Below are 230,070 nucleotides of genomic sequence, written 5' to 3'. Positions count from 1 at the left end.
TAGGCGGTGTTGAGCTTCTCCTTGTCGGTCATGACCATGGATTTGCGCTCGGCGCCCATCATGATCTTGTCCTTGGCAAGCTCCAGCTCGTCCATGCCAACCAGGCGCTTGTTGCGCCGCGCGGCAAAGAGCGCCGCTTCGTTGACCAGGTTGGCCAGATCCGCACCGGAAAAACCGGGGGTACCGCGGGCAATGATCACCGGCTTGACGTCGTCGGCCAGCGGCACCTTACGCAGGTGAACGCCGAGAATGTGCTCGCGGCCCCGAATATCCGGAAGGCCGACGGTCACTTGGCGGTCGAAACGGCCCGGACGCAGCAGCGCCGGGTCGAGAACGTCTGGACGGTTGGTTGCGGCGATCACGATGATGCCTTCGTTGGCCTCGAAGCCGTCCATTTCGACCAGCAGTTGGTTGAGCGTCTGCTCGCGCTCGTCGTTACCGCCGCCCATACCGGCGCCGCGCGAACGACCTACGGCGTCGATCTCGTCGATGAAGATGATGCAGGGCGCCTGCTTTTTGGCCTGCTCGAACATGTCGCGCACACGCGAGGCGCCCACGCCGACGAACATTTCGACGAAGTCGGAGCCGGAAATCGAGAAGAATGGCACCTTCGCTTCACCGGCGATAGATTTGGCCAGCAGCGTCTTACCGGTACCCGGCGGGCCCACCATCAGTACGCCGCGCGGAATGGTGCCGCCCAGACGCTGGAACTTGGTCGGGTCGCGCAGGAAGTCGACGAGCTCTTCGACCTCTTCCTTGGCTTCGTCGCAGCCAGCGACGTCGGCAAAGGTGGTCTTGATCTGATCCTGGGAGAGAAGCTTGGCCTTGGATTTGCCAAAACTCATCGGCCCGCCTTTACCGCCGCCGGCACCGCCCTGCATCTGACGCATGAAGAACATGAAGATGGCGAGGATCAAAAGGATCGGGAAACTGGCGATCAGCAAGCGCATCCAGATGCTCTGCTGCTCCGGCTCCTTGCCCACCACGGTGACGTTGTTGCTCAACAGGTCATCCATCAGCTTCGGGTCTTCCGCCGCCGGCCGGATGGTCTGGAACTGCGAGCCATCAGTACGCTCACCCTGAATGGTGTAGCCGTCGATGGTCACGCTGCGGACCTGTTGATTTTGCACCTGCTGCACGAACTGGGAGTAGTTGGTGGATTGAGGTGCGCTTTCCGTACTGAAATTGTTGAACACTGTCAGCAGCACGGCCGCAATGACCAACCACAGAATCAGGTTCTTCGCCATATCGTTCAAGGGGCTACCCTCATTACAAGAATCCGTCAGTTAACCGTCGATACTCAGACCTTACACTAGAGTACTACGTTCAACCATTGCCAAAGCACGTTCCGACTTTGGGACATCCGTGCCATCCCGCTTTTGAGCAGTGTGACACGCTTTGCGCCTGCCGGCTCGGCAATCGCCTCGATAAGTTTTTCGTATTACGAGCGTTAGCCGCGAAAGCCCTGGGCCAGGAAGTAGACTTCCCGTGAGCGGGCGCGCGACGCGCCGGGCTTGCGCGTCACCACGCGGTCGAATGACCCCTTGAGCTCCTTGAGGTAGGCATCGAAGCCCTCGCCCTGGAACACCTTGGCCAAAAACGTGCCGCCTTTTGGCAGGGTTTCTCGCGCAAGCTCCAGGGCGAGCTCGACCAGGTACATCGCCTGGGGCTGATCGATGGCAGCCATACCGCTCATATTGGGGGCCATGTCCGACATCACAAGGTCGACGGGGCGATCACCGAGCTTTTTAAGAATCGCGTTCAGTACGCTCTGTTCGGTGAAATCGCCCTGAACGAAGTCCACGCCGGCCAACGCGTCCATCTCGAGAATGTCGGAGGCGATCACTACGCCCTCAATGCCGACCTTCTCGGCAGCGACCTGGCTCCAGCCCCCGGGGGCGGCGCCCAGGTCGATCACCGTCATGTTGGGGCGAAAGAGCTTGTCTTTCTCGTCGAGCTCCAAAAGCTTGTAGCTTGCCCGGGAGCGGTAGCCGTCCTGCCAGCTCTGCTTGACGTACTGGTCGTCGAAGTGCTCCTTCATCCAGCTGGCGCTGGTCTTGCTGGCGGCGCGTTTTTGACCTGGGGGCTTTTGCTGCATGGGGCGTCTATATCTGGGCGTGAGGAGTGAATGTGCGAAAGTGCCGGGTGGGGCGCTTTCACTCGACGGCGTTTCACCGTAAGATGGAGCGTTAAGCGCAAACCGGGATACCGCAAGATACCATGAGCTTGTCACAGGCACAAAAGAAAGCATTTCGCAGCATTGGCCATCACCTGAACCCTGTCGTGACGGTCTCTGAAAACGGCATCTCCGAGACGCTGCTCGCTGAATTCGACCGCGCGCTCAGAGACCACGAGCTGATCAAGGTTAAGCTGGCCCTGCCCGAGCGGGACGACCGCGCCGCGATGATTCAGGAGCTCGCCAACGAAGGCGGCGCCGAACTCATTCAAACCATCGGCAAAATGGCGCTTTTCTATCGCCGCAACCCGAAGGCTAACCCGAAGCTCTCCAACGTAAGCCGCTTCGAAAACCACCACGGCCGCCACTAACGCCTGTCTGGCGCCACGCCGTAAAGCGTCGCCCCGACAAACCGGGCGGCATCAAAAAAGCCCGAAGAGTCACGCTCTTCGGGCTTTTTCGTGGGCCGGCGCCGCGGGCGCCGACCCAAAGGCGAGCTAAATGTGCTCGACGCTTTCGATTTCGTACTCGACGTCGCCGCCCGGCGTCTTCACCACCACCACGTCGCCCTCTTCCTTGCCGATCAGCGCGCGGGCGATCGGTGAGGTGACCGAGATGCGTCCGGATTTGATGTCGGCTTCGTCCTCGCCGACGATCCGGTAGGTCACCTCGGCGTCGCTATCGAGATTCAAAAGCGACACGGTCACCCCGAAGATCACCTTGCCGGTTTTGGGCAGTTTGGTCACGTCGATCACCTGGGCGCCGGAGAGCTTGCTTTCGATCTCCTGAATGCGCCCTTCGATGAAGCCCTGTTGCTCGCGGGCGGCGTGATACTCGGCGTTCTCCTTGAGATCGCCGTGCTCACGCGCCTCGGCGATGGCCGCAATCACCGTGGGGCGCGCCTCGCCCTTCAGGTGATTGAGCTCTTCGCGAAGGCTTTTCTCGCCCGCGACGGTCATCGGGACCTTGTTCATTGACTTGCTCCTGCATGCAGATCCTGAAGGCGCCGCACCGTAATCTCCCGGCCATACTCCAGCGCCATGCAAACGGCATTGGCGCCCGCCAAAGTGGTCGCATAGGGCACCTTGCGCGCGAGAGCAGTACGGCGAATGATCGAAGAGTCGTTAATCGCTTGACGACCTTCGGTGGTATTCACGATATAGGCGATCTCGTCGTTCTTGAGCGAATCGACGATATGGGGGCGGCCTTCATATACCTTGTTGACGTGCTCCACCTCGAGGCCGGCAGCTTCCAAAGCCGCTGCCGTACCGCGGGTGGCACATAGCGTGAAGCCCAATGTTAGCAGAGAACGACCGACTTCGATAATCCCCGCCTTGTCCGGCTCGCGCACCGACAAGAACGCCTTGCGCGGGCCGTCGAGGGCCGGAATGGCCTCGCCGGCGCCGAGCTGCGCCTTGAAGAACGCCTCGGCGAAGGTATCACCGGAGCCCATCACCTCGCCGGTGGATTTCATCTCCGGCGAGAGGATCGGGTCGACCCCCTGGAACTTGTTGAACGGGAACACCGCCTCTTTCACGCTATAAAAATGCGGCACGATCTCGCGCTCGAAGCCCTGCTCGGCGAGCGTGGTGCCCGCCATGCAGCGCGCCGCCACCTGGGCGAGCGAGGTGCCGATGCACTTGGAGACGAACGGCACGGTGCGCGAGGCGCGCGGGTTGACCTCGATGACGTAGATCTCGCCGTCCTGCCAGGCGAGCTGGACGTTCATCAGCCCCTTCACGCCGAGCTCGACCGCCATGCGCTTGACCTGATCGCGCATCTCGTCCTGCACATCCGCCGGCAGCGAGTACGGCGGCAGCGCGCAGGCGGAGTCGCCGGAGTGAACGCCGGCCTGCTCGACGTGCTGCATGATGCCGCCGATCACCACCACTTGGCCGTCGGAGACCGCGTCGATATCGACCTCGACCGCCGCGCTCAAAAAGTGATCCAGCAGCACCGGCGAGTCGTTGGAGACCTTCACCGCATTGGTCATGTAGTTTTCGAGCTCGGAGGCGTCGTAGACGATCTCCATGGCGCGGCCGCCGAGCACGTAGCTCGGGCGCACGACCAGCGGGTAGCCGATGGTTTCGGCCTTGGCGAAGGCATCGTCGAAGCTTCTGGCGGTGGCGTTGGGCGGCTGCTTCAGGCCGAGCTTGTCGATCATCTGCTGGAAGCGCTCGCGGTCCTCGGCGCGGTCGATGGCGTCCGGCGTGGTGCCGATGATCGGCACGCCGGCGGCTTCGAGCTCGCGGGCGAGCTTCAGCGGCGTCTGGCCGCCGAACTGGACGATCACGCCGACCGGCTTCTCCTTGTCCGCGATCTCGAGCACGTCCTCGAGGGTCACCGGCTCGAAATAGAGGCGATCCGAGGTGTCGTAGTCGGTGGAGACGGTTTCCGGGTTGCAGTTGACCATGATGGTTTCATAGCCATCATCGCGCATGGCAAAGGCGGCATGGACGCAGCAGTAGTCGAACTCGATGCCCTGGCCGATGCGGTTCGGCCCGCCACCGAGCACCATGATCTTCTGGCGATCGGAAACGTCCGCCTCGCACTCCTCCTCGTAGGTGGAGTACATGTAGGCGGTGCTGGAGGCAAATTCGGCGGCGCAGGTGTCGACCCGCTTGTAGACCGGGCGAATGCCGGCGCTCTGGCGGGTCTGGCGGAACGCTTTCTCGCTGACGCCGAGCAGTTTGGCCAACCGCGCATCGCCGAAGCCCTTGCGCTTGAGGCGGTAGAGCTCTTGAGCGGTGAAATCAGTCAGGGAGCGCTTGGCGACCGCCTGCTCGGTCAGGATCAGATCCTCGAGCTGGACGAGGAACCAGCGGTCGATATTGGTTAGCGCGAAGACCTCTTCCACGCTCATGCCGGCGCGCATGGCATCTGCCACGAAGAAGATGCGCTCGGCGCCGGCGGCCTGCAGCTCGCCCTTGATCTGCGCCATCGCCTCATCGGAAAACTGCTCGAAAATCGGGTCGAGACCGTCGTTACCGGTCTCCATACCGCGCAGCGCCTTCTGCAGCGATTCCTGGAAGGTGCGGCCGATCGCCATCACCTCGCCCACCGACTTCATCTGGGTGGTCAGGCGGTCGTTGGCCTGGGGGAATTTCTCGAAGGTGAAGCGCGGAATCTTGGTGACGACGTAGTCGATGGACGGCTCGAAGGAGGCCGGGGTCGCGCCGCCGGTGATGTCGTTTTGCAGCTCGTCCAGGGTGTAGCCGACGGCAAGCTTGGCAGCAATTTTGGCGATCGGAAAGCCCGTGGCCTTGGAGGCCAAGGCAGACGAGCGCGACACCCGCGGGTTCATCTCGATGACCACCAGGCGCCCGGTTTGCGGGTCCATGCCGAACTGGACGTTGGAGCCGCCGGTTTCGACGCCGATCTCGCGCAGCACCGCGAGGCTCGCGTCGCGCATGATCTGGTACTCTTTATCCGTCAGCGTCTGGGCCGGGGCCACGGTGATCGAGTCGCCAGTGTGCACGCCCATGGGGTCGAAGTTTTCGATCGCGCAGACGATGATGCAGTTGTCGTTCTTGTCCCGAACGACCTCCATCTCGTACTCCTTCCAACCCAAAAGCGACTCATCGATCAAGAGCTCGTGATTGTTGGAGAGCTCGAAGCCACGAGTACAGATCTCCTCGAACTCTTCCTTGTTGTAAGCCACGCCGCCGCCGGAGCCGCCCATGGTGTAGGAAGGCCGGATGATGGTCGGAAAGCCGAGCTCCGCCTGAATCTCCCAGGCTTCATCCATGGTGTGGGCGACTTTTGCCTTCGGACACTCGAGGCCGATGCGCTTCATCGCCTGGTCGAACAGGTCGCGGTCTTCGGCCATGTTGATGGCGTCGGCGTTGGCGCCGATCATCTCGACACCGTGCTTTTCGAGCACGCCGTGCTTCTCAAGATCCAAAGCGCAGTTGAGCGCGGTCTGACCGCCCATGGTGGGCAGGATGGCGTCGGGCTTCTCCGCCTCGATGATCTTCTCCACCGCCTGCCAGGTGATCGGCTCGATATAGGTGGCGTCCGCCATGGCCGGGTCGGTCATGATGGTGGCCGGGTTGGAGTTCACCAGCACGACCCGGAAGCCTTCCTCACGCAGCGCCTTGCACGCCTGGGCGCCGGAGTAGTCAAATTCGCAGGCCTGGCCGATGACGATCGGGCCGGCGCCAATGATGAGAATGGTGTTGATATCGGTACGCTTGGGCATAACGGTTCCCGCAAAAAAGTGGCGATGAGCAGCGAAATAAACGGTTAAAGCGCCGGACGGATCAGCGGCGCGCCTGCATCAGGTCGATGAAGCGATCGAACAGCGGCGAGACGTCCTTCGGGCCGGGGCTCGCTTCCGGGTGACCCTGGAAGCTGAACGCCGGGCGGTCGGTGCGCTCGATGCCCTGCAGCGTGCCGTCAAACAGCGAGCGGTGCGTGGCGCGCAGGTTCGCAGGCAGCGTCGCCTCGTCCGCGGCGAAGCCGTGGTTTTGGCTGGTAATCATGACCGTGCCGGTGTCCAGATCCTGTACCGGGTGGTTGGCGCCGTGGTGGCCGTGGCTCATCTTCACCGTTTTTGCACCGCTTGCCAGCGCCAGCAGCTGATGGCCCAGGCAGATGCCGAACACCGGGGTGTCGGTCTCGAGCACGTCCTGAATCGCCTTGATGGCGTAGTCGCAGGGCTCCGGGTCGCCGGGGCCGTTGGCCAGGAACACGCCGTCCGGGTTCATCGCCAGCACCTCGCTGGCCGGCGTTTGCGCCGGTACCACCGTCAGGCGGCAGCCGCGGGCGGCCAGCATGCGCAGGATGTTGAACTTCACTCCGTAATCAAACGCCACCACGTGATAGGGGCGCTCACCGGTCGTGGTATCGGCGTAGCCCGCGCCCAGGGTCCACTCGCCTTCGCTCCACTCATAGGCCTCCTTGCAGGAGACTTCCTTTGCCAAGTCCATGCCCTTGAGCCCCGGAAACGCCTTCGCGGCCGCCAGCGCTCGCTCGACGGCGTCATCGCCTTCGGCATCAACCCCCGCTAGAATCGCACCGTTCTGCGCGCCCTTGTCGCGCAGAATGCGTGTAAGCCTTCGTGTGTCGATATCGGCGATTCCCAGCACGTTCTGGCTTTCAAGGTAATCGGACAGACTCTGCTGGCTGCGGAAGCTGCTCGCCATCAGGGGCAGATCGCGAATCACCAGCCCCGCCGCGGCGATGGAGGCGGACTCCACGTCTTCCGCGTTGATACCGGTGTTGCCGATATGCGGGTAGGTGAGCGTGACGATCTGGCGGGTGTAGGAGGGGTCGGTGAGAATTTCCTGGTAGCCGGTCATGGCCGTATTGAACACCACCTCCCCGCTCGTGACGCCGTCAGCGCCGATGGCAATGCCGTGGAACACGCTGCCATCTTCCAGGGCCAATATCGCGGGTTTGCTCAATGCGGGGTTATTCAAGGCTCGTTCTCCCATGCTGGTGGGAGCCTGTGGGCGCAGGCTCGGCGATCCGGTGTCGGCGTTTGCGGGCAAACGTCGGGTCGTAAAAAAGCGGGACGAAGCCGACAAATTAAAAATCGGTTTCATCCCGCTTGTTGTTCTTGCGTGGCAGGGCCATGTGATACGAACGGCTTTCGAGTGAGGCCAGTGCAACAAGCGCAGCGCTTCGCCGTTTAGTTCCTACTCACATGTCTATCGCCCGGCCAAAATTTTTGGAATGTTACAGCATTTTCGCCGTTCGGGCTAGCCCCTTTGGCCGCCGCGTTGGCTTAAACGTCAGCCAGCCCCAGCACGTCCTGCATATCGAAGCGCCCGGCCTGTTGGCCCGCCACCCAGCGCGCGGCGCGTACCGCGCCCTTTGCGAAGGTCATGCGGCTCGAGGCCTTGTGCGTGATCTCGATGCGCTCGCCTTCGGTGGCGAACATCACCGTGTGCTCACCAACGATGTCGCCGGCGCGCACGGTGGCAAAGCCGATCTCGGTGTCGGTGCGCGGCCCGCACTGGCCGACGCGCTCGAACACGCCGTGTTCCTTGAGCGTGCGGTCGAGGCTTTTCGCGATTACCTCGCCCATCCTGATGGCAGTGCCGGAAGGCGCATCGACCTTGTGGCGGTGGTGCGCCTCGATCACCTCGATGTCGTAGCCCTCGTCACCCAGCGCCCGGGCGGCGGTTTCCAAAAGCTTCAGCGTCAGGTTCACGCCCACGCTCATGTTGGGAGCGAAGACCATCGCCACGCGGTCGCGATAGCCATCGAGTGCTTCGAGCTCGTCATCGTTCATGCCTGTGGTGCCGATCACGATCGCCTTGCCGTGCTCGGCGCAGAACGCAAGATTCGAAAGCGTCACCTGCGGGGCGGTGAAGTCGATCAGCACGTCGAAATCGTCCTTGATCGCATCGAGCGAGTCGACGGCGGCCACGCCGCACTTGCCGGTACCGGCCAGCTCGCCGATATCGGCGCCGACCAGCGAGCTTCCCGGCTCGAGGATACCGCCGGCAAGCGTTGCGCCCGCATCTTCATTTACGGCGCTGACCAGCGTGCGGCCCATGCGCCCGGCCACGCCTACGATGGCGACTCGCGTCATGTGATCTCCTTGAGGGCGCGCGTGCGGCCCGGGGTTGAGTGAAATGGCGGGAGTATATCAAAAACGCTCGGCGCCGGGCTCAGTTCTCCCAGACGACTTCCAGCGTCTCGTCTTTCGCCATGCGCACGAGGTGGTTCTCGACCACGCCTTCGAGCTGGTCGAGCGAGGCCTCGTCGAGGGTCTCGATGGACACCGAGAGCTTGTCGGCGTCGGCGTGCATCAGGCAGGTGCCCTTCTCCGGAAAAACGATTTTGGCATCGCTTTCGGTGTATTCGACCTCGAGCTTGTGCGACCAGTGTTTGCAGAGGCGGTTGATCAGGCGTCCACCGGACTCGGTGGCAATTTCGGCGCGGGAAATCGGCATGTAGCTCTCCTTGAACAAGAAACATTCACATTATCTTACTTTCACCGCCGTCGATACACGCGGGGCCGGCCGACGGCCGTGCAACGAATCGTTGCGCCATTTAGAACAGTTTAGCGCCAGACTCTGTACAGCCTCGGCGGATTTCTCGATAATGCCGTCATGTAAATGCGAATCATACCCAGTTTACCGGGTCATTCGGAACGTCGAACGACTGTTTGGGTCACTCTTTCATCCTTACTCTGTCTGCGGAAACCGTCCATGAACGTCACTTTTTCAAAGCCCACGGTTTTAAAGCCCGGCCTATTAACGTCGCTGACGCTAGCCACAGCGCTTGGGGCAATGCCGGCGCTGGCCGACCCCATCGACGTCGTGGACATCGCCGGGCGCAACGTGACCCTGGATGGCCCCGCCGAGCGCGTCATTCTGGGCGAAGGGCGTCAAATCTACCTCCTTGGCCTGCTCGAGCCCGAGGCGCCGTTCACCCACGTAGTGGGCTGGCGAGAGGACTTCTCCCAAGCGGATCCGGACAACTACGCCCGCTACGCCGAGCGCTTTCCCGAGATGGCCGACATCCCCACCTTCGGCGGCTTCAAGGACGGCACCTTTGACGTCGAGCAGGCCGCCTCACTCTCGCCGGACGTGATCTTCATGAATCTCGAGGCGAAGGCCGCCACCGAAGACGCCGGCTACGACGACAAGCTCGCCGAGCTCGACATCCCGATCGTCTACGTCGACTTTCGCGAAGATCCGGTGGCCCACACCATCCCCTCGATGCGCCTGATCGGTCAGATCATGGGTGACGACGCCGCCGCCGAGGCGTTCATCGACTTCGCCGAGGAGCAGCTCGCCCGGGTGACGGACGTCATCGATGAGGCCACCCCGGCGCGGCCGAGCGTGTTCATCGACCGCGCCGGCGGCTACTCCGACGAGTGCTGCATGAGCTTCGGCCCCGGTAACTTCGGCGAGTACGTCGAACTCGCCGGCGGCAGCAACATCGCCGACGGCATCATCCCTGGCAGCTTCGGCACGCTCAACCCGGAGCAGATCATCGCCGCAAGCCCGGAACACGTCGTGGTGACCGGCGGTAACTGGGACGCCTACGTGCCCGGCGGCGCCTGGGTCGGCATGGGCCCTGGCGCTGACATGGACGCGGCGCGCGACAAGCTCGAAGCGCTGACCGAGCGCACCGCGATGACCGGCGTGCAGGCAGTAGCCGATGGCAACGTGCACGCCATCTGGCACCAGTTCTACAACAGCCCCTACTACTTCGTCGCGATCCAGCAGCTGGCCAAGTGGCTGCATCCGGCGCTGTTCGAGGATCTTGACCCGGAAGCAACCATGGAAGAGCTCCACGAGCGCTTTCTGCCGATCGACTATGAACCCGGCTACTGGATTTCCCTGAATGATGAGTGACAGCGCCGTGGCCACGCCGACGACTCAGGGGCGCAGCCACTATAAAAGCCAGGTCGTGCGCCGCCAGCTGATTCTCGCAGCGCTGGTGGTCGCGCTGTTTTTCAGCCTGTGCGTCGATCTAGCGCTCGGGCCGGCGCGCTACAGCCTCACGGAGGTCATCGCCGCGCTGCTGACACCATCAAACGTCAGCGATCAGGCGCGGGTGATTCTCTGGGAGATTCGCATGCCGGTAGCGCTGATGGCGCTGGTGGTGGGCGCGAGCCTGTCAGTGGCCGGTGCGCAGATGCAGACCATTCTGAGCAACCCGTTGGCAAGCCCCTTTACCCTGGGCATTTCCGCCGGCGCGAGCTTCGGCGCCGCACTAGGTCTGGCCTTTGGCGTGGCCATCGTGCCCGCCGCCATCGAGTTCGTGGTGCCGATCAATGCCTTCGTCATGGCGATGTTCACGGCGTTTTTAATCCACGCGCTGAGCCTCAAGCGCGGCGTCACCGTGGAAACCATCGTGCTGCTGGGCATCGCCATGGTATTCATCTTCAACTCACTCATGGCGCTGATTCAGTTCTTTGCAAGCCAGGAAGCCGTGGCCGCGGTGGTGTTCTGGACCATGGGCAGCCTGACCAAGGCGACCTGGCCCAAGTTCTGGATCGCGCTTGGCATACTGGCCGCCATTCTGCCGCTTCTGGCGCGCCACGGCTGGGCGCTGACGGCCATGCGCCTGGGCGACGCCAAGGCCGAAAGCATGGGCGTCAAGCCGCGCTCGCTGCGTTTGGAAGTGCTGGTGCTGGTGTCACTGCTTTCTGCGGTGGCGGTGGCGTTCGTCGGCACCATCGGCTTCATCGGGCTGGTCGGGCCGCACATCGCGCGCATGTTGGTGGGCGAGGATCAGCGCTTTTTCCTGCCAGGCTCGGCGCTGTGCGGCGCGCTGATCCTCTCGGTGGGCTCGGTGATCTCGAAGCTGGTGATTCCCGGCACGATCATACCGATCGGCATCATCACATCCCTGGTCGGCATCCCGTTTTTCCTGTTTCTGGTGCTCAACCACAAGAAGGCGTCATGGTGATTCGCTCATGGTAACTCTCAAGCTTGACGGCGTATCCGCCCGCTACGGGCGGCGCACCATCGTCGAAGACATCACCACACCCCGCTTTCAGGGCGGCCAGGTCGTCGCACTGCTAGGCCCCAACGCGGCGGGCAAATCGACGCTTTTTCGCCGCATTCTGGGGCTGGTGGACGGCAACGGCACGGTCAGCATCGACGAGACAACCGCCGAGCGCCCGGTGGCCTACATGCCCCAGGACACCGGCGCGAAGGCAGTGTTGAGCGTGTATGAATCGGTATTGCTGGCGCGCATGCAGGGGCGAAGCCTGAAGGTACAGCCAGAAGATCTCGAGCAGGTGGACCGGGCGCTTGCGGAGCTTGGCATCGCCTCGCTCGGCGAGCGCGATATTGGGGATTTGAGCGGCGGCCAGCGCCAACTGGTGAGTGCCGCCCAGGCACTGGTGCAGGAGCCGGAAATTTTGATGCTCGACGAGCCCACCTCGGCGCTGGACTTGAACCGCCAGATCAACCTGCTCACCGTGCTGCGACGGCTGGCCGACGAGCGCGGCATGCTGATTCTGGTCGCGCTTCACGACCTGGGCCACGCGCTGCGCTTCACCGACGCCGCCATGGTGCTGGACTATGGGCGCCTGATCGCCTGCGGTCCCACCGAGGAAGTGATTACCCCCGCGCTTCTGCGCCAGGTCTACCGGGTGGCGGCGCGCATCGAGCCCTGCTCGAAGGGCCGCCCCCAGCTCATCGTCGAAGAGGCCGTTTGAAGCGCCGGCCTTCGAGCGAGGCCAGCGCTACACCGGCTAGCATCAGCGGCAGCGCCAGGAGGAAGCCGCCGGAGATGGGAATGCCGAACAGCACCCAGTCCGCGGCGATCGGCCAGACCAGCGCCACGTACTCGAAGGGGGCGAGCTTCGACACCTCGGCATAGCGAAACGCCAGCGTCATGGCGATATGCCCCACCCCGCCGAATAGCCCCGAGAGCACCAGCAAAGCGAACTCGGTATCGGTCAGCTCGGCCCACCCCAACGGCCACGTGGCAAGCCCAGCAAGCGACGACACCACGATGAAGTAAAACGCGATGGCGCCGGCGGTTTCGGTGCGCGAGATATGGCGAATGGTGAGCAAGGCGCCTGCCGTCAAAAGCGCCCCGGCGGTGCCGAGTGCGTAGCCCAAAAGCCGCCCGTCGCCGCTACCCGCGCTTAGCTCCGGCACGACCAGCACCGCCATTCCCGCCAGCGCCAGCGCGATCGCCCCCATGCGGTAGAGCGAAAACTTCTCGCCCAGCAGCAGCACGCCCCCCACCGCCATGAAAATCGGCGATAGCTGAACCAACAGCGTGGCCTCCGCCACCGGCAAAAACGCCACCGCCGAGAACGAAAAGAACATCGCCGCCGCCCCGAGCCCCGAGCGCAGCAGATGCCCGAGCGGCCGCCGAGTCGCAAGCCCTTGAGGAAACTCCCGGCGAATCGCCAAAAAGATCACGATCGGGATCAGGGCGAACAGCGAGCGAAAGAAGATGGATTGACCCACCGGCACCGTGTCGCTCACCGCCTTGATACACACGAACATGCCGGTGAACATCACCCCGGAAAGCACGCGCAAGAAAATGCCCAGGGAGGGACGGTCCTGTAATCCGGTCATGGCTAAAATTCTCTAAACAAAAGATAAATACTAATAAAGGGGAGGAATTATCGATGAACGGGGCTTCAAAAACCAGACAAGAGTCTTCTCCCGAAAAACGTACATCTTTACAATCAAAAGCTTAAATTTCCGTGGCACGAACTTTTGATGTTTAACAAGTTGCTTGGGGGCCTAAGCATGAATGAGCTATTGGGTAGCCTGGAAAAGCTGAACGTTGGAAAAAGCAAAGGCAAACCTGCGCCCAATAAACCATGTCTTTTAATGGCCGTTATATGTGAGATACAAAGTGGCTACGTTGATTCGCCCCGGATCGATATCAATGAACGCTTGATCGCTCGCTACTTTGATATTTACGAAGCAGCTACCAATGATCGAGCGGCGGCAAACCCTCACCTGCCGCTATGGCACCTGCGATCCGACAAGGGCCCTTCAGGCAGCCTGTGGGTACCTATTTTCAAGAGTGGCCTGGAACAGCATGTCGGCCAGCTTGGGCAACCAAAGTCGCTTAAAAGCTTAAAAGAGCGGTTCGTCGCAGTTTATCTCGACAGCGCGCTTTATAACGCCTTCAAGAGTCAGGAGTATGCTTGGAAAGCCGGCGATATTCTTATTGCTCGTTACTTTCACCAGGACTTGGAAGCTCAGAAGCGGTTACGCACGTATACCCGTCTCGCCTTGGACAGTGGTGAATATGTAAGAAACCCCCAGAAGCTCAAGGGTACTGTACGAGAAAGCTTTCAACGATACGCTCGCTCAGCTGCCTTTCGCACTCTCGTGCTGGAGGCCTACGATTACCGGTGTGCCGCCAGCAGACTTCGCTATATAACCCCCGACTACCGGTATCTAACCGAAGCCGCCCACCTCATTCCTTTTGCAGTGAGCCAGGATGATCGTCCGGTAAACGGTCTGGCCCTGACTCGCGACCTACACTGGGCAATGGATCATCATTTGATCGCTCCGGGTCCCGATTTGAAATGGCATGTCAGCAAGCGGATCGATCGCCTGGTCGATGATAATCGCTGGCTATACTGCCTCGATGGACAGCCGTTAGTCGTCCCGCGCGAACCGGTCTTTCGGCCGGACGAGAAGGCCTTGGCTTGGAGATTTGAGCGACTACAGCGATAATTTTACAAACAATAAAAAAGCCCCGACATTCGCAATGGCGGGGCTTTTTCTTTCAAGACGCTAGCCTTACGGCTTCATCTCTTCAAAGAACTTCTTCACGCTGTCGAAGAAACCGGTTTTCTTCGGCGAGTGGCTGTGACTGTTGCTGTCGTCGAAGCTCTTTTGGAGCTGGCGCAGCAGGTCCTTTTGCTCTTCGTTCAAATTCACCGGGGTCTCGATCACCACCTTGCAGAGCAGATCGCCCGGGGCGCCGCCGCGAACCGGCTTCACGCCCTTGCCGCGCAGGCGGAACAGCCGGCCGGTTTGGGTTTCCGGCGGAATCTTGAGCTTCACGCGGCCGTCGAGCGTCGGTACTTCCAGCTCGCCGCCGAGCGAGGCGTCGACGAAGTTGATCGGCACGTCGCACTGCAGGTGCTTGCCGTCGCGCTGGAAGATCGGGTGCGACTTGATCGCCACCTGCACGTAAAGATCGCCGGCCGGGCCGCCGTTCACACCAGACTCGCCTTCACCGTTCAGGCGAATGCGGTCGCCGGTATCCACGCCGGGCGGAATCTTGACCGAGAGCGTGCGGGTTTCGCGCACGCGGCCTTCCGCGTTGCACTTGTGGCACGGCACCTTGATCTGCATGCCGGTCCCGTGACAGGTCGGGCAGGTCTGCTGCACGGCGAAAAAGCCCTGCTGCATGCGTACCTGACCCATGCCCTGACAGGTCGGGCAGGTGTCCTTGCTGGTGCCCGGCTCGGCGCCATCGCCATCGCAGCGATCACAAGTGACATGGCGCGGCACGCGAATGTCGACGGTGGTGCCGGCGACCGCGTTTTCCAGATCGAGCTCCAGATTGTAGCGTAGATCCGAGCCGCGCGCCGGCGCATTGGGCCCGCGACGACGCCCGCCGCCACCGCCGAAGATGTCGCCAAACACGTCGCCGAAGATATCGCTGAAATCCCCCGCGCCGGCACCGCCGCCGCCAAAGCCGCCTCCGCCCTGACCGTCGACGCCGGCATGGCCGAACTGGTCATAAGCGGCGCGCTTTTGCTCGTCGCTGAGTACTTCGTAGGCATCGGATACGTCGCGGAATTTCTCGGCGGCGGTTTCGTCATCCGGGTTACGGTCAGGGTGGAATTTTTGCGCCAGGCGGCGGTAGGCCTTTTTGATCTCTTTCTGATCGGCCCCTTTTTCGACACCCAGGACTTCGTAGTAATCGCGCTTGGACATGGGTCCTACGCCTCCTGGTTAGGGTATGCTCTTGACGGTACGAACCGTGATCATCGTTTTGGTCCTGGAAACAGCAACGCGGGAGCTGGCTCCCGCGTTGCTGCGATCCTTACAGAAAGAGCGTTTACTGCTTCTTCTGCTCGTCGTTGACTTCTTCGTACTCGGCGTCGACGACGTCGTCTTCCGGCTTGGATTGGGCCTGTTCGCCGTCCTGACCTTCCGCGGCCTGAGACGCATCCGCCTGCTCGGCATACATCTTCTGGGCGAGCTGGCCAGAGGCTTCGGTCAGCGCATCCAGTTTCTTCTGAATGTCGTCCTGGTCGTCGGTCTTGACCGCCGCTTCCAGGTCGCTGATGGCGGTTTCGATGTTTTGCTTCTCTTCATCGGTCGCCTTGTCGCCGGCTTCTTCCAGCGTCTTGCGCGTGGCGTGGATCATGCCGTCGGCCTGATTACGCAGTTGCACGAGTGCTTCGAACTTCTTGTCTTCGTCGGCGTGAGCCTCGGCGTCGCGCACCATTTGCTCGACTTCTTCGTCCGACAGGCCGCTGGAAGCCTTGATGACGATGGACTGCTCTTTACCCGTCGCCTTGTCTTTCGCAGAGACGTTCAGGATGCCGTTGGCGTCCAGATCAAAGGCCACTTCGATCTGCGGTACACCGCGCGGTGCCGGCGGAATGTCGGCAAGGTCGAAACGACCCAGCGACTTGTTCTGCGAGACCTGCTTACGCTCACCCTGCACGGCGTGGATGGTCACGGCCGTCTGGTTGTCATCCGCGGTGGAGAAGGTTTGGGTCTTCTTCGTCGGGATGGTGGTGTTCTTCTCGATCAGCGGGGTCATGACGCCGCCGAGGGTTTCGATACCCAGCGTCAGCGGGGTTACGTCGAGCAGCAGCACGTCTTTCACGTCGCCACCCAGTACGCCACCCTGAATCGCAGCACCCACGGCCACGGCTTCGTCCGGGTTGACGTCCTTGCGCGCTTCCTTACCGAAGAAGTCAGCGGCTTTCTGCTGAACCAGCGGCATACGGGTCTGACCGCCGACGAGGATGACGTCGTCGATTTCAGATGCGGAGAGACCGGCGTCTTTCAGCGCCATTTTGCACGGCTCGAGCGAGCGCTGAACCAGCTCTTCGACCAGCGATTCGAGCTTGGCGCGCGTCACTTTCACGTTCAAGTGCTTCGGACCGGTGTTGTCTGCAGTGATGTACGGCAGGTTCACATCGGTTTGCTGGGCGCTGGAGAGCTCGATCTTGGCCTTCTCGGCAGCTTCTTTCAGGCGCTGCATGGCCAGGTTGTCGCCGGAGAGGTCGATGCCGCTGTCGGACTTGAACTGCGAGACCAGGTAGTTGATCAGCGACAGGTCAAAGTCTTCGCCGCCCAAGAAGGTGTCGCCGTTAGTGGCGAGTACTTCAAACTGGGTTTCGCCGTCGACGTCGGCCACTTCGATGATGGAGATATCGAAGGTACCGCCACCCAAGTCATACACTGCGATGGTCTTGTCGCCGCGCGACTTGTCCATGCCGTAAGCGAGTGCGGCAGCGGTCGGCTCGTTGATGATGCGCTTGACGTCGAGACCGGCGATGCGGCCAGCATCCTTGGTTGCCTGGCGCTGGCTGTCGTTGAAGTAGGCCGGTACGGTAATAACCGCTTCGGTGACAGTTTCGCCAAGGTAGTCTTCGGCGGTCTTCTTCATCTTCTTGAGCACTTCCGCGCTGACCTGCGGCGGTGCCATTTTCTTGCCTTTGACTTCGACCCACGCGTCGCCGTTATCGGCTTCGGCGATCTTGTACGGCACCATCTTGATGTCTTTTTGAACGACGTCGTCCTTGAAACGACGGCCGATCAGACGCTTGATGGCGTACAGGGTGTTTTCCGGGTTAGTGACCGCCTGGCGCTTGGCGGACTGGCCGACCAGCGTTTCACCGTCATCGGTGTAGGCGATGATGGAGGGTGTCGTGCGGCCACCCTCAGCGTTTTCGATAACCTTGGCGCTGTCGCCGTCGAGAACCGCCACGCAAGAGTTGGTGGTGCCCAGGTCAATACCAATAATACGTCCCATAGCAAAAACCTCGAATTCGGTGGTGACAAAAACTGTTGCAATCGGTCTGCGGTGATTACCGCGGGTTGGCCTTTATCTGGGGGCCGCCATGAACTTTTCAAGGGGGGAATTTGCATTATCCCCCAACTCGACTAGCCCGCTTTCTGGCTGACCACGACCATCGCCGGGCGCACCAGGCGGCCGTTGAGCAGATACCCCTTCTGCACGACTTCCATTACCGTGTTGGGCTCGAGTTCCGGGTTGGGCACCATGGTCAGGGCCTCATGAACCTGCGGGTCGAAAGGCTCGCCGTTGGGCTCGACGCTCTCGACGCCGAACTTGTTGAGCACGTCGAGCTGCATTTTGAGCGTCATGGACACGCCTTCACGGTGCGCATCAGAGGCATCCTCTTGCATGCTTTCGAGCGCTTTTTCCAGGCTATCTACCACCGGCAGCAGCTCCTTGACGAACTTCTCGAGGGCGAACTTGCGCGCCTTCTCCGCCTCCGCTTCGGCGCGGCGGCGCACGTTCTGAGCCTCGGCAGACGCTCTGAGCGACTGATCCTTCGCCTCGGAAAGACTCTGTTCGAGCTCTTCGACGCGGGCCGCCAGCACTTCGGCTTCCGGGTTGCTCACGCCTTCGTCGAACGCCTCGGTACCCAGCGGCGACTCGTCGTCCAGCACGCCTTCGAGATCGCCCTCGACCAGGCGCTCTTCATCCGCCTGCTCGGTTACCTCGGCTTCCTGCTCCTGGCGGGCCAGCTCGTCATCGATCGGGGTTTGCGGTTCTTTCGCCATGCCGTACTCCTGAATGCGGTCGCGGCGCTTGAGCGCCCGCTGGTTGAGATGAACGGTTTGAGATAAACGGGTTCATTAATGCGTATGCACGCTATATGGGGGCCTTGTTTGGCATCTCAAGGGGCATTGAAGTGAGTTATCGACTACTGTATAAAACATCAATCATTGTATAAGCATCCAGTTTCTATAGAGCCCTGCCTGGGAGGCCCTATGCTGACGCAGCTCGTCATTCAGGATTACGCCATCGTTGACCGTCTGGAACTCGATTTGACCGACGGCATGACCGCCATCACCGGGGAGACCGGGGCGGGTAAATCCATCCTGCTCGGCGCCCTGGGGCTTTGCCTGGGCGAGCGCGCCGAGGCGGGAAGCGTTCGCCACGGCCGTGAACGCACCGATCTTTCGGCCAGCTTCGACATCGCCCGCCTGCCCGCCGCGGCTGAATGGCTCGAGGCGCGTGAGCTCTCCTCCCAGGAGTGCCTGCTTCGCCGTGTAGTGACCGCCAGCGGCCGCTCGAAGGCGTGGATCAACGGCCAGCCGGCGACCATCGCCGATCTCAAGGCGCTCGGCGAGCTTCTGATTCAGGTTCACGGCCAGCACGCCCACCAGGCGCTGATGCGCGAAGAGACCCACCTGGCGCTTCTGGACGACTACGCCGGGCTCAAGGGCAAGCGTCAGGCGCTGGCCGAAACCTTCAAGGAGTGGCGCGCTGCCCGCGCACGGCTAAAAAAGCGCAGCGAAGCAGGTAGCGAAGTCGAGGCGCGGCGCCAGCTCTTGCGCTATCAGGTCGAGGAACTCGACCAGCTGGCGCTTGGCGAAGGTGAACTCGAGGTGCTCGAAGAGGAGCAGTCCACGCTTGCCCACGCCGAGGAGACCCTGCGTGAAACCCAGTTCGCCGTGGAGTGCTGCGAAAGCGACGACGGCGGCGCGCTTTCGCTGCTCAACCAGGCGCACGCCCGGCTCAGCGCCCTGCCCGGTAGCGACAAGGGCGTGCTGGCCAACACGCTGGCCATGCTCTCGGATGCGCGTATTCAGGTCGAAGAGGCCACCGGCGAGCTGGCACGCTTCGCCAGCGCCACGGAGCTCGACCCGGAGCGCCTGACGTGGGTCGACGAGCGCCTTGCGGATGTGCACCGCATCGCGCGCAAGCATCACGTCGCCCCGGAAGAGCTTTTCGCGCTACACCAGTCGCTGGCCCGTGAGGTGGCCCAGTTGGAAGCGAGTGATGAAGATATCGAGGCGCTGAGCAGCCAGGTCGCCGAGTACCGCGAGCGCTACCGTCAAAACGCCCGGACGCTTTCCGAGGCGCGCCAAAAAGCCGCCGGTAAGCTGGGCAAGGAAGTGCAGCAGCAGCTCGCGTTTCTGGCCATGGGCAAGGCGCGCTTCGAAGTGGCCGTATCGAGCCGAGAAACGCCCGCTCAGGACGGGCTGGACCAGGTACAATTTTTGATCAGCGCCAACCCGGGCCAGCCGGCCCGCCCGCTGACGAAAGTCGCCTCCGGCGGCGAGCTTTCGCGCATCAGCCTGGCGATCCAGGTGGTCGCGGCCAGCCACTCCACCATTCCGAGCCTGGTGTTCGACGAAGTGGATGTGGGTATCTCCGGCGCTACGGCGGAGATCGTCGGCCAGCTACTGCGCCGGCTGGGGGAAAAAGGCCAGGTGATGACCGTCACTCACCTGCCCCAGGTAGCCGCTCAGGCGCACCAACATCTGCATATCGAAAAGCAGGCCAAGCGCGACAGCACCCTGACGCACATGGCGCTGCTCGACGAAAAAGGCCGGGTGAGCGAGCTGGCGCGCATGCTGGGCGGAGTCAAACTCTCGGAGCAGACGCTGGCCCACGCCCGCGAAATGCTCAATGCCAGCCAGCGCCCGCCACACTGAAAAAGCGGCCTTTTATAAACCAAAACGCCCCTGCCGCGATCGCGGCAGGGGCGTTTTTTTGGCGTGCACCGTTTTTATTGTATATCCGGTGCCGGTGGCGCTGTGCGTATCAGGACTTGGGACGCACGTAGAGCACCAGCGCGTGGTCGATCAGCTCGAAGCCGTGCTCTTCGGCGATCTCCTGCTGACGGCGCTCGATGACCTCATCGACGAACTCGATGATCTCACCGCTTTCCAGGCACACCATGTGGTCGTGGTGGTCTTCCTGGGTCATCTCGAATACCGCATGGCCACCGTCGAAATTGTGACGAATCACAAGGCCTGCCGACTCGAACTGAGTCAGTACACGGTAGACAGTCGCAAGCCCCACATCCTCGCCCGCATCGATCAGTGTTTTATACACTTCTTCTGCGCTAAGGTGGTGTTGGCCCGAAGCATTTTCGAGAATCTGCAGGATCTTGACACGCGGCAGGGTCACTTTTAGCCCGGCTTTGCGTAGTTCATGGTTCTGATCGGCCATGGTTGCTCTTCGCAGTAACAGGTTAGGTCGGGTATCATCGACCGAAACCACGATAGTGAAGAACAGGCCCAAATGCAAAAATTGACTCGTATCATCACGCTTTCCGTTGCCCTGACCGTCGTCAGCGGCTGCAGCTATGTCGGCGTTTACAAGCGCGACATCCCCCAAGGCAATCTGGTGACCCAGGAAATGGTCAGCCAGCTACAGCCGGGTATGACCCAGGAACAGGTCACCTACGTCATGGGGCGCCCGCTTTTGGAGGCCCCCTTCGACTCCCGCGAGTGGGACTACGTCTACCGGTTGGACAAGGCGTACGCCGGGGTCGAGCAGCGCCGCGTCACGCTGACCTTCGATGACTCTGGCCGGCTCGTGAACATCGAGCAGCAGGGCGATCTTTCCCGCTCACCGTCGGTCAGCGCCAATCACGGTGCCGGCCCGGCGCCTGAGGCCGAAAACCCGCTGATGCCGCTCTTGACGCCGAATCAGCAAACGCCGACGCCGACCCCGGAAAACGCGCCGGCGGCCACCCCTGCCGCCACGCCGGAACCAACCCCGGTCATCGTGACGGACTAAAAGAGGCTAACGCTTCGCCTGGCGCTCGGCACGCGCCAGGCGGGCAGCCTTCGGGTCGATCTCGAGCGGGCGGTACACCTCAATGCGATCGCCCGGATTCAGCGTGTGGCGCTGCGGCTCGCGTAGCGCCTTGCCGAAGATACCCAAAGGGGCGTGGGCAAACATCTCGTCTGGCTGTTCAGGAAACAGCGCCGGGAGGCTGGCTTGAATGACGGCTTCTCGGGCGGTGGTTTGGGGGGTGACCTCGACCACGACCAGATGCTGTTTGGCGGGGGTGGCAAACGCCACCTCGACGGCAAACAGCGGCTCAGCGGCCATAGCGCTCATCCGCACGCTTGGTAAACGCATCGACCAGCTGTCCGGCAATTTGCTGAAACAGCTTGCCAAAGGCCATGCTCAGCAGCCGATTGGCGAACTCGAACTCCATTTCCAGGCTAACCTTGCAGGTGTCCTCGCCCATGGGAGTGAACAGCCACCGCCCTTTTAGGCGCTTGAACGGTCCGTCGACGAGCGAAAGCTCGATACGCTCCGGTGCGTAAAGGTCATTACGTGTAGTGATGGTTTGCTCGACGCCGGCACGGCCCAGCGTCATTTCGCCAATCAGGTGCGACTCGTCGCGCTCGAGCAGCCGGGCGCGGCGACACCCGGGCAAAAATTCCGGGTAGTGTTCGAAGTCGTTGACCAGATCGAACATCTGTTGGGGGGTGTGCCGCACCAGGGCGGAACGATTAACGGTTGGCATTGACCTCTCCGCTGACTTCACAGTGCCCACAGCGTATCATGGGAAACATTATTTCAGACCTTGAATGGTATCACGCCTCCCCCAATAACGAAGGGGGCTACCGACAGATTAACGATGAGGTTTCATGGCCACTAAGAAAGGCAAGACCAAGGGCCCCAGCAGCAGCGTGATCGCTCAAAACAAGAAGGCGCGGTTCGAATACCATATCGACGAAACCTTCGAGGCGGGTCTGTCGCTGGCTGGCTGGGAAGTCAAAAGCCTGCGCGCGGGCAAGGCGCAGCTCACCGACACCTACATTCTGGTGCGTAACGGCGAGGCGTTCCTTCTCGGTAGTCACATCATGCCGCTCAACACCGCCAGCACCCACGAGATCGCCGACCCGACCCGCACGCGCAAACTGCTGCTTCACCGCAAGGAGATCGCCAAAATCTTCTCGGTCACTCAGGATAAGGGCCACACCTGCGTGCCGCTAAAGCTCTACTGGAAGCGCAACATGGTCAAGTGCGAGCTGGCATTGGTGACCGGTAAACAGCTGCACGACAAGCGTGCCACCGAGAAGGATCGCGACTGGAGTCGTCAAAAAGGACGAATCATGCGGGAACATAACCGCGCGTAGCTGGTCAATTCCTGTTGAGCACGTTAGAATGTTCAGTTCTGGGGGCGACATGGTTTCGACGCCGGTGACAAACCCTGCGGTGCATGCCGAGAGCGTGATGTATCTCGTAAATACCACATCACGAAAAATAGTCGCAAACGACGAAAACTACGCTCAAGGCGCGCTGGCAGCTTAAACCCTGCTAGCTTCTTGTCTGGCCCTGCGGTGATGTGCCTATTCATCGCCAAGGGGATATGAGCTAAAGCTGATAGGACCGCGGTTGGCGGTGTCTTCTCGTCAACCGTTAAACTTTAGAAGGCTCGCGTAGCTGGATCCTGATCGTCGGAGCCAGTCGCGCTAAAGCAAAAGACGAAATCTAAGCATGTAGAGCCAATGGGCGAGTGCTGGCGGACGCGGGTTCAATTCCCGCCGCCTCCACCAGACACCCCACAAAAAAAGCACCTTCAGGTGCTTTTTTTGTGTCCGAGAAAAACGCTGCCGCTCCGGGCACCCACCTATTGCTTCTCCCCGCAAGGAAATCCGCTCGAAGCCCCACCCCCATGAACCAACGCGTCATCAATGCGATACGTCAAAAAGAGTAGCTACCCGAAAGCATGGGTAATGAAGAGCGCGCGAGTGTAGGTACTTAAACTGTGCTGCACGCAGCGGTGAACCAGCATCACAAGCCGCTGGACCAAGTCATGACGGATATGATGGCGAAGGTGCGGCCATTTATAAGAAAGAACGAAACGTAGCTGTAAATTTTCCTTCGGGGAACGTGCGAATGTTACCCGCTGCCAGGGCTGACTGCCTCACCATTGGCGTACTTGATCCAGGTTTTACCCAAGTGATTACGCAGCTCGTAACCTACTCGCTTGCCGTCGCGCGCCTCCAGCGCTGCCAAAATCGCTTCGTGCTCCTCCATGGCCGTTGCCCACTTTTCGTTTCTTTGATTCGACAGATAGCGAACACGGTAAAGCTGTCGGCTCAAATTCGCGTGCATATCGATCAGCGTCGAGTTACCTGAAAGCGACACGATCCGGTTGTGGATATCCTGGTTCAAGCGGAAATAGTTTTGCCGGTCCCGCCTCACGAACGCTGCTTTCATCTCGTAATGTAGCGCCTGAAATTCGGCAATGTCGTCATCGGAGGCTACCGCACAGGTGAGCTCCGCCGCCGCCTGCTCCAGCACGCTCAAAACGTACGCTTTTTCCTTCATGTCCGCCGCGCTGACATCGGCCACCACGGCGCCCCGGTTGGGCGAGATCACCACAAGGCCCTCGGCAGCCAGAATCTTCAGCGCCTCGCGCAAGGGCGTGCGCGAGACGTTGAGTTCAACGGCAAGCGTGCGCTCAGGCAGACGCTGGCCCGGCTGAAAATGGTCCATCACGATATGCTCACGCAGGTAGTGAGCCACCTTTTCTACTAGCCCGGCATGCGTAGTTTGAGCGGTCTCTTCCATGGCGTTATTCACTTTTGTTAGGGATGAGCAAGATTGGCATACCAAAAAGTACCTTTCAAATTTAACCGATGATCACAGAGCATTTAATTATCTTTTTATTCATGCACTTATAACTATAAAAAACCACTCGATACTAAAGTAGTAGCTTCGCTTCGTTGACCTCTCAAATGGTATACCACAACATTCCTTCAACCAATCATCGCCTGCTTTGCGGCCGAACAATCGATTCGCATTCGACCGCATACGAACTCTTCACTGCCCTGCCAGGAAATAATCTTTAGCCATGAACTACTTGAACCATTTTGAAAGCGATAAAACAGTAGAAGCCTGTATTGCCGGGGCAGGCGACTTTGGCCGTGGCGTACTTCGCCAGGCACGTCAAATGAAGAGACTATCCGCTCGTATCGCGATCGACATCAATCCCGAACGCGCGGCGCAAGCCTTCAAACATGCGGGCGTCGACGACAGCGACATAATGGTATGCCATTCTCGTGACGAAGCGGAAAACGCATGGTCGCAGGGCTTTTTCATTGCCACCGCGGCGTTCGATACCGTGCAAACGCTCCCCTTCGATATTCTCGTCGAATCGACCGGTATTCCGGACGTCGGTGCTCGGTATGCTGAAAGCGCGATACTAGCGGGTAAGCATGTCGGTATCGCTACCAAGGAGACCGAGTCAGTCGTTGGCCCGTATCTTACGCGCTTGGCTCAACAGCATGGCGTACTTTTCACGCCACTCGACGGTGACCAGCCCAGCCTTTTGATCGGGCTACTGACATGGGCCGAAACCCTCGGGTTCGAGATCATCTCGGCAGGCAAGAGCAGTGAATACGACTTTATCTGGGACGAGTCAAAGAACATAGTCACCTGTAACGGAACTGAGTACGACGCGGCGGATATGGCGGCGCTTTGGACACTAGACAACACGGATGCTCGCTCCACGATCGAGAGCCGGCGCGACGCGCTTTCTGCCATCCCGCAAATCTCGGTGCCTGACTTGTGTGAAATGGTCAACGTGGCTAACGCCACCGGCCTTCAGCCCGATTTGCCCGAATTTCATGCGATGGTGCTGAGAACCATCGAAGTACCGACGCTGCTCGATACCCAAGCCCACGGCGGCATGCTTCAGGGCAACCGGCGTCTGGAGGTCTTTAACTGCCTGCGGCGCCCGGATGAGCTGAGCTTCGCCGGCGGCGTTTTCGTGGTGGTGCGCTGTGAAGACCCGCACGTCTGGCAGCTGCTCCGCGATAAGGGTCACGTTTTAAGCCAGAGCGGCGACAGCGCCATGGTGTATCTGCCACGCCACCTGCTGGGGCTCGAAGCGCCCATATCGCTTCTCGATGTCGTGCTAAACGGCCTTACGTCCGGCGGTGGCCAGGCCACGACGCCCAGGTTCGACCTAACGGCGCGTGCCACTCAGGCCATTGCCGCCGGTCAGCTGCTCGAAATGAAGGGTCATCACCGCCACATCGAAGGTCTGCGCCCGGAGATTCATCCCGCAAACGCGCTAGCCGGTAGTGCCAACGTACCGTTTTATCTGCTTCCCGGTGCAAACGTCATCCGTGATATCGAGGCCGGTCAGCCGATTACGCTTGCCGATGTCGAGCTGCCGGCGAGCAAATTGAAAGAGCTTCGCCTCAAGCAGGACGAGCTTTTTGCCGGACAAGCGTCCTGATTTCCGCTTGGGCGACGTCTATCGTTGCCCTTTTTTCACGTGCATAGCCGCTAAAAGCAATAACAACCGCTTTGGAGAATACGATGCCAACTCACTTCCCTATCAAGTACGCCGCTCTCGGACTTGCGCTGCTGGGTGGTGCTACCACCGCTCAGGCCAGCGAAGACGCAGACGCTTACCCCAGTAAGCCGATCCAGTTTCTGGTAGCCGCCGGCGCCGGCGGCGGCACCGATAACTTCGCCCGCGTCGTTCGCCCGATGTTCGAGGAGGCGGTCGGCGGTGCGCGTATCACGGTGATCAATCTGCCCGCAGCATCAGGGGCGCTGGCGCACCAGCGCACGGCGAACGGTGAGGCCGATGGCTATACGCTGGACTTCGCTTCGACGACGCTGATCACCTCACTTGCCGCCGGGCAAAATCCGGTCGGGCTGGATCAGCTGACGCCCGTGGCGCGCATGCAGTCTGACGTCATGGCGCTGTTCGTCAATCCGGAACGTTTCGAGGATTTCGAGGCGTTCAAGCAGTACGCCGAAGAGAATCCAGGCGAAGTGACGATCGGCGGCACACATACGGCAAGCCCGGATCACATGGCATTTTTATCGCTGGTGGATGCCTCGGGTCTGGACATGAACTTCATTCCCTACGACAGCACGGGTAACGCCACCGCGAACGTACTCGGCGGTAATATCGATGCAACGACCACTTCGCTAAGTCCGCTTCTGAGCTATATCGACGCCGGTCAGATGGCACCGATTTTGATTTTTAGCGATGAGCGCCTGGAGGATTATCCTGATACCCCCACCACGGTGGAGTATGAATGGGATTTGACCGATGGCAACGACCGCGCCGTGTTCGTCAATGCCGATACTCCTGCGCCGATCGTTCAGCGCCTGGAAGAGGCCTTCAAGGAAGTTTACGACTCCGAGGAGTACCAGTCGTACGCCGAGCGCGTCAATCTCGACTACCGCGAGGGCTGGATGAACGGTGACGAATATCGTCAGCGTTTGGAAAACAACTTCACGCTTTACTCGCGCCTGCTGGAAAACGAATGAGGCGACGCGGTTACGCGTTACGCTTCGCTCTTTAGTCGTCCTAAAGACCGGCCCCATCCTGGGCCGGTCTTCCCATATCCCCTCAGGATTTGCCATGCACGCCAGGATCACTCTTTTCGCACTGGGGATCGTGTTACTCGCAATCGCGGGGCTGTATCCCACACTGCAGTTCCCAGGCTCCGCCCAGGTCTCTACCTTTATCGGCCCTCGGGTCTGGCCCTTGACGCTGCTCGCCATACTGTTCGTGCTGGGTATCGTGCTACTAGCGCTGACCTGGCGTGACCGCCGCCGCGGCGACGAGAATACCGAAGAGAAAGCGCCCAGTGCCAAAGGGGCTTTTTCGATAGGACGTACGCGCCACTGGTGGTTCATCGCCGCCGCCATCGGTTACACACTGTTGATGCAAGCCGTCGGCTTTCTCGTGGCGAGTCTGGTATTCACGCTAGCCGGTACGGTGCTACTCGGGGCCCGCTCGTGGATGACCATTGCCATCACGCTGGTCGTCGCCGCCGTGCTGATGCAGGGCGTTTTCGTCTCTCTGCTAGGCATTCCCATGCCATAAGGCTGACTCACTACACCCTCAATTCAGGAAGTCGATCATGTTTGAACATTTCTTGGGCGGGTTAGCCGTGGTGATGCAGCCACTGAACCTGCTACTTTTGACCTCTGCCGTCTTTATCGGCTTTATCGGCGGCGCGCTTCCAGGTATCAGCGGCGTGATCCTGGTCGTCATTTTGCTGCCGGTTACCTACGGCATGGAGCCGACCACCGCTTTCATGGTGCTCACCGCGATCTATGGAGCCACGGTGTTTTCGGGGCTGATCACCGCCATTCTCTATCGCGCGCCGGGAACCCCAGAGGCCGTCATGACCGCTTTCGATGGCTACCCAATGACCCAGCGCGGCGAGGCGGGCAAGGCGCTGGGTATCGGCGTTTTGAGCTCGGCCATCGGCGGGATCGTTGGTACCATCGCGCTGATCATTTTCACCCCGATTTTGGCCAACATGGCACTCAAGTTTTCGTCGCCGGAGTACTTTGCACTGGCCGTGCTCGGGCTGACAGTAGTGGCCTCGCTGGGCGGGCGCCTAATTTTTGGTCTGATCGGCGCCGCGCTGGGGCTTTTCATTGCGACCATCGGTATCGACCCCCTGACGGGCACCAGCCGCTACACCTTCGGCAACCTCAACCTCGCGGAAGGGGTCGGCTTGATTCCGGTTATCGTGGGGCTGTTTGCCGTTTCTGAGGTCATGAAGCGCACGCTGGACCACGAAAGCCATCAGCCGCTCACGAAAGTGAAGGTCAAGATTTTCGATCTACCGGTGTTGCGCCAGATCGGTACCACCCTGTCGCGCTCCTCGATCATCGGGGTGATCATCGGCATTCTGCCGGGTATCGGCGCGAGCACCGCCGCCATGGTCAGCTATAGCGAAACGGTGCGCTGGTCCAAACATCCCGAGAAATTCGGCAAGGGTGCCCCGGAAGGCATCGCGGCGCCGGAATCTGCCAATAATGCCGCCGCCATGGGGGCGCTGGTGCCTCTTTTCGCACTCGGTATCCCTGGTAGCGGTACCACCGCGGTCATTCTGGGCGCTTTTATCATGCACGGCCTGCAGCCAGGGCCGATGTTTATGCTCACCAGCAGCGATCTGATCTATGCAGTATTCGCTGGGCTTTTCATCGTCAACTTCATGATCCTGCTTTTTTCCAAGCCGTTCATCGTGCTGTTCACAAAGCTTCTGAACGTACCCTACTCGGCGCTCGGCCCGATTATCATCATGTGTTGCATCGTGGGCACCTATTCAGTGCGTAACTCCATGTTTGATGTCTGGCTGATGCTCGGTTTCGGGGTCATGGGTTATCTGCTGGAAAAAATCAACTTTCCCATGGTATCGATCATTCTGGGACTCGTGCTCGGCCCCATCGCAGAGAGCGAGCTGCGCCGCTCACTGTCGATGTCTCAGGGAAGCTTCGATATCTTCCTTGATCGTCCGATCAGCGCCACGCTTCTTGCCGTAGCGCTTGTCTTGTTGACGGCCACACTCGTCATGCCGCTCATCAAGCGTGCCCGTCGCCAAACGGCTTCTTAAGCCCGGATTTTGGAGAATGCTATGACCATCGTACTGGGCGCCATCGCCGACGATTTCACCGGCGCCACCGATTTGGCCAATAACCTGGTACGCGGCGGCATGCGCTGCGTACAGGTGATCGGCGTGCCGGAGACCCTGCCTGATTTGAACGACGTCGACGCCGTCATCGTGGCGCTGAAGTCGCGCTCCTGCGTCGTCGACGAGGCCGTAGCCGATTCGCTGGCGGCCCTGGAATGGCTGAATAAGCTTGGCGCTCGCCAGCTTTTCTTCAAGTACTGCTCGACGTTCGACTCAACCGACCAGGGCAATATCGGCCCGGTTGCCGACGCGCTACTCGAGCGCTTGGGCGCCGCCCAAACCGTCATGGTGCCGGCCTTTCCGATCAACGGCCGCACGGTTTATCAGGGCCACCTGTTCGTCGGCGACCGGCTTTTAAACGACAGCGGCATGCAGCATCATCCGCTCACCCCCATGACCGATGCGGACCTGGTACGCGTGCTTTCTCGCCAGACGCCCCACGCCGTGGGATTGATCAGCCGCGCGGTGTTGGCCCAGGGAAGTGAAGCCACGCGTCAGCGCTTGGCCGACCTGAGCGCCAACGACGTGCGCCACGTGATCTGCGATAGCGTGGATGACAGCGACCTAGAAACACTGGCCAGCGCCACCGTCGAGCTTTCGCTGGTCACCGGCGGCTCCGGCCTGGGTCAGGCTCTGCCCGCACAGTATCGCCAGAAGGGCTGGCTTGCAGAGATTTCAGAGCCTGGCTGGCTCGAGCCCGCATCCGGACGCGCTCTGGTGCTCTCGGGAAGCTGCTCGCGCGCGACCCTCGCCCAGGTCGACGACTTTTTGACGCGCAATCCGGGCGGCGGCTTCGCCATCGACCCGCTGGCACTGGCGGAAGGCGAAGGGCACTGGAGCGAGGCTTACGCCTTCGCGCTTTCGCGTATCGAGCAAAACGCGCCGGTGCTGATTTACGCCTCCGCCGATCCGGAAAGAGTGAAGGCTGCCCAGTCACGCTTGGGTGTGGACAAGGCCGGTCATCTGGTCGAAGAGGCGCTTGGTAAGCTGGCGGCCGCGCTGGTCGCCAAGGGCGTGGGGCGACTACTGGTCGCCGGTGGCGAAACCTCTGGCGCCGTGGTGTCCGCTCTCGATATTACCGCGCTTCGCATCGGCGAGCAGATCGACCCAGGCGTTCCCTGGACGCAGGCCCAGCTCGAGGCTCACTCGGCGCCGCTTTCGCTGGCGCTGAAATCGGGTAACTTCGGCGGCGTCGACTTTTTCACCCGGGCCTTCGAGGTGTTGCCATGAGTATTCACGAGCACAATCAACTGCGCGAGCAGATCAGTACGCTGGGAAAATCGCTGTTCGATCGGGGCCTGACCATGGGCTCGAGCGGCAATATCAGCGTGCGCCTGGAAAGCGGCGGCTGGCTCATGACGCCGACCAACGCCTGCCTTGGCCGGTTGGACCCCGCGCGCATATCGCACCTGAATTCAAACGGGCAGCTATTGAGCGGTGACAAGCCGACCAAGGAGCACTTCTTACACACCGCCATGTACGACGAGCGCCCGCAGTCCGGTGCGATCGTCCACCTGCATTCGACACATTCGGTCGCGGTGTCCTGCCTGCCCGGTATCGACCCTTGCGACTGCATTCCTCCCATCACCGCCTACTACGCCATGCGCGTAGGCAAACTGCCGCTTGTGCCCTATCACGTTCCGGGGGACGAAAAACTGGGCGATGCAGTGCGCGGACTGGCGGGTCAGCATAGCGCCGTGCTGCTGGCCAATCACGGCCCGGTCGTAGCGGGTAAGAATCTGGAAGCGGCAGTCTACGCCACCGAGGAGCTAGAGGAAACCGCGAAGCTGTTTTTGCTGCTACGTGGTGAAAACCCGCGCATCCTGACGCCGGAGCAGGTCGCTGAACTCGAAGCACGCTATCCGCGCGACTAAAAAACTCATCGCTCAAACGCCTTAATCACAAGCCCTCTTTAAAAAGCGAAGCCGCCCACTTCGCTTTTTTTATTTTCGGGTACTTCCTCTCTGCGCACCCTCGTTATTCTTAGCACCCCATCGCCCGAACCGTATGGCTTTCAAGCCGTTCGAGCCATAAACTGACATGAAAGCCATCCGCCCACGACGTGATCGGCTTCCACCCGCCAGTGCCCAGGGAGGGACCCTATGGACGAGGAAGAAAAATACACCAACGCCGAGGAGCAGCTGCTCTACCTTCAGCAGCGCCTCGACGATGAGGACACCGAGGCGCTAAGCGCGCTGTTTAACGAGCTCGACGCATGGGACATTGCGCGGCTGCTCGAGTCCTTTCCCGCCAAAACCCGCAATCTGCTATGGGCGTATATTCCCGAGACGCTGCTCGGTGAGGTGCTGGCGAGTGTCGATGAGGATATTCGCGCCGACTACGTGGAAGATCTGTCGGTCAGCGATATCGAAAATCTCGTCCGGGGGCTGGATGCCCAGGACGTGGCCGAAGTGCTCGAGGTCGCCGACGAAGACGTCAAGACGACCGTTTATGCCAGTCTGGATGACAACATTCGCGCCCAGGTAGAGAACCTGCACGCCTACGAAGAGGACGTCGTGGGCCGCTACATGGATCCGGAAACGGTGAACGTGAAGCAAGGGGTGTCGCTGGAGGCAGTGCAGCGCTATATCCGTATTCATCACCTGCTCGACGAGGAGTCGCAGCAGATCATGGTGACCGATAAGGACAAGCGCCTGCTGGGTACGGTCACGCTGATCGATCTGATCAAACAGCCCCAGGAGGCGATCGTCGATGAGTTCATGGACGATTTCTTCACCCTGAACGACCAGATGAAAATCAGCGATGCCGCGACCCTACTGCGTTCCAAGGAGCTTCCTTTCGCGCCGGTGTGCGATAGCGACGGCCTGCTGGTAGGCCAGCTCAACACCGCCGACGTGCTGGAAATCACCCAGGACGATGCGGACATGACGCTCAAACACATGTCCGGGGTCAGCGATGAGGAGGAGGTATTCACCCCCATCGTGCGCAGTGCCAAAAGCCGCGGCATTTGGCTCGGCATCAACTTGATGACCGCCTTTTTAGCCGCCTTCGTCATCGGCCAGTTCGAAGCGGTGCTGGATCAGATCGTGGCGCTGGCGATTTTGATGCCGGTCGTCGCCAGCATGGGCGGTATCGCCGGTAGCCAGACGTTGACGGTGGTGATTCGCGGCCTGGCGCTTGGTCAACTGGCCGGCAACAACAAGCGCTGGCTCTACAACAAGGAGCTTTGGGTCGGCATGAGCAACGGCCTGGTCTGGGCGCTTGTGGTCGGCGCGATCTCGTATCTCTGGTTTGGCGAGATGCTGATCACGCTGGTCATCTCGCTGGCGATTTTCATTAATATGAGCCTGGCGAATCTCTCGGGCGTGCTGATCCCGCTCATTCTCAAGCGCCTGAGCATCGACCCGGCGCTTTCGGGTGCCGTCATCCTGACCACCGTGACCGACGTGGTGGGCTTTCTCTCGTTTCTAGGACTGGCGACGGTGATCATTCTTTAAGCTATTGCCAAGCTATCGCCATCCACACGGCGCTCAGGCCCTGCCACGCGCGGGGCCCGAGCCTGAGCCCCTATGCAGGTGCCTTAGAACGCCGGGGCAGGTAAAACATTGGTCGCACCGCGCTGCGCAATCAGTGGGCCTTCGTGTTTACCCGGGGCCTCATTCGACAGCGTGAATTTCTCCACGGCCACCACCAGCTCATGGGCCTGGTCTCTGAGGCTGGCCGCGGCCGTGGCGGATTCCTGCACGAGAGCCGCATTCTGCTGAGTGGTGTGATCGAGCTGACTAATGGCCTGGCTCACTTGGCTGACCGCCGAACTCTGTTCGCTGCTCGCACTGCTGATCTCTCCTACGATATCGCTCACGTGCTGGATGGAGGTAACGATCTCCTGCATGGTCGCGCCCGCCTGATCCACGAGGTGAGTGCCTTTCTCGACTCGCGTGACGCTGACGCCAATCAAGGACTTGATCTCCTTGGCCGCCTCGGCGCTGCGCTGGGCCAGGTTACGCACCTCGCTGGCCACTACGGCGAAGCCACGTCCTTGCTCGCCGGCGCGCGCCGCCTCGACCGAGGCGTTTAGTGCCAAAATATTGGTCTGGAAGGCGATGCTGTCGATCACCCCGACGATATCGTTGATCTGGCTGCTGCTTTCGTTGATGTCGCGCATGGTCTGAACGACCTGCCCTACGACCTCGCCGCCCTGACGAGCGACCGCGCTGGCACCCGAGGCAAGCTGGTTGGCATTCATGGCATTGTCGGCATTCTGCGTCGCGCTGGAGCCCATCTCCTCGATCGAGGCGGAGGTCTGCTCGAGCGCCGAGGATTGTACTTCGGTACGCTGACTCAGATCGACGTTGCCTTGGGCGATCTGCGCGCTCGCGGTCGCGACACTTTCTGCGTTGCGACGCACATCGGATACCACCTGGGCGAGACTCTCAACCATGGCCTTCTGAGCCAGCAGCAGCTGACCGATTTCATTGGTCGAGCGCGGCTCAACGCTGGCGGATAGATCCCCCGCTGCGACGGCCTTCGACTGCTCGACGGCTTGGCCAAGCGGCCGGGTGATGCCCCGGGTGATGACCACCGCCGCAATGATCGAGACCAATACCGCCAGCACGCCTAGCACTAGGGTGGAAAGCATCGCCTGGTGATACTGGGCCTCACCTTGCTCCATGCCGCGCTGCGCAGCCACTAACTGCTCTTCGATCAGCTCATTGACCGCGCCGCTGACCGGGTCAATAAAGGCATAAAGCATGCCGTCATGCGCATCGAGGCGTCCTTCGATCTGACCGGACAGCGGTGCCAACGTTTGCTCGAGCGCGTCGAGTGCGCGATTGGCAGGAGCGAAGAGTGTTTCGACCCGGCTGGCAATGGCCGCTTCGTCGGCGGTCAATGCCGTTGCCCGGTAGGCCTGCCACTGCTCGTCGATCTCCTCACGCGCGTTCCGAACCGTCTCGCGCGCCTGCTCGGCGCTGATCAATCCGGAGTTGGCCTTGTTGACGCTATCGATTACATCGACCGCATAGGCATCGGAAATATGCTTGAGCCCCTGCAAGGGCACGATACGATCGTTGTAAAGAGAGTTCATGGTGGTATTGGCGCTACTCAGGCTGAGCGAATTCAGCACGCCGGTCAGCACGAGAAACAGGATCGAAATCAAGAATCCAAGGCCAATCTGTTTACTGATAGACAGATTTCTGAAGTTCATTGGGTTATTCCATTTAACAAGTTCAGGGAAGGCAAACGATTGATAGATAGCCATGACAAGCAGGCGTTAAAAGTCGGGGAACTTTCAACTCGACCATCATCTTCATCGTTATTTACTTTCGTTAAGGCTGGCACCATGACGCTCTTCAATTGACGTCATATATCGATGAATGGCGAGAGCGTGCCATTCACCGCACTTGAACGATAGGACTAAAAAAACCAATACACAACGACTTAAGACGCATCAACGAGGTGTATTCACAATTGTTCACACCTTGTTGGGAGAACATCCGCCCAATCACCTAAAACCAGTAACTTTAATAAAATGACACTATTCCAATGTTTGTTAAAAACTATGAGAAAACGTTAAAACGGAAAAAAGTAACTTCTTTAAACAAGTGCGGTACTTGATATATGGCCACCACTGCTCTAGCATTTTTTATCGTTTATCGATGAACTCGCGATCTCATAAGTCGTGCTCAACCGCCAAGGCTTCCATGCTCCCCGATTTTTCACCTCTTGCTTGGCTGCTCATCATCTTTTCGGTCTATTTGACCGGCGTCTCCAAGGGTGGGTTTGCCGGTGGTTTCGGGACGCTTTCGGTACCGCTGATGGCGCTTGTAATCAGCCCGACCCAAGCGGCGGGGCTCTTGCTGCCTCTGCTGCTGGTGATGGACGTGTTCGCAGTAAAGGTGTGGTGGGGCAAGCACGACATGGCGGAAGTGTGGCGCTTTCTGCCGGGGCTTTTCATTGGCGTGGCAGTGGGAACGCTGTTGTTCGGAAATCTGAGCGATCAGGGCGTGCGGCTGGTACTGGGGGGATTATCGCTGGTGTTCGCGATATACATGTTATTCAAACCCGTGGCCAGCAAGCCCATCTCGACACGCTGGGCGCTACCGGCGGCCAGCGTTTGCGGCTTCACAAGCTTCATCGCTCACGCCGGCGCGCCGCCGCTCAACGTGTATTTACTGCCGCGCAAACTTGAGAAAGAGACCTTTATCGCCACTTGCGCGGTGGCCTTTGCCATCGTCAACGCCATCAAACTAGGGCCTTACGTATGGCTCGGTGAAGTCAATCTGACCAGCGCATGGGCGTCGCTCTTGCTGGTGCCCGTGGCGTGGATTGGCGTGCGTAGCGGGCTCTGGCTGCAAAGCCGGGTCAACGACGTGCTGTTCTACCGATTGGTCATCGTCGCCATGCTGCTGGTGGGCGCCAACCTGATCGGTCAGGCGCTCGGGGCTTTCTAAATAAGCTTATTCGCCGCTTGGCTCAGGCACCCAGCCACCGCCTTGCAAACGCATCGCGATCAAGCGGCTCGCCCAGCCAGTCTCCCTGCCCTTGATGACAACCCATCTCGGTGAGCAACCGCGCTTGGGCCTCACTTTCGACGCCTTCGGCCAGCGGCTTGATCCCCAGGGTTTTGGCGATATCGATGATGGTTTGAGTGATGGCCTGGTCTTGCGGATTATCGACGATATGGCGCACGAACGAGATGTCGATCTTTAGTACGTCCGCGGCAAAGCGGCGCAGGTAGGAGAGCGAGGAGTAGCCGGTGCCGAAATCGTCGATGGCAATGGTATAACCCGCCTCGCGCAGCGCTTGCGTCGTCAGTACGGCCTGATCCGGGCTGCGCATGACGGCACTTTCCGTTAGCTCCAGACCGAGCGCTTGCGGCGCAACGCCTTGGGTCAATCGCATCACCTTCTCCAACAGCTGCGGGTTGGCGAACTGCTGAGCAGAAACGTTGACCGACAGGCGCCCCGTCAGCGGTGTGCCCGCACCCGCCCAGGCCTTGAGCTGGGCAGCGGCCTGGCCAAGCACCCACTCGCCCAGCGGGTTGATCAGCCCGCGCTCTTCGGCCAGCACGATGAACTCGCAAGGATTGATCCAGCCCCACTGAGCATCGTACCAGCGGCACAGCGCTTCTGCCCCGGCCAGCTCGCCGCTGACAAGATCCAGCTGCGGCTGAAAGTAAAGCTCCAGGGTTTGCTCGCTGATGGCCAACTGTAGACGCTCGGTGAGCTCCTGGCGGCGCTGGATATCAACACGCAGCGCCGGCTGATAGCGACAGCGAGTCTGGGCTGTGCGCTTGGCGTGATGCAGCGCTAGGGTGGCGGCATTGAAAAGATCGTCAGGCGCTTCGACAGTGTCGGGGTAATGCGCCAGACCGATATTGATCCCGATCAACAGCGTCAGGTGATTGAGGCATACGGGCTGACACACCGCGTTTTCTAACTGTAGGGCTGTTGTGTCGAGCGCCTTGCCCTCCGCCTTGTCAAAGAGCACCGCAAACTCATTGCTCGATAGACGCGCGATGAACGCTCCAGTTGGCGCGCCTGCTTGAAGCCGTCCTGCGACGGCGATCAACAGCTCATCGCCCACCGCGTGGCCGTGAAGATCATTGATCTCACGAAAATCCTTGATATCCAGCAGCACAAGCGACAGGGCATGAACGCGTACGGTAAAGGCGGTCAAACGCTCCATGAACCTGGCTCGGTTGGGCAGGCCCGTGGTGGTATCGATATAGGCCAGATACTCGATGCGGCGATGATCGCGCTGACGCTCGAGCTCCGCGGCGGCGCCGTTAGAGAGAATTCGCAGCACCGAGGTGGCGAAAGCGTTGGCGCTGAGTGGCGTCTGGTAAAACACCATCATGACGCCGATCGCCTCGCCCGCGGCGTTATCGAGCCGCCGCCCGATCCAAGCCTTGGCACAGAATTCGACCGCTGGCAGTGCCATGGCACCGCTGTCTTGAACGACCGCCTCCTGCTCGAGAACGACACGCTCGCAGGGGGAGCCGAAAAGGTCAAAAGTGTGCGCCGGTAGCGATATACCTCGTACGACCAAACTTTCCGTGGTGACTCTCGCCCGACCAACGTGCTCGTCGAGTGCCTGTGACTCAAGCGTTTTAAGGCTCAGCGGCTGGTCGAGCAGCGCAATAAAGCCGCCATCCGCCTCCAGCAGCGCAATAAGCGTCGCGATCAGCTGCTTAAAATAGTGCCCGTTCACCCGTGAAGTCACCGACGAGGCGACTTGAACAACCGCGTTTTTTACACGCACGGATTCGTGCTGCTCGGTGATATCGCAAATGAATCCCTCCAGGCAAACGGTCGCGCCTCGGGAGTCGAATACGCCCTGACCTTGCTCCCATACCCAGCGGTAGCAGCCGTCACGATGGCGAAGCCGGTAAACGAGCCGGTAGGGGCTTTGCGCCTTGAGCGCGTTATTTAACTCAGCGAATACCCGCTCACGATCCTCATCGTGAATCAGGTTGCCCAACGTGACTGCCTGCCCCGCTTTTAGCGCTCTGACCGAATAGCCGGTCAATGCCCGAGCGCCCAGGCTTACGAGCTTTAGATCACGGCGACGATTATCGAGGCAGCGGTAAGCCATACCCGGTAGATGGTTAAGCAACGTATTCAAACGTCGCTCGCTTTCCCGAGCAAGCCGCTCGCTTTTTTTCAATGCGCGCTCGGTTTCGCGGCGTTCAAGCTCCGTACCCAGTTGGGCGGCGGCGATCATGAGTATATCGTTTTCAAGCTTGCCCCAAATGAGGGCGCGGTTAGCCAATACCGCAATAAACCCAAGCAGTGCGTTGTTTGAGCCGAAAACGGGAAAACCTACATAGCTTTGCGCGTTGAGCGACTTTAACAGATCATCCTGAGGAAAAAGCGCCTGCACCTTCTCAAAATAGTGGCAGGGAGCGTGTTCGGTAATGGTCTCGCAGGGCGTGCCCTCGAGCGAGTAGGTGAAGTGACTGCTGGTTTGCCCTTGGGACCAAAAAGCAAGGGCCTGAGCGCTGCGGTCTCCCGAATAAACGGCAATCAATACATGGTCCATTTGTAGAAGCTGCGCCAGCTTTTCCGCCATTAAAAGGTAAAACCGCGTGGCGTCTTCGCGCCCGAATCCTCTGGCCAATTGACGAAAGGTTTCTGCCGTCTCATCCTTTTTTTGCATCAGCAAATCCGCCCTTGGAATTAGCGCAGTCAAAACAACGTTTTTACCGCTTAGCTCTAGCACTTTTCCACTGTATAAAGAGGTATTTCATGCCTTTTGACAAGGCATATAAGGCGACGAGACGCGCCTAAAAGTATATCCTTTGGCCTAGTACTCATAATAACCGCTTATTGCGCTAAGGCAGTACGTATGGAGAAAAAATGAAGAGCCACCCGGCGGTGGGTCAGTCGCTTTATCAATCCTTGACCGATAAGCTGCCCAGTTTTCTAAGTAGATCGCTACGACAGACCGCTTCGCTCCCGTCGCTCCCGGCCGTGGTGATGCAGGTATTGGAAGTTGCGCGCATGCCCAGCGCCTCGCTCAAGGAGTATGCCGGTGTGATCGAACACGACCCGGCCTTGACGGCGCGCCTGATTGCCGTAGCGAACACAGCACACCACGTACGCTCGCCCAACCCTGCCATCACGAGTTTCGAGGCGACGCAGCGGCTGGGAACCGACGCTACGCTTGCCACCGTTTTGAGCTTTGCGCTGTTCAAGGATGAGCAGACCAGCGACATTGCCCTGCCAACGTGGCAGCGTGCTATCGCCTCGGCGGCGATCGCCAGCCAGTTGGCGCAAAAGTGCTGCCCTGAGCGTCTGGGCCAGGTGTTCACCGTAGCGCTTTTGCAGGATATCGGCATACTGGCACTTCAAATGGCCTATCCTGAAGAGGCTCAAGCGCTTTACGCCCAGCGTGACTTGTCACATATGGAGTTAGCCAAGGAGGAGCGCCAGCGATTTGGCTGTGATCACACGCTCATCGGTGCCTGGCTTGCGGCCAAGTGGGGGCTTCCAGAAAGCCTGGTACATATTATCGACGAAAGCCACGACAGTGTTTTCACCGAAGATCCTGTGGCGCTGTGTGTACGCTTTTCCGGGCCGCTAGCGGATGCCTGGCTTTCGCCCAATGCGCCTCAATCCTTCTCCACCCTGCTGTTCGAGCTCTCCTCGGCGCAGTCGGAGCACGTTGCACTGCTTGAATCGCTTTTTCATCGTATGCATCAGCAAATTCAACTTTTGAGCGACCTTCTCAAACTAGCGGTCCCCCTCCCGATTGAGAGCCAGTCCGTATTGAGCGAGGCAAAGCAGCTACTTTTTCAGCACGCGCTGTCGATCAGCGCTCGGCTTGAAGCGCAGCAGGAGCGTTTTCATAAGCTCGAGAAGCAGCACGACGCCCTGCTCGAGCATAGCCGCCTCGATCCCCTAACCCAGTTGGCCAACCGTGCCTGGCTCGAAGAGCAGCTCAAGGAGCGCTTTGAGATATGCCGGCAGAAACAGCGCATCATGTCGGTCGTGTTCATCGATCTTGACCACTTCAAGACGCTCAACGACCGCTACGGCCATCGCATCGGCGATGAGGTACTGCAGTGCTTTGGCAAAGCGCTTTTGTCGCTGGTTGACGCCTCCGATGTAGCTGGACGCTACGGTGGGGAAGAGTTTTTGATCATCTTACCCGACGAAACGGCGCAAAAAGCGCTGCGCCTTGCCCGGCGCATCATGCAGTTACTGGAAAAGGAGCCAATGGCTTTTGACAACATCAAGCCACTTTATGTCACGGTGTCTATCGGCATCGCCTGTATGGCAGACGGCGTCTTCGAAAGCGAACACGAACTGATCGCCGCTGCCGACCAAAGCATGTACAACATTAAACGCTCAGGGCGCAGCGGCGTGTCGATCTACGGCCAGTGATCAAGGCGTGCCGCTGGCTACCCTGTCATCACACGAGGCAAATAGAGCGCGATCGTGGGAAAGAGATGCATCAGCGCGATGGCCAGCAGCATCATCAGGAAAAACGGCAGCGTCGCGCGTGTAATCGTCAGAATATCCTTGCCCGTCAGGCTCTGGATCACGAATAGATTGAAGCCTACCGGCGGGGTGATCTGGGACATTTCCACCACGATCACCAGATAGATACCAAACCAGATCAAATCGAACCCGGCCGCGCTGATGACAGGCATGATGATCGAGGTCACGAGCAGGATCAGCGAGATCCCGTCCAGAAAGCACCCCATCACCAGCAGCAGTAGCGTCAGCGCGATTAGTAGCTGCGTCGGTGAGAGCCCCATATCGCCGATGGCTTGCGCCAGGCGCATGGGGACCTGAGTAAACCCCATCGCCGAGGTCAAAAACGAGGCGCCGGCGATGATGAAGGCGATCATGCACGCCGTGCGCACGGCGGCAAACAGCGAATCAGCAAAGATCCGGCGATTAAAATGGCCGTTGATACGCGCAATGACGATCGAAAGCGTCACCCCCACCGCCGCCGCCTCCGTGGGTGAAGCGAGACCCGCGTAAATCGAGGCGATGATACCGCCAATCAGCAGTAGAATCGGCATCAGCGCCAGGGTGTTGCGTAGCTTTTGGGCAAGCGGCATATCGGCTTCGTCGGCGCCGGTCAGCCCCGCCTTGCGCCCCTTGATCAACGCCCAGAGCACCAGATAGCACATGAACAGCGCCAGAATCATCAACCCCGGCCCGATGCCCGCCATGAACAGCCGCGAAATCGACTGCTCCGTCACTACCCCGTAAACGATCAGCACGATGGAAGGTGGAATCAATAGCCCCAGCGTCGAGGCGCTGGCGAGCGTGCCGATCGCCATATTGCTGTCGTAGCCGCGCCGCTCGAGCTCCGGCAGCGTCATTTTACCGACGGTGGCGCAGGTGGCCGCCGAGGAGCCGCAGACCGCGGCAAACAGACCGCTACCGATGATGTTGGTATGCAAAAGGCGCCCGGGCAGCCGATTCAGCCAGGGCGAGAGGCCGCGAAACATGTTGTCGGCAAGCCCGGAGCGAAAGAGGATCTCGCCCATCCAGATGAACATCGGAAGCGCAGTCAAATCCCAGCCGTAGCTGGCGCCCCAGAAATCCGAAGCCAGTATCGGGTTGGGATCAAACGGGCTGAAAAACGCAAGCGCAATCCAGGCCGTTCCCATGAGCGCGAAGGCAACCCAGACGCCGCTTCCCAGCAGCGCAAAGAGCGTGACCAGCGTTATCAGGCTGAGTAGTAGCACGAGCGCGTCTCCCTTTCTGTGTCGTTCTCGATCATGCGCGCTCGTTGACTTGAGTCAGCCTTGTGGGGTCGTGGAAACTTGTGGGTTCGTGAAACATAGTGAGCCATGATCAGTGCATCTCGCTGTCGTCAGTGGCCGTCGCCTCGCGAAAGCTTGCCGGGTCACGCACGCCGATGCGCACGGCCATGAGCAGCGCCTCCATGAGCGCCAAGCAAAGAAGCGCTACGCCCAGAATCAGCACGCTTTGGGGTATCCACAGCGGCAGCGATAAAAAACCCGAGGATACGTCGTTATACTCAAGGCTTTCGCGGGCAAGGCTCGAAAGCCCATAACAAAGCATCACGCTTATGATCAGCGCGACGAGCAGCCCAAACACCTCAAACCACACGCGCAGCCGCGCAGGCAGCCGGGCAATCACAAGCGTCACGCGAATGTGTGCGTGGTGGGTAAAGGTGTAGGCCAGCCCTAAAAACGTGGCGCCTACCAGCAGATACGCCGCCATTTCGGAAACGCCGGTGATACTAATGCCGAGCCGGTTCTGCCCGACCAGTATCAGCAGCGCATCCAGCAAGCGAAACAGCACCTGAAGCGTTACCAGCGTACAGATCGCGATCATGCACGCCGCCGCGCCCCAAGCGCCGAGCCGGTAGAGCTTATCGAGTTTGAACACCATGACAGGGCCTCGTAAAAACGCCGATGCCAGGCACTGGCGTAAAGCTCATGCCTGGCTCGTCGACTTGGCGATCAGTTGAGTTTCAGCGGGCTTGTTCTCGACCGGTTTATTATCGACCGACCTGTTATTGGCCGACCTGTTCACGGTAGTCACTTAGCGCCTGCTCGGCCTCGTCATCCGCCCGTGAGCGCCAGTCCTCGAACAGCGTGTCGCCGGCGCGCTGTAACGCTGCCGAGACCTCTTCGTTGGGCTGGGAAACCGCGATACCGTTCTCCTCAAGTGCCTCGAGGCTCATTTGGTTATCTTCACGGCTCGCTTCCCAGCCGCGCTCCTCGGCCCGGACTGCCGCGTCCATTAGTGCGCTTTGAGTCTCTTCGTCCAGGCGGTCGAAGCTTCGCTGACTGATGAACACTATGTTTTTCGGCAGCCACAGGTTGGCGTCGGTGTAATCCGAGACGTAGTCCCAGGCCGTCATGGCGTTGCCCGTCGAACTCGAGGTGATCATCGCATCCACCCGGCCGGTGCTGAAGGCGGTGGGAATGTCCGACTCCTCGGTCTCGGTGGGGCTGCCGCCCAGGTTGCTGACAAAGCGTTGGGTATTGATGTTCGGGGCGCGTACACGCAGCCCTTCGAACTGCGCCGGGTCGGTCAACGGCTCGCTGGTGTAAATCCCTTGGGCGGGCCAAGCCACCGCGTAGAGCGGAATCAGGCCTTCCTCGGCAAAGAGCTCGGTGATCATTGGCTTGGTCGCCTGCCAAAGCGCAAAGGCCTCGTCGTAGCTTCCAGCCACACCGGGCAGCGTATCCACTTCAAAAATCGGATCATCGTTGGAGAGCACCGACAGGAAAACTTCGCCGGCATCGATAGTGCCGCGACGCACCGACGGCTTGATTTCGCCATGCGCCACCAGCGAGCCGCCGCTGTGAACGGTGATGGTCAGCTCACCGTCCGTCGCCTCGGCAACGTCCTCGGCGAACTGCTTGGTGTTTTGAGTGTGAAAGCTGGCATCGCCGTAAGGCGTCGCCATGGTCCACTGCGCGGCTTGTACGCTCGAGGCGAAAGCGCAAGCAGATATCAGCAGCAGCGATTGGGTGGCACTAATACGCATGGATAGTTCCTCTTGTTCCCTGTCGGGTCGTTGTTTTTAAATCACACACTCGAATATGAATGTGAATACGATGTCGATGCAACTTCAAGGCCAAAAAGCGCAGCCATCGAGCGGCTCGCTTGCATCACGCCAAAAGACGCGCCAACGGGCTTGAAAACCATCGTCAAAACCCTCTTGGATCCCATGTCGGCGGGCATCAAGGCTCAAACGGGCAGCCCGGTTGTCTCAGTGTAGGCGCTAATATCGTGCGTTATTTCAACGCTTCGCACCGCCGGCCAGCATTGCCCGGCGTTTCAATACGATAGCATCCGCGGAAAAATGGCTGGCAATCAAAAAAGCCTCTCCCCTATATTGGAAAGACGTCAAAACAGCATTCACTGCCTTCAACACCGCGACAGGAGACACCATGGCCCTTCCCCTGCTCAACTGCGACATGGGCGAAAGCTTCGGCAACTGGCGCCTGGGGCTGGACGCCCAGTACGGCGTGCGAATCGCTGCCTATCGGCGATATACGGATCTAATGAGATTCGGGCGGCGTCCATGGCCTGCTCTGCCGGCGAAGTCGAGGACATAATGATCTATCCGACTGGGCCGCTGGCCGGTATTTGCCGCGCCGCTTAGGGGTTTCAAGATTGCTATTAGCTACAGCCTACGTAAAACATATCCTGAAAAAACCTCAAATGACTTGTCACGTATGACATTAGAGCGACGCTGCCGAGCGCGCCGCCTGATCATAAAGGCCGGACATCGCTCGTAAGATGCTAGCCAATCGACTGATTTCGCTGCGCTCGATCCCCATGGAATCCAGTGACTCAATCAGACACGCTTCGCGGATTTCAGCGTAACGTTTGCACGCTTTGCGACCCTGCTCGGTTGCGCGGAAAAGCGTCTCCTTGCCCTGCTTTTCACCTACGACCAATTCGAGTTTCACCAGTTTACGCAGCGCATAGGTCACCGTATGGGTGTCCTCGACGTTCAGTACCAAGCAGATATCGCCTTGGCGTTTAGCGCGCGCCCGATGATTGACACTGTGCAACACCAATACATCCAGCGACCCAAGCTCTGGGTAACCCGTTGCAGTCATGCAGCGCACCATCCAGCGATTGAAAGCATTACTCGAAATGATCAGTCCGAACTCGAACTCGGACAACTCCTGCGCGCTATGGGACAGGTGCTCTGACGACACGATAGGTCCTCGCCTGGCGGGCGAAGGCGGGCTTTCATTACTCATTGGCATGCTCTTCATGATTGATTTTTAGAAGTTTATTGAGTCGGTCAAAAAAGTCGAGAAATGCCATGATCAGCCTTTTGAGCGAGGTTTGGCAAACACTGTCCGTCTTGCAAATGGAGGCATTCATAGAACTTTAATACGCAATACCCGATTGACACTCAAACACCATGCAGATAATTTCTAGATAAATTATATAAAAAGTACAGGTAACTACGTGTCATCAACACCTCTGCTCTCCGTTCAATCGCTCGATATCGCGTTCGGGCCCAATCGTGTCGTCAAGGATCTCTCGTTCGATCTTTACGCTGGCAAGACTCTCGCGATCGTTGGCGAGTCAGGATCAGGTAAGTCGATGACATCGTTGGCCATAATGGGGCTAGTTCACTACCTCAACGCCGATATTACCCAAGGCCACATTCTGTTTCGCAGCACAAGCGACAACACGGCGCTGGATCTGACCACATTATCCGACAAGGAAATGCGCAAGCTGCGTGGCAAGGAGATCTCGATGATCTTCCAGGAGCCGATGACCTCGCTCAACCCGGTCTATACAGTGGGCGACCAGATCACTGAAGTGCTTCTACTCCACGGCGACTACACTCGCGCCACGGCTCGTGAAGAGGCGCTGCGCTTGCTGCGTCTAGTGCGCCTGGCCGATGCCGAGTCGCTCTTGAAACGCTATCCCCACCAGCTTTCCGGTGGAATGCGGCAGCGTGTGATGATCGCCATGGCGCTGGCCTGCAAGCCCAAGGTACTAGTAGCCGACGAGCCCACCACGGCGCTCGACGTTACTATCCAGGCGCAGATTCTCGCCATCATCAAGGATCTGCAAAAAGAGCTTGGCATGGCGGTGATCTTCATCACCCACGATATGGGCGTAGTGGCGGAGGTAGCCGATCACGTGGTGGTGATGCGCAATGGCGAAAAAGTCGAGGAAGCGGATGTCACCACGCTTTTCGCGACGCCACAAAAGCCCTACACCCAAGCGTTGCTGGCAGCGGTACCGACATTGGGTAGCATGCAAGGGGAGGCTCTCCCCCGGGCCGAACCCTTGGTGATCTTCGATGGCGATAAAGTCTTCAGTGAGGGCGAGTCTACGCTGCAGAACACCGTACGCTTACAGGACACTCCGGTGGTCAGCGTGCGCAATCTCGTCACGCGTTTCGACATCCATAAAGGCTTTTTCGGTGGGGTGAGCCACCGCGTACACGCCGTCGAGAATGTCAGTTTCGATATCTACCCAGGCGAGACGTTGGCGCTGGTGGGCGAGTCGGGTTCCGGCAAATCCACTATCGGGCGCACCATCCAGCAACTGCAGGAGAGCACTAGCGGCGATATCGTTTTCAGCGGCCAGCCCGTGGCGCGGATGTCCCGCGCAGAAAAGATGAAACTGCGTCAGCAAGTACAGTACATCTTCCAGGACCCCTTCGCCTCGCTCGATCCGCGCAAAACGGTAGGTTTCTCGATCGCCGAGCCTATCCATACCCACCGCCTGATGGGTGATGGCCAGCGCATCAAGAACCGGGTCAGCGAGCTTCTTGAGCGCGTGGGCCTCACACCAGAACACGCAAAACGCTACCCTCACGAGTTTTCCGGCGGGCAGCGTCAGCGCATCTGTATCGCCCGCGCCTTGGCCTCCAAGCCTAAGCTGATCGTTGCCGATGAAGCGCTGTCAGCGCTGGATGTGTCCATTCAGGCGCAGATCATCCACCTGATGATGCAGTTACAGCGCGAAGAGGGTCTCGCGTATCTGTTCATCAGCCATGATATGGCCGTGGTAGAAAAGATCAGCCACCGCGTGGCCGTGCTGCACTTGGGGCAGATCGTCGAAATGGGATCTCGACAGCGGGTTTTCGACGCACCTCAGCACGACTATACCCGCAAGCTCTTGTCGGCGGTGCCGGTGGCCGACCCACATCATCGTCGCGAGCACCTACTGATGGACGGCGATATTCCAAGCCCGATTCGTCGGGTGGGCGACGAACCCACCGTTCATCCTCTCGACGAGATAGCTGCTGGCCATTTCGTCTCCCGCGGCAGCACCTCGTCGCGTTTGTAGTGCTTCGTTCTATACCTCAAAAACAACCGCAGAGAAAACGATCAATGAAAAAGACAACGCTGTTTAAAGCCTGCACCCTTGCCGCGGCCATGGCCGCCGCGTCCAGTAGCCATGCAGGCTCGTTGACCATTGCTTCCCCTCAGGATCCCGGCAGTTGGGACCCGATCGACACGTTCCTCGTCAATTGGGCATCGGTGGCCACCAACATTTTCGATGGACTAACCTATCGCGGTCCGGATCTTGAGCTGGTGCCGGGGCTTGCCACTAATTGGGAAGAGCTGGACGACGGCAATCGTATCCGCTTCATACTGCGAGAAGGCGTCGTCTTTCATAACGGCGAGCCTTTTAACGCCGAGGCCGTTAAGTTCACCTTTGATCGTCTACTCGGTGAAGAGGGCGCTCGCGGGCCTCAGCGCTCCAACTACACATCAATTTCCCGTGTCGATGTCATCGACGACTATACCGTCGACTTCTTTCTCAATCAGCCGGACCCGGTACTGCTGACCAAGCTGGCTGGTTATGGTGCCATGATCGTACCGCCTGGCTACATTGAAGAGCACGGCGATGACTACTTCAATACGCATCCGGTAGGTACCGGGCCGTTTCAGGTGGTCGAGTACACACCGCGCTCTGATGTAAAGCTTGAAGCCTTCGCCGATCACTGGAGTGGGGCTCCGAAACTCGACAGCGTCACCTACCGTTTTATCTCAGAGCCATCCACTGCGGTGGCCGAGCTGCAATCCGGCCGGGTAGACATCGTACTGCCGCCGACCATTCCCATCGGCATGATCGATTCGATCAACAATCATCCTGATACCGAGGTCGTTAGCGTCGCCTCTCCCACCGTAGAAGCGCTGCGCTTCAATACTCAGTCGGGTATCACCGCCGATGAGCGGGTTCGCCAGGCAATCATCATGGCGGTCGACCGTCAGGCGATCGTAGACTCGATTCTGGCGGGTGAAGGCAACGTGATCGCAAGCTTCCAGGGCGAACAGTCCTTCGGGTTCGATCCCGAGCTCGAGCCCTATCCCTTCGACCCTCAGCGTGCCCAGGAATTGCTCGCCGAGGCGGGAGTCGAGCCCGGCACCTCGCTTCAAATCGATATCCGCGGTAATGACGCTACTTTCGCCGAAGTGGCCCAGGTCGTCGCAGCCTACCTGCAGGGCGTGGGTCTCAATGCTTCTATCCAGCCCTACGAAACCAATGTGCTGCTCAACGACATCATTCCCGCCGGGCGTACCGGCGCTATGTTTCAGCAAAAATGGGGCGGCTGGACCTTCGATTTCGACAACACCGCCTACCTGATGTATCACACGGATGAGCGCTGGAACCCCTACGACAGCGATACCACGCTGGACGAGATGCTCGAGAGCCAGCGCAGTATCACCGACCGTGGAGAACGCGAAACTCTACTGCAGTCCGTTGCTCGCTATACCAAGGAGCGGGCTCTGGAAATGCCGCTTTACAGCCTGAACGCGCTGTACGGTGTTAGTAGCCGGGTCGAGAACTTCGAACCCGCGCCGGATAGCCGGATTCGCCTCACTGACGTCGACGTTACCGAGTAAGCCTAAACCGCCGCCTCTTTCAGGGCGGCGGCCGCCTGTTTTTCGAGGGGAGGCCACGTGGCCAAGTTTCTTTTCTATCGTCTGCTGCAAGCACTGTTCGTGCTCGTAGCAGTGACACTGATCGTGTCGTTCGCGATTCGGCTGACCGGTGATCCCGCCGTTATGCTGGCTCAGGGCGCGGGCAGTATTACTGAAGCCGATCTGGCGCGCATTCGCGAGGCACTCGGTCTCGACCAACCGTTTCTGGTGCAATATCTGGAATTCTTAAAAGGGCTTTGCACCGGCGATCTCGGCCGCAGCTTCATGGGCGGCACACCGGTCGGCGAGTTGATCGGACGAGCGCTGCCAGCGACCTTGTCACTGGCATTCGCCTCGCTGTTCGTCTCCATCGCTTTGTCGATTCCGCTAGGCGTAACGGCGGCGGTCTCCCGTGGACGATGGCCCGACCAGGTGATACGCATCGTTTCGCTGGTCGGCCTCTCCTTTCCCAATTTCTGGCTGGCCATCATGCTGGTGCTGCTTTTATCCATCACTTTCAACCTGCTCCCCCCCAGCGGCATGGAAGGCTGGCAGAGTTTCATCATGCCCGCCGCGACGATGGGTATCATCCTCACCGCGACCAACGTGCGCTTAGTGCGCACCACTATGCTGGACACGCTGCGCTCGCAGTACATCATGGTAGCGCGCGCCAAGGGGCTTTCCAATTCGGTGGTGCTTTACAAGCACGCGCTGCGCAACTGCTCAATTCCGCTGATCACTTACTTCGGCCTGCAGTTCGGCGGGCTTTTGGGCGGCATCGTAGTGGTCGAGCGCGTGTTCAACTGGCCCGGGCTCGGCACGCTGGCCTTCGATGCGGTGGCGGCGCGCGATTATCCGGTGCTGCAGGGCGTGATCACGGTGCTGTCGCTGCTGATCATCTCCATCAATCTGCTGGTCGACGTCGCCTACGGCTTCGTTGATCCCCGCGTGCGCAAGAGCTAGGGGCCCCCATGTCGTCGAATTCACGTTCATTTAGGTTTTCGAATCTGCAACGTTTTAAGAGCCTTGAGTTCATCCTGGGCGCCGTGCTTGTGGGCAGTATCGGCCTCGCAGTGCTGCTGTCGGGCTTTCTATTCCCCGATGGGGGCGGTGGCGTCAACCTCGCCATGCGTCTCACTGCGCCGCTAACGGACGGTAGCTTTCCGCTGGGCACTGACCCGCTAGGGCGCGACGTGCTGGCGCGAGTGATCATTGGCGGCGAAATATCGCTCAAGGTAGGGTTCTATTCGGCCCTCGGCGCGGTGGCGCTGGGCATCGTCATGGGCCTTTTGTCCGGCTACTACGGCGGTATCATCGACATGGTGGTGATGCGCTTTGCCGATGTGCAGCTCGCCCTGCCCTTCATCCTGCTGGCAATCACCTTCATCGCGGTGATCGGCGGGGGGCTGACCAACATGATCATTTTGTTGATCATCTCACAGTGGGTACAGTACGCGCGCTTGGTGCGTGGATCGGTGCTTTCGCTCAAGGATCGGGAGTTCATCCTTTCGGCCCAAGCGATCGGCGTGCGGGACTGGCGCATCCTGTTTCAACACCTGCTGCCCAACTTGCTGGGCCCGGTCATCGTGCTGATGACGTTAAACGTGGCCAACAACATTCTGCTGGAAAGCAGCCTGACCTTTCTGGGCCTGGGGGTCGATCCAGTCATCCCGAGCTGGGGCGGCATGCTCGCCGAGGGTCGTACCTATCTACAGACCGCCTGGTGGGTCAGCGTCTTCCCAGGCGTGGCAATCCTGCTCACCGTGCTGGGCCTCAACCTGCTGGGTGACTGGCTACGCGACACCCTGGACCCCACAGGACGGACCTCACGATGATCACACTGCTGGAAACTACCTTTGAGCGTAGCGTCGATGCGCTCGTCGGGCACTACCAGGATACGCTCGCCCCCGGAGATACGCTCAACGCTTGGGTTTTCGATGATCCAACCGCTCGCCGGCGCGCTGAACAGGCCTTGGCCACCCATGGAATCGACGCGCGCTTTCACAGCGCCTATAAACCCCTAGTACATTACGCGATCGAAGAGCTCGACACCCATGGACTGCGCGCACTGCACGTTCGCTATCCAGCGCCAACAGAAACGCCCAAGCGGTTTCTTCTCGAAGCCTATCCGCTTGCAGGGCTGCTCGGCGAGAAGGTCGAGCTGAGTTGGGAAGCCATCGACGTCCCGTCGCACACCGCGCTCTATTACTATGAACTCGAGCTGACCGACGAGGATGGCATCCGGAAGACGGTGCAGGTCGCGGCGCCCAATCGCTACCATCAGGATCACGTGCAAGCTTGGCTGCTCTCGCCTTGCGCCTGGATCGACTGGCAAGGGAGTGATGGCAAGCACGAAAGCGCCTCTTTCACATGCGATTACGTTCGTCTCTTCGAGGCGGCCATGAACGCCGTCACCCAAGCCGAGTGGCCTGCCGAACAGCCGTTTTTCGACGAGCTGAACATCAGCGTCACCCTGCCATGCCAAGATATACCACTGCCCTTCGGGCTAGAGCATATAAGCCTGGCTGAAGCGCTTCACGAGGAGCTCTATTTCTCGCTGCTGGAGGTCTACCAGCGCCTTGCCGGCCTGCCGCTGGGAGATCGCTCGATCCAGCCAGGCCAAATCGTGCCGGAGATCAAGACCCGCCCCGGCGCGTCGCCGGCGCTGTCGATCACGCTACGCGCACTCTCGACCGACGAGGCCTCGACGGATGATTCCGCAACGCCTCTCGATCGCGTCGAACATCCGCTGAGTGTGGCCCGGATCCAGACCCAGCTGGAAAGCATCGAGGGCACGCTGATTCACGCAAAAAGCCGCAGCGGACGTACTCTGCGAGCGCGCTATCGCCAGGGCGATGATCGACCAGTAATGATCAGCGCCGCCCAGCACGCCAACGAGCCCTCGGGCATCGTGGCGGCGCTGCGCGCGGGGCGCGATCTTGCCCTGACACCCGCGGCCCATTTCGTGCTTTCACCGCTGGAGAACCCGGACGGCTATCGCCTGCAGCAGCGTCTGGTCGCCGAGCAACCGACCCACATGCATCACGCCGCTCGCTACACGGCCTTCGGCAGTGATCTGCAAGCTCAACCTGCAGGCGGCGAGTTCGAGCTGGCCATTCGTGAACGCGCTCGCTTAGTAAGCGGTGCGCAGCTACATATAAATCTGCACGGCTATCCGGCCCACGAGTGGACCCGCCCGTTGACCGGCTACGTGCCGCGCAACTTCGAGCTCTGGTCGATTCCCAAGGGGTTCTTTCTCGTCATTCGTTACCACAGACCTTGGCAAGCGCAGGCCGAAGCGCTGCTCGAGGCAGTCACGGCGCATTTGTCGACGGTACCGGGGCTGGTCGACTACAACCGCGGCCAGATCACGGCGTTTGAAGCTCACGCCGGGCGCTTGGCATTCGCCGTGCGCCACGATATACCTTACCTGCTGACCTGCGACGATACTCAGCTCACGCCGCTTCAGTTGATTACCGAGTATCCGGACGAGACGATCTACGGCCAGGATTTCACGATGGCCCATCAGGTGCAGTACGAAACCGTCATGAGTGCCTACCAGAGCTATCAGTCGCTGACACTTCCCGCCACGCCGCGCTGATCGATGCCAACAGGAGAGTCAACAATGAACACAATACTCCCTCAACTCAATTGCGATATGGGCGAAAGCTTCGGCAACTGGCACTTGGGGCTGGACGCCGAGGTGATGCCGTTCGTTGACTGCGCCAACATCGCCTGTGGCTATCACGCCTCAGATCCTCACGTGATGCGTCGCACCGTTGCGCTGGCCGCCGAGCACGGCGTACTCATCGGCGCCCACCCGGGCTATCCAGATCTGATGGGGTTTGGGCGGCGCTCCATGGCCTGCTCCGCCGCCGAGGTAGAGGACATGATTCTCTATCAAACAGGCGCGCTTTCCGGTATTTGCCGAGCCGAAGGCGCCGAGCTTGCCTACATCAAGCCACATGGCGCCCTGTATAACGACATGGCCGCTGATTCGACGCTGCTCGAAGGCGCGCTGCGAGCCGTGCGCGCCTTCGACGCCACGCTCCCTCTCATGGTGATGTCAACCGCCGACACCGAGAGCCAGCGGGCGCTGGCCGACGAGGTGGGCGTCATACTCTGGTTCGAGACCTTCGCCGACCGCGCCTACGAGGCCAACGGGCACCTGGTATCGCGCCAGCTGGCAGGAGCGGTGCACCATGACCGAAAGACCATCGTGGCCCAAGCCGTGGCGCTGGCCAAGAACGAGCCGCTGATCGCCCGCGACGGCACGCCGTTGACGCTTGCAAGCGACACGCTTTGCGTACACGGCGACAACCCGGAATCCGTGGCCGCGGTGCGGGCCATTCGCGAGGCCTTCAACGCGTTGGAGTCAGCGTGAGAGTGCGCCTTGAAACCGCGGCCATGGACGCGATAACGGTGCGCCTGTTCGACACCATCAACGAGGACAACATGGCTTGGATCATCGCGGCGGAGCGTGAGCTGCGTCAGGCCTTCGAGGGCAACTTGATCGATCTGACGCCCTCCTACACGACACTGCTGCTGCAGTACGACTGCACGCGACTTTCGTTCTGCGAAGCATCCAGCAAAATTCGCCACGCCCTCAATCACCTGACCCCAGCGGATACAGAGTACGGCCGTTTGCATTCGATTCCGGTATGGTACGACGAGAGTGTGGGCCCGGAGCTTCAACGAGTGGCGGGCAGCGCCGGAATGAGCGTGGAGGCGTTGATACGACGCCACTGTGAGCATGACTATTGCGTGTTCGCGTTGGGCTTCGCACCAGGCTACGGTTTCATGGGACTGGTGGAAGAGGCACTCGCCACGCCACGGCTCGCCACCCCCAGAAAGCGAGTCGCAGCGGGTAGCGTTGGTATCGCTGATCGTCAGACCGCGATCTATCCACTGCTCTCACCCGGTGGCTGGAATATTCTAGGCCGCACTGCGGTGCCGCTTTTCGAATACGCCCGCCAAGGCGAACCGCTGCTGCGCCCCGGCGACAAGGTGCGATTCAGGGCAATCTCGAAAGCCGATTTCGAAGCCGACGGCGGCGATACCACCCCGCTGGAGGAACGCGCATGACCCCGGGACTATTCGTTAAGCAGGCTGGTCCGCTCGCCTTGATCCAGGATGCGGGGCGTTTTGGCGTCAGCCATCTGGGCGTGACTCAAGGCGGTGCCGCCGATTGGATCTCCTGCCGCTGGGCCAACTGGCTGCTGGGCAATTCGCCGGAAAACGCTGCACTGGAAATCGTCATGGGCGGCAACCTGACGCTCGAAGCCGAGGTCGAGGTCACACTCGCCCTGGTCGGCGCCGATCTGGAGGCGCGTCTCGACGACAAGCCGCTTACCGCACGGGGCACGTTCACCCTGGCCCCCGGCCAGCGCCTGAGCTTTCGCCAGCCCAAGGACGGGCTTCGAACATACCTGGCGTTTCCGGGCGGGCTGATCGCGCCCGAGGTACTGGGCAGCCGTGCCTGTACGGCACGCGAGCAGATAGGCGGGCTGCACGATGATGGCCGTCCATTGCAAGCCGGCGACCGCCTTGTCTGGCAGGGCAGCGAACTCGCGCCGCGTTTCCTGCCACGCGGTGTTCAACTGCCACTCCCCCGACCGGTGTGCGCGCTGCCGATCGTACTGGGCTCCCAAGCAGCGCAGTTCGCCGGGCGCAGCCTCTATCAGGCATTCAACCAAACCTGGACGGTGGACCAGCGCGCCGATCGCATGGGTATTCGCCTGACCGGCTCGCCGCTTGACAGCGCGCTTTCGGGCATCGTTTCGGAGGGCATTCCGCTGGGGGGCGTGCAGATTCCACCGGACGGTCAGCCCATCGTGCTGATGAACGACCGCCAGACTATTGGTGGGTACCCGCGCATCGGCGCGCTCACCCCCAGCGCCTGCGCGCGGCTCGCTCAATGCTTACCCGGTGCCCAGGTCCGCCTGCAGCCCATCAGCGCGACACAGGCGCAGATGACCCATCGCCGCCAGCTGGGCGTCTGGGCTTAAGCCACGACCAGCCCGGCAGCGCATTCATGTTCGGTTAAATCAGCGCAGTTATGCTCGAGCGCTTTCATGGACACACAGGAAGCCTTGACATGGCCGTCAACTCTCTTGCCCTGCCGCTGGCCACCGCCTTGGCACTCGCTTCTTCTCTCGCCAACGCCCAAGCGCCGCTGCGTATCGAACATCTCCAGCGCTGCGGAGACCTGTTCAACCAAGCGACCCGAACGTTCTGCGTCAGTGTCGCCGGTCTCGAGCGTGCGCCGCTCCAGGTCTCGTTCGACGGTACGCCGCTGGCGCCGGAGCGCATTGAGCGCGAGGATCAGGCGCTTCGCATCACGCTGGGTGGTAATGCACAAAGCGCCCCGCTATGGCTCGAACAGCACCAGCGTCAAAGCAACCCGGTCTGGCTGAGCCTGCAAGGCAGCCACGTGATCGCCGCCACCGACGACGAAGTCGCCGAGAACATGGACGGCGTCACCAGCTACGTCGATCTGATCAGCCTGATCATCGAAGAGGAGTACGACGGCCTGGAAGAGGCGCAGCGGCTGGCCGAGAAGTACGACGCCGAGGTCGTCGGCCAGATCCCGCCGCTCAACACCTACCAGCTGCGCCTACCCGCCGAGGACCTGGACGCCCGCGACGCGCTGGTGCTTAGGCTCGGCAGCGAGCTCAGCGTGGATGCCGTGGTGGTGGAGGAATCGAATGCTGAAGAAAGTATCGAAGAAGGTACTGAAGAAAGTGCTGAAAGAAGTACTGAAGGAAATATCGAGCAGGACGCCAGCGCCCCACCCGAGGCTCACGACCAGCAGTGGGCGGCGAACCGTTTTCTGGACGCGGTGAACTTTTATCAGCGGCGTCTGAACCCGGATCACGACGATGTCGAGACTCACCCCGTGCGTATCGGCGTCATCGAGCGCAACGTTGATTTCGACACCCCCGACTTCGCCGACTACCTGGGCGACTGCCGCCAAAACGCGACGCGCACCTGCGTTTACGCCACCGACGCCGCCGAACCAGACGGCCACGGCACCACGGTGGCGGGCATTCTGGCGGCCGCCTGGAACGAAGGCGGCAACAGCGGCTTTCTGCGCGGGCTCGATAGCGTCGGCCCCGGCTTCGACGTCATCGTCGATCGCGGCTCGGATGCCGGCATCACCGCCAACGTGGCCGCTTCGGTCAACCTGGTGGAAAACGGCGCCCGCATCCTCAACTGGAGCTGGGGCATCCACCGCGTAGGCACCGTCGATATCAACGGCGACGAGGTCGACTCGCTGGTGCGCTCCGGTATCGCCATGGATGGCTACGAGGAGCTGCTCGAGGAGTTCTTTTTGTGGCTACGCCGCGAGCACCCGGACGTGGTGGTGGTGAACTCGGCGGGCAACGCCTCGTCGTTTTCGGGGCGCGACGACTACCGCCTGCCCTCCTCCTTCGTCACCGATCAGCTGTTCGTGGTCGGCGGCCACGAGCGAAGCGGCGAAGAGGTCGCCGTCGAGGACGCCCGCTACGCGATCAAGCGCGACGCCTCGAACATCGACATGCGCGTGGATATCACCGCCGCCGCCTGCGTGCGCGCCTCCACGGCCCGCGAGGGCGAGCAGGGTGAGCCGCACTGCGGCACCTCCTACTCCACGCCGCTGGTGACGGGATTGCTGGCGGCCATGATGTCGATCGACCCGACCCTGACGCCGGCGCAGCTGCGCATCCTTTTGCGCCGAAGCGCTCTGCCGATCGGCGAGGAGTTCGATTTCGAACCCACCGACGCGGATGACCTCACGGCACCGATCCTGCCTTCGGAGCGCGCCAACAACCTGACGCATCCGGATATTGGCTTGTCGGCCCGACTCGACATATACAAGGCACTGGATCTGACGGTGCAGAGCCTGGAGCGGGCGCGGTAGGCTACACGGCGTCATTACTTGTATCGAAAGAAAGTATTAACAATTTCTAAAAATAAATTTATTTGGCAGATTAAATCAAAAAATGTCGACATTTTTACTCAAGATTTAGCCCGGTACGCCGTTATCAAGAAGTGAAAAAAACGAATAACGTTCGTCTTTTCGGTTGCGCTGGCCGGCTCGGCGGCGCCCGACTCTTCTTCTAATGGGGCTATCAATGAGTAAGTTTGCTCGTCTTTCGTTAACGCAAAAGCTGCTTTTTGCGGTCGCGCTACCCTTGCTGGCTGTGGCGCTAGTGCTGGGCGTAGTGGTCAATCTACAGCTCAACCAGGCGATTCCCTCGCTGATCAACAACACCGCCGCCCGCCAAGTGGGTGCGCGTGCCGATGAGATTGGCCGCTGGATCGATGGCTATCAAAAGTGGCTAGGCGTACTGGCTCAGGACGAACGTCTTGCTCAAGGCGCGCCGCTGGAGAGCTATGTGGAATGGCTCGCCAAGCGCCATTCGTCCGATGGTACGATCGAATCGCTGTTTATCTCCGATACCGCCGGCAATACGATCAACCAGGAGGGCATGCCGCTGAATATCGCCGAGCGGCCTTACTTTCAAAGCCTTGTCGTGGAGGGCAGTGCAGATCGCTTGCTATTGGATCCCTTTATTTCCAAAGCGACCAACGAGCCTGCCGCGCTGATGGTCGAAACGATCTTCGATGCACAAGGCAATCGGACAGGACTTTTGGGTCTGGCGCTGTCACTTGAGTCGCTATCCAGTATTACATCGGCCATCAACGTGGGTGAAGGCAGCTACGGCTGGATGATCGACAGCCAGGGCCGCGTCATCGCTCACCCTGAAGCGTCGTACCGCTTCGCGCTCAACTATACCGAGGGCGACCAGACTCACGGCTACGAAGGATTGAGCACGCTGAGCACGCAGATGTTCGACGGCACCCCCGGCAAGGGCGACATCATCATGCCAAGCGGCGAGCACAAGACGCTGATGTGGAACCCGGTCGAGGGCACGTCCTGGGTAGTGGGCACCACCATCCCCATGAGCGTGTTTACCTCGGTGACCAACAAACTTCTCTTTTCACTGTTTGGCGTGGGTGTCGTGCTGTTCGGGCTCTTGTTGATCGTGGTGGCCCTGACAGCGCGCCGCGCGCTGGCCCCGATCAAGCACACCGCCAGCGCCATGGCGGATATCGCCCAAGGCAAAGGGGACCTGACGCGTCGGCTAGAGATCAAGACTCAGGACGAGGTGGGCGATCTAGCCAAAGGCTTCAACGCCTTCGTCGAGCGCATGCAAGGCACCCTTCAGGAAGTGCGAAACAACGCCCAAACGGTACTGATCGGCGCCGGCGATATCGCCGACGGCACGCGAGAACTCTCTTCGCGCACCGAGCAAGCGGCCGCCAATTTGCAGGAAACCTCGGCGTCGATGGAGGAAATTCACTCGACGGTCGCGCATACCTCCCAGGCCTCTGAGCAGGCCAATGGCCTCGCGTTCGAAGCCGCTGGCGCCTCGCAACGCGGCAACGAGTCGATGCGCCAGATGCAGACCAAAATGAAGGCGATCAACGAATCCTCGCACAAGATCAGCGACATCATCGGCCTGATCGACTCGATCGCCTTTCAGACCAACATCCTGGCGCTCAACGCCTCGGTTGAAGCAGCCCGCGCAGGCGAACAGGGCCGCGGTTTCGCGGTGGTCGCCAACGAAGTACGCACCCTGGCCAGCCGCTCCGCCACGGCTGCACAGGATATCCGCGCGCTGATCGACGTCTCCGTTAATCACACCAGGGAAGGCAACCAGATCGTCGACGCGGTCGCCCAGCAGATGGACGATATTCACAAGAGCATCACCCAGGTCACGGACGTGATGGGCGAGATCGCTGCAGGCGCCCGAGAGCAAACCTCGGGAATCGATCAGGTCAACACCGCGGTGGCGGAGATGGATACCATGACACAGCAAAACGCCAGCATGGTCAGCCAGAACGCCTCGCTCGCCGCGCAGATGCGCGAAAACGCCGAGCGCTTGGACCGGTTGATGAGCGAGTTCGTGCTGGGCAACGAGTCTCCCTCGTTCGCCTCTGCGCTCTCCTCCACCAGGCGCGCTCCAGCAAGACCTTCTGCGTCTCAGGCCACCTCCGCGCTGCCCTCGCCGGCCAAGCCCACCACGCCGCGCAAACCACAGCCGGAAGTGGCGGAGTGGGAAGAGTTCTAACGCCTCGGACCGATTTACCGTTTTGCCCTCAAAGGGCTGGCCATTAACAACGGCCCATAAAAAAACCCGCGATCCTGGATCGCGGGTTTTTCGTAACGGCCCGGTGAACTTAGTCCACCAGCGGCAGCAGCGTATTCAGGCTTTCCCGCGCATCGCCGTAGAACATGCGGCTGTTCTCCTTGTAGAACAGCGGGTTTTCGATGCCGGAGTAGCCGGTGCCCTGGCCGCGCTTGGAGATGAACACCTGCTTGGCTTCCCAGACCTTTAATACCGGCATGCCGGCGATCGGGCTGTTCGGGTCTTCCTGCGCCGCCGGGTTGACGATGTCGTTGGAGCCGATGACGATCACCACGTCGGTGGAGGCGAAATCGTCGTTGATCTCGTCCATTTCCAGCACGATGTCGTAGGGCACCTTGGCTTCGGCCAACAGCACGTTCATGTGCCCCGGGAGTCGGCCCGCCACCGGGTGGATGGCGAAACGCACGTCCTTGCCCGCGGCGCGCAGCTTGCGCACCAGATCGCTCACCGCGGTTTGCGCCTGAGCCACCGCCATGCCGTATCCAGGCACGATGATCACGCTGTCGGCGTCGTTGAGCGCACTCGCCACGCCGCCTGCGTCGATCGCCACCTGCTCGCCTTCGATCTCCGCCGCCGGTCCGGTGCTTCCACCAAAGCCGCCGAGAATGACGTTGACGAAGTTGCGGTTCATCGCCTTGCACATGATGTAGGAGAGAATCGCCCCGGACGAGCCGACAAGCGCGCCGGTCACGATCAGCAGGTCGTTGGAGAGCGTAAAGCCGATGGCCGCCGCCGCCCAGCCGGAGTAGCTGTTGAGCATCGACACCACTACCGGCATGTCGGCGCCGCCGATGCCCATGATCAGGTGGTAGCCAATGAAGAACGCCAGTCCCGCCAAAACCAGCAGCGTCCAGAAGCCGGCACCGTTGAGATACAGGATGGCCAGCAGCAGCGAGAGCACCGCCGCGCCGGCGTTGAGCAGATGCCCGCCGGGCAGCTGGCGCGGCTTGCCGTCGACCTTGCCGGCCAGCTTGCCGAAGGCAATCACGGAGCCGGTAAAAGTCACCGCGCCGATGAAGATGCCCAGCACCACCTCGACCTGCAAAAACGCCAGCTCGTCCGGCGCCTTGGTGGCGACCAGCGCGGCAAACGCCGAAAACTCCTGCATCACGCCGTCGGCGGCGCGAGCGGCCAGCACCCGGCGACGCTCGAGGTCCGCGCTCCAGGCAACGAACACCGCCGCCAGGCCCACAAAGCTGTGCAGCGCCGCCACCAGCTGGGGCATCTCGGTCATCTCGACCTTGCGCGCCAAGTAGGCGCCGATCGCCGCCCCGATCGCGATCATCGGGATCAGCCAGCCATAGCCGCCGATCCCGGGGCCGAAGGCGGTGAACAGCACCGCCACCGCCATGCCGACGATGCCGTACCAGACGGCGCGCTTGGCCTTTTCCTGATTACTCAACCCGCCCAGCGAGAGAATGAACAACACACTCGCCGCGATCGCCGCAGCGGATACGAACCCTTGACTCAGCATACCGTTTCTCCGCCGCTCAGGATTTCTGGAACATGGCGAGCATCCGGCGTGTCACCAGAAAGCCCCCCACGATATTGATGGTCGCGATCAGCACTGAAATCGCCGCCATGAGCGTTACGATCGCGCTGCCCGAGCCGATCTGCAGTACCGCCCCCAAAATGATGATGCCGGAAATCGCGTTGGTCACCGCCATCAAGGGCGTGTGCAGCGAGTGGCTCACCTTCCAGATCACCTGGAAGCCGATGAAACACGCCAGCACGAAGACGATGAAGTGCTGCATGAACGACGCTGGCGCCACCTGGCCGAGCAGCAGCATCAACGCCCCGCCCACGGCCAACAGTGTGACCTGGCGTTTGGTCTGGGATTTGAAGGCGGCATGTTCGGCGGCCTTCTTCTCCTCGGCGGTGGGCTCTTTCTCCTTCGGCTTGGGTTTGGACGCGCCGATCGCTTTTACCTTCGGCGGCGGCGGCGGGAAGGTGATGTCATTCTGGTGCGTGACCGTGGCCCCGCGAATGACGTCATCGTCCATGTTGTGATCGATCACGCCATCTTTTTCGGGCGTGAGGTCGGTCAGCATGTGGCGAATGTTGGTGGCGTACAAAAGCGATGACTGCGTCGCCATGCGCGAGGGGAAATCGGTGTAGCCGACCACGATCACGCCATTGTCGCTAACCACCCGCTCGTCGGGCTTCGTCAGATCGCAGTTGCCGCCCTTCTCGGCGGCGAGATCGATGACCACGGAGCCCGGCTTCATGGCCGCGACCATGTCCTCGAGCCAGAGCTTGGGAGCGGGCCTGCCGGGGATCAGCGCGGTGGTGATGACGATATCGACATCGGCTGCCTGCTCGCGGAAGCACTCGAGCTGCTTCTCGCGAAACTCGGGGCTCGAGGGCGCCGCATAGCCGCCGCTTTCCGAACCGTCCTGGGCGTTGTCGAAATCGAGAAACAGAAACTCCGCGCCCATCGACTCGATCTGCTCGGAGACTTCCGGGCGCACGTCAAAGGCGCGCACCACGGCACCGAGACTGGTCGCAGTGCCGATGGCGGCAAGCCCGGCAACGCCTGCGCCGATCACCAGCACCTTGGCCGGCGGCACCTTGCCAGCAGCGGTCACTTGCCCGGTGAAAAAGCGCCCGAAGTTGTTGCCCGCCTCGATCACCGCGCGGTAGCCGGCGATGTTGGCCATGGAAGAGAGCGCGTCCATCTTCTGCGCCCGCGAGATCCGCGGCACCATGTCCATGGCGATGACCGTCGCGCCCTTGGCGCGGCACTTCTCGAGCATCGCCTCGTTCTGGGCCGGCCAGAAGAACGCGATCAGGGTCTGGCCCTCGCGCAGGCGCTCAGCCTCCTCATCATTAGGTTCGCGCACCTTGATCACGACCTCGGCGGCCTCGAAAATCGCCTGGGCGGTGTCGACCACCGTCACGCCGGCATCGCGGTAAACCTGATCGTCGAAGCCTGCGGCCGCGCCGGCCCCGGTCTCGATCAGGCACTCATGGCCCAGCTTTTGAATCTGCCCCGCGCTCTCCGGGGTGAGCGCGACCCGCGCCTCGCCCCGGCTGCTCTCTTTTAGTGCGCCTATTTTCACTCGTCGTCTCCCCTGAATGAGAAAGCTCCGCCGCGCTTACTCGCCCGGCATCGAAACGCGGCCCGGTACAGGGCCGCCTCTTGTTGTCCAGCAAGTGTTACCTACCCAGGCACCGGTAATCTCAAAACCACCCACTATGTAGTAATATTACGTTCATCACTATTCGCATTTCGGCTAATACGCTTTATCGTTGCCCTGTCACCCATCGACCTATCCCCTACAACCCTATCACCCATAACCCTATTACCCGCTGCCTTAGGCGCTTCTCACAAAGTATAAGGACTGCGGGTTAGCGTCTTTTGGCCAGTACGTCGTTCACCGCGTCTAAAAACGCCACCCGGGAAGGCGCGTGGGGCGTGGTCAAAAGGCTCCCGCCGATGAACAGCAGCGTTGCGACAGCGATTCCCCAGATACCCGCCGGCAGCCCCCAAAGCGCGTTGCCGGTCGCGTACATCGTGAGCACGAACGCGCTGGTGCCCAGAATGCTCAAAAGCGCACCGAACGCCGTGCCGCGCTGCCAGAAAAAGGCGCCAATGATCGCCGGCACAACGGCCACCAGCCCTGACGAGGCGGCCACGGAGAGCACCGCTATCAAATCGAGCTGAAGCTCGGCAAACCCCAGCGCCAACAGCGCGATCACTGGCACGACGAACTTACCGACCAGCAGCTGGCGCTTTTCGCTTACATCGCTTTTCACGTGCGCATACACATCGCGCGAGAGCATCGAGGCCAGTGTCAGCATGATGGAGTCGATGGTAGAGACCGCGGCGGCCAGAATACCGACCATGACGATCACGCCCAGCAGCGGCGGAATGAAGTCGGAGCCCAACAGCGTGGGGGTGGCGAGATCGGCACGCTCGAGCCCCGGAAAGGCCGTCAGCGCGGAAAAGCCCCACAGAATGGAGACCAGGGTATAAACGAAGCCAAACACCATGAAGCCGATCAGCATCTGGCGCATGGCCGAAAGCGACGCCGGCATGAACAGCCGCTGGCTCACCTGAGGGTTGGAAAGGCTAAAGAAAAACCACGGGATACTCAGCCCTAAAAAGGTCGTCAGGCTAAAAAGCCCGGAACCGGGGACGGTCAAGGCGTCAGGGTGCTCGCGGGCAAGGGTATCGAACAGCTCGCCAAAACCGCCCAGCGCCTGAATGACCAGCAGCGCGACAAGCGTCGAGGCAACGATCATCACCAGCGCCTGCAGCGAATCGGTCCACATCACCGAGCGAATACCCGCCACGTACGCGAACAGAATTGCGATCGCGGTGGCCAGCAGCACCCCGGAGGTAAAACTGATCGCCCCGTTGGTCATGCCCTCCAGCAGGTACCCCACCCCTGCGAGCTGCACCGCGCAGTAGGGAATCAAAAAGATACAGCTGGCAATCGACATCGACAGCGCCACGGCCTTGCTGTGATAGCGAAAACCGAGCATTTCGCTGGGCGTGACGAAGCCGAACGCGCGGCCCACCGCCCAGAAACGCGGCCCGAAAATCGCCACCAGCGACACTCCGGCGAAGTAGATGATCTCGAAACCGAGCGCGCCCACGCCGCCGGCGTAGGTCAGCCCGGCAAGGCCCACCATCATGAAGGCGCTATAGGTCGTCGCGCTGTAGCTCAGCGCCGAGACGAAACCGTTCATCTGCCGGTTGCCCAAAAAGAAGCCCGACATGCTCTCTACGCCTTTTTGGCGGGAGAGAAAAGCAATCATCACCGATACCGAAAGATAAATGGCAATGGCCATCCAGATCATCGATTCAGTCACGATCGTGCTCCTTGAACGGCCGGGTCATAAAAATGTTCAGCGCAATCACGACGACCCCGGCCCCGCTCCAAAAAAGAAAGCTGCCGTACCAGGCCACCACGTTCGAAAGCAGGGTATAAGGCACCAGGTAGCAAAGAACCACTACCACCCCAACCGCCCCCATCCATTTATCCCGCGCCATGTGTCACCCCTTGTTGTTGAATTTGTTTACTCGTCATCGCTTTGGCGATTGGCCCGTAGTTTAGCGCCTCGCTCGCCTGTAAACGACGCCCATGCCGCCTACCGCTGGGTATGCGCTTAATTACGCCTGTTTAAACCGGGTATTTAAACGCTATCCTTCCAGCCAATTTGGTACTTTAATATCATTCAATCCACTGTCTTTTAATTCCAAAACATGGCAGTGACTCACAATAACGAATGGAGCTTCAGGTGCCGCCTGAGCCCCCTAAAGAGCTCAATGTGGCCCCAAGACGATACCGCTGGATGAATGGATTTACGCTTTTGGAGCTATTGGTGGCCATCGCTCTTATCGCCTTGATTGCGGGCGTGGGGTTTCCCAACTTCATGCGAATGGTCGAGGTCAATCGTGTCGTGAGTGCCACCAACGAGTTCAAGACCGCGCTTAACTACGCCAGAAGCGAAGCGGTTCGGCAAAATACCAGCGTGACGCTCGACCCGCTGTCGGGCGGGTGGTCAGCCGGGTGGCAAGTCACGGCGAGCGGCCAAGCGCTGCGCCGTTGGCCACAGTCGATCAACGGACTAGAGGTAAGCGGCGTAACGGGGTCGCTGCGCTTTACGAGCCTTGGACGCTTGCGGGCTGACCGACCCGAAATCCGACATATTTCGTTTCAAGTCAGCGGTCAGGCCCGCTGTATTCGACTGGAACCCAGCGGGCTTTCTCGCGTGCAGGATGCGCCTGAGGTCTGCCCATCCCCTTGAGGCAATGCCGAGGCCGTATGAGATCGACACAGCAAGGTCTTTCGCTTTTGGAGTCACTCGTCGCCATGCTCATCATGTCGATCGGATTACTCGGCGTGGTCGCGCTGCAGACCCAAGCGCTCTCACAGCAGAGAAGCGCCTATCTGGAGACTCAAGCCACCAATATGGCTCAGGACATGATGGATCGCATTCGCGCCAACAAGGCGCAGGCCAATGAGTATCGACTGGGTACTAACCAAACGAGCGGTGGAGGCACTCTGGCGGCCAACGACAAGCAGGAATGGACACATGATCTAGCGGATGTGTTGCCTGACGGTCGCGGGCGCATCAACGTCGCCCTGCCTCGCATCGAAGTGATCGTCGAGTTCGAAGACCCCACTTCCGCCAACCGAAACCGCACGATTTCACTGGTCTCGGAGCTTTGACATGAGCCTTCCTGCACTTTTCATACTGGAACGACGTTTCAGCGAACGTGACGTGGGCCGGCAAACGGGGTTTACACTAATCGAACTCATGGTGGCGATGGTGATCGGCGTGCTGGTGGTTCTCGGCGCAACCCAGCTTTTCGTCGCATCTCAGCAGAGTTACCGCATCACCACCGCGCTTGCCAACATGCAGGACACCGGGCGTTTCGCGCTGGAGACGATATCACGCGAGCTGCGCCAAGCGGATTTCAAGGGTGGATGCGCGGCAGGCCAAGTCACTATCAGCGTTCGAAGCCAAGCAAATACTGCAAGCCCCACTCCCGCCCCGGCGCTGCAGGGCTTTGCTTCGTTTCAAAATCTGGCCGCCTCTAACGCGCTCCAGCAGCCGCTACCCGGCTCGCAAAGCTTCTCTTTTCGCGCGGCGGGCATGCCGATTAAAGGCCGTATTGCGACGGTATCGGGTCCGCAGTTCGAGTTTCAAACCTCGCCACCGTCGGACGTTGCCTACCCCACCAGTTCACGCCTACTGCTGCTACAAAGCGCACAAAAATGCGAGCTCTTCTTAAACGCGGCGGGCCTGCCTGGCCAGTTGAAAAAAATCACGTCCGGCTGGCCCACTGGTAGCCCTCAGGCCGCCCCCTTGAACTATAGCCAAGACCAGGCCGTCACGCTGACCGCGCTGGATAGCGGCATTTACTATCTGGGCAGTGATCCTACCAACGCCAACATACCCTCGCTAATGCGTTTGGATACCAGCACAGCTACGCCACGCAGTGAAGTGCTCGCAAGTAACGTGGTCGCGCTTCGCGCGCGTTTTTTGGTAGGCGATACGTACCTGCCGGTCGAGGGGCTAAGCGTCGATCAGTGGCCAGAGGTTCTCGCCGTGCGTATCAGCCTGATCGTGCAAAGCGAGCGCGCCGGTCTGCGTCAGGAGCCAACACGCATTGCGACTGGCAACTTTCGTTTCGATCCTTTCGAAGCCAACGATGGACACCTTTATCAGGTATTCACCACCACCATCGATCTGAGGAATCGGCTGTGAAACGCGAATGCGCATACCCGGCCGGCCAGCGCGGGCTAGCGCTGGTGCTGTGCCTGATTTTTCTGGCCATCGTCACGTTGGTGAGCCTCTCATCGATGCAGGGCTCTTTGGTTCAGGGGCGCATGGCGGCCAATCAGCAGGATTATAGCGTCGCGCTTCAAGCGGCCGAAACGGCGCTGCAAGAGGCCGAGCGCATACTAAGCGAGGGAGGCAAACCCAGCAGCGAATGGATGCGCTACTCGACAAACAGCCTTGGCTCATCCAATGCGCCAACGTATCGGATGCCCCAGCAAAATGGTCAAGTCATCGGCTCGCGCGTCACCAGCCAGGGAGTAGAAAAACTCGAGGTACTTTACCGTATCGAAGCCCAGGGGTTTGGGGTTGGACGCTCAAGCGATACCAACGTCTTTCTCGAAGCCGATTATGTCCGTGTGGAGTAAATACATCATGTCTAACAACAGCGGCACACGGCTGTTCTGTAAGCTCTTGCTCGCGCTGGGAGTGAGCCTTCCTATCGTACCAACGCTGAACGAAGCCGCCCATGCTTCTTCCGAGTCGCAGCCCATCTCGGCGTCCGATAGACCGGTCAGCGGTGGCGAAGGCAGCGTGGACGAGAACTACATTCCGGCAGTTGACAAGACCGGGATCGCTAATGCCCCGCTCAACGCGGTCAGCCAAGTCGCTCCCAACGTTTTATTGATTTTGGACAACTCCGAAAGTGGCCAGGAGGGTCTGGATGGCCGCGTAGCGATCGGTACGAGCGTGGGCGACCGAGAAACGTTAGCCGCATGCCAACCCAATACGTTCAACGCTACGAGCTGTCCGGCAGGCGCACGCTCGCCGATCAGCAAATCCAGTATCATGAAACGCGTTGGGCGCGATCTGGTTGAGCGCTATCGGGGAGATATCAACCTGGGACTGATGGCCTATCAGCAAAATCCTGCCTCCCAAACTCGCGATGGCGCCTTCAACGATCGTACCGTCGTCTGGCGGCTAACCGAGCGTGCGCTGGACGCTCGTTATTCCACCAACGATGCGCCAGCCTGGTACGATCCTGATTTCGATGGTTCCTGGGATGCACCAACCAAGAGGTTCCGTACTCGCCTGCCTGGTTTGAATATTTACGCCTTCTTTAATGTTGGAACCCCAGGCTATATGTTTGAAGAGAGTTTCTCGACCGGGCTTCCCACCAGAGACGTCACCGAGTACTGGCGTAGAGTTTCTCAGCCCGGCGTGGGCGATCACCTTGCAGAGCGTTACGGCAGCTTATTCACCAGTGTCTACTCGTATCCCTCCGCCGGGGATGGCATCGCATATCGATCGCGCATTTATCCCAACTATACGCTGCCTCTGGTAGACAGCCTTCGCCAACGGGGAATACCGAACTGGGGCGCGAACACTGCTTCCATTGCGCTGAACCAATGGGAATGGCGCACAACGTCTTCGCCGGGGCTCGGCTATTTGCACGTGCCTATCGGTGGACTAAACGCGGACGGCTCGATCAATGATACCCACTGGAATCGAATTCTCACCAAACTCCAGCCTCAGCGCCACGAGTGGAGCGGTAGCGGTAATCCGATGACCGATCCCACATGGCCGCTACTGGCGACGGGCTTAACCCCCATCGAAGGTACCATGTACACGGTGAGAGACTATTTTCTGAACAACACCAGCACCGGCACGTCTTTCGGATCTGCTCAAGGGCGCCAGACGGGCATCAGAATTCCCAACATGGATAATATCGACGCTAAACAGTGCTTGGTTAACGCCAATATTTGGCTTACCGACGGTTTGCCCTCGGTAGATCGAAGCGGTCGATCGCTGGGTAACAACGTAAGCCAAGCGCTGGAGGAGGCCCAAAACGCCATTCGGCGGCTTTATAGCGATACCGCCAGCGCCCTGCCCAATCCGGTCAAAACTTACGTCGTGGGCTTCAACCTGCCACCGGACATCAGCAACCTGCCCGGCGTGCCTGCCGACCCGTTGGGAGATCTGGCTCGCGCTGGTGGCACCGAGCGCGCCTATTTCGCCAACGACGAGGCCTCACTCAACCAGGTCATGCGCCAAGTGCTGGGTCGCATTATTACCTCGTCTCAGTCGAGCACCTCTTCGGCGGTGAGTAGCGACACTTTCGATCTCCAGAGCAACAACTTGCTTTATAGCGCAGGCTTTCGAAGCGGTGATTGGTCGGGCCGGCTGATCGCCTCCACTGTGGACGATAGCGGCCTGCGTACCCAAAGCTGGAACGCGGAGGCCGAACTGGCCCGCCAAATTGGTCACCGTCGCTTGCTGACGTCGTATCAGCCCTTGGGTCAGCTACACAAGACCGGTGCCCTGCTTGGCACCTCTACCAGCGGCTTCACCCAGGCCGAGATCAACTGGTTACAGGGGTCGAACCAAACCGGGCTGCGGGTGCGCCAGTCGCTTCTGGGCGATATCATTAACGCAAGCCCTGTGGTGCTGCCGGGAAGCGACTCGCGCCCGCCGCTTCTTCTGGTCGCCGCCAACGACGGCATGCTTCACGGTTTTCACGCCAATACTGGCCGAGAGCTGTTCGCCTATTTGCCCTCCGAGCTCACCCAAGGCACCTCGCCGCCGCTTCGTGAGCTGACCCACACCGGCTATAGCCACCGTTACTTCATGGACGGCACGCCGGCCGCCCGCGAAATCACGCTGAGCAATGGCAATAAGCGCGCCATCGTGGTCGGCACCATGGGTGCCGGCGGGCGCACGGTGTTTGCCCTCGATGTCAGCAGCCCGAGCAACATGACGGCGCAAAGCGTGCTGTGGGAGTTTCGCCGCCCAGAGCTTGGCAGCGGTGTCAGTGAGCCAACGATTACGCAGCTCGTTGACGGTCGCTGGGTAGCTATTTTCGGTAACGGTTACAACAGCGCAAGCTACAAGGCCGCGCTCTACGTAGTCGATTTGCAAACGGGCCAGCTCGTGGCGCGTCTCGATACCGGCGAAGGCAGTCAAGAGATCCCCAACGGGCTCGCCACGCCTACCGTAACGGCGTGGCCCACCTTTGACGGCGGCGCGCGCTTTGCCTACGCCGGGGATTTGAACGGCAACATGTGGCGCTTTCCTCTTACCCAGAACGATCGCATCAACAAACTTTACGCTGGCGCGCGTTCTCAGCCGATCACATCGGCCCCGGCGGTGACCTTAAGCGGGAGCGCCAACAACCGCCTAATGGTGATCTTCGGTACCGGCAGCTATTTCAGACCCCAGGATGCCAACGATCAAAGCGTGCAGAAGTTGATCGGGATACGCGACCAGGTGGGTCGCGAGGTACCGGCCGCAGCGGACCAGCTCTTGACACAGCGGATCAGCGGTAGCGCCCAACAGAGCGGCTTCAACTCGCGTGCTGTGACCAACCTGGCGCGGACCGACCAACAAGGCTGGCAGATGGCGCTACCCGCAGGCGAGCGAGTGGTCGCGTCACCGGCGTTTTCGAGCGGCCTGCCCCGGCGTGTGCGCTTTTCGACCATGCGGCCGGACACGTCGAACCCCTGCGTCGGACGGCGCGAGGGCTACTTTCTATCACTTTTGGCGGATACCGGCGGCAGCGGTGGCGGAACCATTTTCGACTTAAACAGAGACGGGCGAATCGATACCGACGCCCGAATCAACGGCGATGCGATCGTTGGCTTACAGCTGGGCAGCGGCGAACGATTGACAGGCATCAAGAACCCGGTCACGGGGCTCGAAACGCTGTTTACCGGCAACCCGGATGCCGTCGGCGATGGCAGCGGCTTGATCACCGTTGAGCTCAATGACGTGCAGTTAGGACGTCGCTCTTGGCGCCAGGTAAGCGGTGAAGAACTTGAGGCGAGAGGCCTTTTCTAACCATTGTGAGAACGCACGCTCCACTGCACCAGCCGCGCAACCATTGGGCGCACGAGCAAAATGCACACGAAGGCCACCGGCATCGCGACCTGGTAGGCTTGCCAAACGCGGCCCATGAACGCGCCTTCCAAGCCGCCGTTGACGCCGGTGACGCCGGTGACGCCGGTGACGCCGGTGACGCCGGTGATCACGATCGTCATCAAAAACGCCATGATCGAGGACATGTAAAAGGCGAAGACCACGGGCGTGAACTTCGGGTGCAGCTTGCGAGCAGCCAGCAGGCGCTGTTCGGGGTAACGTTTTGAACTCATGAACAGGATCTTCGTCTATTTAATGAGCCTGCTATCTTAGCTGCCCGGCCTGTCCTGTTGAAAGCGCGTCAGGCGTAGCGCGTCGCCGCCCTCTTTTCCCGCGCGAGCCGCCCGATCCGGTAAAGATCGTTCAGGTAGAAATCCAGCTGGCCGAGCAGATGATTCACCGGCAGTAGCAAAAAGATCAGCCCCATCAGGATGGCCGGCTCGTTGAACCAGGAGAGTGCCGGCGTTTGCACCGGGTAGAGCAGCGTATAGATGCTCATACCGCCCAAAAACTGCGCGATCAGGCTATTGATGATCACCAGCGTAATGAACAGCGCCCGCCAGTCGCGCCGGGGCAGATGAACGCGGCCCAGCGGCCCTACGCGGGCGCTTATGCGGGTGTCAAAGTGCAGATCATTGTGGCGGCGTAGTAGCGCGCGCGCAGCGTTCTCATCGTCGCTTTCGATCGCCTCACGCGCCAGCGTTTTATCGAAGTGCTCGCCCAGGGTTGCCTCGACGGCGTGATCGAAGGTTTCCGCGTGCGCATCGTCTCCCCGCACGCCTTGCCCTGCTGCCGCGTTCAGCCGCTCGAGCTTTGCGCGATTGTTCGACGAGAGCTTTTGCGCGTTGTCGAAATTGATGGCGTAGTTCACCGCGTAAAGCTGATAGAGCGTGGCGGTGACGCCGACGAAGATCAAACCGTAAACGAGTGCGATGAGCATGAGCCAGCCTATTGACGAGGGTGAAAGGAGGAAGTGAGCGTACGCACTTCATGTTTAACAGATCTACAACCATGGTCAAATGCGGCATGAAAGCGCAGGCAAGCCAGGCTACCATAGCGCCACGCACAGCGAAGGCCACAACAATCATACCGCCTGGCTAGTTATCCGGCTCACAAGGAACTTCCCCAATGCCCTCTCAAGACTCCGCGTCCCTCAACGGTGACGCCACGCATCGACCGTCTCACGCCAAAAAGTATCTGGCCGCCCTCGGCCCGGGCTTTTTGTTCGCAGGCGCGGCCATCGGCACCTCCCACGTGGTGCAGTCCACTCGCGCTGGCGCCGAATACGGCGTAGGGCTTTTGGGGTTTATTCTGCTCGCGGTGCTGTTGAAGTATCCATCGTTTTTCTTCGGCCCCTTTTACGTCAGCGTGACCGGCAAGTCGCTGGTCGAAGGGTATCGTCAGACCTTTGGCCGCTCGGTCGTGGGGCTCTTTGCGCTGGTGCAAATTCCGGTCACCGCGATCATCATCGCCGCCATTGCGATCACCACGGCGGGGCTAGCCGGCAGCATCGTGCCGCTGACGCTCAGCCCACCCACCATCGCGGTGATTTTGATCGCGCTGTGCGGCGTCCTCACTTTTGCTGGCGGCTACCGCTTGCTGGACTGGGTGAACAAGGTCTTCGTCGTGATTTTGAGCGTGACGACAGTGTTGGCCGCGATCGTCGCCCTGCCCCTGGTGGACTGGAGCTTCTATCCGGCAACCGCGGCGTCACCGCTTTTGAGCGTGGCGACCTTCGTCACCCTGGTCGCGGTGTTGGGCCTGATGCCCTCGGACATTACGCTGGCGGTCATGAACTCGCTCTGGTCCGAGGCGCGCAATAAAGCACAAGGCAAACGTAGCGACACCGCCGCCGAGAAGATCGACTTCAATATCGGCTACATCGGCGCCGGCGTTTTGGCGGCGTGCTTTGTAATCATGGGCGCCGGCGTCATGCACAGCCAAGGCGTGAGCCCCGCCAACGGCGCGGTCGGCTTTGCCAGCCAGGTAATCAGCCTTTACACCTCGACGCTTGGCGAGTGGAGCGGCGTGGTGGTGGGCATTTCCGCCTTCACCGTCATGCTGACTACGCTGTTGACCGTCCTCGACGGCTTTCCGCGCATGATCAGCGCCTCCTGGTACACCTTCACCCGCCCGGTGGGCGCAACGGAAGAGTCGCGCACGATCGAGGGCAGCCCGGCGTTTCTGATCTCGCTAATCGGGCTTTCGCTGTTCGCGGCGGTGATTTTGTACACCCTGATGGGCAATTTCCGCCTGTTCATGGACTTCGTGATGGTGGTGGCGTTTTTGTTGAGCCCGATTCTCGCCGCACTCAACCACTTCACCGCCAATGGCGCCACCGTGCCGGTATCACTTCGCCCCTCCAAACTGATCAACGCCTGGAGCTGGCTGGCGATTGCCACGCTGACGCTCTTATCGGTGGGCTATATCGTCGTCCAGTTCGTGATGTAAGCGCGTTTTATGTAAGCGCATTACGCACGTTCATGGTGCAGGCTCGGCGGGCGGTCACGGAAGTGGGCCGCCCGCCACCGTTTTACGAATCCCTTCGAGTACGCCGTGGCCGTCTTCGCGGCCAAGCTCCTCGTACCAGGCTTGCGTCTCGGCGGGGTTGTCGCCATGAATCATCGCCGCCCGCTTGCGCGCGCGCGCAACGATCTCCCCGACCCGCTCGACGCGCGCCTCATCGTAGCGCTCGAGCGCTTTTGCAAGCGCCGCCGCGGTGTCGTGCTCTTCGTCAAGCGCGGCGCTAACGACCTCCATCAGCACCCAGGCATCTTCCATCGCCTGACAGCCGCCCTGGCCCAGATCCGGCGCCATGCCGTGGGCCGCGTCGCCCATCAGCGCCACTCGCGTATCGGTCAGCCGCTCGAGAGGCTCGATATCGTGAATTTCGACTCGCGCCATGCGTGCCGGGTCGAACTGCTCGATTAGCGCCTGCACCGCCGGGCTCCAGCCTTTAAAGTGCGCCTTGAGCTCGTCGCGATAGCGGCTCGGGTCACTTTGCGAGCCCGCCGCCATCGGCACGTCGAAAAAGCAATAAAACTCCTGCTGCCCTTCGTCATTGCCGCCGGTCCCCATCGGCATGAGCGACACTCGCTTGCCCTCGCCCACGTACTGATCCCAACTTTCGAGCGGCGCAAGCGTCTCGGTGGCTGCCACGCGCACGTTCCAGTTCACATAGCCCACGTACTGGCGCGCCACCCGCTGCCCAACGATTTTATCGCGAAGCCTGGAGTGGGTACCGTCGGCCACTACCAGCAGATCAGCGCTGACACGCTCGCCATCCTCCATCACTGCCGTCACGCCGTCATCATCGCTTTCGTAATCCACACAGTGACGCCCGAGCTGAATATGCTCGGCGCCCACCGCATCGAACAGGGTCTTTTGAAGCGCGGCGCGGGAAATCGGGCAGGCGCGCTGATCGACCGCTTCATAAAGCGGAGTGAGCGAGAAGTCGCTTAAAAGGTGGCCTTCGTGGCTCAGGTAGCGCATGCGGGTCATCTCCCCGCTAATGTGCTCGATGGCGCTGCCCAGGCCCAGTCGATGCATCACTTTGACACCGTTGGGCCACAGCGAAATCGCGGCCCCTACCGGGCGCATCTGTTCGACGCGCTCGAAGACCCGCACGCGGTGGCCCTGGCGCTTGAATGCCAGCGCCGCGCTCAACCCGCCCATGCCTGCACCAATAACGACAATATCCAGCGCCATACCGCCTCCTGATCAAAATGAAATTGCGTTGTGAAACGACGTTACGATGCTCGTATACACAACGCGTTTCTTCGAGCCTACCGCATCCGCCGATCAAAGCGTATAGCCATACTCTGCCAGCGCCATGTCACCGGGTTCGATACTGTGGACTCGTACGTCGAGGGCAAGAATCAGGCCAGCCGGAGGCCGTTTAACGGGCGGCGAGGGCATAAAGCTCGTCGAACAGCCAGGCCGTGGCGGGCTCGCGCGCGTAGAGCTCGTGCTGGATCAGCGTGAGCGTCAGCGCGCCGAGTTCTGGCGGCGCCTCGACCAGGCGCACCGGCAGTAGCGCGATGAAGCGCTCGGCCATACGCCGGGGTAGTGTCATGATCGCCCCGGTGAGCGCCACAACCCGGGCCGCGGCGATATAGTTGAGGTTGCGCGAAATCACCCGCCGGCTCACGCCGTGCGCACGCAGGCAGCCGTCGATGGGGCCTGGCCCGAGCCCGCTGATGTCGGCGAGTTCGACGTGGGCCAGCGCGGCAAAATCATTAAGCGTGAGCGATGCCCCCACCCGAGTATTGTCTATCGCAGCCAAACACACCCACTCCTCGTCGAGCCACGGCGTACTCACCACCCCGGTAGGCAGCTCGACGCGGCTATCGAGCCCGACCACCATGTCGATCTGGCGACTTTTCAGGCCCTCGTCGAGCGCATCAGGCGTGATCAGCTCGATCGAGAAGCTCAGCCCCGGCGCCTGCCCAAGCAGCCGGCTCAAAAAGGGCGGGTACAGCACCTCCTCGAAGTAGTCCGTGGTGGCCAGGGTAAAGTGGCGCGCGCTGGTCGCCGGGGCGAATGCCGCGGGTGGGGCAAGGCCCTCCTCAAGCAAGGCCAGCGCTTGGACAACGGTGGGCAAAAGCGACTCGGCCCGCGGCGTGGGCTGCATGCCTTGCTCGGTGCGCACAAAAAGCGGGTCCCCCAGGCCTTCACGCAGGCGCCGGAGCGCGTGGCTAATTGCGGGTTGGGAAAGGTGCAGTTTTAGCGCCGCCCGGGTCACGTGGCGCTCCTGCATTAACGTGACGAATACCCGGAGCAGGTTGAGATCGAAGGTTCGAGGCAGGGCCATGGCGCAGCATCATCCATGAAATGAATGACTCGATTCTAAACATTCATTTCATTCATTGCCCTATATTCTTTATCGTCGCGACTTTCCTTCCTCCTCAGGAGACGCTCGCCGGTGACCGCACACAACGCTCATGCATCCTCTATCATGCCGAGCCTGTTTGGTGATGTGATTACAAGCTTCATGAACGTGCCTCGCGCGCTCGACCCAAAAGCGAGCGATGCCGAGGTGGTCGTCAGCGGCGTCCCCTTTGATCTGGCCTGCTCTGGCCGGGCGGGCACGCGCATGGGCCCCAACGCCATTCGCCAGGCCACGGCGAATCTAATCTGGGAAGGCAAGCGCTGGCCCTGGAACTTCGCCCTGGAAGAGCGCCTGAAGGTGTGCGATGCGGGCAACCTGGACTACGCCTACGGCGAGCCGGAAAGCCTGGTGGACAACCTGGAGGGCCACGCCGGGCGCTGGCTCGCCGCCGGCAAAAAGATGCTGACGCTCGGCGGCGATCACTACATCAGCCTGCCGCTTCTGCGGGCGCATGCCCGCGAGCACGGGCCGCTGGCGCTGATTCATTTTGACGCCCACACCGACACCTACGAGCAGGGCACGCGCTTTGATCACGGCACCATCTTCCACCACGCGCTGAAGGAAGGGCTGGTGGTGCCAGAGCACTCGCTGCAGATCGGCATTCGAACCAGCTATGAGCGTGACAACCACCCTTTCGAGGTGCTCGACGCCGACTGGGTCAACGACCACGGCCCGAAAGCCGTGCTCGAGAAGATCCGCGCCCACGTCGGCCATCATCCCGCCTACGTAAGCCTGGACATCGACGGCCTCGACCCGGCGTTTGCCCCGGGCACCGGCACCCCGGTGTGTGGCGGCATGACCACCGATTTGATGCTAAAGGTAATCCGCGGCCTGGTCGGCATGGAGCTTATCGGCATGGACGTGGTGGAGGTCAACCCGGCTTATGATCACGGCGACATCACCTCGCTCGCCGCCGCCACGTTGGGGCTCGAGTTTTTGTACGTGCTGGCGGCGAGCAAAACCCACGCCTGACAACGCGCTGGATAACGACGCCGTGACGCCTCGCATTACGGCGTTTGCGTTTCCAGCGCCTGGCACAGATCCCCCAGAAAGTCCGCCACGCCCTTGGGCAGCACACGCCCGGCAAGCGTTTGTACCTCGAGGGTACGCCCGCTCATTTCCCGATCGCGAATCGGCAGCGACACCAGCTCCGCCGACTCGCCTAAATGGCGAATCGAGACGTCGCCGATCAGCGTGATACCGCCCTGACACATCGCGAAGTGCACGAGCGTGGTGACGAAGTTGCTGGTCATCACCGGCTCGATCAAGAGCCCCTGACGGCTGCAGCTAACGTTGAAGAGCTGGCGGATGGTGGTGTTTTCGGTGGGAAGCGCCAGATCGAAACTTCCCAGCTGCGCAAGCGACACCTGCTTTTTATCGGCGAGCGGATGCGAGCGGTGCATGACCGCGTGAATCGGCGCCATGACGCGCTTTTCCACCTTGATGTTCTTCTCCGGCGATGGCGAGATCGTCAGTCCGATATCGACAAGCCCCTCGCACACCCGCTGAATCACGTCCGTCGAGGACGTCACCGTGACGTCGAAATGAATACCGTGGTGTTTTTCGCGATAGAGGCTGATCACATGTGGCAGAAGATAGCTCGCCAGCCCCTCGATGCTGGCGATGCGTACCGTACCTCGCTGAATGCCCTCGAGCCCGGTGATCTCCTCGATCACCCGGGCGGCGTCCAAACGCGCCTTGCGCGCGTGAGCGGCCAAAAGCTCACCGGAGGGGCTCAGGCGCATACCGGAGGGGTGGCGCTCGAAGAGCTGGCTTTCAAGCTCCGACTCAAGACGCGCAATCTGGCGACTGACCGCCGAGGGCGCAACGTGCAGCGCCTGAGACGCCTTGTTGATCGACCCGTGGCGAACGATTTCCAGAAAATAGCGCAGCGCGGGGTCGATCAAAAGCCGTTCGTTCATCGAAGTTCTCGCTTTGAAGGTGGCGTGGGTATTGCCGTAAAGGCAATACCGCTTTCGAAAAATACCGTTAACGTGATGACTTTTGCCAGCGCTAGTATCGAGTCAGAAGCAAATCGACAAGGCGCACACCAATAACAAGCGCCGGTTTGCCGACCGTTCACGTGGTGATCGCCAGCCGCTAATAATATCAATGGAGAGTGCGATGAATACGATGCTATCGAACCGTTTCCCGAAAAAGACGCTGCTGACCGCGCTTGGCATGGCCAGCGCCCTATCCTTTACCGCCCAGGCGAGTGCCGAGACGACCGTAAGCGCCGTCATGCACTCGGCGCTTAGAGCGCTGGACCCGGTATCGAGCAGCGCGACCATTGCCCGTAACCACGGCTACATGATCTACGACACCCTGGTAGGGCTGGACGCGGATCTCGAGCCACAGCCGCAGATGGCGGATTGGGAGGTCTCCGATGACGGCCTCACCTACACCTTTACCCTGCGCGAGGGACTTACCTGGCACGACGGCAGCCCCGTCACCGCGGCGGACTGCATCGCCTCGCTCGAGCGCTGGGGCAGCTTCGATCCGGGCGGCGCGCTGATTTTCGATCATCTGGAGAATCTGACGGCGCTGGACGACGACCGCTTCGAGCTCACACTCACTACCGAGCTTGGCGACGTGATCGGCCTTTTGGCCAAGCCCTCGGCGGTAGCGGCGTTCATGATGCCCGAGGCGGTCGCCTCGATCGAGCCGGGCCAGCCGCTGCCTAACCAGATCGGCTCCGGGCCGTTTCGCTTCGTGAGCGACGCCTTCCAGCCCGGCGTCAAGGCGGTGTACGAGCGCTTTGACGAGTACGTGCCGCGCGACGAGGCGCCTTCCGGCACCGCGGGCAGTAAGGAAGTGTTCGTCGACCGGGTGGAGTGGATCCACATGCCGGACGTGCAGACCATGGTCAACGCGATCAACAGTGGCGATATCGACTACATCGAGCGTACGCCCTTTGATCTGCTTCCGCTTTTGGAGAGCAACCCCGAGATCACCGCCGAGGTGCTCGACCCGCTGGGCATGCTCACCCTTGCGCGCATGAACTTCCTCCACCCTCCCTTCGATGACGAACGCATCCGCCGCGCCGCGCTTCTGGCCATCGGCCAGGACGACGTGATGGCGGCACTGGTCGGCGACCCGCGCTTTTACGAAACCTGCGCCTCGGTCTTTGGCTGCAACACCCCGCTTTCGAGTGAGGCCGGGGGCGAGTCGCTCAAGACCGGCGGCGACCCCGAGCAGGCCCGCGCGCTGCTCGAAGAGGCGGGCTATGACGATACCCCCATCGTGCTGCTCCAGCCGTCTGACGTGGCCACGCTCACCCCGCAGCCGGTGGTCGTGGCCCAGGCGCTTCGAAACGCCGGCTTCAACGTCGAGCTTCGCCAGATGGACTGGCAGACGCTGGTTAGCCAGCGCGCCAGCCGCGACGCCTCGAGCGACGGCGGCTGGGACATGATCTTCACCAACTTTGGTGTGGACAGCATCTGGTCGCCGACCATCAACCCGCTGCTGATCAGTACCGGCGAAGAGAGCAGCTGGTTCGGCTGGCCCACCGACCCGGAAATGGAACAACTGCGCGATGAGTTCGCGCTGGCCACCGACGAGGCGCAGCGCCAGGCGCTGGCAGAAGAGGTACAGCGCCGCGCGATGGAGCAGGCCACTTTCGTGCCGCTGGGCCAATTCCAGAACGTGATCTCCTGGCGCGACGAGCTCAGCGATGTCGTCGCCGGCCCGATCCCGGTGTTCTGGGGTATGCACAAGGCCGAATGATCTGCCGCCCCCGCCTGCGGGCGGGGGGTTCTGCCTGCCCACGTTCGAGGAATTCCCCATGTTGAGTTACTTCATTCGCCGACTGCTGGCGGCCATTCCCGTGATGCTGGTTGTCGCGCTTAGCGTCTTTCTTCTGTTGCGCCTGGCGCCTGGCGACCCGGCGGTGATCATCGCCGGCGACATGGCCAGCCCCGCCCAAGTGGAGAGTATTCGCGCCGCGCTCGGGCTCGACCAGCCTATCTATACCCAGTTCGTCATCTGGATGGGCAATATGCTCCACGGCGATTTCGGCACCTCGCTGATCTCGCAGACCTCGGTGCTGTCGATGATCACCCAGCGCCTGGCGCCTACCATCAGCTTGGCGGTGGCGGCTATCGTTTTCACCGTATTGATCTCGGTGCCGCTGGGCGTCATCGCCGCCTGGCGCCAAGGCAGCTGGATCGACAATCTGGTGATGTCGGTGTCGGTGGTCGGCTTCTCAGTGCCGGTGTTCGTTATCGGCTACATCGTCATTCAGGTCTTCGCCATCCAATTGGGGTGGCTGCCGGTGCAGGGCTATCGCAGCCTCGACCACGGTTTTACTGAATTCGCCAGCCGGTTGGTGCTGCCGGCGCTGACGCTGTCGTCGGTGTATATCGCACTGATCGCGCGCATGACGCGGGCCAGCATGCTCGAAGTGCTTAAGGAGGATTACATTCGTACCGCCCGTGCCAAGGGCCTCGGCGAGCGGCTGGTGCTGTTTCGCCACGCGCTGAGAAACGCCGGCGTGCCGATTCTGACCGTTATCGGCACCGGCTTCGCGCTGATGGTCTCCGGCGTAGTGGTCACCGAAAGCGTGTTCAATATTCCCGGGCTCGGGCGCTTGATCATCGATGCCGTGCTGGCGCGGGACTACCCCGTCATTCAAGCCATCATCCTGCTCACCGCCGGGCTTTACGTGCTGATCAATCTGTTGATCGATCTCTCCTACGCCGTGACCGACCCGAGGATCCGCTACTGATGACCACAAACACCTATCCCCGGAGGTTTGGCATGCGTCCATCACTGCACGGCATGACCTCGCGAATGTTGCACCTGCGCCCCCGGACCACCACGTGGATTGCCGCCACCCTTCTGGTCGTGATTACGCTGATGGCGCTGTTCGCCCCGCTCATCGCGCCCTTCGACCCCACCGCGCTTTCGCCGGCGGATCGCCTGCAGGGCGCCAGCGCCAGCCACTGGCTCGGCACCGACGCCTTCGGCCGCGACCTGTTTTCGCGCGTGGTTTACGGGGCGCGGGTCTCGCTCACCATCGGCGTGGGCGTCGCGTTTCTGACGCTTTTGATCGGGCTGCCGCTGGGCTTGATCGCCGGCTACTTTCGCGCTATCGACGCGGTGTTGATGCGCTTCATGGACGGACTGATGGCCATTCCCGGCATCCTCGCGGCGATTGCCATCGTCTCGCTGACCTCGGCGAACCTGTGGATGCTGATGGTCGCGATCACCGTGCCGGAAATTCCGCAGATCGTGCGCCTGGTGCGCTCCCAAGTGCTCGCCACCCGGGAAGAAGCCTTCGTTGAAGCCGCCGTGCTGATGGGCACGCCCACCCGCACTATTCTGTGGCGCCACCTGATGCCCAACACCTTCGCCCCCTTGATCGTTCAGTGCACCTACGTCTGTGCGGCGGCGATTTTGACCGAGGCGACGCTGTCGTTTCTGGGTGTGGGGCTCGGCTCGGAAATTCCCACCTGGGGCAACATCATGTCCGACGGGCGCATCTATTTTCAGCTCAAGCCATCGCTGATCTTCTGGGCGGGCTTTCTGCTGTCGCTGTGCATTCTGTCGATCAACCTGCTGGGCGACGCGGCGCGCGACTCGCTGGATCCCACCATGAAACGCAAGGAGAGCTGAGATGAGCACACACTCCCCCGTGCTGCGTGTCGATGGGCTTACGGTCGACACCACCGATGCCACGCCCAAGCGCATTCTCAAGGGCGTCTCCTTCGACATCCACGCCGGCGAAACGCTTTGCCTGGTGGGCGAGTCTGGCTCCGGCAAATCGGTGTCGTCGCTCACCGCCATGGGCCTTTTGCCCAAGCGCAGCCTGAAGGCCACCGGCGGCGATATCATCCTCGACGGCGAGTCGCTGCTGGCGGCCACGCCCAAGCGGCTGAGTCAGCTTCGCGGCAGCCGCATGGCGATGATCTTTCAGGAGCCGATGACCGCGCTCAACCCGGTGCTGAGTGTGGGCAAGCAGCTCGACGAGGTGCTGGCCTGCCACACCTCGCTACCGAAGGCCGAGCGCTTTGCCCAAGTGCTGGACGCGCTGGCCCAGGTCCACCTGCCGGATATCGAGCGCGTTTATCACAGCTTCCCTCACCAGCTCTCCGGCGGGCAGCGTCAGCGCATCATGATCGCCATGGCGCTGTTGTTGAAGCCGCGCCTGCTCATCGCCGACGAGCCGACCACGGCGCTGGACGTCACCACTCAGCACCAGATCCTCAAGCTCATTCGCGAACTGCAGCAGCGCCACGGCACCGCAGTGCTATTCATCACCCACGACATGGGCGTGGTGGTGGATATCGCCGACCGCGTCTGCGTAATGAAAACCGGCGACATCGTCGAGCAGGGCCCGGTGCGCCAGATCCTCGCCACTCCGAAGGAGGCCTACACCCGGCGCCTGCTCGAAGCAGTGCCGAGCCTGACGCCGCGCCCCGCCCGTCCTTACAAAAGCGAGCGCCGCGTGCTCGGCGTTACCGAGCTGCACAAGGCGTTTGCGCCCAAACGCGGTCTATTGGGCTTTTTGAAACCGCGGCGCGCAGCCACCCACGCGGTCAACAACGTCAGTTTCGAACTCCAAGCCGGACGCACCCTAGGCATCGTGGGTGAATCAGGCTCGGGCAAGTCGACGCTGGCGCGCTGCGTGATGCGCCTGCTCACGCCGACCGGTGGAACCGTACGCGTGGACGGCCAGGACATCGCCTCCTTGCGCCCGCGCAGCCTCAAGCCGCACCGCGGGCGCATCCAGATGGTATTCCAGGACCCCTACCGCTCGCTGAACCCGCGCCTGACGATCGGCCAAAGCCTGACCGAAGGCCCGACCAACTACGGCAAGCCTTACAAACAAGCGCTGGAGCGCGCCCGCGAGCTTCTGGAGCTGGTCGGCCTTCCCGCGGATGCCATCGAGCGTTACCCGCACCAGTTTTCCGGCGGCCAGCGCCAGCGGATCGCCATCGCCCGGGCGCTGGCCATGGAGCCCGACGTCATCGTGGCGGACGAGGCGGTGTCGGCGCTGGACGTGTCGGTGCAGGCCCAGGTACTGGCGCTTTTGGACGATATTCAACAGCGCCTGGGCGTGGCGGTGCTGTTCATCACCCACGACCTGCGCGTCGCCGCGCAAATTTGTGACGACGTGCTGGTGATGCAGCGTGGCCAAGTGGTCGAATACGGCCCGGCGCAGCAGGTGCTTGGCAACCCGAGTGCCGACTACACCCGCCAGTTGATCGAGGTCGCGCCCGGGCGGAGCTGGGATTTCACCACCTTTGCCCCCGTCGCCTGACGCGGACCGTCCGGCCGATTTTTTGCTACAAGGAAGCGATGTTGATGAATGCCTGTGATCTGAGCGCCGTCGAGGCGCGCCGTTTGATGAGTACCAAAAAGCTCTCCGCCGTGGAGCTGACCGAAAGCTGCCTGACCCGTATCGAGGCAATCAACCCCGCCGTCAACGCGCTGGTGGCCCAGGATGTCGATGCCTGGCGCGAAGGCGCGAAGAACGCTCAGCGCGCCATCGACCAGGGCGAGCGGCTCGGTCCGCTGCATGGCCTGCCGCTGTGCGTGAAGGACATGGTCGATGTCACCGGACTTCCGACCACCTTCGGCAGCCAGATCTACGCCGACAACGTCGCCCAAGGCGACGACCCGATGGTGGCGCAGCTGCGCGAGGCCGGCGCGTTGATAGTCGGCAAGACCAACAACCCCGAGTGGAGCGCCGGCGGCAACACCCGCAACGCCGTTTACGGCGTCACCGCCAATCCGTTCGATGTGACCCGTTCCGCCGCGGGCTCCTCCGGCGGCTCCGCCGTGGCCCTGGCCTGCGGCATGGCACCGCTGGCCACCGGCTCCGACACCGGCGGCAGCCTGCGCAACCCGGCGGCGTTTTGCGGCGTAGTGGGCTTTCGCCCTACGCCCGGGCTGGTGCCGGGCAACCGCGCACAAGCTTGGCTTCCGATGTCGATGAACGGCCCCATGGCGCGCACCGTGGACGATGCCGCGCTGATGCTCTCGACGATGATCCGCCCAGACCGCCGCGATCCCTGGACGCCGGTCGTCGAGAATCAGCCGGTTCACGCACCATCGGCGTTTCGCCAGCTTCCCCGAGTGGATCTTTGCAGCCAGCGCGTCGCCTTTACCGAGGATTTCGGCTTCGCCATGACCGAAAAGCTCGTGCGTCGAAGCTTCAGCGACAAGCTCGCCCGCTTCGGCCACGTTTTCGGTCGGCTTGACGACACCCACCCCGAATGCCCGCACGTCGACGACACCTTCGCGGTGATTCGCGCGCTCTGTTTTTCCGGCATGCACCGGGAGCTCTTGCAGCAGTACCCGGACCAGGTCGGCCCTAACGTGCGCGATAACGTCCGTGAAGGCGAAAGCTACTCGGCGCTGGACGTGGTGCGCGCGCTGACCCAGCAGCAGACCCTTTACCGCCACTGGCAAACGTTTTTCGAGCACCACGACTTCGTGCTGGCGCCGACCACCACCATCAGCCCGCGGGACTGGCACGAGCTCTACCCCGCCGAGATCGACGGCGAGCCGACGCAAAGCTACTACCACTGGCTCTCGATGGCCTACGCCTCGACACTGGCCGGCCACCCGTCGGTGACGCTGCCGACCGGACGCGACGAAAACGGGCTGCCCTTTGGGCTACAGATCATTGGCCGGCGCGGCAGCGACCTGGAGACCCTGGCCTTCGCCCGCGAGCTTGAGACGCTGTTTGCCGATGACGACGCCCTGGCCCGCCCCCGGGTCGACCTCGCCTATCTGCGTGATGCGGCCCCACTCAGGGAAGCCGAGGGCTTTATGGGCTTCTAGGGCCTGTCTGAAAAGTCGACGAGCGAAGGCAAGACAAGGCAAAAATTGGCGAAGAAGCGGAGTTTACGTTAAGTAAATGAGCATTCTGAGCCAATTTTTAACGCCGTATTGTCGAGCGCAGACACTTTTCAGACAGAGCCTGGCCCCGTTTGACGCCTTTTTCGCTGTTCATTCAAGAGGTAAATGTATGGCTCACCGCACGCTCGATGACTGGCAAACCCTCGCCCGCGACGGCACCGACCCGTTTCTAGGCGCGCTTACCCGTCGCGAAGAGACCTTTTGGGTCAACCCCAAGCGCGTAGCCTTCGCCACCGTGCGCGACTCGCTGTCACTCGACTCAACCGATATCGACGAGGCCGAGGCGCGCCTTTCGCGCTTCGCCGCCTACTTCGTCGAGGCGTTTCCCGAGACCGCCCCACAGGCGGGCATCATCGAATCGCCACTCCAACGCGCCGACGCGCTCGCCTTCGCCGCCGCCGAGCGCTGGCGGGTGTCCGCCCCGGCAAGCCTGTGGCTCAAGTGCGATAGCCACCTGCCGATCTCCGGGTCGATCAAGGCTCGCGGCGGCTTTCACGAGGTGCTGCTCTACGCCGAAACCCTGGCCCTGGAGCACGGCCTTGTCACCAAAGAAGACGATTACGCCTGCTTCGCTACGGCGGCGTTCAAAACGCTGTTCGCGCACCACTCGATCGTGGTGGGCTCGACCGGCAACTTGGGGCTGAGCATCGGCATCCTGAGCGCCCAGCTTGGCTTCCAGGTGACGGTGCACATGTCCGCCGATGCCCGCCCCTGGAAAAAGACACTGCTGCGCGAAAAAGGCGTTCAGGTGGTCGAGCACCCGTCCGACTACAGCGTCGCCGTAGCCCAGGGGCGCGAGGAAGCGCTGGCCACGCCCCGCTGCCACTTCGTCGACGACGAGGACTCGACGGCGCTGTTTCTGGGCTACGCCGTCGCCGCCCGGCGCCTGCAGCGCCAGCTCGAAGAGCAGCGCGTTCGCATCGATGATGACCATCCGCTGATCGTCTACCTGCCTTGTGGGGTGGGCGGAGGCCCTGGCGGGGTCGCCTTCGGCCTGAAGCACGTTTTCGGCGACGCCGTACACTGCGTGTTCGCCGAGCCTACCTCGTCACCCTGCATGCTGCTCGGCATGGCCACGAACCTGCACAACGCCATCAGCGTTCAGGATATCGGCCTGAGCAATCAGACCTGCGCCGACGGCCTGGCCGTCGGCCGCCCCTCCGCTTTTGTCGGCACGCTCATGGAGCCGTTGCTCGACGCGCTCTACACCGTCAGCGACGACGAGCTCCATGCGCTGGTCGCGCTGGTCAAGCAGAGCGAAAAGCTGGGCCTCGAGCCCTCCGCCGTCGCGGGCTTGCCCGGCTTTGCCCATTTGGCCCGCGCCGACCGCGCCACGCTCGAAACCCTCGGCCTTGCCGGCCATCTCGCCAAGGCTACCCACCTGGTCTGGGCCACCGGCGGCTCGATGGTGCCCAAGGAAGAGATGCGGGGGTATCTGGAAAAGGGCTACACGGCGCTGGCCAGGGCCCAGGCGCCTATCGCCTAACCGGTCTGCGGATGCGAGCCCAGCAGGGCCTCGCGCCGTCCCACCGGTCGGCGCAGCCAACACGTCATCAGCACTACCGCCAGCAGCACCTCAGCCAGGTCGCCGCCGTAGTACATCCACTGGGCGGCGGCCTGGACGTGCTCGAGGGTGTGGCCAGTGCCGCGCGGAAAGCCCCACCCGTACATCAGTTTGCCCAGCAGGCTATGGGTGGCGATCGCGGCGAACAGCACGCCCAGGCGAAAGCGCACGCCAAGCCGGTGCGGAGAGGCGTCGGGCTCGGCGAGGATCGCCCAGCAGAAGAGATACCCCGCCAGCAGAAAGTGCAGGTGGATCAGGTAGTGAAGCGCGGAGTTTTGCAGTGAGGCGGCGTAGAGCGGCGTCAGATAGAGCACGTACATGCCGCCGACATTGAGCAAAAGGGCGGTGACCGGATGAGCGAGAAAGCGGATGAAGCGGCTATGCAGCAGCGCCACCACCCACTTGCCGCCGGCCTGGGGCAGCGTTTTTAGCAGCAGCGTTACTGGGGCGGCCAGCACCCAGGCAAGCGGGGCGAACATGCCGATCAACAGGTGCAGCGTCATGTGGCCCACCAGATCGGCGTGCGCCCAGCGCATCAACGAAGGCCAGAACGCGATGGCTAAAAGCGTACTGCCCAGTACGAAAAAGCCGCAGCGCCAGAGGCTCCAGTGCCCCTCAAGGCGCTGGAGCCAAGCCGCCGCCAGGTACTGGCAGGTGACAAGCACGACCAGTAAAAACGGCAGCCAGTCGAGCGGCGAAGCGGGGTGGCCGGCGTGCATTTAGCGCGCGGGCAACGCGCGGGCGCGGCGCCAGCACCAGGCTCCGATCAGCAGAAACCCGATCGCGAAGGCGTTCCAGACCAAGTCGTACATCAGCGGATCCACCCCGTAGCGAATCTGGTGCAGACGCAGAATCTTGTGGTTGATGAGCCCATCGAAAAGTTGAAAGCCGCCCATCCCCAGAAAGAAACCCGCCTTCGCCCAAGAGATACTCAAGCGCCCTCGCTGTGAAAGATCCAGCAGCAGAAACACGCCCACCACCACCGCCAACAGCTCGAAGGCGTGCAGCAGGCCATCGGAAAGAATGCCGAAAGCAGGCGTGGAGAAATCGAAAAAATGGTGCCACTGCAGCAGCTGGTGAAAGACGATTTCATCGAGCGCGGCCATCGCGCCGATGCCTACCAGCACCGCCGCCCAGCGCGAGCGCTTGATGTCGTGGGTTTCGCTTTTGTTCACATCATACGTCATGGACGGGCTCCCTGGTGTCGCTATCAGCGTAGGCAAGGCGCCGGACGAGCGCCACCGCGGCGCGGGCCGTGATTGCCCTCCTTTGCAGCGCTCTCTAGAATGGCCGGCGTCGGTGTTCCTTAACGGAACTTGATAGGGAATCCGAAGCGCCTCGCGCGAACCGGAACTGCCCCCGCAACTGTAGGCGGCGAGCGATGCTCACACGTGCCACTGGACATGCGTCCGGGAAGGCGAGCTAGCGTTGACCCGTGAGTCAGGAGACCTGCCGACGCATCCTCACCATCAGGCCGCGCCTTGCGCGCCGATCATGCACGGGAGTGTACATGATGCTGAACCGATCCCCGGCGCTGGCCCTGGCAGGGCTGTGCGTCTCTCTGGGCGCGTGCGCCCACGCCCTGGCCGCCACCGACTACCCCCTCACGCTCGAAAGCTGCGGCCACGAAATCACTCTGGAAAAGGCGCCGTCGCGCGTGGTCACCATCGGCCAGGCACCGACGGAATTGCTCTATTTGCTGGGCCTTGAAGACCACGTGGCGGGCACCTCGCTCTGGGTCAATCCGGTGCTCGACGCGTTTGCCGAGGCGAATGCCGACGTCGAGCGGCTCTCCGATAACGCGCCGAGCTTCGAAAGCGTGCTGGCGAAAGAGCCGGATTTGGTGATCTCCGCCTATGAGTGGATGGTCGGCCCCGCCGGCGTTGTGGGCACTCCGGAGATGTTCGACGACGCCGACGTTGCGCTCTGGACGCTGCCCACCGAGTGCGTAGGTAAGAACAACCGTCAAAGCATGGACGGCGCGCGCGGCAGCCTTTTTGACCCGGCGCTGGTGTACCAAAGCATCGAAACGCTGGCCGAGATCTTCGACATCGCCGAGCGAGGTGAAGAAGCCGTGAGCGACCTTCAGGCCCGCGAAACCGCCGCGATCGACGCCGCGCAAGCGCTCGATTTGCCCAATGAGCTTCGCGGCGTGTTCTGGTACTCCTCCGCGGATTTGGGGATCGACCCCTACGTCGCCGGCGTCAACAGCGTGCCGGACTGGATGATGAGCACCCTTGGCATCGACAACGTGGTGAGCGCCGAGGAGGAGTGGCCGACGGTCGGCTGGGAGAGCATCGCCCGCGCCGAGCCGACTTTCATCGCCGCCGCGCGCATGGACCGGCGCCGGTTTCCCGCCGACGACATCGCCGTAAAGCGCGACTTCTTGCAAAACGACCCGGTCACCCGGCTGCTCGAGGCCGTCGAGCAGAACCGGCTGGTCGAGATCGACGCCCACGCCATGGATCCGTCGATTCGCAGCATCTACGCCCTCGAGACGCTGGTCGAGGCGCTGGCCGAAATGGATCTGTCGCCCTGATGAGGGCGACACATTTGGGCGCAGGGTCCGCGCGATGGGTCTGGCTGATGCCGCTATGTTTGATCGCGGCGCTGTTGATCGGCGCCTCGGTCGGCGAGACGCGCATCCCGCTTGCCACCGTGCTGGAGGTGCTGGCGAGCAAGCTTGGCGTGATCGACCACCCGCTTTCAACGCTGGACGAAGCGATCGTGTGGCACTACCGCCTGGCGCGCGCCGTCGTGGCGGCGTGCTGCGGCGCGGGGCTGGCAGTGTCCGGGGTGATCCTGCAGGCGCTGCTGCGTAATTCGCTGGCCGATCCCTACCTGCTGGGCATCTCGGCGGGCGCCTCGACCGGGGCGGTCACGGTGACCGTGGCGGGTCTCGGGGCGGGAATGATCTCGATGTCCATGGGCGCCTTCGCCGGCGCTCTGGCCGCTTTTAGCTTCGTGGCGCTGCTGGCGCACTTGGCCGGCGGCGGCCAGGGCGTTCGCGGTGCGGGCATTTTGATTCTCGCCGGTATCGCCGGGGCGCAGCTCTTTAACGCGCTGACCGCCTTCATCATCGCCCACTCCGCCAACGCCGAGCAGGCCCGGGGCATCATGTTCTGGCTATTGGGCAATCTTTCCGCGGTGCGCTGGCCGGACGCCTGGCTTGCCATGCCGGTGGCCGGGGCGAGCCTGGCGGTGGCGCTTTCACAGGTGCGCTCGCTGGATGCCTTCGCCTTCGGCGCGGAAAGCGCAGCCTCGCTCGGTGTGAATCTTCGGGCAACAAAAGGGCTTTTGATCGGCACCGCGGCGCTGGCGACGGCGGTGATGGTGGCGATCACCGGCGCGATTGGCTTCGTCGGGCTGGTGGTGCCCCACGCCTGCCGGCTTCTGGTCGGCGTGCGCCACCGACGGCTGGTGCCGGCGACCACCTTGTGCGGGGCGGTGTTCATGGTGCTGTGCGACGTGGTGTCCCGGGTGGTGATTCCCGGTCAGGTGCTGCCCATCGGCGTGATCACCGCGCTGGTCGGCGCGCCGGCGTTTGCCTACCTGATGGTGAGGGGGCGGCGATGAGCGAACCCGCCGCGCCGCTACTGAGCGCTCGGAACGTGAGCTTTTCGGCATCGGGGCAAACGCTTGTCGACGGTGTCGATCTCGACGTCTTTGCCGGCGAAACCCTGGGCGTGATCGGCCCCAACGGCGCGGGAAAATCGACGCTTTTGCGCCTGCTGGCCGGGCTCTTGCCGCCGGGCATTGGCGAGGTGCGCTTCGAGGACGCGCCGCTTTCACGCCTGAGCCGGCGCCAGATCGCCCGTTGCATGGCACTGGTGGCGCAGCAGGCGGAAACCGACGAGCGGCTCACCGCCCGCGACGCGGTGGAGCTTGGCCGCACGCCCTGGCTTGGGCGGCTGGGCAGCTGGCGCGCCGAGGACACCGCCGCCGTCGACCGGGCGCTCAAGGCGGTGGAGATGGGGGCGCTTGCCGATCGGCCCTGGGCCTCGCTTTCCGGCGGCGAGCGCCAGCGCGTGCACATCGCCCGCGCCCACGCGCAACAGCCGCAGCTAATGCTGCTCGACGAACCCACCAACCATCTCGATATCCACCACCAGCTCGCCATCGTTGCGCTGATCAAGGCGCTTCCAATCACCGCCGTGGTCGCGCTGCACGATCTTTCCCATGCGCTGCGCTGCGACCGGGTACTGGCGCTTTTGGAGGGCCGTGTGGTGGCGCTCGGCACACCGCTCGAGGTGCTAACGCCCGCACTTCTGCGCACGCTGTTCGGCGTCGAGGCGCGGCTGGTGGATGATCCCGAGGGCGACACGCCGCTCATCGCTTTCAACCGGCGCGGCTGAGCGCCCACGCGGCCGGTTTCTCGATGGGGGGACTAGCCGCTATAATCAAAAGGCAAGCGACCCGTCTCATTTGCCTGGACCTTCTCCCTCTTTCAAACGAGCCTTTCATGACCCGCGTCGCCCTTTTCGTGGATACCCAGAACGTTTACTACACCGTGCGCGACGCCTTCGGTAAGCACTTCGACTACGGCGCTTTCTACCGGCGGGCGGGCGCCAATCGCGAGGTCGTCGCGGCTTTTTGCTACGCCACCGACAAGGGAGATTCGAAGCAGCGCGGGTTTCAGAACGCGCTGCGCCATATCGGTTTCGAGGTAAAACTGAAGCCTTTCATTCAGCGCGCCGATGGCTCCGCCAAGGGCGACTGGGACGTGGGTATTACGCTCGACGCCATCGAGTACGCCGAGCGGGCCGATGTGATCGTGCTGGTGTCCGGCGATGGCGACTTCGACCTGCTGGCCGAGAAGATCCGCCGGGTGCACGGCAAGCGCGTCGAAGTGTACGGCGTTGCCGCGCTCACCGCCGCTTCGCTGATGCGCGCGGCGAGCAAGTTCGTGCCCATCGAGGGCGAGCTACTGCTCAGCTAGCCTGACCAAGCCAGGCATCGATTTCACGAATGACGATGTCCGGGTGGGTCATGTGGATGCAGTGCCCGACACACGGCAGTTCCTGGAGCGTGCTCTGCGGCATGCGCGCATGCATGTAGCGCCCCACCGCCGGGTTGGCCAGCGAGTCGACCTGGCTTTGCAGCAGCAAAGCCGGATGCGTCACGCGGGGAAGCAGCGCCCGGTAGTCGGCGAAGAAGGTCGCCCTGGCAAATACCCTGGCCACGATCGGGTCGGTGGAGCAGAAGCTTTCCGAGAGCTCGCCGATCAGCTGATCGGAGTTTTCCGTCCCCATTACCAGCGGCGCCAGATAGTGGGCCCAGCCGATGTAGTTGCGCTCCATCAGATCGATCAGCTCTTCAAGGTCGGCGCGCTCGAAGCCGCCTTGATACTCTGGCCCCACGTTTAAAAAGCAGGGCGAGGGGCAGATCATGACCTGGCTGGCAATACGTTCGGGAATCTTGAGCGCCGCCAGTTGCCCGATCGTGGCGCTAACGGAGTGGCCTACGAAGTGAACGTCGTTTAAATCGAGCGCTTCGCAGATCTCCACGACGTCCTGGGCGTACCCTTCCAGACTAGCGTAGCGCTCTTGGCTGAACGCCGACAGCTGCGAGCGGCCAGAGCCGACGTAGTCGAACAGCACCAGCGTATAGCGCTTTGAAAGCGCGGGCACGACGTACTGCCACACCCGCTGATCGCAGCCGAACCCGTGGGCCAGCACGAGCGTTTTTGCCCCGTCTCCTGTCACGGTCACGTTATTGCGCGCCGTGATGGATGTTTTGTTCAGCAAACCCAATGACTCCTCTGTGTTCTTAAGTGCCGTGCTCTTAAATGCCGTGCTCGTGTGCGCCGTACTTTTGGTGAAACTCACTTTGTGTCCAACGTTCGACCCAGCCGGGAAACTCGTCGGCGGGCATGGGGCGGGCAATATAGTAGCCTTGGCCCGCTTCGCAGCCCAGCGCCACCAGCTTTTGACTGTGCTGCAGCGTTTCCACCCCTTCGGCGATCACGCCGCACTCGAAAGCGCTGGCAAAGCCGATCACGCCCTTGAGGATCGCCAGATCGCCTGGGCGAGTGAGCATGTTCTGCACGAAGCTGCGATCGATCTTGAGCGTATCCACGGGTAAGTCGCGCAGCTGGCTCAAGGAGGAGTAGCCGGTGCCGAAATCGTCCAGCGAGACCTTGAGCCCTAAAGCCCGGCAGGCGTTGATCGCCAGCGCCGCCTGAGCGACGTCCTGAATCGCGCTGGTCTCCAGCACCTCCAGTTCGATATTTGCTTTCGCTACCTCGGGCACGTCCGCCAGCATCATGCCTAGCTCCTGCAAAAACTGCGGATGCTGTAGATGGTAGCCATCGATATTGATACTGACGCTCAGGTTCAGGCCCTGTTCGCGCCATGTCTGCATTTGCAGCAGCGCCGTCATGATCACCCAGCGCCCAAGACGGATACCGCTTGGCGTGTTCGAGAGCACCGGCAAAAACGCCTGCGGGCCAAGCAGGCCCTGCTCGGGATGCAGCCAGCGGATCAGCGCCTCGGCGCCCAGCACCTCCCCCGTGCGCATGTTGACCTTGGGTTGATAGAAAAGCCGGAACTGTTCGCCGGCCAGCGCCTCGTCGAGGCTTAAAAGCGCGGCATGGCGCTCTTTCTGGACGACCTCATCGTCGCTGTCGAAAAGGCAAACCTGGTTCTTGCCCGCAAGCTTGGCCTGATACATCGCCTGGTCTGCCTGGCGAATCAGCTGGTCGGGTTCCAGCGTGCTGGACTGCGGGTAAAACGTGATACCGATACTGGCCGAGAGGCTCAGCGACACGCCATCGATCGCCAGTGGCGCTGTCAGCCGTTGAGTCAGCCGATTCCAAATCGGCTCGTCCAGCACCCGGGAAAAGCGGCCATCGAGCACCACGACGAATTCGTCGCCGCCGAATCGCGCTACCAGATCGTGCTTGCGCAGCGTGTCGGCCAAGCGCATGGCGATCTGTGCAAGCGCCTTGTCGCCGGTTTCGTGGCCGTAACGGTCGTTGATCGCCTTAAAGCAGTCCAGGTCAATGAAGGCCAGCGCGAAGCCCTCGCTCCCTGGCCGGGCGCGGTCGATCTTTCGATCCAGATGCTTGCTCAAGGCGACCCGGTTGGGCAGCCCCGTCAGCGGGTCGGTGTGCGAAAGCGAACGCAGCAGCGTGACCTTCTGCTCCAGCAGTTGCTGGGTCTGCTTGAGTTTTTGAAAGAGATGCTCGGAGCGGTGGGCGCTGAGGATGCTCCAGAAGCAGCGCTGACAGGCCTCATCGTGCACCGCGCTGACCATCACCGGGAGGCTATGGCCGGTGGGTGTCCTCATCGTCAAGCGAATCTCTTCGCACTGCCCGTCTCGGGCAAGCGCCGGCACGAGAAACGACTCGCAAAGAATCTGCGACGCCCTGCTGAAAAGATCGAACAGATCACTCCCCGCCAGCGCCGCGGGCGAGTGGCCGTACTGCTCCATCATGTACTGATTGCTGTAGAGCACTCGGCGCCGCGCATCCGTCACCAGGCATCCCACCGGGAAGTCATCTAACGAGAGCAGGCTGGGTGTGTACATAACGGCGGGGGCCTTAAAAACGAACTGGCGAGTTTAAATGAGTCGGCTATCATCCGGGAAAAAACCGAAGTGCTCCATTCTGCCTACCAACGTAAGGCATTGATAAAAATGGAGCAGGTTTTACTCTCCCGTGCGCCTTGAAAGGCCTACCTTAACTTAATATTAAAGCGCGAGTAATCCTTCATCGAGGCCGCCCACTGTTGAGCGGAGAGAACGAGACCCTTTTGCCGCGCGGTTTCCGCCACGATGGCTGACGTCCAGCCGGTAGAAGGCGCGCTCGTCGAACATGGTCATGAGTGGCGCTTGAAAGGACCTGTAAGAAATGGACAATCAATGGATCGCTGCTTCTTGCAAGCAGTTTTCAATCGATGGTCGGCGTTTATCGTCAGGCCGGAATATCGTTTAAGGAAGATACCCTCATGCGCAAGACCGCCGCCCTGCTACTGACACTTTTCAGCTTGCCGGCACTGGGCCAAACCACCGACCAGCTTGCCTGCTTTGGAAACAACTCGATTAGTATGGATGAACAGGGCGACAACGTTGATGTGCGAACCTATGACAAGATCGACGACGCGGGGCCTGAATACTTCCTGTTTTTCGACCTGGCCGACAAAACCGTGACCTATTTTTGGACCGATACCGACACTCAAGAGGGTACGCGGCGTGAGACACAGGAGGTCCTCCAGAGGGTCAACGAGCACCTCTACCTAAGCAAGTTCGAGCTGGGCAACTATCGCAGCCAGTCATCCTACCTGTTCAGTCCTGATATAGATCGCGTCATGGTGACCGAGCTGGGCTACTTTTCTCATCACAGCTGCGAACCCGGCAGCGTGAGCGATATCGCTGCACGCTACGACATCGACTTCTCGCCATACCGCTCGGCGCAAGAGTAGGCACTACGCCATTACCCACTCCAACACGTAACCTTCGTTGCGCATCGTACGGATCAGGCGGGGGCGGCGGGCGTTGTCTTCCAGGTAGTGGCGCAACCGGCTGATACAGACATCCACCGAGCGATCGTTCACTTGATAATCGCGGCCGAGTGCGCGGCGGCTCAGCTCGTCGCGGCTGACGATTCGATTAGGGGTTTCGCTCAGCGCCTCCAGAACCCTGAAGTCCGAGCGGGTCAGATCGATCGCGCCGCCCTTGGGCGAGTAGAGCCGGCGCAGGCGCAAATCGAGCCGCCAGCCGGCGAAGTGGCGCTCGCTTTTCGGCGTGGGTGGCTCGCTCAGCGCGACGCGGCGGCGAACGGCGCGGATCCGCGCTAACAGCTCGCGCAGGTCGAAAGGCTTGCAGAGATAATCGTCCGCACCGATCTCGAGGCCAATGATGCGCTCGGAGGCGGAATCGTGCGCGCCGACCATGATCACCGGCAGGCGGTTTTGTCCGCGCAGCGCGCGGCACAGGCTCAGCCCATCCTCGCCGGGCAGCAAGTGCTCCAGCACCACCAGGTCGACCTCTTCATCAAGCTGGGCCCACATTTGCGCTGCGTTAGCGGCGCGGCGAGTGCGAACCCCTCTCCCGCTCAAATAGGCACAGACTCGTTCGGCCTGTTCGGCATCATTGTCGACCACCAGTACGAGCTCGCTCTCCTTTTGCCGGCCTTTACCGGCCCTATCCTCTTTGTGCTCGCCGTCATCGGCCTTGCCCGGCAGCGCCTTTACCCAACAATTCATTACATACGCCCCGTATATCAATACTTGCTCATTCAATTGAGCCAATATAATCGCGGCGCTCACTTCGGTAAATACTAATCATTATTATTTTCAAGGGATATCATAATGCAACGTGCTCCTCAGGTGTTCAAAGGCGCCGCTGAATGGTCCAAAACGCCGCTTGCGCTCGCCGTGGGCATGGCCTGGAGCTGCGCTTTTGTAAACGGCACCGTTCTGGCCCAAGCGCCTTTTGACAACGCCCAGGCCCGTCAAACCATCGAGATGGACACCATTCAGGTCGAAGGCACCTACCAGGGCGACCCGGCGCGAAGCTATACCGTGGAGGACACTTCGAGCTCGACCGGTCTGGACCTTTCGCCGCGCGAGACGCCGCAGTCGGTCACCAGCGTTACCCGGCAGCAGCTCGACGACCGCCAGGCGGTGACGCTTGAAGACGCACTGGCGCTGACGCCGGGCATCGCGCTCAACAAAACTGAAGTGGGCGGGCGCGCCTCCTACCGAGCGCGGGGCTACGACATCAGCAACTGGAAGGTCGACGGCCTGCAGTTCCCCGGCGATACCGGCTTTAGCGGCGCGGGCAGCGTCCTCAACCTGGACCTTTACGAGCGTTTGGACATCGTGCGCGGCGCCAACGGCCTGCTGGGCGGTACCGGCGACCCCTCGGCCACGGTCGATTTGATTCGTAAACGCCCGGGGCGCGAGTTCGGCGGCAGCGCCTACGCCTCCTACGGGCGCTGGGACAACCTTCGCGGCAGTGCCGACCTCAACCTGCCGCTGACCGAAGACGGTAGCGTGCGCTCGCGCTTCGTGGTCACCCAGGGCGAAGGCGACGCCTTTCGTGACAACGAGTCCTACCGTGCGCGCGGGGCGCTGGCGAGCTTCGAGGCGGACGTGGCCGAGTCGACCACGCTGGGCGTGGGCTATCAGTACGAGTACGACAAGACCTTCGGCGCCGGCTGGGGCGCCAACGTGCCGATCTGGTTCGCCAGCGGCCGGACGGCCGAGCTTCCACGCAGCACTAATCTGACCCCGGAGTGGAGCTTTGCCGAGCGCGAAACCGATACCGTGTTCGCCTCGCTGACCCACCGCTTCAACGACGACTGGACGCTGGAAATACAGGCCGCCCAGAGCGATACCGACGCCTTCAACAACCTGGGGCTGGCCAAGGTGAACCGCGGGCCGCGCGGCACCTATATCGGCTACTGGGAAGAGGATGGCGGCGGCGCCGTACTCAACGGCCTGCGAAGCGACAACGAAACGCGCCAGCGCTCCGCTCAGATAGAGCTCGACGGCGCTTATGAGCTGGCCGGGCGACGCCACGACCTGGCGGTCGGCTACAGCGAGAGCCACACGCGCTCGAGAAGCTTTGAACAGAACTGCACGATGTCGAGCGCCACTCAATCCGCGTTTTCCGAAGGCTGCATGTACCGCGCCACCAACGGCCTGCCGATCACCGACTGGCGAAACGGCGTCGATGCGGACATTGGCCTAAACGGCGCCCGCACCGGCCGCGTCAGCACGACCGATACCGAGCTTCGCGGGCTCTACGCCGCCACGCGCCTGAGTCTCGCCGAGCCGCTCTCGCTGATCCTGGGCGGACGAACCAGTTACTACAAGACCGAAAACGAAACGACCTCCGGCGGCACCAGCAGCCAGCGCGAAACCGGCGTGTTCACGCCCTACGCGGGCGTCGTGTTCGATGTCGATGACCACCACTCTCTTTACGCCAGCTACACCAACATTTTCACCCCGCAGCCCCGTCAGACCGTCAGCGGCGACACGGTCGAGCCGATCGAAGGCGACAGCTATGAAGCGGGCGTGAAGGGCGAGTGGTTCGGCGGCCGGCTCAACGCCTCGGCGGCCTACTTTCGCACCCGCCAAGAGAACAGCGCGGTGCTCGACGGCGCCAATCTGACGCCGGACGGCAACCAGGCCTACCGCACGGGCACCGGCAACGAAACCGACGGGGTGGATCTCGAAATCGCCGGCGCCATCACCCCGAACTGGAACGTCTACGGTGGCTATACCTACCTGCACTTTCGCCGCATCGACTCCGACGGGCGCAGCGACCCCAAGCACCTGTTCAAGCTCTCTACCACCTACGCGCCGACAGGGCTTCTCAACCGCTGGACCTTCGGCGGCGGCATGTACGCCCAAAGCAACATCAGCGCCATTTCCAGCCCGGCCGGCCAGCCAACCAACGGCGTCAGCACTGGCTCCACGCCCGCCAACTGGCACGGCTACGCCACCTTCAACGCCATGGCGCGCTACGATATCAGCGATGCCACCAACGTGACGCTCAACGTCGACAACCTCTTCGACAAGCACTACTACGAGCGCTACGGCTTCTACGCCGGCGCCATCTACGGAAGCCCTGGAAGCGCGACGCTGACGCTGCGCACCGAGTTCTAGGCACCCAAGTAAGGTAAACGGGCGTTGCGCCCACGCGATCGCGCCATGCCGACTCCTCGGCATGGCGCAATTTTCTCCGGCAAGCGGCTACCTTGTTTATCATGGCAGCCCACTCAAACGAGTCATCCAACGAGGAAAAGCGTCATGCAGTATGTCATCACGGCCTACGACTTTACCGATGAAGACGCCCTTTCACGCCGAATGGCGAATCGTGAGGCGCATTTAGCTGGGGTGAAAAAACTGATCGCACAAGGATGCTTTTTAAGCGGCGGCGCGATTCTGGATGATGAAGGGCAAATGATCGGCTCTACGATACACGTCGCTTTCGAGAGCCGCTTGGCGCTTAACGAGTGGATCGACCAGGATCCCTACACGTTGGGCCGGGTATGGGAAACCGTCGATATTCGCGAAGTACGCCTCGTCCCGCTCGACGCTTGAACGCACCGCCTTGAAGCGCCACCGCCCCGCCGGCATCGAGCCGACGGGGCGGTGAGAGCGCTATCGTAAAGCAGCGCTATTGTTTACGTTCGGCGTTTACTGGCCGCCGTTGAACTCATCAAGGCCGTAGCTGCGCTCCATTTCGCGCTGGTCGCCGTCGAAGCCGCTGACTTCGACCGAGCCGTCTTCGTCCAGGTCGATATCTTCGAAGCGGTCGAAACCGTCCTGGCTTGCGCGATCGAGCAGGCTGTTAAGCTGCTGCGCGTCCAGCCCCCAGGGTGCGACCTGTGTATCGCTAGTCATTTCGTGAATGACCTCGCCGCTTTCGCCGTTGAGCGTCAGTTCATACGCCTGGCCGTCGGCATCCCAGCCTTCGACTTCAAACTCCATCGTGCCGCGCTCATCGTCGATCTGTAGCTCACGAAACGAGGCAACACCGGCGTTGGCGGCTTGCTCGATCATGTCAGCAAACGCGGCCTGGTCGAGCGCTTCCTGGTAGTCATTCTGGTCGGCCATGGCCATTTGGCCAAGACCCAGCGTGGCGGCGGCGGTAATAGCGACGGCGATTGATATCTTTTTCATGGTGATCGTCCTTTTCAATGAAATAATGCTCCGCTGTACAAGATGCCTTGTGATGCAGGGCTACCTCATCCAGTGGTGATCACTCTACGCCGCGCTACCTTACTCGAGCGTGATGCGGACGTTCATATTTCGTTCACATAGTACGACACCGCCTTTGTCATTCCCCGTACGCCAAAACCCGGGGCTCTGATGCCCCATCACGATTAAAGATCATCGGTCTCAGGTCGATTTAGAAAGACAGGCATGTTTCGTTTTTCTGTCAGCTTACCGAGCGCTTAATGACCAAAACCGCATCGACACCTTTTAAGGATGGCGAGCACTACGCCGTCACCACTCGGGGCGCCTCGCGGGCGTTCATTGGTGTCATCTGTGCGCTATTTTTGGTGGCGGGCGCCACGATTGTTTATTTGGCACTCTCCCTGGATGCCCATCAGGTGCGCCAAAGCGAAGCCTATGCGGCAAGAGCGCTCGAGAGTCGCGAGGATAAAACTGGAACGGCCTTGGCAGACTACGCGTTCTGGCTCGACGCTTATCGCCATACGCGAGGCACCGTCGATACGGATTGGACCTTCGATCGCGACAACATCGGCCCGTCACTTTTTGAGACTTACGGGCTGGAAGGCGTCTTCATTCTGAGCCCGACGGGCGCGACGCGCTACGCCGTTGTCGGCAGCGAGCAAAGCGATATCGCCGCCCGCGACTGGATCGCGGGCGATCTACCGACGCTTCTTAACCGCGCTCGAACGGCCTCTTTAGAAGATGATATTGCCTTCGCCTATTTGTCAGTCAACGGCGTTCCCGCCATCACCTACGCCGCCGTCATCCGCCCGGAAAGCTCTTACCAGCAGTTCGATCAGCTCTCCTATCTGGTGTTCGTTGACCTATTGACCGAGGCCGAGCTTTTGAAGATCGCGCAGGACTTCAACCTGCGCGATCTAACGGCTGTGCCGGGCGTAACTACCCGGGCGCCTTCTCCCTCGCTGATGCTTCAACGGGGTATCGGCGAAGGCGTCACCTTTCAATGGAAAAGCGACGCGATGGGCCGCTCGATTCTGGTTCGATTTTTGCCGATGCTGTTGCTGCTGGGCGTTTTGGTGACGCTACTGATCGTGCACCTGCGTCGACGCGTTCAGCAGGCGAGCGAAAAAATCGAGCGCGCGCAGCACGAACTGCGCATTAGCGAGCAGCGGTTCAAGAACATCTCCGAGGCCTCATCGGACTGGATCTGGGAAACCGACGCCCATCAGACGCTGACCTATCTCTCCGAACGCTTTGCGCAACTCACTGGCCTTACGTGCCGCGATTGGATTGGCCGCCCCTTGAGCGACCTGCTCGGCCATGATCCCGCCAAACTGGCCTTTGCGGCGAAACACGCCGACACGCCGGGACGCAAGCCGATGGACTGTGACATGCGCGACAGCAGGGGCCAGCGGCGCCACTGTCAACTCTTCGCCTGTGAAGTGCGCGAGGCGCAGCGTCTTCAGGGCTATCAAGGTACCGTATGCGACATCACCTCAGAAACCGAGGCCAGAGCCCACATCGAGCACATCAGCCATCACGATGCGCTGACTGGACTGGCGAACCGCCACTACCTGCATCACCATCTCGATCATTGCCCTGGTATTAGTGCAAGCGCCAGCCAGCCGATGTTCCTGTTTGCCTTGGACCTTGACCGCTTCAAACCGGTCAACGACACGTTCGGCCACGCTGCCGGCGATACCGTGCTCAAGGAGGTAGCCCGCGCTATCCGCCGCTGCACTCGTGAAAATGACTTCATCGCACGTCAGGGGGGCGACGAGTTCGTCATCGTGGCCCCCGATTGCCATACGAAGGAGCACGCCGAGCGTCTGTGTCAGCGCCTGATCGAGCAGATCAACCAATCGATTAGCCTCGGCGACAGCGAGGTCAACATAGGCACCAGTATCGGCGTTGTCGCCGCCCCGGAGCATGGCTCGAGCGCCGAGGAGCTTTTACGTTTTGCTGACATTGCGCTTTACGAGGCCAAGGCCGGCGGCCGTAACCGTTTCTGCTTTTTTGAGCCGACGATGACTGAGCGCCTCATGGAACGCCGGCAGATGGAAATCGACATGCGCCAAGCGCTTTGCCGGGGCGAGTTTCGCCTCGTTTTTCAGCCGCGTTACGACGCCCTGTCGCAGGCGGTACTGGGCGCCGAGGCGCTGGTGCGCTGGGAGCACCCGACCCGCGAGCTGCTGAGCCCCGCCTACTTCATTCCTTTGGCCGAAGAGACCGGGCTCATCGTCGAGCTCAGCGACTGGGTGCTGCGCGAGGCCTGTCAAAACGCCCTGACTTGGGACGAGGCGCTGATCGTATCGGTAAATCTCTCCGCCGTGGAGTTTCAACGACCGGATCTGGTCGAGCGTATCGATCGCGTACTCCAGGAGACCGGCATCGCGGCGCATCGACTGGAGCTCGAGATCACTGAAAACGTCATGCTCGAGGACGCAGCGTCAGCGCTGACCACCATGATCGAGCTCAAAGCGCTTGGGGTACGGCTGTCGATGGACGATTTCGGCACCGGCTACTCCTCGCTGAGCTACCTGCGCCGCTACCCCTTCGACGGCATCAAGATCGATCGTAGCTTCATCATGGGGCTGGATCAGTCGCAGAGCAGCCAAGCGATCGTAGATGCCATCATCAGTATGGGCCACGCCCTCTCCTTGACCGTGACGGCGGAAGGGATCGAAACCGCCGAGCAGTTGGGCCGGCTGACGGAGCTGACCTGCGACCAGGCCCAAGGCTTCTACCTGGCCCGCCCCATGTCGCCTGAGAGTTTCCAGCGCCTTCTCACGATGCCGATCGGATCATGATGCACCACCGTCAGTACGGCCCCCTTACTTGAGCCACGCCCGATTGAGCCCCACCCGCTCGTCTTGCACACCAATGTTTTAACGCTCAACCCCGTCAAACGGGTAAGATGGGAGCACGCGTTCGCCTCTTGCTTACTGGCACGGCGTCTCGGCATCTTCTCTCCCGTTTGGGGCACAAGGAGCGTGGCTCGTTATGGCTCGACATCGCACACTGCTCGAGAGTGTTCTGCTCCTGCTCCCAAGGCTTGCGGCATTCGCCTGGCGGGTGCTCATGCACTTTCTGCACAACCGCGGCATCCTGCTGGCCGGCGGCGTGGGCTACAACATTCTGCTTTCCATCGTGCCGCTATTTGCCCTGCTGGGCGTGATGCTGACCCGCGTAGTGGACGAGCAGCACCTGCTCAACGTGCTCTCGGTCCAGGCACGCCACCTTGCCCCGGCTCACGCCGAGGTGGTGATGGACGCGGTGCGCGGGCTTCTGGATTCGCGCGATGTCATCAGCATCCTCAGCTTTCCGATTCTGCTGCTATTGAGCTCCTTTGCCTTTCGCATGCTCGAAGATGCGTTAGCGCTCATCTTTCACACCTCGGAAACCCCACAGCGACGCCTCTGGGTATCGGTGCTGCTGCCTTACGCGTTCATGCTGGTACTCGGCGCCGGGCTCATGGCGCTTACCCTGGTCGTCACGCTCATCAGCTCGCTCAACACACTGGCCCTGGCGCTCTTCGCCCAGCAACTGCCGCTGGCCGGCCTCTCCGGGCCGGTGCTCAACCTGATCAGCTTCCTTGGGGTGTTTCTGCTCTTCAGCGCCATCTACAAGGTACTGCCGGTGGTCAAGATCGCGCTCAAACGCGCGATCATCGGCGGCTTCGTCGCCGCGCTCTTGTGGGAAGGGGTCCGGCTTTTGCTGGTCTACTACTTCGCGCATCTATCCTTCGTCAACGCCATCTACGGTTCGCTCGCCGCGCTGATCATCGTGCTGCTTAGCCTCGAGGTCGGCGCCATTATCCTGCTGCTCGGCGCCCAAGTCATCGCGGAGCTCGAGCGTAACTCGCGGCTGGGGCTCGTTTGGTACGTAGACCCGGATCGGGCGGCGATTAGTCGAGTGGATTGAGGAAGTGGCTATAAAAAAGCCCAGTATTATAACGCGCAATCGCTGATACGCAGTTTACGCCTCACGCGTTGAGTATTCATGTATATAGACTCGAACCAAACCGCAACAAGACGTGATACGATAATCTTCTTTAAAAGCTGTATTTCCTGTCGTTTTGCGACCATTTAACACTCCACAGGGTAACAACCTTTATCATGTCGTCAGCTACAGACTGCGTCACTACGCTTATTGATGACTTTCAAAAGCGGCGACCAATCCGCGCCGGCTCACTGATTATTACGGTTTATGGCGACTCAATCGTTCCGCGGGGCGGCACTGTTTGGCTTGGTAGTCTTTCGAAACTGGTGGAGCCCATAGGTATCAATGAGCGGCTGGTGCGTACATCGATTTACCGGCTGACTAATGAAACCTGGCTACGGGGAGAGAAGGTCGGTCGGCGTAGCTACTATCGGTTGAGTGGACCTGGTCGGCGTCGTTTTGAACAAGCTTTCAAGCGTGTCTATCACGGTACCCAGCCAGCTTGGTCAGGACAGTGGACATTGGCATTGCTGACTCAACTCCCCCCAGACCGGCGCCAACAGATCCGTGACGAGCTCGAATGGCTGGGGTTTGGTACTTTTGCACAGGGTGTGCTGGCTCACCCTACATTGCCATGCGCAGAGGCCATGGCGGCTTTGCAAGAACTGGATGCAGCTGAAGATACAATCGTTATGCAAACTCAGGTCATGGAGCCCATGACCAGCAAACCGCTACGCCTCCAGGTCAGAGAAAGCTGGAATCTCGACGACTTAGCCGGGCTCTACCAACGTTTTCTGGTTAAGTTCCGCCCTCTTTGGAGCGCGCTCAACACTGAAAACCATTTGGGTCAAGAAGAGTGCTTCATTGCCCGCACTTTACTTATTCACGAGTATCGCAAGATTCAATTACGCGACCCACTCCTGCCTGAGGAACTACTCCCCACGGCATGGGAAGGGCGCTACGCCCATCAGCTCTGCCGAAACCTTTACCGTTTGCTCCATGAACGTGCAGAACGCTGGCTGGATCTACATCTGGAAACTGCAGAGGGCCCCCTACCGGCTCCCGGCCCTAGCTTCTACCAGCGCTTCGGTGGGCTGAACTAAGCGCCTAACGAGCTAGCTTAATCAGTCGTCATCGATATGCCCCACCTTATGGCTATGACGACTGATCCAGCGTCTGCTGCTTGGTTTGATGAGCATCACCAGCCAGCAGGGTGGGCCGGTCGGCATCGAGTTCTGTCAGCGGTTCACAAGGTTCCAGGCTGTCACGGCAACGAGTCACTAATCGCTGATACTCTTGGGTGCCCTGCTGCTTCCAGGCGAACTCGTCATCACTCAGCGCGCGCTTGACCTTGGCGGGTGCTCCTATGACCAGCGACTGGGGCTCGCACTCGAAGCCCGCCTTGACGAAAGCGGCGGCTGCCACGATAGAGCGCTCGGCAATGACGGCGCCGTCCATGACCACGGCGTTCATGCCGACCATGGCATCACGCCCGATCACACAGCCATGCAGTACGGCGCCATGGCCGATATGGCCATCCTTCTCGACCTTGGTGACGCAGCCAGGGAAACCGTGCATGACGCAGGTATCCTGAAGGTTGGAACCCTCCTCCAACACGAGACGACCAAAGTCGCCGCGCATGACGGCCCCAGGGCCAACGTAACAGTTGGGGCCAACGATCACATCCCCAATGAGCACCGCAGTCGGGTGGACATACGCGGTTGGGTGAACCACCGGGGTCACCCCTTCAAGTCGATAACACGGCATCACACTCTCCGTTCGTTGGGCTGGCCGTGGCGGCGGCTTTGAACCACGACAAAGCGATTGGCGACAAAGGCTTGGTTACATAGTGAGGCATTGGCGGCCGGATTGCCGCCCGTGGCATGAAAGTCACTGAACGCAGCCGACTGGTTGACGAAGATGTCGCCATCCAGGTTGAGCGAGAGCGGTGCCGCGACATCCATCGCCAACTGCTCCAACTGCTCGGCCACCGTCTCATCGGTGGTGTAGCCAGCCAACGTAATGGCGCCCTCCTCCTGAATGACCTCACGCGCCAGCGCAATGCTGTGGCCGGTGTCTTCGGTGGCCACCACGAAACTAATGGGGCCAAAGCGCTCCTCGCTGTAGGCCGCCTTCTGCTCTGCCGCTACTTTGAGGATGAGCGGCGTGTGAATACGCGCTTTCGCAAATTGGAGATGCTCGCGCGGCTCACTCTCCAGCACGATGTCGCCCAAGCCTCGGCACTCCTCGATACGCGCCTGGGTCTCCAGCGATTGAACAGCCCCCAACACGGTGCAAGCGCGGTCATTGTCACTAAGGAACGCCTCAACCGCGCTGGCAAGCGCCGTGGCCACGTCATCGAAACTAAGCGGCCCCTGTGCGGTGGTAATCCCCCCTTTGGGGACATAAATCGTTTGAGGGGTCGTGCACATTTGCCCGGAATAGAGGCTCAGCGAAAAGGCCAGGTTCGCCGTGACGGCGTTCAGGTCATCCACACTGTCGATGATGATGGAGTTGATCCCGGCCTTCTCGGCAAATACCTGGGCCTGGGCTGCGTTTTGGACGAGCCAGTCGCCAAACGCGTTCGAGCCGGTGAAGTCAATCAGCTTCACGGCAGGGTCAAGCGCCAGCCTCTTGGTGAGCGGTGCCTCAGCGGTATCGGGCATCAGACTGACGATACAGGGATCAAAACCTGCTTCCTGAAGAACCTGCTGCGCCACCCGCGTGGTCATGGCCAGCGGCAAAATAGCGCCGGGATGCGGCTTGAGAATCACCGGATTGCCGGTCGCCAAGCTGGCAAACAGGCCAGGATACGTATTCCAAGTGGGGAAAGTAGAGCAGGCCACCACCAACGAAATGCCTCGGGGCACGATATGAAAACGCTTATCCATCACGATCGGCGCGTGCTTGCCTTGGGGTTTGACCCACTGCGTGGTCGCCGGTATCTGCGCCATGGCCTGCCAGGCGTGTGCCACGGCTTCGAGCCCGCGGTCTTGGGCGTGGGGACCACCTGCCTGAAAGGCCATCAGCGGTCCTTGCCCACTTGTGTGCATGACGGCTTGGGCCATGTCTGGGCTCATGGCGTTAAGACGCGACAATATCTCCAGGCATACGCCCACACGCGCTGCGGCACCGGCATCGCGCCAGGCGCGCATGGCGCCCTGCATAGCCGCTATTAGAGTGTCCGGGTTCGGCTGTTCATAGCTAATACCAAGCTCAAAGCCATAAGGGGAGACCTCCCCTCCTACCGGCTGTGTACTGCCCGGTATCGTCAAGGTAAACGGCTGGTTCAGCAGTGCTTTCAGATTGGTAGGGGCCGCTTTCACCGCGTCTTCCGGGTAGTGACGCATGCTTTCGGGATAGGGTGTCCAGAAAGTACGACTGGCGATGGCCTCTACGGCCTGCTCAAGCGTCGTGCGATGGGCGTCGAACATCTGCTGTGCGGATGACGTCATGGGGTACTCCTGCGCTCAATTATTTTTGATACATTTTAATTATCGAGACTATATTTCCCGTAACAAAACATCAAATAATTTTCCTGATATAGCGGCGTACGACAAATGTCGCGCGTCAGTGAAAAAACCGCGCCATCAGGCTATTTCATTACCTTTATGCCGTCAGAAACGCACCTTTATACCAAGGTCTAACGCCCACTATCCACCCTACCAAATAACCACTCAACAAATTGTTTTTTATTTAAAAACAAGCCAAAAAACCAACAAGCGATACAATAAAACAAAAAATCTATATTGATACGTATCAAAATAAATCTATACTCGGCGAATACTCATCCTGTGCTACAGGCCGAACTGAGGTGAAAATGCTCGCTACCCTAAAAATAACCACACCGCTGGACGGCATTTTATGCATCACGCTGGATCGTCCAGAGTCTCTGAACGCGCTCAATACGCAGCTGCTCAGCGAGCTGGCTGACACGCTAAGCAACGCTGATCGTGATGAGCATGTTCGCGCTGTCGTACTGACCGGCAGTACCCAGGCCTTCGCTGCGGGGGCCGACATCAAGGAAATGGCCGAGCGCGATTTGGTGGGCATGCTGGAGGATCCCCGCCAGCAGCACTGGGCCACTATTTCACGCTTTCGCAAACCTATCATCGCTGCCGTCAATGGCTATGCCCTGGGGGGTGGTTGCGAGCTGGCCATGCAGGCCGACATCCTTATTGCCGGTGAAAACGCCCTGTTTGGCCAACCGGAAATCAACCTTGGGATCATGCCCGGCGCAGGTGGTACCCAGCGCCTGTTAAGGGCCGTGGGCAAGTCTCTCGCCACCCAGATGGTGCTGACCGGTGAGCCCATTTCAGCCCGCCGCGCCCTCAACGCCGGATTGATCAGTGAAATTACCCAGCCTGAATTAACACTTGAACGCGCCCTAGCCATCGCCTCACGCATTGCTTCCAAAGCACCGTTGGCGGTGCGCCTGGCCAAAGAGTCGCTACATAAAGCAATGGATACCGACTTGGCCACGGGGCTGCGCTTCGAGCGCCACGCCTTCACCTTGCTGGCGGGCACCGCTGATCGGGACGAAGGCATTCGCGCCTTTCAAGAAAAACGACCTGCCACTTTTCAAGGGCACTGACACAAGGATACCCCCATGAGCCAAGCGCCCCTGCTGTATCACGTCGAAGACGGCGTCGCCTGTCTGACACTCAACCGTCCTGAAAGCCTGAATAGCTTCAATACCGAGATGCATGCCGAGATGCGCAAGGCGCTCAAGGCCGTGCGCCAGGACGCCAGCGTTCGCGCGTTACTACTGACGGGTAATGGCCGCGGCTTCTGTGCGGGCCAGGACCTCTCCGACCGTAGTGTCGCGCCCGGAGAGCAAGCACCCGACCTCGGTGAGTCTCTCGAGAAGCGCTATAACCCCATGCTGCGCGCCCTGAAAGAGATGCCATTCCCGACCATTTGCGCGGTCAACGGCGTGGCTGCTGGGGCCGGTGCCAATATCGCGCTGGCCTGCGATATCGTGCTGGCCGCCCGCTCGGCAAGTTTTGTTCAAGCGTTCTGCAAAATCGGGCTGATTCCCGACTCGGGTGGCACCTGGACTCTACCCAAGCTGGTGGGCATAGCCCGCGCCAAGGGGCTGGCGATGCTGGGCGACAAGCTGCCCGCCGAAACCGCCGAGCAGTGGGGCATGATCTGGCGCTGCGTCGATGATGAGGCGCTGCAAGAGGAGGCCATGCGCATGGCTCGCCACTTGGCCACCCAGCCGACCCGAGGGTTGGCCCTCATCAAGCGCGCCCTGCATGCCAGCAGCGATAACAGCTTTAACGAACAGCTCGACCTTGAGCGTGATCTGCAGCGCCTGGCCGGGCGCTCCGAGGATTATCGCGAAGGTGTCAGCGCCTTTATCGAGAAACGCCGCCCCACCTTCAAAGGAGAGTGATATGCCTGCACTTCCCACGTCTGCCGCAATCGGCGTGATCGGCGCAGGTGCGATGGGCGCCGGTATCGCTCAGGTGGCCGCCCAGGCAGGCCATGCGGTGCGCCTGTATGACAACCAGCCCGGCGCCGCCAAGGCGGGTATCGACAACATTCGCCGCCAACTGGACAAGCGAGTCGCCAAGGGCAAGATGCGCCAAGGCGATGTGGATGACGTCATGGCGCGCCTGCAGCCCACCGACACCCTCGAGGCCCTGGGCGACTCCCGCCTCATTGTCGAGGCCATCGTCGAAAACCTGGAGGTCAAGCGTCAGGTGCTTGCTCAGCTTGAAGCGATTTGCTCGCCCGATACGCTGCTGGCCAGCAACACCTCCTCCCTCTCCATTACCTCGATTGCGGCGAACCTTGAACACCCTGAGCGCGTGGCGGGAATGCACTTTTTCAACCCCGCCCCGGTGATGAAACTGGTAGAAGTGGTCTCGGGCCTGGCGACCGCAGCCGAGGCGACCGAGACGCTTTACGATACCGCCGTAGCCTGGGGCAAAGTGGCGGTGCATGCCCGCTCCACTCCCGGCTTCATCGTTAACCGGGTGGCTCGACCTTTCTACGCCGAAGCACTGCGCCTGCTCCAAGAAGGCGCCAGCGATGCTGCCACTCTCGACGCTCTGATGCGTCAAGCGGGCGGCTTCCGCATGGGGCCGTTCGAGCTGATGGACTTGATCGGCCATGACGTGAACTACGCCGTGACGCGCTCGGTGTTCGACGCCTACTACGGCGACACCCGCTTCGAGCCTTCCCTCGTCCAGCATGCGCTAATGGAAGCAAACCACCTGGGGCGCAAGACCGGGCAAGGCTTTTTTGATTACCCAGGTGAGGGCGCTGACACCCCCCAACCTAGCTTTGCGGCCGCCGATAGCGCCCCGCTCCCCCCACTCGTCGTACAGGGCGATGCGGGGCTCTTTGCGCCCCTGCTGGCGCGTGCCCAAGATGCCGGCATAGCGGTGGTGTATCGCGCTTCACTGCAACCGGACGGCGCGACCCGCCTCTACCTGGGGGATCTGGCACTGGCACTCAGCGACGGCCGCTGCGCCGCCGAGCGCGCGCTCGATGAAGGCCTGGACGCCCTCGTACTGTTCGATCTGTGCCTGGATTACCGTAGCGCCAGCGCCATCGCCCTCGCCGCCAGCCACGCTACATCCGGCGAGGCCCGCCAGTTGGCCACCACGCTCTTCCAGCGCCTGGGCATGGACGTCGCCTGGCTCACCGACACGCCAGGCCTGGTGGTGCTGCGTACCGTGAGCATGCTGGCTAACGAAGCAGCCGACGCCGTACTGCAGGGTGTCTGCAGCGTCAAGGATGGCGACCTGGCCATGCAGGCGGGCGTCAACTACCCCCAGGGGCCTTTACGCTGGGCGGACTCGCTGGGCCTGCCCTTTATCCATCGCACCCTAACGCACTTGCAGCAGAGCTACGGCGAAGAGCGCTATCGCTGCTCCTTCTTGCTGCGTCGCAAAGCGCTAAGCGAGGCACGCTTTTATGAGTAACGCCCCCTTGACTCCCCAAGCACTGGCAGAGGCCTGCGCCGAGGCGATGTACGCCCGCGACCACGCCAGCCAAGGCCTAGCCATGCGTATCAAGCGTATCGCCCCCGGCTTCGCCGAACTCACCATGACGGTGCGTCAGGACATGGTACAGGGACACGGCCACTGCCACGGCGGGTTTCTGTTTGCGCTGGCCGACTCCGCCTTTGCCTTTGCCTGCAACAGCTACGATGAAGCCACCGTGGCGGCGGGCTGCAGCATCGACTATATCGGCCCAGGCCAACTGGGTGACGAGCTGACCGCCACCGCCGAAGAGCGCAGCCGTCGCGGACGCACCGGCCTTTACGATGTCACGGTACGCAATCAGCACGGTGATACCGTTGCCCAGTTCCGTGGACGCTCCTACAAGATTCGCGGCAGCGTACGCCGCCTAGAAGATACCGACGCTGGAGACACCCCATGAAAGATGCACTCATTATCGATGCGGTTCGCACCCCCATTGGTCGCTACGGCGGCGCCCTGGCGAGCGTGCGAGCCGACGACCTCGGGGCGATCCCCATGCGCACCCTGATGGAGCGCAACCCAAGCGTCGACTGGTCGCTGATTGACGATATCTTTTACGGCTGCGCCAATCAGGCGGGGGAGGACAATCGCAATGTGGCGCGCATGTCGGCCCTGCTGGCCGGGCTTCCCGTCGAGGTTCCCGGCACGACGATCAACCGCCTGTGCGGCTCGGGCATGGATGCCATCGGCAACGCTGCCCGCACCCTAAAAAGCGGTGAAGCCGGGCTGCTGCTGGCGGGCGGGGTAGAGTCCATGTCTCGCGCCCCCTTTGTCATGGGTAAAGCGGAACAGGCCTTCTCGCGCCAGGCCAACACCTTCGACACCACCATTGGCTGGCGCTTCATCAACCGTGCCCTGAAAGCGCAGTTCGGCGTTGACTCGATGCCGGAAACCGCTGAAAACGTCGCCGAACAGTTCGGCATTAGCCGAGAAGACCAGGACGCCTTTGCGCTCCGCAGTCAGCAGCGTACCGCCGCCGCGATGGAGGCAGGCCGCCTGCGCGAAGAGATAGTGCCCGTCGAGATCCCCCGTCGCAAACAGGAAGCGCTGATCGTCGATAGCGATGAACACCCACGCGCCACGACGACGGCCGAGCAGCTCGCCAAACTGCCCACCCCCTTCCGTGAAGGCGGCAGTGTCACCGCAGGCAATGCCTCGGGTGTTAACGATGGCGCCTGCGCCGTATTGCTGGCGTCCCCCGAGCAGGCCGAACGCTTTGGCCTCAAGCCGCGTGCCCGCGTGGTAGGCATGGCCACTGCAGGGGTAGAGCCACGCATCATGGGCTTTGGCCCCGCGCCTGCCACGCGCAAGGTGCTTGCCCAAACCGGGTTGACCCTGGACCAGATGGATGTGATCGAACTCAACGAAGCCTTCGCCGCCCAGGCACTGGCGGTGATGCGTGACCTCGGCTTGAGCGACGACGCCGAACACGTGAACCCCAATGGCGGCGCCATTGCACTCGGGCACCCGCTGGGCATGAGCGGCGCGCGGCTGGTGACGACCGCGCTGCATGAACTGGAACGTCGGCAAGGGCGCTTTGCGCTATGCACGATGTGCATCGGTGTCGGACAGGGCATCGCCATGATCATCGAGCGCGTGTGAGTCGACTGATTGACCCCGCCACCACAACGCATATAGGCATTCGCCCAATAATAACTTGCTTGATCGGAGACCTCTGATGACTCAGCCCGTTACCCCCATCGACACCGCCGCTCTTGACCCCTTAGAGACCGCCAGCGTTGACCAGCTGCGCGCAGCACAGCTCGATCGCCTGAAGTGGAGCCTGAACCACGCCTACGCGAATGTGCCGTTCTATCGCCACGCCTTCGACAAGGCCGGGGTGCATCCCGACGATATCCACACCCTGGAGGATCTCGCCAAACTGCCGTTCACCACCAAGGCGGATCTGCGCGATAACTACCCCTTTGGCATGCTGGCCACGCCGATGAGCGAGATCGTTCGCATTCACGCCTCCAGTGGCACCACCGGACAACCCACCGTCGTGGCCTATACGCAAAAAGATATCGATGTGTGGTCCGACGTCGTGGCACGCTCTATCCGTGCCGCCGGCGGCAGCCGCCACGATAAAGTCCACGTGGCCTACGGCTATGGCCTGTTTACCGGCGGCCTGGGCGCGCATTACGGTGCCGAGCGGCTAGGCTGCGCAGTGATCCCCATGTCGGGTGGTCAGACAGAGAAACAGGTTCAACTGATCCGTGACTTTGCCCCCGACATCATCATGGTCACCCCCTCTTACATGCTCAATATCGCCGACGAGATGGAGCGCCAGGGCATCGACCCACGCACGCTGCCGCTGCGTACCGGCATTTTTGGTGCCGAGCCCTGGACCGACAGCATGCGCAAGGCGCTTGAACAGCGGCTCGGTATCGACGCGCTCGATATCTACGGGCTCTCCGAAGTGATGGGGCCAGGGGTAGGTATGGAGTGCCTGGAGACCAAGGATGGCCCGACGATCTGGGAAGATCACTTCTATCCCGAAATTATCGACCCTGTCAGCGGCGAGGTGCTCCCCGATGGCGAATATGGCGAGCTGGTGTTCACCACGCTGACCAAAGAGGGTCTTCCGGTGATCCGCTACCGTACCCGCGACCTGACGCGCCTTTTACCCGGCACCGCACGCCCCATGCGTCGCATCGACAAGATCACTGGCCGCAGTGACGACATGTTGATCATCCGCGGCGTCAATGTCTTTCCCACCCAAATCGAGGAGCAACTGCTCAAGATCGGGACGCTTTCCCCTCACTATGAGATCGAAGTGACTCGCCAAGGCAACATGGACATGGTGCTGGTGCGTGTCGAGGCGAGTCATCATGACATCGCCCGTGACCCGGTGGCTTGTGAAGAAGCCGCTAAACAGCTACAGCATGCCATCAAAACCTACATTGGCATCAGCACCCAGGTGGAAGTGAGCCCTGTAGAGAGCGTCATGCGTTCGATGGGCAAGGCGAGGCGCGTCAAGGATCTGCGCTGAGACAGCGCTCTACCTCGGTCGATACTAGCCACCCGCGCAGCCAATGACCGTCGCGACGCCACAGGCCCTTTCAGGCACTCCTGAAAGGGCCTTTTGATTGCTAAATAGTCAATCCAGCAAAGAAACCCAGCCTATTCAGAATCACTTATCGATAAGCACTTCCCCTCTCCACACCTGGCCTACTGGCCAAGACTGTAATCACAAAGTCTAAAAGTGACACACAATAATAGGTATTGATAAAATATTTCGTGTCACTATACTTGAGTAAAGATAAGCAGCACTCCATGACCCTGACATACCGATGCCGCGGAGGTCTCTATGTACGCGCAGCTCGTTGAAACCGGTTCTACCCAACTCAAAACGCTCGATGAGATGGGCCCTGAGGAGCGTCACTTTCAGGAGCGCATCAATGATGAAATCAAGATCGAACCCAAAAACTGGATGCCGGATGCCTACCGCAAAACGCTGATCCGTCAGATCTCTCAACACGCACACTCCGAGATCGTCGGTATGCTGCCGGAGGGCAACTGGTTGACCCGCGCCCCCACGCTGAAGCGCAAACTTCAGCTCATGGCCAAGATTCAGGATGAAGCGGGGCACGGCCTGTACCTGTACAGCGCCATGGAAACGCTGGGTGCCGACCGCGACGATGAGATCGATAAACTGCACGATGGTCGCGCCAAATACTCGAGCATCTTCAACTACCCGACCCTCAACTGGGCCGATATGGGAACCATCGGTTGGCTGGTCGATGGCGCGGCCATCGTCAACCAGGTGCCACTCCAGCGTACCTCTTACGGCCCCTACGCCCGCGCCATGATTCGCGTGTGTAAGGAAGAGAGCTTCCACCAGCGTCAGGGTTACCAGATTCTGCTCACCATGATGCAAGAGGGCACCGACGAGCAGAAAGCCATGGTGCAGGACTCGATCAACCGCTTCTGGTGGCCGGCACTGATGATGTTTGGGCCTTCCGACGACAACTCGCCCAATAGCGCACAGTCGATGGCCTGGAAAATCAAACGTCACAGCAACGATGAACTGCGTCAGCGCTTCCTCGACCAGACCGTTCCGCAGCTTGAGCTGTTGGGTTGCACCGCGCCTGACCCCGATCTCAAGTACAACGAGGAAACCGGCCACTACGAGTTCGGTGAGATTGACTGGCAAGAGTTCTTTGATGTGGTCAAGGGCAATGGCCCCTGCAACCGTGAGCGTATCGAATCGCGCCGCAGCGCGATCGATAACGGTGCCTGGGTACGCGAAGCGGCCGTTGCCTACGCCGAAAAGCGTCAGCATCAAGCCGCCTGAACGGTCGCCACCCTACCCATCACCATCCGATAACAAACCTCATCTTAAAACAATCAGGCGCCTCGCAAGACGAGGCTCCTATGACCACAGAGGCTTTCCTCATGGCTGACTGGCCCCTTTTTGAAGTGTTTATTCGCAGTAAGCACGGTCTTAATCACAAGCACGTGGGCAGCGTCCACGCCGCTGATCGCAGCATGGCGATCGAAAATGCCCGCGAACTCTACACCCGTCGTAATGAAGGCGTGAGCATCTGGGTGGTACCGGCCAGCGATATCACCGCGTCGTCTCCCGACGAGAAAGAGCCGCTGTTCGATCCGTCCAATGACAAGGTCTATCGGCATGCGTCCTTTTACAAACTGCCGAAAGAAGTCGGCCACATGTGAGGGAGGCAGCGATGCAAAACGCAGCTCAAAAGACACAAACACCGCTGACCACCTTTCTTCTACGCCTGGGTGACAACGCCCTGGTACTCGGGCAACGCCACGCACAGCTATGCGGCAAGGCACCGACGCTGGAGGAAGAGTTGGCGTTGATGAACGTCGGCCTGGACCTGTTTGGCCAAGCGCGCAACTGGCTCACCTACGCCGCCGAACTCGAAGATGAAGGGCATGACGCGGATCACCTCGCCTTTCGGCGCGATGCCCATGACTTTCGCAACTTACTGCTCGTCGAACAGCCCAACGGCGACTTCGCCGATATCATAGGCCGTCAGTTTCTATTCGACGCCTGGCACGTCCACTTGCTTGAGGATCTCGCTCAGTCGAGCGACCCGCGCATCGCCGAGGTGGCGGCCAAGTCGCTCAAGGAAGCGACCTATCATCTACGCCGCTCCTCCCAGTGGGTCATGCGTCTTGGCGACGGCACCGAGGAGAGCCACGCCCGCATGCAGCGCGCCGTGAACAACCTGTGGCAATTCACCGGCGAGATGCTGCAAGCCGACGAGATCGACCAGGCCATGCAGGAAGCTGATATCGCGCCGTCACCCGAGCGCTTGGCGTCGCGTTGGAAAGCCACCGTGGAAGAGGTTTTCCAGCAAGCCACCCTGGAACGCCCGCCCTACGATGCCTGGATGTATACCGGCGGAAAAGTCGGTCACCATACCGAGCACCTGGGCTTCCTGCTGGCGGAAATGCAATACCTGCCGAGGGCCTATCCCGATGCAACCGTCTGGTAATCATCCGTCATCATCCACCCAGGCATGGCCGTCCAGCGACCTGATCGGCACCGATCGTAGCGGCCTGCCGCCCGCCGGTGACGAAGGCGATATCAACGCCGTGCTGGCCGTGCTTCAGGAAGTGCCCGACCCAGAAGTGCCGGTGGTCAGCGTCGTGGAGCTGGGTATCGTGCGCGATATCCAGTGGATTGACAGCCGGCTAGCGGTCAGCGTCACCCCAACCTACTCCGGCTGCCCGGCGACGGAAGTTATCGAACAGCATATTTATGAAGCGCTGGTGGCCGCTGGCTACCCAAACCCGCTGATTCAGCGCCGCCTATCACCCGCCTGGACCACCGATTGGTTGACCGAAGCCGGGCGCGAAAAACTGCACGCTTACGGCATTGCACCGCCGGTGGGAAGTGCGAGTAAGCGCAGCCTGACCGGCCACTCTGACCCGGTCGTTCCCTGCCCCTTGTGCGGCAGCAAGGCGACCGAACGCGTCAGCGAATTCGGCTCTACGGCTTGTAAGGCGCTCTACCGCTGCCGCGACTGCCTTGAGCCTTTCGACTATTTCAAGTGTCTGTAAAACGACGAGACCATTTCCCATGAGCCGATTTCACGCCCTGACCGTCAAGGATATACGCAAGGAAACCCATGATGCCGTTTCCATTGCCTTCCACATTCCCGATGACCTGCTGGATGCCTTTCGCTTTACCCAAGGGCAGTACCTGACGCTGCGCCGCGACATCGAAGGCGAAGACATCCGTCGCTCTTATTCGATTTGCACCGGCGTTCACGAACATGAGCTGAGAGTCGCCGTCAAGCTGGTGCCGGGCGGCAGCTTTTCCACCTTTGCCAACCAGCACTTACAGCCCGGTGACCAGCTAGACGTGATGCCCCCCCAAGGCAAGTTCTTCGTGCCAATCGACCCCAGCCGTGAAGGGCACTATTTGGCGGTCACCGCAGGCAGCGGCGTGACCCCCATCATGTCAATCGTCTCCACTACGCTTGAAAGCGAGCCAAACAGCCGCTTTACCGTGATCTATGGCAACCGCTCAACCACCGGCACGCTGTTTCGCGAACGCCTGCAGGATCTTAAAGACCGTTACCTTGAGCGTCTCAACATCATTTACGTCTTCAGCCGCGAGCAACAGGAGATCGATCTTTACAACGGTCGCATCGATGCCGACAAATGCAACGCCCTGTTTGACCGCTGGGTAGACGTACCCAAGCTCGACGCCGCGTTTATCTGTGGCCCGCACGAAATGACCGAGATCGTGCGTGATGTGCTGACCCAACATGGCCTGCCAAAGGAAAAAGTCCACTTCGAGCTGTTCACTACTGGGCTGCCGACAGCCGGCGCCAAGCGCCGCCAGGCGACGCAGTCAGCTCAGGTAAACGCGGAAACCTCGCACATCACAGTGATCATCGACGGCCGTACGATTGAGTACGACCTGCCCCGTAACACCCAGAACATTCTGGATGCGGGTAACGAGCATGGTGCGGACCTGCCCTTCTCGTGCAAGGCGGGCGTGTGCTCTACCTGCAAGTCGAAAGTCATCGAAGGTGAGGTGGAAATGGATGCCAATTTCGCGCTCGAGGATTACGAAATAGACGCAGGCTACGTGCTCTCCTGCCAGTGCTACCCGATCAGCGACAGGGTGGTGCTTGACTATGACGAGGTATAACCCCTAGCCCACCCTCTTCCAAGCCGACGAATGCGTCGGCTTAGTCTATGTTTTGCTGGAGAACGCTCAATGTCAGTTTTACAGAGTTACATCGCAGGCCAGTGGTTTGGCAACACCGAGTCCAAGGCACTGACTAGCGCCATTAACGGCACCACCGTTGCGCATACTCACCAAGAAGAGATCGACTTCCGTGAAGCGGTGTCGTATGCCCGTGACACCGGCGTGAAAAATTTGCTGGCACTGGATTTCCAGCAACGTGCCGCCATTCTCAAGGCGCTGGCCGCCTATATCCAAGAGCGTAAGCGTGAGCTCTATGCCATCTCTCACCACACCGGCTGCACCAAGGCCGACTCCTGGATCGACATCGACGGCGGTTTCGGCACCCTGTTTACCTACGCCTCTACGGGCCGCAAGGAGCTGCCCTCCGGCAACGTGGCCCATGAAGGCCCGGCCATCCAATTGGGTAAAGAGAACCACTTCAATGGCACCCATATTCTGGTGCCCCGCCGCGGCGTATCGGTGCACATCAATGCCTTCAACTTCCCCATCTGGGGCATGCTGGAGAAGTTCGCGCCCGCCTTTTTGGCAGGCATGCCCTGCATCTTCAAACCGGCCACCGCCACGAGCTACCTGACCGAAGCGGCCGTGCGCGTGATCAACGACTCAGGCCTGCTGCCCGAAGGCGCCCTGCAACTGATCATCGGCGGGGCCGGCGACTTGCTGGATCAACTGGAAGAGCAGGATGTTGTCACCTTTACCGGCTCCGCCAGCACCGCCCTGATGCTCAAACAGCACCCTAACCTGCTGGCCAAGAGCATACCGTTCAATGCCGAGGCAGACTCGCTGAACAGTGCCATCATGGCACCGGACGTGACACCTGCAGACGAAGAGTTCGAGATATTTGCCAAAGAGGTCGTCAAGGAGATGACCGCCAAGGCAGGCCAAAAATGTACCGCTATACGCCGAGTGCTGGTGCCCGCCGAGCATCTGGATGCCTTGGCGAACACACTGAAGTCGCGGCTTGCCGACATCGTGGTCGGTGATCCTCATGAAGAGGGCGTGCGCATGGGCGCACTCTCTTCCCGCGACCAACTGAGCGACGTTCACCAGGCAATCGAGCAACTGCTAGCAACCAGTGAATGCGTCTTCGGCAGAGACAGCCATGCCAAGGTGGTCGGCCAGGGGGTTGAAAACGGCGCCTTCATTACTCCCCACTTACTGATCAACCGCCACCCGCTGAACGATGGCGGTGCTCACGATATTGAAGCTTTCGGCCCAGTCGCGACGCTCATGCCCTATCACGGCATCGACGAAGCCCTGACCATCGCCGCCAAAGGCAAGGGCAGCCTGGTAACCACGCTGACCACCAAAGACCCAGCCATTGCGGCCGAGATGATTCCCGTCCTGGCCGCCCAGCATGGTCGCCTGCAGATTCTGGACGCCGAGGCATCGAAGGAGTCCACGGGTCACGGCTCGCCACTACCGATGCTCAAGCATGGCGGGCCCGGTCGCGCAGGCGGTGGCGAGGAGCTGGGTGGCATTCGTGCGGTTCACCACTACCTGCAGCGCACCGCCCTTCAGGGCTCGCCCACCATGCTCGCGGCAGTGACACGGGAGTATGTGCGTGGCGCCCAGGTGATCGAGACGGATGTCCACCCCTTCCGCCGCCATTTTGACGATCTCAAGGTGGGCGAGTCACTGCTCACCCACCGCCGTACAGTCACCGAAGCCGATATCGTCAATTTCGGCTGCCTCTCCGGCGACCACTTCTACATGCACTTCGACGACATTGCCGCCAAAGAGACCCAGTTCGGCGAGCGTATTGCCCACGGCTACTTTGTCCTCTCTGCGGCTGCCGGTCTGTTCGTTTACCCCGGCGAAGGCCCGGTATTGGCGAACTACGGCCTGGATACGCTGCGCTTCATCACCCCGGTGCGGGTCGGCGACACCATCCGCGCTCGCCTCACCTGCAAGCGCAAAATTGACCAAGGACGGGCATCGCCGGATGGCCACCCGCAAGGCGTGGTGATGTGGGACGTAGCGGTGACCAATCAACATGATGAGTTAGTCGCCAGTTACGACATCCTAACGCTGGTGGCAAAGCGGCAGTAACGGTCCAGCCCAGTACAGTTGATGAGAGAAAACGGGTGACAGGACGTATGTTCTGTCACCCGTTTGTTTAGCAAGATAGTCAATAGAACCGAACCGTATTAAAGCTACGCCATTAATACCGCGACTGCGGCAGGAAAAGTACAAGAGCGGGAAAGAGAAGCACGAGCAGCGCGCGTAGGGCATCCACTACCCAGAAAGGAGTGACGCCGCGGAAGATAGTGCCGGTTGATACATCCGGCAATACGGCCCACAATATGAACACATTCATGCCGATGAGGTTTTTTATCAACTGACCTTGATGACGATAACCACCAGTATGCAGAACCACACCAATGTTTGGTCTTGGCAAAGAGAAAATCGGTAGACCTTGGAGATCATGTGCTCGGCCGTAGTCACGGCGGACTGACCACGAAGATACACATTGTGTGTGATCACCATGGTTTTCCATTCGCCTTTTCTCTGTCAGCCCCAGCGCGCCGATTCGATTTATATGACGGAACGGCTTGAAAAGGTGCGACTATCAGGTCACTCTGGTCGACCTCGAAAACGCAGTCGTTACACCTTGTAAGACAAGGGTGCGGCTGTGTCGCGTTACGGCATGCGTCCGATCATCCCGCAGTGTCATATGAACCGACGCCCGAAACCGGGTTTTCCTCATCAGTTTGACCGGCCAAAATATCGCCAGCGTAACGTGTGGAACGCCTGTTTGGCTGGCTAAAGGAAAAACGTTGACTCAATATCCGTTACGTTAAGCTGGCCTGCATTGAGCGATACATGAGAACCTACTTTTCAGACAGAACCGCCAACTCTCTCCAACTGTCTTTCCAGTTTGCCCATGATATTGATCAAATCCCGATACTCACCAACACTCAGGGTCGACATCAGGTCGGCTTCCCACGCCTGAGCTTCGGGCACTAACTTATTGAGTAGGGCTTGCCCTGCGTCTGTCAGTTGCAAGTCATGTAAGCGCTGGTCTTGCTGTGATGGCGTGCGGCTTATCAGTCCACGGTCTTCCAGCGACTGAATCGCGCGTGACACGCGAGCCTTATCCATATTGGTGTAGGTACAGACCTTCTTAGCGGTTAAATCATCACAATGGCTGAGCCAAGCCAGCACGCGCCACTGGGCAATGTTGAGTTCATAAGACTCGGCATAAAGCTTCTCTAACGCTTGGCTGATTCGGTCAGCTAACCGATTGATTTTGTAGGGTAAAAACTGATTTATATCTAACTCTGCCCTAGCTGAAGACACCAGTAATGCATCACCGCCTGTTTTATCCATCGTCATTGTGTTTCTCCTAGAGCCACCGTTTATCAGGGGTGGTGATGACAAAAAATCAGCACAATAGCTGGGAATATGGGCACCAGCAACGCGCCTATCACACTGACCATCCATGAGATGCAAACCAGCTCGCTGCAATGGGGCTTAGTATAGGCGAAACAGCGCCTATAAATAATCTCACTTGAAACCATTTGGCGAAAAAAATCCATTCTGAAGTATTATTATTTTTATAAGCTTCTGATATAAAATTGATTATTACCAAGGTATTTTAAAATACAGCCTACACCGCTCGCTAAATACTAGACTTTTAGTTTCACTAGAAACTATTATCCCTAACATGTAGCTGGCAAGCACCGTAGGCATCTTGAGCCAGAAGCTCGCTTCTCATCCTGGGTTAGTGGGCAATAAGCAGACGCCGTCATTTATCAACATACGTTCAAATAAAGCAGGTCTTAAAAATGACTGAACAACTGCACTATCAACATGGCTTTCATAATCACTTTTCAACCGAAGCGCTGCCGGGTGCACTGCCGGTGGGGCAAAACTCACCTCAGCAGTGCGCTTACGGTTTATACGCGGAACAACTAACCGGTTCTGCATTTACCGCACCGCGTCATCAAAATTTTCGCAGCTGGCTTTACCGCATTCGCCCCTCCGTCGTGCAAAGCGCGTATCTGCCACTCGAAAATCGCAACGTGCACACCGCCCCATTAGACAAGCCCGCGGCTGACCCCAATCAAATGCGCTGGGACCCCGTTCCATTGCCTAATGCACCGACTGACTTTATCGATGGCTTGTTTACCATTACGGTGAACGGTGATGCCGCCACCCAAGCGGGCGTAGGCGTGCATGTCTACACCTTTAATCAGGACATGACCGAGCGTTTTTTCTACAACGCTGATGGAGAACTGCTCTTCGTGCCACAAATGGGCGCCATTCGTCTGCGCACCGAATTTGGTGACATTGAGGTCGATAACGGTGAAATTGCGGTCATTCCGCGCGGGGTAAAATTCCAAGTGCGTAGAGCTCAGGGTGCTGATGCCGCGCGTGGGTACCTTTGCGAGAACTACGGCAGTCCGTTAGAGCTGCCCGGCCTCGGCCCTATTGGTGCTAACGGCTTAGCTAACCCGCGTGACTTCCAAAGCCCCGTGGCGGCCTATGAAGACCTGGAGGGCGACTACCGCTTAGTCGCTAAGTTCTCGGGGCGTTTCTGGGAGACAAAACTCAACCATTCACCGTTAGATGTGGTGGCATGGCACGGAAACTGTGCCCCTTATAAATATAATCTCGCCAACTTTAACACCATCAATACGGTTAGCTTCGATCATCCGGATCCGTCAATCTTCACCGTACTGACGTCACCCTCCGATACACCGGGAGTGGCGAATCTCGATTTTGTGATCTTCCCACCACGCTGGATGGTTGCCGAGAACACCTTTAGGCCCCCCTGGTTCCATCGCAATCTAATGAGTGAGTTTATGGGGCTGATACACGGCGAGTACGACGCAAAAGCCGAAGGCTTCACCCCTGGCGGCGCCAGTCTACATAACTCAATGTCGCCCCATGGCCCCGATGCGGAGACCTTTGAAAAAGCCTCCAAGGCTGAGCTTAAGCCCCACTTCATCGGCGATACGCTGGCCTTTATGTTTGAAAGCCGCTACCTCTTTCACCCGACCCCTGCGGCCCTGAATGCTGACTTCCGTCAACGTAATTATGTGGATGTTTGGTCGACGCTGCGCTCCCACTTCAACCCAAGTCAGCCCTGAACCCTCTACACCCCCTGACCACAAGGATTGAATCACTATGAAACTTGCCACACTAAAGAAGGAGCGTGACGGAGAACTCATCATCGTCTCGCGTGACCTCTCCCGCGCGGTGAGCGCCGTTGATATTGCGCCCACCCTTCAGGCTGCCATCGAGAACTGGGAGGCGCTTAGCCCTCGGCTTGAAGAGCGCTCTGCTCAGCTTAACCGGGGCGATGCTGAAAACACTTTTGAGCTTAATCAGAGTGCGCTGCACTCCCCTTTACCGCGTGCCTATCAGTGGGCCGACGGCTCCGCCTATCTGAACCATGTCCAGTTGGTACGCCAGGCGCGTAATGCCGAAATGCCTGAAACCTTCTGGACAGACCCGCTCATGTATCAGGGCGGTAGCGACTGCTTCCTGGCACCCACCGACGATATCGAGGCGGTGAGTGAAGAGCATGGCATCGACTTTGAAGGTGAGATCGCAGTCATTACGGATGACGTGCCCATGGCGGTAACCGCCGAGGAAGCGGGTAAGCACATCAAGCTAGTGATGCTGGTCAACGATGTGAGTCTGCGTGGCCTGATTCCCGGTGAACTCGCCAAAGGATTCGGCTTTTTCCAGGCTAAGCCCGCCTCCTCTTTCTCGCCCATCGCGGTCACCCCAGATGAACTGGGCGATGCTTGGCAGGATGGTAAAGTGCACCTGCCACTAACCGTGCACTTGAATGGCGAGAAATTTGGCGAGCCAGAAGCTGGACCAGATATGATTTTTAACTTTCCACAGCTGGTTGCCCATGCCGCTAGAACCCGCTATCTCGGCGCGGGCGTTGTCATTGGCTCAGGCACTGTTTCCAACCCAGACCCCGACGGCGGCCCAGGAAAGCCCGTCGCTGACGGCGGCGTGGGTTATAGCTGTTTGGCCGAAGTCCGCATGGTCGAGCAGATCCTGTACGGCCAGGTAAAAACGCCCTTTATGCGCTTTGGCGACCGCGTTCGCATCGAGATGTTTGACCGCGATGGCAACAACATATTTGGTACGATCGATCAGCAAGTAGTGCCGTACTCGCCCAAATAAAGGAAGGCAATATGACGACGCTTTACGGCTACTTCCGCTCGTCGGCGGCTTACCGGGTGCGTATTGCCTTAAACCTTAAGGGGCTCGATTACGACCAGATCCCGGTTAACCTGGTGCAAGGCGAGCAGCGTGATGGTGAACATCTGGCGCGCAACCCTCAGGGGCTGGTGCCTAGCCTGGTGCTGGACGATAGCTCCGTGATCAACCAGTCGCTGGCGGTCTGCGAATACCTCAATGAGGTGCATCCCGAGCCCGCGCTGCTGCCGGTTGACGCCTTAGGGCGCGCCCAGGTTCGCGCGCTTGCGCAGCTAATCGCTTGCGAAATTCACCCACTCAACAACCTGAAGGTACTCAAGTATCTTGTCGGCGAGCTGGGCGCGGATGAAGCCGCCAAACTGGCCTGGTACCACCACTGGATTGGTGAGGGTTTCACCGCTGTAGAGGCGATGCTCGCTAACCTCAGCAACGGAGATTTTTGCTATGGCGACACCCCTACGTTGGCGGATATATGTCTAGTCCCCCAGGTGTATAACGCGCAACGCTTCGAGTGCGACTTATCGGCCTATCCGACGATCCAACGTATCGTTGCCAACTGCCGTCTGCTGCCCGCCTTCGCAAAGGCAGCACCGGAGGCGCAGCCTGACGCCAGCCAACCCCGATAAAAACAAGGCATACTGAGCAGACTACTGATAAGCGGGCGCCTCTCCACCGGGAAGGCGCCCGTAGCACGTCCGCAGGGCAATACATCCAACCATAAGGAGTTAAGGGGTGCTAAAGCTACCCTCTACCGCCGCCGTCGTTGCCCTGGCAGCGTTGACAGCGCTCGGCCCACTAGCGACGGATATGTATTTACCGGCCATGCCAGCCATGGCAGAGGCACTCCATACTGGCCCAGACCGAATCCAGCTAACCCTTAGCCTCTATATGGCTGGCTTTGCTCTGGCCCAACTGCTGTGTGGCCCAATCTCTGATCACGTTGGCCGCAGCCCGGTGATGATCGCCGGCTTATCGCTGTTTCTCGCTGCCAGCATACTCTGCGCCTGGGCACCTAGATCGAGTGGTTGCTGGTCGGCCGCTTTCTACAGGCCTTCGGCGGCGCTGCCGGCCCAGTCTTAGCAAGGGCAGCGTACGCGATATTCATGGCCCCATCGAGGCTGGGCGTATCCTCTCCTATATGGCCAGCACCATGGCGCTTGCCCCTGCGTTAGCCCCCGTTGTGGGCGCAAGGCTACTGCTTTTTTTGGCTGGGAGTCGGTGTTCGTGGTGCTTGCGCTCTACGCGGCGGTGATGCTGGCCGTGCTGACCCTGATGCTGCCCGAACCGCTGGCGAAGGCGCAGCGGCAATCGATCCACCCGAGCACGATACTGGCAAACTTTCGCCTGCTGCTGAGTCAGCGTGCCTTTATTGGCTACACCTTGGTTAATGCTACCGCTTTTTCCGGGCTTTTTGCCTACCTTTCCGGCTCGTCCTTTGTGCTGATTGAGTATATGGGGGGCGCCCCACCCTTTATGGTGTGATGTTCACGCTGATTATCGGGGCTTCTTTTTCGGGACGCTGATCAGCGGCCGATACAGCCACCGTCTGGGTCGTGACCGCCTTATCACGCTGGGCACCATGGTCTGCGCAACAGGTGGCGTAGCAATGGCCGGTTTGGCGGTGGCCACTATCCACTTCCCCTGGGCGGTGGTGGGGCCTCATATGCTCTTCATGCTGGGGATAGGTCTGCTGATGCCTCAAACAATGGCCGGTGCTCTGGCGCCCAACCCTCAGTGTGCAGGCGCCGCCTCCTCCTTGTTTGGTTTCCTGCAAATGACAAGTGCCGCCATTATGGGCGGGTTAGTCGGGCAACTCCACGACGGCAGCTCGCGCACCATGGCCTTGACGATAGGATTGATGGGGCTACTCGCCCTGATAAGCCACTGGCTACTGGTACGCCGCCGCCCCGAAGCCTAGTATTTTGAGCAAAGCCTTTTAAGCAAAGCCCTTTGAGCAAAGTCCTTTGAGAAAGCCCGTTAAGCAGACCCTGTATGAACGTCTGCTGAAAAAGCATCTTGCTGTATAGAGGTATCGGTACTCAGCGCTATCGATACTCAGAACTCGCGCTACACTGGCGCATTGCTAAACAAGCGCATACCTAAACAAGAACATTGCTAAACAAGCGCATAGAGCCATAGCAGCAGGCCACGCATTGCGTGGCCTGCTCGTCGTTATCAACGTCAACTCAAGCGGCTTCGACAGCGATGGTCTTCGAGCGCCCTTCGCGTAGCTCCACCAGTAACTTCTCGCGGCGCTCATTGGCTTTCTCGGCGGCAGCCTCACGCACTGGCCCGAAACCACGAATCTCTTCCGGCAACTTGGCTAGCGCCAAGGCAGTCGCATGATTCGTGTCATCAAGGCGCGCCACTAACTCCTCAATCAGCTGCTCATAGTCAGCCAGTAAGGCACGATCGAGCTTGCGATCGGCACTGAAGCGGAAAGGATCAAGGGCCGTATTGCGCAGACCGCGCATCTTTGCCAAGGCGCCCATTGCCTTCAGCATCCAAGGGCCGAAGCGGCGCTTCACCGGGCGCCCCTGAGCATCTTTACGACCACCGATAAGTGGCGGCGCCAAGTGGAAGGTTAACTGGTAATCCCCCGCGAACGTTGCTTTGACCTCCTCCAGAAAATCGCTCTGGGTATAAAGCCTTGCCACTTCATACTCATCTTTATACGCCATCAAACGATAGAGCTGGTGGGCGACGGCCTCACTCAATGATTGGCCACCGTTTAGCGCTGTTTCTGCTTCACGTACTTTCGTTACTTGGACCACGTAACGCTCAGCCCAAGCACGGTTCTGATAGCGCTCCAGGTGACGACGATGACGGGCGACCACTTCGTCCAGCGTGGCATTGGTTGGGAGTGGCATCGTATCCAGGTGTTGCTGGAGGTAGTCGGGCTCCACCGCCGCCAGGCGCCCCCAGGCAAATGCTTGCCGATTCTTTTCCACGGCCACACCGTTGAGCTCCAGGGCACGCTGCAGCGCAGGTTCAGAGAGCGGCACCAACCCTTGCTGCCAGGCAAACCCTAGCATCATCATATTGGAGAATACCGTATCCCCTAGCAGTTGCTCAGCCAGACGATTCGCATCCAGCGAAGCAAAGCGTTCATCACCTACCGCTTCACGCAACATATTAAGGCGTTTACCGGGCTGCATATCCGCATCGCGATATAGCACGTAATCGGCGGTAGCTAGCTCCGCCAGATTGGCAACAATACGGGTGGTGGGCTGCAGCACATTGAGGGCTTTCTGCGAACTCGCCACGACCATGTCACAGGCAATGACAGCATCGGCCTGGCCCGCTTCGATACGCACCTGATTAAGCTCGCTGGGCTGCGCTGCCAAGCGCACGTAACTGAGTACCGCCCCGCCTTTTTGCGCAAACCCCATGAAATCGAGCACGCTGGAGCCCTTGCCTTCCAGATGTGCAGCCATGGTGATCAGTTGCCCGACGGTCACCACGCCCGTGCCGCCAACGCCCCCCACCAGAAGGTCATAAGGGGCTGTCAGCGGTGCGAGCGCAGGGTTCGGCAAATGTGCAATACGTTGCCAAAAGGCATTATCCGCCGCAACGCCTTGCCCTTTACGTAGCTCGCCCCCTTCCACAGTGACAAAGCTGGGGCAAAAACCACTCACACAGGACATATCCTTGTTACAGGAGGATTGATCGATCTTGCGCTTACGGCCTAGTTCGGTCTCACGCGGCACCACCGATAAACAGTTGGACTGTACCGAGCAATCACCACAGCCTTCGCAAACATGGTGGTTGATAAACACCCGGCGGGCGGGGTCTTCCATCAACCCGCGCTTACGACGACGACGCTTCTCAGCCGCGCAGGCCTGGTCATAGATCAACACCGTGCAGCCAGGAATGTCGCGCAGTTCACGCTGCAGCGCATCCATCTCGTCACGCCCATGGAAGGTAACCTGCTTGGGAAACTCCTTCTCATGGCCACGGTATTTTTCGGGCTCGTCACTGACCACCATCACCCGGCGCACACCTTCATCCAGCGACTGCCGGGCAATCATGGGCACGTTGATTTGCCCATCCACCGGCTGACCGCCCGTCATGGCGACAGCATCATTGAACAGAATCTTATAGGTAATATTGACCTTCGCCGCCACCGCCTGGCGCACCGCCATTGAGCCGGAATGAAACCAGGTACCCTCGCCCAAGTTCTGGAAAATATGGCCGTTGCCGGTAAAGCGACTCTTGCCTACCCAGTTAACACCTTCGCCCCCCATCTGGATTAACGACTCCGTGCTACGATCCATCCACGAGGCCATAAAATGGCAGCCGATACCCGCTAGCGCCTTGCTACCTTCAGGCACCTTGGTCGAGCTATTATGCGGGCAGCCGGAGCAGAAGTAGGGCATCCGACGCACACCACCAAGCTCCTTGACGCCCGCTCGGCAAGCATCGACGGTGGCCAGCTTGTCGCTAAAATCCATTGCGAAAAAGCGCGCCAGACGCTCTGCCACGAAGCCTGCCAACAGGCGCGGGCTCAGCTCTCCGACATAGGGGATCAGCGGTTTGCCGGTTTCATCCTGCTTGCCGGTCACGATAACCTCGCCGGGATGGTCGGGTTCCGACATGTACTCCTTCAACTGGCTTTCGATAATCCCGCGCTTCTCTTCAATGACCAGCACTTCACGCTTGCCATGAATAAACTCAAGGATGCCGGGGCGATGGAGTGGCCACACCATGCCAACCTTATATATTTCTATCCCGAGATCGCGCAGCTTCGCTTCATCCAGCCCCAACAAACGCAGCGCCTCAAGCAAGTCCAGGTGCCCCTTGCCTGTGGTCACCAGCCCAAACGTCGCCTGCTGCTGGCGATATAGGTACTGATCGATCGGGTTGGCCGTGGCAAACGCCTGCACCGCGGCCAGCTTGTGCTCGATGCGGGTCTCAAGCTGCGGCCCGGGCAAATCAGGCCAGCGGTAGTGTAGCCCGCCTTCCGGCATGTCGAAATCCGGTATTACATACTCAGGCAAGGGGGGTACGTCCACCGAAGCGCCACTCTCTACGGTCTCAGAAACCGCTTTGAACCCCACCCAGCAACCAGAGAAGCGTGACAGTGCGTAGCCCCATAGCCCAAAGCGCTCATACTCTGCCAATGACGCAGGGCTTAACACCGGCATAAACCACGCCATAAAGGCGACATCAGACTGATGCGGCATAGAGGAGGAGACACAGCCGTGGTCATCGCCCGCCACCACCAGCACCCCCCCCGTGGGCGAGCTACCGTAGGCATTACCGTGCTTTAAAGCATCCCCTGCGCGGTCGACACCTGGCCCCTTGCCGTACCACATACCAAACACACCCTCTACTTGCTTATCCGGGTCTGTCTCGACTTGCTGGCAACCCAGCATCATGGTGGCGGCCAGGTCTTCATTGATCGCCGGAACAAAATCGATGTGGTGCTCTTTTATCGCGTCTTTCGCCCGCCAAATCTCCTGGTCAACGCCCCCTAAAGGCGATCCGCGATAGCCGCTAATCAACCCCGCCGTGCGACGGCCATCACGGCGATCAAGTTCGGCCTGGCGCAAGGCGATGCGCACCAGCGCCTGGGTGCCGGTGAGAAAGATACGACCTTCTCCACGGCTATAGCGGTCAGCTAACTGATAATCATCGAGGGCAATATTGACAGGCTGAGCGGTAGTGCCTACCTGTTCAGCGATTGAGGGAGTTGTCATGAGCGTTCACCAGTACGGTTGAAGAGTTATGGTTGTAATACGCTTGAGTCTAGCCAAGAGCGCACTAAAAGTGCTTGCTAATTCACCCTTCAAAAGCTTGGTTATTAATAATTTATTTCTTTTTTATCGCTTTTACGCAATGATATTCAGCAAATCATAAAAAAATGAAATAGCCCTATGAAAGAAGTGAGCAAAGAGAGCAGCTTGGACAGGCATGATCAGCGTATCCTTACCCTGCTTCAGCAGCAGGGGCGCATGACCAACAATGAACTCGCCGAACAGATCGGGCTATCCCCCGCCGCCTGCTGGCGACGTGTAAAGACCCTGGAAGAGAGTGGTGTGATTCGCCGCTTTGCTGCGCTGGTGGAGCCCAGCCTAGTGGGCCAGTCACTATCGGCACTGGTCATGGTGACGCTGGTTCGCCATCACATCGACAATACCGTGGAGTTCGAAAAACGCATTCTGCAATACCCAGAGGTACTGCAGTGCTATGCCACCACCGGCAACGCCGACTTCGTGCTGCGCGTGGTGATCGAAGACATGGCCGCTTATGACCGGTTTCTGAATGAAAAACTCTTCACCCTGGAGGGCATTTCCCAGGTCAACTCCAACTTCGTGCTACGTAATATCAAAGAAGAAACGGCTATCCCGATTGGCTGAGTCGGGATAGCAGCAACACGGCTTGGCAATCGCGCCGTGTTGGTTTGATCGATCGCATGGTCGGCGCCTCGATTAGCCTCGGCCAATAACGGCAACAGATGCACCGTCATGGGGGCGCGCGGCCAACTAGGTTTGATTATTCGCAGGAGCAACCGCCAGTAGTTCGATCCAGTGGCGCACAGGTAGCGGGCTGACCGATGCCAGATGAACCTGACAGCCGATATTGGCAGTGACAATCCACTCGGGCTGCCCGGCCAGAAGATGGCTCAGTTTGTTCTCCCTGAGCTGAGTCGCCAAATCGGGCTGCAGCAGGGAATAAGTGCCTGCAGAACCACAGCAAAGGCTCGCGTCGACCACTGGCGTTAACACGAAGCCCAGCATCGAAAGCAGCTTCTCAACCCGTCCACCCAAACGCTGACCATGTTGCAATGAACAGGGTGATTGAAAGGCGATGCTGTGGGGCACGCCCAGCGCTGGGCACAGTCGGCTACACTCTCCCTCAAGCAGCTCCAGCGGGTCTTTAACGCGCGCCGCTACCTGGCTTGCTTTCTCTGCGTAGCGCGGATCTTCAGACAGTAAGACCCCGACTTCCTTAAGTTGAGCACCACATCCGCTCGCGCTGACCAATATCGCTTCTGCACCGCTCTCTACCGCTGGCCAGCAAAGATCCACTAGAAGGCGTAACCGCTGTCGAGCGGCATGTGGGGCGCCTAGATGCTGATCCACAGCACCACAGCAGCCGGGCAGCGGCTCGGCGTCGATACCGAGATCACTCAGCAGTGTAGCCAAATAAGGATCGAGCCCCGGCGACAGCGTCGGCTGCACGCAGCCCGTCATGACCAGCACTTGACGGCGTTGGCCACGCCTGCGAGGCCATTCGCTTTTCGCTTCACGGGCTGGCACCTTGGCAGCCAGCGTAGCCGTCATCAGCGGGCGCATCAGCCTCCCCAAGCCAAACAAAGCGGCGAATAGACGACGCCTGGGGAGTAGCTGTCGCAGCCACCAGCGCACCATTCGGGAGGACACCCTTGGCGGCGCCTGCTCGGCGACAATCTCTCTCCCTAAATCGGCCAGACGGTGGTAGGGCACGTCTACCGGGCATGCCGTCTCGCAGGCTCGGCAGGTGAGGCAACGGTCTAGATGCAAGCCCAACGCTGGGGTCGCGGGCGCTCCCTCTAACACCTGCTTGATTTGATAGATGCGCCCTCGAGGACTGTCCCGCTCTTCACCGAGTAGCCTATAGGTGGGACAAGCAGGCAAGCAAAAGCCGCAGTGAGTGCATTGACGTAGAATAGCCTCGGCTTCCTCGCCGCGGCGGGTGTTGGCAACGTTATCGGCTAACTGGGTTTGCATTAAGAAGCTTCCTAAAGTGCAGGATAGTGAATGCCAGGGTTAAAGATGCCCCGAGGATCGAAGGCTGCTTTCAAGCGCCTCTGTAGTCCTAGAAGTGGAGCGTCAAGAGGGGAGAAGGCGGGTGAGGAGGTGTCACCCCCACACCAACGGCTAGCTTGCCCTCTAAGACGCTCCACCTCGGCAAAAATGACTGCCGCAGGTGCCTCACTGCGCAGCCACCACTGACGTCCCCCCCAATCCGCAAGATACTCACCAGACAGCTTGGGCCTTTTTCCCAGTGGCAGTAATAGCCGCCAAAGTGGCGCTCCATGAGCACTGAAAAAGGGCAGACGCTGATCCCGTAGAGCTGGCCAGTAGTCATCGCTATCCTCGCCGCCCAGGGACGCCACCCCCTTCTCTACCGCAGATTCACTGCCCGCCAAACGCAGATGAAGCTGCTTGCCATCATGGCTAGCACCCACAATCGGCACCCCCCGTCGCCAGTGTGTTTCCGCAAATTCAGGTAACGCTTCTAAAGGCCGCTCTAGGGCCAAGCTGCGCCAGTGCTCGGGGCGAGGTGCCACCTTGAGACAGACCTCAAGAATCACTCCCAGTGAACCAAGGGCCCCCACCATCAGACGGAAGCCATCGAAACCAGCGACATTTTTCATCACCGCGCCCCCTAGGCGCACAATTTCGCCGCAACCATTGAGCAAGGTGATCCCAAGCACAGCATCTCGCATGCTGCCAACATAAGGACGCCCAGGACCAGCCATACCCGCTGCCACGGCGCCAGCGACCGTGGCCCCATCACTAGCAAAGGGTGGGTCACAGGCGAGCCACTGCCCCTCACTAGCCAGTAGCCCCTGCAGCTCCTTTAGGCGTGTACCACCACGCACCCGCACGACAAGCTCGCTGGGCTGATAATCCACGAGACCACGGTGGCCCGTCAGCTCCAGCGGCCTTCCGGCTACTGATCGTCCATACCAAGCCTTGGTGTTAGCCCCCACTAGACGCAACGGGTCGCTCAACCGGTGCGCCTCTGCGACCTGTGCGCTCAGCTCTCGGCTCAGATCCTGATTCTGCATAGCACTCTCCTGACTAGAAACGCGGCAGTTCGGGGTGCGGAAAATGTCCATGCCGAACATGCAGCTGACCCAACTCAGCACAACGGTTTAGGGTGGGAAACTGTTTGCCGGGGTTGAGCAGCCCGTGGGGATCGAAGGCCAGCTTCATGGCCTCGAATTGGCGCAGTTCGACTGCGGTGAACTGGCTGCACATGGCATCTATCTTCTCGGCGCCTACCCCATGCTCACCGGTAATACTGCCGCCCTCTTCGACACATAGCTTGAGGATTGCATGGCCTAGGTCTTCGGCCCTTGTCAGTTCCCCCTCAATTCGGCTATCGAAAAGGATGACAGGGTGAATATTGCCGTCACCGGCGTGGAAGGTGTTGAATACTCGCAGCCCCTCGGCTTCGGCCAATGCAATGATCCGCGTCAGCACCGCCGCCAATCGACGCCGGGGGACACTGCCGTCCATGACTAAGGTGTCTGGAGCAAGACGCGCAATCGCTGGAAAAGCAGCCTTGCGTACCGACCAGATGCGCGCCTGCTCAGCTACGTCGGTAGCGCTCTCCAGGTAATCGACGCCGTGGCAGCGGAGAAGGTTTATCACTTGCTTACTTTGGTCGATCACTTCGGCTTCACTGCCATCAAGCTCGCAAATCAGGAGAGCGCCCAGGTCACAAGGCCACCCCTGCTGAACCATCTCTTCAACCGCGATAACAGCCGCTCGATCCATAAGCTCCAAGCCCGCCGGTACGACGCCAGCCGCGATGATGGCCGCTACCGCATCGGCACAATCAGTCACCTCGGCAAAGCCAGCAAGGAGCACCTGCTTATCCTGAGGCAGGGGAAGCAGCTCGACCCAAGCCTCTACGACCACTCCCAACATCCCTTCAGAACCATGGATAAGGGCCAGCAGATCGAACCCCGGTGCTTCGCCCTGAGGTGTGCCAATGCTCAGTCGCTCCCCTTCAATGGTCACCAAGGTAACTGCAACGACATTATTGACGGTTAACCCGTACTTCAGGCAGTGCACCCCCCCCGCATTTTCAGCAATGTTACCGCCTAGCGTGCTCGCTACCTGGGAGGAAGGATCGGGGGCAAAGTAGAGTCCATAGGGTTCGGCCGCCTTTGAGATATCCAAATTTCTTACCCCAGCGCTAACCCGAGCCAGTCGACGTACAGGATCGATTTCCAGCGTCGCATCCAGCCGAGAAAGGTTAAGTAACACTCCTTCAGCATGCGGCATAGCACCACCGGAGAGCCCAGTGCCAGCGCCTCGAGCCACCACCGGCACTCGATTAACATGGCAGAGGCGCAGTACCGCTTGAACTTGGTCAATGCTCTCGGGAATCGCGACAACCCTGGGCAAGCAACGAAACAGAGTGAGTGCATCACACTCATAGGCGCGCCGGCCCGCCTCATCGAGAATCAAACCCTCAGTGGGTAAGTAAGTCGCCAAGGTGCGTAGAAAGCCAGGTGTGACATTGGCACTAGAAGTAGCAACCATTGTGGGCTCCAGCAAATACATCAAGGTCGCCCTGAAGTGATTCCAGCGGCGAATAATAGTTGTCTGGACAACTTTATACGCCCATGAAATAGAAAAATGAAGCCTCTTAGTGTTTTTATGGAAAAACACCCAGCGATTGTTTTAGTGAAAAAAACTTTTACGTTTCACTTTATACTAAAGTACAACAATTCTATAAAATTATTATAAATCAATGAAATATGATTAAAAAAAAACGTATACTTGGCGTTTCACGACCAAGCATTTGAGTAAAAGAACATACAACTTGACACAATGTTAAGAAAAGAAAGACTATTACCGTATCATGTTGACTGGACAACATGAAACAAATACTAGCTTCATACAAATCAAACAAAGGAGCAGATCATGAAATCTCAAGCTTCACTTGCGCCCTCCCCTGCCTACTCCAAGTACATAGCGGCTCTAGGGCCTGGGTTCCTGTTTGCCGGCGCCGCCATCGGCACCTCTCATGTCGTGCAGTCGACCCGTGCTGGCGCAGAGTATGGCATTGGCTTACTTGGCTTTATTCTGCTGGCCATCCTGATCAAGTATCCCTCTTTCTTCTTTGGCCCTTTCTATGTCAGTGTCACGGGTAAATCGTTGATTGAAGGGTACCGTCAGACATTCGGCAAAACAGTGGTGGCACTATTCGCCCTGGTGCAACTACCGGTACTGGCGATCATTATCGCCGCCATCGCCATTACCACAGCGGGCTTGGCTAGCAGTATTCTGTCACTCAGCCTCAGCGCTCAAGCGATTGCCGTGATACTGATCATTGCCTGCTGCCTACTCACCTATAGTGGTGGCTATAAGCTGCTGGACTGGGTAAATAAGGTTTTTATCGTCATCCTCAGCCTCACCACGCTGCTAGCGACACTTGCGGCCCTGCCACTGGTAGAGTGGAGTTTATATCCAGCCACCGCTGCCTCACCGCTATTCAGCGCCACTACGTTGATCACCTTGGTGGCGGTACTCGGTCTGATGCCCTCCGATATTACGCTGGCAATCATGAACTCGCTGTGGTCAGAGGCGCGCAACAAGACTCGCGGGGAACGCAGCGATACCGCTGCCGAAAAAGTCGACTTCGATATCGGCTATATCGGCGCTGCGATTCTTGCGGCCTGCTTTGTGATCATGGGCGCGGGGGTGATGCACAGCCAGGGGATCACCCCCGCTGACGGTGCCGTTGGCTTTGCCAGTCAGGTGATTGGTCTTTACACATCGACCCTAGGCGAGTGGAGCGGCGTGGTGGTAGGTATTTCTGCCTTCACCGTCATGCTGACGACGTTGCTTACCGTGCTAGACGGCTTTCCACGCATGATTACGGCCTCTTACTACGCCATCACCCGCCCTGTGGATATGAAAGAAGAGCCCCGCAAGGTTGAAGGCAGTCTCCCCTTTCTACTCTCCATGGTGGGGTTATCGCTGCTAGCGATACTGATTCTCTATACCCTAATGGGTAGTTTCCGCATATTCATGGATTTCGTGATGGTGGTTGCCTTTCTAATTAGCCCCATTCTCGCGACCCTCAACCATTTCACCGCTAACGGATCAACGGTGCCGGTGGAGCTGCGCCCATCGCGGTTAATTAATGCCTGGAGCCTACTGGCCATTACTACCCTATCGGTCTTCTCGTTAGGCTATTTATACGTGCGCTTTTTCCACTAAGCGCTATTGGTGTGCGCCAATTCCCCCGAGATCGTTGCGTTAAAGCGCAGGTACTACCATTGGGCTGTTGAGATGTCCAATGAGGAGACCGGGGGGAATCACATGTTTGGCGGGGAGCCCCTAGCTTCAGTAGAGTAGGCAACATCACGATCACTAGAGTGCTAGCCTCATGACTGCTCCTTCCGACAATCCGTTCTTCAGTCTCGACGAACTCCTCAGCTTTCGGCTGACCCACCTTACCAACTCGATGAACAAGATTGCCGCTGTTTCTATCGATGAAGAGTTCGGTCTAGCCCTGAGCGAATGGCAGGTATTAGCTAGCATTGGAGAGACAGGACACTCCTCAGTGATGGGGATAGCGCGTCGCACACGTATCGACAAAGGCTGGATTAGCCGTGCCAGTCAGAGCTTATTAAAACGCGGTCTCATTGCCCGAAAGGCCGATCCTCAAGACTCCCGGCGCGCTTGGCTAACGCTTACAGAAGAGGGCAGGCTGCTGTTTAGCCGCGCCGCCGTCACTTCGCAGGCCCGCAATGCTACTTATATAGAAGAGCTAAGTCCCGGCGAGCAGTTGCTGCTTACGGAGCTGCTCGGCAAAGTACAGCGGCGGGTAGATCGCTTCGTCTTAGATCCTCGCTCGGAAACCGAGCCAGCATCAGAAGCCTCTACAGAGCCGCACTCTTCATAGTCAAAACCAGCTACTGAGCGTCCTTCCATGTCCGCGCGGGCTAGGCAGCCAATAGCGTTTGCCGCTTTTTTGATCGCGAAAGCCTACCGCAAACGCGCCTACGCCAAGCTAGGCGTAATCGCACATTGCAAAACCACCAGATAGCAAGCCGTTAAAGGTAACGTCTCTTCCCGCCACTTCTGCTCGCCCTAATGTAAAGCGCCATAATCCGATGGATGAAAGCGCTTGGATGTTAGTCACTCTATCAAAGTGTTAACGACGCACTTATACCTGTTATGATTTCATGACGCCAGGTGACGCAACCTCGGGCTTGCGAGCTCTCCCACCACGGTGATCAACATCAGCAGGGCCAGTAACCATGGCCACTGAGTACCTATATGAAGCGTCGTTAGGCCCAGCGCGTCGATGAAAATTAACACGATGCCTAACGGCCTGTCATATCGCCTCCTGTTCATTGAACGGGAATAGCGTAACATTTATGACTTTTTAGACAGAATCTAGCCACCGTTCACCGGCAACCCCTGCTCCTCTTTCATACTCCGCAGTATTATTTCAGAGCGAACTTGGGTGACATTAGGATGAGGCAACAAATGGTGGTGAATAAAGTCCGAAAACTCAGTGAGGTGTTTGGCGATAATGTGCAATACATAGTCTGCATCTCCCGAGACAGAATAGGCCTCACGCACCATGGCGTGCTTGGTCAGTAATGTCACAAAATCATCATCCTTGCTCTCACCATGAGCCTTGAGATTAACTCTGGTAATTGCACGTAACCCAAACCCGAGGCTGGTAGCATCGAGTCTGGCCGAGTACCCCTTAATCACACCTTCGGCTTCTAACCGTGTTTTGCGTCGGGAGCACTGAGAAGGAGACAGGCTAACACGTTCTCCCAATTCTGAATTGGTAAGAGCTGAGTTCTTCTGCAGCACTGACAAAATTGCAATATCATAGCGATCCAATGAAATGCCATGCATTAAAACATCCTATTACGCACATTTTGTGCGCCATTTAGCACTATAGTCATTGAGTTTGCAACCTAATTGTACCCCCTCTTGCCTATACTGACTCTGTCACACAACTAAATAAAAAAGGAGAGACAGCAATGGGCCCTTTTCCTCATAACGCACCCAAAGCAACTATAAATGACACAAATCCAGCGGGCACAGACGGCTTCGAGTTCGTTGAATTTGCACATCCCGAGCCGGAAAAGCTAGCGAGTCTATTTCAGCAAATGGGATTCGTTCCCGTTGCAAAGCATCGTAACAAGTCGATCATCGTTTACCGTCAAGGCGACATCAACTACCTCATTAACAGCGAACCTAACTCGCATGCATCAGCATTTATCGAGGCGCACGGCCCCTGCGCGCCAGCGATGGCGTGGCGTGTCGTTGATGCTCAGCATGCGCTAAAACGTGCTGTCGAATTAGGTGCTGAAGAGTTCACCGGCAATAAGTCAATCGATGCGCCTGCGGTTATTGGAATTGGCGGTTCGCTGCTTTACTTTATTGATACTTACGATGAAAAAGGCAGCTGTTACTCAAATGAATTTGAATGGTTAGCTGATGAAGATCCAACCCCTAAAGGATTCGGTTTTTACTATTTGGATCACCTTACGCATAACGTTGTTCGCGGCAACATGGACACTTGGTATAAATTCTACCATGACACCTTTAACTTCCGTGAAATACGCTACTTTGACATCACAGGTAAGGTAACAGGGCTTACCAGCCGCGCGCTAACATCTCCTGATGGTAAAATTCGTATCCCTATTAACGAAAGTTCCGACGATCACAGTCAAATCGAAGAGTACTTGCGTGAATATAACGGCGAAGGCATTCAGCATATCGCCATTGCCACGCACGACATCTACACCGGTACTGACTTAATCGCCGACGCGGGGCTCGAATTCATGCCTGGCCCGCCGAGCATCTATTATGAGAAGTCGCTTGAGCGCGTGAAAGGCCACCAGGAGCCCCTCGACAAACTGCGTAGTCGGGGCATTTTAATTGATGGTGAAGGTGTTGTAGGTGGCGGCGAGACCAGAATTTTGCTCCAAATTTTCTCCAAGACAGTAATCGGCCCGATCTTTTTCGAATTTATCCAGCGCAAAGGCGATGATGGTTTTGGTGAAGGTAATTTCAAAGCACTTTTTGAGTCTATCGAAGAGGATCAGATTAACCGAGGCGTGTTGCAAAATGCTACTGAATACCAATAATACTGAAGCATAAACGGCCACAATAATATTTTTGTCATGGCACAAGGAACTACCATGCACGGCACTTGGCAAAACTGTGTGAACGCCCCCCAAGTGGGGGCTACTATTTGCTCTTCCAAGCTTATAGAAGAGGGCACCGCTCACTGTTTAGAGGCAATATTTAATGATAAACTTCTCCCCGTTATTGTAATACGCATTGAGGGAGAGATTTATTGCTACGTTAACACCTGCCCTCACCAGCATTTACCATTGAATTATCGCTCTGAAAACATTATCTCATCAGATAAAAGAAGTTTGCTATGCAGTGCCCATGGGGCATCTTTTGATATTAAAACAGGTAAGTGCTTGACGGGCTTTTTTGATAAAATTGACATAATAGCAGTCTTTGAAGACCAAAAAGGAAACTTACGCTTTGGGCACAGAGACTCTCAACTCAATTATGAAAAGCCATAAACTTTGCACTACTTTATTTCATTGCAAAAGAGGTAATACGACAGCCCATTACGAGCTTTTGTCCAGCAGCGGCAGATGATTATGGAGGTTCTTTCTTTGCCGAGAACGCTGGACGCCTGCTTAATAATGACCTCTAAATGATCAAAATAATTCTTTGGATTCTTTACCAAGATGCGCAGTGGCGCGATTTTACAGCACATCATGGCCCCTAGAAAACTATATATCAGCGCTTTCGACAGTAGCATCATGACGGCCCTTTCGTATCAGTTCCTACACCTTTCTGCATCTTCAATGACAACATTGATCATGAACACATGAATGGTAGATGGAACCTCCACCAAACCGCCCCGACCGTTCAGCGGTACAGTGAAAAGAACAATGGGCGGAATCGGAGATAATGCGCTTAGCCGTAGTTGCAGTGGATTTACAACCAAGGTTTATATGATGTGTTAACACCAAACTTTTCCGCTTTCTTTTTCTCTTTCGGCTAGCCAGAGCGCCAACTTTATTTGTCCAATTCGGCAGAAGGAGATGCACCTTCGATCAGCGATTAAAGCCATGAGGGAATGGCAGGTCACACGACCGGAGTTATTTGCCAAGTGCCAAGAGAGTGGATACTCAAAAGGGCACCGATACAAACACATAGAGTAAACACAAAAATATGGCGCGCCCGGCAGGATTTGAACCTGCGACCCTCGGCTTCGGAGGCCGATACTCTATCCAACTGAGCTACGGGCGCATAGGGGGCGTATCCTACCTGTGTGGGCGGGCGCTGTCCAGCGGCGGGCGGTTTTAGACGGGGGTCGCATTGCCGCCCGAGGCGCCCTGGGGCATCCTGAACGGGCACGCTTTTCGCAACCCATCGGGAACCTAACAAAATGAAGAATTTCACGCTGAGCACGCTCACCCTCGCGGTCTCTCTGGCGGCAGTGGTCAACGCCCACGCCAATGATTTCGACGACATGGACCCGGTCACGCTGCGCTTGGCCCACGTGGTCAACGAGCAGGACGGCTTCCACATGGCCGCGACCAAATTCGAGGAGCTGGTCGAAGAGCGCACCGATGGCAAGGTCGATATCGAGATCTACCCCAACGCGAGCCTGGGCGACGAGCGCACGCTGTTGGAAGGCATGCAGATCGGCACCGTCGACATGGGTGTGATCACCAACGGGCCGGTGGCCAACTTCGTCGAGGAGATGGCGGTATTTGAGCTGCCCTTCCTCTTCCCCTCCCCCGAGGCCGCTTATCGCGTGCTGGACGGCGAGATCGGCCAGGAGCTTCTGGACAAGCTGGGCGATGTGAATCTGAAAGGGCTCGCCTATGCCGAGCGCGGCTTTCGCAACCTGACCAACAGCGAGCGCGCGGTGAATACGCCGGACGACATGCAGGGCTTGCGCATTCGCGTGATGGAGAACCCGGTTTACACCGATACCTTCCGCGCACTGGGTGCCAACGCGGTGCCGATGGCCTGGACCGAGGCGCTCACCGCCATGCAGCAGGGCACCATCGACGGGCAGGAAAACCCGGTGAACGTGATCCACTCCTTCAACCTGGAGGAGACCCAGAACTACATGACGCTGTCGCGCCACACCTACGCGCCGGCGATCTTCGTGATGGGCCTGCCCGCCTGGAATCAGCTGCCGGAAGCAGCTCAAACGGTATTGGCAGACGCCGCTCAGGAAGCCGCAGAGTACGAACGTCAGCTCAATGCCGATATGGAAGCCGAGCAGCTCGCCTCGCTCAAGGAATCCGGCATGCAGATCAATGAATCGCCGGATATCGAGGCCTTCCAGAGCGCCGTCGAGCCGATCTACGAGCAGTACGGCGAGCGCTTTGGCGACTACCTGCCGCGCATTCGCGAGGCGATCGCCGAGTAAGCGTTTTCGCCAGCGTCACCAAAAAAAGGCCACCGTCGCGGTGGCCTTTTGATTGCTGAACATATTGAGACTCTCAGTCCAGAATCTTGCCCGGATTCAAAAGCCCCTTCGGATCCAGCGCCAGCTTCATGCGCTTCATCAGCGCGATCTCTTCCGGCGTGCGTGAAAGGCTAAGGTAGTCGCGCTTTTCGAGCCCGACGCCGTGCTCGGCGGAGATCGAGCCGCTGTATTGAGACAGCGTGCCGTATACCTGCTCCTCGACATCGCGGCGGCTGTGCGGGCTGGCGTCGCGCACGGTGATCATGATGTGCAGGTTGCCGTCACCCAGATGGCCAAAAACCACGAGCTGGCCGGTTTCCGGCCACTGCGCTTTCAGCTTCTCTTCAAGCGTGGTGACGTACTCGTTCATGTGCGCAATCGGCAGGCTGATATCGAAGGAGAACATCGGGTTGAGTTCGTACACCAGCGTCTCGATGTCTTCGCGGATATCCCAAATGCCTTGGCGCTGGGTGCTGGAGTTCGCCAGTACGGCGTCCGTGATCAGCTCCTCTTCCAGCGCCTTCTCGAGTACCGCGGCGAAGGCTTCGGCGTCCTTCTCCTCATCAGAGCCCAGGGTTTCGATGATGGCGTAGAAAGGCGAGTCGCCGGCGAGAATCTCAGCGTGCTTGGTGGCTTCACTGGTCATTAGCGCGTAGTGGTTGTTCCAAAGCGCCTCGAACGCGCTCAGGCTGTTGGCGAGTTCCTTGGAGGCGAACTGCAAAAGCCGGGTGAGCGCCTCGAACGAGGGCACCGCCACCAGCGCGGTCTGCTCGCTGGGCATTTTGGGCTGCAGGCGCAGCACCGCGCGGGTGACGATCCCAAGCGTCCCTTCACTGCCGATGAACAGCTGCTTCAAATCGTACCCGGCGTTGTTTTTCAGCATGGTATTCATCGAGCTGACCACGGTGCCGTCGCTTAGGACCGCTTCGAGGCCCAGCACCTGCTGGCGCATCATGCCGTAGCGAATCACGCGGATACCGCCGGCATTGGTGGCGATGTTGCCGCCGATGGTGCAGGAGCCGCGCGCGCCGAGATCCAGCGGGAACTGCATGTCGATATCGTCGGCGGCTTCCTGGACGCGCTGAAGCGTGGCGCCGGCCTGCACGCGCATGGTCGAGCCCACCGCGTCGACCTCTTCGATCTGATTCATTAGCTCGAGCGAGACCACGAGCTCGTTGGGGCTGGCGACGGCGCCGTGCACGACGCCGGTCAGGCCGCCGTGAGTCACCACCGCTTGCTTGGCCGAATGACACGCCGCCATGACCTGGCTGAGCTGCTGCGTCGTCTGCGGCCGAATGATCGCCATGGCCTCGCAGGGGGCCTTGGTGAACCAGTCGACGCTTCGCTGGGCGACGTCGTCTCCCAGCAGAATGCCTTTTTTACCGACGATGTTTTCAAGCTCGTTAATCAGCGTGTTCATGATCTCTACCTGTCGAGCGGGGCCTGAATCGGCGGTCCGCCTGTTTTAATTTAGCCAAAGCGAATACAACGTTATCCTGTCATCGCCTCTCGCGAAAGCGTCGATGCCGTGCGGGGCCATGAAGGCTACCGCCAACGCCATTTTTGCTCAAGCGCCAGCCGCATGCTCTGGCGCCGTTATGGTAAAGTGCCCCGGGCAGAAAATGCCCCTCCAACGATTAAAACAGCGCTCTCAAGGAGTTCACGTGGAACACGCCCCCTCTCGTCTCACGCCCCGCCTGCTCATTCTGGCCGCCGCCGGCCTGCTTGGCATGTCCACCGCCAGCGCCGATATTGCGCCAACCTCGCTGCGTCTGGCCCACGTGGTGAACAGCGACGATACCTACCACCTCGCCGCCACGCGCTTTCAGGAAATTCTGGATGAGCAGAGCGACGGCGCGGTCAGCGTGGAAATCTTCCCCAACGCGAGCCTGGGCGACGAGCGCACACTGCTGGAAGGCATGCAGATCGGCACCGTGGACATGGGCGTGATCACCAACGGACCGGTGGCCAACTTCGTCGACGAGTTTTCCGTCTTCGAGCTGCCGTTTCTGTTTCCCACCGCCGAGGACGCCTATGACGTGCTCGACGGCGAGATCGGCCAAGAGATTCTCGACAAGCTCGAGGGCGTCAACCTGAAAGGACTCGCGTTTGCCGAGCGTGGCTTTCGCAACATCACCAACAGCCGCAACCCGATCAACGAGCCGTCGGATCTGGACGGGCTACGCCTGCGCGTGATCGAGAACGAAGTCTACGTCGACACCTTCCGCACCCTGGGCGCCAATGCCGTGCCGATGGCCTGGACCGAAGCGCTGACGGCGCTACAGCAGGGCACCATCGACGGCCAGGAGAACCCGGTCAACGCCATTTACGCCTTTGACCTGGCCGACACCCAGGACTACCTGACCATGACGCGCCACATCTACGCGCCGGCACTGTTCGTGATGAGCCTGCCGAAGTGGAACGCACTGCCCGAAGAGGTGCAGACGCTGGTGCAGGACGCCGCCCGCGAGGCGTCTGCCTACGCGCGCGAGCAAAACGCTGAAGCCGAAGCCGAGCAGCTCGCAGCGCTCCGGGAAGCCGGCATGGAGATCAACGAGTCCCCGGATATCGACGCCTTCCGCGAGGCCGTGGCCCCGGTGTACGAGCGCTACGGCGATCAGTTCGGCGACTACCTGCCGCGCATTCAGGCCGCACTCGAGTAAGCCGCCATGTCCTCAAGACCGCCATCGACATCGTCGCTCTCGTTGCTCGAACCCGTGGTGAGTGCGCTAAGGGCCGTCGAGCGCGGCCTGGACGCCGTGCTCAAGCCCGTGGTGTTTCTCGGCATGGCCGCGCTGATCATCGTGATCACGCTGCAGATCGTCTCCCGGGTGCTCTTCACCGCGGTGGGCTGGACCGAGGAGGTCGCCCGCTTTCTGCTGATCTGGATCACCTTCCTCGCCGGCACGCTGGCGTTTCAGCGCGGCCACCACATCGCCGTTACCTTCGCTGTTGACGCTCTGCCGCTCATGCTACGCCGGGCGGCGCGCTTTCTCGCCGTGCTGGCGGTGATCGCCTTCATGATCACGCTGATCGTGATCGGCTACCGCTACATGCAGGTGCAGAGCTTTCAGAAGTCCGCGTCGCTTCGCGTGCCGATGTCGTACGTCTACGCGGTGATGCCGGTGAGCGCCGCGATCATGGCCTGGTACGCGCTGGTGGATCTTTTTGAGATTCTCCTCGAGGGCGAGCCGCGAAAACCGATGGGAGAGCAAACACCATGACGCTTCTTCTCTTCGGGCTTTTCTTTCTACTCATGCTGCTGAGCGTGCCGATCGCTTTCGCCATCGGTGCAAGCTCGCTCTACGCGCTTTACCAGGGCGGTGTGCCGCTGATGGTGGTCACCCAGCAGATGTTCCAGGGCATCAACTCGTTTGCACTGGTGGCCATTCCGATGTTCATTCTGGCCGGCGATTTGATGGCTCAGGGGCGGGTGAGTGAGCGGCTGGTGAGCTTCGCCGACTCGCTGGTGGGCTTTCTTCGCGGCGGACTCTCGATCGTGTCGGTCATGGCGGGCATGTTCTTCGCCGCGATCTCCGGCTCCGGGGCGGCCACCACCGCGGCGGTGGGGTCGAGTCTCGTACCGGAGCTCAAGCGCAAGGGCTATGAGCCGGCCTCCGCGGCGAGTTTGATCGCGGCGAGCGGCACCATCGGGGTAGTCATTCCGCCGTCGGTACCGATGATTATCTACGCGGTGATCGCCCAGCAGTCGGTGTCCGAGCTGTTCCTGAGCGGCTTTCTACCGGGCCTGGCAATGGGGCTAGGACTGATGGCGATCGCCCTGGTGCAGGCCTACAAGCGCCAGTACCCGAAAGGCACGCCGCTGTCGCCCGCCACTATCTGGCGCACCTTCAAGTCCGCCAGCTGGGGGCTGATGACCCCGGTGATCATCCTGGGCGGTATCTTCACCGGTATCTTTACCCCGTCCGAGGCCGCCGTGGTGGCGGTGAACTACGCGCTGCTGGTGTCGCTGTTCGTCTACCGCGATTTGACCCTGCCCCAGGCGTACCGGCTGTTGATTCGCTCGGCGATGACCACCGCGGTGATCATGCTGGTGATCGCCATGTCGGCGGTGCTGAGCTGGACGCTCTCGAGCTGGCAGGTGCCCGGCGCCATCGCCGCGTCGGTGCTGTCACTCTCCACCAACCCGCTGGTGATCATGCTGCTGGTCGTCGCGGTGATCCTGCTCACCGGGGTTTTCATCGAAACCGCCAGCGCCTTGATCATTCTCACCCCGGTGCTGCTGCCGCTGGTGCTGCAGCTCGGGATCGATCCGATCCACTTCGGGCTGATCATCGTGGTGGGGCTATCGATCGGCATGATCACTCCGCCGGTAGCGATCAACCTGTACGTGGCGTCCTCGGTGACCCAGCTGCCGCTGGAGCGCATCACCCGCGCGATCATTCCGTATCTTTTGGGGCTGATTGGCGTACTGCTGCTGGTCGTGTACGTGCCGATTTTCATGGGCTGGTCGGGGAACTGACCGGGCCATGTCTGCGCGTCGAGGGAGCCAATCAGGCTCCCTTTTTTATGTTCACAAAGCGGCGACGGCGCTCAGGCGCCCTGCTGGCAGGACTTGCGAAACTGCCCCGGGGTGATGTCGAACAGCTGATAAAAGCAGCTGCGAAAATGCGAGATGCTGACAAAGCCCGTGGCCACCGCCACTTCCGCCAGCGGCTTGTTGGTCTGCTGCAGAAGCTGACGGGCGCGCGTCAGGCGAAGCTCCATGTAATAGCGTGACGGGCTTGCGCTGACGTAGATCGAGAACATGCGCTCGAGCTGACGCCTTGAAATATTCACCCAGTTACTGATCTCGGCAATCGAAAGCGGCTCTTCGATGTTGTTCTTCATCAGCTGTAGCGAGATCTTGAGCTTCTCCGGCAAGGTATGGTTTTGATCGACCCGCAGTGTCGAGATATCCGGCGAGTCCAGGCCCTTGTCACAGCTGAGCATCTCCTCAACGGCGCCGACCACCGCGTTGCCGCAGTCGGAGCGCACAAGCTCGAGCATCATGCTCAGCGAGCTACTCGCCCCGGCGCAGCTCAGCCGGTTACGATCGACGATAAAGCTACGGCTGGTCACGGAAACATCCCAGAACTGCTCCGCCATCATCGCCCGGCCGTCCGGGTGGTAGGCGCACTGATAGCCGCTCATAAGCCCCGCCTCGGCCAGAAAATAGGCGCCGTTCCAGAGCCCGCCCAAAATCGCGCCGTGACCATCCGCGCTCTTGAGCCGGCTACGCAAAAGCGCTGTCGCCTGTACCTTGACGCGTAGCCCACCGCAAACGATCACAACGTCGACATCCAACGCGGCACTGTCGAAATCCGCAAGCGCCATGTCGGTCGACACCTCGATTCCGAGATCGGACACCGTCGCCGCCCGCTCTCCCACCACCAGCACTTCATAAAGCGTCGAGGACTTCATCAGGTTCGTGGTCACCAGCGCATCCACCGCGCCGGTAAATGCCATCATCGAAAAGTGATCGAGCAGGATGAAGGCGACCCGCCGGATGCTTTTAGCACCGTCATCCGTGCTTTTGGGGGCGATATACGCCATGTTCTTGTTCTTTAACGTACTCGAGAATCTATCTCGCATAACGCCCCCGATCTCATGTCCATTTGATAGTAATGGCGCTTTTTTCAACCCCGCTCAAGTTTTCATTCACTTTTTAAATCGACATCCAGCACCTCCCCCACCTCCATGACCTCGCCGCACCGGCTCGGGCGATAGCCGGGAAGGGCCTGAACGGCCTGCTGGAAGGCGTCGCTGGCGAGAACGTCGATAAAGGCCTGCACCCGCGGCTCTTTCAGTGACTGATGGTGGCAGGCGAGCAGATAGTCCTCTACCACCAGTGGAATGAAATCGAGGCCGAACTTCTCGGCGCCGGCCTGTACGCCGAAGCCGACGTCCGCCATGCCGGCGGCCACGTAAGCGGCGACAGCGGAGTGGGTGAACTCCTCGACTTCGAAGCCGCGAATGGCGGCGCTTGCTACGCCCGCCTCGCTCAGCAGGCAGTCGAGCAGCGAGCGTGTCCCGGAGGAAGCCTGGCGGTTGATAAAGCGCACGCCCTCGGTTGCCAGCGATGCCACGCCCTCTATGCCAAGCGGATTGTTTGGGGCCACCATCAACCCTTGGGTGCGGGCGATGAAGCCGATCACGCGATGCTCGCGGGGTTTCAGCAGGCCCTGGTAGGTGGCGCGTATGCGCTCGCCCACCGCGCCGCGGGGCAGGTGAAAGCCCGCGACGTCGCAGCTGCCTCGGTTGAGCGCGGCGAGCGACTCCTGGGGGCTGCAGTACTGTAAATCCAGCGGCACCGCAGTCAGGTGCTTTGGCAGAAGCTCCACGGCGAAGCCGTGGCTTGCGTGCAGGCGCAGCACCGACACCAGCCCCTGCTGCTCGCGCGCGATGGCAAGATTCAGCTCCGAGCCGAGGCTTTCAAGCTGCGGGCCCAAACGGGCAACGGCGCGCTGCTCCGCCCATAACAGCTTTTCACCGAGCGGCGTGAGCTGCGCGCCGCGCCCACGCTGCATCTGAACCAGCGCCACGCCGAAAAACGCACTCCCTTGGCGCAATAAGTTCCACGCGTGCCGGTATGAGATACCCACGTCCTCGGCGGCCTGGGTTAACTTACCCCGCCGGTAAACCGCGCCCAGTAGGCGAAGTAGCTGTAAATCCAGCTGGTTTCCCGCATCGTCACGAAAGCACCAGGTAGGAAGCACGGTGATTTTCTTCATTGGCAGCATCTTTCATATTTTGTCGTTATAGGCTTGATGCTAGCGTGACATTGACCGTGGTGCACGCCTTTTAAAATCGATTCCAAATAAGCATCAGCGTGCATATTGATAACAAACAATCCGTACCGGGAGAGACACGATGAAGCCGTCTCCAGAATGGTCGTCGGCGTCGATTCAAACCGAGATCGACGCGCTCAAACATAAACCCGGCGCGCTGCTGCCGATTCTTCACGCCCTGCAGGACCGCTTCGGCTTCATCCCGACCGACGCGATCCCCCTGATCGCCGCGTCGCTCCAGCAAACCCGCGCTGAAATCCACGGCGTCATCAGCTTCTATCACCACTTTCGCACCACCCCGCCGGGGCGCCATGTGGTACAGATCTGCCGCGCCGAGGCGTGCCAGTCCGTTGGTGCGCGCGCGCTTGAGGCCCACGCCAAGGCGCGTCTGGGCGTGGATTACCACCAGACCACGCCGGACCGCGAAATCACGTTAGAAGCCGTTTACTGCCTCGGCAACTGCGCTTGCGGCCCCTCGATTCGCGTGGACGACCAGGTACGCGGGCGCGTGACCGAAGAAGCCTTCGATGAGCTTCTCGACGAGCTCCAGACCCGGCCGCTGGAGGTGAGCGCATGAGCATCCGCGTATTTGTGCCCCGCGACACTACCGCCCTTTCTTTGGGCGCCGACACCGTCGCGCACCGTCTGGAGCGCGAAGCCGCCGCTCGCCACGAAGGCATCGATATCGTCCGCAACGGCTCCCGCGGGCTTTTCTGGCTCGAGCCGATGGTCGAGGTCGAAACACCGAAAGGCCGCGTCGCTTACGGCCCAGTCACGCCAGGCGATGTGCCCAGCCTGCTCGACAGCGGCCTGCTCGAAGGCTGCGTCAGCCATCCGCTGGCGCTCGGCCCGGTGGACGAAATCGATTATCTCGCCCGTCAGCAGCGCCTCACCTTTGCGCGCATTGGCGTGACCGACCCGCTGTCGATTGACGACTACCGCGCCCACCGCGGTTTTGCCGGGCTCGAGGAAGCGCTTTCGCTTTCGCCCCAAGCCATCGTCGATGAGGTAAAGGCCTCCGGGCTTCGCGGGCGCGGCGGCGCGGCGTTTCCCACCGGCATCAAGTGGCAGACGGTGCTGGACGCGCCCTCGGAGCAAAAATACATCGTCTGCAACGCCGACGAAGGCGACTCCGGCACCTTCGCCGACCGGCTCGCCATGGAGTGCGACCCGTACATGCTGATCGAGGGCATGACCATCGCGGGGCTCGCGGTGGGTGCCACTCAGGGCTATATCTACCTGCGCTCGGAGTATCCGCTGGCGAAAGAGATTCTCGATGAGGCGATCAACCGCGCCGACGCCGCCGGGTACCTGGGCGACAATCTTCGCGAGAGCGGCCGCGCTTTCCACCTGGAAGTGCGCCTTGGCGCCGGCGCCTATATCTGCGGCGAAGAGACCTCGCTGCTGGAAAGTCTGGAGGGCAAGCGGGGGCTGGTGCGCTTCAAGCCGCCGCTACCCGCCATCGAAGGGCTGTTTGGCCGCCCCACCGTGGTCAACAACGTGCTCTCGATCGCCGCGGTGCCGTTCATTCTGGCCGAAGGCGGCCAGGCTTACGCGGAGTACGGCATGGGCCGCTCGAAGGGCACGCTGGCGCTCCAGCTGGCAGGCAACGTCAAGCGCGGGGGCTTGGTGGAGCTCGCCTTCGGCACCACCCTGCGCACGCTGATGGAGGAGTTCGGCGGCGGCACGTTAAGCGGGCGGCCGCTTCGTGCGGTGCAGGTAGGCGGGCCGCTGTGCGCCTATCTGCCGGAAAGCCAGTGGGACATGCCGCTCGATTACGAAACCTTCGCCGAGGTCGGCGCGGGGGTGGGCCACGGCGGCGTGGTGATGTTCGATGACCGTGTCGATATGGCCGAGCAGGCGCGCTTCTCGATGGAGTTCTGCAAGGAGGAGTCCTGCGGCAAGTGCACGCCGTGCCGGATCGGCTCGACCCGCGGCGTCGAGGTGATCGACCGCATTCGCAAAGGCGAGAACCGCGACGCCAACCTCGCGCTGCTCGGCGATCTTTGCGAGACGATGGTGGACGGCTCGCTATGCGCCATGGGCGGCATGACCCCCTTCCCGGTACAGAGCGCGCTCAAGCACTTTTCCGAAGACTTCCAGCGTCCGGCCAGCGGAGAACACTCATGATTGAACATTTCGATCCACGGCGTCAGGCCAACAGCGTCGATTTCAGCAAAGACTATGGCACTCCCGCCGCTCGCCCGGGCGCGGCCTCGGTCAGCGTCAACATCGATGGCGTCACCTTGAGCGTGCCGGAAGGCACGTCCGTGCTCCGCGCCGCTGCCCTTGCCGACATCAGCATTCCGAAACTCTGCGCCACCGATAGTCTCGAGGCGTTCGGCTCCTGCCGACTTTGCGCCGTCGAGATCGAAGGCCGCCGGGGCCTGCCGGCGTCGTGCACCACGCCGGTGGTGGAAGGCATGAAGGTGACCACCCAGAACGAGCGCCTGGCGAAGCTTCGCCGGGGCGTGATGGAGCTCTACATCTCCGATCACCCGCTGGATTGCCTGACCTGCTCCGCCAACGGCGACTGCGAGCTGCAGGACATGGCGGGCAGTGTCGGGCTTCGCGAAGTGCGCTACGGCTTCGACGGCGAGAATCACCTTGAAAAGCCAAAGGATACCTCCAACCCCTACTTCACCTTCGATCCGAGCAAGTGCATCGTCTGCTCGCGCTGCGTGCGCGCCTGCGACGAGGTACAGGGCACCTTCGCGCTGACCATCGACGGCCGCGGTTTCGACTCGAAAGTCTCCGCGGGCCAGGACGAGGCGTTCATGGACTCGGACTGCGTCTCCTGCGGCGCCTGCGTGCAGGCCTGCCCGACCGCCACGCTGATGGACAACAGCGTGATCGACCACGGCGTGCCGGATCGAAGCGTGGTGACCACCTGCGCCTACTGCGGCGTGGGCTGCTCGTTCGAGGCCCAGATGAAGGGCGACAAGCTGGTGCGCATGGTGCCCTACAAGGGCGGCGACGCGAACCACGGCCACTCCTGCGTGAAGGGGCGCTTCGCCTTCGGCTACGCCTCCCACCCGGATCGCCTCACCACACCGATGATTCGCGACTCGATCGACCAGCCCTGGCGTGAAGCCAGCTGGGAAGAGGCGATCAGCTTCGCTGCCAAGCGTCTGAAAGCGATTCAGGCGGAGCACGGTCGCGAAAGCATCGGCGGCATCACCTCTTCGCGCTGCACCAACGAGGAAACCTATCTGGTGCAGAAGCTGATCCGCGCGGCCTTCGGCAACAACAACACCGATACCTGCGCCCGGGTCTGCCACTCGCCCACCGGCTACGGTTTGAAAACCACGCTCGGCGAATCCGCTGGTACCCAGACGTTTGATTCGGTGATGAAGGCCGACGCCATCATCGTGATCGGCGCCAACCCCACCGACGCCCACCCGGTGTTCGGCTCGATGATGCGCAAGCGCCTGCGCCAGGGGGCGAAGCTGATCGTCGCCGACCCGCGCCGCATCGATCTACTAAAAACACCTCACTTGAAAGAGGCCCAGCACCTGCCGCTGCGCCCGGGCACCAACGTGGCGCTGGTCAATGCGCTTGCCCACGTGGTGATCACCGAAGGTCTCGAAGACAAGGACTTCGTCGCCAAGCGCTGCGATACCGATGCCTACCAGAGCTGGCGCGCGTTCATCAGTGAAGAGCGCCACTCCCCGGAAGCTAGTGAAGCCACCACCGGCGTACCCGCCGAGGCCGTGCGTCAGGCGGCGCGCACCTACGCCAACGCAGGCAACGGCGCGATCTACTACGGCCTGGGCGTGACCGAGCACAGCCAAGGCTCGACCATGGTGATGGGCATCGCCAACCTCGCTTTGGCTACCGGCAACATCGGCCGCGAAGGCGTCGGCGTGAACCCGCTGCGCGGCCAGAACAACGTGCAGGGCTCGTGTGACATGGGTTCCTTCCCCCACGAACTTCCGGGCTACCAGCACGTGGCGGACCCCAACGCCCGCGGCCGCTTCGAGGCCAAATGGGGCGTGGCACTCGACGACGAGCCGGGGCTGCGCATTCCCAACATGTTCGATGCCGCCATCGAAGGCACCTTCAAGGCAATGTACGTGCAGGGTGAGGACATCGCCCAGTCCGACCCCAATACTCAGCACGTCGAAGCCGCACTGCGCTCGCTGGACTGCTTGATCGTGCAGGACATTTTCCTGAACGAAACCGCCAAGTTCGCCCACGTGCTGCTGCCGGGCTCGAGCTTTCTGGAGAAGGACGGCACCTTCACCAACGCCGAGCGGCGCATCAACCGCGTGCGCAAGGTGACTCCGCCGGTGGCCGGCAAGCAGGACTGGGAAGTGACTCAGGATCTCGCCAACGCCCTGGGCTACCCAATGAACTACGCTCACCCGTCCGAGATCATGGACGAGATCGCAGCACTTGCGCCGAGCTTTGCCGGGGTGAGCTACGAAAAACTCGAGCGGCACGGCAGCCTGCAGTGGCCCTGCAACGACGACAACCCGCAGGGCATGCCGACCATGCACGCGGTCAACTTCCCGATCGGGCTTGGCCGCTTTGCGATCACCGAGTACGTGGCCACCGAAGAGCGCGCCAACCGCCGCTTCCCGCTGTTATTGACCACCGGGCGGATTTTGAGCCAGTACAACGTCGGCGCCCAGACCCGGCGCACCCACAACCAGCACTGGCACGACGAGGACGTGCTGGAGCTGCACCCGTCTGATGCCGAGGTGCGCGGCGTGAGTGACGGCGATTGGCTGGGCATCACCAGCCGCTCGGGGCAGACGGTGCTGCGCGCGCGCATTAGCGAGCGCATGCAGCCTGGCGTGGTCTACACCACCTTCCACCACCCGGGCAGCGGTGCTAACGTGATCACCACCGACAACTCGGACTGGGCGACCAACTGCCCGGAATACAAGGTGACCGCCGTGCAGGTAGAAAAAGTCAGCCAGCCCTCCGCCTGGCAGCAGCGCTTTAGCGCCTTCGACCAGACCCAGAAGAGCCATTTGGCGAAGGCGCAGCAGGAGGCGCCGTGAGCGCTACCGAGCGCGAAGAGCAGGCGCTAGCGCGCCTGCCGGTCGAGGTGCAGCGCCACGAAAACGGCTGGCAGGGCGATGTCGATGAGGACGCGTTGGCCGAGGAAGTGCCGGTCGCGCTGATCTACAACGGCATTTCCCACGCGGTGATGATGGCAAGCCCGAATGAGTTACGGGATCTGGCGCTCGGCTTTAGCCTGACCGAAGGGATCATTGCCGACGCGCACGAGTGCTACGACTGGGAGATCCGTGAGGAGGAAAACGGCCTGGCCGTTCACCTGACGATCGCCACCGAGCGCCTGATGGCGCTCAAGGAGCGCCGGCGCAGCATGACCGGGCGCACCGGCTGCGGGCTTTGCGGCACCGAAGCGCTCGACCAGGCGATCCGCCCGATTCCCCAGGTTCACGCGCCGGCCCTCGAGGACGCCGCCATTGCTCGCGCGCTCGATGCCTTCTCCGCTCATCAGCCGCTAAAAGCCGCCACCGGCGCGGTGCACGGCGCCGCCTGGTGCAGCGTGGAGGGCGACATTCTCCATGTGTGTGAGGACGTAGGCCGTCACAACGCGCTGGACAAGCTGATCGGTGCGCTGGCCCGCGAGAAAACGGCGCTCGACAACGGCTTCGTGCTGGTTTCCAGCCGCGCCAGCTATGAAATGGTGCACAAGTGCGCCAGCGCCGGCATCGGCGCGCTGGTGGCGGTTTCCGCGGCCACGGCGCTGGCCGTGCGCCAGGCTCAGGCGGCGCAGCTGCTGCTCGTGGGGTTTGCCCGCCGCCACCGCCACGTGATCTATCACCGCCCGAGCGCGGCACCTTCAAAGGGAGCAACGTCATGTCGAACACCGACGACAACCTGATTCACATGGTCAACCAGATCGCCGCCAACCTGAGCGGCGGGCGCGATGACGACACCGCGGCCAGCGCCACGTGCCGCCATCTCGAAACCTTCTGGGCGCGGGCGATGAAAAAGCGCCTGGCCGAACGCGTACAGAACGACCCTACGGGCTTTTCGCCGGTCGCCAGGCAAGCGGCAACGCTTCTCGCCGAGCGGCTAAGCGAGCGTCAGGCAAGCTGAAGACGAGCGCTGTCAAAAAACCTTAAAGCGTGCGTTTGCCCTTTCATAACCGCTGGTTAACGAATTAAGCAGGCTACAAACGGTGTAAAACGCCTCTTATTAACTTGGGTTAAGGCGATTGAGAGGCGTGAGGTTCACTGTGGGGATCTTGAGGCCAGGAACGGCCCATTTGGACACGGACGTGCCGCACCGTTTGGGCTGCTCTGACCATTTAACCGCCTGGCCAGGGCAGCCATTTTATTGCCTGTACGTTGTGCCCGACGTTTAAGCGCTTGCGCTTTCGGGCCGGCGCTCCTCCAGCATTCCCTTGTCCAGAATGAAGCGGATGATCTCCTCGAGCCCAACACCGTCGTAAAGGTTGGTGAACACGAAGGGCCGCTCGCCGCGCATCTTTTTCGAATCCCGCTCCATCACCTCCAGTGAGGCGTGTACCTGCTCGGCGATGTCGATCTTGTTGATGATCAGCAAATCCGATTTGGTAATGCCCGGCCCGCCCTTGCGCGGAATCTTGTCGCCGGCGGAAACGTCGATCACGTAGAGCGTGAGATCGGAAAGCTCCGGGCTGAAGGTCGCCGAGAGGTTGTCGCCGCCGGACTCCACCAGCACCAGCTCCAACCCCGGGTGGCGGCCCTGCAGCTCGTCGATCGCCGCCAGGTTCATCGAGGCGTCTTCACGAATCGCAGTGTGCGGGCAGCCGCCGGTCTCCACGCCCAGAATGCGGTCCGCCGCCAGGGCGTCGTGCTTGAGCAGAAAATCCGCGTCTTCGCGGGTGTAGATATCGTTGGTCACTACGGCGATGTCGTAATGATCGCGCAGCGCCAGGCAAAGCTGCTTCAAAAGGGCGGTCTTGCCGGAACCTACCGGGCCACCGACCCCTACGCGTAAACAGTGTGTCATGTCGTTCTCCTGAATCGGTCCATTAGCTTCTAAACGCTAGCTTCTAAAAAGTCTTGAATACTGGGTTTCGTGCAGCGCACTGGCCAGCGCCACGCCGGGCAGCACCGGGCCGAGCGCATCATCATCAAGGGTTAGCGCCTCGTCGACGGCGCGGGAAACCGCCGGGCGCAGCCGCTCGATGATGCGCTGGGCCGCTGTGTGCCCGAGCGGCAGCGCCTTGCAGGCCACCGCCAGCTGGTTTTCGAGCCACGCCCAGCCAAAACCGAGCAGGGCCTGGCGCGGGCACAGGGAGCGCTTGAACGCGGTGTAGGCAAAAAGCGTCACGTAGCCGGCGCCGCTGGGCAGTAGCTCATCGCCTGGCAGAAGCTCGAGGCTTGCCAGCAGGCGCGTGAGCGAGGCCCCCAAACGGCTATCCTCGGCGGCAAGCTCGGCGGTTTCCCGGGTGGCGGCAAGCCAGTCGTCCCACTCGGCAACGTCGGCGGCGTCGCCACGCTCGAAGGCCTCGAAAAGGCGCGCAATCACCGGCAGTTCGCAGCGCGTCAGGCCGTCGTCGAGCACCCCGGAAAGCCACTCGGTCAGGCTCTCTTCATCGCTCACCCAGCCAAGCTCGAAGGCGCTCTCGAGCCCCTGGGAGAAGGCAAAGGCGCCGATCGGCAGCGCCGGGCTAACCAGCTGCAACAGCCCCAGCAGCGCCAAGTCATTTTCAGACTCAGTGGCCATGGGTGTGGTCATGGCCATGTTCGTGGGAATGCTCGTGAGAAGGTTCGTGCGCTACCTCATCTTCTTCCCGGTCGTGGTGGCCGTGATCGTGAGCATGGGCGTGGCCCAACTGCTGGTAGGCGCCGGGCTCCGGGTCGAAGGTGGCATCACCGTGTTCAAGCGTTGCCCCAAGAAGCGTTGCCAGCTCTTCCAGCACGTGATCCGGCGGGAAGCGCACCCAGCCACCCTGGTCGTCTTCACCCAGCGCCAGTTGCACGTGGCGGTTGCCAAGGTGGTAGGCGAGTCGGGCAAGCGGCAGGCCACTGGAGACACGCGCGGTCACTACCGGCTCGATTGCGGCGCACACGCGTATCACCTCGCCGCTTTCGGCTTTCAGACCTTCGCCGCTGCGCAGCACCGGGCCCCGGTCCAGAAACAGCCCCAGCGCCTGGCCACCGTCGCTTTCGGCTTTCAGGCGGCCACGAATGCGCAGCTCGAAGGGCAGCGTCAGCGTATCGCTGGCGGCGCTTTCGTCGATGGGGCCTAAGCGTTCGATTAATTTAAGCATCGATATCGTCCTGTTACAGCCTTTGGGGCTCGCCGGGAGCAGCCCTACGAGAGGGCGCTGTGAATACCTCCCTGTACGCTACTTTTGCCATCCTTGGCAAAAGACCCTCTCTACGGGCTGCTCCCGGCTCTTATGTCACGAGGGTTTATGACCCATACCATTCAAAACAAATGATACCGCTGCGCCAGCGGAAGCTCCGTGGCGGGCTCGCAGGTCAGCAGTTCGCCGTCGCAGCGAACTTCATACGTTTGCGGGTCCACGCTGAGCTCCGGGCAGGCATCGTTGAGCTTCATGTCCTTCTTGCGCACGCCGCGCACGTTCTTGCACGCGGACAATTCACTTTGAAGCCCCAGGCGCTCCTTGATGCCCGCATCGATGGACGCCTGGCTTACGAAGTTGAGCCGGGTCTGGCTCGCCGCGCGGCCAAAGGCGCCGAACATGTGGCGGTAGTGCACCGGCTGGGGCGTCGGGATCGAGGCGTTGGGATCGCCCATGGGGGCGGCGGCGATCATGCCGCCTTTCAGGATCAGCGAGGGCTTCACGCCGAAAAACGCCGGCTTCCAGAGCACCAGATCCGCCAGCTTGCCCACCTCGATAGAACCCACTTCATGAGCGATGCCGTGGGTGATCGCCGGGTTGATGGTGTACTTGGCGATATAGCGCTTGGCGCGCAGGTTATCAGCACCCAATGCCTCGTCTTCCGGCAGCAGGCCGCGCTGCACCTTCATCTTGTGTGCGGTCTGCCAGGTACGGCAGACCACTTCGCCCACCCGGCCCATGGCCTGGGAGTCCGAAGCGATCATCGAGATCACGCCCAGATCATGCAGAATATCCTCCGCGGCGATGGTCTCGCGGCGAATGCGCGAGTCGGCGAAGGCCACGTCTTCCGGGATGTTCGGGTCCAGGTGGTGGCACACCATCAGCATGTCCAGATGTTCGTCGATGGTATTCACCGTGTAGGGGCGCGTCGGATTGGTGGAGGACGGCAGCACGTACTCCTTGGCGCAGGCGGTCAGGATATCCGGCGCGTGGCCGCCGCCCGCCCCTTCGGTATGGTAGGTGTGGATACCCCGCTCCTTGAACGCCGCGAGCGTATCCTCCACAAAGCCTGACTCGTTGAGCGTGTCGGTGTGAATCGCGATCTGCACATCGTACTTTTCGGCAACGCTCAAGCAATTGTCGATGGAGGCGGGCGTGGTGCCCCAGTCCTCGTGAAGCTTGAGCCCCAAGGCCCCGGCGTCGAGCTGGGCTTCAAGGCCTTCCGGCAGGCTAGCGTTGCCTTTGCCGAGCAGGCCGATGTTCATCGGCAGATCATCCACCGCCTGGAGCATCTTGCCGATATGCCAGGCGCCGGGCGTACAAGTGGTGGCATTCGAGCCGGTGGCGGGGCCAGTGCCGCCGCCGAGCATGGTGGTCACGCCGCTCATCAGCGCCTCTTCGACCTGCTGCGGGCAGATGAAATGGATGTGGGCGTCGATGCCGCCGGCGGTGAGAATCTTGCCCTCGCCGGCGATGACCTCGGTGCCCGGGCCGATGACGATCTCGACGTCCGGCTGGGTGTCCGGGTTGCCCGCCTTGCCGATGGCCGCGATGCGCCCGGCCTTCAGGCCGACATCCGCCTTGACGATGCCCCACCAGTCGAGAATCAGCGCGTTGGTGATCACGGTATCCATCACCGCGTCATCGACGCGCTGGCTCTGGCCCTGGCCATCACGCACCACCTTGCCGCCGCCGAATTTCACCTCTTCGCCGTAGTGGGTGGCGTCACGCTCGACCTCGATCCAGAGCTCGGTGTCGCCCAGGCGTACGCGGTCGCCTACAGTGGGGCCGTACATGTCGGCGTAGGCCTGACGGCTGATCCTGTTCGTGGTCATTGCCTATCTCCCTCCAACGCACCCATGACATCGCCACGGAAACCGTAGATCTCGCGCTTGCCGACGAACGGAATCAGCGTGACCTCGCGGCTCTGGCCCGGCTCGAAACGGATCGCGGTGCCGGCGGCCACGTCGAGGCGAAAGCCGCGAGCCTTGTCGCGGTCGAACTCAAGCGCCGGATTGGCCTCGGCGAAGTGGTAATGGGAGCCGAGCTGAATGGGCCGGTCGCCGGTGTTGGCGACCTCCACGGTAATGCGCTCGCGGCCGGCGCACAGCTCGATCTCGCCCTCTCTTAATTGGTACTCACCGGGAATCATGGCAGCCTCCAAATGGCGAAACACTAGTTGATGGGCGTGTGGACGGTCACGAGTTTCGTGCCATCGGGGAACGTCGCCTCGACCTGTACCTCGTCGACCATCTCGGCCACGCCCTCCATGACGTCATCGCGGGTCAATATCTCGCGACCGAAGCTCATCAGCTCGGCCACGCTTCTGCCGTCGCGGGCACCTTCCATGATCTCGAAGCTGATCAGTGCCACCGCTTCCGGGTAGTTGAGCTTCAGCCCGCGGGCCTTTCGGCGCTCGGCCAACTGCGCGGCGGAGAACAGCAGCAGCTTGTCCTTGTCTCTCGGGGTCAGTTCCATGGAGCGTTATCCTCTAAAAAAGATGAAGCGTCAGGTCAGCCAAATGCGCGGCGTGTGGGCCTCGCGGTCGATCAAGCGCGGGCGCAGAAGCCGCCAGGCCCGCTCGCAAAGCGTCCAGGCATCCAAGCGCGAGCCGCCGAGGTAGCGCAGCAGCAGCACGCCATGGCGCAGGGTGACCGCCCAGTTCGGCTCGGCCGGAAGCCGCTCGCGCAGCGCCTCGATGGCGCCAGGGCCGTCCTCAAGACCCACCGCCCAGAGCGTGGCCTGCACCGTGGCCCCGCCCTGGCCCCAGCGACCAACGAAACGCGGATGGTTGGGGTCCAGCGGCTGGCGCTCGAGCCACAGCGGCTTGTCGTCCAGGGTCAGGCGAAAGTGCTGCTCGATGCGCCCGGACACGAACGGTAGCGCACTGGCCGGGCGGCCCAGCGCCATCACCTCCCAGCCAAGGCATCTGGCGCTGCCGTGAAGAGCGATATGGGTGTGCTGCTCGCCCTTTGAGCCATCGAAGGCGATGGTCTCCTGGGGCAACCATTCGAGTACTCCGCCGTCCTCCACGCAAAGCTCGGTACGCTGGGTCCAGGCCACGCCCTGACTGTCCGCCTTGTAGAGTTTGTTGGCGGCCGGCGTGGTCAAAAGCGCGTGGGCGCCGCGCTCCACATGGGCACTGATGGTCAGCGCATCGCCGCTGACCAGGCCCCCAGGCGGGTGCAGCACGTAGATGTGGCAGGCCTCACCGCGGCCCTCCGGGTAAAACGGGCGCTGCACGCGAAGCGGGCCGTGGTGGCGCGCCTGGATCAGCCGCGTGGCGCCGCCGCGCTGGGCAAAGCGCAGCGCAAGCGACGCCGCCCAGCGGCGCTGGTCGTCGAACCGATGGCCGGAGGGGGGGTGTGATGCACTGCTATCGCGTGCCGTCATCAGGCGGTCGCTTTTAATCGATTGAGTCATATTACTGAACAATGCAAGTTATGCGCCAAAATGGTGAAAAGGGCCAAGGTAGCTCCTAACCGGGGCAGCGCCCTTCACTCTAGCCAAAAGCATGCACCAAAATGGGTTATTTTGGCTGCAAAAGCACCACAAAAGCGCAAAGCAGTGCGTAGCTGAACCGGGACAAAAGGCCACACCAAGGATCTCTTAACAAAGAGCGTTTTACGCTACCATGGCCCGATTGACCGGGCCGCTTTCACCTCAAGGCCCACTATCGACAGCGCCGCGCCTTGACCGTGGCTTTCTTGCCAAGGGTACTCATCTTGCCACTTCAGCGCTTTGCCCATAGCCGTTGGTATCGCGTCGCGCTTCACGCGGCGCTGACGGCCATGCTGTTGCTGCTGATCAGCCCGCTGATTTCCCAATCCCAGGCGGGGCATCACGACCAGCACGCAGGTCACCACGATGCCGCCCACTCGCATGATGCTCCCTCGGCTCACCATCACGCCCATCCGTCAGCGCACGATCATTCGACCCACGTTTCTCAACAGTCGCTTGAGCCCATCTTCACCTGGTTTCATGAGTGCGGCTACTGCTCGCTGTGGCAACAGTTTCCCTCCTCTCATGCGTTCTTGCCCGCCATTGCTCGCCAAGCATTCGTTCACCACGCCCCGCGGCCAAAGCCGCCGCATCAGGGGTTTGCGTCCTTCGATAACTACCTGCATGCGCCTGTCCGCGCCCCGCCGCTCGCCTGACGACACCCACCAGCTTGTATGACCCTATTCTTACGACCTGACGGCCGCCCTTGGCCGACGGGTGCGTGTCGCTATCACTCAGGCGCCCCTTCCATCGGGCACTTCAGGAGCCGTGATGACTTCTCATGTCGACCCCCGATCGGCGGCGAAAACGCCGTTCGATCTCTACCGCGCCGTCTGGCGCTGGCACTTCTACGCAGGCCTTCTGGTTCTACCCTTTCTGATCACCCTCTCGATCACCGGGGCGCTATACCTGTTTCACGATGAGATCGACGCGCTCGTGCACGCCGACGTCAAACGCGTAGCAGCGCAGGAAACCACCCAGCCGCCTTCCACGCTGGTAAGCGCCGCCCTGGACGCTCACCCGGGGACGGCATTGAAGTACACCGATCCGGAAACGCCAGAGAGTTCCGCGGAAATCACCGTAAGCACCACTGAAGGCGAGCGGCTGGCGGTCTACGTGAATCCTTACAACGCCGAGGTGCTAGGCGCAATGGATGACCAAAGCACCCTCATGTGGACGGTGCGCAAGCTGCACAGCTTCAAGCTCTTTGGCGCTACGCCGCGCAAGCTGATCGAGATCACCGGCGGTTTCGCGATTTTGCTGGTGCTCACCGGCGTGTATCTGTGGTGGCCCCGCGGCAACGCCAAAGGCGGCGTGGTCAGCGTGCGCGGCGCGCCGAAAAAGCGCGTTTTCTGGCGCGACCTGCACGCGGTAACGGGGCTGTTCGTCGGTGCCTTCATTCTGTTTCTGGCGATCACCGGCATGCCCTGGTCCGGCGTGTGGGGCGGCCAGGTGAACCAGTGGGCCAACGGCAACAACTTCGGCTACCCTTCCGGGGTTCGCGTCGAGGTGCCGATGTCCGACGCCCGCCTGAGCGAGGAAACGACGACGAGCTGGTCGATGGAGCAAGCGCAAATTCCCGAATCGACCTCGACGCCGTCAGAGCAAGCGGGCATCGGCCTGGACGAGGCGGTATCTACCTTTGAAACGATGGAGATGCATCCGGGCTTTACGGTAAGCCTGCCCACCACCGTCACCGGCGTCTACTCCGGCTCAGTCTACCCGAATGATTTGAGCCAGCAGCGGGTGGTACATCTGGACCGCTACTCCGGCGAGCCGCTGGTGGACATGAGCTACGCGGATTACGGCCCGCTCGGGCGGTGGCTGGAGTTCGGCATCAACGTGCACATGGGCCAGCAGTTCGGGCTGGCGAACCAGCTACTCTTTCTGGCGGTATGCGTGGCGATCATCCTGCTGTGCGTCAGCGCCGGCGTCATGTGGTGGAAGCGCCGCCCGAAAGGCGGCCTGGGCGTGCCGCCGATGCCGCAAGACAAGCGCGCCTTTCGCGGCATTCTGACGATTCTCGTCGTCGGCGGCGTTCTCTTTCCGGTGACCGGCGCGGCGATTCTAGTCATGCTGTTCATCGATTGGTGTCTGGTGCGCCCTCTTCAGCAGCGACGCCTCGCCGCACGCAGCGCTTGATTCTTTCCCCAGCCCTTTGCCCCGGTCCTTTTCCCCGGCTCTTTATAACCAGGCCGGGGCACTTCTTCTCACTTTCACACCGCTTGACAGGCAAAGCCGCTGGCAGGAAACTTAGCAAAGGCTATACTTCTTACCAGACGTAAAACACCGCCCGCTTTTTTGATCACCGCGAGGATCCACCATGGCCGTACACCGTATCGTTGCCGCTATGGCGCTACTGCCGCTGAGCTCGCTGTCGCTGGCCGACGAGCCGCCACTGAACGTGGTGGCGACCATCGGCATGATCGCCGATGTCGCTCAGAACGTGGGCGGCGAGTGCGTCAGCGTCGAGGCGATGATGGGCCCGGGCGTCGACCCACACCTTTACCAGGCCAGCGCCAGCGATGTAGCCCTGCTGCGCGGCGCCGATCAGATTCTTTACTCGGGCTACGCGCTCGAGGGCCAGCTTGGCTCGGTGCTGGAGAACTTTGCCAAGCGCACGCCGACGCTTGCCGTCGCCCCCGCGTCGATCGAGGAGGATGCGCTGATCACCTCTCAAGGCGCCTACGGGGTCGACCCGCACCTGTGGATGGATGTCTCGCTCTGGGCGCAAACCGTCCCGACCTTGAGCGACACCCTGGCCGAGGCGCGCCCGGCGTGCGCCGCCTCTATCGAGGCCAACGCCGAGCGCTACGAAGCCGAACTTCTCGCGCTGCACGAGTGGGTCAAGGAAAGCATCGCCTCCATCGCGGATGAGCAGCGCGTGCTGGTTACCGCCCACGACGCGTTCAGTTACTTCGGTCGCGCCTACGACATCGACGTCGAAGGTATTCAAGGCATCAGCACTGCCACCGAAACCGGCATTGCCGATATCCGCAACATGGCCAATAGTGTGGTAGAGCGGCGCGTACCGGCGGTGTTCGTCGAGAGCACCATCAACCCACGCACCATTCAGGCGGTGATCGACGCGGCGCGCCAAAGAGGCCATGAAGTCAACGTCGGCGGCGAGCTTTATTCGGATGCCATGGGTGACGACGGTACCGTCGACGGTACTTATATGGGCATGATCTACCGCAACACCGAGCACATCGTCGAGGCGCTGGGCGGCACCCTCGCTCCCCTGCCGGAGGCGCTCAACGACTGGGCGAGCGAGTGGCAGCTCGACACCTGATGACCAAAGGCATTGTTTGATGACAAAGACCGGTAACGCTGAGCCGGCACTCAGTATCAAGAATCTGACCGTGAGCTATCACAATCAGCCCGTGCTGTGGGATATCGATCTCGATATTCCCGCCGGGGTGATGGCGGGCATCGTCGGCCCCAACGGCGCGGGCAAAAGCACGCTGATCAAGAGTATTCTGGGGCTCGTGCCGTCGCTTTCCGGCGAGGTGCAGGTGCACGGCAAGTCCTACGCCTCCCAGCGCAAGCGGGTGGGCTACGTACCCCAGCGCTCGAGCGTTGACTGGGACTTCCCCACCACCGCGCTGGATATCGTCATCATGGGCCTTTACGGGCGTCTTGGCTGGTTCAAACGCCCTCGCCGTAAAGAGCGCCAGGAGGCCATGGAAGCGCTCGAGATGGTGGGTATGAGCGAGATGGCGAACCGCCAGATCAGTCAGCTCTCCGGCGGTCAGCAGCAGCGGGTGTTTCTGGCTCGCGCGCTAGTGCAAAAAGCCGACGTCTACTTTCTTGACGAGCCCATGGCCGGAGTCGACGCCACCACCGAGCGGGCGATCATCGATATCCTGCGCCGCCTGCGCGACGAAGGCAAAACGGTGATCGTCGTTCACCACGACCTGCAGACGGTGAGTACTTACTTCGACTGGCTGCTGCTTCTGAACGTACGGGTCATCGCCTCCGGTAACGCAAAAGAGGTGTTCAAGATCGATCATCTTCGTAAGGCCTACGGCGGCCAGATCGCCCTGCTCGGCGACAGTGAATCGCTGATGTTCTCCGCCTCGAAGGTGACGTGACCCATGTCCTGGCTAGACCTTCTCACCGACTACACCTTTCAAAACGTGGTGATTGGCGCCTCACTTTTAGGCCTGATCAGCGGCCCCCTTGGCTGCTTTGCGGTACTGCGCCGCCAGAGCCTTTTAGGCGACGCTATCTCCCACGCGGCCCTTCCGGGAATATGCCTAAGCTTTATCATCACCGGTAGCCGAGATATCGGCGGCATCATGATCGGCGCGCTTGTGACCGGCTCGCTTGCCGCGCTCCTCATGCTGCTGCTCACCCGCAAAAGCCGCCTGAAAACGGACGCGGGCTTGGGGGTTTGTCTGAGCCTTTTCTTTGCCGTTGGCATCGTGCTGCTCACCTATATTCAGGGCACCAGCAACGCCTCCCAGGGAGGGCTTGAAGCTTTTCTGTTCGGCCAGGCCGCCGCCACGCTGCGCTCGGATCTCTGGGTAATGGGCGGCGTAACACTAGTGACACTTTCACTGCTTGCTGCCTTTTGGAAGCAGGCCAAACTGGTGACGTTCGACGCCGAGTACGCCCGCACCTTGGGGATGCCTACGACGGCCATCGAAGCGACGCTTACCGCCATGGTGGCGCTAGCGGTGGTGGTCGGTTTGCAGATGGTCGGGGTGATTTTGATGGCGGCGATGATCGTCGCCCCGGCGGCGGCGGCGCGTCAATGGAGCCGCCACCTGGGCTCAATGCTTGCCATCGCGGCGGGTGTGGGCATCGTCAGCGGCGTGTCCGGGGCCACCATCAGCACGCTCTCGCGCGGACTCGCCACCGGCCCGCTCATCGTGCTTACCGCAACAATCATCGTGCTGCTGTCACTGGCCCTGGCACCTAACCGCGGGCTTTTATGGGGCATCGTGAAACACTACCGCCAGAAAGCCGAGCTGCAAAAACGCCAGCTTCTTTACACACTGTACAAACACCCGACCAGGCCCGCGACACGGCGCTCGACGCTGAGCGCGCGGTTAACGCTGGCTCGCTTGAAGCGCCAGGGCTACCTGATCCGCTCACAAGGTGAGGCGGGCTGGGGGCTAACGGCAACGGGGCAGGCAAAAGCGCGCCAGGTCGTCGCCACCTTCGAGGAGGTCGCGCCATGATCGCGGAGCTTCTCAACAGTACCGCGCTGCCGATCATTCTGGTCGGCGCCATGGTGGGCATCGCCTCCTCGGCAGTGGGGACCTTTTTGGTGCTGCGCGGCAACAGCATGCTCTCGGATGCCATTAGCCACTCGATCGTGTTCGGTATCGTCATCGTCTGGATACTCACCAAACAGCAGAGCGGGCCGGTGCAGCTCATCGGCGCCGCACTGACCGGGCTTTTGACCGTCTTTCTCACCGAGGCGCTGGCCAACACCAAGCGCGTCAAACAGGACGCCGCCATCGGGCTTGTGTTTCCGGCGCTGTTCTCCATCGGCGTGCTGCTGCTCAATATCTACGCCCACGACGTTCACATCGACACCCACACGGTGCTGCTCGGAGAAATCGGCTTCGTCTGGCTGGATACCGTCGAGCTGTTTGGCCTGCCCATTCCTCAGGCGCTGGTGTCGATGAGCGTGATGACGCTGATCAACTACGCCTTCATCGGGCTCTTCTACAAAGAGCTGAAGCTTGCCACGTTCGATCCGGCGCTGGCCAAAACCTTCGGTTTCATGCCGACGATTCTCTTTTACGTGCTCTTGATGCTCACCAGCTCCACCGCCGTAGCCGCCTTCGATGCCGTCGGCGCGGTGCTGTTTATCGCTTTTGCGATCGTCCCCGCCTCGGCGGCATACCTGCTCACCGACCGGCTGTGGATGATGTTCGTCATCGGCGCGCTGATTTCGATCGCCTCGAGCATTAGCGGCTACTTTCTCGCTGTGCATTTCAACGTCTCGATCGGCGGCATGATGGCGGTGATGACCGGGGTATTTTTGATCCTCGCTTTTCTGTTTGGGCCGCGCTATGGCTTGATGACCCAAGTGCTGAAGCGTCGACGGGCGCGGCAAGCACCTGTGGAGCCGCCAGCCACGATGTGAATGCCGGTGCCTACCCGCCTAAAAAAGCGCCCGCCTATTGGCGGGCGCTGTCTTTGGTCGAGCGTCATTAATCGAGGCAACCGGGTGTGGATAACTCACACCGTCAGGTGCGTCTTGATCAGCTCCTGGGATAGCTCGCCGATCTCACCCTTGGCTACCGGGCGGCCGCGGTCCATGATCACAAAGCGGTCGGCGTATTTTCTGGCAAAGGGTAGCTTCTGCTCGACCAGTAGCACCGTTAGGCCGTCCTCTTCGATCAGTTGGCGGATTACCTGGCCGATTTGCGCCACGATGTTGGGCTGAATGCCCTCGCCCGGCTCGTCCAAAATCAAAAGTTTGGGCTCGATCACTAGGGCACGGCCGATGGCGAGCTGCTGCTGTTGGCCGCCGGAGAGATCGCCGCCACGGCGATGTTTCATCTCCTCCAGCACCGGGAAGAGCTCATAGATCCGCGCCGGAATCTTTTTCAAGCCGTCGCCACGGGCGGCAAGGCCCGTGCGCAGGTTCTCCTCGACGGTCAGCATGGGAAATATCTGGCGCCCCTGCGGGACGAAGCCTACGCCCAAACGCGAGCGCGCCTCGATCGCCTTTTTGGTCAGCTCGACCTCGCCGCCTTCCGCTTGAAATCTAAGCGCGCCGCTTTTGACCGCGACTTCGCCCATGATCGCTTTCATCAGGGTGGTCTTGCCCACCCCGTTGCGGCCCATCACGCAGGTGCACTGCCCTTTGGGCACGTCGAGATCCAGATCCCACAGGGTGTGGCTTTCGCCGTAGAATTGATTGAGTTGTTCGATCGCGAGCATCAGGCCGCCTCCTCGTCGTCCGCGCCCAGGTACACCTCGACCACGCTGGGGTCGCTTGCGACCTGGTCCATGCTGCCTTCGGCCAGCACGCTGCCTTGGTGAAGCACCGTCACCTTGCGGGCGATGGAGCGCACGAACCCCATGTCGTGCTCGACCACCACTACCGACTGCTTGCCGGCCAGGCGCGTCAAGAGCTCGGCGGTGCGCTCCATCTCCTGCTCGGTCATTCCGGCCACGGGTTCGTCGACCAGCAGAAGCCTTGGGCGCTGCATCAGCAGCATGCCGATCTCCAGCCACTGCTTCTGGCCGTGGGAGAGAATACCCGCGGGTTGAAAGCGCAGCTCGGTCAAACCGATGGTGGTCAGCACCTCTTCGATGCGATCGCGTGTCTCGCCGGTCATGCGGGCGGTGAGCGTGGGGAAGATGCGCTTGTCGGCCGCCATGGCGAGCTCCAGGTTCTCGAACACGCTCAGTGCCTCGAACACCGTGGGCTTCTGGAACTTGCGCCCTATGCCCAAACTTGCGATCTCGGGTTCGTTCATTTTCAAGAGATTATGGCGGCTGCCGAACCAGACGCTTCCCTCGTTGGGCCGCGTCTTGCCGGTGATGATGTCCATCATGGTGGTCTTGCCCGCGCCGTTGGGGCCGATGATGCAGCGTAGCTCACCGTCGTCGATGGTCAGGTTCAGCTTGTTGATCGCCTTGAAGCCGTCGAAGCTGACGGTGACATCCTCCATGTAGAGAATCGGGCCATGGCGCACGTCCACGGTGGACGCCTGAGGGGTCATGAAATCGAAGACCCGATCGCGCTCTCTAAGCGACTCGAAAAAGCTCATGCGCTCGCCTCCCGTGAGTAGGTGGAATCGCGTCGGCGAAGATGGGAAAAGAGCCCCGCCACGCCTTTGGGCAGAAGCACCGTGACCAGCACGAACAGCCCACCCAGGGCGAAGAGCCAGGCATCCGGCATCACGCCGGTGAACACGGTCTTGGCGTAGTTGACCAGAATCGCGCCGATCACCGCGCCGTAAAGCGTGGCGCGCCCACCGAGCGCCACCCACAGTACGATCTCGATCGAGAACAGCGGCGAGAACTCGCTGGGGTTGATGATGCCCACTTGCGGCACGTAGAGCGCCCCGGCGACACCAGCGAGCATGGCGGAGACCACGAACACGAAGAGCTGAAAGCGCTCGACCCGGTAGCCGATGAAGCGCGTGCGCGCCTCGGCATCACGAGTGGCCACGCAGACGCGGCCAAGCTTGCTGGTGACGATCGCCCGGCACAGCACGTAGCCCAGCGCCAGCGCTACCCCGGAAGCCAGAAAGAGCCCTAGCCGCGTATCACTGCTTCGCAGATTGAAGCCCAGAATCTCGCGGAAGTCGGTAAGGCCGTTGTTGCCGCCAAAGCCCATTTCGTTGCGAAAGAACGCCAGCATCAGCGCAAAGGTCAGCGCCTGGGTGATGATCGAGAGATACACCCCGGTGACCCGGGAGCGAAACGCCAGAAAGCCGAAGATCAGCGCTAAAAGCCCGGGTGCGAGCAGCACCATGGCGAAGGCGAACCAGGCCATGTCGAAGCCTAGCCAGTACCAGGGCAGGCTATCCCAGTTGAGAAACACCATGAAGTCCGGCAGCACCGGGTCGCCGTAGGTGCCGCGGTCGCCAATTTGGCGCATCAGGTACATGCCCATGGCGTAGCCGCCAATGGCAAAAAAGGCGCCGTGGCCAAGGCTTAGAATACCCAGATACCCCCACACCAGATCCACCGCCACGGCGAGCAGCGCGTAGCTCAAGTACTTGCCGAACAGGTTCACCGTGTAGGCGTTCACGTGCAGGGCGCTGCCTTGCGGCACGGCCACGTGCAGCACGGTGACGATCAGCAGCGCGGCAAACAGTACGCCGAGAAACAGCTGGGTGGCGCGCTCGGTGAATGGGCGGGCGAGCCAGAAGCGGCTCGAGGTTGCCTGAAAGGTCATCGGTTAACCCTCTGCCGCGCGGCCCTTCTGCGGGAAGAGTCCCCGCGGGCGCTTTTGAATGAACAGGATGATGAACACCAGCACGATGATCTTGGCCAGCACTGCCCCCGCCCAAGGCTCAAGGATCTGGTTGATCACGCCAAGCGAAAGCCCCGCCACCAGCGTGCCCCACAGATTCCCTACGCCGCCAAACACCACCACCATGAAAGAATCGATAATGTAGTTCTGGCCCAGATTCGGCCCGACGTTGGTGAGCTGGGAAAGCGCCACGCCGGCAAGCCCGGCAACGCCAGAGCCCAGCGCGAAGGTCATGATATCGACCCTGGTCGCGCGAATACCCATGGAACGCGCCATGGCGCGGTTTTGCGTCACCGCGCGCACCTCGAGGCCCAAACGCGTACGGCGCATGATCAGCATCAGAGCGACAAAGACCAGCAGCGCAAAACCCATCACGAACAAGCGATTGAGCGTCAGCGATAGCGCATCGTTGATGACAAGCGACCCACTCATCCACTCCGGCGTGATCACCGTACGGTTGAGCGGCGATATCACCGTGCGCACCAGCTGCTGCAGGATCAGGCTGATACCGAAAGTGGCAAGCAACGTTTCCAGTGGGCGGCCCTTGAGAAACTGGATCACGCTGCGCTCGATGGCGATACCGGCAAGCGCGGCCACCAGAAAGCCGGCGGGAATCGAGAGCATCAGCGCAAGCCCGGGCTGGCCGGGCAAGAGCTGCTGCATCATCCAGGTGGTGTAGGCGCCGAGCATCATCAGCTCGCCGTGGGCCATGTTGATCACGCCCATCACGCCAAAGGTGATGGCCAGGCCAATGGCGGAGAGCACCAGCACCGAGCCAAGGCTCAGGCCGAAGTAGAGCGTCTCGACGCCGCGGTTGATCTTCAAGTTCTGCTCGACGCTTGCAAGTGCGGCGCGGGCGGCGTCCGCCACCGCCGGGTTCTCGGCATTGGTGGCGCGGTTCAGCGCCACGCGGGCACGCGGGTGCAGGCTTCCGGCCAGCGCCTCGACGCCTGCCATCTCACCGTTTTCGGTTTGATAAATTGCGACCGCCTGAATCAGGCGCCGGCGCACGTAGTCGTCCTCGGCGTCCTCGATCAGCGGTGTCAGGGTGTCAAAGAGCTCATCGTCCACTTCGCCCAGCAGGCGGTCGGCGGAGGTCCGCCGGCGCTCGACGTTGGGCGAGTAAAGATCCACCACGGCGATGGCGCTTCGGAGCTGATTGCGCAGCGCGTTGTTGATCCCGATGCGGTCGAGCTCGCGGCGCGACATCTCACCCAGCGGCTCGCCGCTGAGCGCATCTTCGACGGGCCAGCTGCGCCCGGTATTGTTCAGCACGATGACGAAGCGGCCATCATCGGTGCGCTGCAAACGGCCGTCGAGCAGCGCCTGCAGCCAGCCCCGGGCACGCTCGTCATCGCTTTGCAAAATCGCGGTGATCGCCTCGCCCTTGTCGCGGTACGAGTCGACGTTCAGGGTTTCGAGCAGCGAATAGCCGGGGTCACTGTCTTGTGCGCTGGTTTGTGCCGCGGCACTTGGCAAAAAGCCGGCCAGCAGACACAGCAGCGCCCAGAAAAGGAAGCGCCTCATGGGTTGTTCCTTTAAGTGTAAGTTGGAGGTGGCGTGCCCCGGGCCGCGGCTGCGGCCCGGGTGAAGGGAGCGTTACTCGGCCAGCGCCGCTTCGGCTTCTTCCGCGGCGGTGCTGCCACCGCAGGAGCCGTTGACGACGTTGAAGTTGCCGCACTCCATGGGCTTGCGCCAGTCAGCGATCAGATCGCGGGAGCCGGGCAGATAGTCGGACCAGGCGTCGCCGGCAACCGTCGACGGCGTTTGCCAGACGATGTCGAACTGACCGTTGTCCTGGATCTCGCCGATCAGCACCGGCTTGGTGATGTGGTGGTTGGGCATCATGGCCGCATAGCCGCCGGACAGGTTCGGCACGGTGACACCGATGATGGCGTCCTTCACCGCGTCGACATCCACCGTGCCCGCCTTGCGTACCGCTTCCGCCCACATGTTGAAGCCAATGTAGTGGGCTTCCATCGGGTCGTTGGTCACCGACATCTCATCGCCGGTATGCTCGATCCAGGCATCGATGAAGTCGTAATTCTCGTCGGTGTCCACGCTCATGAAGTAGTTCCAGGCCGCCAGGTGGCCAACCAGCGGGCCCGTATCGATCCCGGAAAGCTCCTGCTCGCCTACCGAGAAGGCGATGACCGGAATGTCGGCGGCGTCGATGCCCTGGTTGGCAAGCTCACGGTAGAACGGCACGTTGGCGTCGCCGTTGATGGTCGAGACGACCGCAGTGGGCTTGCCCTCTTCGCCGAAGCGGCGAATTTCCGAGACGATGTTCTGCCAGTCCGAATGGCCGAAGGGCGTGTAGTTGACCATGATGTCCTCTTCCGCCACGCCGTGCTCGTCCTGTAGGTAGGCTTCCAGAATGCGGTTGGTGGTGCGCGGATAGACGTAGTCGGTGCCGACCAGGGCGAAGCGCTCGATGCCGACTTCGTTGATCAAATAATCGACGGCGGGAATCGCCTGCTGATTGGGCGCCGCGCCGGTGTAGAAGACGTTTTCAGAGGACTCCTCGCCTTCGTACTGCACCGGGTAGAACAGCAGACCGTTGAGCTCCTCGACCACCGGCAGCACCGCCTTGCGCGAAACGGAGGTCCAGTTACCGAAGATAACGTCGACCTCTTCCTGAGCCAGCAGCTCGCGGGCACGCTCGGCGAACAGCGGCCAGTTGGAAGCCGGGTCGACCACCACGGCTTCCAGGTCGCGACCAAGCAACCCACCCGCTTCGTTCTGCTGCTCGATGAGCATTTCGACGGTGTCTTTCAGCGTCGATTCGCTGATCGCCATGGTGCCGGAGAGCGAGTGCAGGATACCGACCTTGATCGGGTCGTCGCTTTCTTGGGCAACGGCCTGAGCACCGGCGCCCATGACGGCGGCGGCCACGGCGGTGATCATGAAACGGCGAGAGAGAGAATGCGTTGGTTGGGCCACTTGAGTCTCCTTGCGCCCCCTACAGAGGGCTCGTTATTTGAGCGCAGAACCTTCGGGCAAACGCCCAAAGGTATCGCTCATAACGTTTGCAAGGCGTGCGCCAAACTAAAGCTTTCCACCATTAAACAAGCAATATCATATGCTTAAAAACAATGAGGAACGCTTAATCAAACCCTTGCGCACCAGACTGGCGCGCGCAACTCCCCGCCAAGCACGTTTTCGATGCACCAAAATAACCGTCCGCACCAAAACGATTCTTTTCAGCGGTGCCTTTTCGAACGTAAAGCAGGCACCGTTGAAGCGAGTCGGTTACTCTTTCCCATCGCGGTTAAACTCCACGACGTGCGTCGCCGCTGGCGCGTCTTCGAACTGATCGACCCATAGATCGACTTGGGTGGGCATGGAGGAGAGCACGATGCGCCGCCCTTCAGGGTGCGCCGACGCCAGTTGGCGATTCCGACTTTCGCCGGGCGTCAGCCAGCTCGGCCCCCGCTCATAGGCGTACACCCGGCCGGTTACTTCCTGATCGCTGGTGACTCTCCAGCGAGTGCGATCCTGGGGCGAGCCCGTTACTACTAACTCCGCCCTACCCTCTGGCAAGGGCCTGATGTCCGCCTCGATTTCATCATGGCGCACGTGAGCCACCCCTTCGTCATCCGGAACGAGCGTCAGGTGCTGGCGGGTGGCCGGTCGCCACTCAATGTGCGCCGTCGCCGTCTCGATACGACCGAGCAGCTCTCGGGTGTCCGTCAGGGAGAGCGCTTGGACAGCAAACGACGAAATGACGCCGTCGGCAGTATCGGTGACCGTCATCGGCATGAGGATAGTCTGCACGTCGACCGGCTCGCCGGAAGCATCCTTCAATTCAAGTTCGGTGACTTTCAGATGTCCGATAGCGTCGGGCGTCTGCACTGACTGGCGCAGCTCTAACAAAAGATAGTTCTCCCCGACATCTAGCGAGCTTGTTGCGTCGAAAACGGCCGCTTCGCTGGCCGGCTTTGCGCCCCGACCGTCACGTAGCCCGGCCTCCCACGAACCAAAATATAGCATGCTGGTATAGTAGGGATTCGCCATCTCCTCCTGTGCCTCCAGCGGAACGAAGGCCGTTGTTCGAAAAAGCGATTCGGCCGACGTATCGACCGAGGGCGAAAGCGCTGTATGCGTGGTCACTACCTGGTTCTGAATCCAGCCCGTTGTTCGATCGAGCTTGACCAGCCCCGCCAGAGAAGTGCCCGCCTCCTCGGCGACGATATCGATATAGGCATGCTCCGGTGTCACGTCGAGCACCTCGAACCGCGCGTTTTGCAGCCCGGCAAATGGAGCGGTCGTGCTCCACCCCGGTTCGAGCTCCAGCGCCACCGGCAGCACCGGAACGGCCTGCTGGTCGAGCAGCGGCTCACCAAGCTCGCTCGGCATGTCGGAAGCACCAGCAGCGTCTGATGGGGGCGCTTGAAGACCGCCGACGGCCGCCCCATCACGATCGAGCGTGATGTCAAAGCCCTGTTCGAGCCAGACACGGGCGCCCGCCCACTCACCGCCGTTTGCAGTGTCGACTCGTTCACCGTTTCCTAGCGTCACCAACCAAAGCGGCTTAACCCGAAGCAAAAACGCGTCGCTCTCCGGCCCATGCATCGTGCTTTCAATACGAAACCGCGCCGCCTGTGCAATGACGCTCACCTCGCTCTCCCGAGGCTCTTCGCCCTCGACGCTCGTCGTACTGGCCAAGCCTATCTGGTACGCCCGAGAGTCTGCATTGGAGGGTGCCAACACTGTGGGCGCGGCGTTAGCGGACAGCGCTATTGTGGATAGCGCCAATAGGACATAAAGCGGCAGTTTCACGGTAGCTCCCAAAAGCGATAAGGATCAAACGTCAAATATTAACGATTACCCCGTGGAGGCGCCATTGCCGTGGGCTTTCATCAAACCAAACCGGGAATCAAAAAAGGCGCCCCGAAGGGCGCCAGCAGAAAAGAACGGTCCTGGCCGGGAACGGGAGCAATCAGCGCTTACACATCCCGCTTTACAGCCTCGAGCAACTGGATCAATCGCTCTCCGGCGTGCCCTTTTCGATAGGCTTTTGCATGCGCCGACGCAGCAGCGGGCCCAGCAGATACGGCAGGATCAGCCCTACCCCGGCGAAGACCCACAGGCCGATTGCCAGGCCGCTGTCCCACAGGATCATCCAGTCGCCGTCGGAAATTTCCATGGCGTGGCGCAGATTCTTCTCCATTTCCGGGCCCAGCAGCAGCCCCAGAATCACCGGCACCAGCGGTATCTCCAGCTTGCGCAGAATGTAGCCGCCCACGCCGAAGGCCACCATGAAGTAGAGGTCAAACGTCGTGTTGCTGATCGAGTAGATCCCCACGAACGCCACCATCGTCACCACCGGTAGCAGGTACATCGGCGGAATCGACAAAAGCTTCACGAAAATGCCCACCAGCGGGATGTTGAGCAACAGCAGCAGGAAGTTACCGATCAACAGCGCCGCAATCACGCCCCAGACGATATCGGCGTTCTGGGTGAACATGAGCGGGCCGGGGGTGATGTTCAGCGAAATCAGCAGTGCCAGCAGTACCGCGGTCGTGCCACTACCGGGCACGCCAAGGGTCAGCATGGGCACTAACGCGCCGCTCGAGGCGCCGTTGTTACCTGCCTCCGGGGCGGCTACGCCGCGCGGGTCGCCCTGGCCGAAATGGCCCTTCTTGCCGACCACCTTCTTTTCGAGGGTATAACTGATGAAGCTACCCAGGGACGCGCCGGCCCCCGGCAATACGCCAGCGATAAAGCCCAGCACGCCACCGCGCAGGCTGGTGGGGAGGATATCGCGAATCTCACGCCAGCTCAGCGCAAGTTTGTTGACCTTCATGTTCTCCTTGCCACCGCCGGCGCGCTCCTCGATGAAGAACAAAAGCTCGGAAATGGCGAACAGGCCGACGATGGCGATGATGAAGTCGACGCCCTCGAAAAGCTCGAGCACACCGAAGGTATAGCGCTGCACCCCGGTGTTATCGATGCCCACCGTGGCGATCATCAAGCCCAGACATGCCGCGACCACCGTTTTGACCGGGTTCTTGCCGGTGATGCCGCCCAGGGTGGCAAACGCCAGCATGAACAGCGCAAAGTACTCCGCCGGGCCAAACGTCAGCGCAAATTTGGCCAACAGCGGCGCCAGCAAAATCAGGCCCACGGTTGCGACCAGGCTGCCGATGAAGGAAGCAATGGCGGAGATCGCTAGCGCCTCGGCGGCCTTGCCCTTCTGGGCCATGGGGTAGCCGTCCAGGCAGGTCATCATGGCCGGCTCGTCGCCGGGAATGTTGAGCAGGATCGACGAGATACGCCCGCCGTACATCGCCCCGGCGTAAACCGAGGTCAGCATGATCAGCGCGGTTTCCGGCGCCAGCCCCAAACTGAAGGCCAACGGAATCAGAATGGCCACGCCGTTGGCCGGGCCCAGCCCCGGAAGCGCCCCGATCAGGGTACCCAAAAAGGCCCCCATTAAGGCGAACATCAGGTTATGGGGCTGAAGCGCTACCCCGAACCCGTCCATCAAAAAACCAAGGGTTTCCATCAGTTCACCTCCAGAAAGGAGAGCAGCCCCAGCGGCAGGGCGAGATCCAGCCCGTAGCTGAACAGGAAGTAGACGATCACCCCGGCCACGGCCCCGGTCACGTAAGCCTTCACGGGCGGTGCGCCCATGCGCCAGCAAAGCGTGCCTACGGCCAGCGTAGTGCTGATGATGAAGCCCAACGGCTGCAGCAGCATCGCGTAAAGAATCAGCACCACCACGGCGACGATCAACTCGACGCCGGTGCGACTCCAGGGCCAGGCGTTATCCGGGTCGGGGCGCACGATCAGGTAGAGGCTGGAGATGGCCAGTACCACGGCCAAAAGCTTGGGGAAGGTATCCGGCCCCACCGCCTCGCCGCCACCAAACGGTACGGGAAACTGCGAGGCGGCCCAGCCGTACGCGACGGCCAGGACGATCAACAGGACCCCAAAGATGCGGTCGTTAAATGTCATTACTGAATCAGCCCGATATCTTGAGAGATCTGCTCGATTTCATCGATCTGATTAAGCACGAACGCCTCGAACTCGCCGGCGGTCATGTGAAACGGCATCAGGCCGTTTTGCGACATGACGTTTTGCCACTCTTCGCTCTCATAGATCGTATCCATGGCGTCGGTCCAGTAAGCCAGGGCGTCGTCAGAGATATCGGCGGGCATGTAAAAGCCGCGCCAGTTGGGGCCGAGCGCATCGATGCCCTGCTCACGGGCGGTGGGAATATCGGCGAAATCACCGGGCAGGCGCTCTTCCGAGAGCACCGCCAGCACGCGCAGATCGCCGGACTCCATGAAGCCCTGGGCTTCGGTGATGTCGCCGGTGAAAGCATCCACGTGGCCGCCGATGACCTGAGTCAGCGCTTCGCCGCCATTGTTGTAGGACAAATAGGCGATGCGCGGTAGATTTTCGACCTCGGCGGCCTGGGCGGCGATCAGCACCTTGAGATGATCCCAGCCGCCCCGGGCGCTGCCGCCGGCGAATTTGACGCTGCGCGGATCGTCCTTCAGCGCGTCCATCAGGTCGTTGAGATCCTGGTATTCAGAGTCCGCGGAGACCGCAATGATGCCGTAATCGGCGCCCAATGCGCCGACCCAGTTGACCATATCCGCGGAAAGCCCGGGAAACTGCCCCTGGGCCAGGCGCGTGGTGGTCGCGGTCGAGGCGGCGACCAGCAGTTGGTCGTCGCCGGCGCGCTTGCTTACGACGTGGGCAAAGGCCACGCCGCCGCCGGCACCGGCCATGTTGATGGTCTGCACGTTGGCCGGCACCAGGTCGAGCTCCTGCATCACGTTACCGACGCTTCGACAGGTGAAGTCCCAGCCGCCGCCCGGATCCGACGGCGCGATGCACTCGACCTTACCGGTGGGGTCGAAGGCGGCGGCGGTAGTGGCGAATGAAGCGGCGGCCAGCGGCAGAGCCAGCAGCGTGACGTACTTGAATGAGGACGTGAGGGTCATGGCGCTCTCCTGAAGGTGATCTATTGTTGTGGTGCTTATTAAAGCGGTGCTTGGTAAGTCGTGCGCTGCACTTGTTGTGATGATGCACCGCGCTGATCGTGCAACGGCGAGACGTTAGAAGAGGATAGGACCTGGCAACAAGCTTCTGGACATAATGCACAAAAAGAGCATTGTGGGCATTTTGTTCATTGTGTTCACGAGCGCCAGCCCAGGCGTGGAAGGCGGGAACGGCGGAAAGGCTTACAGCGTTTCAAGATACTCGGTGCTAGTGCGCTGTAAGCGGTAGCGGCGTTCGGGCCTACCTACATCACCATAGCCCAATTCGGCCTCGACCACGTGCACCGAGACCAGATACTCCAGGTAGCGCCGCGTGGTGGAGCGGCTGGCCCCCATGGCCCTGGCGACCTGAGCGGCGGCCAGCGGATGGTCGGCGTGCTGCAGCGCCTCGACGATCGCGCGAAGCGTCAGGCGATCGATGCCCTTGGGCAGGCTGCGCCCGGCGACCGGCGGGGCGGGCGGCTGCACTCGCGCCAGCATGCGATCGAGCTCGGCCTGGCTCATCTGCTGGCGACAGGCGAGCTGGGCCCGCTCGCGCTGAAAGCGCGCCAGCATCTGCTGCATGCGCTGTGCCTCGACGGGCTTGATGAGGTAGTCAAAAACGCCGCCGCGCAGCGCTTCGCTGATGGTCTCGACCTCGCGGGCGGCGGTGACCATGACGATCTCCACGTGGACATAGTCGCGACGCAGCGCCCAGAGAAGCTCGAGCCCCTGAACGTCCGGAAGGTAAGCATCCAGCAGCACCAGGTCGACGCTTTCGCCGTGGCGCGCCATCTGCTCGCGGGCCTCGGCACCGCTTCGCGCCTGGCCGACCACCTTGAAGCCGTCGTTTTGTTCGATGAACGCGCGGTGAATATCGGCGATGCGAAAATCGTCCTCCACCACCAGGATACCGTACTCGTGTGCCGCCATAGCGCTTCCAGGATCGATGTCGTTATAGGTATTCGTCGTTAGTGATAGTGCCGTCATGCGCCGAGCTGGCTTAGCAGTCTACCACGGGCGAATCGGGCCCGATCTGCACGCACAGCGAACGGTTCAGCACGGCGATGAAGCAGGCCCCGCCCAGCTCGCTCTCCTCGAGTGTGACGTCTCCCCCGTACTGCCGGCAAAGCCGGGCGACCAGCGCCAGGCCCAGCCCCTGGTGCTGGCCGGTCTTGGTCGAAAAGCCCTCGCTGAAAATCGACTCGACGTGCTCGGCGGACACGCCCGGGCCGTTGTCGTCCACCTCGATGACGAGCTGCTCGCCCAGATCGGTAAAGAATAGCCGCACCGTCGGGGAATCCGCGCGGGGGCCGTGAAGCGTGGCAAAGAAGGCGTTGTCGAGCAGGTTGCCCACCACGGTCATCATCACCTCCTGGCCGCTTGGCGTCAGCGGCTGCGACAGCGAGCTCTGCTCGTCGATCTCGAGCGCCACGCCAAGCTCGCGCGCCCGAGTCAGCTTGCCAAGCAAGGTGCCGCTTAGCACCGTGTCCGCCACGTGGCTCATCAAAAAGCTCATCTGCTTCTGGGCGCGTTCGCTCTCCTGATGAATCAGCTTGAGCGCCTCCTCGACGCGCCCAAGCTGCAAGAGACCGGAAATGGTGTAGAGCTTGTTGGAGAACTCATGGGCCTGGGCACGCAGCATGTCGACATCGCGACTCGCCTGGGTCAGCGCCTCGGAAAGATCGACGATCTCGCGTCGGCTGCGAAAGGTCGCCACCGCCCCTTCGATCTCGCCCTCATCGATGATCGGCACGCGATTGACCACCACCGGGTGATCATTCAGCCACATCTGCTGGTCGAACTCCTGTTCGCCGCGCTTGAGCACCTCCAGAAGCCGGGAGTTGGGCACCACCTCGCGAATCGGCTGGCCGAGCAGCGCCTGGTCGTCGGGCAACTCCATCAGCCGACGCGCCTGCTGGTTCACCAGCGTAATGTGGCCTTCGCGGTTGACCGCCAGAATGCCTTCGTGGATGGACTGCAAAATGGCCTCTTTCTCCAGCGCGAGCCGGGCGATCTCGTAGGGTTCGAGCCCGAGAATCACCTTTTTCAAGTGCTGGGAGAGCACGTACGCGCCGGCAAAGCCGAGCAGGATCATCAGGCCCACCAGCATCCAGCCAAGGCTTGTGTAGCGCGCCGCATCCATCTCCACCCGGTCGACCAGAAAGCCGACCGAGACCAGCCCGATGATGTTGCCCGCCTCATCCCGAATCGGCGCCTTGCCGCGCATCGCCGTGCCGAGTGTGCCGGTCGCCTCGGAGACGTAGGAGCGTCCGTCACGCAGCGCCTGGCCGTTGTCGCCGCCGACCATCCGCTGGCCCAAACGCTCCGGCACGGGGTGGGAGTAGCGAATCGACTGGGCGTTGCCCACCACCACGTAGCGGGCGCCGGTTTCCAGTCGCACCCGCTCGGCCAAAGGCTGGATGATGCGCGCCGGGTCGTCGGTGTCAAAAGCGGCGACGATGCTCGGCATGCCCGCCACGGTTTTCGCCACCGCCAGCGCCCGCTCGCCCATCTGGGCGGTGACGATATCGGCCTTGCGGTGATTCAGATACGTGCCCTGGGCCAGCAGCATACCGGCCAGCAACAGCCCCACCAGCAGCATGACCTGCAGGCGAAAGCTGCGTTTGTACCAGCGGCGCCGGGAACGGGGCCGCTGGCCGGGTTTCAAATCGGCAAGCGAAGGCCGGGACAACGACATGAGGGAACTCAGCGGGCGCAAAGGCGTCATTATGGCACGCAGGCCAAAGCCACGGTAATCTATGGCGCTTTTGCGCGACCGGGCGTGGTTCGCTTTCGTGAATTTTGGAAAAGAAGGTAACGTGCTTACTTTATTGAGAAGCAGTGTACTGGTGTGCTGGCCGCTGTTTGCAGGGGCGGCGATGGCCAACCCGTTCTACGCCCCGCCCCCGCCGGACGACGGTTCACCGAACTTCACCGGCGATGCCGAGCTCGGCTTCACCCATCTTTCGGGCAATACCGACAGCCAAACGCTGATCGGCAAGACCCGCCTGACTTGGCTGACCGGCAACTTGACCCACTCTCTGCGCGGCGAGGTGCGAAACGTCACCAAGGATGGCGAAACCAGCGCCGAGCAGTATCTGCTGGCCGGGCGCGAGCGCTTTGATTTCAGCGGCCCGCACTATCTGTTCGGCTTCTCCCGTTGGGAAAAGGACCGCTTCGCCGGCTACGACCAGCAGCTCTCGGTGATCGGCGGCTACGGGCGCCAACTGCTCGCAGGCGATAGACAGTCGCTGTCGCTCGAGGCGGGCCCGGGCTATCGCAACGACCGGCTGCGCGAGTACGACGACCAGCAACTGGCCGTCGCCTACACTGCGCTGGCGTACCGTTTTGGGTTCGCCGAGGGCACTGATTTCGAGCAGGAGATGTCCGTCGAGTACACGTCGGAAAACACTACCTCGCGCTCCTTCACCGCCCTGACCGCTCGGGTGACGCCGCGGATCTCGATGCGCTTGTCCCACGAGATCAAGCACAACTCACAGCCGCCGCCGGATACCATCGAGCGCACCGACAACACCACCAGCGCCTCGCTCCTGTACCGCTGGTAAGCCTTGTTTTTAAGAATTTTTCTCAAACCCTGCGCATCAGCCCTTACTGACCGCGGTGCGCCCAGGCCGTCATGCGCTTTTCCAGCACCGCGAACAGCTCGTACATCACCATGGCCATGGCGCTGATCACGATCAAGCCCGCAAACACCAGCCCCATGCGCATCTGCGAGCCGGCGCTCATCATCAGATAGCCGATGCCCTGGTTCGACGCCACGGTTTCCGACACCACGGTGCCCACGAATGCCAAAGTGATCGCCACCTTCAGCGAGGCGAAAAAGTAGGGCAGCGAGCGCGGCATGCCGACCTTGAGCAGCACGTCGATGCGCCGTGCGCCAAGCACGCGCAGCACGTCCTCCATCTCAGGCTCGAGTGTGGCAAGCCCTGTCGCCACGTTGACCACGATAGGAAAAAAGCAGATCAAAAAGGCGGTCAGGATCGCCGGGATCGAGCCGATGCCGAACCAGACCACCAGGATGGGCACGAAGGCGACCTTGGGAATGGCGTTGAAGCCGACCAGCAGCGGGTAGCAGGCGTTATACAAAAAACGTGACGAGCCGATGATGAAGCCCAGCACCAGCCCCACCGCCACGCCGAGGCCAAAGCCGATCAGCGTGGTCCAGAAGGTTTGCCAGGAGTGGCGCCCGATTGGCCCGGCGTAGTCGACGAGCGCGTTGGCGGTGTCGAGAGCGCTTGGGAAGATGAAGCTCGGCACATCGAAAAGCCGCACCGCGGCCTCCCATACCAGCACCAGCACCGCCACGGCGATCCAGGGGGCGAGGCGCTCGGTGGTTTTACCCGGTCGTTTCATAAGGAACCTTTTAACTTGCACGCACATCGCCGATCCGGCTTCGCAATGCGTGTACCAGATCGATAAAGGGCTTTTCATAGGTGGAGTCGATCGAGCGCGGGCGCGGCAGTTCAATGGCGCGCTGCTCGATCACCCGGCCCGGGCGGCGGCTCATGACGTAGACGGTATCCGCCAAAAACGCGGCCTCACGCAGGTCGTGGGTGACCAGCACCACGGTAAAGCGCTGCGCCTCCCACAGATCGCGCAGCACACACCAAAGCTCCTCACGGGTGAAGGCATCGAGTGCGCCGAAGGGTTCGTCGAGCATCAAAAGTTTCGGCCGATGGATCAGCGCCCGGCAGATCGAGGCGCGCTGCTGCATGCCGCCGGAAAGCTGCCAGGGGTATTTATCCTCGTAGCCTTTAAGCCCAACAGTTTCCAGAAGCGCCTGCGCCCAGCCGACGAACTCCTCGCGCCGGCGGCGAAATTGATGGCGGTAGGGTTTGACGATCTCCAGCGGCAGCAAGACGTTATTGAGCGTGGTGCGCCAGGGCAGCAGATTGGCGTTTTGAAACGCCATGCCGGTGATCTTGAGCGGGCCGGTCACGGGGTCTCCGTCCACGCTCACCGCGCCGTTGCTCGGCGCGTGAAGCCCGGTGCAGAGCTTCATGAAAGTCGATTTACCGCAGCCCGATGGCCCCACGAAGGCGACGAACTCGCCCTCAAAAATGTCCAGGTCGATCTGCTCGATGGCGTTCTCCACGCCGTCATAGGAGAGGCTGACATCGTCAAAGCGCACGAACGCCTGGCGCATTACTCGGCCTCCGAAAACAGCGCCCGAGCTTCGACAGAGGGAAGATACCGTGAGGTAAATACCTGTTCCGGCGTGGGAACGGTGGGCAAATCGTAACTCTCGGCGACCAGCTCGATGGCCTGGCCAAGGCGCTCATCGTCGACGTCGCCCACGCCGTTGGCGCGCGTGTAGGGCGTATCGATGACGCTCTCGATGGCAAGCTCCAAACGCCTTGTTTCGACGGCGGCATCGATCAAGCCATCGCGTGCGCTGACGTACTCCACCGCGGCTTCGGGGTCGTCCAGCGTCTCCGCCAGTGCCCGATTGAAGGCGCGCAAAAAGCCCTCGACGGCGTCGGGGTGCTCTTCGGCAAAGGCGTCGCTTGCGATGATGACGTTACCGTAGATCGGCACGCCGAACTCGGGAAACGCCATGATCGTGAGCTCCTCTTCGCTCATGCCGCGCTCTTCCAGATTCAGAAGGCTGGTGAAGTAAAAGCCCGTAATGGCATCGACGTCGCCGCGCATCAGCAGCGTTTCGCGAAGCGTTGGGTCGACGTTTTGCCACGTCACCGCGTCGGGGGCGAGGTCATTAGCCGCGGCAAAGGCGTCCCAGGCGCGATAGCCCGTATCGAAGGTCGGCGCGGCGATGGTTTTACCGACCAAATCCGCCGGGGTTTCGATGCCACGGTCCTTACGCGCAAAGACCGCCGCGGGCGTGCCGTCGTAGAGTACGTAGACCCCATGAATACCGGGGCCCTCCGGGTTTTCAGCCAAAAACTCGATCACCGCGTTCAAATCGCCAAAACCCATTTCGTAGGCGCCGGAGGCCACCCGATTGACCGCCCCCGCCGAGCCGCTACCGGAATCGATCTGCACGTCCAGCCCCTCTTCGGCGAAATAGCCCTTCTCTTGCGCCATCAAAAACGGCGCCGACGGCCCCTCGAAACGCCAATCCAGCTGAAAACGAACTGGCGTATCGGCCAGTGCTAGCGCGGGCAACCCCGCAAGCGTCAATGCGCAGGCCCGGCCCAGCCAAACCGCTTTCCCTGCCCCAAAGGGGTTAATGCGATGAGTCATCGAGAGCACCTTGTATACAGATGAAAATGCTCTGAACAGTGCAGCAACGTTGCCAGACACAGCCAATTTCAATGAATTCAGCAGCTTGAAACACGTCACGGGTAACTCAACGCGGCGCGGGCGCGCCCAAACGGTGCGCGATACTTTTTTTACGCACCAAAGAAAAACATATTCGACTTTCGTCTACTCGGCTTGTATACTAAACGCTGTTTCCTGTCCTCGCGCCATTTCCCCAATGGCGCTTTTTTTTACCCGCGATTTACGCACTGACGCGTTTTCTTCTCGTCCCACCAAAGGTGTTCTTCTTGATGAAACCATCGGCTCACGACGGTGACAGCCGCAGGCGTTCTACGCTAGGCGACCCCGTTGTACTTATCCTAAGCATCGGATTTATCGTCGCTTTTCTTGCCTTCTCTTTCTATGACCTGAATCTGGTCGCCGACACCATCAGCCAGGGCTTCGCCTGGAGCGCGCTGATGTTCGGCACCTACTTCCAGTTCATGATGCTGGTGACCTTCTTCATCGCCATCGGCATTGCGCTGTCGCCGGCGGGCAAGGCCAAAATCGGCAACCTGGATGCACCAGAACTGAGCACGTTCAAGTGGATCTCGATCATTTTGTGTACGCTGTTGGCCGGTGGTGGCGTGTTTTTCGCCGCCGGTGAGCCGATCTACCACTTCGTGGTCGTGCCGCCGGCCTTCGATACCGACCCCAACGTGCCCGCCGCGGTACCCGGGGCGCTGGCGCAATCCTTTACTCACTGGGGCTTCGTCGGCTGGGCGATTCTGGGCTCGCTCACCGCCATCGTGCTGGCCCACGCCCACTACGTGAAAGGCCAGCCGCTGCAGCCACGCACCCTGCTCTATCCGGTGCTCGGCGAGCGCTTGCTGCGCGGCCCGCTGGGCGGGCTGATCGACGCTTGCTGCGTCATTGCGGTGGTCGCGGGCACCGTCGGGCCGGTCGGCTTTCTGGCCACCCAGGTGAGCTTTGGCCTGCACGATCTGTTCGGCTTACCCAACAACTTCTATACCAAGCTGGCCGTGCTGGTGGTGCTGGGCGTGATCTACGTGCTGTCGTCGGTCAGCGGCGTGCAAAAAGGCATGCAGCTTCTTAGCCGCTTCAACGTCATTTTGGCGCTCATCATTGGCGCGGTGATTTTCGTGTTCGGCCCGACGCTGTTCTTGTTCAACAGCTACTTCGCCGGCATGGGCACGTATCTCGGTGACTTCTTCAAGATGGTCACCATGACCGCAGAAACCGCCCCGGCGGAGTGGATGCAGTGGTGGATCGTCTTCTTCTACGCTTGGTTCATCGCCTTTGCCCCGCTAATGGCGATTTTCGTCGCGCGGATTTCCCGCGGGCGCACCATTCGCGAAATGATCCTCGCCGTATCGGTCATCGCCCCGATTGCCACCACGGTGTGGTTCACGCTGCTCGGCGGCTCCGGCATCTTCTACCAGATGACCGGCGCGATCGATCTCAGCGATGCCCTGCAGGCCTTCCAGTTCGACATCGCCACGCTCACCGTAGCCAAGGCGCTGCCCGGCGGCACCTGGATGGCGCTGGCGATTTTGCTGCTAACGACGATCTTCGTGGCCACCACCGGCGACTCGATGAGCTACTCCATCGCCATGGTGGGCGCCGGTCACGACGAGCCCAGCCGCTTTCTGCGCGCCTTCTGGGGAGTGGTCATGGCCATCATGGCCGCGGTGCTCTTGGCCATGCGCGAAGGCCAGATCGCCGCGCTCCAGCAATTCATCGTCATCACCGCCGTGCCGGTCTCGTTCTTCCTGCTGCCCTCGCTCTGGAACGGGCCACAGGCAGCGTTTGCGATGGCGCGGGAGCAAGGGATCATAAAGTGACGCTTTGCATTCCTTGCACGACTCGATTTCCGTAAGCCTTACGTGCGAACGGATTTCGAATCACCGACGCATGAGAAAAAGGAATACGTATACAACTTAATTTCTTTTGTGCGACGTACGGGACCCATGAACAATAGGCCGCCTTTATCTGTTTTGGCCCCACGGTCCAAGCGCGCACGATCAGACAGTGACGATTACAAGAGTTCGAACGAGCAGGAGTTGATATGAAGTCTTCCCTTTCCAAGGTGATTTGCGGCGTCAGTGCTGGAGTGCTGCTGGCCGGCTGCGGCGACGAGAGCAAGAAACCCAATATTGCTATTGGCCCACCCGCCAGCACGACCCAAGGGGTCTCTCAATTACTGTTCGATGCTTACGGCATTGGGAGCGACAAGTACAACACCTATCAAGAGGGCTTTGGCGCCGCGCTCGACGGTGTTCAGGATGGGAACATCGATATCTCCATCGGTATCCTTGGGCTCCCCTCCGGCAGCATCGAGAACCTGCAGGCCTCCAGCGGTGATGTCCATCTGATGAGTTTGAGCGATGCGGCGATCGACTACATCGAATCCAATAGTGCCTACCGCCGCTTCACCATTCCGGCGGGTAGTTACGATTTCCAGGACGAGGACGTCGAGACCATCACCGCCTACGCTGTGCTGGTGGGCAATACCCATACCATCGATGAGGAGCTTGGCTACGAACTCGCGCGCCTGATGTACGAGCACGCCGAGGAAAACACCCACGCCCAGTCGACCTTCATGACGCTGGAAAACGCCTTGAACGGCGCCGAGGGATTGCCGATCCACCCGGGCGCCAAGCGCTACTACGAAGAGCAGGGGCTGACCGTAGACAATCCGGTGGCTACCCTAGACGATATCTCGCCCAAGAGCGAGTACGTGCTGGGTACCGGAAGCCAGGGCGGCACTTACTACCCGCTGGGTGGCGAAATGGCGACCATCTGGAACCGCTACTTGGACGGACAGAACTTCACCAACATCGAGACTGGCGCCTCCATCGAGAATCTGGTCAGCATCCGTGACGACCGGATGGACCTTGGCATGACCGTTCACGCGCCGGCCCAGGATGCCAATGCCGGTCGCGGTGAGTTCGAAAGCGGTGCCATCGATAACGTTGCTTTCATCGGCCATATCTACCCCGAGGTGATCCAAGTAGTGACGCGCGAGAGCAGCGGCATTGAAAGCCTCGATGAGCTCGCCGATTAATTTTTTCATCTGCGCCGCGGGCTCGCCCTGCGGCGCCATCCGCTTAAGGTTTCAACGTGGATAAAAAAAAACTTCTGACGATGCGGCCAAGCTAGAGGCGTCGCTGCTGGAAAAGTACGATCGCGAGTCCAACACACGATCGCCCCTACAGCTTGGCAAGTGGGCCTGGGTAATCACCCTGGTAGGTATCTCGCTCACCTGCTTTCATCTTTATACCGGCTACTTCGGTACCCTGCCCTCGCAGAAACAGGGCGCAGTGCATCTGGGTATGGCGCTGGGAATGATTTTCTTGCTATTCCCTGCCACCCGTGGTGCGGGTCGCAAGGCGTCGGTTCCTTGGTACGACGTGGTGCTGGCGTTCGTAGCCACCTTTGCCGCTTACTACAAGATCCTTTTCTACGAGGAGGTGTTGCGCGCTCGGGTGACTGGCTATACAAGCCTGGATCTTGCCATGGCGGCGCTGGGCGTACTCTTCGTGCTGGAAGCGACACGACGTACGGTGGGTCTCCCGATCGTCATCATGGCAGCGCTGGCCATTACCTACGCGCTATTCGGCAACCTCATTCCAAGCCCACTACTTTCTCACCCCGGCTTCGCCCTGGAGCAGGTGTCGCCTTACCTGTGGTTTCGAGAAAGCGGTATCTTCGGCACCCCCTTGCAGATCTCGGCACGCTTCATCTTCCTGTTTTTGTTCTTCGGCGTGGTGCTGATGCACACCGGCGTCGGGCGCTTTTTCAATGATCTGGCCTTCGCTATCACCGGTCGCTTCACCGGCGGCTCCGGCAAAGCGGCGGTCATCGCCAGCGCCTTGCAGGGCATGATTTCAGGTAGCTCCATCGGCAACACCGTGGCCTCGGGCTCATTCACTATCCCCATGATGAAAAATGCCCGTTTCAAGCCGGAAGTGGCCGGCGCCGTCGAGGCTTCTGCCTCGACCGGTGGGCAGATCATGCCACCGCTAATGGGCGCAGCGGCCTTCATCATGGTCGAGTACGTGGGGGTGTCCTACCGCGAGATCATGCTTTCGGCGTTGATTCCCGCCGTGCTCTACTTCGCCGGAATATTCATCGGTGTTCATTTCGAGGCCAAGCGCCATCGCATTCTCGGCCTCCCCAAGGAGGAGTTGCCCAGCAAGCGCAAGCTAATGCTCGAGAAAGGCTACATGCTGCTGCCACTGCTGGTCATCGTGGCGACCATCAGCGCCGGCTTCACCGCCCAGCGTGCAGCTCTTCTAGGGATCGCCTGCGCGTTCGCGGTGAGTTTTATCCGTAAGGAGACGCGGCCAAGTATCAAGGGAGTGCTCGACATTTTCGAGCAGGGTGCTCGGGTAGCGCTGCCGGTCATCGCGGCGGTGGCCTGCGCCGGTATCATTGCCGGCGTGGTCGGCATGACAGGGCTAGGTGCCAAGTTCGCCGCCGGCATCATCAGCCTGGCCGACGGCGTACTGATCCTGGCATTGCTGTTTACCATGGTGGCCTGCATCGTCCTGGGCATGGGATTGCCCACTACCGCCAACTACGTGGTGACGGCCACCATCGCGGCGCCGGCCCTGATCAACGAGTTCGGCTTGGCCCCCATGGCGGTACATCTGTTCGTGTTCTACTTCGGCATCATCGCCGACATCACCCCGCCGGTGTGTCTGGCTGCCTTCGCCGGGGCAGGCATCGCCCGCGCCAACCCAATGCTGACCGGCTTCACCGCGGTCAAGCTCGCCATTGGCGCCTTCATCATACCCTATGCCTTCATCTATAACCCCATGCTGGTGATGGTGGACGCAACGCCCATGGGCATACTGAGCGCGCTGGTCTTTTCACTGATCGGCATCATGGGTGTCAGCAGCGCCTTGATCGGCTATTTCCTGCGCGACTCACACCTCTGGGAGCGGCTAGTGCTGCTGGCGGCGGGGCTGGCGATGGTCGTGCCGGAGCTTCTTACCAGCGGCGTCGGCTTTCTCGCCATGGTCGCCATCGGCTGGCTGCAGCACAGGCGCGCCGAGACGCCCAACACCGCCACCTCGTAAGCGCGGCTGCTTTCCGCTATCCTCCCGGTGCCCACCGCCGGGAGGGTGGATCGGTCATCAGGAGCCCACGCGTGTTTTCTCGCAATCTTCCGTCTACCACCGCGATGCAGTGCTTTGAAGCGGCTGCGCGCCACATGAGTTTTACCCGCGCCGCGGACGAGCTGAACCTAACCCAGAGCGCGGTCAGCAAGCAAGTCGCCCAGCTCGAGTCCTCCCTGCAGCACAAGCTGTTTCGCCGCGTACGGCGCAGCTTACTGCTGACGCCAGAAGGCGCTATCTTTTTAAGCGACGTGCGCAAGATGCTGACCCAGCTCGACATGTCGACCCAAGCGATCATGACCTACAGCGGCAATAGCGAAGTACTCAAGGTGGCGACGCTGCCGAGCTTCGGCAGTCGCTGGCTGGCCAGCAAGCTGCCCGCCTTCATGGCCGCTCACCCTGGCATTAGTCTGGAGTTTCATGACCGGGTGGAAGATTTCGATCTTGAGCAGCAGAACATCGATATCGCTTTTTTCTACGGCCACGGCAGTTGGCCGGACCTTGCTTGCCACAAGCTTTTCGACGAGCGTATGGTCGCCGTCGCCGCGCCAGCGCTGTTGGCGCGTCACCCGATCCAGAGTGCGACCGACCTCACGGAGCTTGAACTTTTGCACCTCTCGACTCGCCCGGACGCCTGGCACCACTGGTTTGCCGATCAGGGCATCGCCACCGACCGCAGCTACCACGGCACCCGTTTCGAAACCTTCCCCATGCTGGTACGCACGGCTATGGCTGGCGGTGGAGTAGCGCTAGTGCCGCGTTTCACAGTGGACGAAGAGCTTGCCGCTGGACAGCTAGCCATCGCTTGGCCCTGCCACTTTGAAAGCGCCAGCGCCTACTACCTGGTTTATCCGGAACACCTGGGAGAGCTTGCTAACGTGCGTCGTTTCGTCGAGCACATCATCGCCTGCGCCGAAATCACCCGAGGTGAATAGCGCTGCCTCAGTCGAGGCAAGAAGCGGTAAAGAAGAGAGTGCAGAGAAGATAGCAAACAGGCCCCGCCCTGAATCGGGCGAGGCCTTGGCGATCAGTGACCGAGTCTTTCGAGTACCTGGCGCCGGGAGTCCTGCTCGCGCTCGGCATAGAGGGCGAGTTCGTCGGTGACAGTGGTGCCAAGCGCTTCCTCGAAAGCGTCGCGATTGGCGTTGCCAGCGTAGGCGCCGCTGGCCTCACCGCCAAGGTTGGATTGGAATATACCGGCGGCGCTCACGGGCAGAAAGTCTTCGTAAGTGATCGGGTACGCTTCGACCACGCCCTGTTCGATCAGCCGCTCAAGATCACGCTCCTCGCCCTGGTAGCCGCGCCCCTGCTCGGTCAGGTGATAGTGGAAGAAAGCCAGCGCCTCGCGGCGCAGGGTGGCGTCGTCGTCCGGAAATTCGCTGAAGACCTGGCTCATCACCTGCTGGTGAGCGTCATTCTCCTTGCTGTCGCTTTGTTGGCGCGCCTCGGTCAGCAGCCGGTCGTAGAGCGCCCGTCCCTTGGGCGTCAGCGCAACGCCGCGCTGCTCTATCTCTCCAAAGCGCGCGGTGTGGCTACCCTCGTGGTCGCCGGAGAAGCGGATGGTTTCCTGTAGCGCTTTGAAACTGGTCTGGCGCAGCAGAATAGGACGCTCCCGGCGCGGCGGCCCCTCGATCACCGCCTTCGGGTTGATGCCCACCGCCGGCATGCGCCGCTGCACCTCATCGATGTCCAGGGTTCGTGGCGTCAGGTGGTTGATGTGCGGCCCGCGAAAGCAAACCACGTCGGCGATCAGCCGGTGTTCGTCATGCAACGCTTGGTAGGTTGCGTGATCCACGGTGGCTTCGCGATGCCAGCGGAAGGTCTCCAGCGCCTCCTCGACGAAAGTTCTGGCTTGATCGGCGTCGAGCCCGCCCTGTGCTTCGTGTTGCGCGATCAGTTCCCGCACCCCGGGCGTAAAGATGTCGCGCCGAGCGAGGATCTCGGCGGCGCGCTCGCGCAACTCCGCGTCTGCGATGAGTTCAAGGCGCAAAAGTGAAGTGAATACGCGAAAGGGGTTTCTGGCCAGCGCCTCGTCGTCGATAGGGCGAAACGCCGTGGAGTGTACCGGTACGCCCGCTTCCGACAGATCATAATAGCCCACTGGATACATACCCATGACCGCAAACAGCCGGCGCAGCATGGCGAGTTCCTCGGCGGTGCCGACACGAATGGCGCCGTGGCGTTCAACGCTCAGCCGCGAAAGCTCGCTCTGAGCCTCCAGGCGGCGAGCGAGCTCGGGCTGCTCATCTAGCGTCTTTTGGTTAACCTCGGCCACCAAATCCAGAAGCGTGGTGTACTGCGGCACCTCCTCCTGGTACATGGCCGACATGGCTTTGGAGAAGCGATCGCGTACATCGTCGGTCGAAAGGTAGGTCGTCATGGCATCCTCACGGTGTTGTGTTGTTCAATTGAGTGGTCGCTCACGCCGCTAGCGTCTCTAGCGCCTGCTCGATCATGTCCAACCCTTCGGCCAGCACCTCGGGTTCGGTGGTCAGCGCAGGTAACAGGCGCAACACATTGCGCCGACGACCGCTGGGCATCAGGAGAACCCCTGCCTCGCGGCCGGCCTTCAGCAAGGCATCGAGATGCTCGGCACCGGTAGCGCTCGCGGTATTCTCGAAGACGATACCGCGCATCGCGCCGACGCCGGTCATGGCGCCGAGCATGGGAAAGCGCCCGCTCTCGCGCCAGCGCCGGTGGGCATCGACGATCATCGCCTCCTGGGCGCTTGCCCAAGTCATGAGCGATTCTTCGCTCATGATCTCCATCACTGCCAAGGCAGCGGCACAGGCCACGGCGTTGCCGGAGTAGGTGCCGCCGAGCCCGCCCTTGGGCAGGGTGCCCATCATCTCGGCGCGCCCGACCAGCGCCGCCAGCGGAAGTCCTGCGGCGATGCTCTTGCCCATCAACACCATGTCGGGTTCGATACCCAGATGAGTGTAGGCGAAACGCGTACCGGTTCGCCCAAAACCCGACTGAATCTCGTCGCAAACCAGCACGATGCCGTGAGTGTCGCACAGTTCGCGCAGCGCCTTGGCAAAGCGCGGGCAAAGCACCCTGAAGCCACCCTCGCCCTGTACCGGTTCGACCACGATGCAAGCCACTTCATCTGCCGGCACCTCGACCTCGAACACCCGCTCCAAGGCCGCCAGCGCCTGCTCGGCACTCACGCCGCTGTCCACACTCGGGAACGGCAGGTGATAAACCGGGCCGGGCAGCGCGCCCAAGCGATTCTTGTAGGGCTTGACCTTGCCATTCAAGTTCAGCGCCGCCAGCGTGCGCCCGTGAAAGGCGTCGTCGAAGGCCAGTACCGCCTGACGGCCCGTTACACCGCGCACCACCTTGAGCGCGTTCTCCATCGCTTCGGCGCCACTGTTGGTGAGCATGCAGGTGGTTTCGAACGAGAGCGGCACGAAGTGCTCGAGCGCCTTGGCTACGTCCAGGTAGCCTCGATGAGGTACGGCATTAAAAGCCGAGTGCATGAGCGTTTCGACCTGCGACTTGACCGCTTCAACTACCGCCGGATGACAATGCCCTAGGTTAAGCACGCCTATGCCACCGATGAAGTCGATATAGCGGCGGCCCTGCTCATCCCATACTTCGGCGTTGCGGCCGCGAGCGATACAGACCGGATGAATGACGCCCAGGGAGCTACTGATATAGGGAAGTTCCATCGCCACTGTTTCTCCGTCATGGCTGCTATTTCATGACGCTATCAAATCAATCCGCCACAGCGAGCACAAACGAAAAAAAACGCTCAATACATTCCACTAAGGAATACGAACACTTTAAAAATCGTGTTTAATCGCCGACACACTGGAATTAGAGCATGCTTGGAATGAATAAAAAGATGAGAAGATCAGACTAAAACCCTTCGAGCAGCCTCAAAATCATCTGCCCCTGCTGATTGGCCTGAGCGAGGATCGTGATGCTCGCCTGCTGGAGAATCTGGGCGCGAATCAGGTGGGAGACTTCCCTGGCGTAGTGGGTGTCCTGAATGCGCGATTGGGCCGAGGAAAGGTTGATGATCGAGTTGTCGAGATCTTCAATGACACTTCCGAAGCGGTTTTGCACCGCGCCGAAATAGCTTCGCTGGCGATCGAGCGTGCCTAGGGCGGTATCGAGGACACCGGTGGGGTTGTCGGTGGCGCTGTCTCTGAGGACGCTGAAGCCAGTGAGTCCCAGTGCGTCCACGCCCATCGCCTGCAAGCGCACGCCGATGGTGTCGCCGCTGTTGGCGCCCACCTGGATGTTGAGGGTCTGATCCTCCATTAACCCCACGCCGTTGAAATTGCTCTGCCCGGCGAGCCGGTCGATCTCCTCGAGGCGCTGGTCGATTTCGTCCTGCAGCGAGCGCAAGTCACTCGCGTTGTAGGTGCCGTTGCCCGCCTGCACGGACAGCTCGCGAATGCGCTGCAGGTTGTCGTTGATCTGATCGAGGGTGCCTTCGGCGGTCTGTACCATCGAAATGCCGTCCTGGGTGTTGCGCATGGCCTGGTCCATGCCGCGAATCTGCGCGCCCATCCGGTTAGCGATCGCCTGTCCCGCCGCATCGTCCTTGGCGCTATTGACCCGTAGCCCCGAGGAGAGGCGCTGCATGGAGGTTTGCATCGCTTGCTGGTTGGCACGCAGATGCTTTTGCGCCGTCAGCGACGAGACGTTGGTGACAAGGCTGAACATGGAGGTGGTCCGGGCCCTCGCGATGTGAACCGCTTTTAGATATTATCGGCCCAAACCGGAAAAACATGAGCAGCCCAAACGCAGCGGGGCCGCCCGAAGGCGGCCCCGCTGGTCGTTACTGACGCGTCCTTAAACGTCTCAGGTCTCGTCGGCGTCGTCCACGTCGTCATGGTGCGGCGTTTTGTGATCCGCCTCGCTGGTCTGCTGGCTGGGCGGCGTTGCCTCGGAGATGGGCGTTTGAACGGCGCTCTTCTCCTTGGCCGTCGAGTCCAGAATCCGCAGGTTCGCGGGTGGCGCCTTGCCGTCGCGGTCCTCGCCGAAGTAGAGCGTGGTGTGCGGGAACGGGATCTCGATGCCGGCTTCGTCGAAGCGCATCTTGACCAGCCGGTTGAAGGCCCGGCCCACGCCCCACTGATCGCCAGGTGTGGTCTTGATGACCACGCGGATGTTCACCGAGCTGTCGGCAAGCGCGGTCACACCGGCCACGGTCATATCCGCCAAGAGCTTGAAGCCGTGCTCTTCGCTCGCTTTTAGATCCTCATAGGCCAGTTGAAGCTGCTCGATGGCGTAGTCGATGCTCTCGCGGTAGGCGATGCCGTACTCGCCGACGTGGTTGCCGTACTCGCGCATGTAGTTCGAGACGGTATCCACGCTCGAGAACGGTACGATGTGGTAGGTACCGGAAAGGTCACGAATCGCCACCGAGCGGATGCTCAAACGCTCCGCCGTACCGGTGATGCCGCCCACGGTAACCACGTCGCCAGTGTTCATGGCGTTTTCGATCTGGATGAACACGCCGGTGATCACGTCCTGCACCAGTTTCTGAGCGCCAAAACCGATCGCCAGACCCAGCACCCCGGCACCGGCAATCAGCGGGCCGATGTTGATACCGATTTCCGACAGCAAAATCATGCCGGTGATGGTCACCATGGCGATCGCCAGGGCGTTACGGAACAGGCTCAAGAGCGTTTTGGCCCGGGCCGAAGGCTCGCCACCGCCGGTTTCCGGGTTGAGCTTGTGCTCGATCAAACTCGCCAGCGCCAGCCAAATGCCCAGCGCGACGATGAGAATCACCGCGATGCTGATCAGCCGGCCCACGATGAGCGCACCGCGCTCGGAGGCGTACCAGGCGGCCAGGTTGAAAGCACCCCAGGCATCCAGCACGACCATGACCACGGCCACCAGAATGATGGTGCGAATCACGCGCAGGGCGTTGGGGATGTAGCTATTGAGCCGATGTTCGAGCATCGGAAGCTTACGGCGAAGATCCGCCGAAAGCTCGATACGCCGGCCGATGAACTGGGTCAAAAAGCTCGAGAGCAGAATGCCGATGACCACCGCGACTAGCGTTTTGAGCGTGGCGAACAGCACGAAGGGCAGCGCGTCGCCCGGGCGCACCAGCGTCAACACGAACACAATCAGGAAATAGAGCAGCGCGAACAAATGCCAGGTACGGGCAAAGAGCCTCAAGGAAAGGCGGCTCGCCGTCATCGTGCTCTGGCGGCTCATATCGCTCAGGTTGTCGCGCAGGCGCACGCGGTTTTTCAGCACCACGGCCACAGCGTAAATGAACGCCAGGACCATGATCAGCGTGCCGACCGCCTGACCCAGCGCCGGGGCGATATAGAAGTTGATCAGTGGCACCACGACCATCAGGCCGTAGCCGACCATGCCGACCAGCCGCGCAATCCAGCGGTTCCAGTAGCCCGCCTCCTTGGCCGAGATGGGCAGCAGGCGCAGCCCCTCGTAGCGCGACGAAAAAAGCATTCTAAACGCCGCCTTGATCAGCTCGATGACCAAAAAGGCGTTGAGGAACAGCGAGGCGCGCGTGGAGAGTTCGCCGGTTTCGCCCACCGCGAAGGTCGCGATCAAATTACCCACCACGTAGGCGGCACCGATGATCAGCGCGTCGATCAGCGCTGCGATGATCACGCAGCCAATCAGACGCAGAATCGAGGTCGAGCGCTCACCGTACTGCGACCAGCCGCTCAACTTGGTGAACAGTGACTTCGCCAGCCGGCGAAACAGCATGAAAATGACGAAGGTGGAGGCGATGACGATGCCCAGATTGATCGCCGCGGTGATGAAGGCCGCGCTATCGAAGCTGTCGCTGCTCTGGCCACTAAAGATTCCGGTGACGACCCCCGCCGCCTGCTCGAGCTGGGTACCGATATTGCCCACCACGCTGCTGGTGAGCTCGGCGAGCTGGCGTGGAAGCGACACGTCTTCCGGGGCTAGATTCCCCCCTTCGGCAGCGGCCTCCGGCGAGAGTTGGGCGTCCAGCGCGTCCGGCATCGAAGAGGCTTCGCTGCGCAGGCGTTCGATCAGCTCCTGGCGCGCCTGATCGTTTTCGAGCAGATCGGCCAGCGCCTCGTAGGAGGGAGGCGAATCGGCGGTTTCGTCGTCGGCGCTAAGCGTGGTTTGAGCCAGCGCCGGGCTCATCATGGCAAAAAGCGCAAGCAGCCAAACGCCCAGCCAGGGTAGTAAACGTGATGGCGTCACACCGGAGTCTCCCTTTGGGTGAAGTAGTGTATTCAATCTAACGGCTTAACCGCGTTATGCAAATCATAGCGAGCAGGCGCCTCGCGTCCAGCGCCGCGCCTTTTGCAGCGCGTGGCAGGGTAACATGGGCGCCCTTTGGCGGGTTATCCGCCGCGGGCATTAAGGGCAGTAAGGCGCCAGCCACTGCGCGGAAAACGCCAGCACCAGCGCGTAGCGCGCGCCCTTGGCCAGCAGGATCAGCGCCGCCGCGCGCCACCAGGCAAGACGCAAGAGACCGGCCACCACGGTGAGCGGGTCGCCTATGACCGGCACCCAGCTCAGCAGCAAACTGTATGCACCAAAGCGCTGGTACCAGCGGCTGGCGCGGGCAAGCTGGGCGGCCGTAGCGGGAAACCAGCGCCGGTGCTGAAACCGGCGGGCGTAGCGGCCAAGGGCGACGTTGATCAAACTGCCCAGCGTGTTGCCGAGTGTAGCCACCAGCCAGAGGGCGACCCAGGGCTCGCCCTGACACCACTGGCGGGCAAGCCACACCTCGGAGCCGCCGGGCAAGAGCGTGGCGCTTAAAAGCGCGACCCAGAAAAGGCTGACCACGGGCGTCGAGCGCTACAGGAGAGACATTCGGTACGCGACGCGCTAGGGCAGCCGGCCGCCGAGCCGGGCGGTGATATTGTTCGCCGCCTCGCGCACCAGCTCGCCAAGCGCCATCAGGCGCTCTTCGGGAATGCGCGCCATCGGCCCCGAGACGGAGATCGCCGCCAGCGGCATGCGCCGTTCATCAAAAATACACGCCGCCACGCAGTGCAGGCCAATGGCGTGCTCTTCGCGGTCGCAGGCGAAGCCCTGGGCGCGAATGGTGCGCACCTCAAACTCGATCGCCTCCGGGTCGAAGAAGGTGTTGGGCGTGACGCGCGACAGCGCATCGCCTCTCAAGAGCTCGGCGCGCTCGTCGTCGCTCATGCCCGCCAACAGCGCCTTGCCCACGCCGGAGGCGTGAAGCGGCGCGCGCGAGCCGAGCTTGGTGATCATGCGCATCATCTGGGTGGATTCGTGCTGAGCGAGAAACACGGCCGTGGCGCCATCGCGAATGCCAAGGTTGGCGGTTTCGCCGGTGTCCTGAGTGAGGCGGCGCAGAAACGGGCGGCTGGTGGCCACCACGTCGCGCGCTTCCAGAAAGCTGTTGCCGATACGAAACGTCTTGACGTCGATGCGCCAAAGCCCCTGCTCACCTTCTTGCGTGACGAAGCCCTGGCTCTGTAGCGCTTGGAGCAGGCGGTGGGTGGTCGAAGGCGCCAGCTCCGCCGTCTCGGCGAGCTCGGAAAGCGCCATGCCCAAGGGGCTTGCCGCCAGATGCTCGAGCAGCGTCAAGCCGCGTACCAGCGACTGGCTGTGCCCACCGCTGGCTTTTGCGGCCCCGGCCGGGCGTCCTACGGACCTGCGCTTGGCCTCACTCACCGTACGTTCTCCTTAACTCGCTTACCGCGCAGCGCTCGCCGCGCAAAACGATCAGGATAACGCGAGGCGCAGGCGAATGTCGCGTTTGCGGAAATAAATCCCATTCTGACGGTAAAAACGCCGATAGCGCCCACCGGCGCTATCGAACGAGAATCGTAAGAGTAAAACGGCTTAGGCGCGCCGGCGCTGATCATGACCAAGCGGATGGGGCTCGCCGCGGGCCTTGGCCAGATCAATCTGGCGCTGGCGCTCGCGGGCCGCCGCACGGGTCTTCTCCGGCAACGAGTCGATGCAGTGCGGGCAGCTGATGCCCGGCTCATAGGCCGCATCCGCCATATCCTCTTCGGAAATCGGCCGGCGGCAGGCATGGCACTGCTCGAAAGCGCCTTCGCTCAGATCGTGGCGCACGGTGACGCGGTTGTCGAACACGAAACACTCACCGCGCCATAGCGACTGCTCCTCGGGCACCTTTTCGAGATAGTTCAGCACGCCGCCCTTGAGATGGAACACCTCTTCGAAGCCTTCATTGAGCATGAAACTCGACGCCTTTTCGCAGCGAATGCCGCCGGTGCAGAACATGGCGACCTTCTTATGCCTGGCCGGATCGTAATGCTTGCGCACGTACTCGGGAAACTCGCGGAAGGTGGCGGTTTTGGGATCGATGGCGCCTTCGAAGCTGCCGATCTCCACTTCGTAGTCGTTGCGCGTATCGATGACCAGCACTTCCGGGTCACTGATCACGTCGTTCCACTGTTCCGGCTCGACGTAGGTGCCAACAGACGCGTTGGGATCGACGCCGTCAACGCCCATGGTGACGATCTCGCGCTTGAGCTTCACCTTGGTGCGGTAAAACGGCATCTCGTCACAAAACGACTCTTTATGGTCGAGATCCATAAGGCGCTCATCGCTACTCAGCCACTCGAGCAGGGCGTCGATGCCCTCGCGCGAGCCGGCCACGGTGCCGTTGATGCCTTCACGGGCGAGCAGCAGCGTACCTTTCACGCCGTGATCGACCATGGCCTGTCTAAGCGGCTCGCGCAGCGCCTCGAAGTCGTTGAGGGTGACGAATTTATACAGCGCGGCCACCACGATGGGGGCCGTCGAGGAAGGTTGGGTCATCGAACTCTCCTGGTAGTCGCCCTCGTAAAGGGCGGACCGGGTTAAAAAACGCGCTCATTCTAACGCAAGCGCTGCCCGGGTGCAGCAAGGCCGGATTGACGCAGATCAAGCCGGCTCGCCGGTTAACGCTCGATTTTATCGACGCGATCGGGGGAAAAGCTTCACTTTGCCCGCGCAGCGGCGGGCGTATAGTGAGCGGCACTGGTTAATGCCATGGATTGACACGGAGAACCTGCATGAACATTCGCCGCTCTAATGATCGCGGCTACGCCGACCACGGCTGGCTGCGCTCGTATCACACGTTTTCGTTCGCCAACTACATGGACCCGGCGCACATGGGGTTTCGCGCGCTGCGAGTCATCAACGAGGACCGCGTCGCTCCGGGCCACGGCTTCGGCACCCATCCGCATCGTGACATGGAGATCATCTCCTGGGTGCTCGACGGTGAGATGGCGCACGAGGACAGCCTGGGCAATGGCGAAACCATGCGCCCGGGAGACGTGCAGCGCATGTCCGCCGGTACCGGCGTGCGCCACAGCGAGTACAACGCCTCCAACACTCAAGGCCTGCACTTTCTGCAGATCTGGATCGAAACCGCCACCCCCGGCATGGCGCCGAGCTACGCGCAAAAGCACTTCCCCCGCGCCGAGCGCGAGCAGCGGTGGTGTTTGCTCGCCTCGCAAAACGCGGCCCAGGGCTCCATCAGCCTTCATCAGGACGTTAATCTGTATACCGGCCTGTTCGATGACGACCTGCCCGCCCCGCCGCCCCACCGCTACGCGTGGCTGCACTTGGTCAAGGGCGAGCTCACGGTCAACGGTACGCGCCTGCTGGCCGGCGACGCCGCCGCCCTCGACCCCGAGGAGCCGCTCGAACTGACCGACGCCGCCAGCGCCGATGTGCTGCTGTTCGATTTGGCGTGAGCGCCGCCCAAGGCGCAAAAAAACCGGCCTCCCGAAGGAGGCCGGTTTGAAACGGATGGCCCATGGCTAGCGCTACAGGCCTATAAACCTACAGGCTTAGCTGTTGTGCGATGAGTAGAGCACGCGAATCTTGAGCGTGTGCTCGACCTGCTTGAGCGCCTCCAATGCCTGGGGGCCGTAGGCCTTGTCCACGTCGATCACCACGTAGCCGACCTTTTCGTTGGTCTGCAGGTACTGGCCAGAGATGTTGATGCCGTCTTCCGAGAGCACGCGGTTGATCTGTGACATCACGCCGGGAACGTTGTCGTGAATGTGCAGCAAGCGGTGCTTGTCCGGGTGGGCGGGCAGCGCCACTTCCGGGAAGTTGACCGAGGTGATGGTGGTGCCGTTATCGGAGTAGGTGGTGAGCTTCTCGGCCACTTCGATGCCGATATTTTCCTGGGCTTCCAGGGTCGAGCCGCCGATGTGCGGGGTGAGAATGACGTTCTCGAGACCGCGCAGGGGGCTTTCGAAAGTTTCGCTATTACCCTTGGGCTCGACCGGGAAGACGTCCACCGCCGCGCCGTTGAGATGGCCGGACTTGATCGCCTCGGCCAGCGGCTCGATCTCGACCACGCTTCCGCGCGAGGCGTTGATGAAGATCGCCCCGGGTTTCATCGCCGCGATCTCTTTTTTGGTGATCATCCAGCGCGTGGAGGGCAGATCCGGCACGTGCAGGCTGACCACGTCCGAGCGGCTCAAAAGCTCCTCGAGACTGCCGACTTGGCTTGCGTTGCCCATACCGAGCTTGGTGATGACGTCATAATAGATGACGTTGAAGCCCAGCGACTCGGCCAGCACCGAGAGCTGCGCGCCGATGCTGCCGTAACCAACGATGCCCAAGGTCTTGCCGCGGGCTTCGTGGGAGTTGGCGGCAGATTTCAGCCAGCCGCCCTGGTGGGCGCGCGCGTTTTTCTCCGGAATGCCGCGCAGCAGCATGATCGCTTCGGCAAGCACCAGCTCCGCTACCGAGCGGGTGTTGGAGTACGGCGCGTTGAACACCGCTACCCCGCGCTTGAGCGCGGCGTTCAAATCGACCTGGTTGGTCCCGATGCAGAAACAGCCAACCGCCACCAGCTTCTCGGCCGCGGCGAACACGCGCTCGTTGAGCTGCGTGCGCGAACGAATGCCGATGAAGTGAACATCGCGGATCTTATCGATCAGCGCCTCTTCGTCCAGCGACGTAGGCAGGTGCTCGATATTTTCATATCCGGCGTTGCGAAAATTGTCCACCGCGCTCTGGTGGACGCCCTCGAGTAGCAGGATTTTGATCTTGCTCTTGTCCAGGGACGTTTTGGCCATGACTGAATCAACCTCTATGTTCGGCGACGCGCGCCGTTTATCGGTTCATGAAAGGCCGCTATGGTAGCACAGCCCGCGCCTTCCCCGGCGTTCCGGCTTTATGAAAAGTGTGCGTTTTCAAAATGAACGCAGCGCACGTTGGCTGCCAAGCCCCGCGGGCGCAAGGGCAGACCACCTCTGGGTCTGGGTGTATACTGTGCCCTCGATAGCAGGCACACTCGCCGCCCAACGCATGGGCGCCAATAGGCAGGCACGGGTCAATGAGCGATACCACTCCCCCTTCACAGGATTTTGCCGCCACGGTTTCCCGCCTGGAGACCCTGGTGGAGCGGCTGGAATCAGGCGAGCTCTCTTTGGAAGAGGCGCTGACCGCATTCGAGGAGGGCGTGACGCTGACCCGCGACGCCCAAAAGCGCCTGGACAGCGCTGAGCTCAAGGTGCGCGCGCTTAGTGAAGACGGCGACGGTAAGCTCACAATGACGCCGTTCGAGAGCCCGGCCGACGCCGCAGCGAGCGCCTCCCCCGACGACAACGCCGAGGATACGCCCCCATGGTAAGCGAGCGCCCCACCTCCTTGCGCGAGCACCGCGACACCAGCCGCGCTCGGGTCGACGCCACGTTAGAGGCGCTGTTGACCGACGGTACCGTCGATGCGCGCCTGGACGCGGCGATGCGCCACGGCCTGCTGGTCGGCGGCAAGCGCCTGCGCCCGCTGCTGGTCTACCTGGCGGGCCAAGCGCTAGGCGCCGATGACAAAGCGCTCGACGCCCCGGCCGCCGCCATCGAGCTGATTCACGCCTACTCGTTGATCCATGACGACCTGCCGGCGATGGACGACGACGACCTGCGCCGCGGCCAGCCCACGGTGCACAAGGCGTATGACGAAGCCACCGCGATTCTGGCCGGCGACGCCCTGCAGGCGCTCGCCTTCGAAGTATTGGCGCGCCCGCGCCCGCCAAGGCTTGCCGCCATGGTCACCACCCTGGCCGTCGCCTCCGGGCGCCAAGGCATGGTGGCCGGCCAGGCGCTGGATCTGGCCGCCGTAGGCGGACTTCCCGACGTCGAAGCGCTCAAGCACATGCACGCGCACAAGACCGGCGCGCTGATCGAAGCCGCGGTGCGCCTGGGCGGGCTTTGCGCCGTCGATGAGGACGACCCGCGTCTCGAGGCGCTGGCTCGCTACGCCCGCGCCATTGGGCTAGCCTTTCAAATTCATGACGATGTGCTGGACGTGACCGGCGATACGGCCACGCTTGGCAAGATCTCCGGCGCCGACGCCGCGCGTGCCAAGCCCACCTATTCGAGCCTGCTGGGTCTTGATGGGGCCCGGCAAAAGGCGCGCGAGCTGGTCGATGAGGCCCAAACGGCGCTTGAACCCCTTGGCGAGAACGCCGCGCCCTTGATCGAGCTTGCCGCCTATATGATCGAGCGCGACCACTAAACGAGCGCTGTCTCGACAGTGTCTGTATAAAAAATGACCGTGACTACATGCCCATGAAGCTGTTCGACGAGATTTCCCGCGAGCGCCCGGTAACGCCGCTGCTCGACGCCATTGATCACCCGGCCGCTCTGCGCGCCATGAACGACGCCCAGCTCGCCGAGCTTGCCGACGAGCTGCGTGCTTACCTTCTGTACAGCGTGGGCGTTTCCGGCGGCCACTTCGGCGCGGGCCTTGGCGTGGTCGAACTCAGCGTGGCGCTGCACCACGTCTTTGACACCCCCAGAGACCGGCTGGTGTGGGACGTGGGCCACCAGGCCTACCCGCACAAGATTTTGACCGGGCGGCGCGAGGCGATGACCGGCATCCGCCAGCACGGGGGCTTGGCCGCCTTTCCGCGCCGTGCGGAATCCGAATTCGACACCTTCGGCGTGGGCCACTCGAGTACTTCGATCTCCGCCGCGCTCGGCATGGCCTTGGCCGCCCGCGCGCAAAACGATGACCGCAAGGTGTGCGCGATCATCGGCGACGGCGCGCTGACCGCGGGCATGGCGTTCGAGGCGCTGACCCACGCCGGACACGTCGATGCCAACATGCTAGTGGTGCTCAATGACAACGAGATGTCGATCTCGGAAAACGTCGGCGGGCTTGCGACCTATCTGGCGCGCATGCTCTCGAGCAAGCCGTATCTCAAAATGCGCGAAGAGAGCAAAAAGGTGCTCTCGCACCTCCCCGGCGCCTTGAAGTTTGCCAAGCGCACCGAAGAGCACATGAAGGGTTTCGTCAGCCCCGCAACGCTTTTTGAAGAGCTCGGCTTCAACTACGTCGGCCCCATCGACGGCCACGACCTGGAAGCGCTGACCGATACGCTAAGCGCGCTGCGCGAACAGAGCGGCCCGCAGTTTCTGCACATCAAGACCGTCAAGGGCAAGGGCTTTCTGCCCGCCGAGGCGGACCAGATCGGCTACCACGCCATTACCAAGCTGGAGAAGCCGCAAGGCGCTAAAGCCGAGGCGAAAAAGCCCGCCGCCGCCCCGGCCGCGCCAAAGCAGAAGTACTGCAACGTGTTCGGCAACTGGCTGTGCGACATGGCCGCCTCGGACAAACGGCTGATGGGCATTACCCCGGCCATGCGCGAAGGCTCGGATCTGATCCGCTTCTCGAAAGAGTACCCCGAGCGCTACTTCGACGTGGCGATTGCCGAGCAGCACGCGGTGACCCTCGCCGCCGGTATGGCCTGCGAGGGCATGAAGCCGGTGGTGGCGATCTACTCCACCTTCCTGCAGCGCGGCTATGATCAGCTGATTCACGACGTAGCGGTACAGGGGCTCGACGTCACCTTCGCCATCGACCGCGCCGGGCTGGTCGGCGAGGATGGCCCGACCCACCACGGCAGCATGGATATTTCGTTTCTGCGCTGCGTGCCCAACATGGTGATCCTCGCCCCGGCAGACGAAGCCGAGTGCCGCGCCATGCTGAGCGCCGCCTACCGGTTTGAGGGCCCGGCGGCGGTGCGCTATCCCCGCGGCACCGGCCCTGGCGTAGCGGTGCCCGAGCACCTGGAGCCCTTGACTATTGGCCGCGCCGACACGCGCCGGCGCGCCGACGGCGACGGCGACGGCCCTAAAGTCGCGCTGCTGGCATTCGGCAGCATGAACGGCCCGGCCGAGGAAGTCGCCGAGGCGCTGGGCGCCACCCATATCAACATGCGCTCGATCAAGCCGCTGGACCGCGATGCGGTGCTCACCGCCGCCGCCGAGCACGATCTGCTGGTGACGCTCGAAGAGAACGTGGTGGCCGGCGGCGCCGGCAGCGCCATCAGCGAGCTGCTGCACTTGGAAAACGTGGCCGCCAACGTGCTGCACCTGGGCCTGCCCGACAGCTTCGTCGAGCACGGCACGCCGGACGAGCTCTTGCGCGACTGCGGGTTGGATGCCCCGGGCATTCAGGCGGCGATCGAAAAGCGCCTGGCGCAGCTAAACGGCTAGCCCCAACGAAAACCGGCAGGTCATCTGACCTGCCGGTTTGCCGTTTCACGGCTATAAAGCCGTCTTGCAGCGCTTACTCTCCGGCCGCGTTCAGCCGCTCGATCGCCTCACCGGGAAGTGTTAGCTCGACCGCGTCGAGCGTATCGTCGAGCTGCTCAAGCTTCGTGGCGCTGGCGATCGGCGCGGTGACGCCGTCCTTGGCCAGCAGCCAGGCGAGCGCCACCTGGGCGGGCTTGGCGTCGAGTTCGTCGGCCACGCTTAAAAGCTCACCCAGCACGCGCTTGCCGCGCTCATCGAAGTAGTGGCCGAGAAACTGCTCGCGGTCGCTGCCTTTGGTATCCTCGAGGGTTTTGTACTTGCCGGTCAGAAAGCCGCTGGCGAGCGAGAAGTAGCTCACCACGCCGAGTGCCTGCTCGCTTGCCAGCGTTTTTAGCTCGCCTTCGTACTTGTCGCGCTCGACGAGGTTATAAAGCGGCTGAATCAGCTCGTAGCGCGGCAGCCCCTGCTCTTTGGAGACGTCCAGCGCCTGGCGCAGGCGCCCGGCCGAGTAGTTGGACGCGCCGATCGTGCGCACCTTGCCCGCCTCGATCAGCTTCGAGAACGCGGTGAGCGTCTCCTCGAGCGGCGTGTCCTGGTCGTCGGTGTGGGCGAAGTAGACGTCGAGGTAGTCGGTATTAAGCCGCGTGAGCGAGTCGTTGACCGCCGCTTCGATGTTGGACCTTGATAGCCCCTTGCGCGCCTCCCACAGCCCCACCTTGCTCATCAGCACGATGTCGTTGCGCTTTCCGCTTTGCTTGAGCCACTTGCCCAGCACTTTCTCGGACTCGCCGCCGCGATGCCCCGGCGCCCAGGACGAGTAAACGTCGGCGGTATCCACGGCGTTGAAACCGCGCTCGACGAAGCGGTCCAAAAGCTCGGACGAGCGCTTCTCGTCGGCGGTCCAGCCGAACACGTTGCCGCCAAACGCGAGCGGCGCGATCTCGATGCCGGAGCGGCCCAGTGGGTGTTTGTTCATCATCCTACTCCCTGTTGGATTTTGAGGGTGCGCGAGGGTTTGAGATAGCGCGCTGTTGTCAGCCTGGCAGGCCACGGCGGCGACGCCGGTACGGCCGCTAAGCCAACGTGTTGGGTAGAGAACGCAAACGCTCGATACGCAGCGCCGGCGTCGCTTTGCCAGCGGCGGTAAGGCGCACCCAGCCTTGGGCTTCGAGCTCGGCGCAGGCGCGGCGGATCAGCGCGTGTTCGATCTCCAGGCGCCGCGACAGCCGCGCGCTGGAAATTCCACCCTCGCCCTGCTCATCGAGCGCCAGCAGCACCAGCGCTTGCAGCGCGTCGAGCGCTGGGTAGGTGCGCTGAAGGCTCTCAAGCGCGCGCTCGAGCGTCTGCATCAGGCAATACGGGCGCTGGGTTCAAGACGAATGGCGATGGATTTGTACGCCGGGGTATGGCTGCCCTCGCCCTTGTGGGAGAGCGGTACCAGCGGATTGGTTTCCGGATAGTAGGCCGCCGCGCAGCCGGCCGGGGTGTCGTAGGCCACGACCTTGAAGCCTTCGACCCGGCGGGCAATGCCATCGTCGGATTCGCCGACCAGATCGACCCACTGCCCGGCGGATACGCCCAAGCGCTCGATATCCGCCTTGTTCAGAAACACCACCTGGCGGCCGTTTTCGATGCCGCGGTAACGGTCGTTGTAGCCGTACACCGTGGTGTTGTACTGATCGTGAGAGCGCATCGTCTGCAGCGTCAGCCAGCCGTCGCGCGCGGCCATGCGCTGGTGCATCACGCCCTTTGGCAGTGGCGCGTGGGAGAACACGGCCTTGCCGCTTTCGGTCGGGAACTTGCGCTCGGCGGTGGGGTTGCCAAGCCAAAAACCGCGCGGCACGCGCACCCGCTCGTTGAAGTTGTCAAAGCCGGGAATGACCTCGGCAACGTGCTCGCGAATCACATCATAGTCGTTTCTCATCGCCGCCCAATCGACCGCCTCGCTTCCTACCAGCTTTTCGCCAAGCTGGGTCAACAGCGCGATTTCCGAGGGCAGGTGGCGGCTTGCCGGGCGGTTGATGCCCGCGGAGCCGTGCACCATGCTCATGGAATCCTCGACGGTGATCAGCTGGGTCTTGCCGCCGGTTTTGTCGATTTCGCTGCGGCCAAGGCAGGGCAGAATCAGCGCTTTTTCCCCGGTGATCAGGTGGCTGCGGTTGAGCTTGGTGCTGATGAACGCGGTCAGCCGGCACTGGCTCATCGCCGCTTCGGCCACGAAGGTATCCGAAATCGCGCGGGTGAAGTTGCCCGCCAGACCCACGAACACCTTACCCGGCGCGTCGCGCATCGCGGCGACTGCGGCCACGGAATCGACCCCGTGCTCGCGCGGCATGGGCCGCTTATAGCGGGCCTCGAGAGCATCCAACAGCTCGTCGGAAGGCTGCTCGAAGATGCCCATGGTGCGGTCGCCCTGCACGTTGGAGTGTCCACGCACCGGCGAGGTGCCGGTGCCGGGCCGACCCAAATTGCCGCGCAGCATCAAAAGATTCACGATCTCGCGCACGGTGGGTACCGAGTGTTCGTGCTGGGTGATGCCCATCGCCCAGCAGATGATGGTGGCATTCGAGCGGGCGTAGAGCTCGGCGGCCTTCTCCATCTCGGCCCGGGTGAGCCCGGACTGCGCTTCGAGATCCCCCCACGTGGTCGCCTCGACCAGCGTCTGGTACGCCTCGAGCTGCTCGGTGTGCTCGCTGAGAAAGGCGTGGTCGAGCACCGTTTCGCCGCTGGCCTCGCGCTCGAACAGCGCCTTGGCAATGCCGCGCACCGCCGCCATGTCGCCGCCCAGTTTGGGGCAGAAGTAGTGCGAGCTGATGCGGTGGCTGCCGTTATGCATCATCTCCAGCGGCTTCTGCGGGTCGGCGAATTTCTCCAGGCCGCGTTCGTGAAGCGGATTGAAGCTGGCGATGATGGCGCCGCGCTCGGCGGCTTCGCGCAGCGTGCCGAGCATGCGCGGGTGGTTAGTGCCCGGGTTCTGACCGAAGACGAAGATTGCCTCGGCGTGCTCGAAATCCTCGAGGCGCACGCTGCCCTTGCCGGTGCCCAGCGCGTCGCCCAGCGCCACGCCGCTCGCCTCGTGGCACATGTTGGAGCAGTCCGGCAGGTTGTTGGTGCCGTAAAGGCGCGCAAGCAGCTGGAACACGTAGGCGGATTCGTTGCACGCCTTGCCGGAGGTGTAGAAAATCGCGTCGTCCGGGGTGGGCAGCGCCTTGAGCTCGTCAGCGATCAGCGTGAGCGCATCGTTCCAGCTGATCGGCTCATAGTGGTCAGTCTCGGCGTTGTAGGTCATGGGCTCGACCAGCCGGCCTTGGTCCTCGAGGCGATAGTCGTCCCAGCTTTTGAGCTCGGTGACGCTGTAGCGGGCGAAGAAGTCGCGCTTGACCCGCTTGGCGGTCGCCTCCCAGGTCACCGCCTTCACGCCGTTTTCGCAAAATTCGAACGACGAGCCGTGCTCCGGGTCGCCCCAGGCACAGCCGGGGCAGTCGAAGCCGTCGGGCTGGTTGAGTTTCAAAAGCGAACGGGCGTTGGTCGCCGGCGAGCGGCTGTGCAGGAGATGCTGGCCCACCGCCTTGAGCGCGCCCCACCCGCCAGCCGGGTTGCGATACGTGCCCACGTCCGGGTCGTGTTCGCGGGCTTTTTTATCGGCGGGTTTCTGGCTACTGGGCGAGGTCATTGCGCATCTCCTGGCGAGGCGTTCGGGGCGGCCATTGGCGTAGCCGCCGACCGTTATCAAGCTCATAAAGTCTGGACAAAAGTCCGACAAGGTCAAGCGAGAGAAACCAATCCTTCTATACTGACTCTCAATTCTCGATATAGTGGCGCTGGATAACCACTTAGCCCGCCCTTTTTTCACCCGTTTTGAGAGAGCTTTTGAGAGAGCCATGGTATTTCTAACGATTTCGACGCTGCTGTTTGGATTATTGGGCCTTGCCCTGTTCGGCCCGGTGGGGCTTTTGATTGGCGGTGCCTTCGGCTTCTGGATCGCCCAGCGCGCCGTGCGCCGGCTGCTGACCGCCCGCGTGCAGATCGAGCAGGGGTATCTGGAGTCGGTGTTTTCGGTCATGGGCTGCCTCTGCCAAGCCGACGGTCGCGTCAGTGACGGTGAGCGCGACATCGCCGAGCGCCTGTTCACCCAGATGCGTTTCAACGACGCCCAGCGCCGCCAAGCGCGCGCCGCCTTCGAGCGCGGCCGGGCCGACGATTTCGACCTCGAGGCGGAGCTTGCCACGGTCGGGCAGCTGACTCGCCGCCAGCCGATGCTGCGCCAGATCTTTTTGCAGGTACAGCTCAACGCCATCGCCGCCGACGGCGAGATTCACGACGACGAGCGCGCGATGATGATGCGCGTGGCCCGCGGCATCGGCTGCAGCGACACCGAGATTCAGCAGCTCGAAGCGATGCTTGAGCGCGCGGCCAGCAACGGTCAGGCGACCAGCGAGGCCTCCCTGAAGGATGCCTACCGGGTGCTTGGCGTCAGTGAAGAGGCGAGCGACGCCGAAATCAAAAAGGCCTACCGTCGCCTGATGAGCCAGAACCACCCGGACAAGCTGGCCGGCAAGGGCCTGCCCGAGAGCATGCGCGACATGGCCCAGCAGCGCACCAGCGAGATCAGTAACGCCTTCGAGCGCATCAAATCCGCTCGCGAGGCGGGCTCGAGCGGTTAGTCTCGAACGCAGCCGCCTTTCATCGCCGACTAACATGACGTTCCGACCTTAAAAGGAAGTGACCCATGATCACACTTTACGGATACCCCCATTCCCGCTCGCTGCGCGCGGCCTGGACCCTCGAGGAGCTGGGCGTCGAGTACCGCTGCCAGCACGTGGCGCTGGACAAGGGCGAAGGCCGCGCTGAGGCGCACTTGGCGCGCCATCCGGACGGCAAGGTGCCGGTGCTCGAGGACGGCGATTTGGTCCTGTTCGAGTCTGTTGCCATCTGCCGCTACCTGGCCGAGCGCTACGGCGACGACACGCTGTTGCCCGGCCCCGCCGAAGGGCGTGCCGAGGTCGACCAGTGGCTCTGTTTCGTGGCCACCGAGCTTGAACAACCGCTTTGGAATCACGCCAAACACACCTTCGCGCTGCCCGAAGAGCAGCGCGTGGCGGCGGTGATCCCCACCTGCGCTTGGGAGTTTTCTCGCGCGCTCAAGGCGCTCGAGCGCCGCTATCAGGGCCAGACGTATCTGGTGGGGGAACGCTTCACGCTGGCGGATCTTTTCCTCGCCCATACGCTGAGCTGGGCGAAGAGCATGAAGTACCGCCTGCCGGACACGCTCGAGCGCTACATGACCGCGCAGCTCGAGCGCCCCGCCATGGCCCGCGCCGTCGCGCAAGAGAAAGCTGCCGCCGAAAAGGCCGGCAGCGAGGCGACCGGCTAAGTCGTTTCAAACAAGTCATTCAAAACAAGTCATTCAAAACAAGCCGTTCCAGACAAGTCGTTCCATCCAGGTCGCTCGACGGGCGCTGGTCACGCTTTTAGCACCGACCTACAATGACGGCCTCGCTTTCAAGGGATTCAACGATGCCGCCCTCCAGGCCCGTCTTGCTGTTCGACGTCTTCAAAACCCTGCTCGTCTTCGACGGCGACCACGTCGATGCGAGCACCTTCGTCTTTCTCGCCGATTGGCTGCGCTACCGCCAGGTCTTCATCGAGGCGCCAAGGCTCGAGCAGCGTTTCTGGGCGATTACCCGGGACCAGCTCGACGCCGCCGGCGGTGAGGCGCCGGACGTCGACGTGCACCGGGTATGGGAGGCGCTGCTCGCCGAGGCAGACGTGCCCGCCGCGCGCCGCGACGTGCTGGCGGCGGAGCTCGCTTTGACCTATCGCCAGATCACCACCCGCGAGATCGGCCTATGGCCGGGCACGCGCGCGATGCTCGACGCCTGCGCGGCGGACTTCCGCCTTGCCATCGCTTCCAACACTCAGCGCGCCTATACCGAAGCGGAGCTTTCCATGCTCGGGCTGTGGGACGACTTCGAGCTCGTGCTGTTCAGCTCCGACGTTAAGGCCTGCAAGCCCGACCCGGCCCTGTTTCGCGCCGCGCTCGACGCGCTCGATTGCCCTGCGGACAACGTCATTTACGTGGGGGATAACCCTTTCGATGACGTGCTGGGCGCCAGCCAACTCGGCATTCCGACGATTTTGCTCGATCGCGGCACCCAGGCGCCAGAAAGCGTGGCGCTGCCGGCACCGCTGTCCACGATCAAGGACGGCGACCCGCAGGCGGTGGCCCGCATCGCGCGCCAGCACTTCGGTTTGGAAAGCGCCCCGTGAAGCGGCTGACCGCGGCACAGGTCGAAGAGCGGCTCACCGCTCGCCAGAACGACTGGGTCGACTTCGTCGGGTGCGAACTCGAGGCGGTCAACTTCGGCAATCCGCACTACGCTACGCTGCTCGAGCGCTTCGATTTTCGCGACGCGCGGCTTTTTCGCTGCACCTTCACCAACGCACAGCTTCGCGACGCGAGGTTTCAGCAGGCCGAACTCATCGACTGTGATCTGCGCTACGCCGAGTTCGAGCGCGTCTCTTTCAAGCGCGCACGGCTCCAGGGCTGCGACTTCTACCGGGCGCGGCTGGGGATGAATACCGTGTTCGAAGCTTCGGACATCAGCGCCTGCTCGCTGCATCTGGCGGTGTTCGACGGCGTGGCGCTACCGCGAGGGGCGATCGAGGAAGGGTTCAAAAGCGGACTATTGCAGGAGCGCGAGGCGGACTTCGCCGCGTTTCACGCCGATTTGGCTGCGCGCGGCCGGGGCGACGATCCCATACGCACCCCGCTGCATTTGTCGCGCCGCCACCGCGAGGCGGCGGATATCTATCGCGCGCTTTCGGCCCACTGGAGCGCCAAGGGCAGCACGCGGGATGCGGGCTGGGCCTACTATCACGCCCGCCGACTAGAGACGCGGGCGGTACGCCCGGACCAGGTGTGGCGGCGCCGGCGCATCGAACGTGAGCTGGATACCCCAACGCGCCCGGGGCTCTTTCGTGCGACGCTGCGCTGGTTGCTGGGCACCAGCGCCGACCTGGTCGCCGGTTTCGGTGAAAGTCCGCTGCGCGTGATGGTAACGCTGCTGGTGGTGATGCTCGCCTTCGCCGGGCTCTACGCGGCGACCGGCGTGGCAGGCACACAGGGCGAAACGCTGAACACGCTCAACGATGCGCTGTTGTTCAGCGCTCAGGCAATGACCGCCTCGCTCGATGCCGAGCTTTCGAGCCGCTGGCTGAAGTGGGCGACCACGCTCGAAACGACGCTCGGCATTACGCTGCTCGGGCTTTTGGGGTTCTGCCTAGGCAATCGGCTGCGAAACGCCTGAGTGGTAAGTCTCAAGAAGGCCGACGTACCAGCGCCAGCCAGTAATCTTCCAGCGAGCGAATCGAGGCGATGAACTGCTCGATGTCCACCGGCTTGACGATGAAACCAGCGGCGCCCAGATCGTATGAGGCGACGATGTCCGATTCGGCTTCCGACGTGGTCAGCACTACCACGGGTATCTGACGCAGGGTGTCGAGCGATTTGACTCGCTCCAGAAAGGCTCTCCCTCCCATGCGCGGCATGTTGAGATCCAGCAGAATTAGATCCGGCCTCGGTGCATCGCCATGAACTCCCTCGTGCTGTAAAAACTCGAGCGCCTCTACACCATCACCCACATCATGCAGTTCCACCATCATCTGACCTTCGTTGAAGGCCATTTTGGTCAAGTGGACATCGGCGGGCTCATCTTCCACCAGCAGCACGACAAAATTACCGTTCCTCATGATTTGCTCCTCCAAAGGGCAGATCGAACACGAAACAGGCTCCACCGTCCTTGCCATCTTCGACGACAATACGCCCGTCGGCCTCGCGAAGGGTCTTCACGACCGTGGCAAGCCCTACCCCGGTGCCAGGGTAGGCATCGCCGTTGGGTACTAGCCGAGTAAACATATCGAACACCTGCTCACGATACTCCGGCGCAATGCCTTGACCGTTATCGATAACCCGGTAGTAGGCGCGCCCATTACTTACAGTGCCGCTGACGATTACTTCAAGAGGACGTGCCGGGTCCCGGTACTGCCAAGCGTTATGCAGCAGCAGTTTGAATATTTGAGTCAAAAGCCTGTAATCGAAATACGCCTTTGGCAGCGCGCCATCAACGGTCAGGCTCTCCGACTCACGCAGCGGCTCGAGCAAAGGATCGTGTCGATAGAGTTCATTGAGCAGCTTCGCGACGTCGACCCGCTCATTGATGACCTTGGTGTTACCGACACTCAAGTAGCGCTGAACATCCCCGACCAGTTCGCTCAGCCGCTGGGCCTGAGTGCTGATGAAATGAACCGCCACACCCTGGGCCGAATCCGCTGGCTCTGACGATGACGTTCGAAGCTGACGGGCAAAGCTCACCAGCCGGCGGCTCGGCTCCTGGAAGTGGTGCGCCATTGCCTGACTCAAACGCTCGAGTTCCTGATTTCGAAAAGAGAGTTCATCGATCAGGCGTACGTTCTCTCGCTGGGCCCCGCGCAGCCGTACCAAAGCCAGGATCAGCAGAAGGATCACCAGCGCCTGAGCCAGCGCGCCGCCTATCCAGAGCCAGCGGGCTCTCTCTCGCGCGCGACTCAGCGCAGCCATTTGAAGATCCACTTGTTGCTCAACGGACTCAACGTAGCGCCGCTCGGCGGTGCCCTCGGCAAAGCTCAAATCGACAATAGTAGAAAGCACCTTTGAACGACCGTTGTCGTCGAAGGGCTGTGTGTACACACCCACCACGTTGATACTGCCATCGGCCAGCCGGTGGCGAAATATCAAATGGTTACGTTCCCCCCTGCTGACGCGATTCAACTCATCGCGTATTTGCTCTTGGGTAAACGTATTGATCTCATTGATATTCATGCGCTCCAGATCGGAGTAGCCGTAGAACGCCTTCGCTGCCGGGTTGGCACGCACGATATCGCCATTGTCGGTGGCTACCATCCACATCGGCACGGAGCTTTTCTCGAAAAATTCGTCGAAGGTGGGCTGCGCTTGACCTTGTGACGCGACGAGCGACAGCGCCACCATTAGCGCAAGGCCAATCCCACGACGAAAAAACCGATTCATGACGCCTCCACTGCCCGTTCGGGCAACGTGAAATGAACGACGCTCCCCTCTCCGCGGCCCGGCGAGGTAATCCAAATATGCCCTTCATGATGTTCGACGATCTTGCGACACACCGCCAGCCCCACCCCGGTGCCCTCGAATTGGTCGCGCCCGTGCAGACGCTGAAACACCTTGAACAGCCGCGGGATCTGCTCCGGATCGATGCCGATGCCGTTGTCGGCGATGGTGATGTAAAACTCCTCTTCACGCCGCCGGCAATCGATGCGCACCTCGACCGGGGTGTCAGCGGCGTGATACTTGAGCGCGTTGCCGATCAGGTTTTGAAACAGGCGCGTCATTTCATCGTGGCTTGCGCGAATCGCGGGCCACTCGCCCTCGACGCTGATCGTTGCATTGGCCTCTGCCACCGCCGGGGCGAGAAAATGCAGCGCTTCATCGAGGGTCTTGCGCAGCGCCACCTCGGTGAAGGCTTCCCCCTGGCGCCCAACACGGGAGTACTCCAGCAGCGAGAGCAGCATGTCATCCATGCGTTTGGCGCCATCGCTCATGTAATGCAGCATGGTCTGTCCGTCCGCGTCGAGCTGAGCGCCCAAGTGGCGCTTTAAAAGCCCGGCGTAGCTGGTCACCATGCGAAGCGGCTGACGCAAATCGTGGGAGGCGGCGTAGGCGAAGTGCTCGAGTTCGGCGTTGGATTTTTCCAGCGACTCACGGTAAGCGTCGCGCTCTTTTTGCAGCTCGTGGCTTTCGGTAATGTCACGCAAATAGCCATGCCACATCGTGCTGCCGTCCTCTAGCCGCTCAGGAACGGCGTTGCCTTCGATCCAACAAAGTCCTTTAACGGGGTGATGAACGCGGAATATCTCGCTCCAAAGCGTTAGCTTGTCGGTGGAGGCCTCGATACTGGCCGATACACTCGCCAGATCATCGTCATGAATAATCGCAAAAACCTGATTAACGTCCCGGTTGGCCTCTTCCGGCGTAATACCATAGACCTCCGTCATGCCCTCGCTTGCGTAGGGAAAACTCATGGAGCCATCCACGCCCCGCCAGAACTGATAGATCGTGCCGGGTAGGCGTGCACTGAGTTTTGTAAGGCGCTCGTGGCTGACGCGCGCCTGCGTTTCGGCTTCCTTGCGGGCATCGATATCGATATGGATGCCCGCCATCAACAGCGGCGCGCCCTCCGGGTCTCGGGCCAGAACCCGCCCGCGCGAATAGACCCAAATGTAGCGCCCGTCGCGATGGCTCAGGCGAAACTCGACGGTGTAGGTTTCGGCGCTACCGTCGACGTGAGCCGAAAGCGCTTGGCGCGCCCGCTCAAGGTCTTCCGGGTGGCAAAGCCGCTCCCAAGTGCCGATCGTGACGGGCGCCAGCTCCTCGAGCGTATAGCCGAGCATTTCGGCCCAGCGCTCGTTGAGGTGCAGCTCATCGGTTTTGACGTTCCACTCCCAGGAACCCGCTGAGGTGCCCCACAAAATGCCGTTGAGCGCCTGCTGCTGCTGGCGCAGCTTGGCCAAGCGCTGTCGGCTTCGCCAGTAAACGTAGGCCAAAAGAATCAGCGAGGCGATCAGCCCCGTTAGAAGCGCCGGCGTTAACCAATCGCCTGTGAAGAGGGGCGATGTGCTTTGACGGACGGTGTCACCGGCGTACAGAGCCACCGGGTAAAACGTACCTATGAACGCAAATCCGCGCCACCAGGCCGCTTTTTGTATTTTATTGGTTGCACGCCGTGAGCTCACGCCGCCTCCTCGCATTGAAAGTGTCTTTCAATGCGTATCGGCCAACTCGTCTTAAACGTTAATGCATATCCGGTTACGACCGCTGTTTTTGGCCTCGTAGAGAGCGATGTCGGCGCGGGCGAGGGCGCTGTCGGGGAGTGTATCGCTGCTTTCTAAAGCCGCTACGCCGATACTGGTGGTGACCTTGAGCGGCTCGTCGAGGCCCGCCAAGGGTATGGCCATTGCCTCAACGGCGCGACGCAGCTTCTCGGCGGCGACCTGGGCGCCGCTGACATCGGTATCCGGCAACATGACCGCAAACTCCTCGCCGCCAAGCCGGCCAAACACATCCATCTTACGAAGCTCTGCGCTGACGGTATCGGCAAAGCGTTTGAGTACGGCATCGCCAGCGCCGTGGCCGTAGCGGTCGTTGACGCTTTTGAAGCGATCCAGGTCGAACATCACCATGCAGGTGACGTAGCCGGGCTTGCGTTTGACTCGGGCAAGCTCGCGCTCGGCCAGGTTCATGAAGCTGCGTCGGTTGAGCTGGCCGGTCAGCTCGTCGTGCATGGCCAGCCGCGTAAGCTCAGCTTCCATAGCCTTACGCTCGCTGATGTCCTGCTGAACACCGACCAACCTCAGAGGATTGCCCTTGAGATCACGGCTAATGATATGGCCGGATTCGAACACCCAGATCCACTGGCCATCGCGATGTTTCATGCGAAATTCACACTGGTAGCTGGTCTGTTCACCCTTTAAGTGACTGTCGATCGCGGACTTGAGCGTGGCCATATCTTCCGGATGAACGCAGTCCAGCCATTCATCCGCACTCTGGGGCAAATCGGCATACTCCCGCCCGTAACCAAGCGTGGCTAACCAGCGCTCGCTGTAGATGAACTCGTTGCGATCAAATAACCAGTCCCACACGCCCAGATTACCGCCCTCAATCGCAGCAGCCATCCGCTCCTCGGAAAGTACCAGTCGTTGCTCCAGCTTGGCGCGGCTGATGGCATAGCGAATCGCGCGGTTGAGCGAATCAGCGTCTATTTTGCCTTTGATCAGATAGTCCTGCGCCCCGGCTTCGAGCACCTGAAGCGAGAATTCGGCGTCGTCGTAACCCGTCAGCACCACGATAGGAATGGTGCCGACCGTCTGTTTGCACGTTAAAACGGTTTGAATGCCGCTGGTATCGGGAAGGCTCAAGTCCAGCAAAACAACATCGGGCGGCGAGGTCGATTCCTGCAAGGAATCACCAAGAGCACTCAGGCTATCAACCCAGACCAGCTCGCTTTCGCGATGGTCATACTTGAAGATGTACTGGATGAGTGCGGCGTCGCCGGGGTCGTCTTCCACCAGCACGATCGAGAGCTGACTGGATGTCTGGGTCATGGTAAGCCTTCCGCTTTGTCGTCTGGCAAGACTGCGCAGAAGCGGCTTCAGAGTCAAGCGACGTCAATCGCTCACTTTTTACGCTCGATATCCACACTGTCGGCTTGGGTAAAGTCGCCCAGCGCCATCATGTGGCCGAGCTTGCCGGCCTTGGTGGCCAGGTACTGCTCGTTGTGCGGGTTGAGCCCGGTGGTGATGGGCAGGCGCTCGACGACGTTGACACCGTCTTTGGTCAGAGCGGCGACCTTGCGCGGATTGTTGGTCATCAGCTTGAGCGCTTTGATCTCCAGGTGCTCGAGCATCGGTACGCACAAATCGTAGCGGCGCAGGTCAGCGCCAAAGCCCAGCTGCTCGTTGGCCTCGACGGTATCGGCGCCCTGGTCCTGGAGCGCATAGGCGCGAATCTTGTTTAAAAGCCCGATACCTCGCCCTTCCTGGCGCAGATACAAGAGCACCCCGCGCCCCTCTTCGGCGATGCGCTTGAGCGCCTCCTGGAGCTGATAGCCGCAGTCGCAGCGCATCGAGAAAAGCCCGTCGCCGGTCAAACATTCCGAGTGCACGCGCCCCAGCACCGGCTCATCGCTTGTCACGTCGCCAAGTGTCAAGGCGATATGATCCTTGCCCGTCGCCTCGTCCTCGAAGCCGTGCATGGTGAAGGTGGCCCAGGGCGTGGGGAGCCGACAAGCGGAAATGAAGCGGATGGTCACGAATTACCTCGCAAATCGACTGGAGCCGTCAACGATGTGAGTATCAAAGCGCGATAGTCTATCAAAAAGGCGCGCCGGTCTCACGGCCTGCGCCGCGCCGGCTATCCCGAAGCGCATCACCTCGCCTACAATAGGGCAAATTTCTCAAGAGCAGGCGTTTATGTCTTCCGTTGCGACTCCCCCTCCCTTGCACAACGACCGCTTTCTTCGCGCGCTCGCCAAAGAGCCGGTCGACCGCACGCCGGTGTGGATGATGCGCCAGGCCGGGCGCTACCTGCCGGAGTACCGCGAGCGCCGCGCCCAGGCGGGCAGCTTCATGGATCTGTGCCGCAACCAGGAGTTCGCCTGCGAGGTCACGCTGCAGCCGCTGGAGCGCTTCCCGCTGGACGCGGCGATACTGTTTTCGGACATTTTGACGATCCCCGACGCCATGGGCCTGGGGCTCTATTTCGAAACCGGCGAAGGGCCCAAGTTTAAAAAGACCGTGCGCACCCCGGAAGAGGTTGCCTCGCTCAGCGTGCCCAACGCCGAGCGCGACCTTGATTACGTAATGCGCGCGGTCTCCACCATCCGCCGCGAGCTTAATGGCCGGATGCCCCTGATCGGCTTTTCCGGCAGCCCCTGGACGCTGGCCACTTACATGGTCGAAGGCGGCTCGAGCAAGGATTTTCGCCACCTGAAAACCATGCTCTACGATACCCCGGACACCATGCACCAGTTGCTGGATACGCTGGCCCACGCGGTGACCGACTACCTCAACGCCCAAATTCGCGCCGGCGCCCAGGCGGTGCAGATCTTCGACACCTGGGGTGGCTCGCTCTCCACGCCCGCCTATCTCGAGTTCTCGCTGCGCTACATGGAGCAGATCGTCTCGGGCCTGATTCGCGAGCACGAAGGCCGCCGGGTGCCGGTGATTTTGTTCACCAAGAACGGCGGGCAGTGGCTCGAGGACATCGCTTGCGCCGGCTCCGATGCGGTGGGGCTCGATTGGACCACCGAGCTCAGTGATGCCCGCGCGCGCGTCGGCCACAAGGTGGCGCTGCAGGGCAATCTCGACCCCAACGTACTGTTCGCCCGCCCGTCCGCCATTCGCGCCGAGGTCGCGCGGGTGCTGGAAAGCTATGGGCACGGGCCGGGCCACGTGTTCAACCTGGGTCACGGCATCAGCCAGTTCACCAACCCGGATAACGTGAGCGCCTTCATGGAGGCACTTCACGAACTCAGTCCACAGTATCACCAGAACGACACCGGAGACGTTCGATGAGCGATTTTAATCAGGACCAGTGGTTTACCGAAGTATTCGACAGTCACGGCAGCGCCTTTTCGATGAAGATCACCGAGAAGCTTTGGGACGTGCAAAGTGACTATCAACACCTCGAGGTGTACGCCACCGAAACCTACGGCAACCTGATGGTACTCGACGGCTGCGTGATGCTGACCGACCGCGACAACTTCCTCTACCACGAGATGATTGCTCACCCGGCGCTTTACACCCACCAGGACCCGAAGCGCGTGGTAATCATCGGCGGCGGCGACTGCGGCACGCTAAAAGAAGTGCTGCGCCACGAAGGCGTCGAGAAGGTCACCCAGATCGATATCGACGAGGAAGTCACCAAAGCCTCCGAGCGCTTCTTCCCGGCGCTGGTCGAATCCAATAGTGATCCGCGCGCGGAGCTTCTGTTCGCCGACGGCGTGAAGTGGGTCGATGATGCCGAGGACGAAAGCATCGATGTTCTGATCATCGACTCCACCGACCCGGTCGGCCCGGCGGAAGGGCTGTTCAAGACCGACTTTTTGAAGCGCTGCCACCGGATTCTCAAATCCGGCGGCGTACTGGTGCAGCAAAGCGAATCGCCGCTTTATCACTCGGGCTCGATCATTCGCGAGCTGCGCACGGATATGCAGGCGGCGGGCTTTGAAAGCGTGGCCACCCTGCCCTTCCCGCAGCCGGTCTACCCGTCCGGCTGGTGGAGCGTGACGCTGGCCGGCAAGGGGGCAAGCGTTGAAAGCTTCCGCGAAGAGGCTGCCGCCGGCCACGAAATGCCGCTACAGTACTACACGGTAGAGGCGCATCGCGGCGCCCTGGCGCTGCCGCCTTTCATGCGCGCCGCCTTCGCCTAGCGCTCATCGAGCGGGCAGCACGTTGACGAGGCCGGGCATTGCCCGGCCTTTTTGGTGGTTTTTTGCAGATCGCACGACTCCCCAACCAGAGAGGGCAATAACAATGAACAATCAATACCGATACCGCGGTGTGGCCGGCGTGCTGGCGGCGGCGCTGTTACTCCCGGGGCTTGCGATGGCCACCACGCTCGAGACGGTCAAGGAGCGCGGGGCGCTGCGCTGCGGGGTCAACGCCGCCCAGCCCGGCTTTTCGGCGCTGGACGACGAAGACACCTACCAAGGCCTGGATACCGACATCTGCCGGGCGGTGGCCGCCGCCGCGCTCGGCGAAGGCGCGCGCGTCGAGTTCGTGCCGCTCGATTCCGTCGAGCGCTTCGCCGCTCTCCAGTCCGGCGAGGTCGATGTGCTCGCTCGCACCACGACCTGGACCTCGAGCCGTGATACCACGCTTGGCCTTCACTTCACAGGGGTGAGCTACTTCGATGGCCAAGCGTTCATGGTGGCAAGCGACCTGGGCGTGCAGAGCGCCCGCGAGCTCGATGGGGCGGCGGTATGCACCCAGTCCGGCACCACCAGCGAGCTCAACCTGGCCGACTATTTTCGCCGCCACGATATGGCATTCGAGGCGGTGGTATTCGACGCGCCGGAACAGTCGATCATCGGCTTCGAAGAGGGTCGCTGCGACGTGCTGAGTTCGGACTCTTCGCAGCTTTACGCCCAGCGCATGCAGCTTGCCGACCCAGACATGGCGGTGGTGCTGCCCGAGGTCATTTCGAAAGAGCCGCTGGGCCCGGCGGTGCGCCAAGGTGACGATCAGTGGTTCAACATCGTCAAGTGGTCGCTTTATGCGCTGCTCAACGCCGAGGAACTGGGCGTGAGCCAAACCAACGTCGACGAAATGCTCGAGGATGACTCCCCGGAGGTGATGCGTCTTCTGGGCCGCGACGGCGATTTTGGCGAGGGCATGGGGCTTAACGCGGACTGGGCGTATCAAATCATCAAGCAGGTCGGTAACTACGCCGACGCCTTCGATCGCAGCGTCGGCGCGGGCTCACCGTTTAATATTGGCCGCGGGCTAAACGCGCTATGGAAAGATGGCGGTTTGCAGTACGCCCCGCCCATTCGCTAGGCGCGCCGGCGCTATTTGACTGTTTTTACTGAGCGAATTTCAAACAAGCGTTTGGACGCCGCACTAAAAGTGGGCAACGCGTAGCCGATTGCGCACCGTTTTACAGCACAACTTTGGTCATAACGTTGGCGCTTTTGCGTTGAAAAGCGCTGAATGAGTCGACAGGCCCTTTCTGGCATCTTCCTTGCTAGCGTTATGGGTGTCGTAGATCGATGCCTATAACGATATTCAAATAACGAGGACGGGAAACACCATGTTCAATAAAAAAAACGCGGTACTGCTGGCCTCCGCCGGTGCTCTCACCCTATCCGGTGTAGCGAGCGTTCAGGCGGACGTATTGGAAGATACGCGCTCACGAGGCGCCGTGCAGTGTGGCGTGAGCGATGGCCTGCCGGGGTTCTCCGCCCCCAACGATAGCGGCGAGTGGCAGGGGCTCGACGTCGATATCTGTCGCGCCGTGGCCGCCGCGGTGCTGGGCGATGCCGACGCAGTCAACTACATCTCGCTCAACGCCGTCGAGCGCTTCACCGCGCTGCAGTCCGGCGAAGTCGACGTGCTGTCGCGTAACACTACCTGGACCACCACCCGCGACACGACGCTGGGCCTCAACTTCGCCGGCGTCACCTTCTACGACGGCATCGGCTTCATGGTCAACCGCGACTTAGGGCTCAGTGGCGCCGATGAACTCGACGGCGCGGCGATCTGTATTCAATCTGGCACCACCACCGAGCTCAACGTGGCGGACTACTTCCGCGCCAACGACATGGCCTTCGACCCGATCGTTTTCGACACCTCAGAGCAAACCGTTGGCGGCTTCCAGTCCGGGCGTTGCGACGTGCTGACCTCGGACTCCTCCCAGCTGGCCGCGCTGCGCATTCAGCTCGACGACCCGGAAGGCGCCGTCATTCTGCCGGACATCATCTCCAAGGAGCCGCTCGGTCCGGTGGTGCGTCAGGGCGACGACACCTGGTTCAACATCGTCAAGTGGTCGCTGTTTGCGATGCTCAACGCCGAAGAGTACGGCATCAGCTCTGAAAACGTCGACGACATGATGGACAGCGAAAACCCGGACGTCGCACGCATCCTGGGTCAGGATGGCAACTACGGCGAAGGCATGGGTCTTGAAGCCGACTGGGCCTACAACATCATCAGCCAGGTCGGTAACTACGCCGAGAGCTACGACCGTAACGTCGGCATGGACTCACCGCTTGAGATCGAACGCGGTATCAACGCGCTGTGGAACCAGGGCGGCTTCCACTACGCACCGCCGATTCGCTAAGCGTCTCGCAAGACCCGGCCCGCCGCGCATCGCCCGGCGGGCCGTTTGATCGATTCTGCCGTATCGCGGAGACGCCTTCATGTCAGCAAGACCAACCGCTCGCCCGGTGGGCCACAAGCCCCCCTTCTGGCGAGACCGCGCCAAGCGCGCGCTCATTTTTCAGGTGCTGGTGGTAGCGGCCGTCGCCGTCTTTTTGCTCTATATCGTGGGCAACACCCAGCAGAACCTGGCCGCCCGCGGCATCACCACAGGCTTCGGCTTTCTGGACAACACCGCCGGTTTTGGCATCGTTCAGAGCCTGATCGACTACTCCTCGCAGAGCACCTACGGGCGCACCTTCTTCGTCGGGCTGCTCAACACGCTGCTGGTGGGCGGGCTTGGCGTGCTCGCGGCGACCATCATTGGTTTCGTCGTCGGGATCGCTAGGCTCTCGCCCAACTGGCTGATCGCCAAGTTGGCCGCTGCCTACATCGAGACCTTTCGTAACATCCCGCTGCTGCTGCAGATCTTTTTCTGGTACTTCGCCGTACTGCGTACGCTACCCGGCGCCCGCGATAGCATGTCGCTGGGCGAGGTCATCTTCTTGAACGTGCGCGGGCTCTACCTGCCCAAACCGCTGTTCGAGTCTGGCTTCGGGCTGATTCCCGCTGCTTTTTTGGTCGCGATCGTCGCCAGTATTGCATTGCTCGTGTGGAACAAGCGCCGCCACGAGGCCACCGGTAAGCGCCTGCCCGCCTACTGGATAGCGCTTTTACTGCTGATTGGCCTGCCGCTTTTGGTGCTGCTCGCCACCGGCGTGCCGATCACCTGGGACGTGCCGGCACTGGGCGGCTTCAACTTCCGCGGCGGCGTGACGGTGATTCCGGAGTTTCTGGCGCTGTGGCTGGCGCTTTCGATCTACACCGCCTCGTTCATCGCCGAGATCGTGCGCTCGGGTATCCAGGCGATCTCCCACGGCCAAACCGAAGCCGCCCAGGCGCTGAGCCTGCCGCGCAATCTGATTCTGCGGCTGGTGGTGGTGCCTCAGGCGATGCGAGTGATCATTCCGCCGCTCACCAGCCAGTATTTGAACCTGATCAAGAACTCGTCGCTGGCGACGGCCATCGGCTATCCGGATCTGGTATCGGTGTTCGCCGGTACCACGCTGAACCAGACCGGCCAGGCCATCGAGGTCATCGCCATGACCATGGCGGTCTATCTGACCATCAGCCTTACGGTTTCCATGTTCATGAACTGGTTCAACGCCCGCGTGGCGCTGGTCGAACGCTAGGCGAGGATGACACCCATGATTCACAATAAAACCATGATCGACCAGCGCCCGGCGCCGAAAAGCACCATTGGCCCGATGGCGTGGCTGCGCGGCAATCTTTTCAACGGCCCGGTCAATACGCTGTTCACGCTGGTCGGGCTCTACGTGCTGTACCTGCTGGTGGTACCCACCGTGCAGTGGGCGATCATCGACGCCAACTGGGTCGGTACCACGCGCGAAGACTGCACCCGCGAAGGCGCCTGTTGGGTATTCGTCAAGGCGCGCTTTACCCAGTTCATCTACGGGCTCTACCCGCGCTCGGAGCTTTGGCGCGCCAACATCGTCTTCGTCGGCTTTTTCGCGCTGATTGCCTGGCTTGCCATTCCGCGCCTGCCGCTCAAGCGCTGGGTGGCGGTGTTCGCGCTGGTGGTGTTCCCGGTGATCGCCTACGTGCTGCTTCACGGCGGCCATTTCGGCCTGCCGCGGGTGCCGACCCACCGCTGGGGTGGTCTGATGCTGACGCTGCTGCTGGCCTCGGTCGGCATGATCGGGGCGCTACCGATCGGCATCGTGCTGGCACTCGGGCGGCGCTCGAGCATGCCGATCGTCAAGAGCTTTTCGGTGGTGTTCATCGAGTTCTGGCGTGGCGTGCCGCTGATCACCGTGCTGTTCATGGCCTCGGTGATGCTGCCGCTGTTTCTGCCCTCGGATCTCTCCGTCGACCGGCTGATCCGCGCGCTGATCGGGATCACGCTATTTCAAAGCGCCTACATGGCCGAAGTCATTCGCGGCGGGCTGCAAGCGATTCCGCGCGGCCAGGACGAAGCCGCTGCCGCACTCGGCATGACCTACTGGAAGCGCATGGGGCTGATCGTCATGCCCCAGGCACTAAAGATGATGATTCCCGGCATCGTGAACACCTTCATATCGCTTTTCAAGGACACGACGCTTGTGATGATCATCGGCCTTTTCGATCTTCTGGGCATCGTGCAGGCGGCGCTGTCCGACTCGCGCTGGCTGGGCTTTTCGCTGGAAGGCTACGTGTTCGCCGCGTTCGTGTTCTGGATTTTTTGTTTCAGCATGTCGCGCTATAGCCAGTATCTTGAGCGCCGCCTCAACACCGGCCACAAGCGCTAACGCCGCCCCCTTTCAAGGATAACCTCATGAGTGAAGCAGCTTTAAAACCTCAGGATTCGATGGTCGAGATGCGCGGCGTCAACAAGTGGTACGGCGACTTTCACGTGCTGCGCGATATCGACCTCGACGTAAAGCGCGGCGAGCGCATCGTCATTTGCGGGCCCTCGGGCTCGGGCAAGTCCACCATGATCCGCTGTATCAATCATCTGGAGGAGCATCAGCAGGGCGAGATCGTCGTCGGCGGCGTGCCGCTCACCCAGGACGTCAAGCGCATCGAGCAGGTGCGCCGAAGCGTGGGCATGGTGTTTCAGCACTTCAATCTGTTTCCGCACCTCTCGGTGCTGGAGAACTGCTGCATCGCGCCGATGTGGGTGCAGAAAAAATCACGCCGCGAAGCGGAAGCCCAGGCGATGCAGTACCTGGAGCGGGTGCGCATCGCCGAACAGGCGAAAAAGTACCCGGGCCAGCTTTCCGGCGGCCAGCAGCAGCGCGTGGCGATCGCCCGCTCGCTGTGCATGCACCCGGACGTGATGCTCTTCGACGAGCCCACCTCGGCGCTCGACCCGGAGATGATCAAGGAGGTGCTCGACGTCATGGTCGAGCTTGCCGAGGAAGGCATGACGATGCTCTGCGTGACCCACGAAATGGGCTTTGCCAAGACCGTGGCGGACCGGGTGATTTTCATGGACCAGGGCCAGATTATCGAGGAGAACGCCCCGGAGCCGTTCTTCAACGACCCGCAGTCCGAGCGCACCCAGCTGTTTTTGAGCCAGATCCTCGGCCACTAAGCGCTTTTGTCGACCAGCGTGATGCTGGCAGGCGCAAGCGGTGTCTGGTCCCGATGGCCGGTGAGCGGCTTACCGGCCAGCGCGGTGAGCAGTATCTGCAGCGGGTCGCCGTGGCTGACCAGCAAAATCGTCTCGCCGCTGACCCGCGCCTCCCACGCCGCAATCACCGCCTGCATGCGAGCCGCTACCCGGGCGACCGGCTCGACCCCGTGCGCGGCGTGCTCGGCGTCTGAGTCATCGAGCACCCATACGCCCTGGTAACACGCCACTTGCTGGCCGTCGAACTCGCCAAAATAGCGCTCGCGCAGACGCTCGTCCTTTTCCATGGTTACGCCCAGCGCATCCGCCACCCGGCGCGCCGTCTCGGTGGTGCGTAGAAAGTCCGAGTGTACGATGCGCGTAGGTACCGGCCAGTCCCAATTTTCCACCACCTCGTCAAGCTGACGCTCGCCGGTTTCGGAAAGCCCGAAGGCACCGAGCCCGCGCTCGGGAGAGCTAATGATCAGCCCCTGCTCGTTGGCCTGGCTATGGCCGTGACGCATCAGCAGATAGCGGTTGCGCCAATGGTAGTAGGTGCTCTGTAAAGTGCTTGACATATGTTTGTCACAAACCCTAGGTTGAAGAAGCGTCGTTTTCGAAAAACAAGTATTCAATGCGCAGTAACGAAACCAAAAGCGAGCTGGACGCCGTAGTAACGCTCAAAAGCGCGCGCCGGCCATAAAAAAACAGCCATAACACGTCTTCATAAAAACAAACTACCTTCGAGGTTTCCATGAAAAAGCTTCTCTCATCCAGACCCGCGCTGTCATGGGCGGCGGCACTGCCTCTTGCGCTACTCTCATCCACAGCGTTTGCCGAATGCGAACGTGGCGACCTCGACGCCATTTACTGCGATGAAAATGGTGACATGGTCGCCGACCGCCCTGCCGACGAGTCCGAATGGGCCAACCCGGACACGCTGATTTTCGCCTATACCCCGGTCGAGGACCCGGCCATCTACTCCGATATCTGGCAGCCCTTCATCGAGCACTTGTCCGAGGTGACCGGGCGTGACGTGCGCTTTTTCGCCGTGCAGTCCAACGCCGCTCAGGTCGAAGCGATGCGCAGCGGCCGGCTCCATATCGCCGGCTTCTCGACCGGCCCCACGCCCTTTGCCGTGAACCTGGCAGGGGCGGTGCCGTTTGCGTTGATGGGCTCCGACGACGGCCAGTTTGGCTACACCCTTCAGCTTTTCACCCACGTCGACTCCGACATCGAAACCGTCGAGGACCTCAAGGGCAAGCGCGTCGCGCATACCTCGCCGACCTCCAACTCCGGCAACCTCGCCCCACGGGCGCTTCTGCCAGAGCTGGGCGTCACCCCGGACGAGGATTACGAGGTCGTCTACTCCGGCAGTCATGACCAATCGATGCTCGGCGTAGTGGCGCGCGATTATGACGCCGCCCCGGTAGCCTCGGAAGTGGTCGAGCGCATGGCCGCTCGCGGGCTTTACGACGAAGAGGACGTGCGCCTGATTTACGAGTCCGACCGCTTCCCCACCACCTCCTATAACTACGCCTACAACCTGCACCCGGATCTGGTCGAAAAAATCGAAGAGGCGTTTTTCAGCTTCGACTTCGCCGGTACCGAGCTTGGCGAGGAGTTCGAGGGCGTAGAGAAGTTTATCCCGATCAACTACAAGGATAACTGGCAGGTGATTCGCACCATCCAGGCCGCCAACGGCGTGACCTATACGCCCGAGAATATGGAAGAGTAAATCGCGCCGCGCCTCAGGGCGCGGTTTGCTGGCTGCCGATGGAAGCGACAACATGCTGGAAATAAAGAATCTGGTCAAACGCTATGGCCACAGCGAGCCCGTGCTCAAGGGGCTCGATCTCAAGGTCGAAGGTAACAGTGTGGTGTCCATCGTAGGCGCCTCGGGCGCGGGCAAAAGCACGATGCTGCGCTGTATCAACCGCCTGGTGGAGCCGACATCGGGTTCCATCACGCTCAATGGCGTCGAACTCGTCCATTTGAAAGGCGCCGAGCTCAGACTTGCCCGGCGCAAAATCGGCATGGTCTTTCAGGGCTTCAACCTGCTCGACCGGCTAACGGTGATGGAGAACGTGCTGGCCGGCCGCCTTGGCTACGTCAATCTGTTTCAGGCCATCTCCAGACGCTACCCGCAGGAGGATATCGACCGCGCCTTTCACCTGATGGAGCGCGTGGGCATCGCCCACTACGCCAACAAGCGCGCCGACGAGCTCTCTGGCGGCGAGCGCCAGCGGGTCGGCGTGGTGCGTGCGCTGATGCAGGAGCCGGACGTGTTGCTGGCCGATGAACCGACCGCCTCGCTCGACCCGCGTACCTCCGAGCAGATCATGGTGCTGTTGCAAAGCCTAGCCAGTGAGCTTTCGCTGCCGGTACTGATCAATATCCACAACGTCGCCCAGGCCAAAACCTATACCGAACGTATCGTGGGGCTTCGCCACGGCAAGATGATTTTCGACGGTGAACCGGCGGCGTTCAACAAGGACGCACTCGACGAAATCTATGGCGGCATCGAGGCGCCGGACGGCGACATCACCGCAGAGCCTGCCGCTTCGGAGACGACGCATGACGCCCATTGAGTCTTCGGCCCCACGCCGGTGGAAAAAACCGCCGTTCATCGCTAACCCGTTGGTGCGCTACGGCATTTTGATCGTCGCCGCGGCGTATTTGATCTGGGCGTTTGGCTCGCTGCCGTTCAACTGGGCGCGCATCAGCGAAGGCGTACCGCGGGCGGCACGCATCTTCAGCGGTGGCTTTCCGCCCAACTTCGACCGCTTCGAGCTGCTGTTGACCGGCTTCAAGGAGAGCTTCCAGATCGCGATTCTGGCAACGCTGCTGGGCGTTTTGCTCTCGATTCCTTTCGCCGTGATGGCGGCGCGCAATATCGCTCCGATGCCGATCTACCTGGTCGGGCGCGCGATCATCATCGTATCCCGCAGCTTTCATCCGGTGATCGTGGCGATTCTGTTCGTCGCCGCGGTGGGCTTTGGACCACTGGCGGGCATTTTGACGCTGACGCTCTACTCGATCGGCTTCGTCGGCAAGCTGTTGGCCGAAGAGATCGAGGAGATCGACTGGGGGCAGGTCGAGGCGATGCGCGCCTCGGGGGCGGGCTACCTGGCGACGCTGTTCTACGCCGTGTTCCCGCAAATACTGCCGCGCCAGATCGGGCTCTCCATGTATCAGCTCGATAGCAACCTGCGCGCCTCTGCCGTGGTCGGTATCGTCGGCGCCGGCGGTATCGGCGGCACGCTGATGAACGCCTTCGGGCGCTACGACTACGACTTCGCCTTCGCGATTCTCTTAGTGATCATCGCGGTGATTTTGTTGAGTGAAGGTATCAGCGGCTGGGTGAGGAAAAAGATATGGTAGATCACGCCGAACAACTCGCCGACCGCGTTTGGCAACGTTTTGATCGCAAGGAGCGCCTGATTCGCTACGCGGTGCTGCTCGCCACCTTGATGCTCGTGGTCTGGGCGTTGAGCGATATCGATATCTTCTGGCCCTGGGTGTGGGACGCGCCCAATCAGATCTCCGGGCTGGCGGCGCGTATGTGGCCGCCGAGCCCGGCGGGCTTTGCCAACATCGTAAGCGCTCTGCTCGAAACCGTGCACATCGCCACGCTCGCCACCTTCCTGACCATCTTTCTCGCGCTGCCGGTAGCCTATATCGCCGCGCAGAACACCACGCCCAACCGGGCGTGCCTATGGCTTGGGCGCTTCATTCTGGTCTCGAGCCGCTCGGTGAATACGATCATCTGGGCGCTGCTGTTCGTGGCCATTTTCGGCCCCGGGGTGCTGGCGGGGATTCTCGCCATCGTGTTCCGCTCGATCGGCTTCATCGGCAAGCTGATGGGCGAGGCGATCGAGGAGATCGACCGGCGCCCAGTCGAGGCGATGGAGGCAACCGGCGCGTCGAAAGCCAAGGTGATCGCCTACGCTATCGTGCCCCAGGTGATGCCGGCGTTTTTCGCTATCGTCATTTTGCGCTGGGACATCAACATTCGCGAATCCACCGTGCTGGGGCTGGTAGGCGCCGGCGGCATCGGCGTGATCCTCCAGGGCGCGATCGATACCTTCGCTTGGCCGACGGTCGCAACGATTCTGCTGGCGATCATCGTGCTCGTGCTGATCGGAGAGGCGCTGACGAGCGTCTTGAGGCGCAAGGTGCTTTAACGCGGCCAGCGGTTGACCGAACGTCGATCGCTTGCCATGTTTAATCAACCACTAACGACACGGAGGACGTTTGATCATGCCAACTTACATTGTGGTGGCCGACGCAGGACGCGCGCGCATCTTCACCCATGCCGCGAACAAGCTCACCGAGAAGGAGAGCCTGGTGCACGCCGAAGGGCAAATGCACGAGGGCGATCTGGTGACCGATAGCCCCGGGGCAGGTGTCCACACCGGCTCACAGGGCTCGGCCCGCTCCTCCGCCGAAGGCGGCGAGGCGCTCGAGCATGAAAACGAGATGTTCGCCAAGCAGGTCGTGAAATACCTGTTCGACGCACGCACGAGCAATAAGATGGATGAGCTGATCCTGATCGCCGCGCCCAAGTTTCTGGGTCTTCTGCGCGACAAGCTCGACAAGCCGACTCAGAAGATGGTGACGCATACGCTCTCCAAGGATTACACCAAGGCCTCGAGCGATGAGATCGAAGAGGCGATCAAGAAGCTCTGATCCTGTCGGGCGTAGCCCCGGGTAAAATTAACTCATGTTAAGGCCGCTCCTGCCGATAACTAATGCGCTGCTTTTACTGGAAAAAGTAGTGTCATCTGTTAATCGATCAAGAGAGCGGCCATGCTATCCTCCCTACGAACACGCATTCTGCTAGCCGCGTTGGCAGCAATCATCGCGGCATTGACCCTTAATGGCTTTGCCAGCTACTGGACCGTCAAGGGCCATAACGACGAGCAGATCCATCGCCATCTGGATGCTGCCCTTAAGGGCAACGCCCAAGCGCTGAGAGAGTGGGTAGCCGCCCGTAATCGCTTGGTCGCCTCGCTGCCCACCGTCGTTGAAAGCACGGACCCGCTAGCGGCACTCCAGCAACTCCAGGCCGCCGGCGACTTCATGACCACCTACGTTGCCTACGCGTCATCGAAACCGCCGGTCTTTTCCGACGGCTGGCAGCCGCCTGGAGATTACGACCCGCGCCAGCGCCCCTGGTATCAGCAGACCGTCGAGGCCGGCACGACCATCGTGACGTCACCCTACCTGGACATGATCTCCGGCGAGCTGGTGGTCTCCTTCATTCACCCCTACTACGCCAACGACGATAGCGGTCAACTGCTGGGCGTCATCGGCGGCGACATCGGTATCGAAGACGTGGTGGATATCGTCACCGGTATCCAGCCGACGCCCTCGAGCTTCGCCTTTTTGGTCACCGACGACGGCACCATCGCGGCGCATCCGGACAGCGCGCTGGCGCTCGAGCCTTCGACGGTGCTCAACGAGCAGCTCGACCCCGCCTTTCTAAAGAACCTGGAGAGCAGCAATACGCCGACGCCTCTGGTGCTCGATCAGCGCGATAAGCTGCTGATGGCGCGCGATGTCGGGCTCGGCAGCGGCTGGGAGCTGGTCGTCGCCATGGACGAGCAGGAAGCGACCGCGGGCCTTCGCGCCATCGCCTTCTCATCGCTGGCCACACTGGTCATCGTGGCGGTGCTGACCGCGCTCGGCCTTGGCGTACTGCTTTCGCTATTGCTGCGCCCACTCAAGGGCGTCGGTCGCGCGATGGACAACATCGCCTCCGGCGACGGCGATCTAACCAAGCGCCTGCCGGCCACGGGCAAGGACGAAATCGCCCGCATTGCCGGTGCCTTCAACCGCTTTGCGGACAAGATGGAAGCGGTGCTGATCGACGTGCGCACCAGCAGTGAAACCGTGCATCACGCCGCCAGCGAAATTGCGCTGGGCGGTCAGGACCTTTCACGGCGCACCGACCAGACCGCCGCGAGCCTGCAGCAGACCTCGGCCTCCATCGAGCAGATCAACAGCACCGTTGGTCAAACCGCCGCCTCGTCAAAGGAAGCCAACACGCTCTCTCAGGCCGCCTCCGACGTCGCCCACCGGGGCCGTGAGGATGTCTCTCGGGTCGTCTCGACCATGGAGGAGATCACCCGCGCCTCTGATCGCATCGGTGAAATCGTTGTGCTGATGGACGGCATCGCTTTTCAGACCAACCTTCTGGCGCTGAACGCCTCCGTCGAAGCGGCGCGCGCCGGCGAGCACGGTCGCGGTTTCGCCGTGGTCGCTGAAGAGGTTCGCCAACTGGCGCGCCGTAGCAGCGACGCGGCCAACGATATCAAACGAGTCATCGAAGACTCCCAAGCCAAGGTGCATAGCGGCACGTCGCTAGTGCGCCACGCCGGCGACACCATGCAGGAGATCGTGACCAACAGTGCGCGCATCACCGACGTGCTCGCCGAAATCACCGCCGCCACCAGCGAGCAGAGCGACGGTATTCAGCAGGTCAATATCGCGGTGAACGATCTTGATCGCATGACTCAGGAGAACGCCGCCATGGTCGAGGAGTCGACCACCGCCGCCGAGCAGTTAAAAGAGCAGGCCGACCATCTGGCCCGTACGATTGCGAGCTTCACCCTCTCGGCGACCACGCCGGCGCTCGGCTCCGCGCGCCAGAACGCCGCTCTACCCGCCGCCCCGTCACAGCCAGCGTTCTAAAAAACGCTGCACTCGGCTCGCCTGCGGCGCTCTCGACCCAAAAGGTTAGTGAGCGCCGCCTTTTATCCAAAGGCGACGCCCCAGGCACCGGCCGCGACAGCCATGCGCGTTTTTGCCGCGAAGCCGCGTCGGTATATCAAGAAGAGGCTTTTCCTGCCGATACCCCTGTTAACGCCCGACTGTTTCGTTGACGTCGCTTTTTTGATGCCGCAGAGCGCGTAGTGGTTTTCCATAAAGCAACAAGGATATGAACATGCACTTCAAATCGCTTCGCACGCTGATCGCGACCCTCGCCGGTAGCGCCATTTTGCTGGTCGTGGCGGCGCTGGTGATCTATTCGCTAATCGCCAACGCACGCACCCAAGCGCTGGTGGAGGAACAAACCAAAACGTTGCTCGAAAAAAACGCCGCCGCGCGGCTGGAGGCGATCGCCTCGGCGCATACCGAAGAGATCAAGCGCGAACTCGGTCATGCGCTGACGCTGGCAACGAATCTTGCCAATCTCAACGCCATGCTGGGGGAAGTGGATGAGACGGGCCGGCCGCTTCTGTATCTCAGCCGCCGGGAGTTTTCGGTGTTGATTCGCCAAACGGTGGACGACAACCCCGAACTGCTCGATGCCTTCGTTGGCTGGGAACCGGACGCCTTTGGTCTCGATGCGCGTTTTATCAATCGCGAGGATCAGGGGTTTGGCCCGGATGGCCGTTTCATGCCCTGGTGGTATCGCACCGAAAGCGGTGCCATCGAGGTGCTTGCGCTGGGTCAGGACATGGAAAATGAAGCGCTGGGCGACGATGGGATTCGTCGGGGCGAGTATTACCTCTGCACGCGGGAAACGCAGCGCACCTGCGTGGTCGACCCGCACTGGTACGACTACAACGGCGACAACCTGCTGGTGACCTCCTTCAACGCCCCTATCATGGTCGATGGCGAGTTCCGTGGCAGCGCCGGCGTCGATCTTTCGGTCGCGTTCATTCAGGGCCTGCTGGAAGAGGCCAATCAATCGCTTTACGACGGCGCTGGCGAGATGCTGCTGGTGGCAGGCCAAGGCGCACTGGCCGCCAATACCGGTGCGGCGGAACTTTTGGGCCGCGGCGTCGACACACTACCCGCCGCGCTTCAGGGCCCTATCGCCCGCGCCCAGCAGGGCGAGCCCGTCAACCATATCAACACCGACGAGGGCATGTTCGAGCTCTACACGCCCTTTAGCGTCGATGAAAGCGGTCGCCCCTGGGTGATGGTGATTCGCCTGCCGCAGAGCGCGGTCATGGCAGGTCTCCAGGATTTACAGACACAGCTTTCCGACCGAGGCCGGGCCTCCATGTGGGGCATGCTCCTCGTCGGTCTTTTGATTGCCCTGGCGGGTCTGTTGGCCAGTTGGCTGCTAGGTAGCCGAATCGCCCGACCGCTGCGCTACCTGGCCGATCGCATGCGTGATATCGCCTCCGGCAATGGGGATTTGACCCAGCGCCTGCCGGTGCGCGGGCGTAACGAAAGCGCCGAGCTTGCGATTCAGTTCAACGCCTTCGCCGACAAGATCCACGACGTGCTGGTGGATGTGCGCGCCAGCAGTGAGTCGGTCCACCACGCCGCTAACGAGATCACCCAGGGCGGGCAGGA

At 60.9% G+C, this 230,070-nt stretch carries 205 protein-coding genes, 1 tRNA gene, 1 other RNA gene and 1 riboswitch (2 of these 208 only partly in view); of the genes, 118 read left to right on the top strand and 89 right to left on the bottom strand.

Annotated features, from left to right (window positions below; translation table 11 throughout):
• Together ftsH and rlmE are read right to left on the bottom strand one after the other, a co-directional pair.
• Positions 1-1,256 carry the 5' portion of an ATP-dependent zinc metalloprotease FtsH gene (ftsH, locus tag MQW23_RS12240; protein WP_252108383.1) on the bottom strand. The gene continues 742 nt to the left of window position 1, outside the view, so 1,256 of the gene's 1,998 nt are visible here — the first part of the coding sequence; the start codon lies at positions 1,254-1,256; the stop codon falls past the left edge of the window.
• Positions 1,257-1,450: 194 nt separating this feature from the next.
• Positions 1,451-2,098 (bottom strand): 23S rRNA (uridine(2552)-2'-O)-methyltransferase RlmE, encoded by a 648-nt coding sequence (gene rlmE / locus MQW23_RS12235; RefSeq protein WP_252108382.1) that lies wholly within the window; start codon positions 2,096-2,098, stop codon positions 1,451-1,453.
• A 122-nt stretch (positions 2,099-2,220) separates the two neighbouring features.
• Between rlmE and MQW23_RS12230 the strand changes: the two genes are divergently transcribed.
• A complete protein-coding gene (locus MQW23_RS12230) occupies positions 2,221-2,547 on the top strand; it encodes a YhbY family RNA-binding protein (RefSeq protein WP_252108380.1) in 327 nt (108 codons plus the stop codon).
• Positions 2,548-2,673: 126 nt separating this feature from the next.
• Here MQW23_RS12230 and greA read toward each other — a convergent pair whose 3' ends face one another.
• From greA to carA, 3 genes are all read right to left on the bottom strand, one after another.
• A complete protein-coding gene (gene greA, locus MQW23_RS12225; protein WP_252108378.1) occupies positions 2,674-3,150 on the bottom strand; it encodes a transcription elongation factor GreA in 477 nt (158 codons plus the stop codon).
• Entirely contained in the window at positions 3,147-6,377 is a 3,231-nt protein-coding gene (carB, locus tag MQW23_RS12220) for a carbamoyl-phosphate synthase large subunit (RefSeq protein WP_252108376.1), read from the bottom strand. Before carB ends, greA begins: the two co-directional genes overlap by 4 nt.
• A 61-nt stretch (positions 6,378-6,438) precedes the next feature.
• Positions 6,439-7,584, bottom strand: a complete 1,146-nt coding sequence (carA, locus tag MQW23_RS12215) for a glutamine-hydrolyzing carbamoyl-phosphate synthase small subunit (RefSeq protein ID WP_252108509.1) — start codon at positions 7,582-7,584, stop codon at positions 6,439-6,441.
• Between the two features lie 28 nt (positions 7,585-7,612).
• Here carA and MQW23_RS12210 point away from each other — a divergent pair, with 28 nt between their 5' ends.
• A complete protein-coding gene (locus tag MQW23_RS12210) occupies positions 7,613-7,780 on the top strand; it encodes a hypothetical protein (RefSeq protein ID WP_252108375.1) in 168 nt (55 codons plus the stop codon).
• Positions 7,781-7,907: 127 nt separating this feature from the next.
• On the opposite strand, the gene dapB is transcribed toward MQW23_RS12210, so the two are convergent.
• Together dapB and MQW23_RS12200 are read right to left on the bottom strand one after the other, a co-directional pair.
• Positions 7,908-8,720: a 4-hydroxy-tetrahydrodipicolinate reductase gene (gene dapB, locus MQW23_RS12205; RefSeq protein ID WP_252108374.1), complete on the bottom strand. Its 813-nt coding sequence runs from the start codon at positions 8,718-8,720 to the stop codon at positions 7,908-7,910.
• Between the two features lie 79 nt (positions 8,721-8,799).
• On the bottom strand, positions 8,800-9,084 hold the full coding sequence (locus MQW23_RS12200; protein ID WP_252108373.1) for a DUF2218 domain-containing protein: 285 nt from the start codon (positions 9,082-9,084) through the stop codon (positions 8,800-8,802).
• Positions 9,085-9,423: 339 nt separating this feature from the next.
• Between MQW23_RS12200 and MQW23_RS12195 the strand changes: the two genes are divergently transcribed.
• From MQW23_RS12195 to MQW23_RS12185, 3 genes are read left to right on the top strand one after another with little or no spacing between them, the layout of a single operon-like run.
• Positions 9,424-10,497 carry an ABC transporter substrate-binding protein gene (locus tag MQW23_RS12195; RefSeq protein ID WP_442908599.1) on the top strand — a complete coding sequence of 358 codons (1,074 nt, stop codon included), beginning with the start codon at positions 9,424-9,426 and terminating at the stop codon, positions 10,495-10,497.
• Positions 10,490-11,557, top strand: a complete 1,068-nt coding sequence (locus MQW23_RS12190; RefSeq protein ID WP_442908600.1) for a FecCD family ABC transporter permease — start codon at positions 10,490-10,492, stop codon at positions 11,555-11,557. The genes MQW23_RS12195 and MQW23_RS12190 overlap by 8 nt, the downstream gene beginning before the upstream one ends.
• 7 nt (positions 11,558-11,564) lie before the next feature.
• Positions 11,565-12,314, top strand: coding sequence for an ABC transporter ATP-binding protein (locus MQW23_RS12185; protein ID WP_252108370.1), 750 nt, complete (start codon positions 11,565-11,567; stop codon positions 12,312-12,314).
• Here the strand turns inward: MQW23_RS12185 and MQW23_RS12180 are convergent.
• Complete coding sequence (locus MQW23_RS12180) at positions 12,292-13,191, bottom strand: DMT family transporter (RefSeq protein ID WP_252108368.1); 900 nt, start codon at positions 13,189-13,191, stop codon at positions 12,292-12,294. The genes MQW23_RS12185 and MQW23_RS12180 overlap by 23 nt on opposite strands.
• A 177-nt stretch (positions 13,192-13,368) precedes the next feature.
• On the opposite strand from MQW23_RS12180, the gene MQW23_RS12175 reads away from it, so the two are divergent.
• A complete protein-coding gene (locus MQW23_RS12175; protein WP_252108367.1) occupies positions 13,369-14,313 on the top strand; it encodes an HNH endonuclease in 945 nt (314 codons plus the stop codon).
• A 66-nt stretch (positions 14,314-14,379) separates the two neighbouring features.
• Here the strand turns inward: MQW23_RS12175 and dnaJ are convergent, their stop codons facing one another.
• From dnaJ to grpE, 3 genes are all read right to left on the bottom strand, one after another.
• Positions 14,380-15,528, bottom strand: a complete 1,149-nt coding sequence (gene dnaJ, locus MQW23_RS12170) for a molecular chaperone DnaJ (RefSeq protein WP_252108365.1) — start codon at positions 15,526-15,528, stop codon at positions 14,380-14,382.
• A gap of 124 nt (positions 15,529-15,652) precedes the next feature.
• Complete coding sequence (gene dnaK, locus MQW23_RS12165; protein WP_252108363.1) at positions 15,653-17,587, bottom strand: molecular chaperone DnaK; 1,935 nt, start codon at positions 17,585-17,587, stop codon at positions 15,653-15,655.
• Between the two features lie 131 nt (positions 17,588-17,718).
• Complete coding sequence (gene grpE, locus MQW23_RS12160; RefSeq protein WP_252108361.1) at positions 17,719-18,363, bottom strand: nucleotide exchange factor GrpE; 645 nt, start codon at positions 18,361-18,363, stop codon at positions 17,719-17,721.
• Positions 18,364-18,573: 210 nt separating this feature from the next.
• Here grpE and recN point away from each other — a divergent pair, with 210 nt between their 5' ends.
• Positions 18,574-20,247, top strand: a complete 1,674-nt coding sequence (gene recN / locus MQW23_RS12155) for a DNA repair protein RecN (protein ID WP_252108359.1) — start codon at positions 18,574-18,576, stop codon at positions 20,245-20,247.
• Positions 20,248-20,356: 109 nt separating this feature from the next.
• Here recN and fur read toward each other — a convergent pair whose 3' ends face one another.
• Complete coding sequence (gene fur / locus MQW23_RS12150) at positions 20,357-20,767, bottom strand: ferric iron uptake transcriptional regulator (RefSeq protein ID WP_252108357.1); 411 nt, start codon at positions 20,765-20,767, stop codon at positions 20,357-20,359.
• A 72-nt stretch (positions 20,768-20,839) separates the two neighbouring features.
• On the opposite strand from fur, the gene bamE reads away from it, so the two are divergent.
• Entirely contained in the window at positions 20,840-21,340 is a 501-nt protein-coding gene (bamE, locus tag MQW23_RS12145; protein WP_252108356.1) for an outer membrane protein assembly factor BamE, read from the top strand.
• A 6-nt stretch (positions 21,341-21,346) separates the two neighbouring features.
• Here the strand turns inward: bamE and MQW23_RS12140 are convergent, their stop codons facing one another.
• Both MQW23_RS12140 and MQW23_RS12135 read right to left on the bottom strand, forming a co-directional pair.
• Positions 21,347-21,658: an RnfH family protein gene (locus MQW23_RS12140; RefSeq protein WP_252108507.1), complete on the bottom strand. Its 312-nt coding sequence runs from the start codon at positions 21,656-21,658 to the stop codon at positions 21,347-21,349.
• Positions 21,648-22,082, bottom strand: a complete 435-nt coding sequence (locus MQW23_RS12135; protein ID WP_252108354.1) for a type II toxin-antitoxin system RatA family toxin — start codon at positions 22,080-22,082, stop codon at positions 21,648-21,650. Before MQW23_RS12135 ends, MQW23_RS12140 begins: the two co-directional genes overlap by 11 nt.
• A 124-nt stretch (positions 22,083-22,206) precedes the next feature.
• On the opposite strand from MQW23_RS12135, the gene smpB reads away from it, so the two are divergent.
• Positions 22,207-22,698 (top strand): SsrA-binding protein SmpB, encoded by a 492-nt coding sequence (gene smpB, locus MQW23_RS12130; protein ID WP_252108352.1) that lies wholly within the window; start codon positions 22,207-22,209, stop codon positions 22,696-22,698.
• 40 nt (positions 22,699-22,738) lie between these two features.
• Positions 22,739-23,118: a transfer-messenger RNA gene (gene ssrA / locus MQW23_RS12125) on the top strand.
• A gap of 346 nt (positions 23,119-23,464) precedes the next feature.
• On the opposite strand, the gene MQW23_RS12120 is transcribed toward ssrA, so the two are convergent.
• Entirely contained in the window at positions 23,465-24,139 is a 675-nt protein-coding gene (locus MQW23_RS12120; protein ID WP_252108350.1) for a GntR family transcriptional regulator, read from the bottom strand.
• 382 nt (positions 24,140-24,521) lie between these two features.
• Here MQW23_RS12120 and MQW23_RS12115 point away from each other — a divergent pair, with 382 nt between their 5' ends.
• The 7 genes from MQW23_RS12115 to mgtE all read left to right on the top strand — a co-directional run bounded on the left by MQW23_RS12115 (position 24,522) and on the right by mgtE (position 32,489).
• On the top strand, positions 24,522-25,814 hold the full coding sequence (locus MQW23_RS12115) for a flagellar biosynthesis protein FlgA (protein WP_252108349.1): 1,293 nt from the start codon (positions 24,522-24,524) through the stop codon (positions 25,812-25,814).
• 83 nt (positions 25,815-25,897) lie between these two features.
• Positions 25,898-26,866: a tripartite tricarboxylate transporter substrate binding protein gene (locus MQW23_RS12110; protein ID WP_252108348.1), complete on the top strand. Its 969-nt coding sequence runs from the start codon at positions 25,898-25,900 to the stop codon at positions 26,864-26,866.
• Between the two features lie 94 nt (positions 26,867-26,960).
• Positions 26,961-27,428, top strand: a complete 468-nt coding sequence (locus tag MQW23_RS12105) for a tripartite tricarboxylate transporter TctB family protein (protein WP_252108347.1) — start codon at positions 26,961-26,963, stop codon at positions 27,426-27,428.
• Positions 27,429-27,465: 37 nt separating this feature from the next.
• Entirely contained in the window at positions 27,466-28,953 is a 1,488-nt protein-coding gene (locus tag MQW23_RS12100; RefSeq protein ID WP_252108346.1) for a tripartite tricarboxylate transporter permease, read from the top strand.
• A 21-nt stretch (positions 28,954-28,974) separates the two neighbouring features.
• Positions 28,975-30,261 carry a 3-oxo-tetronate kinase gene (otnK, locus tag MQW23_RS12095; protein ID WP_252108345.1) on the top strand — a complete coding sequence of 429 codons (1,287 nt, stop codon included), beginning with the start codon at positions 28,975-28,977 and terminating at the stop codon, positions 30,259-30,261.
• Complete coding sequence (otnC, locus tag MQW23_RS12090) at positions 30,258-30,905, top strand: 3-oxo-tetronate 4-phosphate decarboxylase (protein ID WP_252108344.1); 648 nt, start codon at positions 30,258-30,260, stop codon at positions 30,903-30,905. Before otnK ends, otnC begins: the two co-directional genes overlap by 4 nt.
• Positions 30,906-31,133: 228 nt before the next feature.
• Complete coding sequence (gene mgtE / locus MQW23_RS12085) at positions 31,134-32,489, top strand: magnesium transporter (protein WP_252108343.1); 1,356 nt, start codon at positions 31,134-31,136, stop codon at positions 32,487-32,489.
• Between the two features lie 83 nt (positions 32,490-32,572).
• Here mgtE and MQW23_RS12080 read toward each other — a convergent pair whose 3' ends face one another.
• The gene (locus MQW23_RS12080) at positions 32,573-34,198 is read right to left on the bottom strand and encodes a methyl-accepting chemotaxis protein (protein ID WP_252108342.1); all 1,626 of its coding nucleotides are present in this window, start codon (positions 34,196-34,198) and stop codon (positions 32,573-32,575) included.
• A 496-nt stretch (positions 34,199-34,694) separates the two neighbouring features.
• On the opposite strand from MQW23_RS12080, the gene MQW23_RS12075 reads away from it, so the two are divergent.
• Positions 34,695-35,444, top strand: a complete 750-nt coding sequence (locus MQW23_RS12075) for a sulfite exporter TauE/SafE family protein (protein WP_252108341.1) — start codon at positions 34,695-34,697, stop codon at positions 35,442-35,444.
• A gap of 22 nt (positions 35,445-35,466) precedes the next feature.
• Here the strand turns inward: MQW23_RS12075 and MQW23_RS12070 are convergent, their stop codons facing one another.
• Positions 35,467-38,154 carry a bifunctional diguanylate cyclase/phosphodiesterase gene (locus tag MQW23_RS12070; RefSeq protein ID WP_252108340.1) on the bottom strand — a complete coding sequence of 896 codons (2,688 nt, stop codon included), beginning with the start codon at positions 38,152-38,154 and terminating at the stop codon, positions 35,467-35,469.
• Between the two features lie 200 nt (positions 38,155-38,354).
• Here MQW23_RS12070 and MQW23_RS12065 point away from each other — a divergent pair, with 200 nt between their 5' ends.
• Entirely contained in the window at positions 38,355-39,884 is a 1,530-nt protein-coding gene (locus MQW23_RS12065; protein ID WP_252108339.1) for a sensor domain-containing diguanylate cyclase, read from the top strand.
• A 17-nt stretch (positions 39,885-39,901) separates the two neighbouring features.
• Here the strand turns inward: MQW23_RS12065 and MQW23_RS12060 are convergent, their stop codons facing one another.
• The 5 genes from MQW23_RS12060 to MQW23_RS12040 all read right to left on the bottom strand — a co-directional run bounded on the left by MQW23_RS12060 (position 39,902) and on the right by MQW23_RS12040 (position 44,173).
• On the bottom strand, positions 39,902-41,206 hold the full coding sequence (locus tag MQW23_RS12060; RefSeq protein ID WP_252108338.1) for a TRAP transporter large permease: 1,305 nt from the start codon (positions 41,204-41,206) through the stop codon (positions 39,902-39,904).
• Positions 41,207-41,315: 109 nt separating this feature from the next.
• The gene (locus MQW23_RS12055; protein ID WP_252108337.1) at positions 41,316-41,879 is read right to left on the bottom strand and encodes a TRAP transporter small permease; all 564 of its coding nucleotides are present in this window, start codon (positions 41,877-41,879) and stop codon (positions 41,316-41,318) included.
• 124 nt (positions 41,880-42,003) lie between these two features.
• Positions 42,004-42,987 carry a TRAP transporter substrate-binding protein gene (locus MQW23_RS12050; protein ID WP_252108336.1) on the bottom strand — a complete coding sequence of 328 codons (984 nt, stop codon included), beginning with the start codon at positions 42,985-42,987 and terminating at the stop codon, positions 42,004-42,006.
• Between the two features lie 255 nt (positions 42,988-43,242).
• The gene (locus MQW23_RS12045; RefSeq protein ID WP_252108335.1) at positions 43,243-43,395 is read right to left on the bottom strand and encodes a hypothetical protein; all 153 of its coding nucleotides are present in this window, start codon (positions 43,393-43,395) and stop codon (positions 43,243-43,245) included.
• Positions 43,396-43,687: 292 nt separating this feature from the next.
• Positions 43,688-44,173, bottom strand: a complete 486-nt coding sequence (locus MQW23_RS12040) for a winged helix DNA-binding protein (protein WP_442908594.1) — start codon at positions 44,171-44,173, stop codon at positions 43,688-43,690.
• Positions 44,174-44,432: 259 nt separating this feature from the next.
• On the opposite strand from MQW23_RS12040, the gene MQW23_RS12035 reads away from it, so the two are divergent.
• The 10 genes from MQW23_RS12035 to MQW23_RS11990 all read left to right on the top strand — a co-directional run bounded on the left by MQW23_RS12035 (position 44,433) and on the right by MQW23_RS11990 (position 57,981).
• Positions 44,433-46,277: an ABC transporter ATP-binding protein gene (locus tag MQW23_RS12035; protein WP_252108333.1), complete on the top strand. Its 1,845-nt coding sequence runs from the start codon at positions 44,433-44,435 to the stop codon at positions 46,275-46,277.
• Positions 46,278-46,321: 44 nt separating this feature from the next.
• Positions 46,322-47,842, top strand: coding sequence for an ABC transporter substrate-binding protein (locus MQW23_RS12030; RefSeq protein ID WP_252108332.1), 1,521 nt, complete (start codon positions 46,322-46,324; stop codon positions 47,840-47,842).
• Positions 47,843-47,899: 57 nt separating this feature from the next.
• Positions 47,900-48,823, top strand: coding sequence for an ABC transporter permease (locus tag MQW23_RS12025; RefSeq protein ID WP_252108331.1), 924 nt, complete (start codon positions 47,900-47,902; stop codon positions 48,821-48,823).
• Between the two features lie 8 nt (positions 48,824-48,831).
• Complete coding sequence (locus MQW23_RS12020) at positions 48,832-49,695, top strand: ABC transporter permease (RefSeq protein WP_252108330.1); 864 nt, start codon at positions 48,832-48,834, stop codon at positions 49,693-49,695.
• Positions 49,692-51,461, top strand: a complete 1,770-nt coding sequence (locus MQW23_RS12015; RefSeq protein WP_252108329.1) for a M14 family metallopeptidase — start codon at positions 49,692-49,694, stop codon at positions 51,459-51,461. Before MQW23_RS12020 ends, MQW23_RS12015 begins: the two co-directional genes overlap by 4 nt.
• A 24-nt stretch (positions 51,462-51,485) precedes the next feature.
• Complete coding sequence (locus MQW23_RS12010; RefSeq protein ID WP_252108328.1) at positions 51,486-52,244, top strand: 5-oxoprolinase subunit PxpA; 759 nt, start codon at positions 51,486-51,488, stop codon at positions 52,242-52,244.
• Positions 52,241-52,945 (top strand): 5-oxoprolinase subunit PxpB, encoded by a 705-nt coding sequence (gene pxpB / locus MQW23_RS12005; RefSeq protein ID WP_252108327.1) that lies wholly within the window; start codon positions 52,241-52,243, stop codon positions 52,943-52,945. The genes MQW23_RS12010 and pxpB overlap by 4 nt, the downstream gene beginning before the upstream one ends.
• Entirely contained in the window at positions 52,942-53,868 is a 927-nt protein-coding gene (locus MQW23_RS12000; RefSeq protein WP_252108326.1) for a 5-oxoprolinase subunit C family protein, read from the top strand. The genes pxpB and MQW23_RS12000 overlap by 4 nt, the downstream gene beginning before the upstream one ends.
• Before the next feature lie 89 nt (positions 53,869-53,957).
• Complete coding sequence (locus tag MQW23_RS11995) at positions 53,958-55,763, top strand: S8/S53 family peptidase (RefSeq protein ID WP_252108325.1); 1,806 nt, start codon at positions 53,958-53,960, stop codon at positions 55,761-55,763.
• Positions 55,764-55,977: 214 nt separating this feature from the next.
• Entirely contained in the window at positions 55,978-57,981 is a 2,004-nt protein-coding gene (locus tag MQW23_RS11990; RefSeq protein ID WP_252108324.1) for a methyl-accepting chemotaxis protein, read from the top strand.
• Positions 57,982-58,090: 109 nt separating this feature from the next.
• Here MQW23_RS11990 and MQW23_RS11985 read toward each other — a convergent pair whose 3' ends face one another.
• From MQW23_RS11985 to MQW23_RS11970, 4 genes are all read right to left on the bottom strand, one after another.
• Positions 58,091-59,533: an NAD(P)(+) transhydrogenase (Re/Si-specific) subunit beta gene (locus MQW23_RS11985; protein WP_252108323.1), complete on the bottom strand. Its 1,443-nt coding sequence runs from the start codon at positions 59,531-59,533 to the stop codon at positions 58,091-58,093.
• 16 nt (positions 59,534-59,549) lie between these two features.
• The gene (locus MQW23_RS11980; protein ID WP_252108322.1) at positions 59,550-61,121 is read right to left on the bottom strand and encodes a Re/Si-specific NAD(P)(+) transhydrogenase subunit alpha; all 1,572 of its coding nucleotides are present in this window, start codon (positions 61,119-61,121) and stop codon (positions 59,550-59,552) included.
• A 289-nt stretch (positions 61,122-61,410) separates the two neighbouring features.
• Complete coding sequence (locus tag MQW23_RS11975; RefSeq protein WP_252108321.1) at positions 61,411-62,880, bottom strand: sodium:solute symporter family protein; 1,470 nt, start codon at positions 62,878-62,880, stop codon at positions 61,411-61,413.
• A complete protein-coding gene (locus tag MQW23_RS11970) occupies positions 62,873-63,061 on the bottom strand; it encodes a hypothetical protein (protein WP_252108320.1) in 189 nt (62 codons plus the stop codon). Before MQW23_RS11970 ends, MQW23_RS11975 begins: the two co-directional genes overlap by 8 nt.
• A 278-nt stretch (positions 63,062-63,339) precedes the next feature.
• On the opposite strand from MQW23_RS11970, the gene MQW23_RS11965 reads away from it, so the two are divergent.
• The 5 genes from MQW23_RS11965 to MQW23_RS11945 are packed head-to-tail and all read left to right on the top strand — an operon-like array spanning position 63,340 to position 69,135.
• Positions 63,340-63,819: a GspH/FimT family pseudopilin gene (locus MQW23_RS11965; RefSeq protein ID WP_252108319.1), complete on the top strand. Its 480-nt coding sequence runs from the start codon at positions 63,340-63,342 to the stop codon at positions 63,817-63,819.
• A 17-nt stretch (positions 63,820-63,836) separates the two neighbouring features.
• Complete coding sequence (gene pilV, locus MQW23_RS11960) at positions 63,837-64,244, top strand: type IV pilus modification protein PilV (RefSeq protein ID WP_252108318.1); 408 nt, start codon at positions 63,837-63,839, stop codon at positions 64,242-64,244.
• A gap of 1 nt (position 64,245) precedes the next feature.
• Positions 64,246-65,286: a PilW family protein gene (locus MQW23_RS11955; protein ID WP_252108317.1), complete on the top strand. Its 1,041-nt coding sequence runs from the start codon at positions 64,246-64,248 to the stop codon at positions 65,284-65,286.
• Positions 65,283-65,726, top strand: a complete 444-nt coding sequence (locus MQW23_RS11950; protein ID WP_252108316.1) for a pilus assembly PilX family protein — start codon at positions 65,283-65,285, stop codon at positions 65,724-65,726. The genes MQW23_RS11955 and MQW23_RS11950 overlap by 4 nt, the downstream gene beginning before the upstream one ends.
• A 7-nt stretch (positions 65,727-65,733) precedes the next feature.
• Entirely contained in the window at positions 65,734-69,135 is a 3,402-nt protein-coding gene (locus MQW23_RS11945; protein WP_252108315.1) for a pilus assembly protein, read from the top strand.
• Here the strand turns inward: MQW23_RS11945 and MQW23_RS11940 are convergent.
• Both MQW23_RS11940 and MQW23_RS11935 read right to left on the bottom strand, forming a co-directional pair.
• Positions 69,132-69,446, bottom strand: coding sequence for a DUF2798 domain-containing protein (locus tag MQW23_RS11940; protein ID WP_252108314.1), 315 nt, complete (start codon positions 69,444-69,446; stop codon positions 69,132-69,134). The genes MQW23_RS11945 and MQW23_RS11940 overlap by 4 nt on opposite strands.
• A 68-nt stretch (positions 69,447-69,514) precedes the next feature.
• A complete protein-coding gene (locus tag MQW23_RS11935; RefSeq protein ID WP_252108313.1) occupies positions 69,515-70,153 on the bottom strand; it encodes a hypothetical protein in 639 nt (212 codons plus the stop codon).
• A gap of 188 nt (positions 70,154-70,341) precedes the next feature.
• Here MQW23_RS11935 and MQW23_RS11930 point away from each other — a divergent pair, with 188 nt between their 5' ends.
• A complete protein-coding gene (locus MQW23_RS11930) occupies positions 70,342-71,664 on the top strand; it encodes an NRAMP family divalent metal transporter (RefSeq protein WP_252108312.1) in 1,323 nt (440 codons plus the stop codon).
• A gap of 54 nt (positions 71,665-71,718) precedes the next feature.
• Here MQW23_RS11930 and hpxO read toward each other — a convergent pair whose 3' ends face one another.
• Positions 71,719-72,921, bottom strand: coding sequence for an FAD-dependent urate hydroxylase HpxO (gene hpxO / locus MQW23_RS11925; protein ID WP_252108311.1), 1,203 nt, complete (start codon positions 72,919-72,921; stop codon positions 71,719-71,721).
• A gap of 190 nt (positions 72,922-73,111) precedes the next feature.
• Positions 73,112-74,026 carry a LysR family transcriptional regulator gene (locus MQW23_RS11920; protein WP_252108310.1) on the bottom strand — a complete coding sequence of 305 codons (915 nt, stop codon included), beginning with the start codon at positions 74,024-74,026 and terminating at the stop codon, positions 73,112-73,114.
• 144 nt (positions 74,027-74,170) lie between these two features.
• On the opposite strand from MQW23_RS11920, the gene speB reads away from it, so the two are divergent.
• Positions 74,171-75,076 (top strand): agmatinase, encoded by a 906-nt coding sequence (gene speB, locus MQW23_RS11915; protein ID WP_252108506.1) that lies wholly within the window; start codon positions 74,171-74,173, stop codon positions 75,074-75,076.
• 35 nt (positions 75,077-75,111) lie between these two features.
• On the opposite strand, the gene MQW23_RS11910 is transcribed toward speB, so the two are convergent.
• Entirely contained in the window at positions 75,112-76,026 is a 915-nt protein-coding gene (locus MQW23_RS11910) for a LysR substrate-binding domain-containing protein (RefSeq protein ID WP_252108309.1), read from the bottom strand.
• Between the two features lie 202 nt (positions 76,027-76,228).
• Between MQW23_RS11910 and MQW23_RS11905 the strand changes: the two genes are divergently transcribed.
• From MQW23_RS11905 to dsdA, 6 genes are all read left to right on the top strand, one after another.
• The gene (locus tag MQW23_RS11905) at positions 76,229-77,830 is read left to right on the top strand and encodes an ABC transporter substrate-binding protein (RefSeq protein ID WP_252108308.1); all 1,602 of its coding nucleotides are present in this window, start codon (positions 76,229-76,231) and stop codon (positions 77,828-77,830) included.
• Positions 77,831-77,888: 58 nt separating this feature from the next.
• Positions 77,889-78,830, top strand: a complete 942-nt coding sequence (locus MQW23_RS11900) for an ABC transporter permease (protein ID WP_252108307.1) — start codon at positions 77,889-77,891, stop codon at positions 78,828-78,830.
• Between the two features lie 32 nt (positions 78,831-78,862).
• Positions 78,863-79,720, top strand: coding sequence for an ABC transporter permease (locus MQW23_RS11895; RefSeq protein ID WP_252108306.1), 858 nt, complete (start codon positions 78,863-78,865; stop codon positions 79,718-79,720).
• Between the two features lies 1 nt (position 79,721).
• Complete coding sequence (locus MQW23_RS11890) at positions 79,722-81,368, top strand: ABC transporter ATP-binding protein (protein ID WP_252108305.1); 1,647 nt, start codon at positions 79,722-79,724, stop codon at positions 81,366-81,368.
• Positions 81,369-81,412: 44 nt separating this feature from the next.
• Positions 81,413-82,897 (top strand): amidase, encoded by a 1,485-nt coding sequence (locus MQW23_RS11885; RefSeq protein ID WP_252108304.1) that lies wholly within the window; start codon positions 81,413-81,415, stop codon positions 82,895-82,897.
• A 187-nt stretch (positions 82,898-83,084) separates the two neighbouring features.
• Positions 83,085-84,461: a D-serine ammonia-lyase gene (gene dsdA, locus MQW23_RS11880; RefSeq protein ID WP_252108303.1), complete on the top strand. Its 1,377-nt coding sequence runs from the start codon at positions 83,085-83,087 to the stop codon at positions 84,459-84,461.
• Here dsdA and MQW23_RS11875 read toward each other — a convergent pair.
• On the bottom strand, positions 84,458-85,258 hold the full coding sequence (locus MQW23_RS11875) for a cytochrome c oxidase assembly protein (RefSeq protein ID WP_252108302.1): 801 nt from the start codon (positions 85,256-85,258) through the stop codon (positions 84,458-84,460). The two genes, dsdA and MQW23_RS11875, sit on opposite strands and share 4 nt — an antisense overlap.
• Complete coding sequence (locus MQW23_RS11870) at positions 85,259-85,726, bottom strand: DUF2243 domain-containing protein (RefSeq protein ID WP_252108301.1); 468 nt, start codon at positions 85,724-85,726, stop codon at positions 85,259-85,261. It lies immediately after the preceding gene.
• A 93-nt stretch (positions 85,727-85,819) separates the two neighbouring features.
• Positions 85,820-86,010, top strand: a riboswitch (cobalamin riboswitch).
• Between the two features lie 39 nt (positions 86,011-86,049).
• Here MQW23_RS11870 and MQW23_RS11865 point away from each other — a divergent pair.
• From MQW23_RS11865 to MQW23_RS11850, 4 genes are all read left to right on the top strand, one after another.
• A complete protein-coding gene (locus MQW23_RS11865) occupies positions 86,050-87,078 on the top strand; it encodes an ABC transporter substrate-binding protein (protein WP_252108300.1) in 1,029 nt (342 codons plus the stop codon).
• A 47-nt stretch (positions 87,079-87,125) separates the two neighbouring features.
• Positions 87,126-88,115: a FecCD family ABC transporter permease gene (locus MQW23_RS11860; RefSeq protein ID WP_252108299.1), complete on the top strand. Its 990-nt coding sequence runs from the start codon at positions 87,126-87,128 to the stop codon at positions 88,113-88,115.
• Positions 88,112-88,894 (top strand): ABC transporter ATP-binding protein, encoded by a 783-nt coding sequence (locus tag MQW23_RS11855; RefSeq protein WP_252108298.1) that lies wholly within the window; start codon positions 88,112-88,114, stop codon positions 88,892-88,894. The genes MQW23_RS11860 and MQW23_RS11855 overlap by 4 nt, the downstream gene beginning before the upstream one ends.
• A gap of 107 nt (positions 88,895-89,001) precedes the next feature.
• Positions 89,002-89,478, top strand: coding sequence for a LabA-like NYN domain-containing protein (locus MQW23_RS11850; protein WP_252108297.1), 477 nt, complete (start codon positions 89,002-89,004; stop codon positions 89,476-89,478).
• On the opposite strand, the gene MQW23_RS11845 is transcribed toward MQW23_RS11850, so the two are convergent.
• The 3 genes from MQW23_RS11845 to MQW23_RS19460 form a co-directional block, all read right to left on the bottom strand.
• Positions 89,471-90,286 (bottom strand): alpha/beta fold hydrolase, encoded by an 816-nt coding sequence (locus MQW23_RS11845; protein WP_252108296.1) that lies wholly within the window; start codon positions 90,284-90,286, stop codon positions 89,471-89,473. The two genes, MQW23_RS11850 and MQW23_RS11845, sit on opposite strands and share 8 nt — an antisense overlap.
• Before the next feature lie 37 nt (positions 90,287-90,323).
• Entirely contained in the window at positions 90,324-92,069 is a 1,746-nt protein-coding gene (locus MQW23_RS11840) for a sensor domain-containing protein (RefSeq protein ID WP_252108295.1), read from the bottom strand.
• Positions 92,070-92,231: 162 nt separating this feature from the next.
• Positions 92,232-92,363, bottom strand: a complete 132-nt coding sequence (locus MQW23_RS19460) for a hypothetical protein (protein ID WP_264297482.1) — start codon at positions 92,361-92,363, stop codon at positions 92,232-92,234.
• Between the two features lie 125 nt (positions 92,364-92,488).
• Between MQW23_RS19460 and MQW23_RS11835 the strand changes: the two genes are divergently transcribed.
• Positions 92,489-92,962: a hypothetical protein gene (locus tag MQW23_RS11835; RefSeq protein WP_252108294.1), complete on the top strand. Its 474-nt coding sequence runs from the start codon at positions 92,489-92,491 to the stop codon at positions 92,960-92,962.
• A gap of 3 nt (positions 92,963-92,965) precedes the next feature.
• On the opposite strand, the gene MQW23_RS11830 is transcribed toward MQW23_RS11835, so the two are convergent.
• Positions 92,966-93,745 carry a winged helix-turn-helix domain-containing protein gene (locus MQW23_RS11830; protein WP_252108293.1) on the bottom strand — a complete coding sequence of 260 codons (780 nt, stop codon included), beginning with the start codon at positions 93,743-93,745 and terminating at the stop codon, positions 92,966-92,968.
• Positions 93,746-93,850: 105 nt separating this feature from the next.
• Between MQW23_RS11830 and MQW23_RS11825 the strand changes: the two genes are divergently transcribed.
• Both MQW23_RS11825 and MQW23_RS11820 read left to right on the top strand, forming a co-directional pair.
• Positions 93,851-96,157 carry a TonB-dependent siderophore receptor gene (locus MQW23_RS11825; RefSeq protein WP_252108292.1) on the top strand — a complete coding sequence of 769 codons (2,307 nt, stop codon included), beginning with the start codon at positions 93,851-93,853 and terminating at the stop codon, positions 96,155-96,157.
• Positions 96,158-96,301: 144 nt separating this feature from the next.
• Positions 96,302-96,595 carry a YciI family protein gene (locus MQW23_RS11820; RefSeq protein ID WP_252108291.1) on the top strand — a complete coding sequence of 98 codons (294 nt, stop codon included), beginning with the start codon at positions 96,302-96,304 and terminating at the stop codon, positions 96,593-96,595.
• Positions 96,596-96,691: 96 nt separating this feature from the next.
• Here MQW23_RS11820 and MQW23_RS11815 read toward each other — a convergent pair whose 3' ends face one another.
• A complete protein-coding gene (locus MQW23_RS11815) occupies positions 96,692-97,177 on the bottom strand; it encodes a PepSY domain-containing protein (RefSeq protein ID WP_252108290.1) in 486 nt (161 codons plus the stop codon).
• 278 nt (positions 97,178-97,455) lie between these two features.
• Between MQW23_RS11815 and MQW23_RS11810 the strand changes: the two genes are divergently transcribed.
• From MQW23_RS11810 to paaX, 3 genes are all read left to right on the top strand, one after another.
• Positions 97,456-100,005 carry a bifunctional diguanylate cyclase/phosphodiesterase gene (locus MQW23_RS11810; protein ID WP_252108289.1) on the top strand — a complete coding sequence of 850 codons (2,550 nt, stop codon included), beginning with the start codon at positions 97,456-97,458 and terminating at the stop codon, positions 100,003-100,005.
• Between the two features lie 193 nt (positions 100,006-100,198).
• Complete coding sequence (locus tag MQW23_RS11805) at positions 100,199-101,119, top strand: YihY/virulence factor BrkB family protein (RefSeq protein ID WP_252108288.1); 921 nt, start codon at positions 100,199-100,201, stop codon at positions 101,117-101,119.
• A 194-nt stretch (positions 101,120-101,313) separates the two neighbouring features.
• Complete coding sequence (gene paaX, locus MQW23_RS11800) at positions 101,314-102,240, top strand: phenylacetic acid degradation operon negative regulatory protein PaaX (RefSeq protein WP_252108287.1); 927 nt, start codon at positions 101,314-101,316, stop codon at positions 102,238-102,240.
• A 52-nt stretch (positions 102,241-102,292) separates the two neighbouring features.
• On the opposite strand, the gene paaY is transcribed toward paaX, so the two are convergent.
• Positions 102,293-102,904 carry a phenylacetic acid degradation protein PaaY gene (gene paaY / locus MQW23_RS11795; protein WP_252108286.1) on the bottom strand — a complete coding sequence of 204 codons (612 nt, stop codon included), beginning with the start codon at positions 102,902-102,904 and terminating at the stop codon, positions 102,293-102,295.
• Positions 102,904-104,592: a phenylacetic acid degradation protein PaaN gene (paaN, locus tag MQW23_RS11790; RefSeq protein ID WP_252108285.1), complete on the bottom strand. Its 1,689-nt coding sequence runs from the start codon at positions 104,590-104,592 to the stop codon at positions 102,904-102,906. Before paaN ends, paaY begins: the two co-directional genes overlap by 1 nt.
• A gap of 365 nt (positions 104,593-104,957) precedes the next feature.
• On the opposite strand from paaN, the gene paaF reads away from it, so the two are divergent.
• From paaF to paaZ, 12 genes are all read left to right on the top strand, one after another.
• Positions 104,958-105,731: a 2,3-dehydroadipyl-CoA hydratase PaaF gene (gene paaF / locus MQW23_RS11785; RefSeq protein WP_252108284.1), complete on the top strand. Its 774-nt coding sequence runs from the start codon at positions 104,958-104,960 to the stop codon at positions 105,729-105,731.
• A gap of 15 nt (positions 105,732-105,746) precedes the next feature.
• Positions 105,747-106,538, top strand: a complete 792-nt coding sequence (gene paaG, locus MQW23_RS11780) for a 2-(1,2-epoxy-1,2-dihydrophenyl)acetyl-CoA isomerase PaaG (RefSeq protein WP_252108283.1) — start codon at positions 105,747-105,749, stop codon at positions 106,536-106,538.
• A gap of 1 nt (position 106,539) precedes the next feature.
• The gene (paaH, locus tag MQW23_RS11775; protein WP_252108282.1) at positions 106,540-108,078 is read left to right on the top strand and encodes a 3-hydroxyacyl-CoA dehydrogenase PaaH; all 1,539 of its coding nucleotides are present in this window, start codon (positions 106,540-106,542) and stop codon (positions 108,076-108,078) included.
• A complete protein-coding gene (paaI, locus tag MQW23_RS11770; protein WP_252108281.1) occupies positions 108,071-108,538 on the top strand; it encodes a hydroxyphenylacetyl-CoA thioesterase PaaI in 468 nt (155 codons plus the stop codon). Before paaH ends, paaI begins: the two co-directional genes overlap by 8 nt.
• On the top strand, positions 108,535-109,740 hold the full coding sequence (gene pcaF, locus MQW23_RS11765; protein WP_252108280.1) for a 3-oxoadipyl-CoA thiolase: 1,206 nt from the start codon (positions 108,535-108,537) through the stop codon (positions 109,738-109,740). Before paaI ends, pcaF begins: the two co-directional genes overlap by 4 nt.
• Positions 109,741-109,816: 76 nt before the next feature.
• Positions 109,817-111,130, top strand: a complete 1,314-nt coding sequence (paaK, locus tag MQW23_RS11760) for a phenylacetate--CoA ligase PaaK (protein ID WP_252108279.1) — start codon at positions 109,817-109,819, stop codon at positions 111,128-111,130.
• Positions 111,131-111,448: 318 nt separating this feature from the next.
• Complete coding sequence (gene paaA, locus MQW23_RS11755; RefSeq protein WP_252108278.1) at positions 111,449-112,435, top strand: 1,2-phenylacetyl-CoA epoxidase subunit PaaA; 987 nt, start codon at positions 111,449-111,451, stop codon at positions 112,433-112,435.
• Positions 112,436-112,536: 101 nt separating this feature from the next.
• The gene (gene paaB / locus MQW23_RS11750) at positions 112,537-112,818 is read left to right on the top strand and encodes a 1,2-phenylacetyl-CoA epoxidase subunit PaaB (RefSeq protein ID WP_252108505.1); all 282 of its coding nucleotides are present in this window, start codon (positions 112,537-112,539) and stop codon (positions 112,816-112,818) included.
• A gap of 11 nt (positions 112,819-112,829) precedes the next feature.
• Positions 112,830-113,609 (top strand): 1,2-phenylacetyl-CoA epoxidase subunit PaaC, encoded by a 780-nt coding sequence (paaC, locus tag MQW23_RS11745; RefSeq protein ID WP_252108277.1) that lies wholly within the window; start codon positions 112,830-112,832, stop codon positions 113,607-113,609.
• Positions 113,593-114,177, top strand: a complete 585-nt coding sequence (gene paaD / locus MQW23_RS11740) for a 1,2-phenylacetyl-CoA epoxidase subunit PaaD (protein WP_252108276.1) — start codon at positions 113,593-113,595, stop codon at positions 114,175-114,177. The genes paaC and paaD overlap by 17 nt, the downstream gene beginning before the upstream one ends.
• 19 nt (positions 114,178-114,196) lie before the next feature.
• Entirely contained in the window at positions 114,197-115,279 is a 1,083-nt protein-coding gene (gene paaE / locus MQW23_RS11735; RefSeq protein WP_252108275.1) for a 1,2-phenylacetyl-CoA epoxidase subunit PaaE, read from the top strand.
• 69 nt (positions 115,280-115,348) lie between these two features.
• Complete coding sequence (gene paaZ, locus MQW23_RS11730) at positions 115,349-117,391, top strand: phenylacetic acid degradation bifunctional protein PaaZ (protein ID WP_252108274.1); 2,043 nt, start codon at positions 115,349-115,351, stop codon at positions 117,389-117,391.
• Positions 117,392-117,503: 112 nt separating this feature from the next.
• Here the strand turns inward: paaZ and MQW23_RS19570 are convergent, their stop codons facing one another.
• Both MQW23_RS19570 and MQW23_RS11720 read right to left on the bottom strand, forming a co-directional pair.
• Positions 117,504-117,839 carry a hypothetical protein gene (locus MQW23_RS19570; RefSeq protein WP_442908595.1) on the bottom strand — a complete coding sequence of 112 codons (336 nt, stop codon included), beginning with the start codon at positions 117,837-117,839 and terminating at the stop codon, positions 117,504-117,506.
• A 341-nt stretch (positions 117,840-118,180) separates the two neighbouring features.
• Positions 118,181-118,678: a MarR family winged helix-turn-helix transcriptional regulator gene (locus MQW23_RS11720; protein WP_252108273.1), complete on the bottom strand. Its 498-nt coding sequence runs from the start codon at positions 118,676-118,678 to the stop codon at positions 118,181-118,183.
• Positions 118,679-119,130: 452 nt separating this feature from the next.
• On the opposite strand from MQW23_RS11720, the gene hmgA reads away from it, so the two are divergent.
• The 6 genes from hmgA (at position 119,131) to MQW23_RS11690 (ending at position 123,449) form a co-directional block, all read left to right on the top strand.
• The gene (hmgA, locus tag MQW23_RS11715; protein ID WP_252108272.1) at positions 119,131-120,438 is read left to right on the top strand and encodes a homogentisate 1,2-dioxygenase; all 1,308 of its coding nucleotides are present in this window, start codon (positions 119,131-119,133) and stop codon (positions 120,436-120,438) included.
• A gap of 37 nt (positions 120,439-120,475) precedes the next feature.
• Positions 120,476-121,495, top strand: a complete 1,020-nt coding sequence (locus tag MQW23_RS11710; RefSeq protein WP_252108271.1) for a fumarylacetoacetate hydrolase family protein — start codon at positions 120,476-120,478, stop codon at positions 121,493-121,495.
• Positions 121,496-121,506: 11 nt separating this feature from the next.
• Positions 121,507-122,157: a maleylacetoacetate isomerase gene (gene maiA / locus MQW23_RS11705; RefSeq protein ID WP_252108270.1), complete on the top strand. Its 651-nt coding sequence runs from the start codon at positions 121,507-121,509 to the stop codon at positions 122,155-122,157.
• A gap of 181 nt (positions 122,158-122,338) precedes the next feature.
• The gene (locus MQW23_RS11700) at positions 122,339-122,611 is read left to right on the top strand and encodes an MFS transporter (RefSeq protein WP_353653847.1); all 273 of its coding nucleotides are present in this window, start codon (positions 122,339-122,341) and stop codon (positions 122,609-122,611) included.
• A 144-nt stretch (positions 122,612-122,755) separates the two neighbouring features.
• A complete protein-coding gene (locus tag MQW23_RS11695) occupies positions 122,756-123,013 on the top strand; it encodes a hypothetical protein (RefSeq protein ID WP_252108269.1) in 258 nt (85 codons plus the stop codon).
• A gap of 124 nt (positions 123,014-123,137) precedes the next feature.
• On the top strand, positions 123,138-123,449 hold the full coding sequence (locus tag MQW23_RS11690; RefSeq protein WP_252108268.1) for an MFS transporter: 312 nt from the start codon (positions 123,138-123,140) through the stop codon (positions 123,447-123,449).
• A 268-nt stretch (positions 123,450-123,717) separates the two neighbouring features.
• On the opposite strand, the gene MQW23_RS11685 is transcribed toward MQW23_RS11690, so the two are convergent.
• Positions 123,718-127,233, bottom strand: a complete 3,516-nt coding sequence (locus tag MQW23_RS11685) for an indolepyruvate ferredoxin oxidoreductase family protein (RefSeq protein ID WP_252108267.1) — start codon at positions 127,231-127,233, stop codon at positions 123,718-123,720.
• A gap of 204 nt (positions 127,234-127,437) precedes the next feature.
• On the opposite strand from MQW23_RS11685, the gene MQW23_RS11680 reads away from it, so the two are divergent.
• Positions 127,438-127,893 carry an Lrp/AsnC family transcriptional regulator gene (locus MQW23_RS11680; RefSeq protein WP_252108266.1) on the top strand — a complete coding sequence of 152 codons (456 nt, stop codon included), beginning with the start codon at positions 127,438-127,440 and terminating at the stop codon, positions 127,891-127,893.
• A 126-nt stretch (positions 127,894-128,019) separates the two neighbouring features.
• Here the strand turns inward: MQW23_RS11680 and glcF are convergent, their stop codons facing one another.
• The 3 genes from glcF to MQW23_RS11670 are packed head-to-tail and all read right to left on the bottom strand — an operon-like array spanning position 128,020 to position 131,931.
• Entirely contained in the window at positions 128,020-129,246 is a 1,227-nt protein-coding gene (gene glcF, locus MQW23_RS11675) for a glycolate oxidase subunit GlcF (RefSeq protein ID WP_252108265.1), read from the bottom strand.
• Between the two features lie 11 nt (positions 129,247-129,257).
• A complete protein-coding gene (gene glcE, locus MQW23_RS19535; RefSeq protein WP_353653844.1) occupies positions 129,258-130,313 on the bottom strand; it encodes a glycolate oxidase subunit GlcE in 1,056 nt (351 codons plus the stop codon).
• 13 nt (positions 130,314-130,326) lie between these two features.
• Positions 130,327-131,931, bottom strand: a complete 1,605-nt coding sequence (locus MQW23_RS11670; protein ID WP_252108264.1) for an FAD-linked oxidase C-terminal domain-containing protein — start codon at positions 131,929-131,931, stop codon at positions 130,327-130,329.
• Between the two features lie 255 nt (positions 131,932-132,186).
• On the opposite strand from MQW23_RS11670, the gene MQW23_RS11665 reads away from it, so the two are divergent.
• Together MQW23_RS11665 and MQW23_RS11660 are read left to right on the top strand one after the other, a co-directional pair.
• Positions 132,187-133,488 (top strand): NRAMP family divalent metal transporter, encoded by a 1,302-nt coding sequence (locus tag MQW23_RS11665; protein WP_252108263.1) that lies wholly within the window; start codon positions 132,187-132,189, stop codon positions 133,486-133,488.
• Positions 133,489-133,657: 169 nt separating this feature from the next.
• On the top strand, positions 133,658-134,176 hold the full coding sequence (locus tag MQW23_RS11660) for a MarR family winged helix-turn-helix transcriptional regulator (protein WP_252108262.1): 519 nt from the start codon (positions 133,658-133,660) through the stop codon (positions 134,174-134,176).
• Between the two features lie 497 nt (positions 134,177-134,673).
• Here the strand turns inward: MQW23_RS11660 and MQW23_RS11650 are convergent, their stop codons facing one another.
• On the bottom strand, positions 134,674-135,150 hold the full coding sequence (locus MQW23_RS11650; protein WP_252108261.1) for an Lrp/AsnC family transcriptional regulator: 477 nt from the start codon (positions 135,148-135,150) through the stop codon (positions 134,674-134,676).
• A gap of 128 nt (positions 135,151-135,278) precedes the next feature.
• On the opposite strand from MQW23_RS11650, the gene hppD reads away from it, so the two are divergent.
• The gene (hppD, locus tag MQW23_RS11645) at positions 135,279-136,391 is read left to right on the top strand and encodes a 4-hydroxyphenylpyruvate dioxygenase (protein ID WP_252108260.1); all 1,113 of its coding nucleotides are present in this window, start codon (positions 135,279-135,281) and stop codon (positions 136,389-136,391) included.
• 54 nt (positions 136,392-136,445) lie between these two features.
• Positions 136,446-136,844 (top strand): Rieske (2Fe-2S) protein, encoded by a 399-nt coding sequence (locus MQW23_RS11640; protein WP_252108259.1) that lies wholly within the window; start codon positions 136,446-136,448, stop codon positions 136,842-136,844.
• Between the two features lie 662 nt (positions 136,845-137,506).
• Here the strand turns inward: MQW23_RS11640 and MQW23_RS11635 are convergent.
• A tRNA-Arg gene (locus MQW23_RS11635) sits at positions 137,507-137,583 on the bottom strand.
• Positions 137,584-137,722: 139 nt separating this feature from the next.
• Here MQW23_RS11635 and MQW23_RS11630 point away from each other — a divergent pair.
• Positions 137,723-138,721 (top strand): TRAP transporter substrate-binding protein, encoded by a 999-nt coding sequence (locus MQW23_RS11630; protein ID WP_252108258.1) that lies wholly within the window; start codon positions 137,723-137,725, stop codon positions 138,719-138,721.
• 73 nt (positions 138,722-138,794) lie between these two features.
• Here MQW23_RS11630 and MQW23_RS11625 read toward each other — a convergent pair whose 3' ends face one another.
• Positions 138,795-140,180 (bottom strand): FAD-binding oxidoreductase, encoded by a 1,386-nt coding sequence (locus MQW23_RS11625; protein WP_252108257.1) that lies wholly within the window; start codon positions 140,178-140,180, stop codon positions 138,795-138,797.
• A gap of 202 nt (positions 140,181-140,382) precedes the next feature.
• On the opposite strand from MQW23_RS11625, the gene MQW23_RS11620 reads away from it, so the two are divergent.
• The 3 genes from MQW23_RS11620 to MQW23_RS11610 are packed head-to-tail and all read left to right on the top strand — an operon-like array spanning position 140,383 to position 143,243.
• Positions 140,383-141,423, top strand: coding sequence for a TRAP transporter substrate-binding protein (locus tag MQW23_RS11620; protein ID WP_442908597.1), 1,041 nt, complete (start codon positions 140,383-140,385; stop codon positions 141,421-141,423).
• Positions 141,424-141,429: 6 nt separating this feature from the next.
• Entirely contained in the window at positions 141,430-141,984 is a 555-nt protein-coding gene (locus MQW23_RS11615) for a TRAP transporter small permease (protein WP_252108256.1), read from the top strand.
• Positions 141,981-143,243 (top strand): TRAP transporter large permease, encoded by a 1,263-nt coding sequence (locus MQW23_RS11610; RefSeq protein WP_252108255.1) that lies wholly within the window; start codon positions 141,981-141,983, stop codon positions 143,241-143,243. The genes MQW23_RS11615 and MQW23_RS11610 overlap by 4 nt, the downstream gene beginning before the upstream one ends.
• 71 nt (positions 143,244-143,314) lie before the next feature.
• Here the strand turns inward: MQW23_RS11610 and MQW23_RS11605 are convergent, their stop codons facing one another.
• Positions 143,315-144,316 (bottom strand): GlxA family transcriptional regulator, encoded by a 1,002-nt coding sequence (locus tag MQW23_RS11605; protein ID WP_252108254.1) that lies wholly within the window; start codon positions 144,314-144,316, stop codon positions 143,315-143,317.
• 101 nt (positions 144,317-144,417) lie between these two features.
• Positions 144,418-145,494, bottom strand: a complete 1,077-nt coding sequence (locus tag MQW23_RS11600; protein WP_252108253.1) for a substrate-binding domain-containing protein — start codon at positions 145,492-145,494, stop codon at positions 144,418-144,420.
• 139 nt (positions 145,495-145,633) lie between these two features.
• Here MQW23_RS11600 and MQW23_RS11595 point away from each other — a divergent pair, with 139 nt between their 5' ends.
• Genes MQW23_RS11595 through MQW23_RS11575 form a run of 5 tightly spaced genes read left to right on the top strand, consistent with a single transcriptional unit; the run spans position 145,634 to position 151,635 of the window.
• Entirely contained in the window at positions 145,634-146,128 is a 495-nt protein-coding gene (locus MQW23_RS11595; RefSeq protein WP_252108252.1) for a formate dehydrogenase subunit gamma, read from the top strand.
• The gene (locus tag MQW23_RS11590; protein WP_252108251.1) at positions 146,125-147,681 is read left to right on the top strand and encodes a formate dehydrogenase beta subunit; all 1,557 of its coding nucleotides are present in this window, start codon (positions 146,125-146,127) and stop codon (positions 147,679-147,681) included. The genes MQW23_RS11595 and MQW23_RS11590 overlap by 4 nt, the downstream gene beginning before the upstream one ends.
• Positions 147,678-150,563 carry a formate dehydrogenase subunit alpha gene (gene fdhF, locus MQW23_RS11585; protein WP_252108250.1) on the top strand — a complete coding sequence of 962 codons (2,886 nt, stop codon included), beginning with the start codon at positions 147,678-147,680 and terminating at the stop codon, positions 150,561-150,563. Before MQW23_RS11590 ends, fdhF begins: the two co-directional genes overlap by 4 nt.
• On the top strand, positions 150,560-151,417 hold the full coding sequence (gene fdhD / locus MQW23_RS11580) for a formate dehydrogenase accessory sulfurtransferase FdhD (protein ID WP_252108249.1): 858 nt from the start codon (positions 150,560-150,562) through the stop codon (positions 151,415-151,417). The genes fdhF and fdhD overlap by 4 nt, the downstream gene beginning before the upstream one ends.
• Positions 151,393-151,635, top strand: a complete 243-nt coding sequence (locus MQW23_RS11575; RefSeq protein ID WP_252108248.1) for a formate dehydrogenase subunit delta — start codon at positions 151,393-151,395, stop codon at positions 151,633-151,635. Before fdhD ends, MQW23_RS11575 begins: the two co-directional genes overlap by 25 nt.
• Positions 151,636-151,899: 264 nt before the next feature.
• Here the strand turns inward: MQW23_RS11575 and ureG are convergent, their stop codons facing one another.
• From ureG to MQW23_RS11540, 7 genes are all read right to left on the bottom strand, one after another.
• Positions 151,900-152,532, bottom strand: a complete 633-nt coding sequence (gene ureG, locus MQW23_RS11570; RefSeq protein WP_252108247.1) for an urease accessory protein UreG — start codon at positions 152,530-152,532, stop codon at positions 151,900-151,902.
• A 36-nt stretch (positions 152,533-152,568) separates the two neighbouring features.
• The gene (locus MQW23_RS11565; protein WP_252108246.1) at positions 152,569-153,264 is read right to left on the bottom strand and encodes an urease accessory protein UreF; all 696 of its coding nucleotides are present in this window, start codon (positions 153,262-153,264) and stop codon (positions 152,569-152,571) included.
• Positions 153,242-153,799 carry an urease accessory protein UreE gene (ureE, locus tag MQW23_RS11560; RefSeq protein ID WP_252108245.1) on the bottom strand — a complete coding sequence of 186 codons (558 nt, stop codon included), beginning with the start codon at positions 153,797-153,799 and terminating at the stop codon, positions 153,242-153,244. Before ureE ends, MQW23_RS11565 begins: the two co-directional genes overlap by 23 nt.
• Positions 153,800-153,960: 161 nt before the next feature.
• On the bottom strand, positions 153,961-155,673 hold the full coding sequence (ureC, locus tag MQW23_RS11555; protein ID WP_252108244.1) for an urease subunit alpha: 1,713 nt from the start codon (positions 155,671-155,673) through the stop codon (positions 153,961-153,963).
• On the bottom strand, positions 155,670-155,990 hold the full coding sequence (locus MQW23_RS11550; protein ID WP_252108243.1) for an urease subunit beta: 321 nt from the start codon (positions 155,988-155,990) through the stop codon (positions 155,670-155,672). Before MQW23_RS11550 ends, ureC begins: the two co-directional genes overlap by 4 nt.
• Before the next feature lie 23 nt (positions 155,991-156,013).
• Entirely contained in the window at positions 156,014-156,316 is a 303-nt protein-coding gene (gene ureA, locus MQW23_RS11545; RefSeq protein WP_252108242.1) for an urease subunit gamma, read from the bottom strand.
• 30 nt (positions 156,317-156,346) lie between these two features.
• Complete coding sequence (locus tag MQW23_RS11540; protein WP_252108241.1) at positions 156,347-157,231, bottom strand: urease accessory protein UreD; 885 nt, start codon at positions 157,229-157,231, stop codon at positions 156,347-156,349.
• A 332-nt stretch (positions 157,232-157,563) separates the two neighbouring features.
• Here MQW23_RS11540 and MQW23_RS11535 point away from each other — a divergent pair, with 332 nt between their 5' ends.
• From MQW23_RS11535 to MQW23_RS11510, 6 genes are all read left to right on the top strand, one after another.
• Entirely contained in the window at positions 157,564-157,995 is a 432-nt protein-coding gene (locus tag MQW23_RS11535; RefSeq protein ID WP_252108240.1) for a DUF2946 family protein, read from the top strand.
• Positions 157,996-158,110: 115 nt separating this feature from the next.
• Positions 158,111-159,481, top strand: a complete 1,371-nt coding sequence (locus MQW23_RS11530; protein WP_252108239.1) for a PepSY-associated TM helix domain-containing protein — start codon at positions 158,111-158,113, stop codon at positions 159,479-159,481.
• Between the two features lie 181 nt (positions 159,482-159,662).
• Positions 159,663-160,631, top strand: a complete 969-nt coding sequence (locus MQW23_RS11525) for a metal ABC transporter solute-binding protein, Zn/Mn family (protein ID WP_252108238.1) — start codon at positions 159,663-159,665, stop codon at positions 160,629-160,631.
• 19 nt (positions 160,632-160,650) lie between these two features.
• Positions 160,651-161,433: a metal ABC transporter ATP-binding protein gene (locus MQW23_RS11520; RefSeq protein ID WP_252108237.1), complete on the top strand. Its 783-nt coding sequence runs from the start codon at positions 160,651-160,653 to the stop codon at positions 161,431-161,433.
• A gap of 3 nt (positions 161,434-161,436) precedes the next feature.
• On the top strand, positions 161,437-162,528 hold the full coding sequence (locus MQW23_RS11515; RefSeq protein ID WP_252108236.1) for a metal ABC transporter permease: 1,092 nt from the start codon (positions 161,437-161,439) through the stop codon (positions 162,526-162,528).
• Entirely contained in the window at positions 162,525-163,445 is a 921-nt protein-coding gene (locus tag MQW23_RS11510; RefSeq protein ID WP_252108235.1) for a metal ABC transporter permease, read from the top strand. Before MQW23_RS11515 ends, MQW23_RS11510 begins: the two co-directional genes overlap by 4 nt.
• A gap of 95 nt (positions 163,446-163,540) precedes the next feature.
• Here the strand turns inward: MQW23_RS11510 and urtE are convergent, their stop codons facing one another.
• The 11 genes from urtE to MQW23_RS11455 form a co-directional block, all read right to left on the bottom strand.
• Positions 163,541-164,248: an urea ABC transporter ATP-binding subunit UrtE gene (gene urtE, locus MQW23_RS11505; RefSeq protein ID WP_252108234.1), complete on the bottom strand. Its 708-nt coding sequence runs from the start codon at positions 164,246-164,248 to the stop codon at positions 163,541-163,543.
• Positions 164,248-165,084: an urea ABC transporter ATP-binding protein UrtD gene (gene urtD, locus MQW23_RS11500; RefSeq protein ID WP_252108233.1), complete on the bottom strand. Its 837-nt coding sequence runs from the start codon at positions 165,082-165,084 to the stop codon at positions 164,248-164,250. Before urtD ends, urtE begins: the two co-directional genes overlap by 1 nt.
• Entirely contained in the window at positions 165,081-166,220 is a 1,140-nt protein-coding gene (gene urtC / locus MQW23_RS11495) for an urea ABC transporter permease subunit UrtC (protein ID WP_252108232.1), read from the bottom strand. The genes urtD and urtC overlap by 4 nt, the downstream gene beginning before the upstream one ends.
• Positions 166,221-166,223: 3 nt before the next feature.
• The gene (urtB, locus tag MQW23_RS11490; protein ID WP_252108231.1) at positions 166,224-167,825 is read right to left on the bottom strand and encodes an urea ABC transporter permease subunit UrtB; all 1,602 of its coding nucleotides are present in this window, start codon (positions 167,823-167,825) and stop codon (positions 166,224-166,226) included.
• Positions 167,826-167,897: 72 nt separating this feature from the next.
• The gene (gene urtA / locus MQW23_RS11485; protein WP_252108502.1) at positions 167,898-169,178 is read right to left on the bottom strand and encodes an urea ABC transporter substrate-binding protein; all 1,281 of its coding nucleotides are present in this window, start codon (positions 169,176-169,178) and stop codon (positions 167,898-167,900) included.
• 372 nt (positions 169,179-169,550) lie between these two features.
• Complete coding sequence (locus MQW23_RS11480) at positions 169,551-170,918, bottom strand: hypothetical protein (RefSeq protein WP_252108230.1); 1,368 nt, start codon at positions 170,916-170,918, stop codon at positions 169,551-169,553.
• Positions 170,919-171,282: 364 nt separating this feature from the next.
• Positions 171,283-172,809: a tripartite tricarboxylate transporter permease gene (locus MQW23_RS11475; RefSeq protein WP_252108229.1), complete on the bottom strand. Its 1,527-nt coding sequence runs from the start codon at positions 172,807-172,809 to the stop codon at positions 171,283-171,285.
• Complete coding sequence (locus MQW23_RS11470) at positions 172,809-173,261, bottom strand: tripartite tricarboxylate transporter TctB family protein (protein WP_252108228.1); 453 nt, start codon at positions 173,259-173,261, stop codon at positions 172,809-172,811. The genes MQW23_RS11475 and MQW23_RS11470 overlap by 1 nt, the downstream gene beginning before the upstream one ends.
• The gene (locus MQW23_RS11465) at positions 173,261-174,259 is read right to left on the bottom strand and encodes a Bug family tripartite tricarboxylate transporter substrate binding protein (protein ID WP_252108227.1); all 999 of its coding nucleotides are present in this window, start codon (positions 174,257-174,259) and stop codon (positions 173,261-173,263) included. The genes MQW23_RS11470 and MQW23_RS11465 overlap by 1 nt, the downstream gene beginning before the upstream one ends.
• Positions 174,260-174,499: 240 nt before the next feature.
• Positions 174,500-175,228 carry a response regulator gene (locus MQW23_RS11460; protein ID WP_252108226.1) on the bottom strand — a complete coding sequence of 243 codons (729 nt, stop codon included), beginning with the start codon at positions 175,226-175,228 and terminating at the stop codon, positions 174,500-174,502.
• A gap of 70 nt (positions 175,229-175,298) precedes the next feature.
• Positions 175,299-176,996, bottom strand: coding sequence for an ATP-binding protein (locus MQW23_RS11455; protein ID WP_252108225.1), 1,698 nt, complete (start codon positions 176,994-176,996; stop codon positions 175,299-175,301).
• A gap of 181 nt (positions 176,997-177,177) precedes the next feature.
• On the opposite strand from MQW23_RS11455, the gene MQW23_RS11450 reads away from it, so the two are divergent.
• Positions 177,178-177,864: a DUF481 domain-containing protein gene (locus MQW23_RS11450; RefSeq protein WP_252108495.1), complete on the top strand. Its 687-nt coding sequence runs from the start codon at positions 177,178-177,180 to the stop codon at positions 177,862-177,864.
• Positions 177,865-177,907: 43 nt separating this feature from the next.
• On the opposite strand, the gene MQW23_RS11445 is transcribed toward MQW23_RS11450, so the two are convergent.
• The 3 genes from MQW23_RS11445 to MQW23_RS11435 are packed head-to-tail and all read right to left on the bottom strand — an operon-like array spanning position 177,908 to position 180,523.
• Positions 177,908-178,672, bottom strand: coding sequence for an ABC transporter permease (locus tag MQW23_RS11445; RefSeq protein WP_252108224.1), 765 nt, complete (start codon positions 178,670-178,672; stop codon positions 177,908-177,910).
• A gap of 10 nt (positions 178,673-178,682) precedes the next feature.
• Positions 178,683-179,465, bottom strand: a complete 783-nt coding sequence (locus MQW23_RS11440; protein ID WP_252108223.1) for an ABC transporter ATP-binding protein — start codon at positions 179,463-179,465, stop codon at positions 178,683-178,685.
• Entirely contained in the window at positions 179,465-180,523 is a 1,059-nt protein-coding gene (locus tag MQW23_RS11435) for an ABC transporter substrate-binding protein (RefSeq protein WP_252108222.1), read from the bottom strand. The genes MQW23_RS11440 and MQW23_RS11435 overlap by 1 nt, the downstream gene beginning before the upstream one ends.
• Positions 180,524-180,533: 10 nt before the next feature.
• On the opposite strand from MQW23_RS11435, the gene MQW23_RS11430 reads away from it, so the two are divergent.
• The 5 genes from MQW23_RS11430 to MQW23_RS11410 all read left to right on the top strand — a co-directional run bounded on the left by MQW23_RS11430 (position 180,534) and on the right by MQW23_RS11410 (position 186,602).
• Complete coding sequence (locus MQW23_RS11430; protein ID WP_252108221.1) at positions 180,534-180,857, top strand: hypothetical protein; 324 nt, start codon at positions 180,534-180,536, stop codon at positions 180,855-180,857.
• The gene (locus MQW23_RS11425) at positions 180,832-182,385 is read left to right on the top strand and encodes a BCCT family transporter (protein WP_252108220.1); all 1,554 of its coding nucleotides are present in this window, start codon (positions 180,832-180,834) and stop codon (positions 182,383-182,385) included. Before MQW23_RS11430 ends, MQW23_RS11425 begins: the two co-directional genes overlap by 26 nt.
• Before the next feature lie 224 nt (positions 182,386-182,609).
• Positions 182,610-183,608: a TAXI family TRAP transporter solute-binding subunit gene (locus tag MQW23_RS11420; protein ID WP_252108219.1), complete on the top strand. Its 999-nt coding sequence runs from the start codon at positions 182,610-182,612 to the stop codon at positions 183,606-183,608.
• A 103-nt stretch (positions 183,609-183,711) separates the two neighbouring features.
• Positions 183,712-185,628, top strand: coding sequence for a TRAP transporter permease (locus MQW23_RS11415; protein WP_353653846.1), 1,917 nt, complete (start codon positions 183,712-183,714; stop codon positions 185,626-185,628).
• Positions 185,629-185,699: 71 nt separating this feature from the next.
• Positions 185,700-186,602 (top strand): LysR substrate-binding domain-containing protein, encoded by a 903-nt coding sequence (locus MQW23_RS11410; protein ID WP_252108218.1) that lies wholly within the window; start codon positions 185,700-185,702, stop codon positions 186,600-186,602.
• A 92-nt stretch (positions 186,603-186,694) separates the two neighbouring features.
• On the opposite strand, the gene hglS is transcribed toward MQW23_RS11410, so the two are convergent.
• The 7 genes from hglS to trhO all read right to left on the bottom strand — a co-directional run bounded on the left by hglS (position 186,695) and on the right by trhO (position 195,420).
• A complete protein-coding gene (gene hglS / locus MQW23_RS11405; protein WP_252108217.1) occupies positions 186,695-188,047 on the bottom strand; it encodes a 2-oxoadipate dioxygenase/decarboxylase HglS in 1,353 nt (450 codons plus the stop codon).
• Between the two features lie 40 nt (positions 188,048-188,087).
• Positions 188,088-189,341 (bottom strand): 2-aminoadipate transaminase, encoded by a 1,254-nt coding sequence (locus MQW23_RS11400; RefSeq protein WP_252108490.1) that lies wholly within the window; start codon positions 189,339-189,341, stop codon positions 188,088-188,090.
• A 190-nt stretch (positions 189,342-189,531) separates the two neighbouring features.
• The gene (locus tag MQW23_RS11395; protein ID WP_252108216.1) at positions 189,532-190,347 is read right to left on the bottom strand and encodes a flagellin N-terminal helical domain-containing protein; all 816 of its coding nucleotides are present in this window, start codon (positions 190,345-190,347) and stop codon (positions 189,532-189,534) included.
• A gap of 138 nt (positions 190,348-190,485) precedes the next feature.
• The gene (gene ybiO / locus MQW23_RS11390; RefSeq protein WP_252108215.1) at positions 190,486-192,849 is read right to left on the bottom strand and encodes a mechanosensitive channel protein; all 2,364 of its coding nucleotides are present in this window, start codon (positions 192,847-192,849) and stop codon (positions 190,486-190,488) included.
• A gap of 159 nt (positions 192,850-193,008) precedes the next feature.
• On the bottom strand, positions 193,009-193,440 hold the full coding sequence (locus tag MQW23_RS11385) for a YqaA family protein (protein ID WP_252108214.1): 432 nt from the start codon (positions 193,438-193,440) through the stop codon (positions 193,009-193,011).
• A gap of 42 nt (positions 193,441-193,482) precedes the next feature.
• Positions 193,483-194,301, bottom strand: coding sequence for an IclR family transcriptional regulator domain-containing protein (locus tag MQW23_RS11380; protein WP_252108213.1), 819 nt, complete (start codon positions 194,299-194,301; stop codon positions 193,483-193,485).
• Positions 194,302-194,472: 171 nt separating this feature from the next.
• The gene (gene trhO, locus MQW23_RS11375; RefSeq protein WP_252108212.1) at positions 194,473-195,420 is read right to left on the bottom strand and encodes an oxygen-dependent tRNA uridine(34) hydroxylase TrhO; all 948 of its coding nucleotides are present in this window, start codon (positions 195,418-195,420) and stop codon (positions 194,473-194,475) included.
• A gap of 236 nt (positions 195,421-195,656) precedes the next feature.
• Between trhO and MQW23_RS11370 the strand changes: the two genes are divergently transcribed.
• Positions 195,657-196,343: a pirin family protein gene (locus tag MQW23_RS11370; RefSeq protein ID WP_252108211.1), complete on the top strand. Its 687-nt coding sequence runs from the start codon at positions 195,657-195,659 to the stop codon at positions 196,341-196,343.
• A gap of 96 nt (positions 196,344-196,439) precedes the next feature.
• Here the strand turns inward: MQW23_RS11370 and serA are convergent, their stop codons facing one another.
• A complete protein-coding gene (gene serA / locus MQW23_RS11365) occupies positions 196,440-197,684 on the bottom strand; it encodes a phosphoglycerate dehydrogenase (RefSeq protein ID WP_252108210.1) in 1,245 nt (414 codons plus the stop codon).
• A gap of 260 nt (positions 197,685-197,944) precedes the next feature.
• Between serA and MQW23_RS11360 the strand changes: the two genes are divergently transcribed.
• The 3 genes from MQW23_RS11360 to dxs are packed head-to-tail and all read left to right on the top strand — an operon-like array spanning position 197,945 to position 201,110.
• On the top strand, positions 197,945-198,241 hold the full coding sequence (locus tag MQW23_RS11360) for an exodeoxyribonuclease VII small subunit (protein WP_252108209.1): 297 nt from the start codon (positions 197,945-197,947) through the stop codon (positions 198,239-198,241).
• Positions 198,235-199,125: a polyprenyl synthetase family protein gene (locus MQW23_RS11355; RefSeq protein ID WP_252108208.1), complete on the top strand. Its 891-nt coding sequence runs from the start codon at positions 198,235-198,237 to the stop codon at positions 199,123-199,125. Before MQW23_RS11360 ends, MQW23_RS11355 begins: the two co-directional genes overlap by 7 nt.
• Before the next feature lie 47 nt (positions 199,126-199,172).
• The gene (gene dxs, locus MQW23_RS11350; protein ID WP_252108207.1) at positions 199,173-201,110 is read left to right on the top strand and encodes a 1-deoxy-D-xylulose-5-phosphate synthase; all 1,938 of its coding nucleotides are present in this window, start codon (positions 199,173-199,175) and stop codon (positions 201,108-201,110) included.
• 73 nt (positions 201,111-201,183) lie between these two features.
• Here the strand turns inward: dxs and MQW23_RS11345 are convergent, their stop codons facing one another.
• The 3 genes from MQW23_RS11345 to MQW23_RS11335 all read right to left on the bottom strand — a co-directional run bounded on the left by MQW23_RS11345 (position 201,184) and on the right by MQW23_RS11335 (position 204,822).
• Positions 201,184-202,125 (bottom strand): aldo/keto reductase, encoded by a 942-nt coding sequence (locus MQW23_RS11345; protein WP_252108206.1) that lies wholly within the window; start codon positions 202,123-202,125, stop codon positions 201,184-201,186.
• Between the two features lie 97 nt (positions 202,126-202,222).
• Positions 202,223-202,498, bottom strand: coding sequence for a MarR family transcriptional regulator (locus tag MQW23_RS11340; RefSeq protein WP_252108205.1), 276 nt, complete (start codon positions 202,496-202,498; stop codon positions 202,223-202,225).
• Positions 202,498-204,822 carry an FdhF/YdeP family oxidoreductase gene (locus MQW23_RS11335; protein WP_252108204.1) on the bottom strand — a complete coding sequence of 775 codons (2,325 nt, stop codon included), beginning with the start codon at positions 204,820-204,822 and terminating at the stop codon, positions 202,498-202,500. Before MQW23_RS11335 ends, MQW23_RS11340 begins: the two co-directional genes overlap by 1 nt.
• A 208-nt stretch (positions 204,823-205,030) precedes the next feature.
• On the opposite strand from MQW23_RS11335, the gene djlA reads away from it, so the two are divergent.
• The 4 genes from djlA (at position 205,031) to MQW23_RS11315 (ending at position 208,459) form a co-directional block, all read left to right on the top strand.
• Positions 205,031-205,813, top strand: a complete 783-nt coding sequence (gene djlA / locus MQW23_RS11330) for a co-chaperone DjlA (protein ID WP_252108203.1) — start codon at positions 205,031-205,033, stop codon at positions 205,811-205,813.
• 65 nt (positions 205,814-205,878) lie between these two features.
• Positions 205,879-206,523, top strand: a complete 645-nt coding sequence (locus MQW23_RS11325; RefSeq protein ID WP_252108202.1) for a glutathione S-transferase family protein — start codon at positions 205,879-205,881, stop codon at positions 206,521-206,523.
• A gap of 143 nt (positions 206,524-206,666) precedes the next feature.
• Positions 206,667-207,419 carry an HAD family hydrolase gene (locus MQW23_RS11320; protein ID WP_252108201.1) on the top strand — a complete coding sequence of 251 codons (753 nt, stop codon included), beginning with the start codon at positions 206,667-206,669 and terminating at the stop codon, positions 207,417-207,419.
• Positions 207,416-208,459 carry a pentapeptide repeat-containing protein gene (locus tag MQW23_RS11315; protein ID WP_252108200.1) on the top strand — a complete coding sequence of 348 codons (1,044 nt, stop codon included), beginning with the start codon at positions 207,416-207,418 and terminating at the stop codon, positions 208,457-208,459. Before MQW23_RS11320 ends, MQW23_RS11315 begins: the two co-directional genes overlap by 4 nt.
• A gap of 10 nt (positions 208,460-208,469) precedes the next feature.
• Here the strand turns inward: MQW23_RS11315 and MQW23_RS11310 are convergent, their stop codons facing one another.
• The 5 genes from MQW23_RS11310 to ribA form a co-directional block, all read right to left on the bottom strand.
• Positions 208,470-208,901: a response regulator gene (locus MQW23_RS11310; RefSeq protein ID WP_252108199.1), complete on the bottom strand. Its 432-nt coding sequence runs from the start codon at positions 208,899-208,901 to the stop codon at positions 208,470-208,472.
• Positions 208,888-210,216, bottom strand: coding sequence for a sensor histidine kinase (locus MQW23_RS11305; RefSeq protein ID WP_252108198.1), 1,329 nt, complete (start codon positions 210,214-210,216; stop codon positions 208,888-208,890). Before MQW23_RS11305 ends, MQW23_RS11310 begins: the two co-directional genes overlap by 14 nt.
• Positions 210,213-211,955 (bottom strand): sensor histidine kinase, encoded by a 1,743-nt coding sequence (locus MQW23_RS11300; RefSeq protein ID WP_252108197.1) that lies wholly within the window; start codon positions 211,953-211,955, stop codon positions 210,213-210,215. The genes MQW23_RS11305 and MQW23_RS11300 overlap by 4 nt, the downstream gene beginning before the upstream one ends.
• 51 nt (positions 211,956-212,006) lie before the next feature.
• Entirely contained in the window at positions 212,007-213,323 is a 1,317-nt protein-coding gene (locus MQW23_RS11295) for a GGDEF domain-containing response regulator (protein WP_252108196.1), read from the bottom strand.
• Positions 213,324-213,394: 71 nt separating this feature from the next.
• Positions 213,395-214,030 carry a GTP cyclohydrolase II gene (gene ribA / locus MQW23_RS11290; RefSeq protein ID WP_252108195.1) on the bottom strand — a complete coding sequence of 212 codons (636 nt, stop codon included), beginning with the start codon at positions 214,028-214,030 and terminating at the stop codon, positions 213,395-213,397.
• A gap of 160 nt (positions 214,031-214,190) precedes the next feature.
• Between ribA and hemE the strand changes: the two genes are divergently transcribed.
• The 7 genes from hemE to MQW23_RS11255 all read left to right on the top strand — a co-directional run bounded on the left by hemE (position 214,191) and on the right by MQW23_RS11255 (position 221,733).
• A complete protein-coding gene (gene hemE / locus MQW23_RS11285) occupies positions 214,191-215,294 on the top strand; it encodes a uroporphyrinogen decarboxylase (protein WP_252108194.1) in 1,104 nt (367 codons plus the stop codon).
• Entirely contained in the window at positions 215,291-216,151 is an 861-nt protein-coding gene (speE, locus tag MQW23_RS11280) for a polyamine aminopropyltransferase (protein WP_252108193.1), read from the top strand. The genes hemE and speE overlap by 4 nt, the downstream gene beginning before the upstream one ends.
• A gap of 103 nt (positions 216,152-216,254) precedes the next feature.
• Positions 216,255-217,280: an amino acid ABC transporter substrate-binding protein gene (locus MQW23_RS11275; RefSeq protein ID WP_252108192.1), complete on the top strand. Its 1,026-nt coding sequence runs from the start codon at positions 216,255-216,257 to the stop codon at positions 217,278-217,280.
• Between the two features lie 253 nt (positions 217,281-217,533).
• Positions 217,534-218,559: an amino acid ABC transporter substrate-binding protein gene (locus MQW23_RS11270; protein ID WP_252108191.1), complete on the top strand. Its 1,026-nt coding sequence runs from the start codon at positions 217,534-217,536 to the stop codon at positions 218,557-218,559.
• Positions 218,560-218,638: 79 nt separating this feature from the next.
• Positions 218,639-219,829, top strand: a complete 1,191-nt coding sequence (locus MQW23_RS11265; protein ID WP_252108190.1) for an amino acid ABC transporter permease — start codon at positions 218,639-218,641, stop codon at positions 219,827-219,829.
• Between the two features lie 15 nt (positions 219,830-219,844).
• Positions 219,845-220,945, top strand: coding sequence for an amino acid ABC transporter permease (locus MQW23_RS11260; RefSeq protein WP_252108189.1), 1,101 nt, complete (start codon positions 219,845-219,847; stop codon positions 220,943-220,945).
• A gap of 59 nt (positions 220,946-221,004) precedes the next feature.
• Positions 221,005-221,733 carry an amino acid ABC transporter ATP-binding protein gene (locus tag MQW23_RS11255; RefSeq protein ID WP_252108488.1) on the top strand — a complete coding sequence of 243 codons (729 nt, stop codon included), beginning with the start codon at positions 221,005-221,007 and terminating at the stop codon, positions 221,731-221,733.
• Here MQW23_RS11255 and MQW23_RS11250 read toward each other — a convergent pair.
• Positions 221,730-222,329, bottom strand: coding sequence for a histidine phosphatase family protein (locus MQW23_RS11250; RefSeq protein WP_252108188.1), 600 nt, complete (start codon positions 222,327-222,329; stop codon positions 221,730-221,732). The genes MQW23_RS11255 and MQW23_RS11250 overlap by 4 nt on opposite strands.
• A gap of 176 nt (positions 222,330-222,505) precedes the next feature.
• Here MQW23_RS11250 and phnD point away from each other — a divergent pair, with 176 nt between their 5' ends.
• The 7 genes from phnD to MQW23_RS11215 all read left to right on the top strand — a co-directional run.
• The gene (gene phnD, locus MQW23_RS11245; protein WP_252108187.1) at positions 222,506-223,489 is read left to right on the top strand and encodes a phosphate/phosphite/phosphonate ABC transporter substrate-binding protein; all 984 of its coding nucleotides are present in this window, start codon (positions 222,506-222,508) and stop codon (positions 223,487-223,489) included.
• 52 nt (positions 223,490-223,541) lie between these two features.
• Positions 223,542-224,342: a phosphonate ABC transporter ATP-binding protein gene (gene phnC, locus MQW23_RS11240; protein ID WP_252108186.1), complete on the top strand. Its 801-nt coding sequence runs from the start codon at positions 223,542-223,544 to the stop codon at positions 224,340-224,342.
• Complete coding sequence (gene phnE / locus MQW23_RS11235) at positions 224,329-225,135, top strand: phosphonate ABC transporter, permease protein PhnE (RefSeq protein ID WP_252108185.1); 807 nt, start codon at positions 224,329-224,331, stop codon at positions 225,133-225,135. The genes phnC and phnE (MQW23_RS11235) overlap by 14 nt, the downstream gene beginning before the upstream one ends.
• Positions 225,129-225,938, top strand: coding sequence for a phosphonate ABC transporter, permease protein PhnE (gene phnE, locus MQW23_RS11230; RefSeq protein WP_252108184.1), 810 nt, complete (start codon positions 225,129-225,131; stop codon positions 225,936-225,938). Before phnE (MQW23_RS11235) ends, phnE (MQW23_RS11230) begins: the two co-directional genes overlap by 7 nt.
• Positions 225,939-226,014: 76 nt before the next feature.
• Positions 226,015-226,443 carry a host attachment protein gene (locus tag MQW23_RS11225; protein ID WP_252108183.1) on the top strand — a complete coding sequence of 143 codons (429 nt, stop codon included), beginning with the start codon at positions 226,015-226,017 and terminating at the stop codon, positions 226,441-226,443.
• Positions 226,444-226,563: 120 nt separating this feature from the next.
• Complete coding sequence (locus MQW23_RS11220) at positions 226,564-228,450, top strand: methyl-accepting chemotaxis protein (RefSeq protein WP_252108182.1); 1,887 nt, start codon at positions 226,564-226,566, stop codon at positions 228,448-228,450.
• Between the two features lie 253 nt (positions 228,451-228,703).
• Positions 228,704-230,070: the 5' portion of a methyl-accepting chemotaxis protein gene (locus MQW23_RS11215; RefSeq protein ID WP_252108181.1), read on the top strand. It continues 736 nt past the right edge of the window; the window shows 1,367 of its 2,103 coding nt (coding positions 1-1,367); the start codon lies at positions 228,704-228,706; its stop codon lies off the right edge, out of view.

Origin of the sequence: Halomonas sp. S3-1-1 (assembly GCF_023757625.1) — a bacterium.
Classification (GTDB): domain Bacteria; phylum Pseudomonadota; class Gammaproteobacteria; order Pseudomonadales; family Halomonadaceae; genus Vreelandella.
The sequence above is the reverse complement of the archived record's forward strand: the minus strand, read 5'-3'. Positions and strand labels throughout refer to the sequence as shown.

What these genes read in the sequence shown, in the direction of transcription:
- rlmE (WP_252108382.1), bottom strand. Translation starts at nt 2,098, where the DNA reads ATGCAGCAAAAGCCCCCAGGTCAAAAACGCGCCGCCAGCAAGACCAGC.
- MQW23_RS12230 (WP_252108380.1), top strand. Translation starts at nt 2,221, where the DNA reads ATGAGCTTGTCACAGGCACAAAAGAAAGCATTTCGCAGCATTGGCCAT.
- greA (WP_252108378.1), bottom strand. Translation starts at nt 3,150, where the DNA reads ATGAACAAGGTCCCGATGACCGTCGCGGGCGAGAAAAGCCTTCGCGAA.
- carB (WP_252108376.1), bottom strand. Translation starts at nt 6,377, where the DNA reads ATGCCCAAGCGTACCGATATCAACACCATTCTCATCATTGGCGCCGGC.
- MQW23_RS12210 (WP_252108375.1), top strand. Translation starts at nt 7,613, where the DNA reads ATGCTGGTGGGAGCCTGTGGGCGCAGGCTCGGCGATCCGGTGTCGGCG.
- dapB (WP_252108374.1), bottom strand. Translation starts at nt 8,720, where the DNA reads ATGACGCGAGTCGCCATCGTAGGCGTGGCCGGGCGCATGGGCCGCACG.
- MQW23_RS12200 (WP_252108373.1), bottom strand. Translation starts at nt 9,084, where the DNA reads ATGCCGATTTCCCGCGCCGAAATTGCCACCGAGTCCGGTGGACGCCTG.
- MQW23_RS12195 (WP_442908599.1), top strand. Translation starts at nt 9,424, where the DNA reads ATGCCGGCGCTGGCCGACCCCATCGACGTCGTGGACATCGCCGGGCGC.
- MQW23_RS12190 (WP_442908600.1), top strand. Translation starts at nt 10,490, where the DNA reads ATGAGTGACAGCGCCGTGGCCACGCCGACGACTCAGGGGCGCAGCCAC.
- MQW23_RS12185 (WP_252108370.1), top strand. Translation starts at nt 11,565, where the DNA reads ATGGTAACTCTCAAGCTTGACGGCGTATCCGCCCGCTACGGGCGGCGC.
- MQW23_RS12180 (WP_252108368.1), bottom strand. Translation starts at nt 13,191, where the DNA reads ATGACCGGATTACAGGACCGTCCCTCCCTGGGCATTTTCTTGCGCGTG.
- MQW23_RS12175 (WP_252108367.1), top strand. Translation starts at nt 13,369, where the DNA reads ATGAATGAGCTATTGGGTAGCCTGGAAAAGCTGAACGTTGGAAAAAGC.
- dnaJ (WP_252108365.1), bottom strand. Translation starts at nt 15,528, where the DNA reads ATGTCCAAGCGCGATTACTACGAAGTCCTGGGTGTCGAAAAAGGGGCC.
- dnaK (WP_252108363.1), bottom strand. Translation starts at nt 17,587, where the DNA reads ATGGGACGTATTATTGGTATTGACCTGGGCACCACCAACTCTTGCGTG.
- grpE (WP_252108361.1), bottom strand. Translation starts at nt 18,363, where the DNA reads ATGGCGAAAGAACCGCAAACCCCGATCGATGACGAGCTGGCCCGCCAG.
- recN (WP_252108359.1), top strand. Translation starts at nt 18,574, where the DNA reads ATGCTGACGCAGCTCGTCATTCAGGATTACGCCATCGTTGACCGTCTG.
- fur (WP_252108357.1), bottom strand. Translation starts at nt 20,767, where the DNA reads ATGGCCGATCAGAACCATGAACTACGCAAAGCCGGGCTAAAAGTGACC.
- bamE (WP_252108356.1), top strand. Translation starts at nt 20,840, where the DNA reads ATGCAAAAATTGACTCGTATCATCACGCTTTCCGTTGCCCTGACCGTC.
- MQW23_RS12140 (WP_252108507.1), bottom strand. Translation starts at nt 21,658, where the DNA reads ATGGCCGCTGAGCCGCTGTTTGCCGTCGAGGTGGCGTTTGCCACCCCC.
- MQW23_RS12135 (WP_252108354.1), bottom strand. Translation starts at nt 22,082, where the DNA reads ATGCCAACCGTTAATCGTTCCGCCCTGGTGCGGCACACCCCCCAACAG.
- smpB (WP_252108352.1), top strand. Translation starts at nt 22,207, where the DNA reads ATGGCCACTAAGAAAGGCAAGACCAAGGGCCCCAGCAGCAGCGTGATC.
- MQW23_RS12120 (WP_252108350.1), bottom strand. Translation starts at nt 24,139, where the DNA reads ATGGAAGAGACCGCTCAAACTACGCATGCCGGGCTAGTAGAAAAGGTG.
- MQW23_RS12115 (WP_252108349.1), top strand. Translation starts at nt 24,522, where the DNA reads ATGAAGAGACTATCCGCTCGTATCGCGATCGACATCAATCCCGAACGC.
- MQW23_RS12110 (WP_252108348.1), top strand. Translation starts at nt 25,898, where the DNA reads ATGCCAACTCACTTCCCTATCAAGTACGCCGCTCTCGGACTTGCGCTG.
- MQW23_RS12105 (WP_252108347.1), top strand. Translation starts at nt 26,961, where the DNA reads ATGCACGCCAGGATCACTCTTTTCGCACTGGGGATCGTGTTACTCGCA.
- MQW23_RS12100 (WP_252108346.1), top strand. Translation starts at nt 27,466, where the DNA reads ATGTTTGAACATTTCTTGGGCGGGTTAGCCGTGGTGATGCAGCCACTG.
- otnK (WP_252108345.1), top strand. Translation starts at nt 28,975, where the DNA reads ATGACCATCGTACTGGGCGCCATCGCCGACGATTTCACCGGCGCCACC.
- otnC (WP_252108344.1), top strand. Translation starts at nt 30,258, where the DNA reads ATGAGTATTCACGAGCACAATCAACTGCGCGAGCAGATCAGTACGCTG.
- mgtE (WP_252108343.1), top strand. Translation starts at nt 31,134, where the DNA reads ATGGACGAGGAAGAAAAATACACCAACGCCGAGGAGCAGCTGCTCTAC.
- MQW23_RS12080 (WP_252108342.1), bottom strand. Translation starts at nt 34,198, where the DNA reads ATGAACTTCAGAAATCTGTCTATCAGTAAACAGATTGGCCTTGGATTC.
- MQW23_RS12075 (WP_252108341.1), top strand. Translation starts at nt 34,695, where the DNA reads ATGCTCCCCGATTTTTCACCTCTTGCTTGGCTGCTCATCATCTTTTCG.
- MQW23_RS12070 (WP_252108340.1), bottom strand. Translation starts at nt 38,154, where the DNA reads ATGCAAAAAAAGGATGAGACGGCAGAAACCTTTCGTCAATTGGCCAGA.
- MQW23_RS12065 (WP_252108339.1), top strand. Translation starts at nt 38,355, where the DNA reads ATGAAGAGCCACCCGGCGGTGGGTCAGTCGCTTTATCAATCCTTGACC.
- MQW23_RS12055 (WP_252108337.1), bottom strand. Translation starts at nt 41,879, where the DNA reads ATGGTGTTCAAACTCGATAAGCTCTACCGGCTCGGCGCTTGGGGCGCG.
- MQW23_RS12050 (WP_252108336.1), bottom strand. Translation starts at nt 42,987, where the DNA reads ATGCGTATTAGTGCCACCCAATCGCTGCTGCTGATATCTGCTTGCGCT.
- MQW23_RS12045 (WP_252108335.1), bottom strand. Translation starts at nt 43,395, where the DNA reads ATGGTGTCTCCTGTCGCGGTGTTGAAGGCAGTGAATGCTGTTTTGACG.
- MQW23_RS12030 (WP_252108332.1), top strand. Translation starts at nt 46,322, where the DNA reads ATGAAAAAGACAACGCTGTTTAAAGCCTGCACCCTTGCCGCGGCCATG.
- MQW23_RS12020 (WP_252108330.1), top strand. Translation starts at nt 48,832, where the DNA reads ATGTCGTCGAATTCACGTTCATTTAGGTTTTCGAATCTGCAACGTTTT.
- MQW23_RS12015 (WP_252108329.1), top strand. Translation starts at nt 49,692, where the DNA reads ATGATCACACTGCTGGAAACTACCTTTGAGCGTAGCGTCGATGCGCTC.
- MQW23_RS12010 (WP_252108328.1), top strand. Translation starts at nt 51,486, where the DNA reads ATGAACACAATACTCCCTCAACTCAATTGCGATATGGGCGAAAGCTTC.
- MQW23_RS12000 (WP_252108326.1), top strand. Translation starts at nt 52,942, where the DNA reads ATGACCCCGGGACTATTCGTTAAGCAGGCTGGTCCGCTCGCCTTGATC.
- MQW23_RS11995 (WP_252108325.1), top strand. Translation starts at nt 53,958, where the DNA reads ATGGCCGTCAACTCTCTTGCCCTGCCGCTGGCCACCGCCTTGGCACTC.
- MQW23_RS11990 (WP_252108324.1), top strand. Translation starts at nt 55,978, where the DNA reads ATGAGTAAGTTTGCTCGTCTTTCGTTAACGCAAAAGCTGCTTTTTGCG.
- MQW23_RS11985 (WP_252108323.1), bottom strand. Translation starts at nt 59,533, where the DNA reads ATGCTGAGTCAAGGGTTCGTATCCGCTGCGGCGATCGCGGCGAGTGTG.
- MQW23_RS11970 (WP_252108320.1), bottom strand. Translation starts at nt 63,061, where the DNA reads ATGGCGCGGGATAAATGGATGGGGGCGGTTGGGGTGGTAGTGGTTCTT.
- pilV (WP_252108318.1), top strand. Translation starts at nt 63,837, where the DNA reads ATGAGATCGACACAGCAAGGTCTTTCGCTTTTGGAGTCACTCGTCGCC.
- MQW23_RS11955 (WP_252108317.1), top strand. Translation starts at nt 64,246, where the DNA reads ATGAGCCTTCCTGCACTTTTCATACTGGAACGACGTTTCAGCGAACGT.
- MQW23_RS11945 (WP_252108315.1), top strand. Translation starts at nt 65,734, where the DNA reads ATGTCTAACAACAGCGGCACACGGCTGTTCTGTAAGCTCTTGCTCGCG.
- MQW23_RS11940 (WP_252108314.1), bottom strand. Translation starts at nt 69,446, where the DNA reads ATGAGTTCAAAACGTTACCCCGAACAGCGCCTGCTGGCTGCTCGCAAG.
- MQW23_RS11935 (WP_252108313.1), bottom strand. Translation starts at nt 70,153, where the DNA reads ATGCTCATCGCACTCGTTTACGGTTTGATCTTCGTCGGCGTCACCGCC.
- MQW23_RS11930 (WP_252108312.1), top strand. Translation starts at nt 70,342, where the DNA reads ATGCCCTCTCAAGACTCCGCGTCCCTCAACGGTGACGCCACGCATCGA.
- hpxO (WP_252108311.1), bottom strand. Translation starts at nt 72,921, where the DNA reads ATGGCGCTGGATATTGTCGTTATTGGTGCAGGCATGGGCGGGTTGAGC.
- MQW23_RS11920 (WP_252108310.1), bottom strand. Translation starts at nt 74,026, where the DNA reads ATGGCCCTGCCTCGAACCTTCGATCTCAACCTGCTCCGGGTATTCGTC.
- speB (WP_252108506.1), top strand. Translation starts at nt 74,171, where the DNA reads ATGCCGAGCCTGTTTGGTGATGTGATTACAAGCTTCATGAACGTGCCT.
- MQW23_RS11910 (WP_252108309.1), bottom strand. Translation starts at nt 76,026, where the DNA reads ATGAACGAACGGCTTTTGATCGACCCCGCGCTGCGCTATTTTCTGGAA.
- MQW23_RS11905 (WP_252108308.1), top strand. Translation starts at nt 76,229, where the DNA reads ATGAATACGATGCTATCGAACCGTTTCCCGAAAAAGACGCTGCTGACC.
- MQW23_RS11900 (WP_252108307.1), top strand. Translation starts at nt 77,889, where the DNA reads ATGTTGAGTTACTTCATTCGCCGACTGCTGGCGGCCATTCCCGTGATG.
- MQW23_RS11895 (WP_252108306.1), top strand. Translation starts at nt 78,863, where the DNA reads ATGCGTCCATCACTGCACGGCATGACCTCGCGAATGTTGCACCTGCGC.
- MQW23_RS11890 (WP_252108305.1), top strand. Translation starts at nt 79,722, where the DNA reads ATGAGCACACACTCCCCCGTGCTGCGTGTCGATGGGCTTACGGTCGAC.
- MQW23_RS11885 (WP_252108304.1), top strand. Translation starts at nt 81,413, where the DNA reads ATGAATGCCTGTGATCTGAGCGCCGTCGAGGCGCGCCGTTTGATGAGT.
- dsdA (WP_252108303.1), top strand. Translation starts at nt 83,085, where the DNA reads ATGGCTCACCGCACGCTCGATGACTGGCAAACCCTCGCCCGCGACGGC.
- MQW23_RS11875 (WP_252108302.1), bottom strand. Translation starts at nt 85,258, where the DNA reads ATGCACGCCGGCCACCCCGCTTCGCCGCTCGACTGGCTGCCGTTTTTA.
- MQW23_RS11870 (WP_252108301.1), bottom strand. Translation starts at nt 85,726, where the DNA reads ATGACGTATGATGTGAACAAAAGCGAAACCCACGACATCAAGCGCTCG.
- MQW23_RS11865 (WP_252108300.1), top strand. Translation starts at nt 86,050, where the DNA reads ATGATGCTGAACCGATCCCCGGCGCTGGCCCTGGCAGGGCTGTGCGTC.
- MQW23_RS11860 (WP_252108299.1), top strand. Translation starts at nt 87,126, where the DNA reads ATGCCGCTATGTTTGATCGCGGCGCTGTTGATCGGCGCCTCGGTCGGC.
- MQW23_RS11855 (WP_252108298.1), top strand. Translation starts at nt 88,112, where the DNA reads ATGAGCGAACCCGCCGCGCCGCTACTGAGCGCTCGGAACGTGAGCTTT.
- MQW23_RS11850 (WP_252108297.1), top strand. Translation starts at nt 89,002, where the DNA reads ATGACCCGCGTCGCCCTTTTCGTGGATACCCAGAACGTTTACTACACC.
- MQW23_RS11840 (WP_252108295.1), bottom strand. Translation starts at nt 92,069, where the DNA reads ATGTACACACCCAGCCTGCTCTCGTTAGATGACTTCCCGGTGGGATGC.
- MQW23_RS19460 (WP_264297482.1), bottom strand. Translation starts at nt 92,363, where the DNA reads ATGACCATGTTCGACGAGCGCGCCTTCTACCGGCTGGACGTCAGCCAT.
- MQW23_RS11835 (WP_252108294.1), top strand. Translation starts at nt 92,489, where the DNA reads ATGCGCAAGACCGCCGCCCTGCTACTGACACTTTTCAGCTTGCCGGCA.
- MQW23_RS11830 (WP_252108293.1), bottom strand. Translation starts at nt 93,745, where the DNA reads ATGAATTGTTGGGTAAAGGCGCTGCCGGGCAAGGCCGATGACGGCGAG.
- MQW23_RS11825 (WP_252108292.1), top strand. Translation starts at nt 93,851, where the DNA reads ATGCAACGTGCTCCTCAGGTGTTCAAAGGCGCCGCTGAATGGTCCAAA.
- MQW23_RS11820 (WP_252108291.1), top strand. Translation starts at nt 96,302, where the DNA reads ATGCAGTATGTCATCACGGCCTACGACTTTACCGATGAAGACGCCCTT.
- MQW23_RS11815 (WP_252108290.1), bottom strand. Translation starts at nt 97,177, where the DNA reads ATGAAAAAGATATCAATCGCCGTCGCTATTACCGCCGCCGCCACGCTG.
- MQW23_RS11810 (WP_252108289.1), top strand. Translation starts at nt 97,456, where the DNA reads ATGACCAAAACCGCATCGACACCTTTTAAGGATGGCGAGCACTACGCC.
- MQW23_RS11805 (WP_252108288.1), top strand. Translation starts at nt 100,199, where the DNA reads ATGGCTCGACATCGCACACTGCTCGAGAGTGTTCTGCTCCTGCTCCCA.
- paaX (WP_252108287.1), top strand. Translation starts at nt 101,314, where the DNA reads ATGTCGTCAGCTACAGACTGCGTCACTACGCTTATTGATGACTTTCAA.
- paaY (WP_252108286.1), bottom strand. Translation starts at nt 102,904, where the DNA reads ATGCCGTGTTATCGACTTGAAGGGGTGACCCCGGTGGTTCACCCAACC.
- paaN (WP_252108285.1), bottom strand. Translation starts at nt 104,592, where the DNA reads ATGACGTCATCCGCACAGCAGATGTTCGACGCCCATCGCACGACGCTT.
- paaF (WP_252108284.1), top strand. Translation starts at nt 104,958, where the DNA reads ATGCTCGCTACCCTAAAAATAACCACACCGCTGGACGGCATTTTATGC.
- paaG (WP_252108283.1), top strand. Translation starts at nt 105,747, where the DNA reads ATGAGCCAAGCGCCCCTGCTGTATCACGTCGAAGACGGCGTCGCCTGT.
- paaH (WP_252108282.1), top strand. Translation starts at nt 106,540, where the DNA reads ATGCCTGCACTTCCCACGTCTGCCGCAATCGGCGTGATCGGCGCAGGT.
- paaI (WP_252108281.1), top strand. Translation starts at nt 108,071, where the DNA reads ATGAGTAACGCCCCCTTGACTCCCCAAGCACTGGCAGAGGCCTGCGCC.
- pcaF (WP_252108280.1), top strand. Translation starts at nt 108,535, where the DNA reads ATGAAAGATGCACTCATTATCGATGCGGTTCGCACCCCCATTGGTCGC.
- paaK (WP_252108279.1), top strand. Translation starts at nt 109,817, where the DNA reads ATGACTCAGCCCGTTACCCCCATCGACACCGCCGCTCTTGACCCCTTA.
- paaA (WP_252108278.1), top strand. Translation starts at nt 111,449, where the DNA reads ATGTACGCGCAGCTCGTTGAAACCGGTTCTACCCAACTCAAAACGCTC.
- paaB (WP_252108505.1), top strand. Translation starts at nt 112,537, where the DNA reads ATGGCTGACTGGCCCCTTTTTGAAGTGTTTATTCGCAGTAAGCACGGT.
- paaC (WP_252108277.1), top strand. Translation starts at nt 112,830, where the DNA reads ATGCAAAACGCAGCTCAAAAGACACAAACACCGCTGACCACCTTTCTT.
- paaD (WP_252108276.1), top strand. Translation starts at nt 113,593, where the DNA reads ATGCAACCGTCTGGTAATCATCCGTCATCATCCACCCAGGCATGGCCG.
- paaE (WP_252108275.1), top strand. Translation starts at nt 114,197, where the DNA reads ATGAGCCGATTTCACGCCCTGACCGTCAAGGATATACGCAAGGAAACC.
- paaZ (WP_252108274.1), top strand. Translation starts at nt 115,349, where the DNA reads ATGTCAGTTTTACAGAGTTACATCGCAGGCCAGTGGTTTGGCAACACC.
- MQW23_RS19570 (WP_442908595.1), bottom strand. Translation starts at nt 117,839, where the DNA reads ATGGAAAACCATGGTGATCACACACAATGTGTATCTTCGTGGTCAGTC.
- MQW23_RS11720 (WP_252108273.1), bottom strand. Translation starts at nt 118,678, where the DNA reads ATGACGATGGATAAAACAGGCGGTGATGCATTACTGGTGTCTTCAGCT.
- hmgA (WP_252108272.1), top strand. Translation starts at nt 119,131, where the DNA reads ATGACTGAACAACTGCACTATCAACATGGCTTTCATAATCACTTTTCA.
- MQW23_RS11710 (WP_252108271.1), top strand. Translation starts at nt 120,476, where the DNA reads ATGAAACTTGCCACACTAAAGAAGGAGCGTGACGGAGAACTCATCATC.
- maiA (WP_252108270.1), top strand. Translation starts at nt 121,507, where the DNA reads ATGACGACGCTTTACGGCTACTTCCGCTCGTCGGCGGCTTACCGGGTG.
- MQW23_RS11700 (WP_353653847.1), top strand. Translation starts at nt 122,339, where the DNA reads ATGTATTTACCGGCCATGCCAGCCATGGCAGAGGCACTCCATACTGGC.
- MQW23_RS11690 (WP_252108268.1), top strand. Translation starts at nt 123,138, where the DNA reads ATGGCCGGTTTGGCGGTGGCCACTATCCACTTCCCCTGGGCGGTGGTG.
- MQW23_RS11685 (WP_252108267.1), bottom strand. Translation starts at nt 127,233, where the DNA reads ATGACAACTCCCTCAATCGCTGAACAGGTAGGCACTACCGCTCAGCCT.
- glcF (WP_252108265.1), bottom strand. Translation starts at nt 129,246, where the DNA reads ATGCAAACCCAGTTAGCCGATAACGTTGCCAACACCCGCCGCGGCGAG.
- glcE (WP_353653844.1), bottom strand. Translation starts at nt 130,313, where the DNA reads ATGCAGAATCAGGATCTGAGCCGAGAGCTGAGCGCACAGGTCGCAGAG.
- MQW23_RS11665 (WP_252108263.1), top strand. Translation starts at nt 132,187, where the DNA reads ATGAAATCTCAAGCTTCACTTGCGCCCTCCCCTGCCTACTCCAAGTAC.
- MQW23_RS11660 (WP_252108262.1), top strand. Translation starts at nt 133,658, where the DNA reads ATGACTGCTCCTTCCGACAATCCGTTCTTCAGTCTCGACGAACTCCTC.
- MQW23_RS11650 (WP_252108261.1), bottom strand. Translation starts at nt 135,150, where the DNA reads ATGCATGGCATTTCATTGGATCGCTATGATATTGCAATTTTGTCAGTG.
- hppD (WP_252108260.1), top strand. Translation starts at nt 135,279, where the DNA reads ATGGGCCCTTTTCCTCATAACGCACCCAAAGCAACTATAAATGACACA.
- MQW23_RS11640 (WP_252108259.1), top strand. Translation starts at nt 136,446, where the DNA reads ATGCACGGCACTTGGCAAAACTGTGTGAACGCCCCCCAAGTGGGGGCT.
- MQW23_RS11630 (WP_252108258.1), top strand. Translation starts at nt 137,723, where the DNA reads ATGAAGAATTTCACGCTGAGCACGCTCACCCTCGCGGTCTCTCTGGCG.
- MQW23_RS11625 (WP_252108257.1), bottom strand. Translation starts at nt 140,180, where the DNA reads ATGAACACGCTGATTAACGAGCTTGAAAACATCGTCGGTAAAAAAGGC.
- MQW23_RS11620 (WP_442908597.1), top strand. Translation starts at nt 140,383, where the DNA reads ATGCCCCTCCAACGATTAAAACAGCGCTCTCAAGGAGTTCACGTGGAA.
- MQW23_RS11615 (WP_252108256.1), top strand. Translation starts at nt 141,430, where the DNA reads ATGTCCTCAAGACCGCCATCGACATCGTCGCTCTCGTTGCTCGAACCC.
- MQW23_RS11610 (WP_252108255.1), top strand. Translation starts at nt 141,981, where the DNA reads ATGACGCTTCTTCTCTTCGGGCTTTTCTTTCTACTCATGCTGCTGAGC.
- MQW23_RS11605 (WP_252108254.1), bottom strand. Translation starts at nt 144,316, where the DNA reads ATGGCGTATATCGCCCCCAAAAGCACGGATGACGGTGCTAAAAGCATC.
- MQW23_RS11600 (WP_252108253.1), bottom strand. Translation starts at nt 145,494, where the DNA reads ATGAAGAAAATCACCGTGCTTCCTACCTGGTGCTTTCGTGACGATGCG.
- MQW23_RS11595 (WP_252108252.1), top strand. Translation starts at nt 145,634, where the DNA reads ATGAAGCCGTCTCCAGAATGGTCGTCGGCGTCGATTCAAACCGAGATC.
- MQW23_RS11590 (WP_252108251.1), top strand. Translation starts at nt 146,125, where the DNA reads ATGAGCATCCGCGTATTTGTGCCCCGCGACACTACCGCCCTTTCTTTG.
- fdhF (WP_252108250.1), top strand. Translation starts at nt 147,678, where the DNA reads ATGATTGAACATTTCGATCCACGGCGTCAGGCCAACAGCGTCGATTTC.
- MQW23_RS11575 (WP_252108248.1), top strand. Translation starts at nt 151,393, where the DNA reads ATGTCGAACACCGACGACAACCTGATTCACATGGTCAACCAGATCGCC.
- ureG (WP_252108247.1), bottom strand. Translation starts at nt 152,532, where the DNA reads ATGACACACTGTTTACGCGTAGGGGTCGGTGGCCCGGTAGGTTCCGGC.
- MQW23_RS11565 (WP_252108246.1), bottom strand. Translation starts at nt 153,264, where the DNA reads ATGACCACACCCATGGCCACTGAGTCTGAAAATGACTTGGCGCTGCTG.
- ureE (WP_252108245.1), bottom strand. Translation starts at nt 153,799, where the DNA reads ATGCTTAAATTAATCGAACGCTTAGGCCCCATCGACGAAAGCGCCGCC.
- ureC (WP_252108244.1), bottom strand. Translation starts at nt 155,673, where the DNA reads ATGACCACGAACAGGATCAGCCGTCAGGCCTACGCCGACATGTACGGC.
- MQW23_RS11550 (WP_252108243.1), bottom strand. Translation starts at nt 155,990, where the DNA reads ATGATTCCCGGTGAGTACCAATTAAGAGAGGGCGAGATCGAGCTGTGC.
- ureA (WP_252108242.1), bottom strand. Translation starts at nt 156,316, where the DNA reads ATGGAACTGACCCCGAGAGACAAGGACAAGCTGCTGCTGTTCTCCGCC.
- MQW23_RS11540 (WP_252108241.1), bottom strand. Translation starts at nt 157,231, where the DNA reads ATGACGGCACGCGATAGCAGTGCATCACACCCCCCCTCCGGCCATCGG.
- MQW23_RS11530 (WP_252108239.1), top strand. Translation starts at nt 158,111, where the DNA reads ATGACTTCTCATGTCGACCCCCGATCGGCGGCGAAAACGCCGTTCGAT.
- MQW23_RS11525 (WP_252108238.1), top strand. Translation starts at nt 159,663, where the DNA reads ATGGCCGTACACCGTATCGTTGCCGCTATGGCGCTACTGCCGCTGAGC.
- MQW23_RS11520 (WP_252108237.1), top strand. Translation starts at nt 160,651, where the DNA reads ATGACAAAGACCGGTAACGCTGAGCCGGCACTCAGTATCAAGAATCTG.
- MQW23_RS11515 (WP_252108236.1), top strand. Translation starts at nt 161,437, where the DNA reads ATGTCCTGGCTAGACCTTCTCACCGACTACACCTTTCAAAACGTGGTG.
- MQW23_RS11510 (WP_252108235.1), top strand. Translation starts at nt 162,525, where the DNA reads ATGATCGCGGAGCTTCTCAACAGTACCGCGCTGCCGATCATTCTGGTC.
- urtE (WP_252108234.1), bottom strand. Translation starts at nt 164,248, where the DNA reads ATGCTCGCGATCGAACAACTCAATCAATTCTACGGCGAAAGCCACACC.
- urtD (WP_252108233.1), bottom strand. Translation starts at nt 165,084, where the DNA reads ATGAGCTTTTTCGAGTCGCTTAGAGAGCGCGATCGGGTCTTCGATTTC.
- urtC (WP_252108232.1), bottom strand. Translation starts at nt 166,220, where the DNA reads ATGACCTTTCAGGCAACCTCGAGCCGCTTCTGGCTCGCCCGCCCATTC.
- urtB (WP_252108231.1), bottom strand. Translation starts at nt 167,825, where the DNA reads ATGAGGCGCTTCCTTTTCTGGGCGCTGCTGTGTCTGCTGGCCGGCTTT.
- urtA (WP_252108502.1), bottom strand. Translation starts at nt 169,178, where the DNA reads ATGGGCGCCGGTGCTCAGGCCGTTGCCCAAGAAAGCGACGACCCGATC.
- MQW23_RS11475 (WP_252108229.1), bottom strand. Translation starts at nt 172,809, where the DNA reads ATGGAAACCCTTGGTTTTTTGATGGACGGGTTCGGGGTAGCGCTTCAG.
- MQW23_RS11470 (WP_252108228.1), bottom strand. Translation starts at nt 173,261, where the DNA reads ATGACATTTAACGACCGCATCTTTGGGGTCCTGTTGATCGTCCTGGCC.
- MQW23_RS11465 (WP_252108227.1), bottom strand. Translation starts at nt 174,259, where the DNA reads ATGACCCTCACGTCCTCATTCAAGTACGTCACGCTGCTGGCTCTGCCG.
- MQW23_RS11460 (WP_252108226.1), bottom strand. Translation starts at nt 175,228, where the DNA reads ATGGCGGCACACGAGTACGGTATCCTGGTGGTGGAGGACGATTTTCGC.
- MQW23_RS11455 (WP_252108225.1), bottom strand. Translation starts at nt 176,996, where the DNA reads ATGTCGTTGTCCCGGCCTTCGCTTGCCGATTTGAAACCCGGCCAGCGG.
- MQW23_RS11450 (WP_252108495.1), top strand. Translation starts at nt 177,178, where the DNA reads ATGGCCAACCCGTTCTACGCCCCGCCCCCGCCGGACGACGGTTCACCG.
- MQW23_RS11445 (WP_252108224.1), bottom strand. Translation starts at nt 178,672, where the DNA reads ATGAAACGACCGGGTAAAACCACCGAGCGCCTCGCCCCCTGGATCGCC.
- MQW23_RS11440 (WP_252108223.1), bottom strand. Translation starts at nt 179,465, where the DNA reads ATGCGCCAGGCGTTCGTGCGCTTTGACGATGTCAGCCTCTCCTATGAC.
- MQW23_RS11435 (WP_252108222.1), bottom strand. Translation starts at nt 180,523, where the DNA reads ATGACTCATCGCATTAACCCCTTTGGGGCAGGGAAAGCGGTTTGGCTG.
- MQW23_RS11425 (WP_252108220.1), top strand. Translation starts at nt 180,832, where the DNA reads ATGAAACCATCGGCTCACGACGGTGACAGCCGCAGGCGTTCTACGCTA.
- MQW23_RS11420 (WP_252108219.1), top strand. Translation starts at nt 182,610, where the DNA reads ATGAAGTCTTCCCTTTCCAAGGTGATTTGCGGCGTCAGTGCTGGAGTG.
- hglS (WP_252108217.1), bottom strand. Translation starts at nt 188,047, where the DNA reads ATGACGACCTACCTTTCGACCGACGATGTACGCGATCGCTTCTCCAAA.
- MQW23_RS11400 (WP_252108490.1), bottom strand. Translation starts at nt 189,341, where the DNA reads ATGGAACTTCCCTATATCAGTAGCTCCCTGGGCGTCATTCATCCGGTC.
- MQW23_RS11395 (WP_252108216.1), bottom strand. Translation starts at nt 190,347, where the DNA reads ATGTTCAGCCTTGTCACCAACGTCTCGTCGCTGACGGCGCAAAAGCAT.
- trhO (WP_252108212.1), bottom strand. Translation starts at nt 195,420, where the DNA reads ATGACCCAACCTTCCTCGACGGCCCCCATCGTGGTGGCCGCGCTGTAT.
- MQW23_RS11370 (WP_252108211.1), top strand. Translation starts at nt 195,657, where the DNA reads ATGAACATTCGCCGCTCTAATGATCGCGGCTACGCCGACCACGGCTGG.
- serA (WP_252108210.1), bottom strand. Translation starts at nt 197,684, where the DNA reads ATGGCCAAAACGTCCCTGGACAAGAGCAAGATCAAAATCCTGCTACTC.
- MQW23_RS11360 (WP_252108209.1), top strand. Translation starts at nt 197,945, where the DNA reads ATGAGCGATACCACTCCCCCTTCACAGGATTTTGCCGCCACGGTTTCC.
- MQW23_RS11355 (WP_252108208.1), top strand. Translation starts at nt 198,235, where the DNA reads ATGGTAAGCGAGCGCCCCACCTCCTTGCGCGAGCACCGCGACACCAGC.
- dxs (WP_252108207.1), top strand. Translation starts at nt 199,173, where the DNA reads ATGCCCATGAAGCTGTTCGACGAGATTTCCCGCGAGCGCCCGGTAACG.
- MQW23_RS11345 (WP_252108206.1), bottom strand. Translation starts at nt 202,125, where the DNA reads ATGAACAAACACCCACTGGGCCGCTCCGGCATCGAGATCGCGCCGCTC.
- MQW23_RS11340 (WP_252108205.1), bottom strand. Translation starts at nt 202,498, where the DNA reads ATGCAGACGCTCGAGCGCGCGCTTGAGAGCCTTCAGCGCACCTACCCA.
- MQW23_RS11335 (WP_252108204.1), bottom strand. Translation starts at nt 204,822, where the DNA reads ATGACCTCGCCCAGTAGCCAGAAACCCGCCGATAAAAAAGCCCGCGAA.
- djlA (WP_252108203.1), top strand. Translation starts at nt 205,031, where the DNA reads ATGGTATTTCTAACGATTTCGACGCTGCTGTTTGGATTATTGGGCCTT.
- MQW23_RS11325 (WP_252108202.1), top strand. Translation starts at nt 205,879, where the DNA reads ATGATCACACTTTACGGATACCCCCATTCCCGCTCGCTGCGCGCGGCC.
- MQW23_RS11320 (WP_252108201.1), top strand. Translation starts at nt 206,667, where the DNA reads ATGCCGCCCTCCAGGCCCGTCTTGCTGTTCGACGTCTTCAAAACCCTG.
- MQW23_RS11310 (WP_252108199.1), bottom strand. Translation starts at nt 208,901, where the DNA reads ATGAGGAACGGTAATTTTGTCGTGCTGCTGGTGGAAGATGAGCCCGCC.
- MQW23_RS11305 (WP_252108198.1), bottom strand. Translation starts at nt 210,216, where the DNA reads ATGAATCGGTTTTTTCGTCGTGGGATTGGCCTTGCGCTAATGGTGGCG.
- MQW23_RS11295 (WP_252108196.1), bottom strand. Translation starts at nt 213,323, where the DNA reads ATGACCCAGACATCCAGTCAGCTCTCGATCGTGCTGGTGGAAGACGAC.
- hemE (WP_252108194.1), top strand. Translation starts at nt 214,191, where the DNA reads ATGTCTTCCGTTGCGACTCCCCCTCCCTTGCACAACGACCGCTTTCTT.
- speE (WP_252108193.1), top strand. Translation starts at nt 215,291, where the DNA reads ATGAGCGATTTTAATCAGGACCAGTGGTTTACCGAAGTATTCGACAGT.
- MQW23_RS11275 (WP_252108192.1), top strand. Translation starts at nt 216,255, where the DNA reads ATGAACAATCAATACCGATACCGCGGTGTGGCCGGCGTGCTGGCGGCG.
- MQW23_RS11270 (WP_252108191.1), top strand. Translation starts at nt 217,534, where the DNA reads ATGTTCAATAAAAAAAACGCGGTACTGCTGGCCTCCGCCGGTGCTCTC.
- MQW23_RS11265 (WP_252108190.1), top strand. Translation starts at nt 218,639, where the DNA reads ATGTCAGCAAGACCAACCGCTCGCCCGGTGGGCCACAAGCCCCCCTTC.
- MQW23_RS11260 (WP_252108189.1), top strand. Translation starts at nt 219,845, where the DNA reads ATGATTCACAATAAAACCATGATCGACCAGCGCCCGGCGCCGAAAAGC.
- MQW23_RS11255 (WP_252108488.1), top strand. Translation starts at nt 221,005, where the DNA reads ATGGTCGAGATGCGCGGCGTCAACAAGTGGTACGGCGACTTTCACGTG.
- MQW23_RS11250 (WP_252108188.1), bottom strand. Translation starts at nt 222,329, where the DNA reads ATGTCAAGCACTTTACAGAGCACCTACTACCATTGGCGCAACCGCTAT.
- phnD (WP_252108187.1), top strand. Translation starts at nt 222,506, where the DNA reads ATGAAAAAGCTTCTCTCATCCAGACCCGCGCTGTCATGGGCGGCGGCA.
- phnC (WP_252108186.1), top strand. Translation starts at nt 223,542, where the DNA reads ATGCTGGAAATAAAGAATCTGGTCAAACGCTATGGCCACAGCGAGCCC.
- phnE (WP_252108185.1), top strand. Translation starts at nt 224,329, where the DNA reads ATGACGCCCATTGAGTCTTCGGCCCCACGCCGGTGGAAAAAACCGCCG.
- phnE (WP_252108184.1), top strand. Translation starts at nt 225,129, where the DNA reads ATGGTAGATCACGCCGAACAACTCGCCGACCGCGTTTGGCAACGTTTT.
- MQW23_RS11225 (WP_252108183.1), top strand. Translation starts at nt 226,015, where the DNA reads ATGCCAACTTACATTGTGGTGGCCGACGCAGGACGCGCGCGCATCTTC.
- MQW23_RS11220 (WP_252108182.1), top strand. Translation starts at nt 226,564, where the DNA reads ATGCTATCCTCCCTACGAACACGCATTCTGCTAGCCGCGTTGGCAGCA.